The 180755-nt window shown below is 43.3% G+C and carries 171 protein-coding genes, 3 tRNA genes, 2 rRNA genes, 1 other RNA gene, 1 pseudogene and 2 other annotated features; of the genes and pseudogenes, 73 read left to right on the top strand and 105 right to left on the bottom strand.

Translation table 11 applies throughout. The features are described from left to right. The first annotated feature begins 345 nt into the window (after window positions 1–345). Entirely contained in the window at window positions 346–2076 is a 1731-nt protein-coding gene (dhaK, locus tag F899_RS15355) for a dihydroxyacetone kinase subunit DhaK (RefSeq protein WP_008305008.1), read from the top strand. Window positions 2077–2173: 97 nt separating this feature from the next. On the opposite strand, the gene F899_RS05030 is transcribed toward dhaK, so the two are convergent. The 3 genes from F899_RS05030 to F899_RS05020 form a co-directional block, all read right to left on the bottom strand. Continuing rightward, complete coding sequence (locus F899_RS05030) at window positions 2174–3448, bottom strand: glutaminase (protein WP_005221199.1); 1275 nt, start codon at window positions 3446–3448, stop codon at window positions 2174–2176. 223 nt (window positions 3449–3671) lie between these two features. Then, complete coding sequence (locus F899_RS05025) at window positions 3672–4478, bottom strand: SDR family oxidoreductase (RefSeq protein WP_005221198.1); 807 nt, start codon at window positions 4476–4478, stop codon at window positions 3672–3674. A 16-nt stretch (window positions 4479–4494) separates the two neighbouring features. Further along, the gene (locus F899_RS05020) at window positions 4495–5169 is read right to left on the bottom strand and encodes a hypothetical protein (protein ID WP_005221196.1); all 675 of its coding nucleotides are present in this window, start codon (window positions 5167–5169) and stop codon (window positions 4495–4497) included. A 174-nt stretch (window positions 5170–5343) separates the two neighbouring features. On the opposite strand from F899_RS05020, the gene F899_RS05015 reads away from it, so the two are divergent. Then, window positions 5344–8238, top strand: a complete 2895-nt coding sequence (locus F899_RS05015) for a valine--tRNA ligase (protein WP_005221192.1) — start codon at window positions 5344–5346, stop codon at window positions 8236–8238. A gap of 43 nt (window positions 8239–8281) precedes the next feature. Here the strand turns inward: F899_RS05015 and F899_RS05010 are convergent, their stop codons facing one another. Then, window positions 8282–9682: a hypothetical protein gene (locus tag F899_RS05010; RefSeq protein ID WP_005221191.1), complete on the bottom strand. Its 1401-nt coding sequence runs from the start codon at window positions 9680–9682 to the stop codon at window positions 8282–8284. 152 nt (window positions 9683–9834) lie between these two features. Between F899_RS05010 and F899_RS05005 the strand changes: the two genes are divergently transcribed. Continuing rightward, the gene (locus F899_RS05005; protein WP_005804963.1) at window positions 9835–10803 is read left to right on the top strand and encodes an IS30 family transposase; all 969 of its coding nucleotides are present in this window, start codon (window positions 9835–9837) and stop codon (window positions 10801–10803) included. Window positions 10804–10931: 128 nt separating this feature from the next. Here the strand turns inward: F899_RS05005 and F899_RS05000 are convergent, their stop codons facing one another. From F899_RS05000 to F899_RS04985, 4 genes are all read right to left on the bottom strand, one after another. Beyond that, window positions 10932–11147, bottom strand: a complete 216-nt coding sequence (locus tag F899_RS05000) for a hypothetical protein (protein WP_005221190.1) — start codon at window positions 11145–11147, stop codon at window positions 10932–10934. 199 nt (window positions 11148–11346) lie between these two features. Further along, window positions 11347–11571 carry an endonuclease domain-containing protein gene (locus tag F899_RS04995; protein ID WP_228127806.1) on the bottom strand — a complete coding sequence of 75 codons (225 nt, stop codon included), beginning with the start codon at window positions 11569–11571 and terminating at the stop codon, window positions 11347–11349. Window positions 11572–11733: 162 nt separating this feature from the next. Then, entirely contained in the window at window positions 11734–12762 is a 1029-nt protein-coding gene (locus F899_RS04990) for a molecular chaperone DnaJ (RefSeq protein ID WP_026056789.1), read from the bottom strand. Between the two features lie 111 nt (window positions 12763–12873). Then, window positions 12874–13593: a carbonic anhydrase gene (locus F899_RS04985; RefSeq protein ID WP_005221188.1), complete on the bottom strand. Its 720-nt coding sequence runs from the start codon at window positions 13591–13593 to the stop codon at window positions 12874–12876. 397 nt (window positions 13594–13990) lie between these two features. Here F899_RS04985 and F899_RS04980 point away from each other — a divergent pair, with 397 nt between their 5' ends. Continuing rightward, on the top strand, window positions 13991–14671 hold the full coding sequence (locus F899_RS04980) for a DUF421 domain-containing protein (protein ID WP_004893409.1): 681 nt from the start codon (window positions 13991–13993) through the stop codon (window positions 14669–14671). On the opposite strand, the gene F899_RS04975 is transcribed toward F899_RS04980, so the two are convergent. From F899_RS04975 to F899_RS04965, 3 genes are all read right to left on the bottom strand, one after another. After that, the gene (locus tag F899_RS04975; RefSeq protein WP_005221186.1) at window positions 14668–15357 is read right to left on the bottom strand and encodes an HAD family hydrolase; all 690 of its coding nucleotides are present in this window, start codon (window positions 15355–15357) and stop codon (window positions 14668–14670) included. The genes F899_RS04980 and F899_RS04975 overlap by 4 nt on opposite strands. A gap of 139 nt (window positions 15358–15496) precedes the next feature. Beyond that, a complete protein-coding gene (locus F899_RS04970; protein ID WP_005221185.1) occupies window positions 15497–16651 on the bottom strand; it encodes a porin in 1155 nt (384 codons plus the stop codon). Between the two features lie 137 nt (window positions 16652–16788). Beyond that, complete coding sequence (locus F899_RS04965) at window positions 16789–18033, bottom strand: MFS transporter (protein WP_005221184.1); 1245 nt, start codon at window positions 18031–18033, stop codon at window positions 16789–16791. Window positions 18034–18166: 133 nt separating this feature from the next. On the opposite strand from F899_RS04965, the gene F899_RS04960 reads away from it, so the two are divergent. The 5 genes from F899_RS04960 to putP all read left to right on the top strand — a co-directional run bounded on the left by F899_RS04960 (window position 18167) and on the right by putP (window position 22920). Further along, window positions 18167–18796 (top strand): 1-acyl-sn-glycerol-3-phosphate acyltransferase, encoded by a 630-nt coding sequence (locus F899_RS04960; protein ID WP_004810947.1) that lies wholly within the window; start codon window positions 18167–18169, stop codon window positions 18794–18796. A gap of 62 nt (window positions 18797–18858) precedes the next feature. Then, on the top strand, window positions 18859–19776 hold the full coding sequence (locus F899_RS04955) for a patatin-like phospholipase family protein (protein ID WP_004893402.1): 918 nt from the start codon (window positions 18859–18861) through the stop codon (window positions 19774–19776). 99 nt (window positions 19777–19875) lie between these two features. Then, on the top strand, window positions 19876–20337 hold the full coding sequence (locus tag F899_RS04950) for an NfeD family protein (RefSeq protein WP_004893400.1): 462 nt from the start codon (window positions 19876–19878) through the stop codon (window positions 20335–20337). 23 nt (window positions 20338–20360) lie between these two features. Beyond that, a complete protein-coding gene (locus F899_RS04945) occupies window positions 20361–21215 on the top strand; it encodes an SPFH domain-containing protein (protein ID WP_004810953.1) in 855 nt (284 codons plus the stop codon). A gap of 214 nt (window positions 21216–21429) precedes the next feature. Then, entirely contained in the window at window positions 21430–22920 is a 1491-nt protein-coding gene (gene putP / locus F899_RS04940; RefSeq protein ID WP_004893396.1) for a sodium/proline symporter PutP, read from the top strand. A 64-nt stretch (window positions 22921–22984) separates the two neighbouring features. Here putP and F899_RS04935 read toward each other — a convergent pair whose 3' ends face one another. Both F899_RS04935 and prpF read right to left on the bottom strand, forming a co-directional pair. Then, window positions 22985–23893, bottom strand: coding sequence for a polyprenyl synthetase family protein (locus F899_RS04935; RefSeq protein WP_004893393.1), 909 nt, complete (start codon window positions 23891–23893; stop codon window positions 22985–22987). 246 nt (window positions 23894–24139) lie between these two features. After that, on the bottom strand, window positions 24140–25339 hold the full coding sequence (prpF, locus tag F899_RS04930; RefSeq protein WP_004893392.1) for a 2-methylaconitate cis-trans isomerase PrpF: 1200 nt from the start codon (window positions 25337–25339) through the stop codon (window positions 24140–24142). Between the two features lie 332 nt (window positions 25340–25671). Between prpF and F899_RS04925 the strand changes: the two genes are divergently transcribed. The 5 genes from F899_RS04925 (at window position 25672) to F899_RS04905 (ending at window position 31592) form a co-directional block, all read left to right on the top strand. After that, a complete protein-coding gene (locus F899_RS04925) occupies window positions 25672–27024 on the top strand; it encodes an amino acid permease (RefSeq protein ID WP_004810960.1) in 1353 nt (450 codons plus the stop codon). Window positions 27025–27115: 91 nt separating this feature from the next. Further along, window positions 27116–27188: transfer RNA gene (locus F899_RS04920), tRNA-Arg, on the top strand. Window positions 27189–27536: 348 nt separating this feature from the next. Further along, entirely contained in the window at window positions 27537–28829 is a 1293-nt protein-coding gene (locus F899_RS04915; RefSeq protein WP_004810962.1) for an OmpP1/FadL family transporter, read from the top strand. Between the two features lie 325 nt (window positions 28830–29154). After that, window positions 29155–30306 (top strand): OmpP1/FadL family transporter, encoded by a 1152-nt coding sequence (locus F899_RS04910; protein ID WP_005221182.1) that lies wholly within the window; start codon window positions 29155–29157, stop codon window positions 30304–30306. A gap of 134 nt (window positions 30307–30440) precedes the next feature. Then, entirely contained in the window at window positions 30441–31592 is a 1152-nt protein-coding gene (locus F899_RS04905) for an IS4-like element ISAbe18 family transposase (RefSeq protein WP_004646736.1), read from the top strand. 59 nt (window positions 31593–31651) lie between these two features. On the opposite strand, the gene thrH is transcribed toward F899_RS04905, so the two are convergent. Then, entirely contained in the window at window positions 31652–32269 is a 618-nt protein-coding gene (gene thrH / locus F899_RS04900; RefSeq protein WP_004810966.1) for a bifunctional phosphoserine phosphatase/homoserine phosphotransferase ThrH, read from the bottom strand. 202 nt (window positions 32270–32471) lie between these two features. Between thrH and F899_RS04895 the strand changes: the two genes are divergently transcribed. Beyond that, window positions 32472–33206: a phosphoadenylyl-sulfate reductase gene (locus F899_RS04895; RefSeq protein ID WP_004893386.1), complete on the top strand. Its 735-nt coding sequence runs from the start codon at window positions 32472–32474 to the stop codon at window positions 33204–33206. Window positions 33207–33684: 478 nt separating this feature from the next. After that, complete coding sequence (locus F899_RS04890; protein WP_005221181.1) at window positions 33685–35067, top strand: WS/DGAT/MGAT family O-acyltransferase; 1383 nt, start codon at window positions 33685–33687, stop codon at window positions 35065–35067. Between the two features lie 156 nt (window positions 35068–35223). Here the strand turns inward: F899_RS04890 and F899_RS15620 are convergent, their stop codons facing one another. The 6 genes from F899_RS15620 to F899_RS04865 all read right to left on the bottom strand — a co-directional run bounded on the left by F899_RS15620 (window position 35224) and on the right by F899_RS04865 (window position 39980). Further along, window positions 35224–35397 carry a PA1571 family protein gene (locus F899_RS15620; protein WP_004810972.1) on the bottom strand — a complete coding sequence of 58 codons (174 nt, stop codon included), beginning with the start codon at window positions 35395–35397 and terminating at the stop codon, window positions 35224–35226. Between the two features lie 135 nt (window positions 35398–35532). Continuing rightward, window positions 35533–36987: a ribonuclease G gene (gene rng, locus F899_RS04885; protein WP_004810976.1), complete on the bottom strand. Its 1455-nt coding sequence runs from the start codon at window positions 36985–36987 to the stop codon at window positions 35533–35535. 40 nt (window positions 36988–37027) lie between these two features. Continuing rightward, window positions 37028–37594 carry a Maf-like protein gene (locus tag F899_RS04880; protein ID WP_005221179.1) on the bottom strand — a complete coding sequence of 189 codons (567 nt, stop codon included), beginning with the start codon at window positions 37592–37594 and terminating at the stop codon, window positions 37028–37030. After that, window positions 37582–38073 (bottom strand): rod shape-determining protein MreD, encoded by a 492-nt coding sequence (gene mreD / locus F899_RS04875; protein ID WP_005221177.1) that lies wholly within the window; start codon window positions 38071–38073, stop codon window positions 37582–37584. The genes F899_RS04880 and mreD overlap by 13 nt, the downstream gene beginning before the upstream one ends. Further along, complete coding sequence (gene mreC / locus F899_RS04870) at window positions 38060–38917, bottom strand: rod shape-determining protein MreC (protein WP_004810981.1); 858 nt, start codon at window positions 38915–38917, stop codon at window positions 38060–38062. Before mreC ends, mreD begins: the two co-directional genes overlap by 14 nt. 16 nt (window positions 38918–38933) lie before the next feature. Then, on the bottom strand, window positions 38934–39980 hold the full coding sequence (locus F899_RS04865; RefSeq protein WP_004893381.1) for a rod shape-determining protein: 1047 nt from the start codon (window positions 39978–39980) through the stop codon (window positions 38934–38936). Between the two features lie 133 nt (window positions 39981–40113). Here F899_RS04865 and gatC point away from each other — a divergent pair, with 133 nt between their 5' ends. From gatC to gatB, 3 genes are read left to right on the top strand one after another with little or no spacing between them, the layout of a single operon-like run. Then, complete coding sequence (gene gatC, locus F899_RS04860; protein ID WP_005221175.1) at window positions 40114–40428, top strand: Asp-tRNA(Asn)/Glu-tRNA(Gln) amidotransferase subunit GatC; 315 nt, start codon at window positions 40114–40116, stop codon at window positions 40426–40428. 52 nt (window positions 40429–40480) lie between these two features. Beyond that, window positions 40481–41959, top strand: a complete 1479-nt coding sequence (gene gatA, locus F899_RS04855) for an Asp-tRNA(Asn)/Glu-tRNA(Gln) amidotransferase subunit GatA (RefSeq protein WP_005221174.1) — start codon at window positions 40481–40483, stop codon at window positions 41957–41959. Continuing rightward, the gene (gatB, locus tag F899_RS04850) at window positions 41959–43434 is read left to right on the top strand and encodes an Asp-tRNA(Asn)/Glu-tRNA(Gln) amidotransferase subunit GatB (RefSeq protein ID WP_004810990.1); all 1476 of its coding nucleotides are present in this window, start codon (window positions 41959–41961) and stop codon (window positions 43432–43434) included. Before gatA ends, gatB begins: the two co-directional genes overlap by 1 nt. A gap of 31 nt (window positions 43435–43465) precedes the next feature. Here gatB and F899_RS04845 read toward each other — a convergent pair whose 3' ends face one another. From F899_RS04845 to sbmA, 4 genes are all read right to left on the bottom strand, one after another. Next, window positions 43466–44626: a hypothetical protein gene (locus tag F899_RS04845; RefSeq protein ID WP_004810991.1), complete on the bottom strand. Its 1161-nt coding sequence runs from the start codon at window positions 44624–44626 to the stop codon at window positions 43466–43468. Between the two features lie 674 nt (window positions 44627–45300). Then, window positions 45301–45822: a hypothetical protein gene (locus F899_RS04835; RefSeq protein WP_004810993.1), complete on the bottom strand. Its 522-nt coding sequence runs from the start codon at window positions 45820–45822 to the stop codon at window positions 45301–45303. 193 nt (window positions 45823–46015) lie between these two features. Next, entirely contained in the window at window positions 46016–47002 is a 987-nt protein-coding gene (locus F899_RS04830; RefSeq protein ID WP_004810995.1) for a hypothetical protein, read from the bottom strand. 610 nt (window positions 47003–47612) lie between these two features. Then, window positions 47613–48806 carry a peptide antibiotic transporter SbmA gene (gene sbmA / locus F899_RS04820; RefSeq protein ID WP_004810997.1) on the bottom strand — a complete coding sequence of 398 codons (1194 nt, stop codon included), beginning with the start codon at window positions 48804–48806 and terminating at the stop codon, window positions 47613–47615. 412 nt (window positions 48807–49218) lie between these two features. Here sbmA and F899_RS04815 point away from each other — a divergent pair, with 412 nt between their 5' ends. Further along, entirely contained in the window at window positions 49219–49413 is a 195-nt protein-coding gene (locus F899_RS04815; RefSeq protein ID WP_004810999.1) for a hypothetical protein, read from the top strand. 190 nt (window positions 49414–49603) lie between these two features. Here F899_RS04815 and F899_RS15775 read toward each other — a convergent pair whose 3' ends face one another. From F899_RS15775 to F899_RS04760, 11 genes are all read right to left on the bottom strand, one after another. Next, window positions 49604–49711, bottom strand: a complete 108-nt coding sequence (locus F899_RS15775) for a DUF2474 domain-containing protein (protein WP_143045182.1) — start codon at window positions 49709–49711, stop codon at window positions 49604–49606. An 18-nt stretch (window positions 49712–49729) separates the two neighbouring features. Next, window positions 49730–50734, bottom strand: coding sequence for a cytochrome d ubiquinol oxidase subunit II (gene cydB / locus F899_RS04810; protein WP_004811002.1), 1005 nt, complete (start codon window positions 50732–50734; stop codon window positions 49730–49732). Next, window positions 50731–52170, bottom strand: a complete 1440-nt coding sequence (locus F899_RS04805) for a cytochrome ubiquinol oxidase subunit I (RefSeq protein WP_004811005.1) — start codon at window positions 52168–52170, stop codon at window positions 50731–50733. The genes cydB and F899_RS04805 overlap by 4 nt, the downstream gene beginning before the upstream one ends. A 267-nt stretch (window positions 52171–52437) precedes the next feature. Then, a complete protein-coding gene (locus F899_RS04795; protein WP_005221172.1) occupies window positions 52438–52854 on the bottom strand; it encodes a hypothetical protein in 417 nt (138 codons plus the stop codon). A gap of 494 nt (window positions 52855–53348) precedes the next feature. Then, window positions 53349–53999 carry a dethiobiotin synthase gene (bioD, locus tag F899_RS04790; RefSeq protein WP_005221166.1) on the bottom strand — a complete coding sequence of 217 codons (651 nt, stop codon included), beginning with the start codon at window positions 53997–53999 and terminating at the stop codon, window positions 53349–53351. Beyond that, window positions 53996–54748, bottom strand: coding sequence for a malonyl-ACP O-methyltransferase BioC (gene bioC / locus F899_RS04785; RefSeq protein ID WP_005221164.1), 753 nt, complete (start codon window positions 54746–54748; stop codon window positions 53996–53998). Before bioC ends, bioD begins: the two co-directional genes overlap by 4 nt. Continuing rightward, the gene (locus F899_RS04780) at window positions 54745–55914 is read right to left on the bottom strand and encodes an 8-amino-7-oxononanoate synthase (RefSeq protein ID WP_005221162.1); all 1170 of its coding nucleotides are present in this window, start codon (window positions 55912–55914) and stop codon (window positions 54745–54747) included. Before F899_RS04780 ends, bioC begins: the two co-directional genes overlap by 4 nt. Beyond that, on the bottom strand, window positions 55911–57191 hold the full coding sequence (gene bioA / locus F899_RS04775) for an adenosylmethionine--8-amino-7-oxononanoate transaminase (protein ID WP_008305607.1): 1281 nt from the start codon (window positions 57189–57191) through the stop codon (window positions 55911–55913). The genes F899_RS04780 and bioA overlap by 4 nt, the downstream gene beginning before the upstream one ends. An 87-nt stretch (window positions 57192–57278) precedes the next feature. Then, complete coding sequence (locus tag F899_RS04770) at window positions 57279–58001, bottom strand: alpha/beta hydrolase family protein (protein ID WP_005221158.1); 723 nt, start codon at window positions 57999–58001, stop codon at window positions 57279–57281. An 88-nt stretch (window positions 58002–58089) separates the two neighbouring features. Next, window positions 58090–59079, bottom strand: coding sequence for a biotin synthase BioB (bioB, locus tag F899_RS04765; RefSeq protein WP_034434182.1), 990 nt, complete (start codon window positions 59077–59079; stop codon window positions 58090–58092). 505 nt (window positions 59080–59584) lie between these two features. Beyond that, entirely contained in the window at window positions 59585–60067 is a 483-nt protein-coding gene (locus tag F899_RS04760) for a VOC family protein (protein ID WP_005221154.1), read from the bottom strand. A gap of 276 nt (window positions 60068–60343) precedes the next feature. On the opposite strand from F899_RS04760, the pseudogene F899_RS15540 reads away from it, so the two are divergent. The 4 genes and pseudogenes from F899_RS15540 to F899_RS04745 form a co-directional block, all read left to right on the top strand. After that, a pseudogene (locus tag F899_RS15540) lies at window positions 60344–60500 on the top strand (MFS transporter); the annotation flags it as partial. A 503-nt stretch (window positions 60501–61003) separates the two neighbouring features. Next, window positions 61004–62065 (top strand): 4-hydroxyphenylpyruvate dioxygenase, encoded by a 1062-nt coding sequence (hppD, locus tag F899_RS04755; RefSeq protein ID WP_004893356.1) that lies wholly within the window; start codon window positions 61004–61006, stop codon window positions 62063–62065. 172 nt (window positions 62066–62237) lie between these two features. Continuing rightward, window positions 62238–63638: an amino acid permease gene (locus F899_RS04750; RefSeq protein ID WP_005221153.1), complete on the top strand. Its 1401-nt coding sequence runs from the start codon at window positions 62238–62240 to the stop codon at window positions 63636–63638. Window positions 63639–63667: 29 nt separating this feature from the next. After that, a complete protein-coding gene (locus F899_RS04745; protein ID WP_005221151.1) occupies window positions 63668–64894 on the top strand; it encodes an amino acid aminotransferase in 1227 nt (408 codons plus the stop codon). 350 nt (window positions 64895–65244) lie between these two features. Here the strand turns inward: F899_RS04745 and F899_RS04740 are convergent, their stop codons facing one another. Next, window positions 65245–65676 (bottom strand): hypothetical protein, encoded by a 432-nt coding sequence (locus F899_RS04740; protein ID WP_005221150.1) that lies wholly within the window; start codon window positions 65674–65676, stop codon window positions 65245–65247. A gap of 356 nt (window positions 65677–66032) precedes the next feature. After that, entirely contained in the window at window positions 66033–66854 is an 822-nt protein-coding gene (locus F899_RS04735; RefSeq protein ID WP_051061896.1) for an IclR family transcriptional regulator, read from the bottom strand. A 188-nt stretch (window positions 66855–67042) separates the two neighbouring features. On the opposite strand from F899_RS04735, the gene fahA reads away from it, so the two are divergent. From fahA to F899_RS04710, 5 genes are read left to right on the top strand one after another with little or no spacing between them, the layout of a single operon-like run. Then, a complete protein-coding gene (fahA, locus tag F899_RS04730) occupies window positions 67043–68326 on the top strand; it encodes a fumarylacetoacetase (RefSeq protein WP_005221147.1) in 1284 nt (427 codons plus the stop codon). Window positions 68327–68346: 20 nt separating this feature from the next. Continuing rightward, a complete protein-coding gene (gene maiA, locus F899_RS04725) occupies window positions 68347–68985 on the top strand; it encodes a maleylacetoacetate isomerase (protein WP_034434179.1) in 639 nt (212 codons plus the stop codon). A gap of 20 nt (window positions 68986–69005) precedes the next feature. Continuing rightward, window positions 69006–69581 carry a VOC family protein gene (locus tag F899_RS04720; RefSeq protein WP_005221137.1) on the top strand — a complete coding sequence of 192 codons (576 nt, stop codon included), beginning with the start codon at window positions 69006–69008 and terminating at the stop codon, window positions 69579–69581. Between the two features lie 23 nt (window positions 69582–69604). Then, entirely contained in the window at window positions 69605–70306 is a 702-nt protein-coding gene (locus F899_RS04715; protein ID WP_004893349.1) for a CoA transferase subunit A, read from the top strand. 2 nt (window positions 70307–70308) lie between these two features. Then, the gene (locus F899_RS04710; protein ID WP_005221136.1) at window positions 70309–70956 is read left to right on the top strand and encodes a CoA transferase subunit B; all 648 of its coding nucleotides are present in this window, start codon (window positions 70309–70311) and stop codon (window positions 70954–70956) included. Between the two features lie 419 nt (window positions 70957–71375). Here the strand turns inward: F899_RS04710 and ssrA are convergent. Beyond that, window positions 71376–71736: a transfer-messenger RNA gene (gene ssrA, locus F899_RS15350) on the bottom strand. A 130-nt stretch (window positions 71737–71866) separates the two neighbouring features. Between ssrA and glpK the strand changes: the two genes are divergently transcribed. Beyond that, complete coding sequence (gene glpK, locus F899_RS04705) at window positions 71867–73351, top strand: glycerol kinase GlpK (protein WP_005221135.1); 1485 nt, start codon at window positions 71867–71869, stop codon at window positions 73349–73351. A 50-nt stretch (window positions 73352–73401) separates the two neighbouring features. On the opposite strand, the gene F899_RS04700 is transcribed toward glpK, so the two are convergent. Next, window positions 73402–73893 (bottom strand): thioesterase family protein, encoded by a 492-nt coding sequence (locus F899_RS04700; RefSeq protein WP_004893342.1) that lies wholly within the window; start codon window positions 73891–73893, stop codon window positions 73402–73404. 107 nt (window positions 73894–74000) lie between these two features. On the opposite strand from F899_RS04700, the gene hemB reads away from it, so the two are divergent. Next, a complete protein-coding gene (hemB, locus tag F899_RS04695) occupies window positions 74001–75014 on the top strand; it encodes a porphobilinogen synthase (protein ID WP_005221134.1) in 1014 nt (337 codons plus the stop codon). Window positions 75015–75097: 83 nt separating this feature from the next. Further along, entirely contained in the window at window positions 75098–76219 is a 1122-nt protein-coding gene (thiO, locus tag F899_RS04690) for a glycine oxidase ThiO (RefSeq protein ID WP_005221133.1), read from the top strand. On the opposite strand, the gene F899_RS04685 is transcribed toward thiO, so the two are convergent. Together F899_RS04685 and F899_RS04680 are read right to left on the bottom strand one after the other, a co-directional pair. Then, window positions 76199–77110, bottom strand: coding sequence for a TIGR01777 family oxidoreductase (locus F899_RS04685; RefSeq protein ID WP_005221132.1), 912 nt, complete (start codon window positions 77108–77110; stop codon window positions 76199–76201). The genes thiO and F899_RS04685 overlap by 21 nt on opposite strands. Before the next feature lie 180 nt (window positions 77111–77290). Continuing rightward, complete coding sequence (locus F899_RS04680) at window positions 77291–77746, bottom strand: ABZJ_00895 family protein (RefSeq protein WP_005221130.1); 456 nt, start codon at window positions 77744–77746, stop codon at window positions 77291–77293. Window positions 77747–78265: 519 nt separating this feature from the next. Here F899_RS04680 and F899_RS04675 point away from each other — a divergent pair. From F899_RS04675 to F899_RS04665, 3 genes are read left to right on the top strand one after another with little or no spacing between them, the layout of a single operon-like run. After that, window positions 78266–79516: an exonuclease SbcCD subunit D gene (locus tag F899_RS04675; protein ID WP_005221128.1), complete on the top strand. Its 1251-nt coding sequence runs from the start codon at window positions 78266–78268 to the stop codon at window positions 79514–79516. Window positions 79517–79525: 9 nt separating this feature from the next. Next, window positions 79526–83131, top strand: a complete 3606-nt coding sequence (locus F899_RS04670) for an SbcC/MukB-like Walker B domain-containing protein (protein ID WP_005221127.1) — start codon at window positions 79526–79528, stop codon at window positions 83129–83131. Between the two features lie 5 nt (window positions 83132–83136). Further along, entirely contained in the window at window positions 83137–84243 is a 1107-nt protein-coding gene (locus tag F899_RS04665; RefSeq protein WP_005221126.1) for an acyltransferase family protein, read from the top strand. A 45-nt stretch (window positions 84244–84288) separates the two neighbouring features. Here the strand turns inward: F899_RS04665 and F899_RS04660 are convergent, their stop codons facing one another. Then, window positions 84289–84975, bottom strand: a complete 687-nt coding sequence (locus tag F899_RS04660) for a YggS family pyridoxal phosphate-dependent enzyme (protein WP_005221125.1) — start codon at window positions 84973–84975, stop codon at window positions 84289–84291. 123 nt (window positions 84976–85098) lie between these two features. On the opposite strand from F899_RS04660, the gene F899_RS04655 reads away from it, so the two are divergent. Together F899_RS04655 and F899_RS04650 are read left to right on the top strand one after the other, a co-directional pair. After that, entirely contained in the window at window positions 85099–86136 is a 1038-nt protein-coding gene (locus F899_RS04655; protein WP_005221124.1) for a type IV pilus twitching motility protein PilT, read from the top strand. Between the two features lie 27 nt (window positions 86137–86163). Next, the gene (locus tag F899_RS04650) at window positions 86164–87285 is read left to right on the top strand and encodes a PilT/PilU family type 4a pilus ATPase (protein WP_004783234.1); all 1122 of its coding nucleotides are present in this window, start codon (window positions 86164–86166) and stop codon (window positions 87283–87285) included. Between the two features lie 66 nt (window positions 87286–87351). Here the strand turns inward: F899_RS04650 and fur are convergent, their stop codons facing one another. Further along, window positions 87352–87789, bottom strand: a complete 438-nt coding sequence (gene fur / locus F899_RS04645) for a ferric iron uptake transcriptional regulator (protein ID WP_004783237.1) — start codon at window positions 87787–87789, stop codon at window positions 87352–87354. A 112-nt stretch (window positions 87790–87901) separates the two neighbouring features. Between fur and F899_RS04640 the strand changes: the two genes are divergently transcribed. After that, the gene (locus F899_RS04640) at window positions 87902–88300 is read left to right on the top strand and encodes an outer membrane protein assembly factor BamE (RefSeq protein ID WP_004783238.1); all 399 of its coding nucleotides are present in this window, start codon (window positions 87902–87904) and stop codon (window positions 88298–88300) included. A gap of 103 nt (window positions 88301–88403) precedes the next feature. Here F899_RS04640 and F899_RS04635 read toward each other — a convergent pair whose 3' ends face one another. The 9 genes from F899_RS04635 to F899_RS04595 form a co-directional block, all read right to left on the bottom strand. After that, window positions 88404–88733 (bottom strand): RnfH family protein, encoded by a 330-nt coding sequence (locus tag F899_RS04635; RefSeq protein WP_005221123.1) that lies wholly within the window; start codon window positions 88731–88733, stop codon window positions 88404–88406. Further along, window positions 88733–89812: a hypothetical protein gene (locus F899_RS04630; protein ID WP_005221122.1), complete on the bottom strand. Its 1080-nt coding sequence runs from the start codon at window positions 89810–89812 to the stop codon at window positions 88733–88735. Before F899_RS04630 ends, F899_RS04635 begins: the two co-directional genes overlap by 1 nt. A gap of 159 nt (window positions 89813–89971) precedes the next feature. Beyond that, entirely contained in the window at window positions 89972–90427 is a 456-nt protein-coding gene (locus F899_RS04625) for a bacteriohemerythrin (protein ID WP_004783243.1), read from the bottom strand. Between the two features lie 295 nt (window positions 90428–90722). Further along, on the bottom strand, window positions 90723–91571 hold the full coding sequence (locus F899_RS04620; protein ID WP_034434176.1) for a class II glutamine amidotransferase: 849 nt from the start codon (window positions 91569–91571) through the stop codon (window positions 90723–90725). Between the two features lie 281 nt (window positions 91572–91852). After that, window positions 91853–92761, bottom strand: coding sequence for an acetylglutamate kinase (argB, locus tag F899_RS04615; RefSeq protein ID WP_005221120.1), 909 nt, complete (start codon window positions 92759–92761; stop codon window positions 91853–91855). A gap of 10 nt (window positions 92762–92771) precedes the next feature. Further along, complete coding sequence (locus F899_RS04610) at window positions 92772–94190, bottom strand: phosphomannomutase/phosphoglucomutase (protein WP_005221118.1); 1419 nt, start codon at window positions 94188–94190, stop codon at window positions 92772–92774. Between the two features lie 232 nt (window positions 94191–94422). Then, a complete protein-coding gene (gene dut / locus F899_RS04605) occupies window positions 94423–94875 on the bottom strand; it encodes a dUTP diphosphatase (protein ID WP_034433911.1) in 453 nt (150 codons plus the stop codon). A gap of 46 nt (window positions 94876–94921) precedes the next feature. Next, entirely contained in the window at window positions 94922–96961 is a 2040-nt protein-coding gene (locus tag F899_RS04600) for a UvrD-helicase domain-containing protein (protein WP_004893324.1), read from the bottom strand. 135 nt (window positions 96962–97096) lie between these two features. After that, window positions 97097–97750 carry a YiaD family glycine zipper/OmpA-like lipoprotein gene (locus F899_RS04595; RefSeq protein WP_005221115.1) on the bottom strand — a complete coding sequence of 218 codons (654 nt, stop codon included), beginning with the start codon at window positions 97748–97750 and terminating at the stop codon, window positions 97097–97099. 250 nt (window positions 97751–98000) lie between these two features. Between F899_RS04595 and F899_RS04590 the strand changes: the two genes are divergently transcribed. From F899_RS04590 to F899_RS04565, 6 genes are all read left to right on the top strand, one after another. Continuing rightward, entirely contained in the window at window positions 98001–98924 is a 924-nt protein-coding gene (locus tag F899_RS04590; protein ID WP_005221114.1) for an acyltransferase, read from the top strand. A 19-nt stretch (window positions 98925–98943) separates the two neighbouring features. Then, on the top strand, window positions 98944–100011 hold the full coding sequence (locus F899_RS04585) for a hypothetical protein (RefSeq protein ID WP_005221112.1): 1068 nt from the start codon (window positions 98944–98946) through the stop codon (window positions 100009–100011). Window positions 100012–100168: 157 nt separating this feature from the next. Next, complete coding sequence (gene minC / locus F899_RS04580; protein ID WP_004811148.1) at window positions 100169–100888, top strand: septum site-determining protein MinC; 720 nt, start codon at window positions 100169–100171, stop codon at window positions 100886–100888. Between the two features lie 65 nt (window positions 100889–100953). Continuing rightward, window positions 100954–101766 (top strand): septum site-determining protein MinD, encoded by an 813-nt coding sequence (minD, locus tag F899_RS04575; RefSeq protein ID WP_004811150.1) that lies wholly within the window; start codon window positions 100954–100956, stop codon window positions 101764–101766. 2 nt (window positions 101767–101768) lie between these two features. Continuing rightward, complete coding sequence (minE, locus tag F899_RS04570) at window positions 101769–102041, top strand: cell division topological specificity factor MinE (protein ID WP_004811152.1); 273 nt, start codon at window positions 101769–101771, stop codon at window positions 102039–102041. Between the two features lie 304 nt (window positions 102042–102345). Continuing rightward, entirely contained in the window at window positions 102346–102633 is a 288-nt protein-coding gene (locus F899_RS04565; RefSeq protein ID WP_005221110.1) for a PA4642 family protein, read from the top strand. Window positions 102634–102697: 64 nt separating this feature from the next. On the opposite strand, the gene F899_RS04560 is transcribed toward F899_RS04565, so the two are convergent. Further along, window positions 102698–105841: a DNA translocase FtsK gene (locus F899_RS04560; RefSeq protein ID WP_005221108.1), complete on the bottom strand. Its 3144-nt coding sequence runs from the start codon at window positions 105839–105841 to the stop codon at window positions 102698–102700. 261 nt (window positions 105842–106102) lie between these two features. On the opposite strand from F899_RS04560, the gene trxB reads away from it, so the two are divergent. From trxB to F899_RS04545, 3 genes are all read left to right on the top strand, one after another. Then, a complete protein-coding gene (trxB, locus tag F899_RS04555; protein WP_004811157.1) occupies window positions 106103–107065 on the top strand; it encodes a thioredoxin-disulfide reductase in 963 nt (320 codons plus the stop codon). A gap of 83 nt (window positions 107066–107148) precedes the next feature. Further along, window positions 107149–107880: a leucyl/phenylalanyl-tRNA--protein transferase gene (gene aat / locus F899_RS04550; RefSeq protein ID WP_005221106.1), complete on the top strand. Its 732-nt coding sequence runs from the start codon at window positions 107149–107151 to the stop codon at window positions 107878–107880. A gap of 21 nt (window positions 107881–107901) precedes the next feature. Beyond that, entirely contained in the window at window positions 107902–108717 is an 816-nt protein-coding gene (locus F899_RS04545; protein WP_005221105.1) for an arginyltransferase, read from the top strand. Window positions 108718–108750: 33 nt separating this feature from the next. Here F899_RS04545 and rimI read toward each other — a convergent pair whose 3' ends face one another. The 7 genes from rimI to F899_RS04510 form a co-directional block, all read right to left on the bottom strand. Further along, window positions 108751–109209, bottom strand: coding sequence for a ribosomal protein S18-alanine N-acetyltransferase (gene rimI, locus F899_RS04540; protein ID WP_005221103.1), 459 nt, complete (start codon window positions 109207–109209; stop codon window positions 108751–108753). A gap of 104 nt (window positions 109210–109313) precedes the next feature. Further along, on the bottom strand, window positions 109314–110195 hold the full coding sequence (locus tag F899_RS04535; protein ID WP_005221101.1) for a metal-dependent hydrolase: 882 nt from the start codon (window positions 110193–110195) through the stop codon (window positions 109314–109316). Window positions 110196–110407: 212 nt separating this feature from the next. Continuing rightward, window positions 110408–111598 (bottom strand): elongation factor Tu, encoded by a 1191-nt coding sequence (tuf, locus tag F899_RS04530; RefSeq protein WP_004811166.1) that lies wholly within the window; start codon window positions 111596–111598, stop codon window positions 110408–110410. Between the two features lie 93 nt (window positions 111599–111691). Then, a complete protein-coding gene (gene fusA, locus F899_RS04525) occupies window positions 111692–113827 on the bottom strand; it encodes an elongation factor G (protein WP_005221098.1) in 2136 nt (711 codons plus the stop codon). 130 nt (window positions 113828–113957) lie between these two features. Continuing rightward, a complete protein-coding gene (gene rpsG, locus F899_RS04520; RefSeq protein ID WP_004279240.1) occupies window positions 113958–114428 on the bottom strand; it encodes a 30S ribosomal protein S7 in 471 nt (156 codons plus the stop codon). Window positions 114429–114610: 182 nt separating this feature from the next. Continuing rightward, window positions 114611–114985: a 30S ribosomal protein S12 gene (rpsL, locus tag F899_RS04515; RefSeq protein WP_004648013.1), complete on the bottom strand. Its 375-nt coding sequence runs from the start codon at window positions 114983–114985 to the stop codon at window positions 114611–114613. Between the two features lie 169 nt (window positions 114986–115154). Further along, window positions 115155–116657 carry an EcsC family protein gene (locus tag F899_RS04510; RefSeq protein ID WP_005221095.1) on the bottom strand — a complete coding sequence of 501 codons (1503 nt, stop codon included), beginning with the start codon at window positions 116655–116657 and terminating at the stop codon, window positions 115155–115157. A 276-nt stretch (window positions 116658–116933) separates the two neighbouring features. On the opposite strand from F899_RS04510, the gene F899_RS04505 reads away from it, so the two are divergent. After that, a complete protein-coding gene (locus F899_RS04505) occupies window positions 116934–118163 on the top strand; it encodes a beta-ketoacyl synthase N-terminal-like domain-containing protein (RefSeq protein ID WP_004811172.1) in 1230 nt (409 codons plus the stop codon). A 23-nt stretch (window positions 118164–118186) separates the two neighbouring features. Continuing rightward, on the top strand, window positions 118187–118639 hold the full coding sequence (locus tag F899_RS04500) for a CopD family protein (protein WP_004893309.1): 453 nt from the start codon (window positions 118187–118189) through the stop codon (window positions 118637–118639). A gap of 63 nt (window positions 118640–118702) precedes the next feature. Here F899_RS04500 and F899_RS04495 read toward each other — a convergent pair whose 3' ends face one another. The 4 genes from F899_RS04495 to F899_RS04480 all read right to left on the bottom strand — a co-directional run bounded on the left by F899_RS04495 (window position 118703) and on the right by F899_RS04480 (window position 123085). After that, on the bottom strand, window positions 118703–120130 hold the full coding sequence (locus F899_RS04495; protein ID WP_005221093.1) for an amino acid permease: 1428 nt from the start codon (window positions 120128–120130) through the stop codon (window positions 118703–118705). Between the two features lie 152 nt (window positions 120131–120282). Next, window positions 120283–120642, bottom strand: coding sequence for a RidA family protein (locus F899_RS04490; protein ID WP_034434173.1), 360 nt, complete (start codon window positions 120640–120642; stop codon window positions 120283–120285). A gap of 47 nt (window positions 120643–120689) precedes the next feature. Beyond that, window positions 120690–121802: an alanine racemase gene (alr, locus tag F899_RS04485; RefSeq protein ID WP_005221089.1), complete on the bottom strand. Its 1113-nt coding sequence runs from the start codon at window positions 121800–121802 to the stop codon at window positions 120690–120692. 23 nt (window positions 121803–121825) lie between these two features. After that, window positions 121826–123085 (bottom strand): D-amino acid dehydrogenase, encoded by a 1260-nt coding sequence (locus tag F899_RS04480; RefSeq protein ID WP_005221080.1) that lies wholly within the window; start codon window positions 123083–123085, stop codon window positions 121826–121828. Window positions 123086–123224: 139 nt separating this feature from the next. Here F899_RS04480 and F899_RS04475 point away from each other — a divergent pair, with 139 nt between their 5' ends. Beyond that, the gene (locus tag F899_RS04475) at window positions 123225–123692 is read left to right on the top strand and encodes an Lrp/AsnC ligand binding domain-containing protein (protein ID WP_004811183.1); all 468 of its coding nucleotides are present in this window, start codon (window positions 123225–123227) and stop codon (window positions 123690–123692) included. A gap of 81 nt (window positions 123693–123773) precedes the next feature. Here the strand turns inward: F899_RS04475 and lysM are convergent, their stop codons facing one another. The 6 genes from lysM to F899_RS04445 all read right to left on the bottom strand — a co-directional run bounded on the left by lysM (window position 123774) and on the right by F899_RS04445 (window position 127557). Next, on the bottom strand, window positions 123774–124280 hold the full coding sequence (lysM, locus tag F899_RS04470; RefSeq protein WP_004811186.1) for a peptidoglycan-binding protein LysM: 507 nt from the start codon (window positions 124278–124280) through the stop codon (window positions 123774–123776). A gap of 184 nt (window positions 124281–124464) precedes the next feature. Next, window positions 124465–124701, bottom strand: a complete 237-nt coding sequence (gene acpP, locus F899_RS04465; RefSeq protein ID WP_004646101.1) for an acyl carrier protein — start codon at window positions 124699–124701, stop codon at window positions 124465–124467. 86 nt (window positions 124702–124787) lie between these two features. After that, window positions 124788–125522, bottom strand: coding sequence for a 3-oxoacyl-ACP reductase FabG (gene fabG / locus F899_RS04460; RefSeq protein ID WP_005221077.1), 735 nt, complete (start codon window positions 125520–125522; stop codon window positions 124788–124790). Then, window positions 125519–126505 carry an ACP S-malonyltransferase gene (gene fabD / locus F899_RS04455; RefSeq protein ID WP_005221075.1) on the bottom strand — a complete coding sequence of 329 codons (987 nt, stop codon included), beginning with the start codon at window positions 126503–126505 and terminating at the stop codon, window positions 125519–125521. Before fabD ends, fabG begins: the two co-directional genes overlap by 4 nt. Window positions 126506–126739: 234 nt before the next feature. Further along, window positions 126740–126922, bottom strand: coding sequence for a 50S ribosomal protein L32 (gene rpmF / locus F899_RS04450; protein ID WP_004279227.1), 183 nt, complete (start codon window positions 126920–126922; stop codon window positions 126740–126742). Between the two features lie 77 nt (window positions 126923–126999). Beyond that, window positions 127000–127557 (bottom strand): YceD family protein, encoded by a 558-nt coding sequence (locus tag F899_RS04445; RefSeq protein ID WP_004811191.1) that lies wholly within the window; start codon window positions 127555–127557, stop codon window positions 127000–127002. 99 nt (window positions 127558–127656) lie between these two features. Here F899_RS04445 and F899_RS04440 point away from each other — a divergent pair, with 99 nt between their 5' ends. The 3 genes from F899_RS04440 (at window position 127657) to F899_RS15995 (ending at window position 129325) form a co-directional block, all read left to right on the top strand. Continuing rightward, window positions 127657–128319 (top strand): elongation factor P hydroxylase, encoded by a 663-nt coding sequence (locus tag F899_RS04440; RefSeq protein ID WP_004811194.1) that lies wholly within the window; start codon window positions 127657–127659, stop codon window positions 128317–128319. Window positions 128320–128404: 85 nt separating this feature from the next. Beyond that, entirely contained in the window at window positions 128405–129022 is a 618-nt protein-coding gene (locus F899_RS04435) for an L-threonylcarbamoyladenylate synthase (RefSeq protein ID WP_004811196.1), read from the top strand. Window positions 129023–129058: 36 nt separating this feature from the next. Further along, the gene (locus F899_RS15995) at window positions 129059–129325 is read left to right on the top strand and encodes a hypothetical protein (protein WP_005221073.1); all 267 of its coding nucleotides are present in this window, start codon (window positions 129059–129061) and stop codon (window positions 129323–129325) included. A gap of 13 nt (window positions 129326–129338) precedes the next feature. Here F899_RS15995 and F899_RS04425 read toward each other — a convergent pair whose 3' ends face one another. From F899_RS04425 to F899_RS04415, 3 genes are read right to left on the bottom strand one after another with little or no spacing between them, the layout of a single operon-like run. Continuing rightward, complete coding sequence (locus tag F899_RS04425; protein ID WP_005221072.1) at window positions 129339–129590, bottom strand: hypothetical protein; 252 nt, start codon at window positions 129588–129590, stop codon at window positions 129339–129341. A gap of 18 nt (window positions 129591–129608) precedes the next feature. Beyond that, window positions 129609–129800 carry a hypothetical protein gene (locus F899_RS04420; protein ID WP_005221071.1) on the bottom strand — a complete coding sequence of 64 codons (192 nt, stop codon included), beginning with the start codon at window positions 129798–129800 and terminating at the stop codon, window positions 129609–129611. An 18-nt stretch (window positions 129801–129818) separates the two neighbouring features. After that, window positions 129819–130382, bottom strand: a complete 564-nt coding sequence (locus F899_RS04415) for a hypothetical protein (RefSeq protein WP_005221069.1) — start codon at window positions 130380–130382, stop codon at window positions 129819–129821. Between the two features lie 450 nt (window positions 130383–130832). Between F899_RS04415 and F899_RS04410 the strand changes: the two genes are divergently transcribed. From F899_RS04410 to rluB, 3 genes are read left to right on the top strand one after another with little or no spacing between them, the layout of a single operon-like run. Next, window positions 130833–131627 carry a segregation and condensation protein A gene (locus tag F899_RS04410; RefSeq protein ID WP_026056761.1) on the top strand — a complete coding sequence of 265 codons (795 nt, stop codon included), beginning with the start codon at window positions 130833–130835 and terminating at the stop codon, window positions 131625–131627. Further along, window positions 131624–132214: an SMC-Scp complex subunit ScpB gene (gene scpB / locus F899_RS04405; RefSeq protein WP_005221066.1), complete on the top strand. Its 591-nt coding sequence runs from the start codon at window positions 131624–131626 to the stop codon at window positions 132212–132214. Before F899_RS04410 ends, scpB begins: the two co-directional genes overlap by 4 nt. Before the next feature lie 41 nt (window positions 132215–132255). Further along, the gene (gene rluB, locus F899_RS04400) at window positions 132256–133329 is read left to right on the top strand and encodes a 23S rRNA pseudouridine(2605) synthase RluB (RefSeq protein WP_004811208.1); all 1074 of its coding nucleotides are present in this window, start codon (window positions 132256–132258) and stop codon (window positions 133327–133329) included. 598 nt (window positions 133330–133927) lie between these two features. Here the strand turns inward: rluB and ftn are convergent. The 7 genes from ftn to F899_RS04360 all read right to left on the bottom strand — a co-directional run bounded on the left by ftn (window position 133928) and on the right by F899_RS04360 (window position 144283). After that, a complete protein-coding gene (gene ftn / locus F899_RS04390) occupies window positions 133928–134392 on the bottom strand; it encodes a heteropolymeric bacterioferritin subunit Ftn (RefSeq protein WP_004811213.1) in 465 nt (154 codons plus the stop codon). A 401-nt stretch (window positions 134393–134793) separates the two neighbouring features. After that, a complete protein-coding gene (rlmF, locus tag F899_RS04385; RefSeq protein ID WP_005221062.1) occupies window positions 134794–135768 on the bottom strand; it encodes a 23S rRNA (adenine(1618)-N(6))-methyltransferase RlmF in 975 nt (324 codons plus the stop codon). 170 nt (window positions 135769–135938) lie between these two features. Beyond that, on the bottom strand, window positions 135939–137975 hold the full coding sequence (gene ligA, locus F899_RS04380) for an NAD-dependent DNA ligase LigA (protein ID WP_005221060.1): 2037 nt from the start codon (window positions 137973–137975) through the stop codon (window positions 135939–135941). Window positions 137976–138065: 90 nt separating this feature from the next. Continuing rightward, on the bottom strand, window positions 138066–139052 hold the full coding sequence (locus F899_RS04375) for a cell division protein ZipA C-terminal FtsZ-binding domain-containing protein (protein WP_005221058.1): 987 nt from the start codon (window positions 139050–139052) through the stop codon (window positions 138066–138068). A gap of 1 nt (window position 139053) precedes the next feature. Then, window positions 139054–142506: a chromosome segregation protein SMC gene (smc, locus tag F899_RS04370; RefSeq protein WP_005221056.1), complete on the bottom strand. Its 3453-nt coding sequence runs from the start codon at window positions 142504–142506 to the stop codon at window positions 139054–139056. Window positions 142507–142517: 11 nt separating this feature from the next. Next, a complete protein-coding gene (locus F899_RS04365) occupies window positions 142518–143213 on the bottom strand; it encodes a GntR family transcriptional regulator (protein ID WP_005221054.1) in 696 nt (231 codons plus the stop codon). A gap of 260 nt (window positions 143214–143473) precedes the next feature. Next, entirely contained in the window at window positions 143474–144283 is an 810-nt protein-coding gene (locus F899_RS04360) for a sulfite exporter TauE/SafE family protein (protein WP_005221053.1), read from the bottom strand. A gap of 27 nt (window positions 144284–144310) precedes the next feature. On the opposite strand from F899_RS04360, the gene F899_RS04355 reads away from it, so the two are divergent. Beyond that, window positions 144311–145066, top strand: a complete 756-nt coding sequence (locus F899_RS04355) for a biotin--[acetyl-CoA-carboxylase] ligase (protein WP_005221051.1) — start codon at window positions 144311–144313, stop codon at window positions 145064–145066. A 10-nt stretch (window positions 145067–145076) separates the two neighbouring features. Next, window positions 145077–145823: a type III pantothenate kinase gene (locus F899_RS04350; RefSeq protein ID WP_005221049.1), complete on the top strand. Its 747-nt coding sequence runs from the start codon at window positions 145077–145079 to the stop codon at window positions 145821–145823. On the opposite strand, the gene F899_RS04345 is transcribed toward F899_RS04350, so the two are convergent. From F899_RS04345 to ffh, 3 genes are all read right to left on the bottom strand, one after another. After that, window positions 145771–146382: an RBBP9/YdeN family alpha/beta hydrolase gene (locus F899_RS04345; RefSeq protein ID WP_005221048.1), complete on the bottom strand. Its 612-nt coding sequence runs from the start codon at window positions 146380–146382 to the stop codon at window positions 145771–145773. The genes F899_RS04350 and F899_RS04345 overlap by 53 nt on opposite strands. 136 nt (window positions 146383–146518) lie before the next feature. Beyond that, window positions 146519–147085, bottom strand: a complete 567-nt coding sequence (locus F899_RS04340; protein WP_004811234.1) for an RBBP9/YdeN family alpha/beta hydrolase — start codon at window positions 147083–147085, stop codon at window positions 146519–146521. Window positions 147086–147227: 142 nt separating this feature from the next. Further along, on the bottom strand, window positions 147228–148634 hold the full coding sequence (gene ffh / locus F899_RS04335; protein ID WP_004811236.1) for a signal recognition particle protein: 1407 nt from the start codon (window positions 148632–148634) through the stop codon (window positions 147228–147230). Window positions 148635–148772: 138 nt separating this feature from the next. Here ffh and F899_RS04330 point away from each other — a divergent pair, with 138 nt between their 5' ends. Then, the gene (locus F899_RS04330; protein WP_004811239.1) at window positions 148773–149582 is read left to right on the top strand and encodes a cytochrome C assembly family protein; all 810 of its coding nucleotides are present in this window, start codon (window positions 148773–148775) and stop codon (window positions 149580–149582) included. A gap of 66 nt (window positions 149583–149648) precedes the next feature. On the opposite strand, the gene F899_RS04325 is transcribed toward F899_RS04330, so the two are convergent. Beyond that, complete coding sequence (locus F899_RS04325; protein WP_004811241.1) at window positions 149649–150413, bottom strand: class I SAM-dependent methyltransferase; 765 nt, start codon at window positions 150411–150413, stop codon at window positions 149649–149651. Window positions 150414–150624: 211 nt separating this feature from the next. Between F899_RS04325 and F899_RS04320 the strand changes: the two genes are divergently transcribed. Then, on the top strand, window positions 150625–151575 hold the full coding sequence (locus F899_RS04320; protein WP_004811242.1) for a tRNA dihydrouridine synthase: 951 nt from the start codon (window positions 150625–150627) through the stop codon (window positions 151573–151575). A gap of 16 nt (window positions 151576–151591) precedes the next feature. Here the strand turns inward: F899_RS04320 and F899_RS04315 are convergent, their stop codons facing one another. The 4 genes from F899_RS04315 to rpe form a co-directional block, all read right to left on the bottom strand. Then, window positions 151592–152245 carry a nuclease-related domain-containing protein gene (locus F899_RS04315; protein ID WP_004811243.1) on the bottom strand — a complete coding sequence of 218 codons (654 nt, stop codon included), beginning with the start codon at window positions 152243–152245 and terminating at the stop codon, window positions 151592–151594. A gap of 37 nt (window positions 152246–152282) precedes the next feature. Continuing rightward, window positions 152283–152765 (bottom strand): methylated-DNA--[protein]-cysteine S-methyltransferase, encoded by a 483-nt coding sequence (locus tag F899_RS04310; protein WP_008304399.1) that lies wholly within the window; start codon window positions 152763–152765, stop codon window positions 152283–152285. Between the two features lie 112 nt (window positions 152766–152877). Next, window positions 152878–153195: a quaternary ammonium compound efflux SMR transporter SugE gene (sugE, locus tag F899_RS04305; protein ID WP_004811247.1), complete on the bottom strand. Its 318-nt coding sequence runs from the start codon at window positions 153193–153195 to the stop codon at window positions 152878–152880. A 643-nt stretch (window positions 153196–153838) separates the two neighbouring features. Continuing rightward, on the bottom strand, window positions 153839–154525 hold the full coding sequence (gene rpe / locus F899_RS04300; RefSeq protein WP_004811249.1) for a ribulose-phosphate 3-epimerase: 687 nt from the start codon (window positions 154523–154525) through the stop codon (window positions 153839–153841). Between the two features lie 173 nt (window positions 154526–154698). Between rpe and F899_RS04295 the strand changes: the two genes are divergently transcribed. Continuing rightward, window positions 154699–154989 (top strand): DUF2218 domain-containing protein, encoded by a 291-nt coding sequence (locus F899_RS04295; RefSeq protein WP_004811251.1) that lies wholly within the window; start codon window positions 154699–154701, stop codon window positions 154987–154989. Window positions 154990–154992: 3 nt separating this feature from the next. Here F899_RS04295 and F899_RS04290 read toward each other — a convergent pair whose 3' ends face one another. The 9 genes from F899_RS04290 to F899_RS04250 all read right to left on the bottom strand — a co-directional run bounded on the left by F899_RS04290 (window position 154993) and on the right by F899_RS04250 (window position 163294). Next, window positions 154993–156033, bottom strand: a complete 1041-nt coding sequence (locus F899_RS04290) for a M48 family metallopeptidase (protein ID WP_005221047.1) — start codon at window positions 156031–156033, stop codon at window positions 154993–154995. A 12-nt stretch (window positions 156034–156045) separates the two neighbouring features. Continuing rightward, on the bottom strand, window positions 156046–157164 hold the full coding sequence (locus tag F899_RS04285) for a YjgN family protein (protein ID WP_005221046.1): 1119 nt from the start codon (window positions 157162–157164) through the stop codon (window positions 156046–156048). A gap of 115 nt (window positions 157165–157279) precedes the next feature. Then, the gene (fghA, locus tag F899_RS04280; RefSeq protein WP_004811257.1) at window positions 157280–158116 is read right to left on the bottom strand and encodes an S-formylglutathione hydrolase; all 837 of its coding nucleotides are present in this window, start codon (window positions 158114–158116) and stop codon (window positions 157280–157282) included. Between the two features lie 38 nt (window positions 158117–158154). Next, window positions 158155–159555 carry a C13 family peptidase gene (locus F899_RS04275; protein ID WP_034424181.1) on the bottom strand — a complete coding sequence of 467 codons (1401 nt, stop codon included), beginning with the start codon at window positions 159553–159555 and terminating at the stop codon, window positions 158155–158157. Between the two features lie 121 nt (window positions 159556–159676). Continuing rightward, on the bottom strand, window positions 159677–160498 hold the full coding sequence (locus tag F899_RS04270; protein WP_004811263.1) for a class I SAM-dependent methyltransferase: 822 nt from the start codon (window positions 160496–160498) through the stop codon (window positions 159677–159679). Next, complete coding sequence (locus F899_RS04265; RefSeq protein ID WP_005221045.1) at window positions 160492–161316, bottom strand: undecaprenyl-diphosphate phosphatase; 825 nt, start codon at window positions 161314–161316, stop codon at window positions 160492–160494. Before F899_RS04265 ends, F899_RS04270 begins: the two co-directional genes overlap by 7 nt. A 16-nt stretch (window positions 161317–161332) precedes the next feature. Then, on the bottom strand, window positions 161333–161998 hold the full coding sequence (gene tsaB, locus F899_RS04260) for a tRNA (adenosine(37)-N6)-threonylcarbamoyltransferase complex dimerization subunit type 1 TsaB (protein ID WP_005221044.1): 666 nt from the start codon (window positions 161996–161998) through the stop codon (window positions 161333–161335). Between the two features lie 135 nt (window positions 161999–162133). Next, window positions 162134–162664, bottom strand: coding sequence for a gamma carbonic anhydrase family protein (locus F899_RS04255; protein WP_005221043.1), 531 nt, complete (start codon window positions 162662–162664; stop codon window positions 162134–162136). A gap of 15 nt (window positions 162665–162679) precedes the next feature. Next, on the bottom strand, window positions 162680–163294 hold the full coding sequence (locus tag F899_RS04250) for an NUDIX hydrolase (protein ID WP_005221042.1): 615 nt from the start codon (window positions 163292–163294) through the stop codon (window positions 162680–162682). A 124-nt stretch (window positions 163295–163418) separates the two neighbouring features. Between F899_RS04250 and F899_RS04245 the strand changes: the two genes are divergently transcribed. Then, window positions 163419–163967, top strand: coding sequence for an NUDIX hydrolase (locus F899_RS04245; RefSeq protein ID WP_103800242.1), 549 nt, complete (start codon window positions 163419–163421; stop codon window positions 163965–163967). A gap of 91 nt (window positions 163968–164058) precedes the next feature. Here F899_RS04245 and F899_RS04240 read toward each other — a convergent pair whose 3' ends face one another. Continuing rightward, window positions 164059–164889: a lysophospholipid acyltransferase family protein gene (locus F899_RS04240; RefSeq protein ID WP_026056800.1), complete on the bottom strand. Its 831-nt coding sequence runs from the start codon at window positions 164887–164889 to the stop codon at window positions 164059–164061. Between the two features lie 187 nt (window positions 164890–165076). Between F899_RS04240 and F899_RS15905 the strand changes: the two genes are divergently transcribed. The 6 genes from F899_RS15905 to F899_RS04215 all read left to right on the top strand — a co-directional run bounded on the left by F899_RS15905 (window position 165077) and on the right by F899_RS04215 (window position 169215). Then, window positions 165077–165208 (top strand): hypothetical protein, encoded by a 132-nt coding sequence (locus F899_RS15905; RefSeq protein WP_004811279.1) that lies wholly within the window; start codon window positions 165077–165079, stop codon window positions 165206–165208. A gap of 91 nt (window positions 165209–165299) precedes the next feature. Further along, window positions 165300–166640: a ribosome rescue GTPase HflX gene (hflX, locus tag F899_RS04235; protein WP_004811281.1), complete on the top strand. Its 1341-nt coding sequence runs from the start codon at window positions 165300–165302 to the stop codon at window positions 166638–166640. Between the two features lie 32 nt (window positions 166641–166672). Next, window positions 166673–167044, top strand: a complete 372-nt coding sequence (locus F899_RS04230; RefSeq protein WP_004811284.1) for a hypothetical protein — start codon at window positions 166673–166675, stop codon at window positions 167042–167044. A 9-nt stretch (window positions 167045–167053) separates the two neighbouring features. Further along, window positions 167054–167728 (top strand): LrgB family protein, encoded by a 675-nt coding sequence (locus F899_RS04225; protein WP_004811286.1) that lies wholly within the window; start codon window positions 167054–167056, stop codon window positions 167726–167728. A gap of 530 nt (window positions 167729–168258) precedes the next feature. After that, entirely contained in the window at window positions 168259–168696 is a 438-nt protein-coding gene (locus F899_RS04220; RefSeq protein WP_004811288.1) for a hypothetical protein, read from the top strand. A 69-nt stretch (window positions 168697–168765) separates the two neighbouring features. After that, complete coding sequence (locus tag F899_RS04215) at window positions 168766–169215, top strand: DUF2147 domain-containing protein (protein ID WP_004893219.1); 450 nt, start codon at window positions 168766–168768, stop codon at window positions 169213–169215. Window positions 169216–169276: 61 nt separating this feature from the next. Here the strand turns inward: F899_RS04215 and F899_RS04210 are convergent, their stop codons facing one another. The 3 genes from F899_RS04210 to pdxA are packed head-to-tail and all read right to left on the bottom strand — an operon-like array spanning window position 169277 to window position 171939. Further along, complete coding sequence (locus F899_RS04210; RefSeq protein WP_004811294.1) at window positions 169277–170122, bottom strand: symmetrical bis(5'-nucleosyl)-tetraphosphatase; 846 nt, start codon at window positions 170120–170122, stop codon at window positions 169277–169279. A 5-nt stretch (window positions 170123–170127) separates the two neighbouring features. Continuing rightward, entirely contained in the window at window positions 170128–170940 is an 813-nt protein-coding gene (gene rsmA, locus F899_RS04205; RefSeq protein ID WP_004811295.1) for a 16S rRNA (adenine(1518)-N(6)/adenine(1519)-N(6))-dimethyltransferase RsmA, read from the bottom strand. Between the two features lie 30 nt (window positions 170941–170970). Beyond that, on the bottom strand, window positions 170971–171939 hold the full coding sequence (pdxA, locus tag F899_RS04200; protein WP_005221040.1) for a 4-hydroxythreonine-4-phosphate dehydrogenase PdxA: 969 nt from the start codon (window positions 171937–171939) through the stop codon (window positions 170971–170973). Window positions 171940–172241: 302 nt separating this feature from the next. Here pdxA and rplM point away from each other — a divergent pair, with 302 nt between their 5' ends. From rplM to F899_RS04175, 5 genes are all read left to right on the top strand, one after another. Next, window positions 172242–172670, top strand: a complete 429-nt coding sequence (rplM, locus tag F899_RS04195; RefSeq protein ID WP_004811299.1) for a 50S ribosomal protein L13 — start codon at window positions 172242–172244, stop codon at window positions 172668–172670. Between the two features lie 12 nt (window positions 172671–172682). After that, window positions 172683–173069, top strand: a complete 387-nt coding sequence (gene rpsI / locus F899_RS04190) for a 30S ribosomal protein S9 (RefSeq protein ID WP_004811301.1) — start codon at window positions 172683–172685, stop codon at window positions 173067–173069. A gap of 334 nt (window positions 173070–173403) precedes the next feature. Continuing rightward, entirely contained in the window at window positions 173404–174054 is a 651-nt protein-coding gene (locus F899_RS04185; RefSeq protein ID WP_005221039.1) for a glutathione S-transferase N-terminal domain-containing protein, read from the top strand. A 13-nt stretch (window positions 174055–174067) separates the two neighbouring features. Further along, on the top strand, window positions 174068–174496 hold the full coding sequence (locus F899_RS04180) for a ClpXP protease specificity-enhancing factor (RefSeq protein ID WP_004811307.1): 429 nt from the start codon (window positions 174068–174070) through the stop codon (window positions 174494–174496). A gap of 19 nt (window positions 174497–174515) precedes the next feature. Continuing rightward, a complete protein-coding gene (locus tag F899_RS04175; protein WP_004811309.1) occupies window positions 174516–175169 on the top strand; it encodes a hypothetical protein in 654 nt (217 codons plus the stop codon). A 487-nt stretch (window positions 175170–175656) separates the two neighbouring features. Here F899_RS04175 and rrf read toward each other — a convergent pair. From rrf to F899_RS04155, 4 genes are all read right to left on the bottom strand, one after another. Then, a 5S ribosomal RNA gene (gene rrf / locus F899_RS04170) occupies window positions 175657–175771 on the bottom strand. Between the two features lie 207 nt (window positions 175772–175978). Beyond that, window positions 175979–178872: ribosomal RNA gene (locus F899_RS04165) — 23S ribosomal RNA — on the bottom strand. 380 nt (window positions 178873–179252) lie between these two features. Continuing rightward, window positions 179253–179328 (bottom strand) — tRNA-Ala (locus F899_RS04160). Between the two features lie 68 nt (window positions 179329–179396). Then, a tRNA-Ile gene (locus F899_RS04155) sits at window positions 179397–179473 on the bottom strand. Window positions 179474–179547: 74 nt separating this feature from the next. Beyond that, window positions 179548–180521: a sequence feature (most likely nonfunctional fraction of RNA operon), on the bottom strand. Window positions 180522–180532: 11 nt separating this feature from the next. Next, window positions 180533–180675 (bottom strand) — a sequence feature (16S ribosomal RNA rRNA prediction is too short). Window positions 180676–180755 lie beyond the last annotated feature (80 nt).

Raw genomic sequence — 180755 nt, 5'->3', positions numbered from 1 at the left:
CAGAAACAGAAACAGAAACAGAAACAGAAACAGAAACAGAAACAGAAACAGAAACAGAAAATTAATTTCTCAATAATAAGTCAAATAAAGACTTAGCTTAATTAACCCCAAGCCCTTTCCCATAAGTAAAGGGAGTGTCTTGTGATTTCCTACTTATAACGGAAGTTCCCTCTCCTTTTAGGAGAGGGTTAGGGAGAGGTAATTTAATAAATCAAAACCGCCCCTTTTCTAACCCATCATTCTAAAATTGTTCGTTATTACATTTATAAGTCAGCAAAAATCATCACTTTCATGAATAATAGACCAATAAATTTATCTCCCAAATCAATGACTATTGGTGTTCTAATGAAGAAACTCATGAACGGTGCTGAAAACATCGTTGTCGAAATGTGCAAAGGCTTTGTCCTGGCACATCCAGAACTGGCATTTAATGAAGCTTATAAAATTATTTCCAGAAAAGAAAAACACCAAAATGTCGCCCTGATCAGTGGTGGTGGTAGCGGTCATGAACCTGCTCATGCGGGCTTTGTCGGCCAAGGCATGCTGGACGCTGCCGTATGTGGTGACGTGTTCGCCTCTCCTTCACAAATTCAGGTCTATAAAGCCTTGCAGCAAGTCGCGACTGACAAAGGCGTCCTAATGATTATTAAAAACTATTCTGGCGATATGATGAATTTCCAGAATGGCGCAGCTTTAGCTATCGAAGATGGCATTAAAGTCGATTATGTAAAAGTAGCAGATGATATTGCAGTCAAGGACAGCCTCTACACGGTCGGCCGTCGGGGCGTGGCGGGTACTGTATTTGTACATAAAATTGCAGGTGCAGCAGCATCAAAAGGTTTAGAGCTTGCGGAAGTCAAAGCTGTGGCTCAAAAAGCAGCGGATAACGTGATTAGTCTTGGTTTCGCCTACACTTCATGTACTGTTCCTGCCAAAGGCACGCCCACCTTCACCTTAGCGAATGATGAAATGGAATACGGCGTCGGCATCCACGGCGAACCGGGTATCCGCCGTGAAAAAATCCTGCCATCCAAAGAACTGGCACAACGTATTATCGATGACTTGTTCCTCGATCGCCCTGATCTGACTGAAGTTGCTGTTCTAGTGAACGGCTTTGGTTCAACACCAATGCAAGAGCTGTATGTCTTTAATAACGATGTGTGCGAACATTTGGCGCGCAAAGGCATCAAGATTTACCGTACATTCGTTGGCAATTATATGACCAGTATCGACATGAACGGTGCATCAGTATCACTTCTTGCGGTAGATGATGAGCTAAAAGGCTACTTAGATGCTGAAGCCAACACCCCTGCCTTTAAGCTGGATGGCTCGCCTGCTCTACCATTTGAATTTGCAGCACAAGACGCAGCCGCAAAACAAACCGCCAATACCGAAGTTGAAACCCAAGCTGAACATGCTGAAATTCAGAATGAGCAATTCACGATTGAAAACATGCGTTATGTTGTCGACGTGATGGCGGCCTGTATTATCAAAAATGAAGTGCCATTCTGCGAGCTGGATGCGCATGCAGGTGACGGTGATTTTGGTATGAGTGTGGCCAAAGGCTTTAAACAACTGAAACGTGAATGGCAAAGCCTGATTCAAGCACCGCACATGGATGAATTCTTGCTAAACAGTTCCATGATTATTATGGAACACTGTGGCGGTGCATCAGGGCCTATTTGGGGTTCTGCTTTCCGTGCAGCAAGTAAAGCCATTCAAGGTAAAACGATATTAACTGTGGCAGATTTTGCCGAGATGCTACAAGCGGCAGTGAAAGGTATTCAAACTACTGGTGAGCGTTCATTTGGTCGTGGCGCTGTGGTGGGTGACAAAACCCTGATTGATGCCTTAGTGCCATGTGCAGATTCCTGGTCAGCCAATACCGACAAGACGTTTAAAGAAAACTTTGTCTTGGGTGCAGCGGCGGCTGTAAAAGGTGCAGAATCTACCAAAGACATCGTGGCGCGTATGGGTCGTGCCGGTACGGTCGGGGATCGTAGTTTAGGCTATCCTGATGCAGGTGCACATGGGTTAGGTGTGATCTTTAGCGATATTGCTGAACATATTAAATAAGATTTTCATGAATTAAAAAGCCTCGAACTCTCGAGACTTTTTAATTTCCTGGCGAGGATGATAAACCTTACTTTCAATCAAGATGACAGAAAAATATTTATTGAAATTTTTCCAGATACTTGGTCAGTTTTTCTTTGACCACGACCCTTTTATTTCCCTTCATCTGGGCTTCACTTAAAATTCCTTCCGAGTCAACCACCACGACTGGATGGCCATCCTTCTTCAAACGGGCCACACCTTCAAATAACATCCGGGCACCGACATTATGAATTAAGGTCAAATTGGTCAGATCCAACACAATTCGTTTTTTGCCTTCCGGTTCATCTTCCAAAATACGCAACAGCATTTCCGATTCAGTAAACTGCAATACGCCACGTAGTTCATACACCACCACATGATCACGTTTACCGGTGAGATAACGACTTTGCAAAATAGTTTGTGCCGATGGTGTCCCTTCCATCAAATGTAGACCCATTTCCCGGGACATACGTTCAAAAATATCGACGCCACGTACACTATGTCCATGCTCATCAATTTTCGGAGAAAACACGGCGATACCCACCTGTCCAGGTAACACGCCGATAATACCGCCTGCAACCCCACTTTTGGCCGGAATACCCACGCTGGTCAGCCAGTCACCGGCAGCATCATACATGCCGCAAGTGAGCATCACACTCAGGACTTGCCGCACTACAGAACGGTCCAGCAATTTTTTACCAGTTTGTGGCTGAATTCCCCCGTTGGCGAGTACCCCGGCGATCATCGCCAGGTCTTTGACCGTCACCTTGATTGAACACTGCTTGATATAGCCATTAACAATCGCTTCTGGATCTTCTTCCAGCACCCCGACGGTACGCAGCATATAGCCCAAGGATCTGTTACGAAACGCTGTTTTCAGTTCGGAGGTATACACATCTGTATCAAAACTCAGTTCACGCCCAGCCAAACCACTTAAAAAACGGCGCAATTGCTCTGCACGGGACACCGTCCGTTTATAGGGAATCAGAGAATGGGTGGTAATTGCACCCGAATTGATCATCGGATTTTTTGGAATATTGGAATCCTTCTCCAGTGAAATCTGGTTAAAGGCCTCACCCGAAGGCTCCACGCCTACTTTTTCCATGACCTTGGTCAAGCCGACTTTCTGCAAAGCCAAGGCATAGGCAAAAGGCTTGGACATAGACTGCATGGTGAACTCAACTTCGTCATCACCGGTTGAATAGATCGTGCCATCTACGGTAGAGAGTGCCAAAGCGAACTTATCCGGGTCTACTGCTGCCAGCTCAGGAATATAATCTGCCAGGGCACCTTTTTCATTGTCACGGCAGGAAGTTAAAACATGCTTGAGGTAGTCTGGCACCGGTGTTTTCATCGAATGAGCTTATTCCAGTTGGCTGTTATTTTTAATTAACATACCGGCTTTTGGCTTAAGTACCAGAGTGAAAAGGTAATTTTCTGCATATCCATGTTATCGGCTGCATTCCCTGTAAAGGCAATCCTCCAGAAATGAATTGCATTTTTAAGTATGGTTATTTTTATTGATGTTTTAAGAGACATAAAAAAAGGCACTCCTGCCCTTTTTTAATCTGGATGATTTATTTTACTTTGGTTTTACGGATCATCTTGTACAGAACTTTGGGTGAAATACGGGAAACCAGTACGCCCAGTTTTTCTTTCTTGCCACCAACCACAATGTATTCCTCGCCCTGCTGTAACGCCCTCACCGTCTGTTTAGCAAAATCATCAGCCTCTAAACCATTTTCAATCGCTTCGTCCTGCTTGGCTTGCGGTTTGCCTTCACCATTTAGGGCATTAAAAGAGACATTGGTTTTGACAAAGCCCGGGAAAATCACCGAGACCTGAATACCCTGATCCGACACTTCAGCACGCAGGCTGTTCGCCCACATATGTATTGCACCTTTAGCAGCGGAATAAGATGCGCGATATTGTGTCCCCAGCAAACCTGCCACACTGGAAATAAATACAATACGTCCAGACTGCTGTTTTAAAAACGTCGGTAAAACCGTTTTGGTCAAAAACACCTGCGAGAAATAATCGACTTCCATAATGGCGCGTTCAGTCTGCATGGTGGTGTCGGCAATCAGGGCACGCTGACTTAAACCGGCATTATTGATCAGCCAGTCGATACGTCCCTTTTCACTCAGCACCTGTTCATAAGCCGTACGTACCTGACTTTCATCAGTAATATCAGCTACGACTGAGATGTGTTGATCAGGTTTCACCAGTCCTGCACGGACTTTTTCCAGTTCTTCCAAACGTCGTGCAGTCAATATTATCTGTGCACCTTGTGCAGCACATTCTTCGGCCAGTGCCTTACCAATTCCTGAAGATGCACCCGTGATCCATACCACTTTTCCATTTAAATTTTCCAGCTTTGCCATTGATCCCTCTATCCCTTTAAATATCCGATGTCTGTTTTACTTCATCTTCTAAAAATGCTAAAAAATGCTCAAAGTAATGACTGATGGTCGGCGCATCATACAGGCTTCCCAACTTGTCAAAACGCTTATAACCGAGCTGTGTAGTTAAATTAATCACACCATTCAGGGTTTTATCAACCACCATATTGAACTTCAGCATGTTTTTGGGTTGACGTACCAGATGGGTAACCCCCTGATCCACCACTTCAATAAAGGTCTTTAAGGCAGGTGAAACACAGTGATGATTGCCACTTTCCATTTCTTTTACATAGCCGAGTAATTCGATCGCCAGCGTCTTCTGAATGGGATAACGCACGTAATAATCGCCTTCAATTTCATGGGTCATTTCATAAAGATAATTCACCATTGGAATCAGCCGTTCATTGCCAAAAAATGATACTGACCATGGCATATATTTGCGAGTCGTTTCTAAAATCTGTTGAATGACTTTTTCAGATTCCTGATCTGGGGAGCTTGAGAGCTGCACCACACGGCCAAAAATCTGGTCAATAATTTCACAGGCAATATCGGCCAGATTTTCACCGAGCAATTTGGCCAGACTTTCCTGTTCGCCAGCATTAAATCGGGAATGCAGGTCTTTAAAGCGTTGATGGGTATCGGGGTGAATCTTGAGAGAAATGCTATAGCTCATCTTGTTATCCTTTTTTTAATCGTCTGCGATGAGTCGCGTTTTATCAATCTATCATACGTTGAGTTCAGGCAGCTGCCAATTGGCGAAAGTTTGCTTTTGGTTAAGCTGCCGCATGCCTTGATTTTTTTGCTACAATAGATGCAATTTTTTATCCACTTTTGATCTGTTTAGACTATGACTGATTCAGCGCAAAATATTGCTACAACTTACGATCCGACCGAGATCGAAAAAAAATGGTACCAAACCTGGGAAGAGCGTGGTTACTTCAAGCCGTCTGAAAAAGGCGAGTCTTTCTGTATCATGATTCCGCCACCAAACGTCACCGGTAGCTTGCACATGGGTCATGGTTTTAACAATGCCATCATGGACGCGTTAACCCGTTATAACCGTATGTCTGGTAAAAATACTTTATGGCAACCGGGTACTGACCATGCAGGTATTGCAACGCAAATGGTTGTAGAACGTCAGCTTGGTGCAGAAGGCATTAGCCGTCATGACCTGGGTCGTGAAAAGTTCATCGAAAAAGTATGGGAATGGAAAGAACAATCTGGCGGTAATATTACCCGTCAAATCCGTCGCTTAGGTTCTTCTGTAGACTGGTCACGTGAACGCTTCACCATGGATGAAGGTCTATCTAATGCAGTGAAAGAAGTGTTCGTTAAACTGCATGAAGAAGGCTTAATTTACCGTGGCAAACGTCTGGTGAACTGGGATCCAAAACTGCAAACTGCCCTTTCTGATTTAGAAGTTGAGTCTGATAAAGAAGAAGCAGGTTCACTTTGGCACTTCAAATATTTCTTTGAAGATAAGTCACTTCGTACGCACGATGGTAAAGATCATATCGTTGTGGCAACCACTCGTCCTGAAACATTGCTCGGTGATACGGCGGTTGCGGTTGCGTTGGATGATGAACGTTATGCACACTTGGTCGGACAAAACATCATCCTGCCAATTACAGGTCGTGCTGTTCCAATCGTTAAAGATGAATATGTCGACAAAGAATTCGGTACAGGCTGTGTAAAAATCACCCCTGCACATGACTTCAATGACTATGAAGTGGGTAAACGTTGCGAATTGCCAATCATCAACATCTTCAACAAAAATGCTGAAGTGTTGGCTGAGTTTGAATACATCGCAAAAGCGGGCGAGCAAATTTCTAAAACGATTCCTGCGCCTGCAGACTATATTGGTTTAGAGCGTTTTGAAGCACGTAAAAAATTGGTTGCTCAAGCGGAAGCTGAAGGTTGGTTAGACCAAATTCAACCGTACACCTTAAAACCACCTCGCGGTGACCGTTCAGGTGTGATCGTTGAGCCACTTCTTACAGACCAATGGTATGTGAAAATTGCACCACTTGCGAAACCTGCGATTGAAGCTGTTCAAGACGGTCGTATCAAGTTCGTGCCTGAGCAATACAGCAACATGTACATGGCGTGGATGAACAACATTCAAGATTGGTGTATCTCGCGTCAATTGTGGTGGGGTCATCGTATTCCTGCTTGGTACGATGCCGAAGGCAATGTATATGTTGGTCGTAACGAAGATGAAGTTCGTGCGAAAAACGGCATCCCTGCCGATGTTCAGTTAAACCAAGATGAAGACGTATTGGATACATGGTTCTCATCGGGTCTTTGGACATTCTCAACTTTAGGTTGGACTGGCGACGAAGCGAAAGATAAAGAAAACTATTTCTTAAATACCTTCCACCCGACTGATGTGCTTGTAACAGGTTTCGACATCATCTTCTTCTGGGTTGCACGTATGATTATGCTTACGATGCACTTCATGAAAAATGAAGATGGTACACCTCAAGTGCCGTTCAAAACGGTATATGTACACGGTTTGGTACGTGATGGCGAAGGTCAGAAAATGTCTAAATCTAAGGGTAACGTACTTGACCCATTAGATTTGATTGACGGTGTTGATCTTGAAACTTTAGTACAAAAACGTACTTACGGTTTGATGAATCCGAAACAAGCGGCGAAGATTGAAAAAGCGACCCGTAAAGAATTCCCTGAAGGTATTCAATCTTACGGTACTGATGCAGTTCGTTTCACATTCTGTGCGCTTGCAAACACAGGTCGTGACATTAAGTTCGATATGAAGCGTGTTGAAGGTTACCGTAACTTTGCCAACAAAATCTGGAACGCAACCCGTTTCGTGATGATGAACTGCGAAGAGCAAGTCATTGGTCAAGAAGTACGTCAAGACCTTTGGGAATTGCCAGAACAATGGATCGTAAGCCGTCTACAAAAAGCTGAACAAGCGGTGCAAACTGCATTCGCGACTTATCGTTTAGACTTGGCTGCACAAGCGATTTACGAGTTCATTTGGAATGAATACTGCGACTGGTATGTGGAACTGACCAAACCAGTTCTGAACGATGAAAATGTGTCTGAAGAGCGTAAAGCTGAAGTTCGTCGTGTATTGCTTGCGGTCATGGAAGCGTCTTTACGTTTGGCTCATCCGTTGATGCCTTACCTGACTGAAGAAATCTGGCAAACACTTGCACCGAAACTGAACATTGTTGGTGAAACGATTATGTTGGCGCCGTACCCTATTGCTGAGCAAGCATTGATTAATGACCAGGCTGAAGCAGATATGCAATGGCTGCAAGGTTTGATTGGTGCGGTACGTAACATTCGTGGTGAAATGGGTCTAGGTAATGCACGTTTGTTGCCTGTACTTCTTCAAAACACCACTGATGCGGAAAAAGCGCAAATCGCACGTATTGAGCCACTCTTTAAAGCATTGGCAAAAGTTGAAAGCATTACCTTCTTAGCTGATGCTGAACAACCACCATTGTCGTCTTCTTCTGTAGTGGGTCATGTGTCGGTATTCGTTCCAATGAAGGGTTTAATTGATCCTAAAGCGGAATTGGGTCGTCTACAAAAAGACTTAGACAAGGTTCAAAAACAGCATGACCAAATTGCCACTAAACTTGCAAATGAAGGTTTTGTGGCAAAAGCTCCTGCTGCTGTGGTTGAAGGCGAGAAAGTAAAACTTGCTGAGTTTGCTGATCAATTAGCGAAGATTAAAGCGAATATGGAGCAAATTGCGGCGCTTTAATTTATTTATCAATACCTCCCCATTAGGGAGGTATTGATTTTAACTAATCAGCCATTAATGGTAGTTCAAATAAATTATTTTTCTCAAAATTATATTTATTTTCATCATATTCAAATAGTTTTATCGTAAAAATATCAAAAAATCTAACATTCCTTTTTTCTAACATCTTGTAATCCAACAATCCAGTATAAATAATCGAATAGCACATCTGAATATAATCCATCAAATGAATACTTAATATTGGATTAATATCAGAATAAAATCCCGTATGTGTAATTTTGTTTCTTAAAAAATAAATACGCCTTATTTGTTTTTCAACATCCTGCTCAGTCTTTTTAAGTTGAGAGCTAATGCTTTTTATATTTTTAAATGTTTCATATATTTGACGAAAACGATATTTTTTCAATTCATCATTAATATTTTCATAAATTCTAATACTTAAATCTTCATTATTTAAGAAAATATGTACCATTTTTTTTTGATCGATATCTTTATCCAAACCTTCAATATCTACTGGTATAGATTTAATGAACTTTAATGCTAGGTTTAACCTACTACTCAAAGATAGGTGTGAGTAAAATTTAGGAACATAATTGGATAAAATAGTTAAAATTTTAGCTCCATCTTTCCAGTGGAACAATGATTCCAGAGAAATCCAAAGATTAATAATCTTCTGTTCATTTGATAAAGTTCTCCGAGTTAACCTCATATATCTAAATGATTGATTAATTTGACGTCTCTCTAACGGTTCAAGTTTATCAATCACATTGGAAAAGTGATAAACATCATTTTTTGAACTATATAAACTTTCTTCTACGTACATTTTCTTCAATTGTTTTTTTACATCAACATCCTTTATGACTTTAATTATTTTAGATTGATTATAAACCACACAAATATCATCAATATCCATTTCGACTTTATGTGAGTAAAGAAGTAAATCAAGATTTTTATCTAAGATTTTTTTTGCTAAAAAAACTGCCGCTAAATAATCTGAAGCAGTAATTTTTATTTTTATATAATATTTTTTTACTTCATCATTAACGGTTGGAAATCTTCTTAAAATATTACTATCAATATCACTTATAATTTTGATATCTTCTTTATCAAATTCTTTCCTTACATAACTTATACCATTAATTTTATTAACCCTAAAGTAAACATCATATTCAAGTTTTTCGAATGACAATTTATTAAAAACCACATCAAACTGCTCCTCAAACTTAAGACCTTTCTTATAATTACTAATTTTAGTTAGATATTCTAAGCGATGATATAAATATGTATAAGAAAATCCTTTATCTATTAACAAGCTAATATACATTCCTGTATAAATATCTATTTTATCGTAAATTCTTTTAGGTTGTGTCAAATCATGCTCCCCAAAGATAATATCTTTAAGTTTTTCAATGATTGAAATTTCATAACTTTCAATCTCATCCATAATTTTTTTCAAAATAAAATTAATTCTTATTACAGAGTCTGGGCAGAGTAAAACTTGAAGTGCGACATAAACCACCTAATTAATTTAAAGGGTTTATGGAGTATATAAAATTGTCATACCATCATCTTAACTTTGAAGATCGTACTGCATTAATGCTTGAGTCAAGAAAAGAAGGCTTTTCAGCCAGAAAATTTGCTGAACTCATTAAAAGACATCCTAGTACGATCTATCGTGAGCTTAAAAGAAATAGCATCAATGACGTTTATCAAGCTCGATATGCTTCTGATAACACCTTCGCTAGACGTAGACGTGGTCACAGAAAACTCAAAATCGATTCAATCCTCTGGAAATTTATTGTTGAAGCGATCCGTTGTTTATGGTCTCCTCAGCAAATAGCAAAGCGTTTAAAGACATTTCCTGATTTGGATCAAACAATGAATGTAAGCCATACAACGATTTATTCAACGATACGAGCATTACCAAAGGGTGAGTTGAAAAAAGACTTATTATCCTGTCTGCGTCATGAAAATAAAAAGCGAAAAGCTAACGGTGAACCTAAAAAAGATTCTATATTACAGGATATTAAAACTATTCATGAGCGCCCAGCCGAAGTTCAAGAAAGAAAAATACCGGGTCATTGGGAAGCTGATTTAATTAAAGGTAAAGACAATAAAAGTTCGATAGCAACACTTATTGAACGAAATACACGGCTCTGTATCTTGGCAACATTACCTGATGCAAAGGCAGAATCAGTGCGCAAGGCTTTAACTGAAGCTCTGAAATATTTACCTGCAGAACTGCGTAAAACGTTGACCTATGACCGTGGACGCGAGATGTCAGAACATAAAATACTCGAAGAAGATTTAGGCATAGATGTATATTTCTGTGACCCACATTCACCTTGGCAAAAAGGCACATGCGAAAATATGAATGGTTTAATTAGGCAATATTTACCTAAAGGGATTGATTTAAATCAGGCAGATCAGCATTATTTAAATCAAGTTGCCATGTCACTGAATACTCGTCCTAGAAAGGCGTTAGATTGGCTTACACCATTAGAGAAATTTGCTCAGCTTGTTGATTATCATATGGCTTTTGAAACTGTCGCACCTCATGTTTGAATTCGCCCTGCATCATTTAGTTGCTTATTTTTTTGTAATGTAGTTTCTTGATATGACCAAGCTGTTCCAAGGATATCCTTTAAAAGTGGATCTTTATTTATTGTTTGACATAACTCTTCTATACCTTTTTATATGTAAATTATATTTTTATGAGAGTCAAAACTATTAATATACATTTCAACTTCTTTTGCAATCGAAAATGGTGTGCCCAATCGTGCTTGCAAAAAGAAAGGATTTTTTAGATTTAACTTTTCTGCATATACTTTAATAAAAAAGGTAGCTCTATAATCTTTGATACCTAAAAGTTTTTCATTAATCTTTCCACGACAATTTTCGTAATGCATATAATTGTTTATCTATATAAAAAAATCAGGTATTTGTACTACAATAAAATTTAAATTTCTACATTTATATAGATATCTTTAATCTCAGTTTTTCTTCAATATGAGATTATCTTTTTCAAAATATATTTTAAATAAATAGTTGCAAGGTTACTTTCAACTATTAAGGCACATTTCATCAGTGTTAAAATCCTAATTTCATCTACACCAACACATCATGATTCCAATACCGCACAACAGTTAAACCTAAAGCCTCTAAAAACTTAGTCCGTTCAGCATCATATTCAATCGCATCATGCGTTCCATGCTGACTGCCATCCAACTCAATCACCAAACCAATTTCATGACAGTAAAAATCTACGATATACGGTTTGATCACATGCTGACGACGAAATTTAAGATTCATAAATCGCTTGGCACGTAGGATTTACCACATGAGTGCTTCTGCATCGGTGGCGGTGTGGCGCATGGATTTGGCGAATTCTAATAACTGGGGATCGAGTTTTTTGTTCATGTTGAATTTTATTTTTAATGATTATAGTAGATAGCCCTCTCCCCCGACCCTTTCCCAAAGGGAGAAAAGCAGAACTTACAGCACTCCATGCTCCAACAACATCTCCACCCCACTTACCTTCTTCATATACTTCAACCGTTCTTTCTCCCCTTTTAACTGCTTTTTCATCGCTGAAGTATCTACATCCACCTGCTTATATAAATCGGTAATTTTCACCTTGCCTATATGGCCTTTTTTATTCCAGCTCAACGATTGAATAATTTCTTCTATTTGACCATCCAGTTTCTGGCTTTGCATATCTAAAGCCAGTTGATGAAACTTTAGCTGCTCGGCACTTAAACCCTTTTGTGAAACACCCCGATTCTGCTCAATCTGGATTTGTAATTTCAGTAAATAAAATAAATCCTGCGCTGCATAGGCCTCATTCGCGCGTTGCAGTAACTCAGTCTTTTCTACTTTTTTACTTTCATCTGGTTCACGATCCGGGTGAACGGTTGCAGCAATTTTTAAATACACTGTTTTTAAAGACTGCTCTGCCAACTTCGCAACCTGTTCCAGTTTTTCCTGCTGGCGTTTAAGCTTGGCTTGCTCTCTTGCTTGTCTGTACTTTTCCCTATCCCATTCTCCAAAATCTTCAGGTGCCACCTGATCCGAAGTATCGTCATCAGCAAAGAACAGCTCAACATCCTTTACGCTTTGCTTTTTATTTTTTCTGGCTTGGCTATGTTCAATATGCTGTTGATAGTAACTATAAATCTCCTCAACAATTTCGACCTGTTGCTTTGATAAAGATTGGGAGTCGGTTAAATAAGTCGCAAGATACTGGATTTTAACATCTAGCTGCGTCGCCTCGGCCTTGGAAAATTCTGCCTCATGCAAATGCTTCCATAACTGTTCCAGTTGCTGAAACAGCACTGTATGTAACTCATGATAGACCGGCATCAAGGTTTGACGGGTATATTGCTGAATCTGTTCCTGCGCCTGCTGCCACTGCTTCAGTTCAAGCTGCTGCTGTTCAATTTTATCAATCAGACGGTTCAGCTTTCTCTGCTGCGGTGAAAGCTCAGTATCGGGCTGAACAGTGGTTTTCAAATCAAAAGACATAGCAAACATGCAAAGCAAATAAATGCTATTTTATCCCTAAAACTTTTAAGTGACTGCTGATTTACTGCAAATAAACGAAGCAGACCGCAGTCTGCTTAATGGAGTTATCAATTAATTTTCAACAATAACCCGTCCATTTAAGGGCTGAATCGGACGATTATTCGGATGTCCGATAAGTTTGGAGAACGCTGCGATTTGTTGTGCCGAAGCCTGCTGAATATCTTTTAGAATTAGCCAGCGTACCCCTTCCGAACATGGCGGTGTGGTCAGTGATCCGCTAAAGCGATAATAATCAAGGTTTTTAGGCAGCATCTGATTTACCGGTTGCGGTTTGCTTAATACCACTTTTTCACCTTGTTTTTTCGGCAAACGGTTCCACATACGTTTGAGCATCTGGCTTTCTGCACCCTGCTCGAACATCATGCCGACCACAGCAAGCTCACCTTTAGTATTGGCATGCACAAAGTGAATTTCCAGTGGATAGCTTTTGCCCTTGATCAGATTTTCACTCGGGCTATGCAAATGAAACTGTTTCAGCACAAAGGTATCGCCGTCCAGCTGCAATTCGCCACCTTGAGCAAAATCTACCTGCACGGTATGACCTTTATTCTCGATCGCATGAATCATGGTGTTATAGCTGAACTTTAAAGGTTCCAGTTCTGCCTTTACGCTGCCTTCGATATTAATAGGTGACTGATTTACGCTATTGCATGCAGCATATTTATCGCTCAGTGAACCCCACTGATGGGTATGCTTATAATCCCAGTCTGCATCCGCATATGCCGTATTCATTAGTCCAAAAGCAACTGCACATAGCATGGCCTTTTTCATCTATTCACCCACCCTTATTATCAATCATCTTGTCAAAATGCATGAATATTCATACATTAATTTTCCATACGATATAATTAAGCAACTGATTTATTAATAAAATAATATCTATAATAATGATTATGATATTAAAAAATTCAGACGGGTATTATTAAAACAGAGCGGAAATTTGAAACAAGCACAAAAGATTCCATTCTCGAACTTGAATGTCGTTGGAGTTTTATAGTTTTGTTATTAATTGAAAAATATAATATTTTTAAATTGGTAATTCATGTTCATCATCGGCTAATCGATAACTGATGATACCGAGATCTTACCTGTATAAACATAATCACTAAACTTCGCATCCAAGTTCATTGCTACACTCAGTTCACTTAAGGAAATATGAGCTAAGCCTATGGATTTTTTCACGATTTTTGTCCATGACACTGACTGGACCTTTATTGGTGAAATTCTGCTGCGCTGCCTGGTCATGTATACCATGATCATTGTATTCTTGCGCCTGACCGGTAAACGTGGGGTACGTCAACTTTCCATTTTCGAAGTCGCAATTATCTTGGCTTTGGGTTCGATCGCAGGCGATCCTATGTTCGATGAAACCCTGCCTTTGCTGCAGGCATTTATCGTCATGTCTACCATCATTATTTTATACCGTCTTACCACCTACCTGACCATGCAATATCAGTCCTTCGAAGATCTGCTCGAAGGCAAACCGCTTTATATTGTGGAAGATGGTGAAATGGTGCTTGAGCATATTTCCAAAGGCAAAATGTCGCATGATGAATTCTTTGCCGAAATGCGTCAGCAAGGTGCTGAACACTTAGGACAAATTCGTACTGGACTGCTGGAAAGCGATGGTAAATTCAGCATACTCTTTTACAGTCCCGAAGAAGTCCGTTATGGCTTGCCCTTATTTCCTAAAGCCCAAAAGGACCTAATTACAGAAGTTGAACCACATACTTATTATGCCTGTCTGCATTGCGGCAACGTAGAGTTGCTGTCTAGTCCAGATGCAATCTGCCAGCGCTGTGAATATTGCAAATGGATCAAAGCCATCAATACCCAGCGTCAGACTTAATGTTTGAGATAATCCAGCACTTGAGCCAGATTCTGGATCTTGTGTTCTATCTGCTGTAAAGGCGTATGGAATCCTTCCATCCATAAAGTCTGCATACCGGCATTCTGTGCACCCTGAATATCATTAACAGGATGGTCTCCAATATAAAGACAATGCTCTGGAGCTACAGCGAGCTTCTGCGCAGTATATTGAAAAATTTCAGGATTTGGTTTACTGATGCCAACCAGACCTGAACTCATGATTTCATCAAAATAATGAGCAAACCCCAGCCCGTTAATAATATTCATCCGGGTGTCATGTCCACCATTAGAAATAATCGCCAGTTTATAATCTGCGGCTTTAAGTGATTGCAATAAGTTTTCTGCTTGCGGCATGGCGACGGCGAACTGGCCAAAATTCTGGAACCAGAAATCACTCAATTCTTCTAATGCTGGCTGAGATTTCCAGGACAATTCTTGCTGAAGTGCAAAAGCGACTGATCCACCAATTGTGGAATGGGTCAGCAGTTCTTTTTTCGGATAACCACCATTATCAATACGGCGTACGATCTCGGTAATTTTTGCGATATCGGCTAGATTTAGCATCTGACTATATTGCTCTGCCAGATAGCGACTATAAGCCTGTACACTCAAATCACGATGTGTCAGTGTATTATCCAGGTCAAATAAAACAGCTCGTACAGTCATAATAGTTACATCAAACTTTTGTGTTTACTTTAACAGCTCAAACCCTGCGGCTAATGGGTTTAAACTCATAAGCTATACAAAATTCCATATAAAAAGGCGATGTAAAAACATCGCCTTTTTTCAGCATACAAAGTCTAAATTAGAATTTGTATTCGAAACCTGTACCTAACAGGAACTGATTATCTTCATCAGAACCTTGTTCAATCGTCAGGTAGCCTGCTGTACCGTACACTTTTACTTGTTTAGAGAAAGCATAGTCAACACCAGCAAGAATTTGCTTAGCTTCAAAGTCAGAAGTAGCATCATCAAACGTTACATCGCTATAGCTATACTGCCCCTTCACTGTCCAATTTTTAGCATTTGGAAGGTTATATTCCGCACCAATTAACCATGCTTGCGCATCGTCAATATTTGCTGCTACCAAAGCGTTTGCTGGAGTTGGACTTGCATCAGCATTTTCAATATCAGAAGTTTGATATAATGCGCGTAGTGATAGCCCATTATCCAAATTAATACGACCAATTGCACGAATTGTATTTGCTTCTGCTAAAACATTACGACTTGCTGTAACATCTTGACCTCGTCGTGCATCCGTATTATCAGCATTTAAGAAACCACGACTTAAGAAACGAGATGGGATCGCTTTATCATAGCCCAGGCCAGCAACGAACATTTTGTCGCTATAAACAACTGAAGAAGACCAAGAATCACCTAGGCCACGACCAGCAACAGTTGAACCACCTTTAGTTGACTCAATTGTGTCATTACCTTCACCTGTAGCAAGCTGTAATTTACCTTCAAGTTTACCTTCACCTAACTGGAAAGCTGGTGTTTCATAAACAAGTACATTATCAATACGGTTTTCACCAGCCATGATACCTGCGACATCGGCATTGTTAGCTACATAGTTATTAAATGTATCTACTACAGATGAAAGTTGCTTTACTGGCGTATCAATTTTACCTAATTTTACTGTACCCAGCTTTTCATCTTTAAGACCAATTAAAAGATTACGTGGTACGAATGTGTCAGAGCTTCCACCATTGTCTACATAAAAAGTAAACTCGGCTTGGTAAAGTGCACTTAGGCGGTCAGTTAACTTCTCATCACCCTTTAAACCAAGGAATGAGTTATTTGAATTTAGGTCAGTAATATGACGATCTTCTACGCCATTTTTATTATCTGCCTGTACATGGTCAACAGAAAGGTCAATTTCACCATAGAAAGTTGGTGCTGCAAAAGTTGTCCCCGCCAATAGGCTCAATGCAATCGCTGTCGCTAACTTGGTTTTCATTTCAATAATCCTTTGGTTTATTTTGTAACAAATCATACACAACGTCTTTATATTACAAAATTATTAAAAATGTATTTATATATTCTTTTTAGTACTTTAGGCTAATATTCAATCAAACATTTGATTTAGATAATTTTTCAATCAATTTTACGGTGTTTTAGCCAACCGCTTATCGGGATTAAGCACAATATTGCAGTAAAAACGATGCCATACAGATAATCCTGATAACCCAATCTATCTCCTAATATTCCACTTATACTATAAAGCCCGCCACTCACCGTCGCCATGATCGCTACTTGAAATGTGAAGTCCGTTCCCGCCAGATGTTTACGGCTGTATTGCATAACTAAAGTCAGCATCACCACCAGTAACATGGCAGAAATCATATCTTCAGCCGCATTAATCAAGTAAATCACCACGGGTGCAACTGACTGTTTGGCTTCGTATTTCATTGCCAGCCAGGCATACGCCATTAAAGTGATAATCTTGATAATTGAGAAAGCCATCAAGGTTCGGGCGCGGGAAAATATTTTCAGGCACCAACCAGCCAACCCTGCTCCAATCAGTGCCGCAAATGCACCGAACATAGTCACGTAAACCCCGATCTGGCTAAAACTCAGCCCCATATCTACCATTAACGGTTTTAATAGAGGTCCAGACAGGCCATCCGCAATTTTAAACGTCACCAGAATCGCCAGCCACCAGCGTAAAGTAGGCTGTTGGAGAAAATATTGAAAATAGGTTTTTAACTGGAATTTATTTTGCTGGGCTTTGGCAATCTCGTTCAGGTTTTCATGTTGCGGCTCTTTAAATAAAAGTATGGGTAAAGTATTCAGAAAGACCAGAGCTGCTAAAATCAGGAACGTCGTTTGCCATTGCAGGACATCCAAAAGCCATAGGATGGCACCCCCACCGACAATAAAACCCAGACGTGAACCCATCACCTGAAAGGTATTGCCCCAGTGTTGCTGGTCATTTTTCAGAATATTGACCGCGAGTCCATCCGTAGCAATATCCTGTGTCGCCCCAATGCCATTCATAAATAGCAGTGCCACAAAAAAAGCCAGCAGATAAACTGGCTGATTTAATGCCTCAATTGGTATAAAGGACAGGATGATGAGTACGATGACAGACAATAACTGTGCGGGAATAATCCAGCTACGATAATGGCCTTTTGTAGAACCATAACGATCGACTAGAGGTGCCCAAAAGACTTTGATTGACCAAGGCAGCATCAGCAGGCCGAATCCCCCAATATGCGTCAAAGATACACCTTGAGCACGCAAAATTACTGGAAGTGCATGCGTCATAAATCCCACCGGTAAACCTTGCGCCCAGTATAAGGAAAATAGCAAAACATAGAGGTTGCGCATGGCCGGCATTAAAAGTCCTTGGCTGATCAAATATTCCAGAAAACATCATCTGGCATGGATATTTTGCCAGTGAAAAAATTATCACGAAGGAATAATATAATAAAAAACAAAGAATATTGTCGTAATTCAAGAGTCTTATAAGATGGCAAATACTTCCTTTCCTGACCTGCCTGCTTTAGTCCCTGGGCGTGGCAGTAAATTCAGCCGGACATTTTATAAAAAGCTTTTTCTTGCTCAAGGCTGGAAAATGGAAGGTGAATTTCCAAATTTTCCAAAAGCAGTTGCCATCATTTCTCCGCATACCTCTAATATTGATGCCTGGTTGGGCTTTAATGCTCTGCTCGGTCTCGGCATTCAGATCACGATTTTTGGCAAGGACAGTTTATTCCGTACACCACTTAAACCGATTCTGGAATGGATTGGTGTGGTTCCGGTGGTACGTGATACTCCTCAAGGACATACCCGACAGATTGTTGATATCATTAACAAGACTGATCGGATCTGGATAGGCATGGCACCTGAAGGTTCGCGTAAGGCACCGGAAAAAATCCGTAGCGGTTTTTATCATATTGCCAAAGCTGCCAATCTGCCGATTGTGATGTTTTCTTTTGACTATGACATTAAAACCATTCATATCTTGGGCGTATATCATTTAACCGGTGATTATGAATATGATCTGGAGCAGATCTATGCCCATTATAAAGGCAAGATCTCGGCAAAAAATCCGGACTGGATTGCCAAGCCTTTACAAAAACTGGTGAAAAAACGCTAGGCAAAATGTCTTTTTTTTGCTCTGATAACCGTAATTTGCTTATTTAATCCTCTATTTTTAGAATGAAATTAATTCGTTATGCAATGATTGGCTGTTTGGGCCTGAGCCTTGCAGCCTGTGATAGAAGCCCATCGAAGCCTGTTGTTATCCCGACGCTTAAAGCCCGTGAACCTGTCATTGCCCTTGCCTTGGGTGGTGGCGGAGCGAAAGGTTTTGCCCATATCGGCGTGATTAAAATCCTTGAATCACATGGAATTAAACCTAAAATTGTGACTGGAACCAGTGCCGGCAGTTTTGTCGGCAGTCTGTATGCCAGCGGTAAAACTCCATATCAGCTGCAACAAATTGCGCTTAATTTTAAAGAAGCGGATATTCGTGATCTGACCTTAAACCGTCAGGGTATTATCGCCGGTCAAAAGCTACAGGATTATGTAAATAAGAACGTGGCCAATAAACCCATTGAACAGTTCCCGATCCGTTTTGCTGCGGTAGCTACCCGCCTGGATAATGGCCGTAAGGCTGACTTTATCAAAGGCAATGCCGGTCAGGCGGTACGTGCCTCTTGCAGTATTCCGAATGTCTTTGTGCCAGCGGTGATTGGGGGTAACAAATATGTCGATGGTGGATTAGTCAGTCCAATTCCAGTGAAAACAGCCAAAGATATGGGAGCGGATATTGTCATTGCAGTTGATATCTCGGCGCGCCCAGATGCCAACAAAGCCATGAACATGTTTGGCCTGCTGGATCAGACCATTAATATCATGGGTCAGCAAAGTATTAATGAAGAACTGGCTCAGGCTAACGTGGTCATTCAGCCGAAGGTCGGACATATTGGTACACTGGATCTGAAATCGAGTAATGAAACGATTCTGGAAGGTGAAAAGGCAGCCCAGTTAAAAATCCGAGCCATTGAAAAGGCCATCAGCGATTTCAGCAAGTCCCCAGCTGCATTACAACCACCACGCAAGGCTAGGTTCTAAATCGGGATTGCAGGTATTCATCCGCTGCTGCATCTGCTACATTGAAGTGAAGATAAAAATCATGATGAATATTTAATTTTGAATTACATAGGTTAATTTATGCAATTTGTTCTTGAACCGTGGCACTGGTTTGTACTTGGCATTATCCTGATTCTATCAGAGTTAATTCTGCCAGCATTTGCTGCACTCTGGTTTGGTATTGGGGCCATTATGGTGGGTATTCTGTACTGGATGTTCCCGATGATGGGACTGACAACGCAGCTGCTGACCTGGATCGTTCTCTCTGTGCTGTGTACCCTGGCCTGGTTCAAGTTTATTAAACCGCTGTCTACAGATAAGACCAAAGCCGGACTGTCACGTGAAGCAACTATTGGTCAGGTGGGGATGGTGATTCAAATCAATCTGGATCACGGTCAAGTCAAAGTCCGCTTTCCGCTTCCTGTCCTCGGTTCAGATGAATGGGAATGTCGTACGCTCAGTCCGGTACAAGTTGGCGACCGGGTTCGTGTGGTCGATATTCTCGGTAATGACCTGGTGGTACAACCACATAGCAATAATTAAGAAAAGGAAAAGGTGAAAAAGACATGAGTATAAGTTCTATTATTGTATTGGCCCTGCTGGTCTTTGTGGCCGTCACCATCTTCAAAGGTGTACGAATTGTTCCTCAAGGCTATAAGTGGATTGTACAGCGTCTGGGTAAATACCATTCTACCCTGAATCCTGGCCTGAACTTCGTGATTCCTTATATCGATGAAGTTGCTTATAAGGTGACGACCAAAGATATCGTGCTGGATATTCCTTCTCAGGAAGTGATTACCCGTGATAATGCAGTCTTGCTGATGAATGCCGTAGCTTATATTAATCTGACTACACCTGAAAAAGCCGTGTACGGGATTGAAAACTATTCTTGGGCGATTCAGAACCTGGTTCAGACTTCATTGCGTTCGATTGTCGGTGAAATGGATCTGGATGATGCATTGTCGTCTCGTGATCACATTAAGGCACGTTTGAAAGCCAGTATTTCTGATGATATTTCAGATTGGGGGATTACCCTGAAAACCGTAGAAATCCAGGACATCAAACCATCGCATACCATGCAGGCAGCGATGGAAGAACAGGCAGCGGCTGAACGTCAACGTCGTGCCACAGTAACCAAAGCCGATGGTGAAAAACAGGCAGCCATTCTGGAAGCAGATGGTCGTCTTGAAGCCTCACGTCGTGATGCGGAAGCACAAGTGGTATTGGCTGAATCTTCACAGCGTGCTATTGATATGGTGACTCAGGCGATTGGTGATAAAGAAATTCCTGTGGCTTACTTACTTGGCGAGCAATATGTAAAAGCCATGCAAGATATGGCGAAATCTCCAAATGCCAAGACTGTGGTCTTGCCCGCGGATATTATGAATACCATTCGTGGCGTTATGGGTCGCAACAATTAACTGTTAAGAAATATGAATCAAATAGGCAGTCGAATGACTGCCTATTTTCATTTAAATCAAGAAAATCTCAGCAAAGATTGTGAAATTATGGTTAAATTTCGCGTTTATTTTGAAATCTTCTGGATTTAATGTTGCATGGCTTTCGGATTAAAGCCCATAACATTTGCCATAATCCTTATTTCGATCTACTGTCCAACTTAAAAATGGATACCGTATGAGCTCCCTAAATCCAACCTTAATCACCTTTCTATTTTATATTGTCGCCATGATCGTAATTGGCCTGATGGCTTATCGCGCGACAACAAACTTTTCCGACTACATCTTAGGGGGCCGACGTTTAGGTAGTTTTGTTACTGCACTTTCTGCTGGTGCTTCCGATATGAGTGGCTGGCTGCTGATGGGTCTTCCCGGGGCAATTTATCTTTCAGGTCTGTCTGAAATGTGGATTGCGATTGGCCTGATTATCGGTGCCTGGCTAAACTGGCTCCTGGTCGCTGGACGTTTACGTGTACATACTGAAGTACAGCACAATGCACTGACCTTGCCAGATTATTTCTCGAACCGCTTTAACGACCAGAAAAAAGTTCTGCGTGTGGTTTCTGCATTCGTGATCCTGATTTTCTTCGCAATTTACTGCGCTTCAGGCATGGTCGCAGGTGCACGTCTGTTTGAAAGCATGTTTGAGCTGCCATACAGTACTGCTCTCTGGATTAGCGCGATTGCGACGATCAGTTATGTATTCATTGGTGGATTCCTGGCAGTCAGCTGGACTGACACGATTCAGGCGGGTCTGATGATCTTTGCTTTGTTGCTGACACCAATTGTGGCTATTTTATCTTTCTCAGATATGTCACAAATCACTTTGGCACTTGAAGCGGCTCGTCCACAAGCCATGAATGTCATGGGTGATCTGAGCTTTGTTGCGATTATTTCCTTACTGGCTTGGGGTCTGGGTTACTTTGGTCAACCGCATATTCTGGTGCGTTTCATGGCAGCAGATTCGGTGAAATCGATTCCGAATGCACGTCGTATTGGCATGACATGGATGATACTGTGTCTGGGTGGTGCGGTCGCAGCCGGTTTCTTTGGTATTGCTTACTTCCAGGCACATCCAGAACTGGCAAGTGTGGTCAATGCCAATCCTGAAACCGTATTTATGGAGCTGACTAAAATTCTGTTCAATCCATGGATTGCCGGTGTGGTTCTGGCTGCAATTCTGGCTGCGGTAATGAGTACACTCAGCTGTCAGTTACTGGTCTGCTCAAGCACTTTGACTGAAGACTTCTATAAATCTTTCCTGCGTAAAAATGCTTCTCAGAAAGAACTGGTTTGGGTCGGTCGTTTGATGGTGCTACTGATTGCCCTGCTTGCGATCTGGATGGCGGGTAATCCGGAATCTAAAGTGCTTGGTCTGGTTGCTTATGCTTGGGCTGGTTTTGGTGCTGCATTTGGTCCATTGATTATCCTGTCACTGTTCTGGAAACGCATGACCCTGAATGGTGCCTTGGCCGGTATGATTGTGGGTGCAACTGTTGTGATCCTATGGAAAAACCTGTTTGCAGACACTGGTCTGTACGAAATCATTCCAGGTTTCATCTGTTCAATGATCACTATTATTGTGGTGAGCTTAATGGGCAAAGCGCCGACAGAAGAAATTACTGACCGTTTTGAACAGGCAGAACGTCTGTACAATGAAAGCAAATAAAATGAGCTAAAATAAAAAAGAGGACTGAATGTCCTCTTTTTTATACGCTGCATCCCTATGAAAATTAACTTTTACGATGCAACAAAAACTGTGTAATCTGAGTCAATTCTTCAGCCTGACCTTCGAAGTGAGCCAGAGCATTTAAGGCTTGATCATGCAACTGTTTAGCATACTGTTTTGCCTGCTCGAGTCCCATAAGCGCAGGATAAGTCGATTTCTCTACCTGTTCATCCTTACCTGCCGTTTTTCCTAATACTTCAGTATCAGAAATGATATCCAGAATATCATCCTGTACCTGGAAAGCCAGACCAATGGCCTGCCCAAATTCACGCAGTTTCGGAATCGCCAGATCCGTACCTTCAAAAATCGTCACCGCAGCCATCATGATGGCTGCTGAGATTAATGCACCGGTCTTATTACGGTGAATGGTTTCTAATGCTTCCTGGTCAATTCGTTTTCCTTCAGACTGCAGATCTAAAACCTGACCATTGACCATCCTGGAAGATGCTGTCGCCAGAATCTGCATCTGCTTTAATACAATTGCTGGCTCAACTGCAGGGCCCTGATCAAACAGACGGCTGCCTAAAATTTCAAAAGCCATGGATTGCAGAATATCGCCAGCAAGCAACGCGGTATCTTCACCAAAGGCAACATGGCAAGTTGGTTGTCCACGACGCAGCAAATCATTGTCCATACAAGGCAGATCATCATGAGCTAGTGAATAGCAATGAATGAACTCGATTGCGACTGCAGCACGACGCACAGCAGCAGTATTCTGATTCGGTTTAAGCGCGGCTGTGGCATAACACAAGGCTGGACGTACACGTTTTCCACCCAGCATCACTGCATGGTGTACAGCCGATTTCAGCGGCTCAGTAATGGCAAAAGCATCTAATGCTGTCAATAGGTCCTGTTGAATACGATGTTGTGCTTGAGTCAATGCATGGGTTGACAGCTCAGTTGTAGATGACACATTCGCCTCAGATCGGTTGTTCAATATATTTTCGATGACAAGAATAAGGAACTTGCCGCTTTATTCCTGCATTGTACCTCTAAATATCCTGAATTATCAGCTTGAAATCGTCTGCTGATTTTGCTCTATCAAGAGTCAAGATCATTTTTAATGAGAAGAAGCTGTCTAGAGTATTAAAGGTGCTGACCTGAATATAAAAAAACCATTGCGCGGACAATGGTTTTTATATTACTAAAGCTCAAGGCATCATTTGTGTTCTTTTAGCACATCTGCAGGCACACGTACCCAGCCTTCCATCAAGACACGCGCACTACGGCTCATGATGGCTTTCTTCACTTTCCATTCACCATTTTCCTGAGTAGCTTGTGCCCCAACGCGTAAAGTCCCTGATGGATGACCAAATCGCACTGCTTCACGCTCCCCCCCACCTGCTGCCAGATTTACCAATGTTCCTGGAATCGCAGCTGCAGTGCCAATCGAAACCGCGACGGTTCCCATCATGGCATGATGCAGCTTACCCATCGATAAGGCACGCACCAATACATCGGTATCTAATTCGGTGATCGCTTTACCCCCTGAAGATACATAGGCCTTAGGCTGGGATACAAAAGCAATTTTCGGCGTATGCTGACGTTGAGCTGCTTCAGTAATATCTGAAATCAGCCCCATTTTTAATGCGCCATAAGCACGAATGGTTTCAAATTTAGCGAGCGCTATCGGATCACTATTAATATCTTCCTGTAGCTCTGTGCCCTGATAGCCCAGGTCTTCAGCTTTCAGGAAAATTGTCGGAATACCCGCATTGATCAAAGTTGCTTCAAAGGTACCGTATTCTGGAACAACCAGCTGATCGACTAAATGACCTGTCGGAAACATAGCTCCACCCTCGGCATCATCATCGGCAGGGTCCAGAAATTCGATCTGAACTTCAGCCGCTGGAAAGGTGACACCATCCAGCTCAAAATCACCCAATTCCTGTACCTGCCCATTCACAATTGGCACATGGGCAATAATGGTTTTCTGAATATTGACCTGCCAGATCCGTACTGTGCAGATGCCGTTTTCCGGAATACGAGAGGAATCTACCAGACCATTACTAATCGCAAATGAACCTACACCCGCTGTCAGGTTACCGCAGTTACCACTCCAGTCGACAAAATGTCGGTCAATTGCAACCTGTCCAAACAGATAATCTACGTCATGATCAGGCTGCTGGCTTTTAGACAGAATGACCGTTTTGCTGGTACTGGAACTGGCTCCCCCCATCCCATCAATCTGCTTGCCATAAGGATCTGGGCTACCAATCACACGTAAGAGTAACTGGTCTCTGATTTTGCCCGGCTGTTGTGCTGCAGGTGGAAGATCTTCCAGCTTGAAAAATACACCTTTACTGGTACCGCCACGCATATAGGTAGCTGGAATCTTGATTTGCGGGGCAAAACTCATCGTTATTATCTTCCTTTGTCTGATCTTTATTTTGTAAATGCAATGTAACTGAGGTTGAATTTGAGTATAGTATATTTATATCGTGATAAATTGACTGCAAGACCTTTGTATAAAAAAACAACATATACAACGGCTGTCTTTTTAGTATTCGATGAGGAATATCAGATTCAATAAAATTAATATATTGATTCATTTATCTTTTATTTAATTTATTTTTATAATAATTTTTTATTAATCTGATAATAATTTTTCATTCAAGGCTTCTACTAGGCTTCTTTTGACTGATCAATTACAATCTTTCAACTTATTTTTACATTGTCGGGCTGAATACTTTGAATAACGAGTCTTCACAACTTCAGCGTGGCTTAAAGAACCGTCATATTCAGTTGATCGCCATGGGCGGTGCAATTGGCACAGGCTTATTCTTAGGTTCCGCACAGGTGATCCAATCCGCTGGTCCTTCGATTATTCTGGGCTATGCCATTGGTGGCTTAATTGCTTTCCTAATTATGCGTCAATTGGGTGAAATGATTGTTCATGAACCTGTTGCAGGTTCTTTCAGCCATTTTGCTTATAAATATTGGGGTAAATTCCCTGGCTTCCTCGCGGGCTGGAACTACTGGATCTTGTATATCCTGGTCGCAATGACCGAGCTTACCGCTGTCGCAAAATATATTAACTACTGGTGGCCCCATATTCCTGCTTGGGCATCGGTGCTGTTTTTCTTCATTGTGATTACCCTGGTCAACCTTGGCAATGTGAAATTCTATGGTGAATCAGAGTTCTGGCTTTCAATCATTAAAGTGACTGCCGTCATCTCGATGATTGTCTTTGGTTTATACCTGATCCTGACTGCAGATGCTTCATCTACTGCATCTTTTAGCAATTTATGGACCGCAGGTGGCTTCTTCCCAAATGGCTTTGAAGGTTTATTCTTCATGCTGGCCTTCCTCATGTTCGCCTTTGGTGGGATTGAACTGATTGGTATGGCAGCAGCAGAAGCGGAGAATCCGGAAAAGACCATTCCTAAAGCGATTAACCAGGTTGTTTTCCGTATTCTGATTTTCTATGTCGGTGCGTTGACCATCTTGTTATCATTAGTGCCTTGGAACCAGTTGGAACTCGGCGGTCTGGATAAAAGTCCATTCGTAATGATTTTCAGTCAGCTAGGTATTGACTGGGCAGCCCACCTGCTAAACTTCATTATTCTAACTGCTGCACTGTCTGTATATAACAGTGGTATGTATGCCAATAGCCGCATGCTTTACGGTCTGGCCAAACAAGGCAATGCACCGAAGCTCTTCCTGAAAGTAAATAAACAAGGTACGCCAATTCCTGCAGTACTCTTCTCTGCTGCTTTGATTTTTGGCTGCGTACTGTTGAACTACTTTGTACCAGAAGATGCTTTAAGCCATCTGATCTATGTGGTGGTAGGTGCCTTGGTCTTGAACTGGGCAATGATTTCACTGACACATTTCAAGTTTATTCAGGCAATGAAAAAAGTTGGGGAAAAAACCAAATTTCCAGCACTTTGGTCTCCAGCAAGTAACATACTTGTATTAGGCTTTATTGCGACTATTCTTTACATTATGTGGACTCAGGGCTTCCAGGAATCTGTATACATGCTTCCGATTTGGGTCGTGATCATGTTTATCCTGTTTAAACTGCTCAAGACCAAAAATTAATTAAAAAGTTTTAATTGACTATTTTTTAAAGTTATTGCTTCGGCAATAACTTTTTTTTTCGTCTTTTTTGGAGTAGATTAGGGATCGTTTTGCGCCCTTAGCTTAACTGGATAGAGCAGTTGCCTCCTAAGCGACCGACGTGGGTTCGAGTCCCGCAGGGCGCACATATTTCAAATATGTGAACTAATTAACAAAAAATTTAAGCAATAATTCAATAAATCTATATTTTTTTCATTTTTTTTACTATCTCTCTATTTCTAATTAAATTTTTAAATTTCAAAAACTTATATCCTTACATTACTTTTCAATTAGTATTTTTACTCTAATTTGATGTTTTTTTGAACTACTCATTCAAACTAGAGCATTTACTCTTTTTTATATTGTGTTATTTTTGTCACATGGAGTAACAAATCAGCCATTGAAGGCATAGGAATGACTCCAAAAACAATACCAAGCTAATACCGAAAAAACGTTTTAAATACCCAAATTTGTACCTCAAGGGAAGATGAATAATGAAATTAAAAGCGCTTAGTACAGCAATGATTTTAGCAGCATTACCTATGTCAGGCGCATTTGCTGCAGCTATCGACCGTTCTGGTCAATCTATCGCAGCATTTTTACAGCCAGGTAACTATTTTGAAGCAGGGATTTCTGTTTTAGATCCATCAGTATCTGGTAAAGTTCAAAATAATTGGACACCAGGTGGAACGGCTGCACCTTTAGCTCCTGCTTACCGCGGCACTTCAGTGGGTGAGATGGCTGATGACTACTATTTTCCAAGTGCAGCCTTAAAGTTTCAGTTAACTGATAATTTTTCATTTGGTTTGATTTACGATCAACCATTTGGTGCAAAAGCAACCTACTCTACTGATACTTATCTAAATCCTTTAGGTGGTGGTGTTTTCCATAACGGAACAGAAGGCACAGAAGTAGAAGTTAAATCAGAAAATATTACTATGCTCGTAGGTTATCAACCTACTGAAAATTTTAATATTTATGGTGGTGCTGTATACCAGACAGTTGAAGGTAATGTTCAACTACGTGGTTTAGCATATGGTAGCACAACTGCCTTAGGTCAATACAATGCTAACATGGACGATGATAGTGCTGTAGGTTGGTTAGCAGGTATTGCTTACCAGATTCCTGAAATTGCTCTAAAAGCATCACTAACTTATCGTTCTGAAATTGATCATGATTTGAAAACAAATGAGTATGGTCGTAGTGATATTTTAGCTTTAGTAACGCAAAACCCTGCTGCTGCACTTTATAATGTAAATACAAATACTGAAATTTCTACTCCTCAATCTGTAAATCTTGATTTCCAGACAGGTGTAATGGCTGACACGGTTGCCTTTGCTAATCTTCGTTGGGTGAACTGGAAAGAATTCTCTATTCGTCCACAACAGTTTGAACAAGTTTCAAGAGCTTTAGGCGCAGCTGGTGCTACTCCTAACAATCCAAATGGCTTTGATATCGTTTCTTATACTGATGACCAAATCTCTGCTACTGTTGGTCTAGGCCGTAAATTTTCTGAGCAGTGGGCAGGTAATGTTTCTGTAGGCTGGGATTCAGGTTCTGGTAATCCAGTGTCTACTTTAGGTCCAACTGAAGGTTATTGGAATCTTGGTTTAGGCCTACAATTTAGTCCTGCATCAAACTACTTCATTGCTGGTGGTGTTAAATACTTCTGGTTAGGCGATGCAAAAGCTCAAGCGGCGTCCGATTTTGGTTCTAATTCATATGTAGCTGACTTTGAAGATAACGATGCTTGGGGTTATGGTCTAAAAATTGGTTACCGTTTCTAATTCAGTCAATTTAATAAAAAAACCGCCTTCGGGTGGTTTTTTTATTGCTATGAATTTATTTTTATACACTTGTAAACTATTTGATGATTTAAACATCACTTAACTTTTAAATTATTTACGTGTCATTTTAGCCAATTCATCACACTAAAATATTATTTAATTCACATATTTAACATCGTATTTTTAGTACAAAAACTCTAACTTCTTCTATTTTAATTACTACTCAGTTCAAATCTTCATCGAAGCTGAGCATTTACTCTTTTTAATTTTATGTTACTTTTCCACAACTTTTTTATTATCTTTATGAAACATTCAAGGACGAGCCATGAAGCTTAAGCCGATTTCTACTGCAATATTACTTGCAACTCTTCCAACTACAGCAGTTTTTGCAGGTGGTTTAGACCGTTCAGGTCAATCTATTCAAGCTTTTTTACAGCCTGGTAACTATGCTGAAGCTGGAATTTCTGTATTAGATCCTGAAGTAAAATCTACTCAGCTGAATGTCGATGATATGGCTGAAGACTATTACTTTCCATCTGCAGCTATTAAAGTTCAAGCAACAGATAAAATTTCTGTAGGACTTTTATATGATCAACCCTATGGAGCTGATTCACAATACGAAAGTAGCTTAGGTGCATTTGGTAATGGCATAGAAGGTACAGGCGTTGAAGTAAAAACCCATAACCTTACAGCTCTTATTGGTTATCAACCAAATAAAAACTGGAATATTTATGCAGGTCCTGTTTACCAGACTGTAGAAGCAGATATTAAATTACGCGGTGCAGCATATGGTGGCAATACTGCCTTAGGTACTTACAATATTAAAGTAGATGAAGAACCGGCCTTCGGCTGGATTGCAGGTTTTGCTTACCAGATCCCTGAAATTGCTCTTAAAGCCGCGGTAACTTATCGTTCTGAAATTGAACATAATGCAGACTCCCATGAAAGTACTTCACTTCCTGTTCCATCTTTAAGCGCACTAAATTCAAGTGTAAATGCAACCACCCCTCAATCTGTTAACTTAGATTTTCAAACAGGAATTGCAACAAATACTTTGGTATTTGCGAATCTTCGCTGGGTTCACTGGAGCCAATTTGCTGTAAAACCTGTGCTTTTGGGCAACATTAGCTCTATTCCAGCTCCTCATGTCCGTCAGAACTTAATCGATTACTCTGACGACCAATGGTCTGCAAATATCGGTGTCGGTCATAAGTTTAATGACAAATGGTCAGCATCTACTTCAGTAGGCTGGGATTCAGGTGCAGGTAACCCTGTGACAACACTTGGCCCAACTGAAGGCTATTGGAGTTTAGGTCTAGGTGCTCAATATAGCCCTGCTGCAAATTACTTTATCCAGGCTGGTGTAAAACACCTTTGGTTAGGTGATGCGACTGCACAGACAGGAGGAAATCCAGTAGGTGAATTTGAAGATAATAATGCATGGGCATATGGCATGAAGATCGGTTACCGCTTCTAATTCAGTATATCCTCAAAATAAAAAAGGCGCCTCAAGCCACTGCTGTCCCATAGTTTGCTTTAAATAAAAAAACCTGAGTCCTAACAGTTAAAATATGAGTGCAAACAAACACTTTAACGACCAGGATTCAGGTTTTGTCACATCAGAATACCGTATTTCATGAGCTAATTAAACCTGTTGTGCGACAGGATTTTGAACAACTTGCTAAAGTACACCATGTTGGACAGAAATTTAGAGCGGCTTCCCGGTGGGATCAGTTTATTGCCATATTGATGTCTCAATTCTCTTGTAGGCAAAGTCTGAGAGATATTCAATCCAATTTGGAGTGCCAACAGGAAAAGCTAAGTCATCTCGGAGCAAAGTCTATTCCCCGAAGCACGCTGGCACGAATCAATGAGCAGCAGCCTGCTGCCTTATATCAACAGCTATTTTACAAGTTGCTTAAATACTATGAACACTCAAAAGTAGCTCATAAATTTCGCTTTAAGAATCCCTTGTATTCCTTGGATGCCAGTCATATTGACCTGTCGCTTTCCTTATGTGAATGGGCCAAAGTTCACGACTCAAAAGCCAGCATGAAACTCAGCATAGGATTGAATCACAGCAATGATATTCCTGAGTTTGTTGCAGTTGAAAATGGCAAAGAAAATGACATGGTACAAGGCCGCAAATTCCAGTTTCCTGCTGGCAGCATTGTAGTTTTTGATAAAGGCTATGTCGATTACCAATGGTATGCAAATCTGACTGCTCAAAACATTGGATTTGTCACACGTTTTAGGCCTAAATCTGTGTATCAGGTGATCCAGCAACATCCAGTGCTTGAATCCAAAGGTATTCTAAAAGATGAAACCATTCAGCTGAATAGCGCACATGCCCTAAAAAGAAAAGCCCCAGTGTTAAGAAGAATTGAATATAGAGATCAGCAAAGTGGCAAGCACTTTAGTTTTCTCAGCAATAACTTTCATTTAGCCGCCTCCACCATTGCGGCGATTTATAAAGATCGTTGGAAAGTTGAGCTGTTCTTTAAGGCGATTAAGCAGAATCTCAAATTAAAAGCGTTTCTAGGCCGCAGCAGGAACGCAATTCAGACACAAATCTGGATTGCGATGATCGCCTATTTATTGGTGAGTTTCGCTCAACATTTAGGAAAAACGGGTTGGACAGTTCAACGTTTACTCAGAATAATTCAGGTGAATTTGTTTGAAAGAAGAACTTTAAAAGCTTTATTTTCACCCGATAAAATACCCATAAAACAAGAGGAAGCTCAAATGAGCTTCCTCTTGTGAAAAATTGTGGGACAGCAATGGCCTCAAGCGCCTTTTTTATTTCATTCAGCTTTTAACACTTAAGCTGGAATATTACGGATTGAAGCATTACGGATGGCTTCTTTCAACGCTGCATAACCATGAATCGGTGGGAATTGCGGGAATTCAGCAATCACATTTTCCGGTGCATCAAACAGGAAACCGTGATCCGCTTCACCCAGCATGGTGGTATCGTTATAAGAATCCCCTGCTGCGATCACACGGAAGTTCAGGCCATGTAATGCTTTTACCGCTTGACGTTTTTGATCTGGCTGACGCAGTTTGTACGCGGTGATCATGCCTTTTTCATCAGTTTCAAGTTTATGACAGAAAATTGTTGGCCAGCCTAACTGCTTCATTAAAGGATGCGCAAATTCATAGAAAGTATCAGATAAAATAATCAGTTGGAAATGAGTGCTTACCCATTCTACAAATTCTTTGGCGCCTTCAAATGGCCCCATATCTGCAATCACTTCCTGAATATCATTCAGACCCAAGCCATGCTCTTTCAGAATATTCAGACGTTGTGTCATCAACACATCATAGTCAGGAATATCACGAGTCGTTGCTTCAAGCGCTTTAATGCCTGTTTTCTTTGCAAAATTAATCCAAATTTCAGGAACCAATACACCTTCAAGATCCAGACATACGACTTCCATGAATATTCCCCTCAGTTATCATCTAAAAAATTTTCCATATCATAGCTGAAGATTCATATTTTGCATTGTTCTTTTTTAAATCTATTTTTTTCATAAGTATTTATTTTTTAGTGATAAGACTACTAATTCTCTTCTATTAAAATACATGTGAAATTAATTAATATAGGCAGAGTCATTCCAAGCCTATATCGCCAGGATTCTCATGACCACTATTCCTACTATTGATATTGTGGATGCGCTTGCATCTGAATATGCTGATAAATCTCCAAGTGAAATTTTGGCACTTGCCCTGAATCAACCAGGTGAAATTGCCATTTCATTTTCTGGTGCAGAAGATGTTGTACTGATTGACATGGCTTCCCACCTCGGTAAACCTTTCCGTGTCTTTAGTCTGGATACAGGCCGCTTGCACGCTGAAACCTATCAATTTATCGAGCAAGTTCGAAAACACTATAATGTAGATATTGAAATCTGTTTTCCTGAACGTGAAGCCATTGAAAATTTGACTACTCGTAAAGGGATGTTCAGTTTCTATCAAGATGGTCATCAGGAATGTTGTGGCATCCGCAAGGTTCAACCATTACGAAAAAAACTTGCAACACTTGATGGCTGGATTACCGGTCAGCGTAAAGACCAGAGCCCGGGTACACGGAATGAAATTCCGGTGGTTCAGGCAGATCCAGGTTTTTCAGGTCCCGGTAAACAGCTGATTAAATACAATCCGCTGGCCAACTGGTCGAGTGCCGATGTATGGAGTTATATCCGCATGATGGAAATTCCATACAACCCATTGCATGAGAAAGGATTCATTTCTATTGGCTGTGAACCATGTACTCGTCCCGTTTTACCGAACCAGCACGAACGTGAAGGTCGCTGGTGGTGGGAAGAAGCCACGCATAAAGAATGTGGCTTACATGCAGGCAACCTGAAAGAGTAAAATTAAATCAGACTGTGCATATTTGTAAAAGGCTATCCTGAATCAGGATAGCCTTTTTAACTACGAATCTTACATTTGGTGACAAGATATCAAGTCTCCTCTTTTACCATTCATCAGGAAAGATCCTGAGGATAATCAAAGAATTTATAAAATGTTGTTGAATAGATTTATTTGCAAAAAAATGTGAAATTGAACTCAATACCATTCTTTTAATGATGCATAATTATTCAGTTATACTCCCACCAGACCTAAAAAACGTATTTTCAGCAGCAGCTTTAAAAACTAAAATTTTCACATTTCAAAAACTTAGGAAGGTATAAACCTCCATGTCAATTATTACTTTTTAACTTAACAGATTAAGATTAAGCAGTTCATTTCTACGTTAAAACAGCTATACTTTCTTTACTAAAGCAATAATTCTAACAAGGCTTTTCAGATAGAGAACAGCCATATAGAGTGCAGTGAGGCAATCCACGCTATGCGTCCATTACATCCAATTGATCTTATTTTTTTATCTTTAGAGAAACGGCAGCAACCTATGCATGTAGGTGGTCTTTTTTTATTTCAGATTCCCGATAATGCGCCGGCAACTTTTATTCAGGAATTGGTGCGTGATATCCGTACTTCTAAATCTATTCCGATCCCACCTTTCAATAATTATTTAAATGGCTTGTTCTGGGACGAAGATCAACAGTTCGATCTGGATCATCATTTCCGGCATATTGCCCTGCCAAAACCGGGTCGCATCCGTGAATTACTCACCTATATTTCACAGGAACATAGTGCTCTGATTGACCGTGCCAAACCACTCTGGACCTGTCATATCATTGAAGGAATAGAAGGTAATCGTTTCGCGATGTATTTTAAAATCCACCATGCCATGGTCGATGGCATTGCGGGTATGCGTCTGGTAGAGAAATCACTGTCTCATGATCCATATGGAAAAAGTATTGTCCCACCATGGTGTGTAGAAGGACCACGTGCCAAGCGCCTGAAAGCACCAAAAGTTAGCCGCATTAAAGGCGTTTTATCTACGCTGAAAGGACAGCTGGAATCTACTCCGCGTGTCATCTATGAGCTGTCGCAAACTGTATTAAAAGACATGGGACGTAATCCTGATTATGTCTCCAGTTTCCAGGCCCCTTCATCCATTCTAAATCAACGTGTCAGTGCATCACGCCGATTTGCTGCGCAATCCTTTGAATTTGAGCGTCTTCGTCGTATTTCTAAAGCCTTGGGTGTAACCATTAACGATATCGTGCTGGCAATCTGTTCCGGTGCCTTACGTGAATATTTAATTAGCCAAGATGCTCTACCGAAGAAACCGTTGATTGCCATGGTACCGGCTTCTGTACGTTCTGATGACTCTGATGTATCAAACCGTATTACCATGATTCTGGCGAATCTGGGTACACATAAGGAAGATCCTTTAGAACGCCTCAAGATCGTACGTCGTAGCGTACTGAATGCCAAAGAACGTTTTAAGCGCATGAATGCCAATCAGATTCTGAACTATAGTGCTTTTGTTTATGGCGCTGCAGGTTTAAATATTGCATCAGGTCTGATGCCAAAACGCCAGGCATTTAATCTGGTGATTTCCAATGTTCCAGGTCCACAAGAGCCACTGTACTGGAATGGAGCCCGTCTGGAAGCTCTCTACCCTGCCTCTATCGTGCTCGATGGTCAGGCACTCAATATCACCATGACCAGTTATTTAGACAAACTTGAAGTGGGTCTGACCGCCTGCCGTAATTCCCTGCCTAAAATGCAGAATCTGCTTACTCATCTTGAGGACGAAATCCAGCGTTTTGAACGGATTGTCGATGGTGGCAAAACCCCAAAGCTCGCAGCAGTAAGTTAGACTGCGATGAAGACTAAAACCAAGACTAAGTTTCTATGCAAAAACAGGTATGAACATTTTTGCCAATAATTTCATGCAATAATAAAGGGGCATATGGTGCCCCTTTATTTTTATTTGATTATTTTTTATTCAAATCATTCAAGCAATATTCAAATTTTAACTTTTCACAGTACGACATTGTTTTAATAGCTGATGGCAGACCGTACGGATCATAGATGAAGTAATCTGAACTTCATTGCCGCGTTCGTCCACAATGTATCCCGCGTGGACAGTTTTCGGTTCAAGCACGTGTTTTAGACCCTTATTAATAACTGCTTTACTTATACTCATGACACACCTCATTTTTTGCTAAGCCAAAATATTGGGAGATTGGCTTTGGCTACTGGATGTGTCTAGTATTCAGAATTCACCTGCGCTTGTAAAATTCCAGTTGTAACAAGGGTTTTACGATATTCTGTTACAATTTCAGCTGAGAATGATATCGTATTGCTCTTGCGTATATAAATTTTCAACCTGGAACTTAATCACGCGATCAATAAAGTGTTCCAGATCCGCCACAGCCGGGGCTTCTGCAGTCAGCAGTCGATCAATCACTGACGGATGTGCCACTACAGTAAATCCACTTTGTGATTGATAAGCGCGTGCGTAACGTAAAATTTCACGGAATATTTCGTAACACACTGATTCTGCTGTTTTGACATATCCACGTCCTTGACAGGTTGGACAGGATTCACATAACAGGTGTTCTAGAGATTCACGGGTACGTTTACGCGTCATCTCGACCAGACCCAGTTCAGATACCTGGGTAATCTTGGTTTTGGCATGATCACGTTCCAGCATTTTTTCGAACTGGTTCATCACTTCGTCACGATGCTGTGCTTCCTGCATGTCAATGAAATCAATAATAATGATCCCACCCAGATTACGCAGTCGTAACTGACGTGCAATCACCTCAGTCGCTTCCATGTTGGTTTTAAAAACGGTATCTTCCAGTGAACGACCGCCGACATAGGAACCGGTATTGACATCAATCGTGGTCATGGCCTCAGTCTGATCAATCATCAGATAGCCACCAGATTTCAGTGCCACACGGGTTTGTAGAGCCTTCTGGATATCATCTTCAACATTATATAAGTCAAAAATCGGGCGCTCGCCTGGATAGTGCAGCAAACGATCATTCATGCTTGGCACAAATTCTTTAACAAACTCTTTCAGTTTGCCGTGGATTTCACGTGAATCGACATAGATTTTGGCAGTGTTTTCATTGGCCAGATCACGAATCACACGCTGTGGCAGCGGCAGTTCTTCAAAGATCAGTGATGGAACAGCAATGCTCTTTTGTTTGCGCTGAATGTAGTCCCAAAGCTTAGCCAGATAAGCCATGTCCTGGGCAATTTCAGCTTCATCAATGCCTTCTGCCGCAGTACGGACAATCACCGAACCGGGCAGTTTATGCTGAGCCTGAATCCGTTCAATAATCGAACGTAAACGATTACGTTCTTCTTCAGATTCAATTCGTTGCGATACGCCAATATGATTGCCATAAGGCATCAAAACCAGATAACGTGAAGGAATGGAGAGATCAGTTGAAAGACGTGCGCCTTTGGTCCCGAGCATGTCTTTCATCACCTGCACCGTCAGAATCTGACCTGGCTGCAGTAATTCAAACACATTCGGTGTCGGCTGCTGACGCGGCCAGACCATATCATTGATATGCAAAAAAGCAGTACGTGACAGACCAATATCGACAAAAGCAGCCTGCATCCCTGGCAGGACACGGACCACTTTGCCTTTATATACGTTCCCCACCAGACCGCGCTTCGCGGTACGCTCGATGAACAGTTCGTTCACCGTGCCGTTTTCGATTAACGCCACACGACATTCCATCGGTGTGAAGTTAATCAATAACTCGTCAGACATAACAACACTCAAAACATTATAAGAATTCTTTTTTCAGCAGTTAATTTAGTGCTTTAACCGTCTGTAATAACTGTACCGTTTCATATAGGGGCAAACCGACTACATTAGAGTAGCTCCCCTGAATCGCGGGGATATAACGTGCTGCAATGCCTTGAATGGCATAACCGCCTGCCTTGCCTACCGGTTCACCAGTCGCCCAATAAATTTCCATATCATGGGTGGTGAGTGATTGAAATTCAACCTGTGTTCTTACCACTATACTGTATTTTTCATTTTTTGTGCGTACGCAGACACCGCTAAATACATCATGTTTACGGCCTGATATTTTAGCCCACATTACAAAGGCATGCTGTTTGGATTCAGGCTTACCCAGAATCTCGTTATCAACCCCCAAACTGGTGTCCGCGGCAATGATAATTGCATCTGGATAACGCTCGGCCACGGCATCCGCTTTGGCACGTGCCAAACGCTCAACATAAGCCGTAACTGACTCATTGGGCAATACGGATTCGTCAATATCAGGACTGTAAATCTCGAACTCCAGTCCCAACTGTTGCAGCAGTTCACGGCGTCGAGGTGAACTGGAGGCCAGAATCAGATGCGCCATTTTCTGAGCAGATAATATAGAACAGGCCATACCATAACGCTAGTCAGTATCGGTAGCCAGTGACGTGGAATCGAGAACTGCACGCCGCTAATGATCTGAGCAAAGAAGGTCAGCATCAGATGGGCAACGAGTGCCAATGTAGCAATAATCCAGAGATTGCTAAAAGTCAGGATACGGCGCTCACGGGTCAGGAAGCGCGCCATAAAGGCAATAATAATAAAACTCAGCGCATTCAGACCCAAAGGTGCATCCAATAGCAGATCCAGCAAAATCCCGGTACTGAACGCAAACCAGATCCCACACCAGGTCGGCTGGCAGAGCACCCAGAACAGCATCACCATCAGCATAAACTGCGGACGCCAGCCAGAGAGCGAATAAGATAAAGGATAGACCACCAGAACTGAGGCAAAAATTACTGAAATAATAATCGGGAACAAGGGATCCCGATGGGTTCTGGACTGTATTTTAGCGATCGACATGTGGCTGCTCCATCGCTAATGAATCAGAGAACAGTACCACCACATGATGACCACCAGCCAGCTGTGCTGCCGGAATCACATCAATCTGGGCAAATTCACCTGAATTATGACGTTGTACTTTGGAGACAGTGCCAACCAGATAACCTGCGGGGAAATGCTGTCCCAAGCCTGAGCTATAAACTTTTTCACCGACTTTGATGTTGGCACTGGTCGGTACATATTCCATTTTCAGACGCCCAAGATCACCCGTCCCCGAGACGATGGCACGCATGCCGGTGTGTTCCAGACGTACTGAAAGTGAATGTTCTTTATCTGAGAGCAGCATGACACGGCTACTATGCGGATAGACACTAATGATCTGTCCCATGATCCCCTTGTCATCCAGCACAGTCTGTCCTATCCGTAGGTGGCTGTTAGAACCCCGGTTAATCACGATGATATGACGCAGCGGATCGGCATCAGTACCAATTACTTCTGCAATTTCCATACGTCCATCAATAATTAAAGGCGTGTCCAGTAGCCCGCGCAGACGGGTATTTTCAGCAGACAGTTCAGAAATTTTTTGTAAGCGTACCTGCGCCTGTAACAGCTCAGCCTGCATCGCTGTATTTTCACGACGCAGTTGTGCTTCAGACTTGGTTTGTTGATTCAGCCATTCTCGCGACAATACAGGATAACTGGCCACAGCATATATCGGATTATATGCCGCATTCAGCACATCCCTTGCAGGTTGAACCAGATGAGGCATGCGCCAATCAAAGAAAAGCACCACCAGACAGGTCACCAACGCAATGACGAATGAGCGAAAAGATGGCGGTTGTCGAGAAAACAGATGTGTTTGCACCCGCCGTGTCCTGTTCTTAGCCTACGAATAACATGTCATGATTTGGGTTGTCGAAGAATTCGAGAACCTTACCGCCACCACGTGTTACACATGACAGCGGATCTTCTGCAACCACCACAGGAAGACCAGTTTCTTTGGCAAGAAGCTTGTCCAAGTTACGTAGTAATGCACCACCACCCGTCAATACGATCCCGCGCTCAGCGATGTCTGAAGACAGTTCAGGAGGCGTTTGTTCCAGTGCAGATTTCACAGCAGACACGATATATTGCAATGGGTCAGAAATTGCCTGAGTCACTTCATCAGAAGTCACCGTAATTGCACGCGGCACACCTTCAGCCAGATTACGACCACGAACTTCAATTTCCAGTGGTTTTGCACCTTCATCCGGAAGCGCCATACCGACTTCTTTTTTGATGATTTCAGCAGTGGTTTCACCGATCACACAGCCATGCGCTTTACGCACGTAGTTGATGATCTGTTCATCAAATACATCACCGCCAATACGCAGTGAGTCTGCATACACGCAGCCCTGCAGCGAGATGATCGCGATTTCAGTTGTACCACCGCCCACGTCTACAACCATCGAACCACATGCCTGTTCTACAGGCATACCAGCGCCAATTGCCGCTGCCATTGGTTCTTCAATTAAACGTACTTCACGCGCGCCAGCGTTATACACGGCTTCACGGATCGCACGACGTTCAACCAGAGTAGATTTACATGGAACACACACCACAACACGTGGTGCAGGCGGGAATAAACGTTTTTCGTGAACCTTGCCGATGAACTGATTCAACATGGTTTCAGTGACTTCAAAGTCTGCAATCACGCCATCTTTCATCGGGCGGATTGCTGAAATATTTGCCGGGGTACGACCAAGCATTTGTTTCGCGTCAAGACCTACGGCAGCAACAATTTTTTGTGAACCACTATGACGGATTGCTACAACCGTCGGTTCATTTAATATAATGCCTCGTCCTGGCGCATAAATAAGTGTATTTGCAGTACCTAAATCAATGGCTAGATCTGGCGAAAACAAGCCTATTAGTCGTTTTAGAATCACGGGGACGTTCTCAATTAAACTTTATATGGACGCAAGGTGGCAACTTTAACTAAATGTGATGCTTTGGACAAGTCAATCGCTTATCATAACGCATGATAATTTGATTTTTTTTTAATACTGATTAGGTAATGTTATGTCTACATCGGATGCACAGCATTCTGCAGATTTAAATGCAGAAACAGTTTCAGCTATTGCGAACCTTGCACGATTATCTCTGAATGATACGCAATCTGCTGAATATGCTCAAAGTTTAAATAAAATTTTAGGCATGATGGAAACGCTGAAAGGTATCAATACTGACGGTGTTGAACCATTAAAAAGCCCTTTCGACCATCCTCAGCCATTACGTGAAGATGTAGTGAGTGAAAGTAATCATCGTGATGAATATCAGGCAGTTGCGCCAGCGGTACAGGATGGCTTGTACCTTGTCCCTCGCGTAATTGAGTAATTACTATCCAGTTCAATCTTTTTATTAAATTAAACGTAAAGAATTATTTCTCATGACAGATTTACACCGCCTATCAATTCGTGAACTTACCGAAGGTTTGGCCAATGCTAAATTTTCATCACGCGAATTGACTGAACATTACTTAAAACGCATCGAAAAAGTGGATGCTCAAGTGAAGTCATACGTGACTGTGACCGCTGAGCAAGCACTGGCACAAGCCGATGCTGCTGACGCACTGCGTCGTGCTGGTAGCGCAAATGTGCTGACTGGTGTGCCAATTGCACATAAGGATATCTTCTGTACCCAAGGCATTAAAACCACTGCCGGTTCTAAAATGCTGGACAATTTTATCTCTCCTTACGACGCGACCGTTGTAGCGAAAGGTAAAGCTGCGGGCTTAGTCACACTTGGTAAAGTGAACATGGATGAATTTGCCATGGGTTCAACTTCCGAGTCTTCTTATTTTGGCGCGACCAAAAACCCTTGGGCACTAGATCACGTTCCAGGCGGTTCTTCAGGTGGTTCTGCTGCGGTTGTGGCTGCTGATCTAGCACCTTTTGCAACCGGTACGGATACCGGTGGTTCAATCCGTCAACCAGCATCTTTTTGTGGTCTGACTGGTCTAAAACCGACTTATGGCCGTGTATCACGTTTTGGTATGATCGCGTATGCATCATCTCTAGACCAAGGCGGCCCAATGGCACGTTCAGCTGAAGACTGTGCTTACCTGATGAATGTAATGGCTGGTCATGATGCTAAAGATTCAACATCAATGGATAAAGATGTTGATGACTATGTGGCAAACCTGAACGGGACTTCTGTAAAAGGTCTGCGCATTGGTATTCCAAAACAGTACTTCAATGTTGAAGGTCTGGATGCAGACGTGAAAGCACGTGTTGAAGAATCACTGAAAAAACTGGAAGAAATGGGTGCAACTCTGGTTGAGATTGATCTCAACATGACAGAAGCTTATGTTCCAACTTACTATCTGATCGCACCGGCTGAAGCATCTTCTAACCTGTCTCGTTATGACGGCGTACGTTATGGCTACCGTTGTGAAGAGCCAAAAGATCTTCTCGACCTTTACAAACGTTCCCGTTCAGAAGGGTTCGGTGCTGAAGTTCAGCGTCGTATCCTGATCGGTACTTATGCTCTGTCTGCTGGTTATTACGATGCTTATTATGTGAAAGCACAAAAAGTACGTCGTTTAATCCAGCAAGATTTCTTGAAAGCATTTGAATCTGTAGACGTCATCGCTGCGCCTTCTGCACCGACTACTGCATATCGTATCGGTGCAAACCTGTCTCCGGTGGAAATGTACTTGGGTGATATCTACACCATCGCGGTGAATCTTGCAGGTCTTCCTGCGATTAACGCGCCTGTTGGTTTTGACAAAGACAACTTGCCAGTTGGCTTACAGTTGATTGGTAACTACTGGTCAGAATCTCAATTGTTGTCTGTGGTACATCAGTATCAACAAGCAACCGATTGGCATACTAAACGCGCTGCAATTGCTGAGGAGAATGCATAATGGCTAAAAACGCTGCTAAACCAAAATCTAACCTGATTGACGGTTGGGAAGTCGTTATTGGTATCGAGATTCACACTCAGCTTGCGACTAAATCTAAAATCTTCTCTGGTTCTTCTACCGAGTTTGGTAATGATCCAAACACTCAGGCGAGCCTTGTAGATTTGGCCATGCCGGGCGTATTGCCAGTGCTGAACAAAGAAGTGGTTGATCTTGCGATTCGCTTTGGTTTGGGTATCGATGCTTATATCGATCAGGCTTCTGTATTTGCACGTAAAAACTACTTCTACCCGGATTCTCCAAAAGGCTATCAGATCAGCCAGATGGACAACCCAATTGTGGGCTTGGGTCATATTGACATCCAGCTTGAAGATGGCACAGTAAAACGCATTGGCGTGACTCGTGCACACCTTGAGGAAGATGCGGGTAAATCAATCCATGACCAGTTTGAAGGCATGTCAGGCATCGACTTGAACCGTGCCGGTACGCCACTGCTTGAAATCGTATCTGAACCGGATATGCGTTCAGTTGAAGAAGCCGTTGCCTACATCAAAGCGATTCACACGCTGGTACGCTGGTTAGGTATTTCTGACGGTAACATGGCAGAAGGTTCGTTCCGTGCGGACTGTAACGTGTCTTTACGTCGTCCGGGTCAACCGTTCGGTACACGTTGTGAATTGAAAAACTTGAACTCATTCCGTTTCATTGAACAGGCGATCAATGTTGAAATTGAACGTCAAATGGAAATTCTGGAATGGGACGGCACCATCGACCAAGAAACTCGTCTGTTTGACCCTGTGAAGATGGAAACCCGTTCAATGCGTTCTAAAGAAGAAGCGAACGATTACCGCTACTTCCCTGATCCAGACTTGTTGCCTGTGATCATTGCAGATGAGCAAATTGAAGCAGCACGTGCTGCCCTTCCTGAGCTTCCTGCTGCACGTCGTGCACGCTTTGTAGCTGACTTTGGCGTGACTGAGTACGATGCGCACGTTCTGACATTGACTCGTGAAATGTCAGAATTTTATGAAGAAGTCGTTAAGGCTGCTGGTGGCGCTACACAAGGTAAGATTGCTGCAAACTGGGTGATGGGTGAATTCTCAGGGGCGCTAAACAAAGCAGGCTTAGATTTGGTTGATTCTCCTGTATCTGCGGAAAAACTTGGCGGTATGATCGCGCGTATTGTGGACAACACGATTAACGGTAAGATCGCGAAGCAAGTATTCGGCTTTATGTGGGACGAAGGCAAATCTGCGGATGAAATTATTGCTGAAAAAGGCTTGAAACAGGAAACTGATACGGGCGCAATTGAAGCGATTATTAAAGAAGTTCTTGCTGCCAATGAGAAGATGGTTGAAGAGTATAAATCTGGTAAAGAGAAAGCTTTTAACGGTCTAGTCGGTCAAGTGATGAAAGCAGCGAAAGGTAAAGCCAACCCTGCACAAGTAAATGAATTAATGAAGAAATTGATTGGTTAAAACTGATTAATTTTGGAATAAAAAACCCGCTTTAAAGCGGGTTTTTTATTTTTTCAATAATTTCTTTAATGTTGGCATTAATCTCTTCTACATGATTAAAAAACTGTTCTGATAAGTTTTCTCTAGCAATTTTTGACTCAATGATTTTATGATCGGCTTCTGTTCTATCTTTTTGCAAAAGACGTACTGCTTTGGTTAATTTTTTTGAAGATCCTATTTTTTCTTCAAACAATCCTAATAACTCTAACTTACTAATATCTCGTCCTGATTCATATACAAAATCTTTATCTAAACAATCTTTATTATTTCTAAGAAAATCTTTTAAAGTTTTCTGATTAATATTATCTGGTCCGACTAATTTAAAGAGTTCACTACAACTATCAAAATAAGATTTTTGAGTATTTTCGACTGGAGGACGGCAATAAATATTTTGTACTTTATTAAAAATATTATTCTCAAACAGTGAGTTTAATGACTCTAAGTTGTTAGTTAAATCTGATAATTCATCAGTATAGTTCACCCACGCACCTTCATAATTTCTATTAAAGAATTTTTCATAGGCTTCGTCATTAGGGAGAAAATCTAATTCATGGATATTAAGCTCGTGCGAATGCCAATATCTTTGTTCAAATTCGCTCATGTTAGCCAAATCTTTATATATGGCAACAATGGCTGATTTTCCATTTGCTAGTGCTTTTCTACCATGTCTAACATGGATATATCTTTCTTCAGAACAAATATAGATATGCCCACCTGATCTAGAATCATCGAGTTCATAATATTCAGGATAATCAAAATATCGAGCTAATACAGATTCATCAAAAAGTACCTGTGATAACTGATGAGCTCCTAGATATAATCTTTTCTTATACTCTGGAATACTTTTTCTAACTAAATCACTAGAGTAAAAAAATTCTTCTAGCATCTGCTTTGAAGGAAAATATATATGCACCTTAATCGGAGTAAATTCAAATTCTCTCGTTTCTGAGTCTATTGATATTTGAGACAATTCGACATTTGCATTGATAGTCCCATAATTCGCAGCTACTAAATCTTCCATAGCACGCATGACAATTGAATTATCAATTTCAATTTCATTTGCTATTTCTGAACTAGCGGTTCCACCAAATGATTTATTCCAATTTTCTATTGAAATTTTTTCGATATTTTTCTGTATTTCATCTAATTTCAAGGAAAAACTCTCACTTTTCTAATTATGACGGTATAACATGTTAATTTATAAAATCTTTCCAACTTTATTCAAGTGATAATTCTCAACGTAAAATAACATGATCATCAAAAAAGTATCCTCCATCGCCAAACTCTAATACTTAGGACACATCCAACTTTCAAAGTCATTTTTTATACGTGAATTTAAATCCCTCTAAATCTCCCTTTAAAAAAGGGAGACTTTGTCACGTAATCCATTAGATACGCGCAGTTCCCTCTCCTTTATTAAAGGAGAGGGCTAGGGAGAGGATTATTAAAAGCCTCCCTCTCCTGAGCAAGTTTTAAAGCACTTCTTTTAAGACGAAGCGCAAGAAAGGATGAGGGTTAGGGAGAGGTCTTAAAAATTGTGAGATGATTAATATTTATGCTATAAAATCAAAAACATTTAAGAAAAACAAAAATGACACCCAAACTTTTGCTCTTCCTTATCCAAATTGCCATTGGCATATTTGCACTGGTCATTACCATTTTGCTATTGATTCCAAAATGCCATAAATGGCTATCTAGAATGCAGCCCGAACCTCGCAGAAAACAGCGAGGATCAGGATTACCAAATGGTATCGAATTTATTTTCTATCCCATTTACGGACTCATTAGAATTGTTATTGCAATATTCAAGTAAGTCTTACAGATACGTTAATTCCCTCTTATCGAACCCAACTTATTCCAAATATCTGGCGTTAAAAATGTGGTTACCAGCTTATTCAAATCTACATAACGCAATATACCTTTAAGCTGATTGTTGATTTCAGGATTCTTTAAAATTTCCTCACCCGTACTACGTCCGAGTCCCTGAAAACTATTCCCCACAGCCTCCAGACCTTCTGCCTGAATCACCGCTTTGGTTTGTGCCGAACATTGCTCAACTAAAATACGCTGTAATACTGAAGCCAGATTTTTATCCAGACTTTCCTTCTGCTGGGCGGATACATTGCTATAAGCTTTCAAGTCCGGATGTGCAGACAAGGCTACAAAGGTCCATTGCATCACCGTGGTTTTATCGGCAGTTGTAGTAGACCTCTCCAGACAATTACTGAGCTGATCGACCGTTGGGCCTGCATTTGCTATTTGCACTACTCCCAACAAGACAGTTGCCATCAGCGCAGAACGAACGATTTGGGAAAATCTGTGGCTTACAGGGGAAACATGGCGAGACATAAGCAAACTCCGATGAACAGTTTGCCCTTTGTACCACAAAGCATAACAGTTCATCTGTTATTGCATTGCAAAATCAATCTGATTTTTAGCAAAGTACTTGGCACGTTGATTACGCTAGGCATTCACCCAGTTTCAAAATAAAAATGCCACGTTTCTAAAGCGTGGCATTCTTATCGATTAAAGTCAGATTCTTTTAATTGAGCTGTTTCAACATATTCTTTGCACCCGCATGATTATATTGCGATGCCAGTCCGTTCAGGACGCGTTGAGCCTGTCCTTTGGCATTTGGAAAACGGCTGCTATACGTCGAAATACTGGTCAGACAACGCGCCACCAACATACCGGATTCAGTATAAACCCGCGTTCCTTCTGTGCCTTGCTGCTTGCCATAGTTATAAGCACGCTGGGCATTATTACAGGCATTATTCAAATTTCTACCATTATTAATGTCACGCCGGGCAGTCACATACAGCTTCATTTGCTGCTGTTGTGGGGTTTCGTTCACACTCGCACGTGGAGTGGTGACTGTCACCGGCTTAGGCTCTTTCTTCTCGACTTCGGCTTTGGCCAGTTCTTTGCGCTCAAGCTCTTTACGATCGTGGTCTTTCTGTTCTGCCGTTGGTTTTGCTGCTACAGACGTTTTGGCAGTAGCCGTTGCCTTCACCACATTGACCTGTTTCTTGGCTGTCTTCGCAGTGCTCGCAGCCGCCTGATAAAAATTATGTGCTTCAGCTGTTTTCATGAGTCGGGTCAGTAACCGAACGCTACGGGTCTTGCTATTATTTTCTGCCTGACGTTCCGCAACAGGTTCAATCGACACAATCCAGCTTTCCGCAAGATCACCCATCGTACATTTATAGGCACCGATTCCCTGTACAACACCTTGATTTGCAGCGAGACGTGTACGCTGGGCAGAATCATTCACCAGACCAAATTTGCTCTTATATAGCAGGGATAACTTACCCCCCTGTTCATGGCAATATTGCGTCATGACGGAACGTGGATACATGGCCTGAGTGGTATTATGGCGCTGTTGTTGATCCCATAGATAGACATAGTCTTTCGCCTTGCCATCTGGCTGATTGATGCCCCGTTTCACAATCAGTTCCTGGGGACTGTGAAAAGGATGTAATATATTTTTCTTTGCGCCTTGCATGCTATTACATGCTGCCAAGCTCATTGTTATTGTTATCAATAAAAATACTTTCAGTTTCACCGTAGATATCTCAACCCAAAGCATTCACATAAAATAATGCAAAACTGTGCAAACAACAAATACAAGCATCTGATTAATAGAATTATTTTCAAATTTAAAAATATCAAAAATGATAACTATGAGACATTTTAATGGTTATTTTTGAAATTATTTGCATTAACTTTCATGTGGTGCAGTATTATTTTTGAGATAAAACCTGCTCAAGAAAAAAGACCAAAGAAGGAAGTACGTACTTCTTTGGTCACTCATCTGGCAGGCTGGATCGAGCTTTTATACTTGTATAGCAAACCACTCTCCACCATCCACATTCAGTTTATGAGCATTAAAATACTTAATTTTCATCAACGTACATTTATTATTTTTATACGTCAGCGGGGTTGAAAATTAAGTACCAAACACGTTTGGCCCTTAGGATTCTAGTCAAGCGAATATTCACTGAATATCCCCAAATTGGGAGGTTTTACAAATATTTTGCCTATAATTGACCGTTCATCGGATACTCCGGCCAATCCTGAGTTGATATAAAAAAGACCCGCCATAAGGCTGGTCTTTTTAAAATACCAAACAGTATTTTTTAATGAATATGAGATTCAAACGCTTTCAGACGCTTGTAGATCGACATTAACTCGATAATCTTTGGCCAAGACAAAATCAGGTACTGGAATGATTCACGGACCTTATTAAACACATTCAGGATCTGCATCATCAGACCCAAAGTAATTGCTCCCGCTGCAATACTCGGAAATAGCACAAACAGGCCATAGATATTGTCGAGCTGCAAATACCAGATCCGTACCATATTGAAATAGGCATAGTGGAAATACAGGCGGAAATAATTCCAGCGCACCCGGCTAAACAGCTCTTTTAGTGTCAATGGCTGGGCACGTTCGGCATGATCTTCCCCATATACCAGTTCTTTACGGTAAGCCGCTTCGACTTTCTGGTTATTAAACTCCAGTCCTGGCAGTTTCATACCAACGACCATTAATACCACTGTACCAAAGACCGCCCAGCCCAAGGATGCCCAGACCAGCGCGTGACTAATCTCACCCACAATCGGTAAGGTCTTGACGTGACTTGAAAGCTTGTACAGAACTGGCAAAAAAGCCATCAGCAACATAAACGATTCAATAAAGGAAACGCCAAGTTCTTCAGTGCTGCGAGCAAAGCGCATGGTATCTTCCTGAATACGCTGTGACGCCCCCTCAATATGCCGCAGCTTTTCCCAGTAAGCCGTATAGTAATCATTCATTGCTGTCCGCCAGCGGAACACATAATGACTGACAAAGAACATGTTAAATACTGCCAGGGTGACATAGATCATCGCGATATAGATAAAGACCAATGCGCCCTGATAGAGCAAAGTTACGTCCCCACCACCACTGGTCAGCATCTTTTGGATCTGGTCATAGAACGGACTGTACCATTCATTCAGCACAACATTGACCTGAACTCCAAACCAGATATTGAACAGGATAAAGGCCGAACCCCACACCGACCAGCGCTGCCAGGGATGGCGCGCTACCACATACCAGAATCCTGCAAAAAGCGCAGTTGCAGTCAGGAACCAGAGATAGAACCACAGGAATTTCTGTGACCAGAAACGGCTGATATCAATCGCCATCGTCGCTTCATGGTAGCCTTCGCTAAAACCCACATAACTGCCCCAGCTTGAACCTCCACTATGCCAGATCGCGAGGTTGATAAAGAACCACACCACCACGCTGAGAAAAAACCAGACGGGTTTTGGAAAGAAAGACTTAAACATGTCCTTTGCATGCTCCTTATTTTTAGTAGACCTCAGGTCAATCAATCATGATGAAATCTGCAGCAGTGTAAAGCAGTTCACAACAGGTTTTTCAACCTGATCAAAAAAATATCTGCCTGAAAACTGCTTATTTTTATCAATCTATTTATAAGCATGAATCATTATGTATGTAGTTAACTGAATACTTATGTGACGAATCCTGTGATCCATCCTTTGTTGGTTTTAACATCAGTTAACAAGCCTGTACAGAACAGATACGATATATGGTTATTTTCCATCCTACACTACAGCGATATGCACTATTGAAAGGGATCATTCCAATTTTTCATTTTGCAAAAACTATTAAATAACAAAGAAAAATTATGCTATCCTTGAATGAATAGTAAACATAATAACCGCGGGAAGTTAACTCATGGAAAGCTCTGTAATTGAACTACTGAAGCCAATCACCTTGGAAAAAGAAAACTGCACGCCAATTATTTATGAAGAAGGTACAGTGCTGAAAGTAGTTATGCAAACACCAACCAGTCTATTGGTCACTACAGACAACCAGTTTAACTTTACTGTTGCACTAAAAGATGAAAATACAATCTGGAGAGAATTATAATTCTGCTGATTAATAGTTTGGTTTGGGTTGTTGTATGTTTTACTTCTTCTCCTGAATACAGATCAACACCTGCCTGACAGTATTATTATTTTAATCCTAAAGCTGAAAAAAGATAAAAAAACCTCCCATCACATCGGGAGGTTTTTTATTGTCTTAAGAAAAATGTAGAATCTTGAGACCTACTATACAATCAATATGCCAGCTTTAGCAGGAAGCGGAAAAAGCCTGCAATGAGAACCATTGTGACAAAGCCTGCAAGCCATAACACAATAAACCATCCTGCCCGATTCAGTTTCATCCTGTTTCCTCCACAAGCCTAATGATAGCCATCATCACCTACCCGTACCTTATCCCGGAACACCCAATAAGACAGACCGGTATAAAACAGGATAATTGGGATGAGGATCAATGCACCAATCAAGGAAAACAGCTGACTGCTTTGTGGTGCGGCGGCTTCCCAAAGAGTAACACTTGGCGGAATGATATAAGGCCAAAGGCTAATGAGAAAACCGGTGTAAGCCAGGATCACCAGCGCCAAGGTATAGATGAACGGTGCAAATTCCTGACGGCGTTTACAGGCACGCAGCGCCATAAAGGTAAATAATACAACCAGTATCGGCACCGGACTGAAATAGAAAATCTGTGGTTGACTAAACCAGCGCTCGGCAATCTGTTGATGTGCCAGTGGCGTATACAGACTAACTGCTCCAAAGACCAGTAATAACACAATGATAAGTTTTGGCATCAGCTGGAACATCTTGTCCTGTAACTCGTGGTCGGTTTTAAAGATCAGCCAGCCACAACCTAGGGTTGCATACAGGATTACTACACCTACTCCGGTAAACAGCGAAAATGGGGTCAACCAGTCCAGTCCACCACCACTATAAATGCCATTCGTAGTTTTAATGCCCTGGATATAAGCACCAAGAATTACGCCTTGCAAGAAAGAGGTCAGAAGCGAACCGCCAATAAAAGCGATGTCCCACCAGTGCCTGCCACGATGTGCCTTAAAGCGAAATTCAAAAGCAACTCCTCGGAAAATCAGTGAGATAACCATCAGGATAATCGGCATATATAGCGCGGACAGCACGGTTGAATAGACCAGTGGAAAGGCTGCAAACAGACCTGCTCCACCGAGTACCATCCAGGTTTCATTACCATCCCAAACCGGTGCCACGGTATTCATCATCACATCGCGTTCATGCTGATCCTTAAAGAAGGGAAAAAGAATGCCTATACCCAGGTCAAAGCCATCCAGTACCACATACATCAGTACACCGAGCGCGATGATCGCAATCCAGATCAATGACAGGTCAATCATTTGTTATTCTCCTGATCACGTTGAGCACGGTCATCCTCTTCATTTTGCTCAAAGGTACTCATTGGACGTTTAGAGGCACGGATGACTTCACCCTCAGTATGCGGACGGGCATGGATAAATTCTGGTCCCTTATGCATCATTTTCAGCATGTAATAAATCCCGACACCAAATACGACACAATAGACCACTACAAAGATAATCAGAGTAAGTCCTACCTGTTCAGCTGATACAGGTGAGAGTGCATCACGAGTGCGCATAACCCCATAGACCACCCATGGCTGACGGCCCACTTCCGTAGTAAACCAGCCTGCCAGTAAAGCAATAAATCCGGAAGGTCCCATGAAAAAGGCGAATCGGTGCAACCAGCGGGCTTCATAGAAACGACCCGTTTTACGCAAGATCAGACCCGCCAGCGCCATCAAAAGCATCAGCATGCCCAGACCGACCATGATGCGGAAGCTCCAGAACACTACCAGCGAGTTTGGGCGGTCTTCAGGCGCAAAATCTTTTAGACCCTGCACTTCACCGTCCATACTATGGGTCAGAATCAGGCTGCCCAAGTTTGGTATGCCGATAGCATATTTGGTTTCTTCGGCTTCCATATCTGGAATACCAAACAGATAAAGTGGCATGCCTTCACCACGGTTAGTTTCCCAGTGTCCTTCAATCGCAGCAATCTTGGCTGGCTGATATTCACGGGTATTTAAACCATGAAAATCTCCTACAATTACCTGTAGGGGTGCCAGCACCAGAATCATCCACATCGCCATGGAAAAAGACTTTTTGACCAGTGCATCACGGCGACCTTTAAGTAGATGCCAAGCAGCTGTAGCCGCTACCAGCAGTGCCGAAACCAGAAAGGCAGCAATCCCCATATGCAATAGACGATACGGAAAAGACGGGTTAAACACGATAGCAAACCAGTCCTGCGGCATGATGATGCCATTTTCAATAATAAAACCCTGCGGGGTCTGCATCCAGCTATTAGAGGACAGAATCCAGAACATGGAAATACAAGTGCCGAGGGCAACCATTACCGTAGCAAAAAAATGGGTTTTCGGACCGACCCGATCCCAGCCAAAGAGCATGATACCGAGGAAACCGGCTTCCAGGAAAAAAGCCGTTAAGACTTCATAAGCCAGTAGCGGTCCAGTGACACTTCCAGCCACCCTGGAAAATTCACTCCAGTTGGTGCCGAACTGATAACTCATGACCACACCAGAGACCACCCCCATACCGAAGGCCAATGCAAAGATTTTGATCCAGAATTTAAACAGATCCCGGTAAACCGGATCCTGGGTTTTCAGCCAGCGCCATTCCAGGACGGCCAGAAAGCTGGCCAAACCGATGGAAATCGCAGGGAAAATAATATGAAAGGAGACAGTAAAGGCAAATTGAATACGTGCCAGTTCCAGCGCAGTTAAACCTAAATCCATGTCATCACCTTATTGTAGAAGTTGTTGGTGAGAGAACTTCAGCTTAAACAGCTGAAATGGCTTCATTATTTTGTAGTTTAGGCCGTATACGATTTTCACAATGTTGCAAATCTGTAGGACTTTAATATCTGCATTCTGCCCTTTTTCCAAGCTGAGCGGCTTCGCTCCGCCATGGGTCAGCCATGCGAAATTTGTGATATTCATGTTATTTCACTCTTTAAAACGTTTTAGATAGCGGCAAGGTCATGCCTTACCGGACTTGGCGTATTAAAGCGTGACAGGAGGTGCCCTGCCTTGCGGTAGCAAATACAGCCGTTGCAGGGAAAAATAGACATGTCGGTAAGCGGATTTATAGAAACTCAGCTTTACCTGAATCCGGTCAATGACCTCATCAATACCAAAATTAAACGGCAGAACAATGTCACCATATACGGTACAGTACTGGCATTGATGGTTATGTTCATTATGGTCATGATGATGGCCAGATTCGGCCCCCAGATGGTCAATCAACGCATGATAGCTTGCGTGTACATGCTGATGCTGCTTCGGTGAGAGAAGATTATGTGTAATAGAGAGACAGACCGGGGCAATATGGTATTGCTCCGGTAATAGCGGCTCTAAATATACGGCAAACTGTAATAGCAGCGTTGCACATGCCAACAGTAATCCACTACGTTTCAGCAAAACATTCTCTCGAATTGACCGAAGTAAAGAAATATTGAGGCTTAGCTTAGATCAAAATCCAAGCATTATACTCAACTTTAATATTATAACCTTATAATATATATATTTATTATGAAAGCCTTATTTTCATTCTTAATTTTTATAGATTTTTGAATATAAGAAATTAATTTTCATGTTCCAGAGCTTATTCATCTCAGGAAAAGCACAACCGCATACTTTGAACAGGAATGCGCCGAGCCACAAAAATAATATCTAAATTGAGAATTTCATCTTGTTACAGTAGCAGGATCAGACAGAGAGCTACGCTTCAACTTAAAATATTTTCTGGCAGAAAAAAGTTTAGCTGAATGACCACCCTGTCCGGATCAGGCAGGCCTTTGTTGCAGTACGCTATAAATTTCACATTCTCGACAGCCCAAGTCCGGTCAACAGAAACTGTTCCGGATGAATTTTCTTTATTGCATAGCGCCATACTACCAGGCTAAAACAGAACTTCAGATTTCCTGAAATACCGGAATATCTAGCCACTGTGCATTTGGAAAATCCTTTTGCAAACATTGCTGCAGATACTGAATAGTATCCTGTGCAATGACTTCATCCTGGGCATCATCGGCATGGTTAAATGCCAGCGCATACAGCTCAATCTTACGCTGTTTGAGCAGTTCCAGACTGAGCAGAGTGTGATTGATACTGCCAAGACGACCTGAGGTTACCAGAATGACAGGAAGCTGCTGTGCGGCAATATAGTCTACGGTGAGCAGGTCTTCTGTCAGTGGCACCATCAGACCACCTGCTCCTTCCAGCAGAACACGGTCAAACTGTGCGGCCAGTTGCTGTGTGGCCTGTTCAATTTTTTGAAAGTCTACTGGACGCTGGTCCAAACGTGCTGCTAGATGGGGCGATGCCGGATAGCTATAAATTTCCGGCATAGTCAGCTTTTGCTGATCTTCTGGGAGCAAGCCGCAGCCCATGATCTTGCGATGCTGTTCGATATCTTCAGACAAATCAGTGTTGCCAGTCTGGATCAACTTCTGGGTAATAGTACGGATGCCCTGCGCATTCCAGATTTTGGCCAGAAAACCGGTAGCATAGGTCTTGCCAATACCAGTATCTATACCGCTGATAAAATAGATGTTTGCGTTCATGAGCGCTTCCGTGCAATGAGATAAATCGGGTGATAGGTCAAAGGATACTTCTGGCTATCTGGTAGCTGGAATTGTTGATATTGCTCATAAAAAAGCCGCAAAGAAGATTTGCTCCAGCGAAAACTATCTGCCGTCGCCTGTACGCCGGTGGCCTTGATATGTTTCAGTACCTCGCGAGGATGTTCAAATTCCAGAATCAGGCGCTGCTCCTCCTGCATCAGGACCTCATAACCACAAGATTCCAGCAGTTCAACCATTTGTGGAAGTGAGCGATATTTCAGCCCCTGTCCAGTCAATGCCTTAATTTCTGTTAAATTGTCCTGCGCATAGCTGGCAAAGCAGAACCAGCCGGACGGATTTAAAGCCTGATGAATTTTCACAAATAAAGTGTCCAGATGCTGCACCCATTGCAAGGCAGAACAGGACACCACCAGATCCAGCGATTGTGGCAGTGGCAAAGTTTCGATATTGCCAATTCCCCAGTAAATCCGGCCATCTTCCTCAAAATGCTGTTTAACTTCTGGATAAAGGTCATTTAAAAACAACTGGTCGAAACTGTAATGCTGCATTAACTGGCGGGTAAACAGGCCTGAACCACAGCCAATTTCCAGAATACGCTGTAAATTTACCGCAATATGCGCTTGCATATACTGGACCAGTTCCATTGCTACCCGACGCTGGGCAATAGCATGCTGTTCATAGCTGGACTGTGCCTGAGCAAAGCGCTGCGCTACCTGATCAGTTTTCATCGTGGCAACTCCTGCAGAGCATCCAGCAACTGTTGCAGCTGTACCGGACTGACCTGCTGATGTAAACAGATTCGCAATCTGGAAGTGTTTTTAGGTACAGTCGGTGGACGTACTGGCAGGACATAAAAACCCTTTTGCTGTACATATTCTGCTGCAGCGACGGTTTTGGCTGCATCGCCAATAATTACCGGTACAATTTGAGAGCTGGATGGACAAGCATAACCCAAGGCCTGAATACTTTGATGACAGCACCTGGCCAGACTGCCAAGCTGTTGGCGCTCTTCCCTCATTGCTTGCATTTTCTGGAAAATAAAATGCGTCCAGGCCATACAGATTGGGGGCTGCGCAGTACTAAAAATTAGCGGACGCATGCTGTTGATCAGATATTCACGAATGAGCGGATGACAGACCAGATAGCCACCGACTGAAGCCAGCGCCTTGCCAAAAGTCCCGACCAGCAGGTCAATCTGGTCTATGACCTGATACTCCTCAGCACAACCCAGCCCGTGTTCACCACGCACACCAATGGCATGGGCTTCATCCACATACAGCATAACCTTATCAAATTGCTGTTTGAGTGCTACCAATGCACCGAGATCCGTTTCATCACCATCCATACTAAAAATGGATTCAGTGACGACAATGATGCGCTGAATATTATCATCTGCCTGATACTTTACTAAAAGCTGTTGTAGATGTTCCAGATCATTATGCCGGTAGCGTACATAGCTGGCATTGGATAAACGGATACCATCAATGATGCTGGCATGTACCAGCTTGTCGGCAATAATAATGGTCTTGCTATCCGCCAATGCTGGCAGAATCCCGATATTCATATGATAGCCGCTATTAAACAACAGCACCGAACGACCAAAAACCTGCGCCATGCTGGTCTCCAGCTGTTCATAAGCCGGGAAATTTCCAGTCAGCAGGCGCGAAGAACTGGCACTCATCTGTCGTTCAGCAAGCGGTGTCAGATCAAAAAATTCTTCCCGTAGCTGCAGATTGGCCGCCAGACCGAGATAGTCATTGGATGCCAGATTCAGCATCTCAATCCCATTCAACTGAAGATAAGGCTGGCTGGAAATCCCCTGTTTAAACTGGCGATACTGGCCCTGCTGTTTCAAATCATCCAGTTGCTGCTGAAAATATTCCAGATGCTTCATGCTGTTGCTCCCATTGCCTGAATCATCTCGCACATATGCGTCAGTAGAATTTTAAGTTGTTCAGCAGAAATCACAAATGGTGGCATCACATAGACCAACCGACCAAAGGGACGAATCCATACACCACGGCGTACACATTCTGCCTGGAAGCTAGCCAGATCAACAGGTTGCTGTAGTTCCACGACTCCAATCGCGCCAAGTACGCGGATATCAGCAACCTGTGGCAAGACATTTAATGGCTGTAAATGGTCTTTTAATACTTGTTCAATCTGTTGCACTCTTGCCTGCCAGTCCTGTGACAATAAAAGCTGGGTGCTTTTGAGTGCCACTGCACAGGCCAGTGGATTCGCCATAAAGGTCGGGCCATGCATAAATACGCCTGCTTCACCACTGGAAATGGTTTCTGCGACATGCGCAGTCGTCAGTGTGGCTGACAAGGTCATATAACCGCCAGTCAGCGCCTTGCCCAGACACATGATATCCGGGCTAACACCCGCATGTTCACAGGCAAACAGTTTGCCGCTCCGACCAAAACCAGTCGCGATTTCATCCAGAATTAACAGAATATTGTAACGATCACACAGCTGACGTACCTGGCGCAGGTATTCTGGATGATACAGGCGCATACCACCTGCTCCCTGCACGATCGGCTCAATAATCATGGCTGCAATCTGTTCATGCTTTTCTGCTAATAATTGTTCCAGTGGCTGGATATCATCAACTTGCCATTCACCATCAAAACGGCTTTGTGGTGCCGGGACAAAATAACGGTTTGGCAGACTGGAACCAAAAATCTGGTGCATGCCCGTGACCGGATCACAGACCGACATGGCATTCCAGGTATCGCCATGATAACCGGAGCGAGTAGTCACAAAATTGCTTTTCTGCACCTGACCACGCGCATGCCAGTATTGCACCGCCATTTTCAATGCTACTTCCACAGCGACCGAACCAGAGTCGGCATAGAAAATCCGATCCAGTGGCTCTGGGGTAATTTCGATCAGCAGTTTGGCCAGATCAATCGCCGGCTGATGGGTCAGGCCACCAAACATGACATGTGACATGGATTGCAACTGGGTCTGCACCGCCTGATTCAGCTCTGGATGGTTATAACCATGGATCGTGCACCACCAGGACGACATCCCGTCGATCAGCTGTGTGCCATCTTCCAGTTCAATTACAGCACCATGTGCCGCCCTCACCTTGTAACAGGGCAAAGGATGAGTCATGGAAGTATATGGATGCCAGATATGCTGCTGATCAAAAGAATCGTGCACGGAAAATAACCTAAACAATAGCGCTGTCCTGATCTTAACGGTTTAATTCTGAAATGAACATCTAGCTGACCTTTAGCATTTTTCTGATTAACGAAGTTTTTGTAAAAATTGCAAGATTGGCTCAATGACCAAACTGGTATCGAACAGGATAGCATCGTGCGCAGCTGAAATTTTTACCAAGTTCAGATGATCTGCATTGAAATGTGCAATATTTTGTATAACTTTGTAGGGAACTAACATATCGTTCTCAGAATTTATAAATAGCATCTTGCCAGGATAGCTTTTTAAGATATCTACCAAATTTAATTGTTCTAAAAGATAGAGATGAGACTGCTGATAGGATAAATCAATATTTACCAATTGCTCTTGTAAATGTTTTGCTCGTTCTCGTGGTGCTACTGAACCTAAAGTAACCAGTGCACAGAAGCGTTTTAGAGCCTGTTGAGGTTGTAACATCACCGCATGTTTAAATTGCTCATACTGCACTTTGGGCATAGCATGAGGCCAGTTTTCTTGTGCCACAAAGCAGGGGTTTGACATACAGGCAATTACAGGTTTGGTGACTTGTATCTGCTGATAGATTGCATTAGCCAATAACAATGCTAACTGCCCGCCAAGTGACCAGCCAATCAGTACATCTTTATCAGCTGCAACCTGTACCTTTTCTGCCAGTATTGCTGCATTATTCGGATCAAAGATATCCCAGACTTCGATCTGATGCTGTGGCATTAACTGCTGTTCTAGCTGCTGTACAAATTCATTCAGTACCTGAGTCCCCAGTCCCCAGCCGCTGATGAGCAGAATTTTCATCAATCCTGTTCCCTATTTTTTATCATCTATTCAATAAAAAAAGGGACCAATCTCTTCCGGAATGATCCCTGATATACAGCTGCAAAATTTAAGCAGGCTGCATGGCATCCATAGCAAGCTCGCGGCCAGTTTTCTTCGGTGCTTCAGCTTTTAGTCCTAGTTTGGCAAATAGGGCTTTGTCCTTGCCTTCACCACTATTCGGTGCAGTCAGTAATTTATCACCTGAGAACAGTGAGTTAGCACCTGCCATGAATGCCAGGGCCTGATCAGAATCAGATAGAGATTCACGGCCTGCAGACAGACGGATATAGCTTTTTGGCATGATGATACGAGCTACGGCAATCGTCCGGATCCAGTCAATCACATCCAGTTTTTCTACATCAGCGAGCGGTGTTCCTTCGATTGGCACCAGCATATTAATTGGTACCGATTCTGGGTGAATTGGCATGGTCGCCAGTTCAAATAATAATCCCACACGGTCCTGTTTACCTTCACCTAAACCGACAATCCCGCCACTACATACATTAATTCCAGCTGAACGAACATGGTCTAAAGTATTTAAACGATCGTCAAAAGTTCGGGTGCTAATGACATTGGCGTAGTATTCACGCGAAGTGTCGAGGTTATGATTGTAATAATCCAGTCCAGCATCTTTTAAACGTTCTGCCTGGGAGACATTCAACATACCTAAGGTCATACAGGTTTCCATACCCAGCTTTTTTACTTCCTGGATCAATTCCAGCACATAAGGCATATCGCGCTCATGCGGATTCCGCCATGCTGCGCCCATACAGAAACGGGTCGATCCTGATTCTTTCGCCTGTTTTGCTTCAGCAATGGCTTTTTGTACCTCTACCCTTTTTTCAATTTCCAGATCTGTATCGTAATGGGCAGACTGGGAGCAGTATTTGCAGTCTTCCGGACAACGACCGGTTTTAATAGAGAGTAAGGTGCTGACCTGTACGGTATTGGCATCAAAATGCTCACGGTGAATTTGCTGTGCCTGAAATAGCAGATCCATCAGTGGTTGATCATAAAGTGCCTGAATCTCGTCACGCGTCCAGTCATTGCGAATCATAGTCTCAACATCAATGTTAAAAAAGAATGCAGAAATAATACGCGGTTTTTTAAAAAATGGTTTAGCCTTTTCTATCAAAATTTGAGGGAATAGCGCTAATTTATAAGCTGAGCTTTTCAATCAATTACAATTTTATGCTGCAAGATTTTATGATTTAAGCTGCTTTAATCCTTATTATTTATATATAAAACTTATAAATAAAATTCTCAATTTCTGTCTTGATAAAGATTAATAATGAATTTGCAACTTACTCATTATCAAGCTCCCAAAAGCCAGTAAAACCAAGCTTATGGCAGAAAATTTAGAGCCCTTGGCTCTAAACATCCAAGGGCTTTTTTATAAAAGTATTGTTTAACTCAAGCTGACAATTCATTAAAGTTTAAATCTGAGTCGGTACAAATAAAAAGCGCGAGATTTTTAAAATTTAGCTCAATCTATGTCTATTCATAAAGTGACTCGCTTCATCGGAAACATCAGATATACAAGCTGTATCAGTCCACATAACTTAACCACGAACCGCTGCCTGAATTATTGCTACATCAATTTTCTTCATTTTAAGCATGGCATCAAATGCCCTTTTTGCTACTACAGGATCTGAACTGTAAGATGCTTCAAGTAAAGCCATGGGGATAATCTGCCAGGAAATTCCCCATTTATCCTTACACCAGCCGCATTCACTTTCCTGCCCACTATTGTTCACAATCGCATTCCAGTATCGGTCCGTTTCTTCCTGATCTTGTGTGGCCACTTGAAAGGAAAAAGCTTCATTATGCTTAAATTCTGGCCCACCATTCAAACCAATACATGGAATACCCAATACCGTAAAATTGACTGTAATGACATTTCCCTTTTTTCCTGACGGATAATCTCCAGGGGCAAGGACTATTGCCTCTACTGACGAGTCTGGAAAGGTTTGCGCATAAAACCGTGCAGCCTCTTCAGCATCGTGATCGTACCAAAGGCAGATGGTATTTTTTACAATATTCATGATCTCACCTCTGCGTGGAGATTAAGAGATAACGCATTTGTTTAGCCATGCTTTACGCTTTTGAGTGGCTAAACAAATTTATCTGTGCATTCTATATTCGACCTAAGCTGGCAAAACGCCAGTTTCTTTATTGTGTTTTTATTCTTAGAATTGTAATAGCAGGTATTTCTTGATCTGCTGCACATTTTATAAAGTGCTTTGTAGCTGTTCTAAGCCACTAAAATGTTTATAAAGTTGTCGAGGTCCAAGTCGACAATATGCCTTGCTTTTTCATTTGCGCTGATTACAGACCGCTACTTTGAAAATACCTTAATGGTCGGGAACTCCATTTCTATCGTCAATGCGATGGCCGGGGTAATTGGTGTTTTCCTACTGTATAAAGGCTGCCAGTATCTATCGTGAAAGTATAAAAGTGGAAAAACTGACAGATTAAATTCCTTTCAAGCAGTAAGACCTTTAACTATTTAAGGGCCTTTTCTTTCTTTGTGGAAAATCAATTTAAAACCAAGTTCTGCATATTTCAATTTTTCAGGTTCTTTTCCTAAAAACCTGAGCTCAGCAAGCCTTGCAAAATAGCTCGTTTAAGACGACTTAGTCTTACAAAAAGCTACATTTCCAGTGCGTTAATTTCCTGGAATTATCTAAAAATATTTTTATGAATAACATTAATTTATGTTATAAATTACCACATTATTTCATTTTATTATTTATTGCGTAATTAAATTACGTATTGAATAATATCTTATATCCAGTATGATGAGGTAAATTCCTTCTTTTTCTTGTATGCATCAGGAAGCGATGCAGTTCAGCAAGTAAAAGAAGTCAGGCAAACGGATTTGTCTACTCAATATAAAATGGCAGTGATACATCCGTGAGCCCTGAACAAGACAGTAAAAGATGAGCAATAGGATTGCTTTTAAATAATGAGGATGTTGTATGAATGAATTAGCCAATCCATTAGAACTGTGCGGATTCGAATTTATTGAATTTGTCTCTGAAGATGGCCAGCTGGATCCTGTTTTTCAAACCATCGGATTCACGAAAGTGGCGAAGCATAAATCGAAAAATGTTTACTTATGGCGCCAAGGCAATATTAATATCATTCTGAATTATCAGCCTGAATCATATGCAGCATATTTTTATAAAGAGCATGGCCCTTCTGCCTGTGCAATGGGATTCCGTACCAAAAATGCAGCGAAAGCCTTTCAAAAAGCAATTGAAATAGGTGCCGAGCCAATTTACAACAAAATCGGTCCAATGGAGCTGAACATTCCGGCGATTAAAGGCATTGGCGGTTCTCCAATCTTCTTGGTGGATTGTGACATTTACCAGAATGATTTTATTTTCTTTGATAACGTTCCATCCCGTCCACTGGGTACAGGTTTAAATGAAATCGATCATTTAACCCATAATGTGTATAAAGGCCGTATGCAGTACTGGTCAGATTTCTATGAAAAGATTTTCAATTTTCAGGAAATCCGCTATTTCGATATTAAAGGTGAATACACTGGCCTGACTTCTAAAGCCCTGACAGCGCCAGACGGCAAGATCCGTATTCCACTGAATGAAGATTCAGATAAAGGTAATGGTCAGATTGCTGAATTCTTAAATGAATTTAATGGTGAAGGCATTCAGCATATTGCCTTTATTTGTGATGACCTTCTGGAAACCTGGGACAAGCTTAAAGCCTTAGGTACCAAGTTCATGACGCCACCGCCAAGCACTTATTATGAAATGCTGGACGAACGTCTACCAAATCATGGTGAGCCAGCGGATGAGCTGCAAAAACGCGGCATTCTGCTCGATGGCAATACCAAAGATGGTAACAAACGCCTGCTGTTACAGATTTTCTCTGAAAATATGATTGGTCCGGTGTTCTTTGAATTTATCCAGCGCAAAGATGACGATGGCTTCGGTGAAGGGAACTTTAAAGCCTTATTTGAATCCATTGAACGCGATCAGATCAAACGTGGCGTTCTGGACATCTCGAAAGCCTGATCTCTGTTTAAAATATACCGATGCATGTAGTGTCATATGCATCGGTATTACTGCCTCTGCTTCAACATATACGCTTATATAAAACTTAAGATTCTGCACCGATGACGGTATAAAAATAATAAAGTCCATCATCACTGTTCAGTACTTAATCTCACATGGATGATGAATAAAAATGCAGCATATTGAACAAGGAAACCTGAAAAAGGGTTTAAGTAACCGGCATATTCAACTTATTGCACTGGGTGGTTCCATTGGTACCGGCCTGTTTCTCGGCATCTCACAAACCATCAAGCTGGCCGGACCTTCCGTTATTCTGGGTTATGCCATTGCAGGCTTGATTGCTTTTCTAATGATGCGCCAGTTGGGTGAAATGATTGTACATGAACCTGTCAGCGGCTCTTTTAGCCATTTCGCTTATAAATACTGGGGCAAGTTTGCCGGATTTATGTCTGGCTGGAATTATTGGGTACTGAATATTCTGGTCTGTATGGCCGAATTAAGCGCTGTCGGTTTGTATGTGCATTACTGGTGGCCCGAAATCCCAACCTGGGTGTCTGCGCTCGGCTTCTTTATTTTCATTAATGTAATCAACTTACTTCACGTAAAATTATTCGGAGAAATGGAATTCTGGCTAGCGATCATTAAAGTCGGTGCCATTATTGCCATGATTGCTTTCGGCAGTTATTTACTGGCCAGTGGCAGTGGTCATAGCCAATCCAGTCTGGAAAATTTGTGGCAATTAGGTGGCTTCTTCCCCAATGGGATTATGGGCCTGATTATGGCAATGGCCATGATCATGTTTGCTTTTGGCGGTATTGAACTGGTCGGCATTGCAGCGGCAGAAACAGATAACCCGAAAAAAACCTTGCCTAAAGCAGTGAACCAGATTGTTTACCGTGTTCTGTTATTTTATATCCTAAGCCTGGTGGTGATTTTATCGCTTTACCCTTGGAACATGATGGCACAAGGTGGTAGCCCATTTGTGATGATTTTTGATTCTCTCGGCAGTCAAACAGTTGCTGGTGTTTTGAATTTCGTGGTGTTAACCGCAGCGGTTTCGGTATATAACAGTACTAACTACTGTACCAGCCGTATGCTGTTAGGCTTAGCCCAACAAGGTAATGCACCGAAGTTCTTAAGCAAGATTAATCAGCGTGGCATCCCTGTGAATGCAGTGATGGTTTCAGCGTTTTTCACCTTGATGTGCGTTTTATTAAATTATCTGGTGCCGGAAAAAGCCTTTAGCATGTTGATGATGCTGGTGGTTGCTGCCATCGTGATTAACTGGCTTGTTATTTCCTATACTCATTTGAAATTCAAGACATCTATGAACCGCATGCAGACCAAAACCGATTTTCCAAGTGTGGCTTATCCATTCACCAACTATTTATGTATCGCATTTATGGGCGGTATTCTGCTAATTATGAGCAGCACCCCGGACATGCGTGTGGCTGTCATCATGATTCCGGTCTGGATTGGTATTCTCTCGGTTGCCTACTTCTTTAAGCGCAAACAGGAGTCTCAGACTGCTATTTTAGATAACAGCAAAATTAGCACCTTACCAGAAGCGTAATCGCATATTGATTAGATTAGGATAGATTCATGTTTCAACATATTGATACTTATGCCGGCGATCCGATTCTCTCTTTAATGGAAGAATTCAACAAAGATCAGCGTAGTAACAAAGTCAACTTAAGCATCGGCCTATATTACAACGAAGACAATATTGTGCCGCAACTAGACTCAGTGCAAAAAGCCTATACTTACCTGACCCCTGACTATAATAAAGTCCGTGTTTATTTGCCGATGGATGGTCTGAACAGCTTTAACCAGGCTGCACAGGAATTAATTTTTGGAACCTCCAGCCCTGCCCGCGAGCAAGGTCGTGTGGTCACGATTCAGACTTTGGGTGGCTCAGGTGCACTAAAAGTCGGCGCTGACTTTTTAAAGAAATATTTTCCAGAATCTGAAATATGGGTGAGCCAGCCGACTTGGGAAAACCATATTGCGATCTTTAACGGTGCGGGTATTCAAACCCATTTCTATCCTTATTATGATGCTGAAACCAATGCCGTTAATGTCCCGGCGATGCTGGATTGCTTAAAACAACTGCCCGCTCACAGTATTGTGTTAATGCACCCATGCTGTCATAACCCGACTGGTGCAGATTTACAGCCACATGAATGGGATCAGGTCATTGAAGTATTAAAATCTCAATCCTTAATTCCGTTCCTAGATATGGCGTATCAAGGTTTCGGTCAGGGTCTGGAACAAGATGCCTATGCCATTCGTGCACTTGATCAAGCCGGTATGAATTTCATCGTCAGCCATTCATTTTCCAAAATCTTCTCTTTATATGGAGAACGGATTGGTAGCTTAAGTTTTGTTTGCGATGATTCCACAAGCGCACAAAATGTTTTAGGCCAGTTAAAAGCCACAGTTCGCCGGATTTATTCAAGTCCAGCGGCCAATGGTGCGCTATTGGTCAGTCAGGTGTTAAATACTCCTGAACTGTTTCAGCAATGGCAGGTTGAAGTTGAAGAAATGCGCCAGCGTATTTTACGCATGCGTGGCTTACTCAAAGAAAAATTGTCTCAGGCATTGCCAGAACTTGATTTCAGCTACCTGACTCAACAGCAAGGTATGTTTAGCTATACTGGTTTAACTGCTGAGCAAGTGGATCTGTTAAAACAGCATTATGGTATTTATCTGGTTCGTAGTGGCCGGATGTGTACAGCAGGCCTGAACCTCAGCAATATTGATTATGTTGCCGAGTCGATGGCTGCGGTGATTAAAATGGAGAATGAAGCTGAACCATTGATCGCTTAAAAAACAGTAAGTTTTTAAAAGCCTTCTAGCTTGAGTGCTCGAAGGCTTTTTTTATGAATGGCGATTTGATCTTTTTAAATAAAAATAGAGTCAGGTCATGTTCTTGGGCAAAATCCGTAACCACTTGGATATCTATTCTTATTTCATCTGGATACTTTTTGATTTGGAATTAATGAGATTGTATGAAACCGTGGGACATTACTTCTTTATTATTCGTGAAACATAAAAAATCATAAAAAAAGCCCAATCTAAGATGATCGAGCTTCTTATCACAATTTAAATATATGATTTATATAAATAAAAATAATTAAGTATAACGTGTATTATGTTAATTTTAGGAGATCTTAAGATTATTCTCCAATCAATTTCATATCCTTTTCATCCCACCAATGTTGAGCATAGATTTCAGGATTACTTGTAAGTATCTCATTCAAAATATCAGCTACAAATGTTAGTTGCTCTGATATATCAATTTTCTTAAAAAATCCTTTCTTAATTATTGGCCTGCAAGGATCTATGAAAACCAAAAAACCATTTTCATACTCTTGATAATGATTACATCCAACCCAAATACCTTTAAATTTTTCGTCCGCTAAGGGTATTAAATATCCCCAATCCTCATTTATGAAATCTGATACATTTAAGCCATACTTAGGAAGTTCTTCTGATAAGTATTTTGCTAATGTATGTCCCCAAATTTGTCTGTCCCACTCTTCTTTCTCTTCAGAGGTTGGAGGAAAGTTATCAGATCGAAACTCTATATGTGTTTTTAATAAGGTCATAATTTTTATTCTTTAATATTGAATTATAAAAATAAAAGTTATTATAAAAATTGTCTATATTGCGACATAATTTTTAATTTTTTTAAAATTAATTAGTTAAACCAAATTGATACTTTAATTTAAAATAAAGGCTGTTATACAAACTCTAAAGCGACCAAGAGTTAGAAATCTCTGTTCAATTTTCTGTGAAATTGCATATCATTAAAATAAGAATAAGCATTCTTATTTTACTTCATAATTAAGCCACTTTTTAATTTCTCTCTAACGATCAAATGCTGGATATAAAAAAGATCCAGTACCTCAATCAGGTCTGGATCTATGAAATGACTAAAAGTGATCTGCAATTAATGAAAGAGTTAGACAGCCACCTGTGGATTAAACAAGGCATCAATCTGCTGTTGAATCCCGAGCAGATAATCGATGGCTTGTTGCATCTGATCTGCTGGCAACTGGTCTTCGGTGCCAATACAGGTAATCACATGGTCAAGCTGTCGGCTAAAGTTATACACCGGAATCGCCACTGCATGGATGCCCGCCATCATATCACCGGTTACGGACGCATAGCCCTGCTGCAGGATTTTCTCTTTAAGTTGCAAGAATTCTTCCCAATTCGCAGGATATTGACCTGCTTTCGCGCTACTCGCCCACTCTTTTTCCAGCAGAGGCTTGATGATGTATTCTGGCTGGAGGCAAGCATGTAAACGACCAGTTGCCGACTTTAGCAAAGGCATACGCGAGCCGACCCGGGTAATAATATTAAATACATGGTTGGATTCAAGCGACTGAACCACGACAGCACCATCGGCGAACCATTTGCTGACATGAATACTGCAATTTAAATGCTGCTGAATCTGCGCAATATATTTTTGGGTTAATTCCAGCATATCGGTACGCTTTAAGGCATTAACGCCAAATGCGTGAGCACGCTCACCCAGGCTATATCGCCCGTCACTGAGCTGCTGGGCATACCCTTTACGTATCAAGCTCACCACATAGCGATGCACTTTTGCAGGATGCATAGACAGGACTTCTGACAGCTCTTTTAACATCATCGGTGCATTATGTTCAGTCAATGCATCGAGTACAGTTAATCCTACTTCTAGAGACTGCACCCCTCCCTGTAATTTTTCTTCCTCAACGTTCATCGTTTCATCCTGCATATACGCATTAATTTTCATGGCTCTATAAAACCATTGTACTACCGAAATCAAAAATCTTGTTCGGCCAAATCTGATTCCAGATTCAGATCATAGCCGCATATTAACAAATTTACATTATACATAATCAAATTATTTATTGCGTAATTTAAAAATATAAGTATGATTCTGTATAGAACTTAAATTTTCCACGGAAAGGATTCATATTTATGACGACGCGTTTAAAGTCATTTATCGACATCGCTCCTGATTCAGATTTCCCTTTAGAAAACCTTCCTTACGGTATTTTCAGTGATGAGCAAAACGCCCAACCGCGTGCCGGGGTGGCACTTGGAGAATGGGTAGTTGACCTGGCAGTACTGGAAGCTAAGGGTTATTTAAATCTGGAACAAGGTCAGCAATTTTTTAACCAGCCAACTTTGAATGCCTTTATTGAATCAGGAAAAGCCAACTGGTCTAAAGTACGTACAGAATTACAAACGCTGTTGTCAGTGGATCATGCCGAATTACGTGACAATAAAGAGCTACGTGATCAGGTTTTCGTTAAACAATCACAAGTCAAAATGCATCTGCCGGTGCGTATCCCGGGCTATACCGATTTCTATTCATCCAAAGAGCATGCCACCAATGTCGGCTGTATGTTCCGTGATCCGAAAAATGCATTGTTAGCAAACTGGTCAGAACTTCCGGTCGGTTATAACGGCCGTGCCAGCTCCGTGATTGTTAGCGGGACAGAAATCGTGCGTCCATCAGGACAGATCAAATTACCGGATTTTGATCGCCCAGTATTTTCAGCATGTCGCAAACTCGACTTCGAACTGGAAACCGGCTTTATTATTGGCAAACCAAATAACTTAGGTGAACCTATTGCGATTGAAAATGCCTGGGATCATATTTTTGGTATGGTGCTATTCAATGACTGGTCTGCACGTGACTTGCAACAATGGGAATATGTACCGCTAGGTCCATTTAACGCCAAGACTTTTGCCTCTTCGATCTCGCCATGGATCGTAACCATGGAAGCGCTTGAACCATTTAAAACCAGTTCACCTGCTCAAGAGCCAAAACCTCTGGCTTATCTGCGTGAAGATAACAGCAGTAATAGCTATGACATTAACCTGTCCGTTGAAATTCAGCCTGAAAATTCAGACCAGGCTGATGTGATCTGTGGAACCAATTTCAAATATATGTACTGGTCGATGGCACAGCAACTGGCTCATCACACCATTGCCGGCTGTAATGTTCAGGTCGGGGATCTGATGGGTTCCGGCACGATTTCCGGTCCTACACCTAACTCTTATGGTTCATTACTGGAAATCACCTGGAATGCCACCAAGCCACTGACTTTGTCGAATGGTGAACAACGCACCTTCATTCAGGACGGCGATACCGTGATCATGAAAGGTCATTGTGAAAAAGATGGCCTGCGTATCGGTTTCGGTGCTGTGAGCGGCAAAATCCTGCCAGCGATTAACTTCGGTTTTACTGAATAAGCCGGGGTGAAATCATGACCATGCAACTGTATACCTATTTTCGGAGTTCGGCCGCTTACCGGGTTCGTATTGCGCTCAACCTGAAAGGACTCGAAGCAAAACATATCCCGGTTCATCTGGTGAACAACGGTGGCGAACAGCATAGTGAAATGTTTCGTCGGGTCAATCCAGGAGAGCTGGTACCAGCGTTGATTGAAGATGATTTCACGCTGACCCAGTCGCTCAGCATGATTGAATATCTGGAAGAAAAATTTCCAGAACCTCCCCTGTTGCCTAAGGATTTGCAACAGCGTGCGCTGATTCGGGCCTTTAGTCTGAATATTGCCTGTGACATTCATCCACTCAACAACCTGCGTGTACTTCAGTACCTCAGTAAAACCCTGAATGCCAGCGATGAACAAAAAACCGAATGGTACAGACACTGGGTCGTCACCGGCTTAAAAGCGCTTGAAGCTCAATTAACACATTCAAATGGCCAATTCTGTTTTGGAGATCAGCCTAGCCTTGCAGATTGCTGTTTGATTCCACAGGTATATAACGCTAAACGTTTCAAAATCGATCTTTCGGATTTTCCGAAAATTGAATCAATTTATGCCCATTGCAATTCACTGGACACTTTTCAAAAGGCTGCACCCGAAGCACAACTCGATGCAGCATAAGAACATATAAGGATATAACCATGACTATTCAAATCGAAAAAATTCACCATGTCGCCTACCGCTGTAAAGATGCTAAAGAAACCGTAGAGTGGTACAAAAAAAATCTGAATATGGACTTTATTCTGGCTTTTGCCGAGGATCATGTGCCATCTACCAAGGCTTTCGACCCGTATATGCATCTGTTTCTGGACGCAGGTAATGGCAATGTCTTGGCCTTCTTTGAACTGCCAACTCAACCGGAAATGGGCCGTGATGAAAATACCCCGAAATGGGTACAGCACATTGCCTTAAAAGTGAAGGATCGTCAGGCATTAGTTCAGGCCAAAGAACATCTGGAAGCCAATGGCGTGGATGTACTGGGCATTACCAATCATGGCATTTTCCATTCGATTTACTTCTTCGATCCAAATGGTCATCGTCTGGAACTGGCTTATGATGATGAAAAAGCACACCAGAAAATTGCCATGATTACCGAAGCAATGAAGTATGACATGCTGGAGCAATGGAGCAAAACCAAACGCGCACCGTCACATACACACTTCTTGCATGCGGATGAATTAGACCAGAGCGCTCGCAAAGCCAAGATGGATGCTTAAATTTTTAAAGGAAGGGATTTCTGATGAATAAAGTCGTTGTGAATGCTCAGGAAGCTTTAGCGGATATCGTGGCAGATCATCAAACACTGGCGGTCGGTGGATTTGGTTTATGCGGCATTCCTGAAGCACTCATAGAAGCCTTAAAAAATACCGGTGTCACCGGCCTCACCTGTATTTCCAATAATGCGGGGGTGGATGACTTTGGTTTGGGTAAATTGTTGCGGACCAAGCAGATCAAAAAAATGATTTCTTCTTATGTCGGTGAAAATAAGGAATTTGAACGTCAATATTTAAATGGTGAGCTGGAAGTAGAGCTGACGCCCCAAGGAACACTGGCAGAAAAACTGCGTGCGGGTGGTGCTGGAATTCCCGCTTTCTACACCCAAACCGGTGTCGGCACATTGGTTGCTGAAGGCAAAGAAGTCCGTGAATTTGAAGGTAAAGAATTTATCCTTGAAAAGTCATTAACCGCAGATGTGGCACTGGTCAAAGCCTATAAAGCAGACAAGGCCGGCAACCTGGTCTTCCGTAAAACTGCACGTAATTTCAATCCTGAATGCGCCATGGCCGGGAAAATCACTGTGGCTGAAGTTGAACAAATCGTAGAGATTGGTGAACTTGATCCCGATGATATTCATCTGCCTGGAATCTATGTGAATCGAATTGTCGTTAATGCTTCACCAGAAAAACGCATTGAACAGATGACCTTAAAGGCGGGAGCATAATCATGGCTTGGACTCGAAATCAAATGGCTCAACGTGCAGCACAGGAACTTGAAGATGGGTTCTATGTCAATCTTGGTATCGGTTTGCCAACACTGGTGGCCAACTATATTCCGGACAATATCAACGTCTGGCTCCAGTCTGAAAATGGCCTGTTAGGCATTGATGAATTTCCAACTGTAGAAACCGTTGATGCAGATCTAATTAATGCAGGTAAACAGACGGTGACTGCCCGTAAAGGTGCTGCCTTCTTTTCCAGTGCGGATTCCTTTGCCATGATTCGCGGTGGGCATGTCAATATTGCGATTCTGGGAGCAATGGAAGTTTCCGAAACGGGTGATCTGGCAAACTGGATGATTCCAGGCAAGAAAGTCAAAGGTATGGGCGGTGCCATGGATCTGGTAGCCGGTGTGCAGAAAGTCGTAGTCCTAATGGAACACACGGCTAAAGATGGTACCTCGAAAATCGTTCCTCAATGTACTTTGCCACTAACAGGTAAGGGTGTGGTCAACCGGATCATTACGGATCTCGGTGTCATGGATATTACTTCACGCGGAGTGGTTCTGGTAGAACTGGCTCAAGATGTCACGCTGGAGCAGATTAAAGCTGCGACTGGAGTTGAGCTGATTACGGATAGACTTGAGGCTGCCTGATCTGCTTCTACTGAATAATCAAAGCAGCAAAAGCTGCTTTGATTATCTTCTGAAAATATTGCTTTATCATCGTAATTACACTGAAGATAAATAATATTTTTCTATAATATTCAAACTCTTGCTGTATAATTTTAAAAATCATAATAAAATCTTATGAATGTAATTCACCTTATTGGATCAAATAAAATTATCTTTATTTCTATTCAAATAAGTTTGCAGAAAAACTATTTTTTTTCGGTTTATTGTTTTTTTATTAAGCTCAATAAAACTTATAAAATTTAAGATTTAGAACTACTCTCATACCTATTTATATTTAAAGTGATCACTAAAGATAATAATGATAACAAAATTTTAATTAGTAAAAAAAATACTCAATAAAAAAGCCACTTATATAAGTGGCTAATTTATAAGAAGAATTTTGGTGGAGGTGGCGGGAGTTGAACCCGCGTCCGCCAACATTACGCTCGAGAATACTACATGCTTAGATATCGTCTATTGATTTAGCTCTTTGTGACCCGACGAACAGGGTACAAATCGCGATCCTTTAAGATTTAGTACGAAACCCCAAGGCTTGATTTCATACGGACTTGTGTGCGTTCGCTTCAGTCGGGACCCCTAACCACAAGTATTCAGGGATGCGGACAAGCTGCCCTTAGGCAGCTAGAGCGTAAGTTTCGTCGTTTGCGACTATTAAAATGCAAATTTTATTTACGAGAGAAAATGCGCTCTCGGCATGCATCTATGAGTTTCATCATCAGCGTCGAAGCCAAGAACACCCCCAAAGTACAGAGCAATCATAGCATAACTGGTAAAAAATACGATGCATTTTCTACACAAATACACTTTTGAATGCGCCTGATTACATAATTGCGCTAATATTTAAAAATTCAAGTCAGTATTTAAAAAAATTATGAGCTATTTATTGGCCCTCGATCAGGGAACGACGTCTAGTCGTGCAATTATTTTTAATGAACATGGACAGGTTCAAGCGACAGCTCAAAAAGAAACACATATTCAAACTCCTCGTTCGGGTTGGGTCGAGCAAGATGCCTTAGAAATTTGGACTACCCAAATTGGTGTCGTTCAGCAAGCGATCGCTTCTGCGGGAGTTCTAGCAAAAGACATTAAAGCGATTGGACTCACCAATCAGCGTGAAACGACTGTTGTGTGGGATCGCCGTAATGGCAAACCCCTTGCGTCGGCGATTATCTGGCAGGACCGCCGCGCGACAGACTGGTGTAATCAGCTGATTCAGCAAGGCTTGATGGATCAGGTACAACAAACAACCGGTCTACGCATTGACCCTTATTTCAGTGCCGGAAAGCTGGTCTGGTTATTAGAAAATACTGAGGGTTTACGTGCCTTGGCAGAACAGGGACATGTCGCTTTTGGCACCATCGATAGCTGGCTAATCTGGAACCTGACCCAAGGCGCTGAACATGTGATTGAAGCCAGTAATGCTTCCCGTACCATGCTGATGAATCTGCAAACTCAAAGTTGGGATGAAGGCCTACTGGATCTGTTTAATATTCCAGCTGCAGTCCTGCCAAGAATCATCAGCTCCGATTGCCATATTGCAGATACGGCACCTGGTTTATTAGGTGCTACCATTCCTATTACAGGTATTCTGGGCGACCAACAATCTGCCCTGTTTGGCCAATCCTGTTTTGAACCCGGCATGGCAAAAAACACTTATGGAACCGGTTGTTTTATGCTGTTTAATACTGGTCATGATATTCAACTGAGTCAGAATAAACTACTTTCCACGCTTGCCTGGCAAGCACAAGGTCAGATGACCTATGCACTGGAAGGCAGTATCTTTATGGCGGGTGCGGTGGTGCAATGGTTACGGGATGGTCTGGGGATTATCCAAAAAAGTTCAGATGTAGAAAAACTGGCCTGTAAAGTTCCAGATACAGACGGCGTGGTTTTGGTACCTGCCTTTACTGGTCTCGGTGCACCGCACTGGGACAGTGAAGCACGTGCTTTACTTTGTGGGATGTCACGCGGTACCAATAAGTCCCATATTGCACGTGCTGCTTTAGAATCTATAGCCTTTCAAGTATCCGATATTCTAACTGCAATGCAATCTGATATTGCTCATCCTTTAAAAGAACTCCGTGTCGATGGTGGCGCAAGTTCAAATGATATGTTGATGCAGTTCCAGGCAGATCTGCTGAATGTCCCTGTGCTACGTCCCAAAATGCTGGAATCCACCGCTTGGGGAGCAGCAGCGATGGCCGGTTTAAAGTCCGGAGTTTTCTCCAGTCTGGATGAGATTACCCAGTCCTGGCAACTGGATCAGGCCTTTGAACCAAAAATGCAAAATGATGAACGTGAAGCACACTTGGCCAAATGGAAAAATGCCTTAAAACGGGCCAAATCAGATTTATAAGCTATAAAAAACCGCTGAATATTCAGCAGTTTTTTTAATTATCTCAGCTTCTAGTAAGCATAAGAGGCAATCGCAGTCGCAATCGGTTTAGCTTCATCATTAATCAGGGTCATGCGCATGGTACATCCCTTACGCCCCAGACGCAGGGTTTCTGCACGTGCAGTAAAATATTTGCCACGCCCGGGTGCCAGATAGTCGACACGCATATCCACAGTCGCCAGACGTGAAACTTTTTTGCTGGTTTCTTGCATATCTTCAGGGCTGGCTTTTTTGTACAGCTCACCCATTGCGGTAATTCCACCAATACTATCCAGAATGGTGGCAGCCACACCACCATGTAAAATCTGGAATGCTACATTGCCAATCAGATCCTTCTGCATTTCTACATATGCTTCAATCTGTCCATCCACAACGCGCATTTGCATACCGCAATATTGGTAGAATGGTGAAGCATTAAAAGCATCACACAACTGGTTGAATAGAACGTCCTTATTCGAGCCTAAATCAATATTTCCTGTCCAACTTTTCTCTGCTACCGTCATAGTTTGCTCGAATAACCTTGATTAAATAAAAAAATGTATCCATTTGCCCTAAATGCAAATTAAGGCACTACAATACCCATAGTTTAATATTGATCAATGAGATTTTTATGACCTATACGTTCAATCGTCCCGCGTTTCCTGCAACTCGCATGCGTCGTATTCGTAAAAATGAACACCTACGCTCAATGGTTCGTGAAACGCACCTCACGGCTGATCATCTCATTTATCCAGTATTTGTTTTACCGGGTCAAAACCAGACTCAAGACGTGCCAAGTATGCCAAATATTCAGCGTCTTTCGGCAGATCTGCTGGTGAAAAAAGCTGAACGCCTGCTTGAGTTGGGTGTCAGCAAACTAGCGTTGTTCCCGGTAACGCCACAAGAAGACAAAAGTCTGACTGCTGAAGCGGCATGGCGTGAAGATGGTCTGGTTCAAACCACTGTTCGCCTGCTGAAAAAAGAATTACCAGAAATAGTACTGATTACCGACGGCGCATTGGATCCTTATACCACGCATGGTCAGGATGGCATTATCGATGAAACTGGTTATGTCTTAAATGATGAAACGGTTGAATGTCTGATTAAACAGGGCTTAAGCCATGCCGAAGCCGGTGCGGATATCTTTGCACCAAGTGATATGATGGATGGCCGTATTGGCGCGATTCGTGAAGCTTTTGAAGCCAATGGTCATATCTATACGTCTATCATGGCCTACTCTGCCAAATATGCCTCCAGCTTCTACGGCCCGTTCCGTGATGCAGTAGGTTCTTCAAGCAACCTGAAAGGCGGCAATAAGTACAATTACCAGATGGATGTCGGCAACCGTGCCGAAGCCCTGCATGAAATCGCCTTGGATATTCAGGAAGGTGCCGACATGGTCATTGTAAAACCAGGCCTTCCTTATCTGGATATCGTACGTGAAGTCAAAGATACCTTTGGCATTCCAACCTTCGTGTATCAGGTCAGCGGTGAATATGCGATGCTGGCGGGTGCAATCCAGAATGGCTGGCTATCTGACAGCGTGATTCTGGAATCATTGATGAGCTGCCGCCGTGCTGGTGCAGATGGCATCTGGACTTACTTCGCGGAAGAAGCTGCAGTAAAACTGAAAGAAATGAAATAGTCTGGAATGCCTTTCTTGATTAAAGGAAGGCATTTTTTTGGTTTTTGGTTTAAACAAGATTCGAAAATAAGGGTTAAAACCTGATGCATATTGCCATCATCGGTGCAGGGATTAATGGACTCATGACTGCACTGGAGTTGATTGAACAGGGCTGTTCAGTAACGATTCTGGATCAGCAGCAGGCAGGAAAAGCTGCCTCCTGGGCCGGTGGCGGTATTCTTTCCCCGATGTATCCATGGCGTTATCCTCAGGCAGTCAATGCCTTGGCCAAATATGCCAAACCGCTATATCAGGCCTGGAATAACAAATTAAAACCAGTTACTGGCATTGATTTTGAAATTCATGAAACCGGCATGCTGATCTTTGATGAAGAAGATTTCGACATTGGCTATCACTATGCTGAACGACATCATGAGCCGATGCAGCAAGCGCTTTATATCGAGCAGGAACAGATTGAGCAGATTAATCCGCAGGTTTCATCCGAATTTAAACATGCTTTGTACTTCCCCCACATCGCCAATGTGCGTAACCCTCGCTTACTCCAATCCATTATTCATTATTTAAAACAGCATCCCCACGTGAGCTGGCTAGAACATACGCCAGTTCGGAAAATAAAAATTGGTAATGCACAAATTGATGCGGTGCAAACTGAACAGGGCGACTGGATTGCAGCAGATCAGTTTGTCTTCAGCACCGGCGCATGGTCAGCACAATGGTCGCTGCAGCTAAAAAGAGATATCCCAGTGCATCCTGTTCAGGGGCAGATGGTGTTGTTTAAAACGCCAGAACACTGGCTGCCGACCATGTGTATGAATCAGGTCATGTACCTGATTCCACGTCAGGATGGGCATATTGTCTGTGGTTCCAGCATGCGCGAAGTTGGTTTTAATACCACGCCTGCTGTCGAGATTCGTCAGAAAATTCTGGATGCCAGTTTTGAGATGGTTCCAGAACTGGCTGAATTCCCGATTGTCCAGGAATGGGCTGGCTTACGTCCCGGCTCACCGCAAGGCATTCCATATATAGGTCAACTGCCAAATTTGAAAAATGGCTGGGCCAATTTCGGCCATTTCCGCAATGGCTTATGCATGGCGCCTGCCTCTGCTATATTGCTCAGACAGCTAATGTTCGGACAGTCGACTTTAGTGGATTCACAAGCCTATGCACCAGATCAGTTACAGCTTTTAACTGCGCTTGCCCACTAGATCCGTGAGTGCTTCCTTGATGCTTGGAAACTCAAATTCAAAGCCAGCATCTTGCAGTGCTTTAGGCTGGACATACTGACCATTTAAAATCAGTTGTGACTGCTCACCCAACATCCATTGCATAATACTTCCAGGCAAAGCGAATAGCGGTTTACGTTTCAGTAGCTCTGCTGCTGTCTGGCTAAAACGCAGCTGGCTGGTTTTCTCAGGCGCAACTACATTAAAGATGTGAGCGTTGCTTTTTTCATGCAGCAGAAAATCCATCACGTTAAGCAGATCCTGGATATGCACCCAGGCGAATGGCTGCCGACCACTCCCGATTCGACCCACCAGATTCATTTTGATTGGCATCAGCATTTGTGGCAAGATGCCACCTTTTCTGCCCAGCACCACACCAAAACGCATAATCTTGGTATTCTGATCAGTATAGGATAAGGCCAGCTGCTCCCACTGTGCACAAAGCTGAGACATGAAAATCTGTTGGGGTGCAGCTTCTTCCGTATACACCTGTTGCCATTGTTCTTGAGGATCAATACCGTAATAACCCACGGCAGATGTAGACAAAATACATTTCGGGAAAATCTGATTCTTTTTTAAAAATTCATAGAGTTGACGGGTCGTGTCTAATCGGCTCTGTAAGAGAATATCTTTACGCTCGGCAGTCCAGCGCTCTGCACCGATATTTTCACCCGCCAGATTAATGACATAATCAATCTGACGGGTACGCAGTTCATCAAAATCATTGATCCAGTGAAAATCTGGATGCATTTCCAAGCGATGGTGTTCACGCGTCAGGCCAATGACATGACAATCTAGTCCAAGAAAGTGTTTGACCGCATATTGGCCAATAAAACCACTAGCTCCGGTAATGAGTACGACAGGCTTATGCATTGTTATTCAGTCGCTGTTTTTCTTAGGTCCCAAACATTGTACTGAACTGGCCAATCTTTGCAGTTATCAAAAAATACCATTCATCGTAATGACTTACAGCAAAAGATATCAAGCCTGAATATTAAGGGGTTTCAGGCTTTTTTTTTAGACTAAAGTTCTAGTCACTTATGTGCAAATAATTTACTGAGAGCTACCAAACATTTTGTTGGCCATGCGCTGAGCCTGATTTCCATAGAACCAGTAAGTCAGCAGATACAATGGAATCGCAATCAACATGAACATGATCACCACGACACTCATAAACTGCGGTTGTTGAAGATACAGTATGAAATCCTCCCAGGCATTCGGATTGGACCGGGTTGCGACCAGAATTCCCAATAATAAAAATGCCAGGTTATACCCCCAGAAAATCAGGCTGAATCCTAAAGTGATTTTTTTACGTTCGGCTTGTGTCGGTGCCCGACGGTTCTGACGAAGAAATTTAAATAATACCCAGATCATGGCCACCAGATACGGCACCATGGTCAGCACAGCCCCCATTCCCATCGGCATTAGGGCTGCAATCACGCCGCAAATACAGGTCATCACAAAACATATTAAAAAAAACCAGAGAAAATAGCGTTTTAGCGGCGCCATAGCCATCACTCACACAAAAGGATGCAATCAGTATAAAAAAAAATGAGCTTTTTTTCATTGTATTGTCAACCGATCCTGTAAAGCTGACGTTATATAGGGTACAAGGTCACCAAATTTGTACCGGCATCCACAAATCTGTTTGATCTTTGCTAAAGCAATAAGACTCGTGTGCAGCAGAAAGTTTTGAATAGCAGCCAAAATTTTCTTAAACAGCATACTTTGACCGACGATTTCACCATCACTCGAATCGTCGGTCTTTATTTTTTGGGCTTCTAAATTTTTATTCCTTATTGCTCCAGTTTAAACATAGATAAAAAACAAGAAATTAAATTGCCTTATTAGGGTCAGATAAAAAGTAGTTGCCCAACCCGATACTGGTTTTCTCAGATCGAGCTCACTATACTGATATTTTTCATCCAGACCAAAACGATCATTCCTGCTTCGGAAGTAAGATTTTTGCTGGTTTCATCCATGCTTTTACCCACTTCGGGTGTTTAAACTTTTATAGGCTCAGGGGACATGGCAGTTCATTTTCTACATACATCAGATTGGCATTTGGGGCAATTTTTCCATAATCATGATCGTGAATTTGAACATCGCCAATTTTTGAGCTGGTTGCTGGAACAAATTAAACAAAAACAGCCAAATGCCCTGCTAATTGCAGGCGATATCTTTGATGTCATCAATCCGTCCTCCAGCGCTCAGAAACAGCTTTATCAATTTTTAACCAGTGCCCATGCACTGGCACCGCACATGCAAACCCTGATGATTGCCGGCAACCATGATTCCGGTTATCGCATCGAGCAGGTTGAGCCTTTTCTTGCCAAATTCAATGCACGTGCAGTCGGTGTCATCAGCCGCAAGGAAAATAACCAGCTGGATCTGGATCGTCTGATGGTGCCGATTTATAGTCCTGAACAGAAAATTTTAGCCTGGTGCCTGGCCTTGCCTTATCTACGTAGTGCCGAAATTACCGGACTGAATGAGCATACCACCAACAGTCAAAACGCGATTAGCTATCTGCATCAACAACTGATCGCTGAAGCCAAGGCACGTAAACAGCCAGATCAGGCGCTGATTCTGATGTCACATGCGCATATGCAAGGCGGAGAAACTTCGGATTCTGAACGTCCGATTGTAGTGGGACATGAAGAAGCCTTATCGACGGCGCTTTTTGAAGATGGTATTGATTATGTCGCGTTGGGGCATTTGCATAAGCCGCAGAAAGTCGGTCAGGAACATATCCGCTATAGTGGCTCGCCTATTCCTTTGTCTTTTAGTGAATTGAATTATAAACATCAGGTTGTAGAGGTACGAATTGACCCGATGCAGTCAGATGAACAACGCTTTCAATATGAGCCTCTAATCATTCCACGCACTGTAGATCTGCTCCGGATTCGTGCCGACCTCAATGATCTGATTGACCAAGTCAAGGCCTTGCCGAATGGTGAAATTGAACAGCTGTTTGCACGCCATTTCCTGGAAATTGAATACACCACCACTGCGCCTCCCCCAGTAGATCTCAGACAGCAGATTGAACAGGCTTTGCCGCCAAACCGTTACCGACTGCTACGTATTTCCCGGATTTATCAGCAAGTAGCGGACTCAAGCACGCACATTTCTAAAATTGATCTGGCGCCTCCGACCCCGGAATCCCTGTTCGGTAACCTCTGGGAAAAGATGGGTTATGATCCAGATGACTCGGTAAAGCGTGATTTCCTGCAGCTGCTACATGAAGCCCAGCAAGATATTGATGTGCAGCAGCCATAAGGAAATGCCATGAAAATTTTACGTTTGAGTTTAAATAATCTGGCTTCTCTGGCTGGTACCCATGATATTTGCTTTGATGATAGCCCGTTGGCACATGCCGGCCTGATTGCCATTACCGGTAAAACTGGTGCAGGTAAATCTACCCTGCTGGATGCCATGTGTCTGGCACTGTATAACGAAATTCCACGTTTAAAAGGTGCAACTGGCAGTCTCAAAGATACGGGTGGACAGGATGTTTCCATCAAAGATTCTAAAAATATTCTGCGTCGTGGCACAACCACCGGCTTTAGTGAACTGGAATTTATTGCGCTGGATAGCAAGCGCTATCTTGCCCGTTGGGAAATCCGCCGTGCCCGCAATAAAATTGATGGCAATTTAAAAGTCGACCGTTATATCAAATGCCTTGATGATGACACCACGCTCACCCAAAAAATATCCGAAGTCACGCCACTTATTGAAAAACTGATTGGACTCAGCTTTGAGCAGTTTACCCGTGCTGTCCTACTTGCCCAGTCTGAAGTGGGAGCCTTCTTAAAAGCCAAAGATCATGAACGTGCAGACCTGCTGGAATATTTGACCAATTCACAAATTTTCAGTGTGGTCAGTCAAAAAGCAGCACAAAAATTCAGTGAAGTAAAAAATAAGCGCAGTGATCTGGAAAAGCTGATTGGACATATTGAAACCCTGTCCGAAGAAGATATTAACGCCTTAAAACAGCAACAGACGGCGCTGTCTTTACAATTACAGAATCTTCAGCAATCTGAAAAACTGCTGGAAAATGAGAAAAAATGGCATCTGGACCGACATAAGCTGTATGCCGAAGTCCATGCAAAAAAAGAAGTGTATGATGTCCAGTTGGATGCCATAAATAAATCTGCAGGACAGCAACAACTACTGGAACAGCTGGATGAATTCCAGTCTATCCGTGATCAGTTTATTCAGCGTTCCCATTTAGAACCGAAAAAAATTCAGATTCAGCAACAACAGGCACAATTCACCCTTGAGTTTGAAACGCTAAAAAAACGCTTTATTAAAGAAGAAACCAAACTAGTAGCCTTGGAGCAACAGCAGCAGAAATTTCAGCAGCATTTAGACCAGATCAAGCCACATCTGGAAGCAGGTTTAAAGCTGGATCATGCTATCCATACGGTATCTGAACAGTATAAAAAACTGAATACGGAGCAAAATCAGTTTCAAACTACTCACCTGCACCCCCTAGAACAGCAGTTAGTACAGCAGCAATTGGCCTTAAGTCATGCTCAGGCTAAACAGCAGCAGATTACTCAGCAGTTAACCCAGTCAGAATTTTTAAGTGTTTTTGATCAGGAGCCGCAAAGTATCCTGCAACGTATGCAGGACTATTTACAGCAGTATCAACAACTATTGCAAAAAAATCCTGAAAGCCTAAATCAGCCTTTGTCTGCACTAGAAAAAACCGTTGCCGAATTATCTGCCAAGCTCAATCACTGGATCCAGCAACATCAAAGTATTGAACAGTTAGACCAGCAATTTAAATCTGTTCAGCAGACCCTCCAAAAGCATTATACTAAACAGCTTCAGCTTGATGGGCTAAAGCAACGCTTACGACAGACTCTGCAACAATCTCAAGAGTCAGAGCAGCTACAAACCTCTATACATACCCAGCAACAGCAGCTGAAATTGCTGCAAAATGCTGAACAGACTTTGCAGCAACAGATTCAATCTGAACAACAGGCTTATGAACAGCTAGAGCGGATTTTAGCTCAGCAGCGTTTATTGCATACACAAAGCGTGCAGGAACTGCGTGCCCAATTAAAACCTGATGAACCCTGTATGGTATGCGGCGGTCATGAACATCCTTTTGCTCAAGGACAACATGAACTACTGGACAAAAGCTTATGTCAGCTACAGGAACAGCAATTACAGCAAGCCAGACAACAGCTTGATCAGCTAAGTCAGGCTCAGCAACAGAAACAGATTGAAATCTCAAAGCTGCAAACTGTGATTGAACAGCAACAGCAGCGTTTGCAAGCATTCCAGCAGCAAATTCAGCAGCAACAGATTGAATATATAACTCAGCTGGCGAATTTAGGGCTTATTACTGAGAGTGAAAATGACTTAAATCGTTTAACCCAACTTTTGAAAGACCATAGCAATAGTGTCGTAAAGCAGATTGAACAGCTGCAACAACAAGAACAGCAGTTACAGCAGCTATCACAGCAATGGCGTCAGCAACAACAACACTTACATCAACTGCAATTGGTTCTGCAACAGCGCACTCAATTGGCCCAGCTTATTCACCCCCTAATCAATGTATTGCCTGAGAACTATGCATCTCAGGATCCGATAAAATGGTTATCCACTCTACAACAACAGTTACAACAACGCATGCAGCTTTTAAGTGTGCAAAAGCAACTGGAATCTGAGCTACAAACACAGCAACAAGCAGTTGATAAAACCCAATATCAGCTGCAAGTTGAACAACAGAATTTTGCGCAACGCCACCAGTCTTTAGAGCAACTTATCCAGCAAGGTAAGGACTTACGCCAGCAACTGGCTGAATTGACCGGGCAACATGCAGGACAAGTATATCGGGTGGCTGCAGAGTGGCAGACGACTTTGGATCAGCAAACCAAAGCTTTGCAACAGCAACTAGACATCCAGCGACAACAAACCAGTCAGGCAGAAAAACAGCTGCATCAGGCCAATCTTAAGTTGCAGGATTTTATAACCCAACAAAAGCAGATTGATCAGCAACTTGAGCAATATCAGCAGAATATTCAGGCTTGGCAGCAGAACCGTCCACAGGTGACTACGACGCAAATTGAACAATGGCTGCGTATTGATCTCACCAGCCATCAACGTATCCGCCAGGATTTATCCAATCAAAAACAGGCACTGGAAAATGCCAAAACCGCATGGCAGTTACTTGAAGAACAATATCAGGTACATTTAAAACTGCAGCCTGAACATGAATTTGAAGAGATTGAACAAAAACTGGCTGCACTGATACAGGAAAAGACAGCACAACAAGAAACACTGAATGAAACCGATGCCAAACTGCGTATGAATGCCAACAACCAGAGTATGTATGCCAGATACCAGCATCAGATTGAACAGATTAAGGCTGAGGAATATCGTTGGGGTCGGATTTATGACCTGATTGGACATAAAGAAGGTACCAAATTCCAGAAAATTGCCCAGGAACATCATCTGGATATTCTGGTTGAATATGCCAATCAGCAACTCCAGCCTTTGGCTCCACGCTATCAGCTGCACCGTATTCCGAACAGTCTGAGTCTGGCGATTATTGACCTGGATATGAACAGTGAGGTCCGCCCTGTACTTTCGCTGTCCGGTGGGGAAACTTTCCTGGTATCACTCGCCTTAGCCTTGGCCATTGCCAATATGGCGTCTGGCTCGATGAAGCTGGAATCGCTATTTATTGATGAAGGTTTTGGAACGCTTGACCCAGCGTCCTTACATATGGTGATGAATGCTCTCGATCATCTGCAAAGCCAGGGTCGTAAAGTGGTGCTGATCTCGCATATCCAGGAAATGCATGAACGGATTCCAGTCCAGATTCAGGTTAAACCCATTGGCTCTGGTGCCAGCACCATTCAGATTATAGGCTAGCGCTCATGAATATGACTTCACGCAGATTTTCAGCTGAATTCAGTTTACAACTGGAAAGCTTGCGTGGAGTGAGTGCAATTGTGGTGCTATTTAGTCACTGCTTTCAGGCTTTTATCGCCCCTTTTGATTTAACACTGTATTCTTGGGTCCGGCTGCTTGGTCAGGCCGCGGTGATGATGTTCTTTGCTTTAAGTGGCTATCTGATCGGAACCTCTATACAGAATAATATCCAGCAAAATAGCCAGTTTAATCTGTCTCACTATATCCGGCAGCGCTGCCGTAGAATTTTACCGCCCTTCCTGTTTGCTCTTACCCTGACCTTAACTTTATATATTCTGGCACCTTACTTCTTTAGCTCTCATACGCATCAGTTTCAGAACAGTTTTGGCATGATGATTCGTATCACCTATAGTCTGGAGTGGGACAATTTTCTGGGTTCACTGTTCTTTTTAAATGGCTTTGTGACGCCCACGCTATCTGCCAATGCGCCACTATGGAGTTTAAGTTTTGAGGTCTGGTTTTATGTGCTGGCGGGCTTTTTGCCTTTTTTAAAACATTCTGTTATTGCCAAACTCAGTTTTGCTTTAGTGTTAATTACACTTACCGCACTTAATCCCCAATTTCTGATTTATTTGCTTGTATGGCTAACGGCCTTTGCCAGTTCATTTGGTCATATTCAACAGTATGTCTTAAATCATTTGAATTCACTCAAACTGGGATGCCTAAGCCTGGCTTTTTTCATTGCCTGTAGAGATGCCTATCACTTTCATATGATCGATCAGGCTAAAATTTATCGTGGTAACTATTTTGTACCATTTAACATGTTGATGGGATTGGCTTTTGTCTGCTGGCTGATTCAACTGCAACAAAAACTCAGTCATTATCAACCGGTCTGGGTAAAGTCCGCGAGTTTTTCTTATACCCTTTATGTGACTCATTTTCCTTTACTGCTGTTTATTTTGGGTTGCTTTCCACAAAGCCGTGCTTATGGTCTAGGGGGTGCTGTTCTGGCCCTAATTTCTACTATGCTGGTTTTAGTTCTACTGGCTAGCTTAATGGCACAATTACTCGAATCACAACAAAGAAAAGCGTTATCCCGCTCAATGCAATAACACTTTTCTTAACAATTTGAAAAACCTGTCTGAAATATGGCTCCGTTAATCCTTTTTAGGACGTGTACCAAACAAGGCGGTGCCGACCCGCACCATGGTTGAACCTGCCGCAATCGCTTCGGTCATATCCCCTGACATCCCCATGCTTAAAGTATCCCAATCCTCAGCTTTGGCATGTTGCATTTTAACCGCTTCGAATAAAGCCTTGGCATCGGCAAAAGCCGCTGTATTATTTGGCGCCGGAATCACCATCAAACCACGCAGACGCAGTTTTGGTAACTGGCTGATCTGCGCTACGAGATCCGCTACTTCTTCTGGCTGACAGCCATCTTTAGTATCCTGCCCGTCGATATTCACCTGAAGACAAATATTTAGGGGCGCTTGATCATCTTCACGCTGATTAGACAGGCGTTCAGCAATGATCAGACGATCTACCCCATGTACCCAGTCAAACTTTTCTGCCAGATGCTTGGTCTTGTTCCGCTGAACATGCCCAATAAAATGCCATTCAATCTCCAGATCCTGCAACTTTTCAATCTTATCCAGCGCTTCCTGCAAATAGTTTTCGCCAAAACTGCGCTGTCCGGCTGCATACATTTCCGCCAAGATTTCCGCTGGATGTGTCTTTGAAACAGCCAGCAGCTGCACGGTCTGTTCATCACGACCAGCCTGCTGACATGCAGTATGAATTTGGGCCAATACCTGATCTCGTGCGAGTTGCAACATTTTCATTGACGGAGTTCTCATTTCGTTCATATTTTTTTCCCTTGCCCCCCAACTAAGTGTTGGTTAAGCTGTGGGAAAGCCTTATTATTCTATCAAAATAAATAACATTTAAATGCCTTTGGGGACTTTATGGACATTACAGAATTATTAGCATTTTCTGCTAAAAATGGCGCGTCAGATTTACATTTGTCTGCGGGGATGCCACCACTGATTCGTGTTGATGGTGAAGTTCGTCGTATTAACCTGCCTGCCCTGGAACATAAAGAAGTGCACAAGCTGGTTTACGATATCATGAACGATAAACAGCGCCGTGACTATGAAGAAAATCTAGAAACTGACTTTTCCTTTGAAGTTCCTGGTGTTGCCCGTTTCCGTGTGAACGCATTTAATCAGAACCGTGGTGCCGGTGCCGTATTCCGTACCATTCCCTCTAAAGTTTTAACCATTGAAGATCTGGGCATGGGTCAGATCTTTAAAGATATTTGTGAATATCCGCGTGGTCTGGTACTGGTCACTGGTCCAACCGGTTCAGGTAAATCAACAACACTGGCAGCGATGTTGGACTATATCAATGACAACCGCTATGACCATATTCTGACCGTCGAAGATCCAATCGAATTTGTACACCAATCGAAAAAATGTCTGATCAACCAGCGTGAAGTGCATCGCGATACGCATGGATTTAATGAAGCATTACGTTCCGCATTACGTGAAGACCCGGATATTATTCTGGTCGGTGAGATGCGTGACCTTGAAACCATCCGTCTGGCATTGACTGCTGCGGAAACCGGTCATTTGGTCTTCGGTACCCTACATACCACCTCAGCGGCAAAAACCATTGACCGTGTGATTGACGTATTCCCTGCTGAAGAAAAAGACATGGTGCGTGCCATGTTGTCTGAATCGCTGCAAGCCGTTATTTCACAAACCCTGTTGAAGAAAAATGGGGGCGGTCGTGTGGCTGCACACGAAATCATGATCGGTATTCCGGCGATCCGTAACCTGATCCGTGAAAACAAAGTGGCACAGATGTACTCTGCGATTCAAACCGGTGCCAACTATGGCATGACCACGCTGGATCAAAGCCTGAAAACGCTGGTATCGAAAGGCATTATCAGTCCGCAAGTCGCCCGTACTGCAGCAAAACAGCCTGAATCATTCTTATAAAAATAATTAATTTTTTGGGGTTTTATCATGGACTTTAACGGCTTACTCAACTATATGGTAGAGAAAAAGGCCTCGGATCTGTTCATTACAGCCGATGTTGAACCCTCTATCAAGATTAACGGTCAGATTGTACCGATTGGCTCGGTGAAATTGCCGGGCGCGGCTGTGGGGCAGCTACTTAACTCAATCATGACCGAGAAGCAGCGCAAGGAATTTGCCGATACACGCGAGTGTAACTTCGCCATCAGCAACCCGGACAAATCGGCACGTTTCCGTGTTAGCGCATTCCAGCAACGCGATCAGCCAGGCATGGTACTGCGTCGTATTGAAACCGTCATTCCCACCATGGATGAGCTGAAGTTACCGCCTATTCTAAAAGAATTGGCGATGACTAAACGCGGTATCATTATTTTTGTGGGTGCAACCGGTACGGGTAAATCGACTTCCCTCGCCTCTTTAATTGGCTACCGTAATGAAAATTCCAAAGGTCATATCATTACTATTGAAGACCCGATCGAATTTGTGCACCAGCATAAGGGTTGTATCATTACCCAACGTGAAGTCGGTATCGATACTGACTCCTTTGAAGTGGCATTGAAAAATACCCTGCGTCAAGCACCAGACGTGATTCTGATCGGTGAGATCCGTTCTCGCGAAACCATGGACTATGCGATTGCCTTTGCAGAAACTGGTCACCTGGTTTTTGCGACCCTGCACGCCAACAACGCCAACCAGGCCATCGACCGTATCATTCACTTCTTCGAAGCCGACCGTCACAGTCAGCTGTTTATGGATCTGTCCCTGAACATGAAAGCCATTGTGGCACAGCAACTAATTCCAACTATCGATGGTAATGGCCGCCGCGCAGCGATTGAAATCCTGATCAATTCGCCATTAATTGCGGATCTGATCCGTAAAGGCGATGTGCATGAGATCAAAGATTTAATGAAACGTTCACGTGAATTGGGCATGCAAACCTTCGACCAGGCATTATATGACTTGTATAAGGCCAAGCAGATTAGCTATAAAGATGCACTAAAACATGCCGACTCACCAAACGACCTGCGTCTGCAAATCAAACTGTCAGAAGAAGGTGGCGAGCATTTATTACGTGCGCATTCCAATATTACTTTTGATGGTCAAACCTGATCATTTTCAAAGCATAAAAAAACAGGCTTTTAATAAAGCCTGTTTTTATTTCAGCCTAAAGCTGAATTATTTCTTACGGTAAGCTTCCTGACATTCAGGCGCATCACAATAACCGTAAAGATTAAGTGAATGACCAGTCAATGCAAAACCAAATTTCTTCGCGACTTCGTGTTGTTCATGTTCAATAACATCATTTGTAAATTCAACAACTTTGTTGCAATTTTGACAAACCAAGTGATCGTGATGATCTTCCTGCATAATTTCAAAAACTGAGTGATTATTTTCAAAATTATGACGCTCGATAATCCCTGCTGCCTCAAATTGTGTTAACACACGATACACAGTTGCAAGACCCACATCTTCCCCTTGTTCGAGTAAAGTCTTATAAATGTCTTCAGCGCTAAGGTGATGCCGTCTAGAGTTTTCTAATAGTTCTAATATTTTAATTCGTGGAAGGGTAACTTTCAGTCCAGCTTTTCGTAAATCTTGGTTTGAAATAGGCATGTAAAAAGGTCTCTCAACAAAATCAAAGTTGGAATAGGCAACAAAGTTTAGATGCAGTATGATCTATCCTTGGATCAAATGCATCATAATTAATTTGGGATAGTGTAGCAAAATGCAAAAAATCATGCTGACGTTATTCGTCACTTCATTGCTTGTCGGCTGTTCGACATTAGGTGTGTACAAAGTTGATATTCCTCAAGGAACACCTTTAACTCAAGCACAAGCCTCTAAAATTCAGGTAGGAATGAGCCACCAACAGGTGCGTTTCCTGCTCGGTAGTCCAACAGTATCTGATCCGCTCAATCCGCTACGCTGGGACTACATCTACAACTATACCCCAGGAACCTATGCTAAAAAAGCCAAGATCCCAGCAGCTCAAGGCCAGCATCTAAAAATTTACTTTAATCAGTCTGGTATCGTAGAGCGTATTGAAGGTCTGGAAACCATTCCAGAATCTCAACCAGGTCTACCAGGTTCCAAAGAAGCGATCTTAAATGCCCCACCACTATAATCGCTTTTGCATAAAAAAACCCCTGTATGATCAGGGGTTTTTTTAATTAAATAGATTGATTTATCAAATAATCAGACCATCTGTTCAATAAAGCCACATTCCACTAATCGGAACGTTTATTTTGCTTGAAACGGTTACCTTTGGCATAACGTCCTACCGGATTCTTCTCAGCGCGTTTACGGCGAATATCCTTGGGATTAATGGTTAAAGCACGATAAATCTCTACCCGGTCCCCTGCTGCCAATGGCTGGGTATGATCCTGTAGCTTAGCGCCAAAAATACCCAGATTCAGAGGTTCAGGCAATTCCACCTGTGCACGGATTCCGCTTTGCTCAATTGCATCCAATGCAGTCATGCCGGGCTGGAAAGGTACAGCAATATGAAACTGTTGTTCCGGGGTAGCATAGGCCACCCAGATCATTGCCTCAGTCATCAGAAAAATTGTCCTAATACCGCAACAATCGCCAGAATAATTGATACTGGCAAGACAATACGAACCGCAATACGCCAGATGTTATATACCGCTTCTGAGCTGAAGTTCATCGATTTACGCAAATGGCTGATTTTCATGATCCAGCCAGCAAACAAGGCATAAATCAGACTGATCACCAGTCCCCAAAGAATCAGCAGATTATTGAAAATTGGAGCAACATTTGGAATTAACCAGACCAAGGTGGCAGCGATCATAATCGCCCACTGAATGATGATATTCATTTGACGTTGCTGTAATTGCTCACGTGCCATTTGCATAAGCAAAGCAGCGGCTGCGACAATGGCTGCGATTAAAGCAAATGCAGGGATTTCAGCTTTTACTGCAAAGAAACCAAAGGCGATGATAGCTAATAGCTGCGCGACCCAAATCGGTAAAGCAGTTTTAGTCGCAACATCTTGCTGTTTTACGACAGTCAGACTTGATTGCCAATACAGCCCCATACCTAGACCACTCGCCACCAAAGCCAATACAGTGGCATTGCCCCACTCTACGAATTGGACGGGTGTTACCTGCCAAGCCGGTAATTCAGTTCCTATGACATTCGCCATAATCAAAGATGCAAGCACGCCGATCGCAGTAATCCCAACCAAAATTAAACGTGGTACCAGCGACAATACAAATGCAGCAATCGCCAGCACAACGAAAATCACTAGTTGCTGAACATCGAGATTGGCCACTGCAATCACATTAGAAGCATGATTGAGCATCGCACCCGCAAGGAACGGAATAAATACAACCGCCAGCCAGCCGACAATCCGCCAGCGTTGAGAACTATCAGCTTCACGGGTAAGGCTCGACAATGCCTGTAATGCAGTGGTTTTTGAGCGTTTCGCCAGAGCAATTTCCAGATAACAGACTGGAAGGGCCAGTATTAGCATGGTCGCTAACCACAACATCCAGAAATCAAGCTGACGGTCAATCTGAATACCTGTTATCGGTGCGAGTGTCGCAATAATAAGAAAGGATAAACAGAAAGCCATCAGAGGCGATAACCATTTTGACATAGCATTGTCCTGCATGATGTATTCCTATAAAAATCTAGCGCTATTTTGCCTTGTGAGGCGATGAAAATCAAAAACAAAAAAGCAAACCACCATGCCCGTGATTTGCTGCGCAAATTTATTATTAAGCTTTATTTTTTATTTTCCCGATTTGTTTTTATTTTAAGAACAATCGAGTTATGAGAAGAAACGGGCAAACCAGTTTTTACCCTTTTTCTTTTCTTTATCTTTAATGATTCCCATCATATTTTCTTTTACCGCACCGACATAATCTGCATCATCATGCTGAATATGATTGATCAGCCATTTAGATAATACTTCATGTAATTCCGCTTCAATAGATTGGCCCAATTCAAAACGGTCACGATAAGATTCAATCTTTTTAATAAACAGGTCATGCACACGTTTATGCGGCACACGATATTTATAACCCGCTTCTTCCTGAAGTGATTCTTCAAAGGTAAAATGCGACTGAGTATAATCAATAATATTTTCTAGAATCTGTTTAATACGAGCACGATCGGTATTGGCATCAATTCCATCAATCTCATTGATATAATCGAGAATTCGTTTGTGCTGATCGTCAATCACATCGATACCAGTATTATAATCTGGAACCCATTTCATTTTCATTACGACCACCTATTGATATTAATGATTTATCGCTTGAAAAAGATCATATATCTAATTAATTTAAATAAAAATGAAGTAAATCGGTTGGTTTTCAGTTTATTTTCTATTTAATTAATGTAAATCATTGTTTATCCAGTCAATTATATTTTAAACCCGACCACAAGAATAAAGTATTTTTTGATCGATTTCATATTTCATGGTTTATTTATTTTAATGATTTCACTATAAAATAAATATCAAATTCAAAAAAACAGGAGCGATATCCTGTTTTTTTAATATTGGACTTTAAACAGATTTAATATAAATCTGCTTTAGTCACCCGTTTTAGCGAAGGATCTAAACGCTCTCTTTCCAGACGGGCGACATGTGTCAATTGAGATCGATATTTTGCCCCATCTCTAAACAAAATCATTTCACCCTCCTGAAAGGCTGTCCACTCTTCATTCTGCGTCAGCGGCTCTGTGGTAATCACAGCGACCCGATCTTCAGGCGTGGTGACCTGACTAAAATCCACTTCAACTTCAATATCAATCAGTTGGGCTGGCTTAAATGGATATTCACGCACCAGCCAATGCAGTTTAGTCGTTGCATAGGTAAATAATGCCTGACCATTGGACAGACAGAAATTAAAAGTGCCATGCTCTGCAATGGACGGAGAAATCTCAGCCAGCAAATCAAAAACCTGATCCAGCTTCGGTTCATCATAACCAAACCGTTTCACCAGCTGATCCAGCAAATAACAGAAAGCACGCTCACTGTCAGTATTGCCAACTGGCGTAAAACGTCCAGAAAGCTCAGGTAAAAAATCTTTTAAATCACCATTATGAGCAAAGATCCATTGTCGTCCCCATAATTCACGGCTAAACGGATGCGAATTTTCCAGATTAATTTTGCCTTGTGTCGCTTTACGGATATGTGCAATTACATTACGGGATTTGATCGGATAATTACGCACCAATTCTGCAATCGGTGATTCAACAGCTGACTGATTATCAACAAATAACCGGCAAGCCTTATCTTCAAAGAAAGCAATCCCAAAACCATCAGAATGATCTGAGGTAATCCCCGCCCGCTGAGAAAAACCTCGAAATGAAAAGGTAATATCTGTTGGTGTCGCACAATTCATTCCAAGTAGCTGGCACATAATCTTCATTCAGGTATCGGAGTATTTATGCAGTTATTGTGCATGAGTCCCTGGGGCTTTTCAAATCTTGATCCATGCAATCTTATGCGCTAAAAATGCTAAAGAATGTTTTTTTATGCTTTATTTTAAAAAAGAGATAAATCTGGTTCAAGTTGTTTTTTTCAAGATAACAGGGTTCTGCTCAAGAAAAATTATGATGATTTCAGAAGACAAGAGCTAAAAATAAAAGACATAAAAAAGAGTCCCGATTGAGACTCTTTTTTATCATTGAATCATTTAAATTAATGATGGCCTGACTTTACACGGTTGGTAATCAAGGTACCAACACCATGATCAGTAAAAATTTCTAGCAGGCTGGCATGCGGTACACGACCATCCACAATATGTGCACTGATGACACCACCTTTCACAGCATCGAGTGCACAACCCACTTTCGGAATCATTCCGCCATAGATCACACCTGTTTCAATCAGGCGATCAACTTCCTGAGTGGTCAGGCCAGTCAGCAGATTTTTATTTTCGTCTAGTACACCGCTAATATTGGTCAGCAGAATCAGTTTTTCTGCACCCAAGGCTTCAGCCACTTTACCTGCAACCAGATCGGCATTGATATTGTAAGTATTGCCTTCCTCATCCACACCCAGCGGTGCAATCACAGGAATAAAATCGCTATTGGTAAACATTTCCAGTACATCAGTTTTGACACCAACTACTTCACCCACCAGCCCCAAATCAATTTTCTGGATCGAGCCATCTTCTGCTGTTTTTTCCATCAGCAGTTTTTGTGCACGGATCAGGTTACCGTCTTTACCGGTCAGACCAATGGCACGTCCACCATGTTTGTTGATCAGATTAACGATCGATTTGTTTACGCTTCCGCCAAGCACCATTTCAACGATTTCCATGGTTGCAGGATCAGTAACACGCATACCATCAATACGTTCAGATTCACGTCCCAGCTGTTTCAGCATAGAATCGACTTGAGGACCACCACCATGTACTACGATCGGATTCAGACCTACAGTTTTCAGTAACACGATGTCACGAGCAAATGAACTTTCCAGCTCAGGATCGGTCATTGCGTTACCGCCATATTTCACCACTAGGGTTTTACCCGCAAAGCGTTGAATATACGGCAAAGCTTCAGTCAGAATTTGTGCTTTGTCGATGCCTGTCTGTTGATTTGGCATTCGCCTCTCCTTATTGAGCATCTAAAATGTCTTGGGCGATCGCTGGATAGCGGTCACGTAACATCGAAACGAACAGGTAACGAATTTCATTCAGGCGGCTCTGATTTTCCGCATCAAAACGCACTGTGAAGTATTCACCTGTATTGGATGCTCGAATGATGCCAAAACCATCATCAAAATCAAGACGTATACCGTCAATTTTACTAATTCGCGCGTTTAATTTACGTGATTGTGCTTCAACAAAGTTAAGCAATTCTAGTGGCTTAATCTGATGCGTCGAAATATACAGGTCTTCAGTGCCCGTACGTTTTGGATAACGTGCCAGTGTTTCTGCCAGTGTCTGCCCAGTTTGATCCAGGTATTCCATGACTCTGAGTGCCGCATAAACACCATCATCATAACCGCCGCCACGGCCATCATTGAAGACATAGTGTCCGGCATATTCACCACCAAAAATCGCCTGTCCTTGAGAATTCGCCAGATACTTCCGCAGGAAAGAACTTCCTGTGCGGATCATGACCGGCGTAGCACCCAGCGCTTGTACCGTATTACGAACCAGGGTAGAACATTTCACATCAAAGACAAATTCTTTATCAACCGTATCTTTCAGACAAATTTCCGCACATAGGCATAACAGCTGATCAGCCGTAATAACCTGCCCATCTGCATCGATGAGTACCAGTCGATCACCATCACCATCCAGGGCAATTCCGAGGTCGGCTCTCGTCTCTAAAACTTTTGCTTTTAACAGCTGTAAATGAGCTTCCTGTGAGGGATCCGGCGCATGATCGGGAAAATGACCGTTCGCTTCAGTTCTTATTGTCGTCAGATCACAACCAAGCTTGTTCAATACCAGAGCCGCACAACGCCCCGCTGAACCATTCAACCCATCCAGTACGACCCGATAACGGCGTTTCAGTTGAATATCATTGAAAATAGACTGCTGATATTTGAGGCAATATTCTGGAATAATCTCATGCTCAATCCAGTCTATCTGTTGCAGCTCATCTGAATAATATTTTTGAGCTTCCTGCCCTACCGCCTGAATCATTTCAGGACATGGGGGCTGATTGTCAATCAACCACTTGATGCCATTATCTTCTCGTGGATTATGGCTTGCAGTAATCATGATACCGTTGCCATCAAATTCACGTGACGTATAATACAGCATCGGACTAGAACAGCAGCCAATAATGTGCGCTTCAATCGCATACAGGCTTAAGGTGCGCTGGATAATATGGGCATAGGTCGGACTGGATAGCCTTGCATCATAACCAATCGCGACACGTGTCTGTCCCGCAGACTGATATTGCTGGGCCAGGCCATGTGCAATGGCATTTACCATGCTGACATTGAGTAAACTGACCTTACCGCGAATGTCATAAGCACGAAAGATTTGCATGGGGAATGAATGATGCATGAATCCCATAGATCGTAATTTCACTGCTAAATAGGAGAATATAAGTTCAGAAATCAGGTGTCATCACCATGATGTGAAACTTTAGTTTTTGTTCTAGGACCCTGTACTTTTAGCTGATTTCAGATAAATAATCAATTTAAAAAATATAACGAATGGATAAATGCCAGCTAAAAAATGGGATAAATCTTATTCTATCAACCATTAAAAAAGCCCACATTTTATTGAATGTAGGCTTTTTGAATTAGTTCTTGCCAGTATGACCAAAGCCACCTACACCACGCTCAGTGGCTTCGAATTCATTCACAATATCGAATTGTGCTTGCACCACTGGGACGAGGACATACTGCGCCAGACGCTCACCTGGTTCCAGGCTAAATGCAGTCTGGCTACGATTCCATACCGAAACCATGAGTTCACCTTGGTAATCTGAATCGATCAGACCTACCAGATTACCCAATACGATACCATGTTTATGACCCAGACCAGAACGTGGCAGGATCAGGCCCGCAAATGCAGGATCTTCAATATAAATAGCCAGACCAGTTTTCACGAGTACTGTTTGACCTGGTTCAATTACTGTAGTTTCGTTTACACATGCACGAAGGTCGAGTCCTGCAGAACCTGTAGTTGCATAATTTGGCATTGGCCATTCATTGCCAAGGCGTGCATCAAGGACTTTCACCTGTACTTTCATCATTTTATTCCTGTAGAAAAATATCAATAGATTAATTACTTAAATTTTAACGCTTAATCAGTGCGCGTAAATTATCCAGATAATGCTGTGCCTGCTGTTTCGGATCAATATTGCCAGCCAGCTTTTTCTTACGGCCTAACCATTCCAGTTCATCTTCTGGTAATTCATCCAGGAAGCGGCTTGGCGTCATCTGCTTCATCTGACCACCAGCCTTACGCTGCTCAGCCAAGGTAATCGTCAAGCCCTGACGCGCACGGGTAATGCCCACATACATCAGACGACGTTCTTCCTCAACAGTTTCTGCCGCGATCGAGTTTTTGTGTGGCAGAATCTCTTCTTCCAGGCCAATCAGATAAACATAAGGGAATTCCAGACCTTTAGATGCATGTAGCGTCAACAGGTTCACCTTATCTGTATCTTCTGCTTCCTGCTGCTGTTCCAGCATATCCAGCAGCACCATCTTACGGATGACGCTTTCGATATTCTTTTCATCCACATCTTCAGCACGGTTAATCAGGCTCTGAATACTGCTATACAGCACTTCAATATTGTCGAGCTTGGTTTTTTCCTGTGCCGGAGTTGCAGCTGATTCCTTGATGTAGTCGATATAGCCGGCTTCTACCATCATCTGGCGGATAATCGGTACTGGCTCATCATCATCCAGCAGATTGCGGGTAAAGTTATTGATGAAGTCAGCAAACTCAGCCAGCTGAGTGGTGGCTTTCTTTGGCATTGCCATAGTCAGACGCTGGTCAGCTGCCGCGGCCAAAAGCGACAGATTATTTTCTTGCGCAAACAGACCCAATTTTTCCAGCGTCACTGGTCCGATGGCACGTTTCGGTGTATTGATAATTCGCAGGAAGGCACTGTCATCTTCTGGATTAATGATCAGACGCAGGTAACTCATGACATCTTTGATTTCGGCGCGCGCGAAGAAAGACTGACCACCAGAGAGCTTGTAAGGAATCTGCATCTGACGCAGCTGGGTTTCCAGAATACGTGCCTGGAAATTCCCGCGGTACAAAATTGCGTAGTCTTTCCAGTTTTTACCATTCATCAACTTGTGCGTGATGAGATCTTTGACTACGCGTTCGGCTTCATCATCATCATTACGGCAAGTGATGACACGGATCACTTCACCATGGCCTTTGTCTGACCAGAGTTTTTTATCGAAGATATGCGGGTTGTTGCCAATAACGGTATTCGCCGCTTTCAAAATACGGCTGGTCGAACGGTAGTTCTGTTCCAGCTTGATAACTTTCAGATTCGGGAAATCCTGCTGTAACAACGCCATGTTTTCCGGTTTAGCCCCACGCCAGGCATAGATTGACTGGTCATCATCACCTACTGCAGTAAACTGGCCCATTACGCCGACCAGTAACTTCACCAGAATATACTGGGCGGTGTTGGTATCCTGATATTCATCCACCAACAAATAACGCACACGGTTCTGCCATTTATCACGCACTTCAGCGTTTTCCTGTAACAAACGCGTTGGCATCACAATCAGGTCATCGAAGTCAACGGCGTTATAGGCACGCAAGTTACGTTCATACAATTGATACAAATGCGCAAACTGGACATCTTCCTGAGTTTCACAGGTGGTATGAGCCTGCTCGGGTGGAATCAGATCGTTTTTCCAGTCGGAAATCATCTTCATCGCTTTTGCGATCAATTCCTTGCTTTCTGCCCCGGACAAGTTATCGCGATGCATCAGGTCCATCAGAATACGTTTACAGTCATCCGCATCCAGAATCGAGAAATTATTTTTCAGCGGTGTATGTTTTAGCTCTAAACGTAATAGATTCAGACCAAAGGTATGGAACGTCGATACTGATAAGCCTTTGCCTTCTTCACGTGTGAGTAACTTACTTACTCGCTCTTTCATTTCACGTGCGGCTTTGTTGGTAAAGGTCATGGCCGTAATACGATGTGCCGGAATGCCGCAATGCTTGACCAAGTAGGCGATTTTTCTTGTGATTACTGAAGTCTTACCTGAACCCGCACCGGCAAGCACTAACAAGGGCCCTTGAGTATATTTCATGGCTTCAAGTTGCTTGTCATTTAACTGACTGGCGAGTGACATAGTGCTTCCTCTTCTAGATTCGGCTCCGATTATAGTCGGCTCAAGCTCAGTTGCCTAATTGAAAATTCATTTTCCTGCGTCATACTTCAGACATAAAAAAACCACCCGAAGGTGGTCTTTTCTGCAATTCAGATCTTACTGAACAGCATATACCGCGATTTCAACACGACGGTTTTGTTCTCTACCCGCTGCAGTTGTGTTGTCTGCGATTGGGTTCGCTGAACCTAAACCTTGAGCATTAATACGTGTACGTGCAATACCTTGGCCTGCCAAGTAGTTTGCTACAGAGTTCGCACGTGCTTGAGACAATGGCAAGTTAATTGAATCGTTACCAGTGCTGTCTGTATAACCAGTCACAAGAATACCGCTCTTGTTATCTTCAGTTAGAACTTGGGCAACTTTGTTCAATGTTGCATAGAAGTTTGGTTTGATATTTGACTTGTTGGTATCAAATGTAATCGCACCTGGCATTACCAAGTTAATTGAACCGTCTGGATTACGGTTTACATCTACACCAGTACCCGCAGTCGCTTGACGTAATTTTTTCTCTTTATCATCCAGGTAAACACCCGCTGCACCACCAAGTACTGCACCGATTGCCGCTGCACGGTTGTTTTGACGGCTAGTGTTTGCATTGCCTTTAGAAATACCATAACCTGCCGCAGCACCAATTACTGTACCCAAAGCTGTTTTGTCGTACTCAACACCACCGAGGTTATTACCAGTAGTTTGACAACCTGTAAGTGCTACCGCCCCTGCTACTGCTGCTGTAACTAACATTGCACGCATCGCATGCCTCCTTAACTTGTTTTGTTGTATTTGAAGAATAATGGTCAATAATTCAATCAATAACTATATCTGATTTGTTAATAATAAATCTTTTCGTAACTATTTGTAATGTTTATGTGTAACCAAAACGGTTAACTTCATCACATTTTCTCCATAGTTCTCATTCGGTACTTTTCTATTTCAGATTGAAAACGTATATTGTTAATAATATGAAAAAATTTAGTCGATTTTCAGCTTAGGACAGGGTTATATGTCGTCGGAAAGTAAAAAACAGCCTATATTAAAAAAAATTGCACGTGGCCTGACTGTGACTTCAGTAATGACGGGAAGTACCTTTTTCCATGGACCGCCAGTACTGGCCCTCGGTCTGACCAAACTAGTCAAAAAGTCATCCAAAATTGATGAAACCAATATCAAGATTACCAACAGCTGGCTTGGTGTAAACAACTGGCTGATCGAGAATGTCCTTAAAAATACTCAATGGACCATTACCATTGATGAATCTCTGGATCTGAATATGCAGGGCCGCTACCTGATGAGCTGTAATCATCAGAGCTGGGTCGATACTACAGTCAATCAATACTTCGGCTTAACCCGTATGCCATTGACTCGGTTCTTTACCAAATGGGAACTGATCTTTATTCCATTCGTCGGACAGGCATTTAAGATTCTTGGTTTTCCGATGATGAAACGTCACACCAAGGAACAGATTGCTAAAAATCCGGCCCTCAAAGATCGCGATATGGATGAAGCACGTAAATCCTGCCAGCAATTGCTGAGTCAGCCATTTACCCTGCTCAACTATCTGGAAGGTACGCGTTTTACCCAAGAGAAACATGACCAGCAACAGTCTCCCTTTAAACATTTGCTCAAACCGAAGGCCGGCGGTCTGGCCCTGGCGCTGAATATTCTGGGTGACCGTATTGATGCCTTTGTGGACATGACTATCGTTTATCCGGACGGCATACCAGGTTATGGTAAATTCTGGCTAGGCGAAGTACCCCGTATTGCGGTAGATTTAAGAAAGATTGATATTCCGGACTGGGTACTGGGCGGTAATTATGAAGAAGATGCTGAATACCGCGAGCGTTTCCAGCAATGGGTTCATCAAATTTGGACTGAGAAAGATCAGTTGATTGAAAAAATGAAGCAGGATCTGGCTCAAGCAGCCTAATGCACTGATCTGAGAGACTATGAAACCAACTCCCCCGAAAACCAGCTCCAGCGCCTTTAAGTTTTTCCGTGAAGGCACCTGGGGCTGGAAGGTCGCCTTGGCCTATGACATCTTTATGATGGTGTTAATCGTCATCAACCTGTTCTGCCTGAGTGCCAATGCCATTTTAATGAGCGACTTCGGACAATGGTTATTCGATTTCATACGTCTGCCTGAAATCCTGCAATTTTATAAGGCTGAACTGCGTCCCTGGGTGATCATTACTGAAGGCTGGTTTACGACTTTCCTGATTGGGGAGTTATTGGTGCGCTGGCTAATTGCCATAGTCTTGCGTCATCATGCCCGCTGGTGGTTCTTTCCGTTTATTCACTGGTATGAAATTCTCGCGATCGTGCCGCAACTGCGTTTCCTGCGTCTGCTCCGCGCAGTAGCTATCGGCTACAACCTACATAGCCATGGTTTCAAGGTGATTCCGTCTCGCTGGTATAAGCGTGGCAACTTCTATTACAACCTGGTTATGGAAGAATTGACCAGCCGTATTGTAGTTACCGTACTGGACGGAATTAAACGCGAGCTAACCACCAGTACCACGCACCGTCAACTAATTGATGACCTGGTCGAGCATCACCGTCAATTATTTGCCATTGCCTTGGCAGATATCCTGCAAGAAATCCTAGGCAAGGAATTACAGGCACAGCGTTATATGATTTCCAAAAACGTCGGCCAAGTGGTGAATAAAGCCATTGAAGATACGCCAGAGCTGACCCGGCTGTTACGCCTAATCCCAATTGTAGGCAGTCGCATGGAACAGCAGATTCAGAGTATCGGACAACGTCTGGGAGAAAATATTACCCAAGGATTGATCGATCCGTTTACGCATACTGATTACAGTAAAGATAATCCAACTTTTGCCATGATTTCTGAAAAGATCAGTCAGATCCAGATTGAACAAAATCCAAACATTGACAAACTGGTGGAGTCGGCTGTTTTTGAAACACTTGAAGCGATCCGCAAACAGGTCAAAATTAAACAGTGGCAGCAGATTCTGGAAGAAAATGAGCAAAATCAGCGTTCAACATACCTCTAATTCAGCATGAATAATGCTATGCTTTTTTATGGCATCTGATCGCATAAAAAAATAACCTGGATCGCTAGAGAATTAACGAAATTTGTTCTAGGATTTGCACTATTTACAACATTACTTCGACATAAAATTTACAAGTCAGAAGTATTAAGGAAGAACTATGGCTGATATACGGATTAAGGGCAGAATGGTCAATGCGATTCGCATTACCCTTGAAACAAATGATCATGATGCGATCCGCCAGCAATTAGCACCAAAATTACAAGCTGCTTTTCCACCGGGCACCCTGGTGGTGATTGAAAGTACTGTCGAGCAGGAACTTATCGCGCTTATCCAGCTGTTGATCAGCATGGATGTACAACCAATGGCGGTGACTGAAGGCCTGCTTGCAGATCAGGCACGTGCAATCCAGTTCCCGGTATTGCCACCTGACCGTCAGCTACAGGAAATCAAGGCAACCAAAGAACAGGTCATTGAAGTCAAACCGGAAGTTGTTAAGTCAGAGGCTGGAACAGAAGAAGTTAAGGCAGCACCTGTCATTGCTCATGTAACCTCTTACCATGATGAAATCCTGCGTACTGGCCAGTGCATTGTGCAGCATCATGGCGACATTATTATCAGTGCTGGCATTAACAGCGGTTCAGAAGTGATTGCTTCTGGCAATATTCATGTTTATGGCAGTGCCCGTGGTCGTGTGATTGCCGGTGCAGGCGGCAATACTGCAGCACGCATTTTCTGTCATGCACTGGAAGCAGAACTGATTTCCATTGCAGGTACCTATTGTGTTGCAGACGATATTCCACCGCATGTGGTGAAAAAGCCTGTGCATATTTACTTGAATGATCAACTAGAGCTTGTATTTGAAACTCTAGAATTTTAATGTATAAATAAACACCAAAACCCTATGTTAAATAGGGAATTTAAACCATAACAGGAGTGGATTCGGTGGCGAAAATTGTTGTCGTAACGTCAGGCAAAGGTGGTGTAGGTAAAACTACAACAAGTGCATCTTTTGCAACAGGTTTAGCCCTACGTGGCCACAAAACTGTTGTTATCGACTTTGACGTGGGTTTACGTAACCTTGACTTGATCATGGGTTGTGAACGCCGCGTTGTTTATGATTTTGTGAATGTTTTAAATAACGAAGCGCGATTACAACAAGCGCTTATTCGCGATAAGGATATTGAGAACTTATATATTTTGCCAGCGTCTCAAACACGTGATAAAGATGCCCTCACTGATGAAGGTGTTGCACGTGTAATGGATGAACTGTCGCAGGAATTTGATTACATTATTTGTGACTCACCTGCGGGGATCGAACGTGGTGCCATCATGGCCATGTACCATGCTGATGAAGCCATCATTGTCACTAACCCTGAAATTTCTTCAGTACGTGACTCTGACCGTATCATTGGTATGCTCGACAGCAAGACTAAAAAAGTAGAACAAAATGAAGGCCGCATCCGTAAACATCTGTGTATCACACGTTTTAATCCTGAACGCGCGGATAAACAGGAAATGTTGACCATTGATGACATTTCTAAAGATATTTTACGTGTGCCGACTCTGGGTGTAATTCCTGAGTGTCCAAGTGTCCTGCAAGCATCGAACGAAGGCAAGCCAGTTATCAACTTTACTGCTTCTGCTGCAGGTCAGGCTTATGATGACCTGGTTGCGCGCTTCCTGGGTGAAGAGCGTCCTTACCGTCATATTGAAGTGAAACCAAAGGGCTGGTTAGCTCGACTATTTGGAGCATAAGCATGGCTGGATTCTGGAGTAAGCTTTTTAGCAGTGAGGAAAAACCAACAAGCGCACAAACCGCGAAAGACCGTTTAAAGGTAATTGTTGCATCTGAACAGGGTCTGGGACGTCGTTTAAGCCAGGACAAGATTGACATGATGAAGAAAGAAATCATGCAAGTGGTCAATCGTTATGTTCGCGGTGTAGATGAACAGCATATTCAAATGCAGGTCCGTTCTGAAGCGAATATTGAAATGCTTGAAATGAATATCAATTTACCTGAAGAACGATAATTTGATTTTTGATTAGTCAATTAAATTGATTCAAGGCAAAATATGAGACTGAACAAAGCACTGCTTTGTTCAGTCGCAAGACGAGAAGCTTTGCTTCGATTGGACTGAAAGTAAATTACTGCTTTGTTGAAGCGCAAGACGAGAAGCGATGCTTCGAGTGGACTGGTGATACAAAGTTTACTTTACCCAATCACAAGATCCGAAGTTTAGCTTCAAGGTAGACAGAGAAAATGAAAAATACTTTGTCACTTGCGTACTCATATTTTGCCTTTTTCATGTCGAAAATTATATCAAGGAGCTTGTGATGGCATTGTCTCAACCGGCAACGTTTAACGAAGAATGGTCAGATGAGCGTGTATTTGCCTATCTCACTCAATTACCTCCTGCAGGCGTAAACGCAGACTTTCATGTGCTTTATCATGCTTATAAACACATGCGTCCTTTTGACTATGAACGCCTGTTGACTCAATTCGTTGCAGATGGTCGTGATATCAATGCTACTAACCCTGAAGGTGAACGCATTCATGACGTAATCGCGAAATTCCCGCGTCACAGTGCTGAGTTCCTTGAAGTATTGGCCAAGTTCGCTTAAGACTTTGCTGATGCAATAAAAAAGCCTGCTTCATGCAGGCTTTTTTATTGGTGGAGATGCTGAATTAGATCAGAATCTCACGCTTACCATTCGCGCCCATCGCGCTCACTACACCATTTTCTTCCATCTGGTCGATGATTCGGGCAGCACGGTTATAACCGAGGCTAAACTTACGCTGTAGCGATGATGTAGATGCCTTACGAGTTTCCAGTACGAAAGACACACACTGGTCATACAGTGGATCACGGTCAGAAGCACCATCGCCACCATCTTCAAAGCCACGATTGGTTGGTTCTTCATCAAATGGAGTTAGAATTTCATCAACATAGTTCGGGGCACCACGCTCACGCCAGGCATCACAAATACGGTTAACTTCATCATCAGCAATAAAGGCACCATGCACACGCTCAGGCTCAATCTTACCTGGCCCCAGAAACAGCATGTCACCATGACCAAGCAGGTCTTCTGCACCGCCTGCATCCAGAATGGTACGCGAGTCAATTTTCGAGTTTACACGCAGTGCTACACGTGTTGGGATGTTGGCTTTGATCAAACCGGTAATCACATCCACCGATGGGCGTTGAGTTGCCAGTAACAGATGAATCCCCGCAGCACGAGATTTCTGTGCCAGTCGGGTAATCATTTCTTCCGCTTTTTTACCGACCTGCATGATCATATCTGCGAATTCGTCCGCGACAATCACAATCGATGGTAATGGTGTCAAACGTGGTGCACGTTCCCCTGCCACCGATTCACTGGCTTTCCAGGTTGGATCAAACAGATCTTCACCATTGGCAATGGCTTCTTCAACCTTACGGTTGTAGTCGCTTAGCTTACGAATTTTCAGGAAGGACATCAGCTTATAACGACGTTCCATTTCATTGACACACCAGTTCAGTGCACTGACTGCATCTTTCATGTCCGTGACTACAGGCGTCAACAGGTGTGGAATATCGTTATAGTTTGCGAGTTCCAACTGTTTCGGGTCAATCAGGATCAGACGTAATTGATCAGGTGTGTACTTGAGTAGCATCGACAAAATCATCGAGTTTACTGCGACCGACTTACCAGAGCCGGTTGTACCGGCAACCAGCATATGCGGTGCCTTGCCAAGTTCAGTAATCACCGGATTACCAGAAATGTCTTTACCCATCGCCATCGACAGGATGGCACTTGCATCTTCAAATTTCGGTGTTTTAACCAGCTCGATCAGGCGTACCATTTCACGGGTACTGTTTGGTACTTCAATCCCGATATATGGCTTGCCTGGAATCACTTCAACCACACGCACCGATGCCATCGACATCGAACGTGCTAGATCACGCGAAATATTCGTCACTTTAGAGGCTTTTACACCTGGTGCCAGATCCAGTTCAAAACGAGTGACCACTGGGCCAGGCTGCGCTTCAACCACTTTGGCCTTGACGTTAAATTCCTGTAGTTTAATTTCCAGTAATTCAGACAGACGTGATAATTGCTCTTCAGTGAAATTGACTTTCTTGTTCGGATCAACTTCATCCAGTAGTTCTAGACCTGGTAATGGCGAAAGATCTTTACGGCGTTCAGCCACCATCATGGCGCGTGACAATGGACGACCCATCGAGTCAGTCAGTGGAGCATCAAAATCGAATTCATCTTCTTCTTGAGGAGCACCCGCAGTTTCATGCCATGCTTCAATAAATTCTTCTTTGGATAATGCCGCTTTGACTGCATCAATGGTATTGTGCTGATTTGTATTTTGTTGAAGAGCTGTCTGAGCAGTCGAGTTGCTTTCAGGTGCAGAGACTTCTATGCCTTGATGCTGAATCGGTGCCTGTACAAAAGCGGAAGATTGTGCATAGCTGGAAGCACGGGCTGGCTTTTGCGGCTCAATATCCTCGACCAGCAAATCATCCAGATCATCAAAATCAGTTTCTAGCCCTGTGTTGCGTATTGCAGGCGTAGAAACCGGTGGAATACTGATGCCTGTTGCCACAGCTGCAGTCGCTGCCGCACCTTTGGGTAAGTCTTCAACAATTCTTAAGGTTGGCTGTTCAGTAGCTGCTTGCGCAGTAAATGGACTATGCACATCCGTCGCAGTTTTACCCGGCGGTACAGCTGCCAATAGCTCATCAAAGATTTCATCATCATCCCAATCCAGACCTTTTTTCGTCGTCACAGACGGTCCAGGTGTTTCAGTTTTGAGATGTGCCTTGATTTCCTGAATTGGAGCAATTGTTGTAGGGGCTGCAGGGGTATGTTGTTGTTCTTCCGCTGCTTTTAATAAAGCATCGATATCCTGTTTATGGCGCTGATCCTCATCAGAATGCAAGGCACGCCAAACTTCGCCCGTGGTAATTACGCGATCTGGATCCTGAATCAGGCGATGCGCTTTTTCCAGCGTTTTTTCAAATTCTTCATCTTCCGGACTAAGTTCAGGTTCAATATGTTTTTTCTGTTGCGCCTTGAATTCACGGTCAGCAATGTCATCAAACAGGCGCTCGGCTACATGGTCACGAACTACGGGATCTATTTCTACAGGCTCATGCTCAGGTACAGGAACCACTGGCGTTGAGATGCTCTTTTTAGCAGGGCTACTAGCGATATCTTTCTTGGCAACTGCCATAGAGCGATCAAACTCGCCCTCCCCTTCCGGGACATTACGATAAAACAGATCCTGTAAATATGCAGGCGTTGCTTTCAGGCTGCTCCAGGTTTTGTTCCATTTCACGCCAAAGGCCAAGGTAAACAGCATGACCCATAAACCCACCAGAAACACTGCCGCACCGTATATCGTCAATAGCTGTTCAAGACTCTGACCTAATTCATAACCGATAATGCCGCCCGACGAATTATCCAGTGTATCAGCAGGAACTTCCCAGAACAGGAACAGTAAGGCAGAAGTGGTCAGTAACAGGAAGAATTGTGCTGCATAACGGAATGGCCGGTTCAGGAAGCTGTGTGGCCACCAGACCTGTACCGCTTCTACGAACAGATATAATGGAATGAGTAAGCTCGCCCAGCCCAGAAAACCAAACAGTAAGTCTGAAATCCATGCACCTGCAACCCCACTGGCATTTGAAACCGTCTGGGTGTCACTGGAAATGTGCATCCACCCCGGGTCAAATGGCGTATAGGTCACTGTTGCAAGAAACAGATAGATCCCAAATGAGACCAAAAATAATGTCATTACTAAGCGCTGTGCATAAGCACTCGACACCGTTGTCATATACTGTCCTGTAGCCAATTCTTCATGAATGTTCTTTTGCTATTATGATTCAAAAAAACGACGCAATAAAATGCCTATTATGCACCTGTTACACGAAAAAAGATGCAGTATTGTGCAACTGCACATAGGTCTTGTTCTTTATCACTTCTATATAGCCCAAATCGATTTGGATGATCAATAATATCGACTTTAATCTCACACCACTGTTATACAGTTTCACGTATAATTCAATAAATTTCTAAATACAAAAAGGATAGCCCGATGAGCGCACGTCACTCAAGACTGATTATTTTAGGTTCCGGCCCTGCTGGCTATAGCGCCGCTGTGTATGCAGCGCGTGCAAACTTAAAACCGACACTCATTGCAGGCCTGCAACTTGGTGGTCAGCTGACAACGACGACTGAAGTGGACAACTGGCCAGGTGATCCTGAAGGCCTGACTGGTCCAGTATTGATGGAACGTATGCAGGCGCATGCGGAACGTTTCGGCACTGAAATCGTGTATGACCACATCAATGAAGTAGATCTGAACGTACGTCCTTTTGTACTAAAAGGCGACATGGAAGAGTTCACTTGTGACGCCTTGATCATTTGTACCGGTGCGACCGCGCAATACCTGGGTCTTGAATCTGAAGCTGCATTTATGGGTCAAGGCGTGAGCGCATGTGCGACCTGTGATGGTTTCTTCTATAAAAACCAGAAAGTCATGGTTGTCGGTGGTGGCAATACTGCGGTAGAAGAAGCGCTTTACCTGTCAAATATCGCATCTCACGTGACTTTGGTACACCGTCGTGACAGCCTGCGTTCTGAAAAAATTCTTCAGGACCATCTGTTTGAAAAAGAGAAAGAAGGCAAAATCAGCATCATCTGGAATCATCAAGTGGATGAAGTTTTAGGTGATGCCAAAGCAGGCGTAACTTCTGTACGTTTGAAATCAACTCAAGATGATTCGACTCAAGAAGTTGAAGTTTCAGGTATGTTTGTTGCGATTGGCCATAAGCCAAACAGCAGCATGTTTGAAGGTCAATTACAGCTTCGTGATGGTTATATCCAGGTGCAAAGCGGTACTGCGGGCAATGCAACGCAAACTTCTATTCCTGGCGTATTTGCTGCGGGTGATATTGCGGATAGCGTATACCGTCAGGCAATTACCTCTGCAGGTTCGGGCTGTATGGCCGCACTGGATGCAGAAAAATATCTCGATGCGATGGGCAAGTTAGACTAAGCAGCGAAAATGAGAAAGCCGTCCATCTTGGGCGGTTTTTTTATGTATGATAAATACTGATGATTCTAAAACCAGGTTCAAGCATGCAACATCTTCCTCCTTCACAGTTCATTTTCCCCAATCCTGTAGAAGTGGATCTTGAAGGAGAAGGCCTGATTTGTATTGGTGCCGATCTCACTCCATCTACCCTGTTTGAAGCCTATTCACATGGCCTATTTCCATGGTTCTCCGAAGGTGATCCAATCTGCTGGTGGAGCCCGGAACCACGTTGCATTATCCGACCACAGGGTTATCATCCGAGTAAATCCCTGATTCGAAATATGAAAAAGTATGATTATAAAATTACTGTGAATCATGCTTTTGAACGGGTTATCCGTTCCTGCTCACTGCCTCGTGCTTATGCCGATGACACCTGGATTAGCGAAGATATTATTCAGGGTTACTGTGATATGTTCGAAGCCGGTTATGGCTATAGCATTGAAGTCTGGGATGAAGAGCAAGTGGTGGGCGGATTATATGGTATCACCATTGGACAGGGCTGTTTTGGTGAATCCATGTTCAGCACCCAGACCGATGTCTCGAAAATGGCATTTTATACTTTAATGCTGATAGGTCAGGAAAATCAGCTGCCCTGGATTGACTGCCAGTTGGTCAATGACCACCTGCTGAGCCTGGGTGCCAGTACAATTTCTCGCCAAGCGTATCTTAATTCGTTACAGGATGTGATAAAACGCCCACCTATCAATTGGCAAAAGTATCAGGAGGGTGTATTTTCAAGTAAAACAATAGCGTTAAATGCGCGATTAAATGAATGAAAATAACAGAGGGAATTTGTCATGAACTCCTATCAACCAAAATCCCTACTGAACGATTTACAGTATTATATTACCCCGCCACACGATTGCAGCTATCTGCCCAATAAGTCTGCACGTATGGTTTTTCTCGATCCCTCACATCGCATAGATGTGGTGACACTTTCTGAATTATCCCGTACCGGTTTCCGCCGTAGTGGCGATTTTGTGTATCGTCCTGAATGTCACCTGTGCCGTCAATGCCTTTCCTCTCGTGTACCCGTGCGTGAATTCAGCATGAACAGTTCGCAAAAAAAGGCATGGAAAAGAAATCAGGACTTAAGCCTGCGCATTACTGCACCGCAGCAGGCAAATGATAGCCACTATGCGCTGTATGAACGCTATATCAATGAACGCCACGCCGATGGTGATATGTATCCACCAAGCCGGGATCAGTTTGAAAAGTTTTTGTTGCAAAGCTGTATCGATAGCTTTTTCCTGGAACTCTGGAAAGATGACCGACTGATCAGCGTATCGACCTGTGATCTGCTCGATGACGGAATTTCTGCGGTTTATACCTTCTTTGATCCGGATGAAAATCGACGTTCACTCGGTGTTTTTGCAATTCTAAAACAGATTGAACATGCTCAGAAATTAGAGCTGCCTTTTATTTATCTGGGTTACTGGGTCCCGCATTCCAGCAAGATGAATTACAAGTCTCAATACCTGCCGCTTGAATTGCTGATTGATGGCCAATGGCGTCGATTAAACCGCTCGCTCAATGCGGCGGAGATTGAACACTTGGGAAACTCCTTGATGACGACCCTACCCTCCGGATGGAATAATCCCATCATCAAGTAAGATGGTCGTCACTAAAAGGAGTGTTAATCTGATTTATTTAAACAGACTGGCAAAGTCGTCCGTACATGCCTTCACCATAATGATGGCATGTTCACGACCACCGCCCGAGTTTGGATAGTAATTCTTGCGCAGGTCAATCTGGTGAAAACCAGCCTTTTCATAAAGACGAATTGCAGCTGTATTTGATTCACGTACTTCCAGGAAAATCTGTACCGGATTATTTTTCAATAACTGGATTGATTCTTCTAGCAACTGAAAACCAAGCCCTTTACCCTGCTGGCTTGGGTCAATTGCCATGAGTAATAAATTGGCTTCATCCAATACCGGTTGCAAAATACAAAAACCCACCACTTTACCTGCATATTCAATAATAGTGCTCTGATAAGCACTAACGGCTTCCTCGAACTGGGTTCTGGTCCAAGGATGAGATTGCACTTGTTGCTCAATCTGGGTGACCGCATCTATATCTGCTATTTGCATCAAACGAATCATGTTCGTTCATCTATCAATAAAAATCTCCTGCGCATTATAGAAACTTTATGCTGAAAATCGAGTAAAAAAAAGAGCGATTTCAATCGCCCTTTTTTAGTGTCAGATTAAAGACCAAGTTTGCCTTTCCAGTTTGCCAGCAAACTGTGTGTATCATGGTCATTTGGATGGAAACCCGGTTTGAAGTACATCGCCATTTCACGCCCCATACCAGTAATTACACCTTTGGACGGACTATAACCATATTCGTAAATGTCCTTGAGGGATTCCAGGTTTAACTGACGATCTTCCTTTAGCAGACGCATGACAAAATAGCTTTGTACAAAGAACAAAGTCACCATAGCGATCACCAGTGAACTGGTACGTAACAGATATGACTTTAAGCCTTTTCCAAACACGCCTTCAAACACGTCATAGGCCACAGCTTTATGTTCATTTTCTTCTATGGCATGCCATAACCACATGGTTTTCATGGTGTCATCTTTCATCAGTTCCTGAATATGACTATTGGTCAACAACTGAGAGGCAATAGTCGCAGTAAAATGTTCGAGTGCGGTCGTTGCAGTCAAATCTACCATTTCCTGAGTAATTCCCACAGGCTTGGCCAATTTTGCCATGACTTTACGCGTCGTTTGAATGACTTTATCCGTATAACGATCCAAGGTATCAACATCATGGCCGTATTTTTGCGCTGAGGCATTGAAGCCGACATGTTCCTGGGTATGCATCGCTTCTTGCCCAATGAAAGCAGAGATTTCTTTTTGCAGTGCTTCATTGTCTTTAAGCTTGGGATGATTACGTACCGCACGCACACTGTCGATAAAGAATTTTTCACCTGCGGGAAACAAGGCAGACAATGCTGTCATAAAATGAGTCAGCCCGGCTGAACCATTCATCCAGTATTCTGGAACCTGTTCAAAATCAAAGTTCATGCGACGTACAGGAAAACTTGCACCGGCACGATGAGTAATTTTTACTTCAGCATTCATATAACGCCTCCTGACAGATCTTCTCGACCCGGCCCTATTTTTCTATTTTCTTATTGGTATCTTACTCAGTTATCTGCTTGACATCATTGCAGTTAAGGTCAGCTGAATATCACTTTAGGACAGCGCTCTAATTTTGTTAGACAATTTATTTTTCACTTTAGATAAACAAAAAAAAGCGTCCCAAAGGGACGCTTTTTTTACACAATCAGTGATTATGCAGTAACACGAGACACTACACCAGCACCAACTGTACGACCACCTTCACGGATCGCGAAGCGTAAGCCTGCGTCCATTGCGATCGGGTGGATCAGCTCTACTGACATCTCAACGTTGTCACCAGGCATAACCATTTCAACGCCTTCTTTAAGCGCGATCGCACCAGTTACGTCAGTTGTACGGAAGTAGAACTGTGGACGGTAACCGTTAAGGAATGGAGTATGACGACCACCTTCTTCTTTAGAAAGTACGTATACTTCTGCGTCGAATTTAGTGTGCGGCTTGATTGTACCTGGTTTAGCAAGTACTTGACCACGTTGAACGTCTTCACGCTTAGTACCACGAAGAAGAACACCACAGTTCTCGCCCGCACGACCTTCGTCAAGAAGTTTACGGAACATTTCAACGCCAGTTACAGTTGTTGTTTGTGTATCACGGATACCAACGATTTCAACTGATTCACCAACTTTAACAATACCAGTCTCAACACGGCCAGTTACTACTGTACCACGACCTGAGATTGAGAATACGTCTTCGATTGGCATCAAGAATGCTTGGTCGATTGCACGTTCTGGTTCTGGGATGTAAGAGTCAAGCGCTTCAACAAGAGCTTCAACTGCAGCTTCGCCATATTGACCAGCGTCACCGTTAAGCGCAAGAAGAGCTGAACCACGGATAACTGGAGTGTCATCACCTGGGAAGTCATAAGTAGAAAGAAGTTCACGAACTTCCATTTCAACTAGCTCAAGAAGCTCTTCGTCGTCTACAAGGTCGCATTTGTTCAAGAATACAACGATGTAAGGTACACCTACCTGACGAGAAAGAAGGATGTGTTCACGAGTTTGTGGCATTGGACCATCAGTCGCAGCACATACAAGGATCGCGCCGTCCATCTGAGCAGCACCAGTAATCATGTTTTTAACATAATCGGCGTGGCCCGGGCAGTCTACGTGAGCGTAGTGACGAGTTGGAGAATCGTATTCTACGTGAGAAGTGTTAATGGTAATACCACGTGCTTTTTCTTCTGGTGCAGAGTCAATTGCAGCGTAGTCTTTCGCTTCACCACCGAATTTCTTCGCACATACAGTTGCAATCGCAGCTGTTAAAGTTGTTTTACCATGGTCAACGTGACCAATTGTGCCCACGTTAACGTGTGGCTTATTACGTTCGAACTTAGCCTTAGCCATGAGATCTTCCTTTTTGAACTGCTCATGCAGGATCACTGCATGAGCGCTTGGTTTTTAACTATGAATTAGTTTGGGCTTATAGTAATCGAAAGATTACTCGTCGTCACCTTTTTTACCGCCAGACTGGAACTTAGCGATGATGCCTTCAGCCACGTTACGTGGAGTTTCAGCATATTTAGCAAATTCCATAGAGTAAGTCGCACGACCTTGAGACATAGAACGCATATGAGTTGCATAACCGAACATCTCAGCAAGTGGAACTTCAGCTTTAATTGCTTTAGTACCACCAGGTAGATCGTCCATACCCTGAACCATACCACGACGACGGTTTAAGTCACCCATGATATCGCCCATGTAGTCTTCTGGAGTTTCTACTTCAACTTTCATGATAGGTTCAAGAAGAACAGGATCTGCTTTCATGAAACCGTCACGGAAGGCATAAGAACCAGCCATCTTGAACGATAATTCGTCAGAATCGACATCATGGTAAGAACCATCGAACAATGTCGCTTTGATGCCAACTACTGGATAACCAGCAAGGACACCATTCTTCATACGTTCTTGGATACCTTTGTCAACTGCACCGAAGAATTCTTTAGGTACTACACCACCTACAACTTCTTCAGCGAATTCGTATTCTTTACCAGCTTCAGGATCAAGCGGTTCTAAACGTACGTATACGTGACCGAATTTACCTTTACCACCAGTTTGACGTACGAACTTACCTTCTTGCTCAACAGTCTTTTTGATTGTTTCGCGGTAAGCAACCATTGGTTTACCAATGTTCGCTTCAACGTTGAATTCACGTTTCATACGGTCAACGATGATGTCAAGGTGAAGCTCACCCATACCAGCAATAATGGTTTGACCAGATTCTTCGTCAGTACGAACGCGGAATGATGGATCTTCCTTAGCCAAACGACCTAAAGCGATAGACATTTTTTCTTGGTCAGCTTTAGTTTTTGGTTCAACAGCCAATGCAATTACTGGCTCTGGGAATTCCATACGTTCTAGAGTGATGATGTTTTTCTCATCACATAGTGTATCACCAGTAGTTACGTCTTTAAGACCTACACACGCAGCGATGTCACCAGCACGGATTTCTTCAACGTCTTGACGATCGTTCGCGTGCATTTGCACGATACGGCCGATACGTTCACGTTTAGATTTAACCGGGTTATAAACAGAATCACCTTGTTTAAGAACACCAGAGTAAACACGTACGAAAGTTAAGTTACCTACGAATTTGTCGTTCATGATTTTGAACGCAAGTGCAGAGAACGGAGCTTCGTCAGATGCTTCACGAATCGCTTTAGTTTCAGCTTTGTCGTCAAGAACACCTTCAATCGCTTTAACTTCTGTAGGTGATGGCAAGAATTCAATTACTGCGTCCAACATACGTTGAACACCTTTGTTTTTGAACGCTGTACCACAAAGCATTGGTTGAATTTCACAAGCCAATGTTTGAACACGTAGACCAGCAACGATTTGTTCTTTAGTCAAATCGCCATTGTTCAGGTATTCATCCATTAACTCTTCAGAAGCTTCAGCAGCAGCTTCAACCATGTTTGTACGCCATTCTTCAGCAGTTTCTTGAAGATCAGCAGGGATATCACCGTACTCGAACTTCATACCTTGTGAAGCTTCGTCCCAAATGATCGCTTTCATTTCGATCAAGTCGATAACGCCTTGGAAGTTTTCTTCAGCGCCAACAGGGATTACTACAGGTACAGGGTGCGCACCAAGACGTGTTTTCATTTGTTCAACAACACGGAAGAAGTTGGCACCAGTACGGTCCATCTTGTTCACGAATGCTAAACGAGGCACTTGGTATTTGTTAGCTTGACGCCATACAGTTTCAGACTGAGGTTGTACACCACCTACAGCACAGTAAACCATACATGCACCATCAAGAACACGCATAGAACGCTCAACTTCGATTGTGAAGTCAACGTGTCCCGGGGTATCAATTACGTTGATACGGTGTTCTGGGAACTGCTTAGACATACCTGACCAGAATGTAGTGGTAGCAGCAGAAGTAATGGTAATACCACGTTCTTGCTCTTGCTCCATCCAGTCCATTGTTGCTGCACCATCATGTACTTCACCAATTTTGTGAGATACACCTGTGTAGAACAAGATACGTTCAGTAGTTGTGGTTTTACCCGCATCGATGTGCGCAGAAATACCAATATTACGGTAACGAGAAATTGGGGTTTGACGAGCCATGATCTCTTGCATTCCTAAATTTTGTTGTTTAAAACAGGACGCTTTAAGTTGCTAGCAACTTAAAGCGCTTTGATGACAATTGGGTGAAACCCATATCATCACCGTCCTGATAAGGGCCTGTTTTATTTGCTTAGAAACGGTAGTGAGAGAATGCTTTGTTGGCTTCAGCCATACGGTGCACATCTTCACGTTTTTTAACCGCTGCGCCTTTACCTTCAGATGCATCAAGCAACTCACCAGCAAGACGTAAAGCCATAGTTTTTTCAGAACGCTTAGCAGCAGCATCTACTAACCAACGCATAGCCAAGGCAGTACGACGGGATGGGCGCACTTCCATAGGTACCTGGTATGTAGCACCACCAACACGGCGTGCTTTTACTTCGACCATAGGGCGAACTTTTTCAAGAGTAGTCTCGAAAAATTCAACCGGATCTACTTTAGATTTTTCTTGAACGCGGTCTAAAGCACCGTAAACGATACTTTCAGCAATAGATTTTTTACCATCTTGCATTACGTGGTTCATGAATTTAGCGATTGTTTGGCTACTGAATTTCGGATCCGGAAGGATTTCACGAGCAGCGACTACGCGACGTCTTGGCATTTTAAACTACCTATAAATATGACACTTCAGGTTTATCCAGCATTAGCACAAAGTGTCATGTGCATTCGCTGGCCTTACTACACGTCGCTTGAATTTCACAAAATTAAATGCAGAAATCAGACAAGCGAGACGATAAAGGATTGCAGTTCTAGCGAACTAAGAAGTTAATCTCGAAAGATCAATTATTTCTTAGGACGTTTAGTACCGTATTTAGAACGAGACTGGTTACGATCTTTAACACCAGCACAGTCTAAAGAACCACGAACGGTATGGTAACGTACACCTGGTAAGTCTTTAACACGACCACCACGGATAAGAACAACACTGTGCTCTTGCAGGTTATGGCCTTCACCACCGATGTAGCTAGAAACTTCAAAGCCTGAAGTTAAGCGAACACGGCAAACTTTACGCATTGCTGAGTTAGGTTTTTTAGGTGTAGTTGTGTAAACACGTGTACAAACACCACGGCGCTGTGGACAAGCCTTCAACGCAGGAACTTTAGATTTTTCAATCAAAGTCGTACGACCCTTACGGATCAACTGATTTGTTGTTGCCATTTGGCAATTCTCCCGTTAATAAAAAGCCCCAAAAACTACTACTTTTTGAGGGCATGCAATTGTAAGTCAAGATGCAAAATTGGTCAACATGATAGAAGCAGGCAAATCCACATCCGCTCTTGCTTACAATTGCTTAGTACTTTCATATCCTTACTATTTTTCTTGCAGATTAATCTGCATCTTTTGTAACATCTTCTGTTGATTTTTTAGCAGAAGATTTTGTCGCTTTTTTTGACTTTTGCTGTGCAGCTTCCGTGTCTGCTTCGCTCTGATCATTTTCAGTATCAGCGGCAGCGACTTCGGCCTCGTCTGTGACATCGCCCTCAGCTTCTGCCTGTGCAAGCGTATCTTCGATATCTTCAGGTGCCGGCTCACTCAGTGCTGGTTGCTGTACATGCTTATCCGCAACCGGTTCTACCAACTTATCGGCTAATGAATCCAAGCCTTCACTGACCTCTTCATCTTTTACTTCCTCTGTGACTTGAGAATCTGTCTTTTTCAGCACTTTTACCTGAGTAATATGATCATTTCCTTCAATCGGAATCTCTTTATCTAAAATTAACTCATCCCCGGTATGACCATTTTTCTTGATATTTTCTAGTAGTTTTGGTGCGGCCTGTTGCAGCAATGCTTTAGATTTTTCATAGGCCTCTAAAACAGAAACAGAGCTGTCACGATGCTGTAGCAGATATTGACGTGCATTCGAGAACACATCCTGTGCTTTCTGATTAACATCATCGACAAAACGGCGACTATATACTGCGCCTACCCCAGCACCCGCTAACGGTACCAATTTAGATAGTTGTTCAATCAGGGAAACTTTCGGTATATGGTTCATCCATTCCCATTTCGATTGACCATCTTCCTGATGCAGGAATTTGCGTAGCAGCTCGGTATCATTACTTGAACCCAACATGGCTTGCAGCTGGGAAATGTCATGGGTTTTTAAAGTAGCACCTAGCGCTCTTAAGCCCAACAATACGGTTTGCTTTTCTGCAATCAGACTCAGATCAATCTGACGGAAGATATGCTGCACGATATCCTGATCTTCTTCTTTGCTTAAATCAAAGCCATAAGAACGGCCGACCTGATAAATAGTACGCAGCGCCAGCACCAAAGATGCAGGAATATCCACTGCTGTACCAATTACCCCAGTTGCCCCGGAGAATGCACCTTGAACTGCAGCAATCCATTTATTCTGTTCACCAAACGCTTGAGAAATACGCTTAGAACGATCGACATCCTGGGTGAGTTCCTCCAGATCACGCACTCCTGCTTCATCGAGAACGGCATCTACTGAACTGATGTCATTGGTAAACTGATTTAGATGATCAAAGAAATAATCTGACACTTTTTCGCTAAACTTGGGCGAAATAAAATGCGTAACATTATTCACTGTATTGAAATGACGGCCAAACAACTGGCGCGATACACTTGGCAGATGTTCACGTAACATCTCCTGTGGATTGTCGTATTTTTTCGACTCAAATGGACTCTTGGCTTGAGCTGCGCCATTGACCACCTTATCTACATTCAGCGCTTGTGTGACCTTCGAAACCGAATCAGGTGCAACATGGTTGAATAGATCCAAACCTGTTGTACTGAACTTTTTCGCCACTCCAAACGCACTGGAGATGAAGCCATTTGATTGTTTATTATTGGTATTTGTCATTCCTTACCTCAGCGTGCACGTGCTTGTATTTTGTATAAATACTAGGTGTTAGCAGCGTTTATCTCAACCTTATTCTGTTTCATTTAGTAATCCCTCTGTGTAGGAATCTCTATTCGAATGTACAGCGTACTGGGCATAACATTTGCCATAAGATTTCAAAAATCTTTCTGTTATGATGTTCCTCATTGTGAACAATGGGTCAGCACCATATTTAACGCTTGATGAAAACGCTAAATATCTCCCCTGACCATAAAGATGAACTATAAGGATCTGTAGATGAAACGTGTTGTCATCACTGGTATGGGTATTAACTCATGCATCGGAAATACATTGGAAGATGTAACTCACTCTTTACAAAACGGGATTTCAGGCACACGTTTAAATCCAGTCTATGCTGAACTAAACTTTAAAAGTCATGTCAGCGCGGCTGCTGAGCAGGATTTTGACAATATCGACCGTCGTCTCAAACGCTTTATGGGTGTTTGTGCCATGTATGCCTACAATTCGGCAATTGCAGCGGTTGAGCATGCTGGTCTGAAACCGGAAGATCTGGCGGGCAACCCACGCTATGGTATTGCAGGCGGCTCAGGCGGTAACTCAACAGCATCTGTAATAGAAATGGCGAAATTACTCGAAGAAAAAGGTGCACGTAAAATTGGCCCATTTTTCGTACCCCGCAATATGTCAAATACCATTACAGCCAACGTTGGTGTAGCGCTTAAACTTCAAGGTATTGCTCACTCAATTACCAGCGCATGCGCAACTTCTGCTGATGCGATTGGTTATGCCTATAACCTGATTCAATTGGGTAAACAGGACTTGATGCTTGCCGGTGGCGGTGAAGAAGATCACTGGTCTCAAAGCTTGCTGTTTGATGCGATGGGTGCACTGTGTTCAAAATACAATGACACACCTGAAACTGCATCTCGTCCATATTCAGCAGACCGTGACGGTTTCGTGATTGCTGGCGGTGGCGGTTTCGTGGTGCTTGAATCCCTTGAACACGCTCAAGCACGTGGTGCCAATATTCTTGCGGAAGTCGTAGCTTATGCAGCGAACTCTGATGGTGCCGATATGGTTGCGCCAAGTGGTGAAGGTGCAACGCGTTGTGTATTGATGGCTTTAGAAGAAGCAAAACAGCATGGTGTAGATAAGATTGACTATGTAAATACGCATGGTACCTCTACTCCAGCAGGCGATATTACAGAACTTAAGGCAATGGAACGTGCGTTTGGTGAAGGCCAGGTTCCTTCACTCAGCTCGACCAAGTCTATGACAGGCCACAGCCTAGGTGCTGCTGGCGTTCAAGAAGCAATTTATTCAGTTCTGATGATGCAAAATGACTTTATTGCGCCAAACATCAACGTGACTGAACTGGATGAAGGTGCGAAACCGTTTGATATCGTGCTTGAAAAACGTGACGCAAAATTGAATACTGTGATGAGTAACAGTTTCGGTTTCGGCGGCGTAAATGCCTGTCTCATCTTCAAAAAATGGGAAGGCTAAGCTGCCCAATTTAGGGTGACTTGATGGATGCTCCTTCTGATGCTTTCCTTTGGGTAAAAGCATTACATATTATTGCAGTGGTTTGCTGGTTCGCGGCTTTGTTCTACTTGCCACGTTTATATGTTTATCATGCTATGAGCGAAGATGCCGTAAGTCATCAACGCTTTGAAGTCATGGAGCGCAAGCTGTACCGTGGCATCATGTGGCCGGCAATGCTGGCCACCCTGATTACGGCACACTTTCTGGTAGATTGGGGTGATGCAACGCGTCATTATCATGAAGCCTTATGGTTCTACCTTAAAGTCGGCTTGGTCGGCTTATTGGTGATTTACCATCTGGTCTGTGGTTATTACCGCAAGAAGCTGATTGATAATGCCCATTACAAGTCACACAAGTTTTGGCGTTATTTTAATGAGATGCCAACCCTGCTCTTATTTGCAGTGGTGATTCTGGTGGTGGTTAAACCTACCTTCTAGTTTAGCTACTCAATAAAAAATCCCTGCTCAGTCGGGGATTTTTTATGTCTTAGATTCTAAAATTTACATCTCTACCTGAAGCTTACGAACTCTTGGCAGATACAGCACACGATAGGTCACCGCTAGAATTAACAGCCATAACGGACTGATCATCAAGGCTTTCAAAGTATCTGGTTCCAGACTCAAAATCACCAACGCAAAGAACAGGAATGCCAGCACGATATAAGACATCCATACACCGCCCGGCATTTTAAAAGTCGAAGCAGTATGTTTTTCCGGTTGCTGCTTACGGTAACGGATATAGCACACCATGATGATACTCCAGATACTGATAAACAGGATCACACAGAGTGAGCTCGCCAAGGTAAAGGCTTCCATCGTATTCGGTACAAAATACTGGAATGCTGCACCCAGCAGAATAAAGGTACAGGAGAACATCAGACCTTTCGCCGGAACTGCTCGGCTCGACAGTTGTGCCAAGGCTTGCGGTGCCTGACCACCCCGCGCCAGACCAAACAGCATCCGGCTGGTGGAGAATACGCCACTGTTCATCGAAGACATCACGGAAGACAAGACCACAAAGTTCATGATAATGGCGGACGTTGGAATCCCCGCATATAAGAACAGGCTAACGAATGGGCTCTGATCTGCAGGAATCTGGCTCCATGGCGTGACTGCCATAATCACCAACAGGGACAAGACATAAAACAAGATAATACGGGTTGGAATCGCATTGACTGCTTTAGGTAAATTCTTTTCCGGATCTTTGGTTTCAGCCGCCATGGTACCCAGCAACTCCACTCCCACGAAAGCAAACATCGCGATCTGGAAACCGGCCAGGAAGCCAGTCGCACCTTTCGGAAATAAGCCATCTGACCAGACATGACTAAAGCTGGCCGTCGCACCGCTTGGGGCCTGAAAACCACTAAAGACCATATAACCACCAACAAAAATCAGGCCAATAATTGCCAGAATCTTGATCAGGGCAAACCAGAACTCAATCTCACCAAAGAGTTTTACTGTCACCAGGTTAATACCCAGAATCAAGAGGACACAGGCAGCGCTGATCAGCGCCTGTCCCATCGGGGTAAAGGCTGTACCTTCGGGTAACCAGAAATTCAGGTAGTTAATAATCGCAGCCAGATCAGCAATACCAACCAGAATCCAGCCCAACCAGTACGACCAGCCAATGTAATAGCCTGCAGCCGGCCCAATCAGATCATGCGCCATATCAATAAAAGACTTGTACTGCAAATTCGACAGCAGCATTTCACCAAGAGCACGCATTAAAAAGAAAAACATCCCGCCAATGATCATATAGATCAGCAGGATCGAAGGGCCAGCCAGGGCGATGGTCTTACCCGACCCCATAAACAGGCCGGTACCGATACAGCCACCAATGGCAATCAGCTGTAAATGCCGATTAGATAACTTGCGTTGTAGCTCATGTTGCGACGGCGCTGCGTCATCTCTAGAGGGTGTAGTATTCATCTTCAGTTCCTTTTTTCGCATCAAGCCCTTGCCCACCTGATCAGATTTCCTCCTGAAATCCTGATTCAGATGTAATTTCATTTAAAAAGTTAAATGATCGGGTCTGATGTTCTTACAAAATTAAGTTGGGAGATCTCAAATATCAGAAGCTCTTAAGGCTGTGCTGCAATCACTGCAATTTCAATCAGCCAGTCTGGATTGACCAGATCCGCCTGAATGGTGGCACGTGCCGGAGTATCATGGCCTTGCAGCCATTCCACCCAGAGTTGGTTTACGTTGCTAAAGTTAGCTAAATGCTTGATAAATAATTGCGCCGAAAGCAACCGGCTTTTATCAGTATTTGCCAGCGCAAGCAGTTCATCAATCTTGGCAAAGACCTCCAAGGTCTGTCCGTGTATATCCAGATCGGTACGTGTTGGCACCTGCCCTGATAAATACACGGTCTTGTTGTGAATAGTGGCAGCACTCATCACCTGATTGCTGCGGATACGTTGAATATCGCTATGTTCCATCATAAATTTTCCTCTCCATTTTTCCGTTAATAGGTCAATATTGAATTTCAGGTTTCAACCTGTACTGGTACACGGGTAGTAATGCCACACATCAACTCATAGCCCACTGTTCCTGATCCTGCTGCAACTTCATCAATTGGCAGCACTGTGCCGTGGGTCGACCGCCCCCAGAGCAGCACCTCACTACCAATGTTCGTTTGAGGAAGTTCAGTCAGATCAACTGTCAGCATATCCATACTGACCCGGCCAATCGTCTGGGTTCTGACGCCATCTACCAGCACGGGCGTACCGGTCTGGCTGATACGCTGATAACCATCCGCGTAACCACAAGCCACAACACCAATTCGCATCGCCTGCTCCGCAACAAAGTTAGAGCCATAACCGACACTTTGCCCAGCCTGAATATCTTGAATAGCAATGATTTCACTGCGTAAGCTCATACTTGGTTGGAGATTCCAGTCTTGAATACTATGGCTTGGATAATCTGGTGAACTGCCATAGAGCATGATGCCGCTACGTACAATATCGGAATGCAAGCTTTGATGATGGCGTAGAATGGCCGCACTATTACTGAGTGAGGTTTTAGCCTCAAGCCCCTGAATGGTCTGGCTAAAAATCAGGTTTTGATGTTCAATGCCATCCAATCCAAAACGCTCGCCATCCGCATCGGAGAAATGGGTCATATGCGTCATTGAGCGTACATTTTCGAACTGGCTTAACTGTTGCCAAACATCTGCATATTCATGCAGCTGAAAACCTAAACGGTTCATGCCGCTGTTCATTTTCAAGAACACATCAAACTGTGCATCCGGGGCTATTTCGGCAAACTGTTTCAGCCATTGCACTTGATGACGAGAATGAATGGCAAAGCTCATGTCATGCTTTGCACATGCAAATAAATCCGCTAGCGTAAAAATACCCTCGAGCAACAGCAGTGATTTTTTGCATCCCAGTGCACGTAGCCGCTTACCTTCTTCAATATCCAGAAAAGCAAAACCGTCTGCAGACTGAAATGCCGCATAAACCCGTTCAATGCCATGACCATAGGCATTGGCTTTGACCACAGCATACACTTCAGCATTTGGAGCAGAAGCTTTAGCAATATTCAGATTATGCTGCAATGCATCTAAATGCACTACAGCTTGAATTGGACGTGGCATAGATTCTTCCTTGAAACAGTAATTTAAGCCGCGTGTGAATAGCGTCCGAGCGACAGCCCTTCCGTACTAATCTCGGTTTTATGATCCAGTACAATATCGCTGATTAACTTGCCCGAACCACAGGCCATGGTCCAACCCAAAGTGCCATGTCCGGTATTCAGGAACAGGTTTTTAAAACGGGTTTTTCCAATAATTGGCGTACTGTCTGGTGTCATTGGACGTAACCCCGTCCAGAAGCTGGCTTCAGTCAAATTACCACCCGGAAATAATTCCTGGGTAACCATTTCCAAAGTGGCACGTCGATTATCTTTTAAGTTGTGGTTAAAGCCACTTAGCTCAGCCATACCACCCACGCGGATGCGCTGGTCAAAGCGAGTGATAGCAATCTTATAGGTCTCATCCAGCACCGTAGATTGCGGCGCAAAATCGGCATCAACAATTGGAATCGTGAGTGAATAGCCTTTTACTGGATAAACTGGTAAATCCAGATGCAACGGTTTCAAGAAATCACGTGAATAACTACCAAATGCCAGCACGTATTTGTCCGCAGTGAATACCTGACCATTGACGACAACACCTTTAATTTCATTGCCCTCAGTTAGCAGATGTTCCACATTCTGGTTAAACTTGAACTGTACGCCCAATTCTTTGGCAACATTGGCTAAGGCGTTGGTAAATAGATAGCAATCACCGGTTTCATCATTGGGTAAATGTAAGCCACCGACCAGTTTATCTTGAGCATGTGCCAAGGCAGGTTCAACTTTTGCCAAATCAGCTCCCAGTAATAATTCATGCGGCACACCACACTCTTGTAATATAGCGATATCACGTTGCACCATGTCCAACTGGGCTTCATTACGAAATACCTGTAAAGTACCTTTGGAACGATGCTCATAGCTGATGCCGGTTTCTTTACGCAATTCACGTAAACAGTCACGGCTATATTCAGCTACACGGGTCATACGTTCTTTGTTAATGGCATAGCTGGCTGGATTACAGTTTTTCAGCATTTGCGCCATCCAGTTCAACTGCCACATGCTGCCATCTAAATTAATCGCCAAGGGTGCGTGATGCTGAAACATCCATTTCACCGCTTTGAATGGAATGCCAGGTGCTGCCCACGGTGTCGAGTAACCTGGAGAGATTTGGCCTGCATTACCAAAACTGGTTTCTTCAGCAGGGCCAGTCTGACGGTCAAGTACAGTAACTTCTGCACCCTGCTGTGCCAGGTAATAGGCACTTGCCACACCAATTACACCACTACCTAAGACCAAAACACGCATTGCCTTACCCTCAAAATCCTTCTAGTTGATTTAACTAGTATATTTTTGGATCAATAGTGAATTTCACTGTTTTAAAGTAATATATTCAGTGAATCCACTAGATTTCTCGCGTGATTTTAAAAAATTAAGGGAATAATGAATGCGTAAATTAGACCGTATTGATCGCATGATTCTAGACATCCTGCAACGCGATGGCCGGATTGCCATTAGCGAGCTGGCAGCTCGGGTGAACCTATCCACTACCCCGTGCTCTGAGCGTGTGAAGCGACTGGAACGTGATGGTATTATCATGGGCTATTACGCCCGACTCAATCCAGAAAAGCTGGAACGCAATTTACTGGTCTTTCTTGAAATCAAACTTTCAGCCAAATCCGGTGATGTATTTGAGCAGGTCGCACGAGACCTGAGTGAAATTCCTGAAGTACTGGAATGCCATTTGATTTCTGGAGATTTTGATTATCTGGTCAAAGCGCGCTTGAAAGAGATGAGTGCTTATCGCCGCCTGCTGGGCGATCTATTAAAGAAACTACCTTCTTCCGCCTCTTCACACAGTTATGTGGTGATGGAGGAAGTAAAAGAGACGCTATATCTGGATGTCGGTATTTGATACTCTAGTTATCGACAATAACAACAAAGCTCCCAAAGGGAGCCTTGCCATTAATCTGAAAAATCTGAAAGTTCAAAAATATTAATCAGGAATACGCAGTACCTGACCTGGGAAAATATCATCAGCATCTTTTAATAATGGACGGTTGGCTTCAAAAATCTTGTTGTATTGATTGGCATCGCCATAAAATTCTTTAGAAATTTTTGACAAACTGTCGCCTGATTTTACCGTGTAGAATTTACTTTCCGGTTCAGGGCTGCTCACCGTAAGCTGGTCATCCACTTTGGCCACATGATCAATATTTCCTACCGCGAGAATAATTTTTTCACGATCGGCCTGATTTTGTACCTGCCCACGCACAGTTGCCAGATCAGAAGTAGAGTTATAGCTAATCGACAAACCTTTAATTGGCAACCCTAAACTTTTAACATGGCCCAATAACTTGTTGGCAATTTCTTGTGCCGATGGCTCTGCCGGAGCTGCTTTAGGCGCAGCCGCAGGTGCTTGTTGTGCAGCAGGTGTCTGTTGCGGTTCTGCCGCTGCGGTATTTTTCTTACCAATACCTTTTACAAAATCAAAAATACCCATGGAAGACTCCCTTATTGTCGTCTGATTTTTATCTCCCTATTGTTTATAGCGGAATTCATCTAAGCAGAAGTTAATCATTGGTAAGCTTCCTGTTAATGAATGTAAGTTACCATTAAGAAAAACACAGGCACAAAAAAACCACCTTGCGGTGGTCTTTAGGCTTAGCAGAGCTAAGAATCAACGATTAACCAAGTTTTTTAGAAACGTAGTCGATCGCAGATTGAACAGTTGTGATTTCGTTAGAATCTTCATCAGGAATTGTGATGTCGAAGTCATTTTCGAAAGACATTACCAGTTCAACTAGGTCTAGAGAGTCAGCACCCAAGTCATCCATGAAAGATGCTTCGTTTTTAATCTCTTCGATTTTGATACCAAGTTGTTCTGCAACCGCTTGCTTAACGCGTTGTTCGATATCGCTCACAGGAATTCTCCTCATTGCTTGTGGCGTTTTTAATGCCGTTAGTTTAATTGAATCTAAAAAATTTGGAAAGTTTATACTTAAGCCCCTTAGCTCATGTATAAACCACCATTTACGTGAATTACAGTACCTGTAATGTAACTTGCCTTGTCAGAAGCCAAGAAACTTACGGCATTTGCGATATCTTGTGGATCACCGAGACGGTTCAATGCCACTTGATCACTCATTTTCTTGCGAATTTCTTCACTTAACTGTTCAGTCATCTCAGTGGCAATAAAGCCTGGTGCCACAGAGTTTACCGTAATTTGACGGCTACCCATTTCTTTTGCAAGACTGCGGCTAAACGCTTCAATCCCTGCTTTGGCAGCAGAATAGTTCGCCTGACCCGGGTTAGCAAAATGCGCCACTACAGAACTGATGTTAATGATACGACCGAAACGTGCCTTGGTCATGCCTTTCAGGACACGCTTGGAAAGTCGATAAACGGCTTTCAGATGAATGTTCAGGATATCATCCCAGTCATCTTCTGACATACGCAGCAATAGGTTATCTTTGGTAATACCAGCATTGTTCACTAACGCAAGAACTGGACCATAGTTCTGTTCAATTTCAGTCACCAGTGCATCAATGGCTGCGCCATCACGCACATCAAGGACTTTACCTGCGCCATTTTCAGCAAACTGTGCAGATAATTTCTCAGCGCCAGCTTCAGAAGTGGCAGTTCCTACCACAAAGTAGCCATCCTGAATGAGTTGTTGCGCAATTGCAGCACCAATGCCGCGGCTTGCACCTGTCACCAAGGCAACTTTACGTTCCTGTGTCATGCAATTTTCCCTTCTGCCACCAATACGGTGTTTAATGCATCTTCCAGACGGGATTGATTGTCCAGTGGAAGTGCTTTTTCGATATTTGGTAAACGTTTTGCCATATTGGCAAGTACATTCCCCGGACCGCATTCCACGATATATGCAATACCTTCGTCTTGAAGGAATTGCAGGGTTTTGGTCCACTGTACAGATTCATACAATTGCGCAGTCAGTGCCTGACGTAATGCATTCACATCTGTTGCAATTTCCGCGCCCACATTTTGTATTACAGGAATACGTGGTAGCTCAATGGCAGTTTGTTCCAAAGCCGTAGCAAACTGTTCAGCGGCAGGTTTCATCAGTGAACAGTGGGATGGAACAGATACGGGCAATGCGATCGCTTTAGCGCCATTTTCTTTTGCCAGCTCAATCACCGCATCAACACGATCTTTGTTCCCTGCAACAACGACTTGACCTTTGGCATTGTAGTTGGCTGCTTCAACCGAACCTTCACCGGCTGCTGTTGCCTGTGCACAAAGCTCCACAACCTGAGCATCTTCCAGACCTAGAATTGCCGCCATTGCACCCACACCTTGTGGGACTGCATCTTGCATCAGCTTACCGCGCAGGTTGACCAGTTTCACTGCATCACCTAGGCTTAACGCACCAGATGCAACCAGTGCACTGTATTCACCTAAAGAATGGCCAGCCAGATACTTTGGTGCAACACCACCCAGTTCCAGCCATACACGCCATAATGCAATCGATGCAGTCAGAAGGACCGGTTGAGTGAATTCAGTCTGATTCAGACCTTCACCACTTTGGGCAATCTGCCACAGATCGAAGCCTACTGCTTCAGATGCCTCGGCAAATGTGTCACCTACACTACTAAACTGCTCAGCCAGTTCAGCGAGCATGCCCGCCTTCTGCGATCCCTGACCTGGGAATACAAATGCAGTTTTGGTTGCCTGAGCTGCTTGCTCGAGTTGTTTAGCAGACATAATAAAATCCTTTCAATTAAGAGGCGCTAATCTTCATAGAATTGATGAAAATTAACAGCTAAATACCACCTAACTCATTGTGGAGCGCAATTTAGCACGTAATTTTGGCTGGGGTAATTGCCAAATACAACAAAAAGCCCAACTTTATTAAAGCGCCTAAAAGTGACAGACAAAAAAAAGGGAGCTTAACGCTCCCATTTTTTCTATCAAGCTTGACGCTTAATACATCATTAATTATTCAGCAGATGCTTTAGCGAATAATTGACGACCACGGTAGATACCATCTTTAGATACGTGGTGACGACGATGAGTTTCACCAGTAGCTTGGTCTACAGTTAATGCATTCTCAGTTAAAGCGTCATGTGAACGGCGCATGTCACGGCGAGAGCGACTTTTACGGTTTTGCTGAACGGCCATGATGGCTCCTTACAAATATCGAAAAAATGGATCAGAACAAATTCGATTGTCTTATACGTATGAGTATAACACAAAAATTAGTTAAGTTTACCCTTCAAAGCTGCCAAAACTTCAAACGGATTGTCCCGTTTTTCTTCAACAACTTCTTCTTGAGCGGGTTGGTGCTTATGCTCACAAACATCATGCTTAGGAGACAACGGCATCAACAATAACAATTCATCTTCTATGAGTGCCAGTAAATCAGCGGTGGCAGGTGCATCATATGAACCTTTCGTCGTTGCTTCACTTTCACCTAAGACGATGAAATCAGCATCCTCATCCAAGCGCTCTATCAGTGATTCGTCATCCACAAGGGCAAGATGAAAATCTGAAACGAGTTCAATCTCAACGGTTTCCAGACAACGCTGACATTCCATTGGAACTTTCGTTTCAACATGGCCATCTAGCCACACAATGCGATGATAAGCATCCATTGATAGCTTACAGTCTATGTTAATCAATTGATCATCAATTGATCCAACAGCTTCACGAGCAATACGAACAAAGCGGGATAAAGGCAGTTGACCTGACCATTTAAAGCCCTGTTCAGCCCATTTAAACGGCTCAATCTGTGCCGGAAAGGTATTTGCTGACATAATTAAGGCGGCAATTCTACAAATTCATCAGAACTCTGTCAAAGATTAAGATACAATTTTGTACTTATTTTTAGACAGACCAATTGGGTAATTTCAGTCATGCATCTGTTGCAGCCGCAAACAGAAGTGAATGTTTCATCACTCGTTAGCACACTTTCAACTCTGGATTCTGACAGCTCACTACAGCAAGTGCAACGCTTACCGTGGGCGAATGTATCGTCAGAAGCAGAACAGGTTGATTGGCTCATCTTACACTTTAATCACTGGTTTTCCCACCTAAATGTCACATTAGTCCGTGGTGATTTTGAACCAGAATATTTCCCGGCTACTGAAGATACCCCTGCCCGCATTCAATTTGCGCATGGTTTCTTCAATAGTGCCCTGCATGAGATCAGCCACTGGACCATTGCCGGTGACAAGCGTCGTCTATTGCCAGATCTGGGCTACTGGTATGCGCCAGATGGCCGTACCCAGGAACAGCAAGCTTTATTTGAACAGGTAGAAATCAAGCCCCAGGCGATTGAATGGATGTTTGCCAAAGCCTTTGGGCGTAAATTTCGCGTGTCTTTAGACAACCTGACCGGTGAAGGCGGCAATGGCAGCAGCTTTAAAGATAATGTCTATGCACAGGTCCAGCGTTATTTTAGTGGTGAAGCCAAACTACCTCGTGACGCAAAACGTTTTATTGATTGTATCTGTGCCTGTACACGGAATGGCAAAAGTTTACAATCCGACGAATTTATTCGTGAAATGCTTGATTAAATTATACAAATTTACGTTATTGAGATTGCATGTCCGTCGCAGGCAATCTCATAATAAAGTCAGCACAGGATCGGAGACAGAGTTTATGTTGCATTTACGCGTACACCCAGACAATCCCCAACCACGTTTGATCAGTCAGGCCGTGGAACGTATCCGTGCCGGCGATGTAATTGTTTATCCAACTGATGCCGCTTATGCAATTGGCTGCCAGATCGGAAATAAAAATGCCATGGAGCGCATTGCCCAGATTCGTGGTCTAGGCCCTAAGCACCAATATGCCATTCTCTGCTGTGACTTGTCGGACATTGCGACCTATGCCAAAGTGGACAATGCCGTATATCGTTTGCTGAAAAATAATACGCCTGCTGTCACTACTTTTATTCTGCCAGCCACCAGTGAAGTACCTAAACGTTTAATGCATCCGAAGAAAAAAACCATCGGTTTACGTATCCCCAGCAATCCCGTGTGTCAGATGCTGCTTCAAGAACTGGGTGAACCCCTGTTAACCTCAACCCTGATCCTGCCAGATCAGACTGATCCAATGGATGATCCATACGAGATTGAAATGCAGCTCGGCAAGCGCATCGATGTATTTATTGATAGTGGCCTAGGTACATTAAGCACAACTTCTATCGTGGATTTATCGGGTGATCAACCTGAAGTAATTCGCCGTGGTGTCGGTGATGTAACTGCTTTTGAATAATTAAAACGTTTTAATTCAGTTTTAGGAGGAAATAAAGTGAATCTATTTTATCTCCTGCTAAACTTGAATGAACTTCCTGCCAATCATCTGATCTACGTCAAACGGCCTTGGACATTAGAATCTAAGGCAATTTCTATCGAAAAGAACTCTAAGCCTGTCTTAAGTCTGAATATCGACAATATTGAGTACCAGTATTTTCTTGAAGTTGCGATGACAAGAAAACTGCTGAACATTTATTCAACAAATAATCTCTGTCTAGCAGACACCTGCCAGCGAATAATTGAATATGCGTTAAAGCAGTAGGACCACAACATATTTATAACTGACTCAAAGTCATAAAATTTGGGCAATCTGCTAGTATCTGTTTATGCTCAAACACAGCCTTGCCAAATTTATTTTGAATGGTATAGCTGGATGAAACCTGATCTTCTTCAAGAACCGCTATATAGGCTTTTACCAAATCTGGCTCTTGACCTTGTAACTGGTCAACCTGCATACAACCAAGTTGTCGTACATGGCTTTGGATTTCTGCCGGTAATTGATTATCCGCTAAAGTGGTAAGTTTCATGTAAGTAATAATATTTGGCTACTGATTTAGTATATCTCCAGAGATGGGCAGACCACTATTTTCCAGTCGCTGTTGAGTCTGTGCATCCATGTGTACCTGTTTTAGATTATCTCGTGCCTGCTGTTGAAACTTATGCTCCCAATATTTTTCAGTTCCGAAAAATAGTCCGGCAATCACTAAAAGGCCAACAACAACAAATTTTATATTCATATTTTTATCCGTAGGATTTTAGCTTAAAGGTTGCGCAGCTTCTTCCGAAACCGATGCAGCAGGTGCAACCATGTCTACTGGGGCATTTTTTTGAGGTGGTGGGACATATTCTTCCCCAGCTTTTAATGCTCTCATTTGCAAAAAACTTGGACAATCCGACAGCTTTTGCTGATGTTGCATCATGTCCATACCAAATTTATTTTTGACATTCATATGAAAAACAATTTGATCTTCTTCAATCACATTTAAGACTGCAGTTCGAGACTTGTAATCAAAGTTTTGAAAAGCCTCTACAGAATCACAGGCTATGTTTTTGACATTCTGTTCACTCTTTACAGAAAGTTTTTTATTTTCATTTTCAAGCCAGCGTGTATAAAAGCGAATATTTGGATACTGATCCAGAATCGTAAGCTCTACCTTTTCTCTTTGAAGTATGGGTTGATACTTCGCTTCTAACTCGGCAAATTTACCTGATTGAAGCTGCTGACGTGCTTGGTCTTCAAGTTGCATCATTTCGTATTTTGGATAACCCCAGAATACCCCCAAGCCAATCACGGCAATAAGTACCAGCATAATAGCCATATTGATCACCCGTCCTGTTTTTAGTTGTTTTATTCATCAGTATATTTTTCTGAGATATTAGAATACTTTTTGAATGATAGATATCTGTTTTTAAGGTTTATTTTTTAAACTTTTACTTTTTAATTGCTGCTAAAGAAGGATTTTTTCCTGATCTAATTCTCAATATTTGTCATTGCTCATGATCGATCTTAGGGGTTGCAAACCCAACTGGAGCTTAACTTCATTTCTATGAACCCTTAATTCAGAAAGGCATCCCTGTATTTGATATGATCAAAAACCGAAAAATAGCCGTAAAAGCTACTGTTTTTTTGTATCTAACTCCATATCCAATTTATTTAGAGGTATTTTTCGAGTACACTAAGATCAACTTTTTACATGCTTTTTCTTTCGATGTGAGATCGAAGAATCAGCCTTCATGCCTTTGAAAATTCGCGTGGCCAACAACTGTATATGAATCAAAGCATCCATAATATGATGGAACCTACTCCACACATCCGTGTACTGGATGAATGGCAGGAGACGATTCCTGAGGATCTTTACATTCCTCCTTCAGCGTTTGAAATCCTATTAGAGCATTTCGAAGGCCCGCTCGACTTTTTAATTTATCTGATCCAAAAAAATGGCTTTGACTTGCTGCAAGTCGACATTGCGCCGATTGCTGCCCAATACTTGTCCTATATGGATGCGATGAAGTCACTCAATATTGAGCTGACCGCAGACTATATGGTAATGGCGGCATTATTAGCGGACCTCAAATCCCGCTTACTTCTTCCAAAACCCAAAAGTATTTCTGCGACGGAACAAGATCCGAAACAGGAATTGATCGATCGTCTGGAAAATTATTTACGCATTAAACAGGCCGCAGAACGTCTGAACAAAATGAGTGTGCTTGAACGTGATACGTTTGAGACCAATGTCAGTCTGGGCGAGTTCATTCAACCGAATGAAGGTCATAACGTCAATCTGCTGCGTGATGCCCTGCTGTGTATCTTTAACCGTCCTGAGCCGGTGATTCATCAGGTGCAACAGGAACCGGTGCTACTTGAAGAACGCATTGCCTACATTGAAAGCTGCCTGGAAACTGGTGAAGTGCTTTCTTTTGCAGATTTACTCAAACCAAACCAGGGCCGGATGGGCATGGTCGTCACCTTCATGGCGGTTCTGGAACTGACACGTCAACAAAAAATTCAGATTATTGCTACAGGCGTTGAAGCCCCGCTCGCAATTCAGGGAGCACCTTTATGACCATTGACCATAGCTCAATCCTTACAGCGGAAGATAGTCTGCATGATGTTCTAATGCAGCTGGAAGCGATTATCTTTGCGAGTGATTCAGCGGTGTCTCTTGCACGTCTAAAAGAAGCTTTTCAGGATCGATATAGCAAGCAGGAATTACGTCAGTACCTACAGCAATTGTCTATGCTGATGCATGGCCGCTCAATTGAACTGATTGAAACTGCTCAAGGTTTCCGTTTTCAAGTACGTGCGAAGTATCGTAATATTATTGCTCAGACATGGCCCGAGCGACCAGCGCGCTTGTCTCCTTCATTACTTGAAACTTTGGCCGTAATTGCCTATCACCAGCCGGTGACCCGGGCAGATATAGAACAAATTCGTGGTGTCACAAATAACAGTCAGATTTTGCGTTCGCTGTTTGACTGGAACTGGATTAAAGAATCTGGTTTTCGTGAACTCCCTGGAAGACCTGCGTTGTTAGTGACAACGCCACAATTTTTAAATGCGTTTGGCTTAACCAGTTTAGGCCAATTGCCTCCCCTGCAGGATGCCAAGGAAGCTTTTATGACCCTCGATGCAAATGCACCGAAGTCATAAATAGGTGAACTGTTGATAATTATTTCTAAGGTTATGCTGTCATGAGTGAAAAATTGCAAAAGGTGCTTGCACGTGTTGGTTTGGGTTCTCGCCGTTATATGGAAGAAGTCATTGCCGCTGGTCGTGTAAGTGTGAATGGGCAAGTTGCCCAAGTGGGTGAGCGTATCGAACCAGGTGATGAGCTTCGCATCGATGGTCGTAAGGTACAATTCCAGATTGAGGACGAAATCCGTCGTCGCGTACTGATTTACTATAAGCCTGAAGGCGAAATCTGTTCACGTAACGATCCTGAACAACGTCCGACTGTATTTGATAACCTGCCTGCGATCCAAGGTGATCGTTGGGTGATGGTTGGTCGTCTGGATATTAACTCAACTGGCCTGTTACTTTTCACAAATGACGGTGAACTGGCGAATCGTCTGATGCACCCTTCCAATGAAATCGAACGTGAATATGCAGTTCGTGTCATGGGTGAGGTAACGCCTGAGCTGAAAAATAACATGCTCAAAGGCGTCGTACTCGATGATGGCCCGGCAAAATTCGAATCATTCTCTGAACTGGGCGGTGACGGTATCAACCGCTGGTATCAGGTGGTGGTGAAAGAAGGACGTAACCGTGAAGTACGTCGTATCTTTGAATCTCAAGGTCTGAAAGTCAGCCGTCTGTTACGTACCCGTTATGGCACAGTAATTCTGCCACGCGAACTGCGTACTGGTCGCTGGATTGAACTGGATAAACAGGACATCGATAACCTGGCAAAAGCTGTTGAGCTTAAACCACGTCAAGGTACTGGTTTGTACGGCATGGCAAAACGCCGTTCTGAGCGTATGCAGGAAAAACCTATGGCAGCACGCCGTGGTGGTTTCCTGCGTCAGCAACGCCGTGACAGTGATGAACCGGCAGCGAATACTGGCCGTGAACGTCGTGAAGGTGGTTTTGGCCGTCGTGATAATAATCAAGCCGGCTCACAGTTTGGTCGTCGTGAAAACCAGAATGGTACTCAGTTTGTACGCCGTGACAATCGTCCCGAATCAGGTTTTGGCCGACGTGAAGAACGTGATGAAAACACACCACGTCGTCCTTATGGCGTAAACAAAGGCTTTAACAAGTTCTAAGCCTTTGTTAAGATAAAAACCAGGCAACTGCCTGGTTTTTTAGCTCTAAAAATAACAATATGAAAAGATCCTTCTACTGTCAAAGCTCATTGCATCCCTTTCTATGCTTAACTTATATCTTGATAAGTTATCTACTTTTTCAATTCAGCTATTATCTGCGAATCACTGATCAGGACTGGAACTTTAAGCTTGCAATACTAAGTCAGTGGTTCTCGGCTGTTTTTTATCAACCTGCTCAATATACTGATCACTACATCAGTATTATCACCTTGACCATAATGATGGCCTATTTGGTACTTTATGGAATCAGCAAGTTCAAGAAACTGGAGATAGACGCAGATCAAATTTATTGGTCTTTGGGTCATATGAAAATCGGTCAAATCTTTCCACTGAATGCCAGCACTGAAATTCAGTGCATTTTAATTCCTCCACACAGCCCCGACATTCATCTATTTAAACTTAAAACTGGTCAGGAAGAATTTGATATTAACATGAGTCAGTTTTCAGCTGAGGATCAACAAACCATCCAAATGGTATTAAAATCCTTGAAAATTCGATGTTAAAAAAATCCCGCTCAAATGGCGGGATTTTGCAAATCTTACATCTGGGACTGAATATAATTTTGCAGACCAATCAGCTCAATTAAACGTAATTGCTTTTCAAGCCAGTAAGTATGATCTTCTTCTGTATCTGACATTTGCTGACGTAACATATCACGCGTCACGTAGTCACCCTTCTCTTCACACAGTTTCACGCCTGTTGCCAGTTTTTGACGAACTTCATATTCCAGTTTCAGGTCGGCTTTCAGACAGCTCACCACATCTTCACCGATTTCTACATCATCACGGGTCATGTTCGGTGTACCTTCCAGGAACAGAACACGGCGAATAATTGCGTCCGCATGCTGTGCTTCTTCCTGCATTTCATGATCAATACGTTCAAAGATTTTGGTCAGGCCCCAATCTTCGTACATACGAGAGTGGATCAGGTATTGGTCGCGAGCAGCCAGTTCGCCACCGATCAACATATTCAAATAATCTACGACTTCTGGATTACCACGCATTTTTATAACTCCCTACCTTTATGGACTTATTATGGAGAAAATCATCTGGATTTGCAAAATAAAATTTCCGTAAATATATGATTTTTAAATAATTAAAATGAGAAGTACTTGCATTTACAGTTCTAGTTGAATAAATTCCCATTTATAAAACAATATCTTGCACTCAGTAATCAGCTTAGATGAACAAGATCAAAGTACTTTTATAATGTATTGGTTTTTTGTAACTAGATTCAAAATCATTGTGGCATATATTCATTGAACTGTATGCGTATCAAATCAGAAACGCTGAGTGCATCGGCATCAAGTTATCATATAAGCAAAATTGAGCTTGTTCATTGCTATAAACAAGCCAAATCTTCGTCATGTGCCGACAAGCTCACTCATCCTCGGCAAAAATAAGCTTAAGCTGAAGTCCAACGTGCATTTCTCCATGCATGTTGTTGCTTTGAATCTAAAAAAGTCCAAGCGACAAAACGACTTTCTTTTTGCCCCTGCGTCATTTTAATGGTTTTCACATCTACTGCTCCGCTCTTACGCAACGCATTTAAAAGCACAGGCAATGTGGTTTTCTTAGAAACGAGTGTGCTAAACCAAAGGCATTGCTCAGCAAACTGTATGCTCTCTTGTACCATTTGGCAGACAAAGCGTTCTTCACCACCGTCACACCAGAGTTCATTTTTTTGACCACCAAAGTTTAACACCACCTTTGTCCGATCAACCGGCTTGCCGAGTTTTCTTAATTTTTGTGTTGTTGTGGCATTTGCTTCATCTTGCGAGGCATGAAATGGCGGGTTACACATCGTCAAATCAAAACGATCTGTGGGTTTAATCACACCGTTGAAAATATTGCTTGAGTTCTTCTGCAATCGAATCTGAATCCCTTTACGTAGATTTGGATTCGCCTCGACAATAAATTGAGCACTTTTAACGGATGCAGAATGAATGTCTGAGCCGACAAATTTCCAACCATAGCTACGATGACCAATGATTGGATAAATACAGTTCGCACCAACCCCAATATCTAAGACTTGAACTGCAGGTCCTGTTGGAATCTGACCTTGATGATTGGCACTCAACAAGTCAGCCAAATAGTGGATATAGTCGGCTCTACCCGGAATAGGCGGACAAAGAAAATCTTGAGGAATATCCCAATATTGAATGCCATAAAAATGTTTCAGCAATGCTTTATTGAGCATTTTCACAGCTTGGGGATCAGAAAAGTCTATAGAAAGATCGTTATATGGATTTAGGCGGACAAAAGGTGCAAGTTCCGGACAAGTCTTTATTAACTGAGGGAAATCGTAACGACTGCGATGCAGATTTCGTACATGTAATTCCGATTTTTGTTGCGGAAAAGTTTTCTTTGCTTGCGCCATGTGTATGCCAATCATCAACGGGAGAACAGAATCATCTGATGAGACAGGCTCTATACCTGTCAATAGATCGATATTGTACGTGAATTCAGCTCATCGTGACGAGCCCAACCCAATCAAGCCATTAAAAAAGACATCCTCGGATGTCTTTTTTAATTCATACTTAAGATCGATTAAGCAGAAAGTTGACCATGCTCTTTCATTAAGGCAATAAACTGTTCTTCATTTAATACTGGCACGCCAAGCTTTTCTGCCTTATCCAGCTTCGAACCAGCTTTCTCACCTGCAACCACACATTTGGTTTTACTCGACACACTGCCACTCACACGTGCGCCTAAGGCTTGCAGCAATTGAGTTGCTTCATCACGCCCCATAGAGCTTAAAGTTCCAGTCACTACCCAGCTTTCACCATTCAGTGGTTGGCGCGTTGGTGCAATTGGCGCATCCCAATGAATACCGGCAGCCAACAAGCGATCCAATACTTCCAAGTTATGCGGTGCCTGGAAGAAATCAACAATCCATTCTGCGGTAATATCACCCACATCCGGTGTTTTCTTTAAAGCGTCTACATCAGCACTACGCAAAGCGTCGAGAGTCTGGAAAGTGTTGGCCAGCATACGTGCTGTGGTTTCACCTACACCGCGAATACCGAGTGCATAAATAAACGCTGCCAATGTAGTTTTCTTACTGTTTTCAATCGAATCAATGAGATTCTGCACGGATTTTTCACCCATTTTTTCGATTTGCAGCAATTGCTCACGATGCTCATGCAAGTGATAAATATCCGAGACATCTTTTAAAAGATTGAGATGTAACAGTGACTCCACCCAGCGATCGCCCAGACCTTCGATATCCATGGCCTTACGTGAAACAAAATGGCGAATGGTCTCGATGCGCTGCGCCGCACAATACAGCTCACCTGAACAGCGTGCCAATGCCTCACCCTCCGGCATCACCACAGGAGAATCACAGACCGGACAGTTCTCAGGTAAATACACTTCTACCGCATCGGCAGGACGAAATTCTGGCCAGACTTTTTCAACCTTAGGAATTACGTCACCACTACGATAGACACTGACGGTATCCCCGATTCTTACATCCAGACGGTGAATTTCACCAATATTATGCAGGGTCACATTGGAAACCGTCACGCCGCCCACAGCAACCGGATTCAATCGTGCCACAGGCGTTAGAGTCCCGGTACGGCCCACTTGCCAGTCAATATTTTCGACGGTGGTCAATGCAGCCACTGCAGGGAATTTATAAGCTGTCGCCCAGCGTGGTGCTCTACTAATAAATCCTAATTTTTTTTGTTGCTCTAAGCTATTTACTTTTACAACCATTCCATCAATTTCAACACTTAAATTAGGTCTCTCGATAATTAGTTGTTCATATTTAGCTTGTACTTCCTCAATACTGTTTACTACCCAATGGTTATAATTTTCAAATCCAAATTGCTCTAACCAATCTAAATTTTCTGCAATCGTTTCTATATTATTTCCAGGTTGACACTGAGCAATTCCATAAGCATAAAAAGCTAAGGGACGTGTTTTTGTTATTTGACAATCTAATTGTCTTAAACTACCTGCAGCAGCATTACGTGGATTTGCAAATTCTTTTTCACCATGCTTTTTTAAATGTTTATTTAATTTTTTAAAACCTGCTTTCGGCATTAAAACTTCACCACGTACTTCTAGTAGTTCTGGAGGTTTACAATTCCCTTCGCATAAAATTTTTGGCAGGTTACGGATAGTTTTGACATTCTGGGTAATATCTTCGCCAGTTTCCCCATCACCCCGGGTGACACCACGAACCAGTACGCCATGTTCATACCAGAGTGAAATCGCCAGACCGTCAAATTTCAGTTCAACATCGTATTCGATCTTTTGATTGGGTAAACGCTCTTCAATACGGCGGGCAAAAGCAAATAGTTCTTCTTTGTTAAATACGTTACCTAAAGACAGCATTGGCACCGCATGCGTTACGGTCACGAATTTAGAAAGGGCTTGTCCACCTACTTTGACTGTCGGTGTGTCCGGCTGCTGTAAATGTGGATATTGTTCTTCTAAAGCTTTGAGCTGGTGAAAGAGCTGATCATATTCACTGTCTTCAATCGTAGGTTGATCCATCACATAATAAGCATGATTATGTTTGGCAATCAGTTGAATCAATTGACGCATTTGCGCAATGACAGTGGCATCTTGGGTCATAATTTCACCATAAAAAAGGGCGGAAAAGCCCGCCCTGTATATTCTTCAGTTTTGGCTATTAAAAAATCTTAATATCTAGTTTCAAGAAGCTTAAACTTCTGCAGTCTGCCCAGCACGATAATCAATCGCCTGATGACGCCAGAATTCACGCAGCTGTGGTGTAAACTCCTGCTGGTTTTGATCATAGACAATACCGTCTACTTCACGGGCAATCAGACGTGAAATACTGTCCATGGTATCAAAAGCATTTTGTACATCGCTGTGTGGCAGTGCCAGGAAGAATGCCAGACCTTTTACTTCTTCAGTTGACAAAGTTTCCAGATCAAAACCTTCCATACCGGTATCGGTGATCTGCAATACCGAGAATAGCAGTTTAGAACCATCTTCGCTGTAGCGATGGAAACAAGCCAGCTCACCATAGCGTAGGCCATATTTCAGCAGAACTTTTAGCGTTTTTTCACCAGACAATACACGGCCTTGTGGAATGACACTCAGCGAAATAATCATTTCTGCATTTGCCAATGCGCACTCATCATCCACGACTTTCTGTTCATGCAGATGCGCGTCGAGAATACTGCTTTCATCTTCAAAGTCTGAAATTTCAGCTTTTTCAATATTACTGTTCAGGCTAAATTCAGCAGGTTTGACTTCCTCTGTAACAGCATTTTCAGCCTTAACTTCTTCAGCAGATGATTCTTTTACTTCAGCTTTTGCGACTTCTGCTTCAGTCTCTTGAACGATTGGCGTATCCAGCGGGCTTGCAGATTGTGCTACAGGCTTGGCTGTTTCCGTCAATGTCGGCTCTACTTTTGCTGCTTCTTTTGGTTCCGTAGCCGGTGCTGTGCTTTCAACAGTTTCTGCATTCAGGCTCGGTTCAACACGTTGCGCCTCTGCCTCCTGTGCTGACAGCTGGGCACGCACATGACGCGGAATAACCGGTGTCTGACTGTCCGGATCAATATGTAATTCCGAATCCAATGATGGTGCTGCATCAGCAGGTTTTTTCATGATCATTCGAATGCCCAAGAGCATAATCACGACTGCTACAACAATCCCGAGAATAGTAGTGATTTCCATTTTATGCCTCCGCAGCTAAGCCGTATTCTTTTGCCTGTTCCAAATTCACTGTAACCAGTTTTGAGGTGCCCGGTTCAGGCATGGTCACACCCAAGAGGTCTGTTGCCATCATCATTGCAAGCTTATTATGTGTGATGTAAATAAATTGCACTTGTTCTGAAAGCTCTTTGACTAAATTACAAAAACGCCCCACGTTCGCATCGTCCAATGGTGCATCGACTTCATCGAGCACACAGAATGGCGCCGGATTGAGACGAAAAATCGCAAACACCAGAGCCAATGCTGTTAATGCTTTTTCGCCACCAGACAATAAAGCCAATGAACTGTTACGCTTACCCGGTGGTCGTGCCATCAGTTTTACACCTGATTGCCATCCGTCTTCAAGACTTAAGCTCGCTTCGCCGCCATTAAATACTTTCGGGAACAGGTTTTGCAATTCAGCATTGACCTGATCAAAAGTATGCATAAACAGCTTGCGCGTTTCCTGATCGATGCTCTTCATGGCCGCCTGCAGCTGCTCGACGGTATTTTCCAGATCCTGAATCTGATGGCTCAGCTCATTATAGCGTTTTGAGACCTCTTCATATTCTTCAGATGCTGCAAGATTCACCGCTCCGAGCTTGTCGAACTGCGATTGGGCTTTTTCCAGCTTGGCCTGATGTACTTTAACTTCGATATTCAGACCAGTAATGACTTCACTATTCAATTCTTTTAACTGCTCAGAATAGTGTTGCAGATCAGATTTAGCTGCCTGCCAAGCCAGGCGTTTCTGTTCCAGTGTATTCCGCAGTATTTCATCCTGCTGCTGGAACTGATGGCGCTGTTCAGTGAGCTGCTGTTGTTTATTTTGTACCTGATTCAGCTCGACCTGCCATTCCAACCAGGTTTTTTGCAGTTTTGCTGTCAATTCCACCTGCTGGTTAAACTGGCTTTCCAGATGCGGCAGTTCTAACTGTACCGGATCAATAAATTTCTTGGCCTGTTCAATCTGTTGGAGAATTTGTTGATACTGCTCTTTCAGGAATACTCGGTCTTTTTGTAGCAATTCGACTTGCTGTTTGGACTGAACCGATTGACGACGGGTAATTTCCAGTTCCTGCTGAGCATTGTGGGTTTGCTGCTGGCAATCTTCCAGTTGTGTAGTCAGTTCATCCAGCTGGAATTGCAAGGTCTTATAATTCGGTAAAGCCTGTTCCAGTTTTAGATTTAATGCATGCAGATCAATTTCCAGATCATCTTTTTGCATTGCATCTTCTTCCAGCTGTTCATCTAGCTGCTGGAGCTGGTTTTGTAATTGTTGCTTTTGGACTGCAAAAGCCTGAGCAGTGCTTTGTACTTTGGCAATATTTAAGTCCAGCTGTTGCAGCTGCTTCTGTGCCTGTTGCTGTTGACTGGTGATTTGCTGTAGCTGAATTTGCAGCGCTGTCAGCTGTTCTTTTGATTCAGCCAGATGCTGTTCAGCTTGGCGGGATTGCTCTTCCAGCTTAGCTAGTTGTACTCCAATTTCATCCAGACGAATCCGGTGGCTCAGTGCGCCTTGACCTGCCTGGCTGGCTTCATCAAACTCTAGTCCAATCACCCAGTCTGGACCGACATGATAAGCATCTAAACTAAGGATGGATTGACCCAACTGCAATTGGTCTTGTAGTTGTAGCGCTTGCTGCAGGGTTTCCACTACGGCGACCTGCTGCCATAAAGAATAGTGTGGCTCTTCAATCCAGTCCGCCAGCGATTGAACATTTACTAGCTGGATTTTAGCAGGCGATTGCTGTGCTTTCAGTTGACGTGCTGTATTTTCCAGAAAATGATCTGAATCTGAAAGTACCTGAGCAGACAGCCATTTTGCCAGAAATTTCTCGATCAGGCTGGCATGGGCTTTGCCCTGCTCATTCAGTTTTAGCACATGCATCAGTTGCACGGCATCCGCTTTAGCTGCCGGATTAGCTTTCGTCAGAAGTTGGGAAAGGTTTTTCTTTTCTGCATTCAATACTTGCAATTCAGATTTCAAATGCATCTGTCGTTGCTGTTGTTCGCTATGTGCCTGTTTAACCTGTTCCAGCTGCTGGCTCAGTTCAGCATGATGGCTTTCTAGGCAAACCAGCTGTTGTTCAGTATCAGCTTTCTCCTGCTGATACTGTTCCAGCTCATCTTGCTGTGCTTGATTCTGAATCTGGGCGGACTGTTGCTGCAAGGTTTCTTTTTGCTGCTCGATACGAACAATATTTTTAGCTAATTGCTCGCTTTGTGCCAGCATCTGCATCTTGCGCTGCTGTTGCTGTTCGACTTGAGTTTTAATCTGGGCAAATTGGGTCGCGACTGAAGCCTGTTGAGATTTCAGTTCCTGCAAACCTTGTTGCTGATCCTGACTTAAACCTTCCTGTTGCTGTAACTGTGTGGTTTGATCTTCTAGTTGCTCTTGTAGGGTATCCAGTTGTAATTCAATCAACTGCAAACGTTCTTTGGTTTGAGCTTTCTGTTGTTCTAGTTGTACCAGACTGGTTGAGTTTTGCTCCAGCAGAGACTGTTTCTGCTTCAGGTTTATTTCCAGTTCAGCCAGCTTTTTCTCGGCCTGTTGCCATTCATTTTGCAATGGGGTGGACTGCTGGATCAGACGCTGAAACAGCTCACTGGTCGTTCCCAGATCGTGCTCAACCGTGGTCAGTTCAGAACGTACTAACTTGAAGCTGTCGCCTAGCGTGTTCATCTCAACGGTATATTCTTCCTGCAAGCGTTGGCTTTGCTCGCACTGGAATGACAGGATTTCAACTTTCAGGGTACGGATCTGCCCTTCGAGTTCTTTATATTGAATTGCAGTTTCGGACTGGCGTTTTAAGGTTTTGAGTTGAGACTTGAGTTCGGAAGCAATATCTTCTAAGCGAGACAGATTCTGGGTGGTATGTTCCAGATGCTGCATGGTTTCGCGACGGCGGGCCTGATAGCGCGATACGCCCGCTGCCTCTTCGATATAAACCCGCATTTCTTCAGGCTTGGCATCGACCAGACGGTTAATCATACCCTGTTCGATAATGGCGTAGGAACGTGGTCCCAGACCGGTACCCAGGAAAATATCAGTGATGTCACGACGACGACATTTGGTACCATTCAGGAAATATTCAGACTTGCCATCCCGGTTGACCTGACGGCGTACGGCCAGCTCATTATAGGCATTATACGCACCGCCGAGCTTGCCATAGGTATTTTCAAAGCGTAGTTCTACACTCGCCACACCCACTGGCTTACGCTTCGCAGTCCCGGTAAAAATGACATCCTGCATGCTGCCGCCTCGTAACTGGCGCGCACTCGATTCCCCCATTACCCAGCGAATTGCATCGATGACGTTGGACTTGCCACAACCATTGGGCCCCACAACGGCAGTCCGGTTATCTTTAAAGTGTAAAGTTGTACTATCGGCAAAAGATTTGAAGCCTGAAAGTTTTAAACTGCTTAAACGCATAATGTCCTGATTTAACGGCGCGAGCGTCTCGCCCACGCAAGTTCAATTTGTTTCATCCGTGTTAGTGATTCCAACACAAGGTTGCGCAAGTGTCGACAAAAATCTTCCATAAATAAAGTGGCCTGATGTGATTTTCGGCTCAGAATTGCATCAGTTACCAGCTTAAACAGATCAAAAGATTCCTGTAGCTCGCGCTTGGAAATATTCAGGGTTAAAAAGTAACTGCGCCGCAGTGAAGGCAGTAGCTCATGGTAGTAACGCATCAGATAGGGATTGCCAACCATGTCCTGCTGCTGCGCCAGCCCCTGAAAGATCAAATCATAAAACTTTTCGGTGTGACCTTGGCGGGTTTCCGCTTCTAGTTGTTCTAATAATAGCTGAACACGCTCTGCCTCATGCGGGCGCCAGGTTTCAGCCATACGCTGCACGATCTGACCTAGCAGAAGACAGCACATTTCAAACAGGGCACGAACTTGCAGTGCAGACATTTCTGAGACAATGGCACCGCGACGCGGATAGATTTCGATGAGCTGGGTGCGTTCCAGCAATAATAATGCTTCACGTACAGAACCACGACTGACATCAAGTTCTGATGCAACTCTCAGTTCCTGGATCCGCTCACCTTCCACAAGCTCACCACGAATAATCTGTTCACTGATATGCCTGGCGATCTGCTCAGACAAGCTGTTTGCTTTTTCCTCGTGCATGGCCATCCTGTCTTTATTTTTATTGATGCAGTTCTTGTCATGCTGAATGACTTTTCATTTATTTAACCTATTTTATTAAAGGAATGCTTTGACATTGTCAGACAATATTCTGTCTATGCAGCCAACCAGCCTCTATATAAACCAGCTTAGCGGTTGTTTATGCTGTTTTTTATTCTCTTTATCAGCATAAACATATTGATCAAATAAAAAAAGAGAGTACTTAAACTCTCTTTTCTGCAATCTGTATTAAATAAATTACCTTACAGAAAGGCACTGATACCCTGATAAATAAAATAGCTACCGACAACGCTTAATAAGGCCGCAAAACATTTCTTCAACATGACCGGTGACAATAGATGTGCCACTTTTGCCCCCACTTTGGCAGTAAAGAAACTCATAATACTGATGCCGATAAAGGCATAAATATGAATATAGCCAATGGTATTCGGTACCGTAACATCCGACTGCTTACCAAACCACATAAATCCGAGTGCGCCAGCAATCGCTATGGGGAGTCCACATGCAGCTGAAGTCGCCACAGCTTTTTGCATTACTACGCCACAACGGTTTAAAAATGGCACTGTCAGACTGCCGCCGCCAATTCCAAAGATTGCAGAGGCAATACCAATTCCAGCCCCAGTCGCCATTTGTTTTGGCGTAGAAGGTAGTGTGCTTGCTGGATCAATCTTGACATTGGCACGGCTAAACATTCGTAAAGCTACCCATACTGCAAAGAAACCGATCAGAAGCTGCAGGCCTTGACCCGGTAAATAGTCTGCAATGCCTGCACCGAGAAACGATCCAATCACCAAACCAGGTGCCAGATTACGGAAAACAGGCCAAAGTACTGCACCTTTGAGATGATGTGCCATGACCGAACTGATTGAGGTCACAATAATCGTCGCCAAAGAGGTTCCTACTGCCATGTGCATGATGACACTTGGATCGTACTGGAGCTGGGTAAATACAATGTACAGAATTGGCACAATAATCAGGCCACCACCGACTCCAAACAGGCCTGCGGTGAAACCAGCAATTGCACCAATCAACAAATATATGATTAACTCCATAACGACATTTACCACGTTTAAATTCAGATGGATGTAGAAACTCGCGAACTGCAGCAGCTGCTTAAAGATGCAGGACAACTGCCTGAAGTCCTGTTGCTGAAACCCGTCACCACTTCGACCAATGATGATGTCCGGGATCTCGCTCAAAAGGGCATTCGACAGGTATTGGTCAGCAGTCGTGCCCAAACTCAGGGCCGAGGCCAGCGTCAACGCCAATGGATTTCTCCAGAAGGCAATATCTATTTAAGCACATTGCTGAATACAGAGATACCGATTGATGGTCGTCTCGCGCTTGAAGTTGCACTCAATATTCTGCAAATGCCTAGCTTGCAAAAGCTTGATCTGCAAGTGAAATGGCCAAATGATTTATATAGTCAGAATGCCAAATGGGGCGGCATTCTGGTAGAGCCGCTCTCTACCCATCAGGCAGTGGTCGGTGTGGGAATTAACCTGGCCCCGATTGAAGCAGAACAATTGGATCAGCCGATCACTTCCCTCTCTGAACTGGGCCTGGCTACAGTGACACGCAACCAGCTGATTGCTGAACTCTATCAGGCCATTCAACAGGCAGGTCAATGGTTTAATCATGGCAGCCATAATCTGGCAGCACGCTTTAACCATCATGCAGCTTTCATTCAACAACAGGTGGAATTTACTGACCTACAAGGACAATATGCAGGCATCTTTGTAGGCATTCAGGAAGATGGCGCGGTGCAGATTGAGACTGAATCTGGTATTCAGACCTTTTATCAAGGGCAATTACGTTTAAAGACTGGTAGCTAAGGCAAGATCAATGAAAAAATTATGGCTGGATATTGGCAATACACGTCTTAAATACTGGATCACGGAACAAGACCGTATCATTGAACATGCGGCTGAAATGCATCTACAGTCTCCGGCGGATTTACTGCTGGGTCTGATTCAACACTTTATGGGATCTGGCCTGCATCAGGTGGGAATCTCTTCTGTGCTAGATAAGCAAAATAATGACCGTATCCTGAAAATTCTAAAACGCCTGAATATTCCAGTGATCTTTGCCAAAGTTCATGCTGAATATGCAGGCCTGATCTGTGGTTATGATGATCCGGCTCAACTCGGAATTGACCGTTGGTTACAGGTGTTGGCAGTTGCAACATCGAATACACAAAACTATTGCGTCATTAGCTGTGGTACCGCTCTCACCATTGACTTGGCTCAAGGGCAAAAACATCTGGGGGGTTTTATCCTGCCAAACTTACATCTACAGCGGGATGCCCTGATTCAGAATACCAAAGGCATTAAAATTCCAGATGCTGCGTTTGAAGAGCTGAGCCCGGGACGCAATACCATTGATGCCGTACATCACGGTATTCTGCTCGGGCTACTCAGCACCATTGAAAAGGTGTTGAGTGACTTTCCTGCCCAGCTGATTCTCACGGGTGGTGATGCGCCGCTGTTTGCACAGCATTTACAATCCTTCCAGCCCGTGATTGAACCCGACCTGTTACTTAAAGGCCTGCAGCATTTTGCAGCTCATTTAGACCATACAGCCGCTGGATGACTTCCAGTAGCTGTGGGAAATCTGCATAGCCATCAGTTTTTTCAAAATGTCCGGCCTGCAAGACTTCAAAAATCTGGGTATTGAGAAGTCGATGGGCCAGACTTAAAGACATGGCAGTGGGTACATGTGGATCATTGTTAGAAATGTACATAACCCCGTATTTATAGCTTTTGGAAAGTGTTTTGAAATCCAGTTTTACACTGCGCACCAGATCATTCAGTTCTGACCACATCACCAGCGGCTGATCAAAACCTGCCACCATCACTACTCCCCGAATAGCTTTACGGTGAGTCAGATAGTGCTGTTCTACGAATTTCAACACACTCAGGCAGCTCAACCCGTGTGCTACCAGAATGGTGTCGGCATCCATTTGCGGAATCTGTACCGCCAGACTTTGTTGCCAATCCTGCATTTTCGGTTCTAATGGATTGGCTAACATGATGCGCTTGGCATCAATACCAAGTTTCTTGACCTGTCGACTTAACCACGGATACCAATGGTCATTGGAGGTCGACTGATAGTCATGAATGATATAAACGTTCCCTGATTTATTTGTCATCGCTGTATACTTATACTAATTGTTAAAATAATGATGCTCCTGGCTCATTGTTTTAACATGTTTTACAAAGCTTTCAAGCAAATTTCCAGACCACTGGCATCCATTTTGTAAACTTTATCTTTCAGCCTCGAAACACTTATTGGCGTATAAGATTTGATTCAATACTTTGCCAGACTTCAGGCAGTTCAGTACAGCCTTGCGAATCAATAAAATGACCAAAATGCTGAGCCTTAATCACTTGTGCATCCAGACTTTCTGCCTGTTCCAGACTAAATTTTGGTGCTACCCGATCATCACCTTCAGAATAGATGACCACTCGTTCCTGAATCTGCTGTTTCAATAAATCAAAGTCAATTTGGGCAGCATCAATAAATGGATTCACTTCTTCCAGACGTCCGAGTCGACCATTAAAACCAGCAATGAGTACGAGTTGCCTGATTTTCTGCTGTTTTAATTTATGAGATAAATAATGCAAAGCCGCAATAGTGCCTAAGCTGTGAGCGATAAAGATACTGTTCTCATCGACGCTTTCTATCTGCTCCTGCATCTGCTTTTGCCAGGTTTCCAGCCGAGGTGTGGTAGAGGGATCAAGTCGCAAAACTTTTAGGCTTATATGTTCTTCCTTGGCTTTTTGCTGAATCCAGGGATACCAGTTTTCATCTGGACCAGCCGTATAGCCATGTACCACAATCACTTGCGTCATTTTATTACTCCTGTGTTTACATTTTTTAAAGAGTCTGCCTCAGCTAACGACAGGATTGGGTAAGTAAATGTATGCTTTGATTAAACTGTATATCTTAAAAAGCAAAAAAGGCGCATGAAGCGCCTTTTTTTAAACAAAGAACTTATTTCTTGTCGTTGCCGCCGAACAGTGGACCCATGCCACCACCGCCGCCAAACTGTTTCTGCAAGCCGCCGAGTGACTTCATCATTTTTGCCATACCTGATGGATTGGCAAATTTCTTCATCATTTTCGCCATCTGGGCATGCTGCTTGATCAGTTTATTCACTTCAGCAACATCCATACCACAGCCTGCTGCAATACGCTTCTTACGGCTTGGGTTCATCAAGTCAGGGTTACGACGCTCTTTAACAGTCATAGACTGGATGATCGCTTCCATTTTCTTGATTTGTTTTTCAGGGTTGGCTTGAGCAATTGCATCCTGAAGGCCAGCACTGCTCATCCCTGGAAGTTTATCCAGGAAGCCCATCATGCCACCCATCTTGTTCATTTGCTCAAACTGCATCAGCATATCTTCAAAGTTGAAGCTGCCGCCTTTCTGCAGTTTTTTCGCCATTTTCTCGGCTTTTTCTTTGTCGATTTTGCGTTCAACTTCTTCGACCAGAGAAAGCACGTCACCCATGCCAAGAATACGTTGTGCCACACGTTCCGGATGGAATGGCTCAAGCGCATCCAGCTTTTCACCCATCCCCAGGAACTTGATTGGCTTGCCGGTAATGGCACGAACAGAAAGTGCTGCACCACCACGAGCATCACCATCAGTCTTGGTCAGGATTACACCCGTCAAAGGTAGAGCATCGTTGAAGGCTTTTGCAGTATTTGCCGCATCCTGACCAGTCATGGCATCGACCACGAACAGGGTTTCAGTTGGGCTAATCGCAGCGTGTAATTCTTTAATCTCATCCATCATGTCATCATCGACATGCAGACGGCCTGCGGTATCGACAATCAGGACATCAGCAAACTGGATTTTTGCCTGTTCGATAGCACGGTTGGCAATATCAATTGGACGTTCATTGGCATTCGATTCAAAGAAAATCGCACCTACTTCACCCGCAACCGTTTGTAGCTGCTTGATTGCTGCTGGACGGTATACGTCGGCAGACACCATCGCGACTTTTTTCTTTTGACGTTCTTGTAAGAAGCGTGCAAGTTTTGCAGCAGTCGTGGTTTTACCCGCGCCCTGCAAACCAGCAAGTAGCACAACCACAGGTGGTTTTGCTGCCAGGTCGAGGCTTTCGTTCGCCGCGCCCATCATCTTGGTTAGTTCGTCATAGACAATCTTGACGAAGGCCTGGCCTGGAGATAACTGAGTCATCACTTCCTGGCCCAATGCTTCTTCCTTAACTTTCGCGATAAATTCACGAGTTACAGGTAACGCAACGTCGGCTTCAAGAAGTGCCATACGTACTTCACGTAACGTATCTTTAATATTGTCTTCGGTTAGCTGCCCTGAGCCAGTAACATTTCTTAAACTCTGCGTGAGTCGTTCTGTTAAGGTATCAAACATTGCAAAATCCGCTTAAAATAGCCGTGAGCAAAAAATTGTTTCTTAAAATAGAAAATTTATGCATAGAATGCTATAGGATACTGTAGTTCGCATCGAATTTATATAAATGAATATTCATCACCCTTAAAAAGGTTAGACATGGTTAGCCTCCCTCTGGTTTATACAATTTTGGCATTAGTCGCCTATACCGCATCTTTCTGGTATTTGTTTGTTCATTTAATGTCGAAACGTATTCCAAATCAGTGGTTTGTCGGTATCACAGCTGCTCTTGGTCTGGTGTTACATGGCATGGTTCTTTATGGTGACATGCACACCCCGATGGGGATAAATTATGATGTCTTTGTTCTGGTTTCGTTTACTTCCGGACTGCTGCTTTTACTGAGTCTGGCTTATAGTACCTATCGCCCTATTCTGCCATTGAATCTGATTGGTATTCCGGTTGCAGCGACTGGCCTGATTTTAGGCTTTGCTTTTACCCCACAAGCCAAAATCATTGTGCAGAACTCGCTTGGTCTTGATATTCATATTATCCTGTCATTATCTGCCTATGCAGTGCTGCTGATGGCCACCATTCAGGCGGTGATTCTGCGTTTTCAGGACCGTGAACTCAAGAAAAAACAGAAACGCCGGGTCTGGGTCAATCTGTTACCATCGTATCAGGATATGGAATCATTGCTGTTTGATATGCTGATGACCGGTTTTGTCCTACTGACTATTGCCTTAGGTTTCGGCTTCTTTACCATTGATGATTTCTTCGCCCAACACCTCGCACATAAAACAGTATTTAGTATTATTTCCTGGCTGGTCTATGGCGCTTTACTGATTGGTCACTGGAAATTTGGCTGGCGTGGACAAAAGGCTGTTCGTTTTACTTTAATCGGTTTTGGTTTGCTGGCTTTAGGTTTTATCGGTTCCAAGTTTGTGCTGGAAATGTTGTTGAATAAGTAAGTTTAAGATTTTTTTAAAATTAATATTTTCATAAGCCCAACTACTGGGCTTTTTATTTGCCAAAACTTAATCTGGATTTACTCTGCCTACCCGTACCGACAGGGGCCAGCGGATGACTCTGGGCAATTCCGGATCTTCCCATTCGGATAACATGGTATCTGCCAGTATATTGAGTGGATTATGTCCTAAAGCTTTGGTGGCTGCTTTAACAGCTGACCATGTACTCATATAACCAATCAGCTGGTAAAAGTTCCATTCAACTTGCAGCACAGGGGGCGAAATTGAAATTTCTTCAAATGGGAATATCAGATTCTGATAACCTTCATCTACATGAGGACGTTCTGGCGGCCAGTATGAAGCAAGTGTCACTTCATAAAAATGCCTGAAATAATGATTCAAATGCTCCTCATCAACATTAAAAACACCATAAGTAATCAAAGCCAGAATGGCATTTGGTTTCGCAATACGTTGTACTTCTGCATAAAACTTGTCCAGGTCCAGCCAATGTGCAGTTTGCGCTACCGAAATCAGATCAACACTCTGGTCAGCCAGAGGAATATCTTCTGCTCTAGCTTGAAGATATTGTATTTTTGAATGAGGCTTGGCTTGGGCAAGCTGTTCAGCACTGCCATCAATCGCAATCACCTGATCGAAGTAATTTGCCAAGACCTCTGAAAACTGCCCTGAGCCACAACCAACGTCTAGAGCCAGTTGTATATCAGGTGACAGCTCTGACAATATCTTGCCCAACATGTCTGGATAATGTGGACGAAACAAGGCGTAGTCCTGTGACTGCTGGGAGAAATAATCCTTGAAATGAGGCTGTTCCATACTGCCATCCTGAAAATTTATTGTTCTTTTCAATATAGCCATCAATATTTAAAACTCTATTATTTTATTGTGCTGAAGACAGCTGATCTGTTGATATGTACTAAATCCATTCTCACGCTCCCTCCCTTTATAAGCATGAAATTTAAACTGCCTGGACATTCAGGCGAAAAAGCCGTATAACACCGTTTTTCAAATTCACAGGTGTTGACCGTTGAAACTTGTTCTTGCACCCATGGAAGGCTTAACGGACCCGATTATGCGCGATGTACTGACATCCGTCGGAAGCTTTGACTGGTGTGTGACCGAGTTTATTCGTGTCACAGATTCGCTGTTGCCGGACCATGTTTACCATAATTATTGCCCTGAACTCCTAAATGAAGGTAAAACTGCAGCCGGTACACCGGTACATGTACAGTTCTTGGGGAATAATCCGGAAATGCTGGCAGCCAATGCAGTCAAAGTTGCTGCTATGGGTGCACCCGCAATTGATATGAATTTTGGCTGTCCGGCTAAAACCGTCAACCGTCATCGTGGTGGTTCAGTACTGCTGGATGAACCTGAAGTCGTGTATGAGCTGGTGAAAGCTGTGCGTGATGCGGTTCCTGCACATATTCCGGTATCCGCAAAAATGCGGCTTGGCTATATGGACCGTAACTTTATGCTGGAAAATGCCCATGCCATTGAAGATGCTGGTGCTGCCTGGGTAACAGTGCATGCGCGGACTAAAGCGGATGGCTATACCCCACCTGCATTCTGGGACCAGCTACAACCGATCCGTGAAGCCTTAAAAATTAATGTCATTGCCAATGGTGAAATCTGGACAAATGCCGATGCCAAGCAATGTCAGCTAGAATCTGGTTGTGAAGATCTGATGATTGGACGCGGTGCAGTAACGACGCCTGATCTGACTCAATGTATCCGTAAAAATAGTGATGATCCACTCATTAGCTGGAACGAACTGCTTGGTCTGCAAATTCGTTTTCTGAATGGTTCCTATAAAAAAGAAATGAATATGGTCGGTCGTTATAAGCAGTGGCTCGGCATGATGTCCAAGCATTATCCTGAAGCGAAGTCGCTGTGGGATGAAGTAAAACGGGTAAAACCGCTGGAAGAAATTACCGAAAAGCTCAGATATGCTCAGCATTCCGCTAAAAATCCCTGAACTTTTCAGGGATTTTTTATTTAACTTGCTTACGCTGCTTTAAGCCCTCTATATGTTGACGATTGGTCTGTCTGGATTTCTCCAGCATAGCCTTCTCCAGATGCAGCTGAATCCGATTGAGTTTGGTTTCAGAAATTACCGGCTCCTGAAAGCTTTTCACGTAATCCGTCCAGCTGGCATTACGAAAAACATTTGCTGGCATCGCGGTCTTAAACTCAGCTTCTGGCATAAACACCACCAGTGAATGGATATGTTCTGGACTTAAAACGTCTGTCAGAACCTGTTCCAGCACTTTGACGTGTTTATAGTTCTGATGCAGCGGATTCTGGAATTTATAACTCTGTTTATAAATTTTTTGAGTCCACATTTTTTGACGTTCACCCCCAAAAATCCAGCCTTTATAATTCTTGGTTTCAATCACAAATAGCCCAAATGGGCTTAACAGTAGATGATCAATCTGGGTAGTAGTCCCTTGCCCATCCTCAAAGGTCAGGTCATTCATCAAAATATAATGCGGCTGTTTAAGATAGCGTTTAGCATGCACAATAACGGCAAACTCACCGAATTTCCCTTTGAGATATGGTTTAAATAGCTTGAATAAAGCTGCTAAGGAAAATAAAAGAAACAGCCACCAGAAACTTTCAATCACTGGGGCGAAAAATGGATTCATTTTGTTGGGTCAGATTTTTATTAGGATAGAATATATCTTACTTATTTTGTTCAATATTTAACAGGATTTCCTTGCGGTCCAGTCCACCTGCAAAACCCACCAAAGCGCCATTGGCACCAATCACACGATGGCATGGAGCAATAATCGAAATCGGATTACGACCGTTGGCAGCCCCCACGGCACGAACCGCTTTCGGATTACCAATTTCCAGGGCAATATCACGATAGGTTCGAGTTTCTCCATAAGGAATATTCAGCAAGGCCTGCCAGACACTTTTCTGAAATGGTGTACCGGCAAAGTCCAAAGGCACATCGAAACAGCTACGTTGACCAGCAAAATATTGTTCCAACTGCACTTTAGTCACAACCAGAATAGGATGCCCAGGATCTTCCATTAAAGTTGCCAGCTTGACCCGGTTCGGCTTTTCACAGTCCCAAAGCACCGCAACCAGTGCTTTAGTACTCGCCACCAATTGCAATTGCCCCACAGGTGAATCCATATAGATATAGCTTAAGTTCATGTCCTCACCCTGTTGCATTGCCACAGAAAGATTATATTTTAACGTAATGCTCAATAGAAGGTTGATATAAATAAATACTGAAACATTTACATTAGGGTACACCCTATAAACTTTAAGAAGATGAGAGTTTCATCAAGACCAGACCGGAAATAATCAAGACAGCTGCCAGCATGCGCATGGCAGTCGCAGGTTCTCCCAAAATAAAAATCCCAATCAGGAAAGAACCAACCGCACCAATTCCGGTCCAGATGGTATAGGCGGTGCCTAAAGGTAGCGTACGCATAGCGTAAGCCAGCAGTGCAAAACTTAGAAACATGAAAAAGATAGTAATAATGCTGGGGGTCAGTTTGCTGAAGCCTTCCGATAGCTTCATTGAGTAGGCCCACACTACCTCAAAAAGACCTGCCAGTATGAGTAAAAACCAGGCCATATGCCCTCCTTCATGAATTAAGAAATCAGGCCGTCCTGACGATTTTTCCTGAGTAAAAGCAATATTTTACATCAAGGGAGGTCGTTCCTCCTAAAACTGTGAGATTGTATAAAATTACTTGCAAAAATATAGGGCAGATTACAAAAATTGACCGTATGAGATGTAACTTAACTCAGCTTAACTCAAGCACCCAAGACAGCCCTTAAAAAACTCGCTACTTTAGACATACAGTTGAGAACAAAACAGAGTTCTCATTTGCTTTAAAAATGACAACAAGGTGCTCAGCACTGCTCCAAAACAAGAAGCTTATCCACATCAAATAATTAAGTTATGCACATGAATTAAATTTAAAATTGTTCGGAGAAGTTACACAATGAAACACGAATTTAAAATAAGTTGATCACTTTTTATAAAGCTTGATTTGTAAGCATAGGTGAATAAAACACCAGAATTTGTAAGTCTTTCAAAATAGAAAAAGAACCCAAATTGAGTTCTTTTTATACATATTTTGTATAATGCTTAAACAACCAAGCTACAATTGATTACAATTTATGCTGGATATCCATAGGGTTACCCACATAGATATCCATATACTTATCCATAAAGTTATCCACAGATTGCTGTGAATAACATAAAATTCCGATCAGACAGTGACTTGTCCTACTTTCGCCAGTTCTGCACGCATTTCATCAATCACAGCTTTATAATCCGGTTTACCGAAGATCGCTGAACCTGCTACAAACATATCCGCACCTGCTTGTGCAATTTCGCGGATATTGGCTGGTCCTACACCACCATCTACTTCTAGACGGATATCACGACCAGAAGCATCAATGATCTTGCGTGCCTGACGTAATTTATCCAAAGTCATCGGAATGAATTTCTGACCACCAAAGCCCGGGTTTACACTCATCAACAGGATCTGATCCACTTTATCCAGTACATAATCAAGGTAATGCAAAGGTGTTGCCGGATTAAATACCAGACCCGCCTGAGCACCGCCAGATTTAATCAGCTGCAAAGAACGGTCAACGTGATCAGAAGCTTCCGGATGAAAAGTAATAATGTCCGCACCGGCTTCAAGGAAATCACCAATCATGCGATCGACCGGTTTGACCATAAGATGCACATCAATCGGTGCCTTAATGCCATATTTTTTCAATGCCTTACACACACCTGCCCCAAAAGTCAGGTTTGGCACATAGTGGTTGTCCATGACATCAAAATGAACAACATCAGCACCTGCTGCCAGTACATTTTCAACTTCTTCACCTAAGCGGGCAAAGTCAGCAGACAAAATAGAAGGTGCAATTAAATACGGCTTGGACATGGAAGAACCTGGCTGAATATGAGATGAATACCGCATTATAACAAATTGTATTTGCGCCTGCGTCTGTTCGCCTGAATAATCGCATCCGCTTAACAAATTGTTATAGGACAAGACTTGCCGGTTATGGATGCTCCCGCCTATGATGAATACCTCTCAACAAGATCATTCAAACTATGCAAGAAAGTTATACTGATATTCCGACCTTACAAGCTCAACGTATTGCCTTACGGTTAATGAAACATTGGCAACACAAATTTGAAGTGGCCTCGACTGAACAGAATATTCAAATTCACATGCCAAATGCGACGGTGGAAATGATACCTATGGATCAGCATTTACGGGTACAGATTCGGGTACAGCAGGAAGATGTCGACCTGCCGCGACTACAGCAGGTGGTCATTGAGCATCTCGAACGGATGGGTCAGGAGCCTTTACAGGCAGAATGGCAAATTCAGCAACTCTAAGCCTCAGGGCTGTCGTAGTGTATGTTCTGCCTCAAATGCTTTTACCGCCTTAATCCGCTCTTGTGTTGCAGGATGGCTACTAAAGAAATCCCATACTGAGCTTTCGGCCTCCTTATCTTCCCCACTGTCTTTAGCCAAGCGTTCCAGAAAGTTGGCAAAATGAATGGTGGGAATATGCTGGGCCTGCATCGCATTTAAAGCATAGTCATCTGCTTCAGCCTCAAAATTACGCGAATAGCTGGCGCCGACCATGGCCACCGGTAAATTGGTCAGCAAGTCTGAACCATCACCGGTAATCATGATTAAAATTACGCTAAACCCTAAACTGGAAAGTGCCTGTTGCAGGCTATGCCGCTGTACCAGATGGCCCTGTTCATGCGCCAACACCCCCATAATTTCCCGATCATCCTGAGCCAGTGCGACCAGTTCATCAGTCAGGATAATGGTATTGTTTGGAATCGCCAGTGCATTGGCACCGATTGCTCCGCCTTGACGGAACACCACTTTCGCCGGCTGATCTCCTGCAACCAGTTGCTGATATTGCGTAACAATCTTCTGCTGACGTGCCTTAGGCAATTTAGTATCTTCAGTCATCTTCAAGACATAGCTTTCTGCTTCATCGCCCATACGCGTCAAAGTGTTGGCAGGCAGATGATGAGCCACATGATAGGAAGCTGCTGGAATGCCCCATTTAATTGTCGCAAAACCCAGTGCCAGTACAAATACCACACTAAACAGAATCAAAGCCGGAGTGCGTTCCAGCTTCCAGATCGAGTGCTGTAATCCCTTACGCTGCAAATTAAACCATTCTGGCAGCTCAGAAGAAAACTCCAGGCGGGCATCATCTTTGAGTTCAACCACTGGCTGAATTTTTCCAAGTGCTCCAATCAGCTGCATGTCTGCATACAGATAACGCCGCTGCTGTGCATAAGCTTCGCCGTAACGAATCAGTACCGACTGATCATCAATCCGGGACACCTGCGCCGGTTGCGGTTTTGAGATAATGCCATCATAGAAAATGACGTCAGTGACCTGAGCAGACATACTTTTCTCCTGTTATAACGACACATCAATATCGAAGATGTCACTGATCTCTTCTGCCAGCGCACTGTGATCCTGCTGTGCTCTGTTCATCATCATGTCCGGATCATTATGTAAATTCAGGGTTAATGATTCCACCTGATAGCGATATAGACGAATCACTGCCCATGGTGTAAGCAAACCTAAACTCAGAATACGTGCAATCCAGTTAGTCACCAGAATCCAGGTATAGTGCCATTGGGTACACTCGGTCTTGAACTGGCTACGACTGATAGAGGTATTGTTCCAGGTGGTAATAAAAATCCGGGCCTGCATCAGGGGGAAAATAATAAAAAAACCAAAGAGATAAATCGCCACAATCCAGCCGATTAGCGAGCTTAAAACTCCAGGATTGCCAAGATTGGTAAAACTGGAACCTATGCCAAAGATCATCACCGCAACCAGAAAACCCATGAAAATAAACAGCGGGACATACATGGCCTTCATGTAATCGCCCCATGTGGCATTCAGCTTGAATTTCAACTGACCTGCATAAAGATGATCAAAGCAATAACGTTTATATAGCCAGACCAATACCGGGAAAAAGATCCCTAGGGTCAGGATATAAATCAGGATGGCTTTGATAAAGGTCCAGTAAGCTTCCTTATTGGTGCCGCCAAAATAAAACCGGGCATTGCCAAATTTACTGTTGCGGGCATTAAATCGTAGTGTCGCCCGAATCAGCCAGGGCACTGCCAGATAAAGAATCAGCAACCCGACCAGTGTCGCTGTAGTAGACAGGTTTGAAGCAATCGAAATCGCAAAATATAGTCCCAGCGCAATCAGACGCCCCATCAAAATTTTGACTGGCACCCCGGTAAAGTCGAAACGGCGTTGTACAAATTCAGTATTACCATAAAAATAACGTAAACGGCGTACCTTGGCCCAAGGTGAATACAATCCTAAAGTGACGATTGTCAGCAGGATATTCACAATCCAAATACCGAAATATTCACTGGCAGTCCCATGAAAACGAAAATGCTGCAATCCGCCTACCCGTACAGGTCTTACTTCCGACGTGGCTGGAATATCAGGTGGAAATGGTGGAATGACTGGAGGAATTGTAGATGCGTCTATATCACTGGTATTTTGCATAAACTGCCTTGTTTTTATTATATAAATCTTTGCAAGCATAGCGCATGATCAGACATGGATACCAGCATATTTGCATCCATGCCATGAGTCATTTGCTTTGGGTTATAGCTAAAAATCAGTTTTCGAGCTGTACCGCATGGAACTGTAGATGGTCATCAACAAAGCTCTGAATAAAGTAATAACCGTGATCATAGCCCTGATGTTCACGCAAGGTGAGCTTTTGTCCCACGGCATCACAAGCTTGCTGGAATAAGGCAGGATTCAGCTGGTTATAGAACTGATCATTAAAGCCTTGGTCAATCAGGATATCCGGATAAAGTGCACCTTTGGCTTTGACCAGTTCAGTCGCATCATGTTTGGCCCATTCTGCACGATCTTCACCTAAATAATTGCTAAAGGCCTTTTCACCCCAAGGGCATTGGCTTGGTGCACAGATCGGAGCGAAGGCAGAAACAGAGACAAATTTTTCTGGATATTTAAATGCCAAGGTTAATGCGCCATGCCCCCCCATCGAATGTCCAAAGATACCGATTTTGCCTGGCTGAATTTCAAATTCTTCATTCACTAATGGATAAAGCTCATTCATGAGGAACCTTTCCATCTGGAAGTGTTCAGCCCAAGGAGACTGCGTTGCATTGATATAGAAACCGGCACCCTGTCCGATGTCCCAGTTATCCCCTTCAGCTACCCCTTCACCACGTGGCGAGGTATCTGGTGTAATCAGAATCAGGCCCAGCTGTGCTGCCAGACGCTGCGCATGCGCTTTAATCGCAAAGGTTTCTTCAGTACAGGTCAGACCTGCCAAATAAAATAACGCTGGACAGCTTTGTCCTGCCAAGGCTTGCGGCGGCAGAAATATACCAAAGCGCGCTGAATTTTTTAACACTTTAGAATTAAAGCGATAGATTCGCTGTTCACCTTCAAAACTTCTATTATTCTGTAGCAGTTCCATCATGATTCCTTTTCTATTTTCTAAAGTCATTGATCAGTTTAGGGCGCCAAAGCGACTGACTGGGAAGCTGAAGCTGTTGTCGCTGGCGGGAAAAGACGTTGTTCAAGCTGAGGTAACATCAACTCCATATTCTTACCGATGACCCACTGCGGCTCAGAAGGTTCAAAACCTTGTGCACTTTCCCACTTCGCTACCGTCTGGCTGGCTTGTGTAAAAGCTTCCTTTAAGCTGTCCTGCTCACGCATGGCTTCATCAAAGAAGGCACGGCCAAAGTAGGTATAGTCGGCTTCATTCGAGCAGCCAAAGGACTGGCGATCTGCTGCTGAAGCGGTGATGATCAAGGTATTTTCATTTTGCAGTGCAGAAACAAAACTGCCGGAATAACAGGCAGAAATCACAATGACTCGCCAGCGGATGCCGGATGCATCCAGCGTGTCACGCAGCCACTTTGGATCGACCTGTGCCAGATCTAGCGGTGCATTTTCCATTTCAAATACGTTTGGCAAACCATGCGAGGTCATGTACAGGAAGAGCACATCACTTTCGCGATTCATCTGCTGGCCAATACGGCGTAAAGCCAGTTCCATACTGGTTTTGGAAGCAATTGGCATCTCGGTACGAGCTGCTGGGTGATTTACCAAGGCAATCGAACGACCAAAGGTTCCAAAGCGGGTATCAAACTGTTCCTTGATCCGTTCAATCTCTGAATAGAATACATCTTGATAGCTGGCACCTGCCACACCCACAAAATACCAGTGTGACTGCGCAAACTCGCCATATTCAATAGAATCCAGCGCTTTGTTTAGTAAATTAGGTTGTGCATAGAAGGCATCTTCAGCAAAGCTGGGCGGGACTTCTTCCACTTTCCAGATCGGCTGATCTTTGACAGAAATCTGCCAAACGACCAAGGTAAACAGGGTTGCCAGCATAATTAGTGCCCGCTCCCACCACGGCCATTTCAGTTCACGTGAGAATACCCAGACCACAGCCAGACTTTGCCAGACAAACAGCATCACAAATAAGGTCGGGATATAGTCATACAGGATGTACGGCAGATAGTCGAGATCGCCCAGATACTGAATCAGACACTGGAACAGCATGATGTGCGTATCCAGTACCAGCCAGAGCAGGGCCGGCACCAGCATCAAACGCGGATTATTGATCCGCTGTGACAGAAAAATCCCGACAATCAGGGCAATAAAAGGCCAGAGTGCGTAGCTAACCAGACCTTGGGAGTTAAATTCCCCAATCCGGCCTGAACTGAGCCAGCTGAACAGGCTGTTGGCACAACCGCCCAGAATGCCCCAGAACACCAGTTGAAGAATGGAGGGACGTACCATTTGCAGGGAACGCCTCGACCCCAGAAACAACCATATTCCGGCAATTTGATTGCTCTTAAAATCGTGCCAAAAATTAATGGATGGTTTGAAGTCGATCATAGGATTTCGGGGAGATCAAGTGGCTCGCTAATTCGCAGAATAAGTTTATGCTTGATAGGACTTTTATCAATGCTATTTTTAACTATATAACAAATCCTTGGCGAATTTTGAAGCAATTATCTTATTCAGCTACAAGATCATGCTGAAAATACGCATCAAAGCGACAAGCATCCCCTTGCCATTGATGATCGGGTGCTTTATCAGCCAGAAAAACGGCAAGACGCGGACGCTTCACCACCACCCGTTTAGCAATTTTCTGTGCCAGTTCCAGCAGGTTATCACCAAGGTCCATTTCACCATCTTCAGGCAAGAGCATATGCAATAGCTGCATCTGTTTTTTTACCTGTGCCTGTTTCTTGGGTGCCTGCTGATTCTGGTCACGCTGCGGGAACATCGGATCCAGATAAACGACATCCACCACGGCGTTTTCTGCTGCCTGCTGGATTAAATAGTCAGCAGAATCAGAGAAGACCAGATGAATACGTGATACAACCGGATTCAGAAAAGTATCATTCTGTGCACGCGCATGGGTATCTTCCAGTAAGGTAAACAGAATCGGATGACGTTCGACCAGAGTGACATGCGCACCAAGATGTGCCATCAACAGGCTGTCATGACCAAGACCGGCAGTCGCATCAATCAGGGTCGGCTTTTCACTCAGGTTACAAGCACGTGCAATCATTTCCGACTTCAATGAAGCACGTTTTAAACGCCCCACTTCCGCTTTCCAGTCCGGTTGCATTTTCATGCCATTGGCAGATAGCCATAAACCGTCCGCATCAACACACAGCGCCAGCTCGGGAGTCAGGCGAAAGAAACGCGCATTGAGTTTTTCCACGGTTTCAATCTGAACCTGTACACCACGAGAAGAAAGCACAGCCTCAAAGTGCTGTGCTTTCTCGATATATGCAGCTTCGGTGTATAAGCGAATCTCGCTTACCATAATGTCCAGCCTGTGTATGCAAACAATAAAATGAGCAGGCCGGATACAATACGGTACCAGGCAAAAATCATGAAATCACGCTTCGCGACATAAGCGACTAACGCACGGATCAATAACAATGCTGAAATAAAGGAGACTAAAAGACCAACAGTAAGTACCACCCAGTCCTGAGTCCCACTAAACACGTCATAGCTCTGGTATAAGTCTAACAGGCCTGCACCGACAATTACCGGGATACCCAGAAAGAAGGAAAACTCAGTCGCTGCCTTACGTGATACTCCCAGGAACATCGCCCCGATAATGGTAGCACCAGAACGTGAAGTACCTGGAATCAGCGATAACACCTGAATCAGACCAATCCAGATAGCATCTTTAATGGTCAGGTCTTCAACTTCTTGGGCACGGACTTGAGGTGGATTCTTTTCAATCCAGATAATGATCAGACCACCGACAATCAAGCCAATCGCAATTGCAATATTGTTGAATAACAATTCTTTTACAGTCTGACCAAAAGTCAGCCCGATAAGTATGATTGGAATCGAAGCCAAAATCAGACCAATACCGAGACGGCGTCCTTGTGGTTCACCACTGACAATCCCGGTGGCGGCTCCCGACAGACGTGTCCAGTATTCATAAATTACTGCTGCGATTGCCCCCATCTGAATGGCAATCACGAAAACATCACTCTTTTCCTTGGTCCAGAAGTTCATTAATTCTGAAGCCAGAATCAAATGCCCTGTACTGGAAATCGGTAAGAACTCAGTAATACCCTCAACAATACCCATGATTGCCGCTTTCAGCAGCAGTAATAGATCCATGCTTAATCCTGATTAATTATGCTTTGCCTTGTTCTGGAATTTTTTTCCATGCGTTATCGCGTAAATAGACCGGTAGTGCCAATTCAGCACTGACCCAATTTTCTGATGCTGCTGCCACACGCGCTATCGTGGCAATATCCTGTGCAGTCGCAGTAACATTCTTGTATTCAGTCTCTTCTGATTGAACCAGATGAGCACCTGAGCCGACTACAGCAAATTTTACTGTGGCACTGCCCTGTTCATAACCAAGCAACTGTTCTTCATCTACTGGCTGCATAATGCCTTGAGCATCCAGCTGATAGCTGGCGATATAAACTTCATTCATACGTGCATCGAGTACCGCAGTCACTTCTGACAGACCGTGCAAACGGTATGCCGCTTGTGCCAAGGCCTGTAAGGTCGAAACGGGTACTACAGGCAGGTCATTCGACCAGGCCAAAGCTTGTGTTACCGCGGCATTAATACGTACACCGCTAAATGAACCCGGTCCACGACTAAATGCAATCGCCGTCAAATCAGAAACCGCCAAGCTTAAATCTTTTAGAGCCTGCTCGATCATTGGGAGAATTGTTTGCGTTTGTGCCTTTGCGCGCGCATCAAGTTGGAAAAATAATTCTTGAGTGTCATCAATCACAGAAACGGAACACTGCTCATTGGCAGTTTCCAATGCCAGCACTTTCATGCACAACCTTAATTCAGAGAATATAAAAAACGCGGATATGATACTCCACTCATATCCGCTACGCGAGATTTTCCCGAAACAGATACAAAAAAACCTGGCCATCGCCAGGTCAATAAATACAGGTAGAAGAGTTGCTTAAAGCTCAACCTGTTCCAGTTGCTGGAACTTCTGAAAATGGTTGGCATAATGCAGTGCGCTCATTTTCAGCTTTTGTACAGTATCTTCATCTAGGGTTTTTATCACTTTGCCCGGCGATCCCATCACCACAGAATTGTCCGGAATCACTTTGCCTTCCGGAATCAGCGCATTCGCGCCAATGATACAGTTTTTACCAATCACGGCATTATTGAGAATTACAGCCTGAATCCCGATCAGGCTATTATCACCAATGGTACAGCCATGCAGCATGGCTTGGTGACCAATCGTCACATAATCACCAATATGCATTTCAATCCCCGCATCAGTATGCAGTACGGCATTTTCCTGTACATTGGTATAGTCCCCAAGATGGATTTTGCTGTTATCACCACGCACCACGGCGCCAAACCAGATACTGACCTGTCTGCCCAATTTAACCTGACCAATCACGGTCGCTGTGGGTGCGACCCAACCATCCCATGGTTGTTGCAGCGCTTTTGGAGAATGCCCCTGAAATTTGTACAACATGCCTGAATATCCTCTTCAGTCCTGAAAGAATTTTGATCGTTTAAAAGCTGGTGAATTAAGTAAGAATGGCCAGTCTTTTTTATAGTCGAGGCCATACTGAAATAAAGAAATCAGCATACGCGCAGTCAGCCCCCAGACCACTTCATTTTCCACGCGCATACTCGGGAAATATAAAGACTGCTGGGCAAAGCGTACTTCATAAGGTGTGGGTTTGGTTTCAAGTAAATGCCGCAGTGAGGCAAAGAAAATCCGGTCAATTTCAGTGGGCTGTGGAACCAACTGAACTTTTGGTGGAATCAGTCCGACAATCGGTTTTACCAGCATGCCATTTCGTGCCTTTTGCATGGGCAGATCACCAATGAGCTGCACATCAAAAGGATTTAGTGCGGTTTCCTCATAGGCTTCGCGTAGCGCTACGACGATATTGCTGGTGTCCTGCGGATCACGCTTACCACCCGGAAAAGAAACCTCACCGGCATGATTGGACAGATAAGCCGAACGGCGGGTGAGTAAGACCTTGGGATTCGACTCATCCGTAATCGCAATTAACACGGCAGCATGCGCTGGCTGAATCCGCCTGGAAAAGCGCAAACGTTGCTGTAATCTGTGTGTTAAATCGCGTTCATCCATCCACGCCTTCCTCATTCTCATTATGATTTCATCATAGCTGATTTTTGATTCCTGAGGATAGAATTGATGCCAAATTTCAATTTTTCAGTTATCCTGAGTCTACTTTTTGTCATTGATGATGAATATGAACTTCTGTACGGCCTGTGGACATAAGACAACTGAAAAAATACCTTTAGGTGATCAAAAACTTCGTCATGTCTGCAGCTCCTGTGGTTTTATTCATTATATTAATCCAAAGATTATTTGCGGATCCCTAGTGGTCTGGGAAGACAAAGTACTGCTATGCCGACGCGCGATTGAACCCCGTTATGGCCTGTGGACCTTACCTGCCGGCTATATGGAGCTGTTTGAGACCATGGAACAAGGGGCAGCACGTGAAACCCGTGAAGAAGCCGAAGCTGAAGTGGAAATCGAACAGCTGTACTGCATGTACAATATTCCACGGATCGGTCAGATTTATGTGCTGTTTAAAACTCAACTGGTGGAAGGCAAATTTGGTGCTGGTGAAGAAACCATTGAATCACGCCTGTTTGACGAAGCGGATATTCCTTGGGCAGAGCTGGCATTCCCGAGTGTAGAAAGAACCTTACGTCATTATTTTGAAGACCGTAAAAATAATGTTTTCCCGATGCATCTTGAAACCCTAGGTTCACGTCTGGATCACACCGGTTAAAACAACAAACTACTGAATGCTACATATAAAAAAAATGAGCGCCAATAAACGCTCATTTTAGTTTTTTGGAAAATGATTCTGTTTATTTTACCTATGAAACTGATGCAGTAACTTCCAAGGGTGTTTTCAGGACTTTATTCTGTAAATACTTCAGACCTTCATTCATCTTTTCCTGCACCAACGGCGTCAGCGTATCCACCGTATGACCTTCTGTAGAAATGCCCGGTAATGCCATTAAGTGTGCCGTGACATTTGGCATCTCTAACACTTTACGTACATGCTCAGCGAAACCGACCTGACCAATAAAAGGCGCGACCGTATCTAGCTCCCCCTGCTGATTGACATAACAAATCAGGCAAATCTGTACCGGGCGCTTTGCTTCAATCGCCGCCCCCAGAATCCTGCCATGGACCTTCTTAATTGCACGTCCATCTGAAGTGGTGGCTTCAGGGAAAAACAGCACTGGAATGTCCTGTTTTAAAAATCCGGTAATCTGCTCACGGATCCGGACTGAATCTCCCGACCCACGCTTGATAAATAAAGTTCCCCCGCCCTTCGCCAGTTTGCCAAGCAGCGGCCACTGTTCAATCTCGGCTTTAGCCAGGAAAAATACCCGTGCACTAGAACCGAGTACTGCAATATCCAGCCAGGACACATGATTACTTACCCAAAGGGCGGGTTCTCGTGGAATAGTGCCATGTACCTGCACTTCAATATTAAATACCTTGCATAGCTGACGACAGAAATACTGCACATATCGCGTGTTATGTGGATTATTCGGATTCTTGTATAAACCGTGTCGGTAAACTAGATAGAACCCTTCACTCACCGCTGCGACAGAGGCAACCATTTTTCTGCTATAGAGCAAAAATTTTGCTAAACCACGAATTTCAGATGTTTCATTATTTATAGTCGAGTGCATACAAGGATCACTATTTCCAGGTCGATTCAGGTCATCATCTTCACGTATCTTTACCATTCTATACTGTTCATTCTGAACATGCATTGATTATAAAAACCGTTCAGACGGATTAAATTTTGCAATTTTTATTCAATTAAACGATGAATTATTATATTTCCATTGAATGAGTAAATTATGGAGTTTTATCATGCAGCAAGATCCAAAGGTTACGCTTGAAACCCTTCAACTCACACAAGCACTGAAATACATTTTTGTGGCAACCGCATTTTATGCGGCTGTTTTAGTCGGCCTGGCGCAATTTTTTGTTGCTGCACTCTAACCCAAAACTCACAGAGCAATGCTACCTGTCCCTGTCTTTTTCCACTAAAATGAATTCTATTAAAAAAATTTTTAAGTAGAGTGTGGACTGAGTGGAATATTTTGAACAGCATCGTGCCAAAGATCGTGTCATTCTGGTCAGTGTGACCGTGCAGATGCTGGAGGATCTGGATGCAGAAGAATTTCACCTGTTGGCCAGTTCAGCAGGGGCAGAAATTCTTGAGCATATGCATGCTCAGCGTTTAAGACCCGATCCTAAATATTTTATCGGCTCCGGCAAGGCTGAGGAAATTGCAGAAAAAGTTGAAGCTCTTGAAGCTGATCTGGTGATTTTTGATCATACCCTGACCCCTGCGCAGGCACGTAACCTTGAACGCGTTGTTAAATGCCGGGTGGTCGACCGTACTGAACTCATTCTGGATATTTTCGCGCTGCGCGCCCGTACTTATGAAGGTAAATTACAGGTCGAACTGGCCCAGTTACAGCATCTTTCTTCTCGCCTGATTCGTAGTCGTGGTAATCTGGATAGCCAGAAAGGGGGTATTGGTTTACGTGGTCCTGGTGAAACTTTACTGGAAACTGACCGACGTTTGCTGCGCGTACGGATGGGGCAACTGAAAGCTCGACTGGATAAAGTCCGTCAAACCCGGATGCAAGGTCGTGTAGCCCGTCAGAAAGCTGCTGTACCTACCATTTCTCTGGTTGGTTATACCAACGCCGGTAAATCTACCCTGTTTAATATTCTTGCAGATAGCGATGTTTATGCAGCTGACCAGCTGTTTGCCACTCTGGATCCGACCTTGCGCCGTCTGGACTGGGAAGGCATTGGCACTGTAGTACTGGCAGATACGGTAGGATTCGTACGTAACCTGTCTCACTCACTGGTAGAATCTTTTAAAGCGACTTTGGAAGAAACCTTAGAAGCCACCCTGTTGCTGCACGTGATTGATTCCAGCAGTCCGGAAATTCTGGAACAGATTGATGCAGTAGAAAGTGTGCTCAAGGAAATTGGGGCTAATGTTCCAGTACTTCGTGTCTATAATAAAATTGACCAAAGCGGTGAAGAAGCCAAGATTATCTATCACAAACCCAATCAGCCAGAACGGGTGTATGTGTCTGCTCACACTGGAGAAGGGATTGACCTGCTACGTAAGGCGGTACATGAAGCGTTGATGGGAGAACTGCAAAAGTTTGAACTTAAGTTACAGCCTGCACATGGCAAACTGCGTAATCAACTTTATGATCTGAATGTGATTCAGTCCGAGCATTATGACGAGCAAGGTCAGCTGCATTTGCAGGTCAGTATTGCTCCACAGAAACTGGCACAGATCATTCGCCAGGCACATCTCTCCCTAGAAGATATTTTGGGTGAGCAAGCAGTTCAGTTTCAACGGCCACTTGAAGAATTTGAAATACCGCGTAAGATCGACTAAAACTCGATAAATCAAATTAAATAGACTCTAAAATGAACTGGATTAAGCATATAGATTGGCCAGCATGGATCGGCACGCTGCTTCTGATTATTGTCTTTCGGGAAGCAGCAGTATGGATCATGACCCAGTTAGAGCACCCTGAGTTAGGCAATCTGGTCGGTTTGATCAGCCTGCTCATCGTCCTGTTTAGCTGGCGTCGCTGGAGCAAAATTCCTGCCCGACTGGTGGATACCAATAACAAGATTATGAAAGAAAGTGCATTTGCATTTTTACCTGTCAGCGCCGGCTCATTGATGATGCTGGTGCATATGGGACATAAAATTCCAGCCTTTCTGCTGATTCTGTTTGTTAGTACGCTCATTCCATTATGGGTCTATGCAAAAATGGCCAAGCGCTGGCTTTAGGAGATCATTATGTTATCTGTACTCTATGGTTTCCTGATCACGCTAGTGGCCTATCTTGCGGCTAAACCATGTAACCGTGTGATTCCTAAAATTCCGGTCATTGTCTTTGGCATGTTCTTTGTGCTGGCTATTCTGTTTGTACTGGGTGTTCCTTATGAACATTATACGGAAGACACCAATCCCCTGTTTAACCGTCTTTTAGGTTATGTTACGGTGGCCTTGGCAATTCCTCTGGCAGCGATGCGCTATGATGACCTGCCATTAAAAGGTGTGATTGGAATTCTGATCTTCGCCAGTATCAGTGCAGTTGCCCTGCCCATGGGACTCGCTTATCTGTTACATATGGCAGCCGGTGACATCATGGCCTTTGCCACTCGTGCAGTTACTACCCCAATTGCGATTAATATCGCGACTTTACTGGATGCACCAATTAGCCTGGTGATTCTGATTGTAATTCTGTCTGGTGTCATTGGGGCTGCGTTTTCCCCTCTCATTCTGCGTCATATCAATGACGAACGTGCTTCTGGTCTTGCACTGGGCCTTGCCGCTCATGCGATTGGCACAGCACAAGCCTGGCAGCGTGGTAGTGTTGCAGGTCGATACGCAGCATTTGGTATGGCAGTGAATGCTGTCTTTACGGCCCTCTGGCTACCGACTTTTATTCTATATCTTCAGAATCTTTAATCTGACCACATCGTCATTTTTAGATGACTATATCTATTTTATTATAGTCATCTTATTCTTATATCGATTTAGATAAAAATATGAACTATTAAATTCTAATGACAAATTAGTCACTTCATAAATTCATTTAAGTTTCATACCAGTAATTAAATTGACCTAAATGACAGATTTTAACTTAGTAATTTTATATATTTATAATCTTTTCAAGCGTTTTAATATGACTAAATTCCCCTATTTTCGACTTGGCTACACGCTGTCTCTTTGGTCAGTTATTTTAAATATTTTTCTCTCACTTTCCTATACATCATTCAATATGGGTTAAAAATCACGTTTCCACCCACAAGAATATTGTTATAATCTTTAAGACTTAAGTATGAATCTCTGCCTATATTCAACTTGCATTTTTTTATATAAGGTTGTATGAATAATAAACATACAGATTTTTTTAATCTTTGTGTATTAAAACTTCATATACAGCAAGAGTGAAGCAAATCAAATGGATATTTGATTTTGAAATACAAGGAAATTGAATGAAAACAATGAGTGTTTTCAGGACATCTGGTGTTGCTTTAAACCCAATTTCTTGTGGAGAGAATTGGATAAATATTTGGCAGCAGATGCATGACAAGACAGATCCGGCCATGATCCTGATTAAATCGGCGAAATATAATAGAGGTGGCTTATCTAGAAATTTAGGCAACTCATTATCCCACCCACTTTTTGGTAATAAGCCAAGAAAACAAGGTGCTGATCATTTGCCCTCCACTCAGTACTCATTTGAAATACTGGAGCCAGAAGCCTTCAACAAATTGAAATTCACTGCATTACATCATGCTGGAAACGCTACGCTGCAATCAGCATCCGATATACATATTCATGACCTGATTAATCAGGTCGCTGTCGATGGAAATTCCTTAAATTTATATGACCATACTCAAGTTTCGGTCATGGGACTTAAACACAACTGAATTCTTAGTGCAGACTGATCAAAAAATAACTAGTGACTGTCTGTAACAAACCACATGGGGATGATTAATATGAAAAAATCTAAAATCGCAATGATGCTAATGGGTGCATGTATGACTGTGTCAGCTTTTGCACAGGATTTGACCGGCACTTGGCAACAAATTGATGATAAAACTGGCTCCCCTAAAGCCATTATTGAAATTCGTCAAGAAAATAACGGTACCTACGTGGGTAAAATCGTGAAAGTAACGCCTCGCCCTGGTTATACCCCACAAAAAAGCTGTAACAACTGCCCGGCACCGTATACCAATCAACCGATTCTAGGCATGGATGTACTTACCGGCTTAAAACAAGTAGGTAAAGCCAATAACTATGATAAGGGTCGGATCATCGATCCACTGACCGGCAAAGTTTATGATGCCAAAGCTCGCCTGAATGCGACTGGCAAGCGTCTCACCTTACGTGGCTATATCGGTGTATCGGCATTAGGCCGTAGTCAGACCTGGATTCGTCAGGATTAATTTACATTATTTCTGCTATAAAAAAGCCACGTTGAAACGTGGCTTTTTAGTTCTGGATATCTTAAAGCACGGGATTATGAACCGCGAACATCTGCTGGTCTTCTAATCGATAAGCCAGCAACTGATTGCCCCAAACACAGCCACCATCGACATTTTGAACATGTTCGGAAATCGTCTTACCCTGTAATCCTGCCCAATGCCCGAAGATAATTTGATGCGTCTTGGCAGCTTTCGACTCAAACTCAAACCAGGGTCTGAAGCCTTCTGGCATTGGATCATTCAGAGAGTCTTTAAAACTGTATTCTAAACGTCCTTCTATATCGGTTAAACGCATCCGCGTCAGGTAATTCACGATACAACGTATACGCTCATGACCCTCTAACTCATCTGACCAGAGTGCTGGCTCTTTGCCAAACATGTCGCTCAGGAACGCATCCATGACTTCAAAATCATCATGACCTATGACTGCTTCTACTTCTTTAGCTAACTCAGCAGTCTTGGCAACATCCCAAAGTTTAGGAATACCGGCATGCGTGAGCACTGTCTGTTCATTCGGGAACAGACACATAGGCTGTTTCCGCAGCCAGTCAATCAGATCATCACTGTCGATGGCATCAATCACATCACGGACATTGTCCTTGTCTTTAATCGGCTTAATGCCGCGTGCATAAGCCAATAAAGTCAAATCATGGTTGCCCAGCACTGTTGCAGCGACACCATTATCGACCAACTTTTTAATGAAGCGCAACGCGCCCAGCGAGTTTTCACCCCGAGCGACCAGGTCACCCGCAAACCAGATAAAATCCTGATCCGGATCAAAGCGGATTTCTTTCAGTAATGCCTTCAAGGCCTCAAAACAGCCTTGCACATCACCAATCACATAATTGTATCGAACAGTGCGAGTCATTCTTTTTAAGCTACCATTTGATCAGATAAAGCCACAAATTGAGCAAGTGTCAGAGTCTCTGGACGTGCCATTGGGTCTACACCTGCCTTTTCAAAACCATCTTCAACCAACATGCCTTTCAGACTATTACGCAAAGTTTTACGGCGCTGGGTAAATACGTGGGATACCAGACGTGCCAAAGCTTTTTCATTTTTCGCCACGATCGGTTTAACGTCATAGGGTTCTAAACGGAATACCGCAGAAGTCACTTTTGGCGGCGGATTAAACGAACCTGGTGGCACTTCAAACAAGAATGTCGGTTTGCAGTAATACTGAATCATCACCGACAAACGGCCATATTCTTTGGTGTTCGGTGAAGCGGTAATACGATCGACTACTTCTTTTTGCAGCATGAAGTGCATGTCTTTAACTTTGTCACCGAATTCCAAGAGATGGAACAATAATGGTGTCGAAATGTTATATGGCAGATTACCAACTACACGTAATGGACGACCTTCTTTAAATAAATTGGTGAAGTCGTACTTCAATGCATCTGTTTCAACAATCGTTAAACGCTCAGGATGCGGAACACGACCCGGCAAACCTGCAGCCAAGTCACGATCAAGCTCCAGAACGGTTAAAGCATCACATTCACCAATCAAAGGTGAAGTTAAAGCGGCCAGACCTGGACCAATTTCAACAATATTTTCGCCTGCACGCGGATTGACTGAACGGACAATTTTGGCAATGACACGTTGGTCATGTAAGAAGTTTTGACCAAAACGCTTACGCGTGTGATGCCCTTCATCTTTCGGGTTTAAGGCATTAATCTGATACATAGACATTTCCAACGTGTAATAAAGACAAGATCACTGACGCGCTAAATCCAGCGCCAAATCCACAGCGACATGTAAGCTAGAGCTTTTCGCAAGGCCTGTACCTGCGAGGGAGAGTGCTGTGCCATGATCAACAGAAGTTCGGATAAACGGTAAGCCCAAAGTAATATTGATGGCTTCACCAAAGCCTTGCGATTTTAACACAGGTAAGCCCTGATCGTGATACATCGCCAGAACAGCATCCGCATCTTTTAAGTTTTCCGGGGTAAATAAAGTATCGGCAGGCAGGCTCAAACTCATATTGATGCCTTGAGCACGATAGCTTTCCAGTACTGGATTAATCACCTCAATCTCTTCCATCCCCAAATAACCGCCCTCGCCTGCATGCGGATTTAAACCACAGACCAGAATCTTTGGCTGTTCGATTTTAAATTTGGATTGTAAATCATGAATGAGAATATTAATGACTTGATGCAGACGCTCAGGCGTAATTGCATCCGCGACTGCCCGTAACGGAAGATGCGTTGTTGCTAAAGCGACACGTAAGGTTTTAGTTGCCAGCATCATCACGACACGAGCCACACCGGCAAATTCCTGATAATATTCAGTATGCCCACTGAAATGGATTCCGGCATCATTAATGACTGACTTTTGCACTGGTGCTGTTGCCACACCAACACTTTTCCCGGTCATGGCATAGTCAGCTGAACGACGTAATTGTTCCAATACATAAGCAGCGTTATGGCTATTGAGCTCACCCAATATCACTTGTTGTTTTAAAGGTACATGCTCGACATAGAGCTGACCTTCTTCAGAAGAAGACTCTTGTCCCTTATATTCAATCAGCTCTATTGCCAGATTTAGTTGCTGGGCACGCTGACCCAACATTTCCAGATCCGCAAGTACCACAATCGGACGCTCATCAACCCGATTTGCCAGACTCAAGCAGATATCAGGACCAATTCCGGCAGGTTCACCGGTGGTGACATATAAAGGCAGCATCTTCTTCTCTATTCACTAAGGCCTTCAATAGTATAGCCTGTTTCAAACAGGCTTGCGTGCAGCGATCTGTACAGTGTTCTGGACTGTTGTGATTCTCAGAGAAATCTGCGTTACAAATCTCGCCAGTTATTTTTATGCATTCTGCTTAATTTTTCTTCCCTTATGCTCGTAGATTATATAAAATACAGCGCTTGAAATTTTTAATTTTCATTTGTGATTCTTCACGTATTCGTTTAGAATCTCGTCTCCTTTTGTTTGGACAGATTCCACCGTCCAAACCAACTATAATAGGTAGTGGTTTAATGAAAACTCTCAGCGCTAAGCCAGCTGAAGTTCAACACGACTGGTACGTTGTTGATGCTTCTGGCAAAACTCTAGGCCGTCTTGCGACGGAAATCGCTCGTCGTTTACGCGGTAAGCACAAAACTTCTTATACTCCTCACGTTGACACTGGCGATTACATCGTTGTTATTAATGCTGAGCAAGTTCAAGTGACTGGTAAAAAATCACTTGATAAGAAATACTATCGCCATACTGGTTTCCCTGGTGGTATCCGTGAAACTAACTTCGAAAAATTAGTTGCACACAAACCAGAAGAGATCTTCCAACGCGCTGTTAAAGGCATGTTGCCAAAAGGTCCTCTTGGTTATGCAATGATCAAGAAAATGAAAGTGTACGCTGGTACTGAGCATCCTCACACAGCTCAACAGCCACAAGTTTTGGACATCTAAGGGATACAGCACATGGCTACAAACTATGGTACAGGTCGCCGTAAGACCGCAACTGCACGTGTTTTCCTATCTGCTGGTACTGGTAAACTCGTAATTAACAACCGTTCTTTAGAACAATACTTCGGTCGTGAGACTGCTCGTATGGTTGTTAACCAACCGTTAGAACTTCTTGAAGCAACTAACAAATATGACCTTTACATCACTGTTGCTGGTGGTGGTATCGGTGGTCAAGCAGGCGCTATCCGTCACGGTATTACTCGTGCATTGATCGCTGCTGACGAAACACTTAAACCTGCTCTTCGTCAAGCTGGTTTCGTTACTCGTGATGCTCGTGAAGTTGAACGTAAGAAACTTGGTTTACGTAAAGCTCGTAAACGTCCTCAATTCTCTAAACGTTAATTCGTTTACCGAATCGGAAAAAAAACCCTGGTTTATTCCAGGGTTTTTTTATGACTTTAAATTTACCACTGAATAGAATTGTATATATTATTGTTCATGAACATCTTTACCCCACACCCCTTCATGACACCAGAAGGACTTGGTCAGATAATAGTTGGCTATACCTATAATCACAAACACTATGATTAAACCTAAATTCATGATCATCTTGTTCTGCTCCTTTCATTTTTTCTTATAATCTACCCTGTCAAAAGCCAATTGGTCTTTTATGCTTCGTGCTTTTTAGGTTGATTTTTAGTATCCTATTCTACTCACTAAAATTTGCTCAGGATTTATGTCAGTCGAAAGCGCGCCACTTCAAGGAATCACCTTATATAGCCATGCCGATGACTTTCGTTCCCATTGGATTCGCTACGTTCTTACCGAAAAACAAATTAAATATCATTTAATCTTGGTCGATAGTGACGATGAGGACTTGGCCAGTCTAAATCCTTATAATCAGCTACCGATGCTGATTGAAAATGATCTGAAATTATTTATTAGCCAGATTATTTCTGAATATATTGATGATCGCTATCGTCAGAACAAGCTCTATGCCGATGCACCGATGCCGCGAGCCGAGCAACGCCAATATCTATGGCGCTTCGAACATGACTGGCTTAAACTGGCCGATATCATGCTCAAACACCCGGATTCTTTAGATCCCGCTGCGAAAGCTCAGGCGCAAAAACAGCTTCGCGATATTCTGGTATCCCTGATGCCACTATTTCAGCACTTTCCCTATTTCATGTCAGAGCAGTTCAGTATCTTGGACTGCATGCTTGCGCCGATGTTTATCCGTTTGCACAATATGGGTGTAGAATTACCTAAACAGCAATGCCGCCCATTCTATCTGTATTGCCAGCGAATCTTTAGCCGTCCTGCTTTTATCAAATCAATGACGTTGCAGGAAAAGAACCGCTACGCTGCCCAGTTATCAAATTAATCGAGTACTCATTATGTCTGAACAGGAATTCAACCTCACGCCTACACGTCCTTATATGTCTCGTGCGATTTATGAATGGATCTGTGATAACAATATGACACCATACCTGTTGGTTGATGCTACGCGTCCAAATACCATGGTTCCAGAACAGTTTATTAAAGATGGCCAGATCATTCTAAATATCGTACCGCACGCCGTACATGCGCTACATATGAGCAATGACGCGATTACATTCTCAGCACGTTTCGGTGGTGTATCACGTGATATTTATGTACCAATGGCTGCGGTACTGGGTATCTATGCACGTGAAAATGGTCAGGGACTATTCTTTGATCCAAATGAATATGAGCATACACAAACTGAAGAAGATGCTTTAAAATCAAACATTGAAGAAGAACCTGAAACACCAAAGAAAAAACCAAGCCTCAGGTTATTAGATTAAATAAGAACGGAGTAAGTGAATGGCTTTTGATTTAGTACAATATTTTGTTGAACAGATAGAAACTCAAAAGCCTGAGCTTCTAAGTCAGTATCCAAAGCAGGAACGTCGTGCATACATTGCCGAAATCAGTGCGCTGACTTTAGGTAAGCTGGTTAGTGAATGGAAGCTTAATCCGAATAAGATCTATAATGAAATTAATCATCCTGATGAACTATATATTCAGGAAATTGCCCGTCATCTGAGTACACTTAAATCCAATCAGTCTACTCTTTCTCGTGAAGTACAAGAAGCTAATATTTATGAGATTTTCAAACTTCAGCTCATAGAGCTTAAACAGCTACATGATACCGGCAATCATAATCTGAACAGTATTCAGGAACTGTTATATGGTCAGATCGAGCATCTTTCTGGTCAAGCAGATGATTGGGTTTGGACAACAAATAATCTGTTAGAACTGAAAGGCTCTAAACCAATGCCACAAGAAGAGCTATCATTGGAGGCAACGATGAAGGAGTTTAATCAGATGGTCAGCCAAAACAATCAGTCCCTAGAACATGACGTTGAAGATGTGGTTGTAGTCAATGCGCCAACTTGGGCAAAAATTGCAGAGCCTGTAGTGGCGATTGTGATCCTATGGGTACTTCTAGATCAGGTTATGAAAGTGTTTGCTTAAATTATCCATCTAATAAAAAACCAGCTTTGAGCTGGTTTTTTATTTCTATGTAAACATACAGCATATGACTAGAAATAATATTTATATGTAAATCTTTAATCCTTTATGAAATATACACCGTAAATATCAATGCACTTCATATAAGGCGTTTGAGTCCATACAGCTACAAGTCTATCTACCGATAGCTCGCAAAACGTTCTATTACCACTAGGGTGGTAGGTAAAACAAAGTTATTCACCTTCCACCCGTCCTCCTAGGCACTGTAGGTACGTATTTAATAGCGATACAGCACTTAGCATCAGCTAAAAAAACTACCAAAATCAATTACAGGGAATCCATCCTAGAAGATAGCAACCACTATGAATTTATATAGTGTGCAGATTTTCTGCTATGGGTTTAGATTAAAAATCAATATTTAGATACTTTCTTAAATCCTAGACATAAAAAAACACCCCCTGTCATTTGACAGGGGGTGTTTAGAATAATGAGCTGGCGATGACTTACTCTCACATGGGAAACCCCACACTACCATCAGCGCTAAGAGGTTTCACTTCTGAGTTCGGGAAGGGATCAGGTGGTTCACTCTTGCTATGGTCGCCAGCACAACTGTTTATGACTTTGCGTTTGGTCTTATTTAGATGCCAATGCTTGGTCAAATCTTGCACTCGTTCAAAACAGTGTTTTGAACATCGTTCATTAATAGAAATATCTGAGTTGCAGTAGTTTGTTCTTTAGCGTTCACTAAATCAAGCTGTTTTGCTTAATATCGAATCAATTGAGCTTTTATACAACAACTGTTTGGGTGTTGTATAGTCAAGCCTCACGAGCAATTAGTATTGGTCAGCTTCATGTATCGCTACACTTCCACATCCAACCTATCAACGTCGTAGTCTTCAACGGCTCTTTAGGTGACATAAAGTCACAGGGAAATCTTATCTTGAGGTAGGCTTCCCGCTTAGATGCTTTCAGCGGTTATCCCTTCCGAACATAGCTACCCGGCGATGCGACTGGCGTCACAACCGGTACACCAGAGGTTCGTCCACTCTGGTCCTCTCGTACTAGGAGCAGATCCTCTCAAATTTCCAGCGCCCACGGTAGATAGGGACCGAACTGTCTCACGACGTTCTAAACCCAGCTCGCGTACCTCTTTAAATGGCGAACAGCCATACCCTTGGGACCTGCTTCAGCCCCAGGATGAGATGAGCCGACATCGAGGTGCCAAACACCGCCGTCGATATGAACTCTTGGGCGGTATCAGCCTGTTATCCCCAGAGTACCTTTTATCCGTTGAGCGATGGCCCTTCCATACAGAACCACCGGATCACTAAGACCTACTTTCGTACCTGCTCGACTTGTGGGTCTCGCAGTTAAGCGCGCTTTTGCCTTTATACTCTACGCGTGATTTCCGACCACGCTGAGCGCACCTTCGTACTCCTCCGTTACTCTTTAGGAGGAGACCGCCCCAGTCAAACTACCCACCAGACATGGTCCTCGTCCCGGATAACGGGACAGAGTTAGAACCTCAATATTACCAGGGTGGTATTTCAAGGACGGCTCCATGGCAACTAGCGTCGCCACTTCAAAGCCTCCCACCTATCCTACACAAGTAAGATCAAAGTTCAATGTCAAGCTGCAGTAAAGGTTCACGGGGTCTTTCCGTCTAGCCGCGGGTACACCGCATCTTCACGGCGATTTCGATTTCACTGAGCCTCTGCTGGAGACAGCGCCCCCATCATTATGCCATTCGTGCAGGTCGGAACTTACCCGACAAGGAATTTCGCTACCTTAGGACCGTTATAGTTACGGCCGCCGTTTACTGGGGCTTCGATCAATAGCTTCGCTTGCGCTAACCACATCAATTAACCTTCCAGCACCGGGCAGGCATCACACCCTATACGTCCACTTTCGTGTTTGCAGAGTGCTATGTTTTTAATAAACAGTTGCAGGGGCCTGGTTTCTGAGGCTGCCAACAGCTCAAGGAGCAAGTCCTATCACCGCCGGCAGCGTACCTTCTCCCGAAGTTACGGTACCATTTTGCCTAGTTCCTTCAGCAGAGTTCTCTCAAGCGCTTTGGTCTACTCGACCTGACCACCTGTGTCGGTTTCGGGTACGATTCCTGTTTAACTGAAGCTTAGAGACTTTTCCTGGAAGTATGGTATCAGCCACTTCACTGTACAAGTACAGCTTGCTATCAGTTCTCAGCATAGAGTACCCCGGATTTGCCTAAGATACATGCCTACAACCTTCCACCTGGACAACCAACGCCAGGCTGACTTAACCTTCTCCGTCCTCTCATCGCATTAAACAGAAGTATTGGAATATTAACCAATTTCCCATCGACTACGCCTCTCGGCCTCGCCTTAGGGGTCGACTCACCCAGCCCCGATTAACGTTGGACTGGAACCCTTGGTCTTTCAGCGAGCGGGTTTTTCACCCGCTTTGTCGTTACTCACGTCAGCATTCGCACTTCTGATACCTCCAGCAGACTTCTCAATCCACCTTCATCGGCTTACAGAACGCTCCCCTACCACTTGCAATAAATTGCAAATCCGCAGCTTCGGCATATAGTTTTAGCCCCGTTACATCTTCCGCGCAGGCCGACTCGACTAGTGAGCTATTACGCTTTCTTTAAAGGGTGGCTGCTTCTAAGCCAACCTCCTAGCTGTCTATGCCTTCCCACATCGTTTCCCACTTAACTATAATTTAGGGGCCTTAGCTGGCGGTCTGGATTGTTTTCCTCTTGACTACGGACGTTAGCACCCGCAGTCTGTCTCCCGGATAGTACTCATTGGTATTCGGAGTTTGCATCGGTTTGGTAAGTCGGGATGACCCCCTAGCCGAAACAGTGCTCTACCCCCAATGGTATTCGTCCGAGGCGCTACCTAAATAGCTTTCGGGGAGAACCAGCTATCACCGAGTTTGATTAGCCTTTCACCCCTATCCACAAGTCATCCCCTGGCTTTTCAACGACAGTGGGTTCGGTCCTCCAGTCAGTGTTACCTAACCTTCAACCTGCTCATGGATAGATCACCCGGTTTCGGGTCTATACCCAGCAACTAAACGCCCTATTAAGACTCGGTTTCCCTACGGCTCCCCTATACGGTTAACCTCGCTACTGAATATAAGTCGCTGACCCATTATACAAAAGGTACGCAGTCACCGCATGACGTGGCTCCCACTGCTTGTATGCATGCGGTTTCAGGATCTATTTCACTCCCCTCACAGGGGTTCTTTTCGCCTTTCCCTCACGGTACTGGTTCACTATCGGTCAGTCAGGAGTATTTAGCCTTGGAGGATGGTCCCCCCATATTCAGACAAGGTTTCACGTGCCTCGCCCTACTCGACATCATCATATCAGCCCTTTCGTGTACAGGACTATCACCCACTATGGTTGCACTTCCCAGAGCATTCCACTAAAACTGATATGACTTAATGGGCTGTTCCCCGTTCGCTCGCCGCTACTGAGGGAATCTCAATTGATTTCTTTTCCTAGAGGTACTGAGATGTTTCACTTCCCTCCGTTCGCCTCGCATGACTATGTATTCATCATACGATACCTGGCTTATACCAGGTGGGTTTCCCCATTCAGACATCTCCGGATCACAGGATATTTGCCGCCTCCCCGGAGCTTTTCGCAGGCTATCACGTCTTTCTTCGCCTCTGACTGCCAAGGCATCCACCACATGCACTTAATTACTTGACTATACAACCCCAAACAGTCGTTAACCCTTACAAGTTAGGTTAGCAACAGATTATGATGATAAATCATCACTCTCATACAGTTGGCGTCTTGTGCATTTAAGCACCGTACAGCTTCAATTAGATTCATATACCAAAACGCTTGATTCAGTTTAATCGCTAGAACTCATTTCTTGTAGTTGCCTACTTGAAACGAGTTTGAACAAATTATTTCAACTCAAATATATTCTGTTAATGATTCACTGTATCCTCGTCGGACTACAGTCAACTGTGATAAATCACAGAGCTTAATAACAATGCCGCGCATTATACGCAACTTAATCACTAAGCTCTATAAGCTATCAAACCGTTTGCTTAATGTTTAACTCATTGCATCGCAATGAGTGGTGGAGACTAGGAGAGTCGAACTCCTGACCTCCTGCGTGCAAAGCAGGCGCTCTACCAACTAAGCTAAGTCCCCAGCTTATCATATAGGATTCAATGTTCTGATTTTCTGCTTTACTCTGCAATTGCTTGCTTCGTCAGTAGTGGTGGGTCTGACAAGACTTGAACTTGTGACCCCACGCTTATCAAGCGTGTGCTCTAACCAACTGAGCTACAGACCCTCAGATACATCGTCATGAAGAACAACTTGTTGTGGATTCTTACCAATCGTCAATCTTTCGTTAAGGAGGTGATCCAGCCGCAGGTTCCCCTACGGCTACCTTGTTACGACTTCACCCCAGTCATCTGCCACACCGTGGTAAGCGTCCTCCTTGCGGTTAGACTACCTACTTCTGGTGCAACAAACTCCCATGGTGTGACGGGCGGTGTGTACAAGGCCCGGGAACGTATTCACCGCGGCATTCTGATCCGCGATTACTAGCGATTCCGACTTCACGCAGTCGAGTTGCAGACTGCGATCCGGACTACGATCGGCTTTTTGAGATTAGCATCCTCTCGCGAGGTAGCAACCCTTTGTACCGACCATTGTAGCACGTGTGTAGCCCTGGCCGTAAGGGCCATGATGACTTGACGTCGTCCCCGCCTTCCTCCAGTTTGTCACTGGCAGTATCCTTAAAGTTCCCGGCATGACCCGCTGGCAAATAAGGAAAAGGGTTGCGCTCGTTGCGGGACTTAACCCAACATCTCACGACACGAGCTGACGACAGCCATGCAGCACCTGTATCTAAGTTCCCGAAGGCACCAATCCATCTCTGGAAAGTTCTTAGTATGTCAAGGCCAGGTAAGGTTCTTCGCGTTGCATCGAATTAAACCACATGCTCCACCGCTTGTGCGGGCCCCCGTCAATTCATTTGAGTTTTAGTCTTGCGACCGTACTCCCCAGGCGGTCTACTTATCGCGTTAGCTGCGCCACTAAAGCCTCAAAGGCCCCAACGGCTAGTAGACATCGTTTACGGCATGGACTACCAGGGTATCTAATCCTGTTTGCTCCCCATGCTTTCGTACCTCAGCGTCAGTATTAGGCCAGATGGCTGCCTTCGCCATCGGTATTCCTCCAGATCTCTACGCATTTCACCGCTACACCTGGAATTCTACCATCCTCTCCCATACTCTAGCTTTCCAGTATCGAATGCAATTCCTAAGTTAAGCTCAGGGATTTCACATCCGACTTAAAAAGCCGCCTACGCACGCTTTACGCCCAGTAAATCCGATTAACGCTCGCACCCTCTGTATTACCGCGGCTGCTGGCACAGAGTTAGCCGGTGCTTATTCTGCGAGTAACGTCCACTCACTTTAGGTATTAACTAAAGGAGCCTCCTCCTCGCTTAAAGTGCTTTACAACCAAAAGGCCTTCTTCACACACGCGGCATGGCTGGATCAGGCTTCCGCCCATTGTCCAATATTCCCCACTGCTGCCTCCCGTAGGAGTCTGGGCCGTGTCTC

It is taken from the genome of Acinetobacter sp. CIP 101934 (genome assembly GCF_000369585.1).
Lineage (GTDB): Bacteria > Pseudomonadota > Gammaproteobacteria > Pseudomonadales > Moraxellaceae > Acinetobacter > Acinetobacter schindleri.
The sequence above is the reverse complement of the archived record's forward strand: the minus strand, read 5'-3'. Positions and strand labels throughout refer to the sequence as shown.

Excerpts from the sequence above, each read along its gene's own strand:
- F899_RS04720 (WP_005221137.1), top strand. The coding sequence starts at position 69,006 with ATGACTATTCAAATCGAAAAAATTCACCATGTCGCCTACCGCTGTAAA.
- F899_RS04295 (WP_004811251.1), top strand. The coding sequence starts at position 154,699 with ATGCAAGAAAGTTATACTGATATTCCGACCTTACAAGCTCAACGTATT.
- F899_RS04910 (WP_005221182.1), top strand. The coding sequence starts at position 29,155 with ATGAAGCTTAAGCCGATTTCTACTGCAATATTACTTGCAACTCTTCCA.
- ffh (WP_004811236.1), bottom strand. The coding sequence starts at position 148,634 with ATGTTTGATACCTTAACAGAACGACTCACGCAGAGTTTAAGAAATGTT.
- F899_RS04830 (WP_004810995.1), bottom strand. The coding sequence starts at position 47,002 with ATGAGCTTGGCAGCATGTAATAGCATGCAAGGCGCAAAGAAAAATATA.
- F899_RS04425 (WP_005221072.1), bottom strand. The coding sequence starts at position 129,590 with ATGAAACTTACCACTTTAGCGGATAATCAATTACCGGCAGAAATCCAA.
- F899_RS04560 (WP_005221108.1), bottom strand. The coding sequence starts at position 105,841 with ATGACAACGGTGTCGAGTGCTTATGCACAGCGCTTAGTAATGACATTA.
- F899_RS04545 (WP_005221105.1), top strand. The coding sequence starts at position 107,902 with ATGAACTCCTATCAACCAAAATCCCTACTGAACGATTTACAGTATTAT.
- alr (WP_005221089.1), bottom strand. The coding sequence starts at position 121,802 with ATGCCACGTCCAATTCAAGCTGTAGTGCATTTAGATGCATTGCAGCAT.
- rng (WP_004810976.1), bottom strand. The coding sequence starts at position 36,987 with ATGTCTGACGAGTTATTGATTAACTTCACACCGATGGAATGTCGTGTG.
- F899_RS04265 (WP_005221045.1), bottom strand. The coding sequence starts at position 161,316 with ATGGATCTATTACTGCTGCTGAAAGCGGCAATCATGGGTATTGTTGAG.
- F899_RS04590 (WP_005221114.1), top strand. The coding sequence starts at position 98,001 with ATGTCGTCGGAAAGTAAAAAACAGCCTATATTAAAAAAAATTGCACGT.
- F899_RS04270 (WP_004811263.1), bottom strand. The coding sequence starts at position 160,498 with ATGGTAAGCGAGATTCGCTTATACACCGAAGCTGCATATATCGAGAAA.
- F899_RS04375 (WP_005221058.1), bottom strand. The coding sequence starts at position 139,052 with ATGGAAATCACTACTATTCTCGGGATTGTTGTAGCAGTCGTGATTATG.
- rpe (WP_004811249.1), bottom strand. The coding sequence starts at position 154,525 with ATGTCCAAGCCGTATTTAATTGCACCTTCTATTTTGTCTGCTGACTTT.
- F899_RS05020 (WP_005221196.1), bottom strand. The coding sequence starts at position 5,169 with ATGAGCTATAGCATTTCTCTCAAGATTCACCCCGATACCCATCAACGC.
- fur (WP_004783237.1), bottom strand. The coding sequence starts at position 87,789 with ATGCCTATTTCAAACCAAGATTTACGAAAAGCTGGACTGAAAGTTACC.
- F899_RS04410 (WP_026056761.1), top strand. The coding sequence starts at position 130,833 with ATGAATCAAAGCATCCATAATATGATGGAACCTACTCCACACATCCGT.
- bioC (WP_005221164.1), bottom strand. The coding sequence starts at position 54,748 with ATGAAAACTGATCAGGTAGCGCAGCGCTTTGCTCAGGCACAGTCCAGC.
- F899_RS04325 (WP_004811241.1), bottom strand. The coding sequence starts at position 150,413 with ATGGAACAGCCTCATTTCAAGGATTATTTCTCCCAGCAGTCACAGGAC.
- F899_RS04440 (WP_004811194.1), top strand. The coding sequence starts at position 127,657 with ATGCATCTGTTGCAGCCGCAAACAGAAGTGAATGTTTCATCACTCGTT.
- F899_RS04895 (WP_004893386.1), top strand. The coding sequence starts at position 32,472 with ATGACCACTATTCCTACTATTGATATTGTGGATGCGCTTGCATCTGAA.
- rpsI (WP_004811301.1), top strand. The coding sequence starts at position 172,683 with ATGGCTACAAACTATGGTACAGGTCGCCGTAAGACCGCAACTGCACGT.
- hppD (WP_004893356.1), top strand. The coding sequence starts at position 61,004 with ATGAATGAATTAGCCAATCCATTAGAACTGTGCGGATTCGAATTTATT.
- dhaK (WP_008305008.1), top strand. The coding sequence starts at position 346 with ATGAAGAAACTCATGAACGGTGCTGAAAACATCGTTGTCGAAATGTGC.
- dut (WP_034433911.1), bottom strand. The coding sequence starts at position 94,875 with ATGAAAGTACAGGTGAAAGTCCTTGATGCACGCCTTGGCAATGAATGG.
- fabG (WP_005221077.1), bottom strand. The coding sequence starts at position 125,522 with ATGACACAGGAACGTAAAGTTGCCTTGGTGACAGGTGCAAGCCGCGGC.
- F899_RS04975 (WP_005221186.1), bottom strand. The coding sequence starts at position 15,357 with ATGACTGTACGAGCTGTTTTATTTGACCTGGATAATACACTGACACAT.
- F899_RS04565 (WP_005221110.1), top strand. The coding sequence starts at position 102,346 with ATGGCATTGTCTCAACCGGCAACGTTTAACGAAGAATGGTCAGATGAG.
- hemB (WP_005221134.1), top strand. The coding sequence starts at position 74,001 with ATGACCTATACGTTCAATCGTCCCGCGTTTCCTGCAACTCGCATGCGT.
- F899_RS04815 (WP_004810999.1), top strand. The coding sequence starts at position 49,219 with ATGGAAAGCTCTGTAATTGAACTACTGAAGCCAATCACCTTGGAAAAA.
- bioD (WP_005221166.1), bottom strand. The coding sequence starts at position 53,999 with ATGAACGCAAACATCTATTTTATCAGCGGTATAGATACTGGTATTGGC.
- F899_RS04420 (WP_005221071.1), bottom strand. The coding sequence starts at position 129,800 with ATGAATATAAAATTTGTTGTTGTTGGCCTTTTAGTGATTGCCGGACTA.
- gatB (WP_004810990.1), top strand. The coding sequence starts at position 41,959 with ATGGCTAAAAACGCTGCTAAACCAAAATCTAACCTGATTGACGGTTGG.
- F899_RS04355 (WP_005221051.1), top strand. The coding sequence starts at position 144,311 with ATGGATGTAGAAACTCGCGAACTGCAGCAGCTGCTTAAAGATGCAGGA.
- aat (WP_005221106.1), top strand. The coding sequence starts at position 107,149 with ATGCAACATCTTCCTCCTTCACAGTTCATTTTCCCCAATCCTGTAGAA.
- F899_RS04600 (WP_004893324.1), bottom strand. The coding sequence starts at position 96,961 with ATGTCACTCGCCAGTCAGTTAAATGACAAGCAACTTGAAGCCATGAAA.
- rpmF (WP_004279227.1), bottom strand. The coding sequence starts at position 126,922 with ATGGCCGTTCAGCAAAACCGTAAAAGTCGCTCTCGCCGTGACATGCGC.
- rsmA (WP_004811295.1), bottom strand. The coding sequence starts at position 170,940 with ATGTATCAGATTAATGCCTTAAACCCGAAAGATGAAGGGCATCACACG.
- F899_RS04715 (WP_004893349.1), top strand. The coding sequence starts at position 69,605 with ATGAATAAAGTCGTTGTGAATGCTCAGGAAGCTTTAGCGGATATCGTG.
- minE (WP_004811152.1), top strand. The coding sequence starts at position 101,769 with ATGGCTGGATTCTGGAGTAAGCTTTTTAGCAGTGAGGAAAAACCAACA.
- F899_RS04620 (WP_034434176.1), bottom strand. The coding sequence starts at position 91,571 with ATGTGCCAGCTACTTGGAATGAATTGTGCGACACCAACAGATATTACC.
- F899_RS04835 (WP_004810993.1), bottom strand. The coding sequence starts at position 45,822 with ATGTCTCGCCATGTTTCCCCTGTAAGCCACAGATTTTCCCAAATCGTT.
- F899_RS15620 (WP_004810972.1), bottom strand. The coding sequence starts at position 35,397 with ATGAGTATAAGTAAAGCAGTTATTAATAAGGGTCTAAAACACGTGCTT.
- F899_RS04495 (WP_005221093.1), bottom strand. The coding sequence starts at position 120,130 with ATGAATACTACACCCTCTAGAGATGACGCAGCGCCGTCGCAACATGAG.
- F899_RS04665 (WP_005221126.1), top strand. The coding sequence starts at position 83,137 with ATGAATATGACTTCACGCAGATTTTCAGCTGAATTCAGTTTACAACTG.
- F899_RS04225 (WP_004811286.1), top strand. The coding sequence starts at position 167,054 with ATGTTATCTGTACTCTATGGTTTCCTGATCACGCTAGTGGCCTATCTT.
- F899_RS05025 (WP_005221198.1), bottom strand. The coding sequence starts at position 4,478 with ATGGCAAAGCTGGAAAATTTAAATGGAAAAGTGGTATGGATCACGGGT.
- F899_RS04945 (WP_004810953.1), top strand. The coding sequence starts at position 20,361 with ATGAGTATAAGTTCTATTATTGTATTGGCCCTGCTGGTCTTTGTGGCC.
- F899_RS04735 (WP_051061896.1), bottom strand. The coding sequence starts at position 66,854 with ATGAAAATTAATGCGTATATGCAGGATGAAACGATGAACGTTGAGGAA.
- F899_RS04435 (WP_004811196.1), top strand. The coding sequence starts at position 128,405 with ATGTTGCATTTACGCGTACACCCAGACAATCCCCAACCACGTTTGATC.
- F899_RS04445 (WP_004811191.1), bottom strand. The coding sequence starts at position 127,557 with ATGTCAGCAAATACCTTTCCGGCACAGATTGAGCCGTTTAAATGGGCT.
- F899_RS04680 (WP_005221130.1), bottom strand. The coding sequence starts at position 77,746 with ATGGCGCCGCTAAAACGCTATTTTCTCTGGTTTTTTTTAATATGTTTT.
- F899_RS04185 (WP_005221039.1), top strand. The coding sequence starts at position 173,404 with ATGTCAGTCGAAAGCGCGCCACTTCAAGGAATCACCTTATATAGCCAT.
- rimI (WP_005221103.1), bottom strand. The coding sequence starts at position 109,209 with ATGATTCGTTTGATGCAAATAGCAGATATAGATGCGGTCACCCAGATT.
- mreD (WP_005221177.1), bottom strand. The coding sequence starts at position 38,073 with ATGTCGATCGCTAAAATACAGTCCAGAACCCATCGGGATCCCTTGTTC.
- tuf (WP_004811166.1), bottom strand. The coding sequence starts at position 111,598 with ATGGCTAAGGCTAAGTTCGAACGTAATAAGCCACACGTTAACGTGGGC.
- F899_RS05015 (WP_005221192.1), top strand. The coding sequence starts at position 5,344 with ATGACTGATTCAGCGCAAAATATTGCTACAACTTACGATCCGACCGAG.
- trxB (WP_004811157.1), top strand. The coding sequence starts at position 106,103 with ATGAGCGCACGTCACTCAAGACTGATTATTTTAGGTTCCGGCCCTGCT.
- sbmA (WP_004810997.1), bottom strand. The coding sequence starts at position 48,806 with ATGTTTAAGTCTTTCTTTCCAAAACCCGTCTGGTTTTTTCTCAGCGTG.
- F899_RS04955 (WP_004893402.1), top strand. The coding sequence starts at position 18,859 with ATGAAATTAATTCGTTATGCAATGATTGGCTGTTTGGGCCTGAGCCTT.
- F899_RS04960 (WP_004810947.1), top strand. The coding sequence starts at position 18,167 with ATGGCAAATACTTCCTTTCCTGACCTGCCTGCTTTAGTCCCTGGGCGT.
- F899_RS04880 (WP_005221179.1), bottom strand. The coding sequence starts at position 37,594 with ATGGCGCATCTGATTCTGGCCTCCAGTTCACCTCGACGCCGTGAACTG.
- F899_RS04740 (WP_005221150.1), bottom strand. The coding sequence starts at position 65,676 with ATGACCTTATTAAAAACACATATAGAGTTTCGATCTGATAACTTTCCT.
- gatC (WP_005221175.1), top strand. The coding sequence starts at position 40,114 with ATGTCTACATCGGATGCACAGCATTCTGCAGATTTAAATGCAGAAACA.
- thiO (WP_005221133.1), top strand. The coding sequence starts at position 75,098 with ATGCATATTGCCATCATCGGTGCAGGGATTAATGGACTCATGACTGCA.
- rpsL (WP_004648013.1), bottom strand. The coding sequence starts at position 114,985 with ATGGCAACAACAAATCAGTTGATCCGTAAGGGTCGTACGACTTTGATT.
- F899_RS04415 (WP_005221069.1), bottom strand. The coding sequence starts at position 130,382 with ATGGCTATTATGCTGGTACTTATTGCCGTGATTGGCTTGGGGGTATTC.
- F899_RS04770 (WP_005221158.1), bottom strand. The coding sequence starts at position 58,001 with ATGAAAATTCTGCTCATCAGCGGCTGGGGACTGGGGACTCAGGTACTG.
- F899_RS04245 (WP_103800242.1), top strand. The coding sequence starts at position 163,419 with ATGAACTTCTGTACGGCCTGTGGACATAAGACAACTGAAAAAATACCT.
- ftn (WP_004811213.1), bottom strand. The coding sequence starts at position 134,392 with ATGCGTGGTAATCCAGAAGTCGTAGATTATTTGAATATGTTGATCGGT.
- F899_RS04890 (WP_005221181.1), top strand. The coding sequence starts at position 33,685 with ATGCGTCCATTACATCCAATTGATCTTATTTTTTTATCTTTAGAGAAA.
- F899_RS04290 (WP_005221047.1), bottom strand. The coding sequence starts at position 156,033 with ATGTCTGCTCAGGTCACTGACGTCATTTTCTATGATGGCATTATCTCA.
- thrH (WP_004810966.1), bottom strand. The coding sequence starts at position 32,269 with ATGGAAGTCGTATGTCTGGATCTTGAAGGTGTATTGGTTCCTGAAATT.
- glpK (WP_005221135.1), top strand. The coding sequence starts at position 71,867 with ATGAGCTATTTATTGGCCCTCGATCAGGGAACGACGTCTAGTCGTGCA.
- F899_RS04980 (WP_004893409.1), top strand. The coding sequence starts at position 13,991 with ATGGATTTTTTCACGATTTTTGTCCATGACACTGACTGGACCTTTATT.
- F899_RS04985 (WP_005221188.1), bottom strand. The coding sequence starts at position 13,593 with ATGAAAAAGGCCATGCTATGTGCAGTTGCTTTTGGACTAATGAATACG.
- maiA (WP_034434179.1), top strand. The coding sequence starts at position 68,347 with ATGCAACTGTATACCTATTTTCGGAGTTCGGCCGCTTACCGGGTTCGT.
- F899_RS04640 (WP_004783238.1), top strand. The coding sequence starts at position 87,902 with ATGCAAAAAATCATGCTGACGTTATTCGTCACTTCATTGCTTGTCGGC.
- rpsG (WP_004279240.1), bottom strand. The coding sequence starts at position 114,428 with ATGCCAAGACGTCGCGTAGTCGCTGCTCGTGAAATCCTTCCGGATCCG.
- F899_RS04285 (WP_005221046.1), bottom strand. The coding sequence starts at position 157,164 with ATGCAAAATACCAGTGATATAGACGCATCTACAATTCCTCCAGTCATT.
- F899_RS04970 (WP_005221185.1), bottom strand. The coding sequence starts at position 16,651 with ATGAAAACCAAGTTAGCGACAGCGATTGCATTGAGCCTATTGGCGGGG.
- F899_RS05005 (WP_005804963.1), top strand. The coding sequence starts at position 9,835 with ATGCTTGAGTCAAGAAAAGAAGGCTTTTCAGCCAGAAAATTTGCTGAA.
- F899_RS15775 (WP_143045182.1), bottom strand. The coding sequence starts at position 49,711 with ATGAAACTGAATCGGGCAGGATGGTTTATTGTGTTATGGCTTGCAGGC.
- F899_RS04340 (WP_004811234.1), bottom strand. The coding sequence starts at position 147,085 with ATGACGCAAGTGATTGTGGTACATGGCTATACGGCTGGTCCAGATGAA.
- F899_RS04760 (WP_005221154.1), bottom strand. The coding sequence starts at position 60,067 with ATGAATATTGTAAAAAATACCATCTGCCTTTGGTACGATCACGATGCT.
- F899_RS04275 (WP_034424181.1), bottom strand. The coding sequence starts at position 159,555 with ATGATCGACTTCAAACCATCCATTAATTTTTGGCACGATTTTAAGAGC.
- F899_RS04480 (WP_005221080.1), bottom strand. The coding sequence starts at position 123,085 with ATGCGTGTTTTGGTCTTAGGTAGTGGTGTAATTGGTGTGGCAAGTGCC.
- F899_RS04180 (WP_004811307.1), top strand. The coding sequence starts at position 174,068 with ATGTCTGAACAGGAATTCAACCTCACGCCTACACGTCCTTATATGTCT.
- F899_RS04710 (WP_005221136.1), top strand. The coding sequence starts at position 70,309 with ATGGCTTGGACTCGAAATCAAATGGCTCAACGTGCAGCACAGGAACTT.
- cydB (WP_004811002.1), bottom strand. The coding sequence starts at position 50,734 with ATGATTGACCTGTCATTGATCTGGATTGCGATCATCGCGCTCGGTGTA.
- F899_RS04675 (WP_005221128.1), top strand. The coding sequence starts at position 78,266 with ATGGCAGTTCATTTTCTACATACATCAGATTGGCATTTGGGGCAATTT.
- sugE (WP_004811247.1), bottom strand. The coding sequence starts at position 153,195 with ATGGCCTGGTTTTTACTCATACTGGCAGGTCTTTTTGAGGTAGTGTGG.
- fahA (WP_005221147.1), top strand. The coding sequence starts at position 67,043 with ATGACGACGCGTTTAAAGTCATTTATCGACATCGCTCCTGATTCAGAT.
- F899_RS04220 (WP_004811288.1), top strand. The coding sequence starts at position 168,259 with ATGAAAACAATGAGTGTTTTCAGGACATCTGGTGTTGCTTTAAACCCA.
- F899_RS04330 (WP_004811239.1), top strand. The coding sequence starts at position 148,773 with ATGGTTAGCCTCCCTCTGGTTTATACAATTTTGGCATTAGTCGCCTAT.
- F899_RS04655 (WP_005221124.1), top strand. The coding sequence starts at position 85,099 with ATGGACATTACAGAATTATTAGCATTTTCTGCTAAAAATGGCGCGTCA.
- rluB (WP_004811208.1), top strand. The coding sequence starts at position 132,256 with ATGAGTGAAAAATTGCAAAAGGTGCTTGCACGTGTTGGTTTGGGTTCT.
- F899_RS04175 (WP_004811309.1), top strand. The coding sequence starts at position 174,516 with ATGGCTTTTGATTTAGTACAATATTTTGTTGAACAGATAGAAACTCAA.
- F899_RS04990 (WP_026056789.1), bottom strand. The coding sequence starts at position 12,762 with ATGTCTTTTGATTTGAAAACCACTGTTCAGCCCGATACTGAGCTTTCA.
- F899_RS05030 (WP_005221199.1), bottom strand. The coding sequence starts at position 3,448 with ATGAAAACACCGGTGCCAGACTACCTCAAGCATGTTTTAACTTCCTGC.
- F899_RS05010 (WP_005221191.1), bottom strand. The coding sequence starts at position 9,682 with ATGGATGAGATTGAAAGTTATGAAATTTCAATCATTGAAAAACTTAAA.
- F899_RS04215 (WP_004893219.1), top strand. The coding sequence starts at position 168,766 with ATGAAAAAATCTAAAATCGCAATGATGCTAATGGGTGCATGTATGACT.
- gatA (WP_005221174.1), top strand. The coding sequence starts at position 40,481 with ATGACAGATTTACACCGCCTATCAATTCGTGAACTTACCGAAGGTTTG.
- F899_RS15905 (WP_004811279.1), top strand. The coding sequence starts at position 165,077 with ATGCAGCAAGATCCAAAGGTTACGCTTGAAACCCTTCAACTCACACAA.
- F899_RS04625 (WP_004783243.1), bottom strand. The coding sequence starts at position 90,427 with ATGAAAATGAAATGGGTTCCAGATTATAATACTGGTATCGATGTGATT.
- F899_RS04750 (WP_005221153.1), top strand. The coding sequence starts at position 62,238 with ATGCAGCATATTGAACAAGGAAACCTGAAAAAGGGTTTAAGTAACCGG.
- rplM (WP_004811299.1), top strand. The coding sequence starts at position 172,242 with ATGAAAACTCTCAGCGCTAAGCCAGCTGAAGTTCAACACGACTGGTAC.
- fusA (WP_005221098.1), bottom strand. The coding sequence starts at position 113,827 with ATGGCTCGTCAAACCCCAATTTCTCGTTACCGTAATATTGGTATTTCT.
- F899_RS04210 (WP_004811294.1), bottom strand. The coding sequence starts at position 170,122 with ATGACTCGCACTGTTCGATACAATTATGTGATTGGTGATGTGCAAGGC.
- F899_RS04535 (WP_005221101.1), bottom strand. The coding sequence starts at position 110,195 with ATGAATGCTGAAGTAAAAATTACTCATCGTGCCGGTGCAAGTTTTCCT.
- F899_RS04660 (WP_005221125.1), bottom strand. The coding sequence starts at position 84,975 with ATGAAAATGTTGCAACTCGCACGAGATCAGGTATTGGCCCAAATTCAT.
- F899_RS04365 (WP_005221054.1), bottom strand. The coding sequence starts at position 143,213 with ATGCACGAGGAAAAAGCAAACAGCTTGTCTGAGCAGATCGCCAGGCAT.
- pdxA (WP_005221040.1), bottom strand. The coding sequence starts at position 171,939 with ATGCTGCCTTTATATGTCACCACCGGTGAACCTGCCGGAATTGGTCCT.
- F899_RS04475 (WP_004811183.1), top strand. The coding sequence starts at position 123,225 with ATGCGTAAATTAGACCGTATTGATCGCATGATTCTAGACATCCTGCAA.
- F899_RS04505 (WP_004811172.1), top strand. The coding sequence starts at position 116,934 with ATGAAACGTGTTGTCATCACTGGTATGGGTATTAACTCATGCATCGGA.
- F899_RS04745 (WP_005221151.1), top strand. The coding sequence starts at position 63,668 with ATGTTTCAACATATTGATACTTATGCCGGCGATCCGATTCTCTCTTTA.
- F899_RS04240 (WP_026056800.1), bottom strand. The coding sequence starts at position 164,889 with ATGCACTCGACTATAAATAATGAAACATCTGAAATTCGTGGTTTAGCA.
- F899_RS04650 (WP_004783234.1), top strand. The coding sequence starts at position 86,164 with ATGGACTTTAACGGCTTACTCAACTATATGGTAGAGAAAAAGGCCTCG.
- rlmF (WP_005221062.1), bottom strand. The coding sequence starts at position 135,768 with ATGGCGCAAGCAAAGAAAACTTTTCCGCAACAAAAATCGGAATTACAT.
- F899_RS04500 (WP_004893309.1), top strand. The coding sequence starts at position 118,187 with ATGGATGCTCCTTCTGATGCTTTCCTTTGGGTAAAAGCATTACATATT.
- F899_RS04950 (WP_004893400.1), top strand. The coding sequence starts at position 19,876 with ATGCAATTTGTTCTTGAACCGTGGCACTGGTTTGTACTTGGCATTATC.
- F899_RS04250 (WP_005221042.1), bottom strand. The coding sequence starts at position 163,294 with ATGGATGAACGCGATTTAACACACAGATTACAGCAACGTTTGCGCTTT.
- lysM (WP_004811186.1), bottom strand. The coding sequence starts at position 124,280 with ATGGGTATTTTTGATTTTGTAAAAGGTATTGGTAAGAAAAATACCGCA.
- F899_RS05000 (WP_005221190.1), bottom strand. The coding sequence starts at position 11,147 with ATGCATTACGAAAATTGTCGTGGAAAGATTAATGAAAAACTTTTAGGT.
- F899_RS04595 (WP_005221115.1), bottom strand. The coding sequence starts at position 97,750 with ATGCGTGCAATGTTAGTTACAGCAGCAGTAGCAGGGGCGGTAGCACTT.
- F899_RS04635 (WP_005221123.1), bottom strand. The coding sequence starts at position 88,733 with ATGACTGAGGCAATGATCTGGGTGGCCTATGCTACCCCGGAACAACAG.
- scpB (WP_005221066.1), top strand. The coding sequence starts at position 131,624 with ATGACCATTGACCATAGCTCAATCCTTACAGCGGAAGATAGTCTGCAT.
- F899_RS04805 (WP_004811005.1), bottom strand. The coding sequence starts at position 52,170 with ATGGATTTAGGTTTAACTGCGCTGGAACTGGCACGTATTCAATTTGCC.
- bioB (WP_034434182.1), bottom strand. The coding sequence starts at position 59,079 with ATGATTCGCAATGACTGGACGCGTGACGAGATTCAGGCACTTTATGAT.
- F899_RS04255 (WP_005221043.1), bottom strand. The coding sequence starts at position 162,664 with ATGTTGTACAAATTTCAGGGGCATTCTCCAAAAGCGCTGCAACAACCA.
- F899_RS04230 (WP_004811284.1), top strand. The coding sequence starts at position 166,673 with ATGAACTGGATTAAGCATATAGATTGGCCAGCATGGATCGGCACGCTG.
- tsaB (WP_005221044.1), bottom strand. The coding sequence starts at position 161,998 with ATGAAAGTGCTGGCATTGGAAACTGCCAATGAGCAGTGTTCCGTTTCT.
- putP (WP_004893396.1), top strand. The coding sequence starts at position 21,430 with ATGAGCTCCCTAAATCCAACCTTAATCACCTTTCTATTTTATATTGTC.
- minC (WP_004811148.1), top strand. The coding sequence starts at position 100,169 with ATGGCTGATATACGGATTAAGGGCAGAATGGTCAATGCGATTCGCATT.
- F899_RS04965 (WP_005221184.1), bottom strand. The coding sequence starts at position 18,033 with ATGCCGGCCATGCGCAACCTCTATGTTTTGCTATTTTCCTTATACTGG.
- F899_RS04630 (WP_005221122.1), bottom strand. The coding sequence starts at position 89,812 with ATGCAGGACAATGCTATGTCAAAATGGTTATCGCCTCTGATGGCTTTC.
- F899_RS04350 (WP_005221049.1), top strand. The coding sequence starts at position 145,077 with ATGAAAAAATTATGGCTGGATATTGGCAATACACGTCTTAAATACTGG.
- F899_RS04685 (WP_005221132.1), bottom strand. The coding sequence starts at position 77,110 with ATGCATAAGCCTGTCGTACTCATTACCGGAGCTAGTGGTTTTATTGGC.
- F899_RS04610 (WP_005221118.1), bottom strand. The coding sequence starts at position 94,190 with ATGGGATTCATGCATCATTCATTCCCCATGCAAATCTTTCGTGCTTAT.
- F899_RS04315 (WP_004811243.1), bottom strand. The coding sequence starts at position 152,245 with ATGAATCCATTTTTCGCCCCAGTGATTGAAAGTTTCTGGTGGCTGTTT.
- argB (WP_005221120.1), bottom strand. The coding sequence starts at position 92,761 with ATGCCAAATCAACAGACAGGCATCGACAAAGCACAAATTCTGACTGAA.
- F899_RS04345 (WP_005221048.1), bottom strand. The coding sequence starts at position 146,382 with ATGACAAATAAATCAGGGAACGTTTATATCATTCATGACTATCAGTCG.
- F899_RS04700 (WP_004893342.1), bottom strand. The coding sequence starts at position 73,893 with ATGACGGTAGCAGAGAAAAGTTGGACAGGAAATATTGATTTAGGCTCG.
- F899_RS04490 (WP_034434173.1), bottom strand. The coding sequence starts at position 120,642 with ATGGAACATAGCGATATTCAACGTATCCGCAGCAATCAGGTGATGAGT.
- F899_RS04780 (WP_005221162.1), bottom strand. The coding sequence starts at position 55,914 with ATGAAGCATCTGGAATATTTTCAGCAGCAACTGGATGATTTGAAACAG.
- fghA (WP_004811257.1), bottom strand. The coding sequence starts at position 158,116 with ATGGAACTGCTACAGAATAATAGAAGTTTTGAAGGTGAACAGCGAATC.
- fabD (WP_005221075.1), bottom strand. The coding sequence starts at position 126,505 with ATGTCTGCTAAACAACTCGAGCAAGCAGCTCAGGCAACCAAAACTGCA.
- prpF (WP_004893392.1), bottom strand. The coding sequence starts at position 25,339 with ATGAGTTTTGCCCCGCAAATCAAGATTCCAGCTACCTATATGCGTGGC.
- ligA (WP_005221060.1), bottom strand. The coding sequence starts at position 137,975 with ATGACCCAAGATGCCACTGTCATTGCGCAAATGCGTCAATTGATTCAA.
- F899_RS04915 (WP_004810962.1), top strand. The coding sequence starts at position 27,537 with ATGAAATTAAAAGCGCTTAGTACAGCAATGATTTTAGCAGCATTACCT.
- smc (WP_005221056.1), bottom strand. The coding sequence starts at position 142,506 with ATGCGTTTAAGCAGTTTAAAACTTTCAGGCTTCAAATCTTTTGCCGAT.
- F899_RS04510 (WP_005221095.1), bottom strand. The coding sequence starts at position 116,657 with ATGACAAATACCAATAATAAACAATCAAATGGCTTCATCTCCAGTGCG.
- F899_RS04670 (WP_005221127.1), top strand. The coding sequence starts at position 79,526 with ATGAAAATTTTACGTTTGAGTTTAAATAATCTGGCTTCTCTGGCTGGT.
- F899_RS04585 (WP_005221112.1), top strand. The coding sequence starts at position 98,944 with ATGAAACCAACTCCCCCGAAAACCAGCTCCAGCGCCTTTAAGTTTTTC.
- F899_RS04360 (WP_005221053.1), bottom strand. The coding sequence starts at position 144,283 with ATGGAGTTAATCATATATTTGTTGATTGGTGCAATTGCTGGTTTCACC.
- F899_RS04310 (WP_008304399.1), bottom strand. The coding sequence starts at position 152,765 with ATGAACTTAAGCTATATCTATATGGATTCACCTGTGGGGCAATTGCAA.